Below are 230686 nucleotides of genomic sequence, written 5' to 3'. Positions count from 1 at the left end.
TGCAGTTGTTATGTGCTTTATCCAGGCATATACACAGCGTAAAGATGGAAAGAAAAATGTCTATTTATTAAATGGTTTTATTGCAATGACTGTTTTTGTAGGCATAATGGCATATACACCTTTTTCGCCATTCATGAAAAACATGGGATTCCATTTCCAATTTATTGAACAGCAACAGAGTGCGAAAAATGAAGAGAGAAAGAAAGAGGAAGCGAAAGAGCATAAACCTCCAGTGACAGAGAAAGAAAAGGAACAAGAAAAAGAAAGAGAGAAAGAAAAAGAGAAAGAAAAAGTAGCTGAGAAAAAGGAAGAAACTCAAGCTATTATTTTTAGTGGACGTCAAATATTCGAGCAAATGTATAAAGATTTTTATAAGGAAGCCCCAATGTCTCAAAAATTATTAGGTATGGGTTATGCTGGTAACTATAAAGCAGATCCGAAATTAATTGAACGTGATTTTCATGATTGGTTCTATTCATTCGGAATTATAGGATTTATTTTACTGGTAGTTCCGTTCGTATACTTTGGTATTAAATTCATCGCATGTGTATTTACTAAGTTTAAACAAATATTTACAGTAAGGTACGCAATGGTAATTGCAGCAATCCTGTTAGGATTAGGTATCTCATTTATCGCGGGGCATATTTTAATGGCACCTGGAGTAAGTTTTTACTTAGTATTACTCATGGCATATTTAATAGTTGACTTGGAAATTGAATGATAGAAAAATAAAAGCTAGCATATGTTAGCTTTTATTTTTGTTATAGTAAATAAAAATAAAAATGGAGGATGTAAGAAATGAAAGTGTTGCATATTAATGCTGGTGCAGAAGAAGGTGGGGGGAAAACACATATTATTTCACTCTTATCTCAGTTTCCACAGAAAGAAGTGGAATTAATGGTATTTGAAGAAGGGGCGATTGCTAGAGAAGCGAGGAACCTTGGTATTCAAGTACATGTTTTTACTCAGTCATCTCGGTACGACCTATCAATTCTTTCAAAAATAAAATCATTTATTAATGAAAATCAATTTGACATTGTGCATACACATGGCGCACGAGCGAATTTCTACCTCTCCCTCTTGAAAAAAGGTATAAAAGCGAAATGGATAATGACCGTTCATAGTGATCCAACCTTAGATTTTATGAAGGGGGGATTAAAAGGATGGGTATTTACGAAATTAAATTTACGTTCTTTCAAGAAGGTAGATTTGTTTTTTGCAATTACGGAAAACTTTAAGGAAAATATAATAAAGCTTGGGGTATCAGAAGAGAAAATTTGTACAATTTATAATGGAATTGAGTATGATAATATTCCAGCAAAGGCTTATGATAAGATTGAATTTGGTATCGATGAAGGAGTATTTACAGCGATCCAAGTAGCTCGTCTTCATCCTGTTAAAGGACATAGTATTTTATTTGAAGCGTTACAAAAAATTAAAATCCAAAATATAAAGATACTTTTGCTTGGTGATGGACCTATAGAAGCAGAATTAAAAGCGATGGTGAAACAAAAAAACTTAGAGGATAAGGTGATTTTTCTAGGTTTTCGTACAGATTCAAAAGAATTATATGCATCTGCACACATTAATTTGTTAACTTCTTATAGTGAAAGTTTCCCCCTTGTTTTATTAGAAGCAGCTAATCAGCGCTTAACATCTATTGCAACAAATGTGGGGGATATGAGAAAGCTAATAGTTGATGATACATATGGATGGATTGTACCGATTGGTGATGCAGATTCGTTAGCAAAATCATTAGAAAATGCTTATGAAAAGTGGTTGAATGGGGAATTAGAAGAGATGGGAAATCGTTTATATGATTACGCATCTACTCATTTCTCGCTAAAGAATTTGTATGAAGATACTCGTAGTGCATATAAAAAACTTTTATTGAAATAGAGAGGATATTTAATTATGGCAGTACAAACAGTTGATATTCTAGGCGTTCCTTTCTCTACAATGACAATGGATGAAACAGTCCAATATTTAAAGGAACAACTAGAATCGGAGCAAAATGATACCTTTCAGGTAGTAACAGCGAATCCTGAAATTGTTATGTGTGCAAAAAAGGATGAAAAGTTCCATAAAACATTATTAAATACAGATTTAATTACACCTGATGGTATTGGGGTTGTAAAAGCAAGTGGTATGCTTGGTACACCTGTAAAAGAGCGTGTAGCAGGTTTTGATTTAATGTGTAATTTGTTTGCGAAGTTATCAGAAGAGAATAAACCAGTATCCGTTTTCTTATTAGGAGCAAAACCACATGTTGTACAAGCTGCAGCGGATCATTTAAAGAAGACATATTCAGCTGTATCTATCGTTGGTACGCAAGATGGGTATTTTAAGCAAGAAGAAGAAGAGAATATCGTTTCTCGTATTCAAGAAGCAAAACCAGATCTACTACTTGTTGCACTTGGTTTCCCAAGACAAGAGAACTTTATCCAAAACAATAAGCATCGTTTAGAAACGAAAATGGCTGTTGGAGTAGGTGGAAGTTTAGACGTATGGGCGGGAGAGGTAAAACGCGCACCAAAGTGGATTCAAGCGATTCATTTAGAGTGGTTTTACAGGTTATGTAGTAATCCAACACGCTGGCGTCGTCAGTTAGTATTAGCGGAATTTTTAAAAGAAGTAATGCGTTCAAAAAAGTAGCGAAATCTCGCTACTTTTTTTGTTGATTTTTGATAAATATTTTAAATTTTGGGAATGATGAAGGAGAATTTTTTACACGAAAGTATTTTACTTATGTAATTCACACATGTAAAATGATGTGTAAAGACACCTGTGTGAGGAGGACTTCTTGTGGGCAAGGTAAAAGAAATTTCGAAGCGAAAGCTACTTGGCATAGCGGGGCTTGGATGGCTATTTGATGCAATGGATGTTGGAATGCTTTCATTTGTAATGGTGGCACTCCAAAAAGATTGGGGATTAAGTACGCAAGAAATGGGATGGATAGGTAGTATTAATTCAATTGGTATGGCAGTAGGAGCGCTCCTTTTTGGGATACTATCGGATAAAATAGGCCGAAAATCAGTCTTTATTATTACATTATTACTATTTTCTATCGGTAGTGGTTTAACTGCTTTAACGACGACACTCGCGATGTTCCTCGTTTTAAGATTTTTAATTGGTATGGGGCTTGGCGGTGAGCTTCCGGTTGCCTCTACACTAGTATCAGAGAGTGTTGAAGCACATGAACGAGGTAAAATAGTTGTGCTATTAGAAAGTTTTTGGGCAGGTGGCTGGCTAATTGCGGCTCTTATCTCATATTTCGTTATTCCGAAATATGGTTGGGAAGTTGCGATGGTGTTGAGTGCGGTTCCGGCACTATATGCTTTATATTTAAGATGGAATTTACCAGATTCTCCGAGATTTGAAAAGGTCGAAAAAAGACCGTCTGTTATCGAAAATATAAAGTCAGTTTGGTCTGGAGAATATCGTAAAGCTACAATTATGTTATGGATTTTATGGTTTTGTGTTGTCTTTTCCTATTATGGAATGTTCCTTTGGTTACCTAGTGTAATGGTATTAAAAGGATTTAGTTTAATAAAAAGTTTCCAGTACGTACTTATTATGACATTAGCTCAACTTCCAGGGTATTTCACAGCCGCTTGGTTTATTGAACGTCTTGGGCGAAAGTTTGTATTAGTTACGTATTTAATCGGTACAGCGTGCAGTGCCTACTTGTTTGGAGTTGCAGATTCATTAACAGTTTTAATCGTGGCAGGCATGTTACTATCCTTCTTTAATTTAGGTGCCTGGGGGGCATTATACGCTTATACACCTGAACAGTATCCGACAGCTATTCGTGGTACAGGTGCAGGAATGGCGGCCGCATTTGGTCGTATTGGTGGTATTATTGGCCCGTTATTAGTAGGCTATTTAGTTGCTGCACAAGTTTCACTTTCGCTAATATTTACGATCTTCTGTGGATCAATTTTAATTGGAGCACTTGCTGTAGTTATACTTGGGCAAGAAACGAAGCAACGAGAATTAGCGTAAAAGGAAAGGGGGGACCGAGGTGGTTTCCTTTTTTCTGTTTTTTTAGATAAATAATGGTATAGTAAGAAAAAGGGATTGTTTCTTATTAAAGAGAATGTATACAACAGGACATACGGACAAAGGAATTAGGTGGTTGGATAAATGAAAATTTTACTTATCATGGAAGAGGCAGAAGAGCGAAGGAAATTAGTTGAGAACTTTACTGAGAATATTCGAAATATAGAATGTTTTGAAGCGAATACAGGAACAGAATCTTTGTTAATAATGAAAAAACATACACCAGATTTTGTTTTTTTAAGTTCGCAATTAATAGATGGTACTGGTTTTGAATATGCGAGTTTATTACGAGAAGTAAATTGCTATACGAAATTTATTTTTATGGGTGAGGATATAGAAGAATCCATTACAGCATTTCGTTTTCAAGCATTTTATTATTTATTACGACCATTTCGTGAAGAAGATTTACAATTTCTTTTATATAGAATGGGTAAAGAGCAAGGAGAGAGAGCAAAGAGTTATTTGCGAAAACTACCGATAGAAGGTCAAGAGGGAATTAGATATGTTTTCCCAGAAGATATTGTATATGTGAGTAAAAATAAGGAGAATAAGACGGTTTCAATTTATACAACAAATAATCAGTATATTTCAACATATACACTTCAGGAATTGGAAAATAAACTAAATGTATATGATTTTTTACGTGTGCATAAAAGTTATTTAATTAATATGTCATATGTACAAGAACTGAAACCATATTATAACGGCACGTATAATTTATATTTAGACAGGTATGATGAGCAACCGATTCCAGTCAGCCGTAATTATGTAAAGCGCCTTCGAAATAAAATTGAATTATAGTAGGTAATGAGAGTATTTTAACATGATAAACTAAAAATCCTTCATGATAAGGAGGATTCAACTTAAATATTCAGAAAATTTAGTACAATCTCCACTAAGAAGTAGTATTGGGGGGATTGTATGTGAAGACGTTGAAGTCGATTTTACTTTGGGGGGTTATTACGGCAGTAGGAGCAGGTGCTTTTGGTGTAATAGCTTTATCACAAGGTGAAACTATTAATGCTGTGTGGCTCTTAGTAGCTGCAGTATGTGTGTATGCAGTTGCTTATCGATTTTATAGTAGATTTATAGCGAGAAAGGTTTTTGATTTAGATAATAATCGGCAAACGCCAGCCCATACATTGAATGATGGAAAAGATTATGTTCCGACAAATAAGTGGGTATTATTCGGGCATCACTTTGCAGCAATTGCTGGGGCAGGGCCTTTAGTAGGACCTATTTTGGCAGCACAGATGGGATATTTACCAGGGACAATTTGGATTATTGTCGGGGTAGTGGTCGCTGGAGCTGTACAAGATTTTGTAATTTTATTTGCTTCGATGAGACGTAATGGTAAATCGTTAGGTGAAATGATTAAAGATGAGATAGGCCCTGTGACTGGGCTCATTGCCATGATAGGTATTTTAGGCATTATGATTATTTTATTAGCAGTATTAGCATTAGTTGTAGTAAAGGCACTTATCGGAAGCCCTTGGGGAATGTTTACGATAGCGGCAACGATTCCTATCGCTATTTTAATGGGAGTATACATGCGCTACATTAGACCTGGCCGGGTTGGTGAAGGATCGGTAATTGGTATTATTCTACTTATTCTATCTCTTATTGGAGGTCAGTATGTAGCTGAAAACCCAACGCTTGCAAGTATGTTTACGTTTAGTGGTGAAACAATTGCTATTATGCTCATCGTATATGGATTTATTGCATCGGCATTACCAGTTTGGATGCTTTTGGCACCGCGTGATTATTTAAGTACATTTTTAAAAGTAGGGACAATTGTTGGATTGGCAATCGGTATTTTAATTGTAGCACCAGATTTACAAATGCCAGCAGTTTCAAAATTTATCGATGGAACAGGCCCTGTTTTCTCAGGTAACTTATTCCCGTTCTTATTTATTACGATTGCCTGTGGGGCGGTGTCTGGATTCCATGCGCTTGTTTCATCTGGTACGACGCCAAAAATGATTGAGCAAGAGGGGCATGCACAGCCAATCGGTTATGGAGCAATGTTGATGGAGTCGTTTGTAGCAGCAATGGCTATGATTGCAGCTTGTGTATTAACACCAGGAACTTATTTTGCAATTAACAGTCCGGCAGCACTTATCGGTACGGATGTATCTCAGGCGGCCCAAGTTATTTCTTCATGGGGATTTGCTATTACACCAAATGAATTAAAAGATCTTGCTGTAAACGTTGGAGAACAAACGATTTTATCACGTACAGGTGGCGCACCAACGTTAGCGATAGGTATGGCATATATTTTCTCACAAGTAATAGGTGGGACCGCAATGATGGCATTTTGGTATCATTTTGCCATTCTTTTTGAAGCACTATTTATTTTAACAACGATTGATGCAGGAACGCGTGTCGGTCGCTTTATGATTCAAGATATTTTAGGACATGTATATAAGCCGTTTGCGAAAACAGATTCTACATTAGCGAATGTAATAGCTACAACGTTATGTGTATTAGGCTGGGGATATTTCTTATACCAAGGAGTAATAGATCCACTTGGTGGAATTAATACATTATGGCCATTGTTCGGTATTGCAAACCAAATGTTAGCGGGTATTGCATTATTACTTGGGACGACAATTTTATTCAAAATGGGGAAAAAGGCGTATGTTTGGGTGACACTTATCCCGACTGTCGGATTGTTAATTGTAACAATGACAGCTGGTTATCAAAAGCTATTTCATGAAAATCCAAAAATAGGATTTCTATCTCATGCAAAGGTGTTTCAGGGAGCATTAGATGAGGGGAAAGTGTTAGCTCCAGCTAAAAATGTCGCTCAAATGAAACAAATTATTTTCAATGATTATATCGATGCCGCACTTTGTGGGATTTTTATGATAGTTGTAATCGCCGTATTAATTTCTGCAATTCGAATTTGGATTCAAGTATTAAGAAATAAGCCGATGCCGTTAAAAGAGGCACCATATATTCCTAGGGATGAAAGTGAGTCGAGGAATTATGCTTAAAAAACTACGGCAAGTATGGGGTAAAAGGAAACAGTTTATTAGTTTACTTGTAGGGGTACCAAGTTATGAAGCATATGTGGAGCATATGAAAAAGCATCATCCAGAAGAAGAGATTGTATGTCAGAAGCAATTTTTCGCTGAGGCGCAAGAAGCTAGATTTAATGCGAAAGGCGGCAAGATATCACGTTGTTGTTAATAAAAAAGGGACGAATCTTCGTCCTTTTTTATTTTTTGCTGTTTCACGTGGAACAGCAAAAATAAATAAAAACCTTTGGGAATTATAGGGAGTTCGTATACAATAAAGTAAGGAAAGGGATAGACGAAAAAGTAGGGAGATTATTTTATGTTAAGGGATTTATTTGTAAACACAACAATCATTCTTTCCTTTATCTTTATTGGAGGTCAGCTTTTAAGAGATAGTCCGTTAAAAGAAGGATTCTCTTTCTGGCAGAAATGTGTAGTAGGTATTTTTACTGGAATATTAGGTATATTACTAATGCATTTTGGTGTACATATTGAAGATATTATGTTGGATCTACGCTATCTAGCTGTTATTTTAGCAATTATAGTTGGAGGCCCGATAGCTAGTAGTATAACAGTTATTATGATTTTAATTACAAGGATAGTTTTTACCGAGTACTCTTTAGCCTCTGAATTGGCTTGCTATACAATTGTATTAAGTGGAGTTGGTGTTATCTTTATTGCAAGAATGCAAATTTCCATTATGTTAAAGTTGATATGGTTACACGTATACTGCCTTTCTATTTTAGTAGTACCGATGTATATATTATTTAACGATATATCTGTAGTTGTACTGTATTTAATTTCAAGTATTACTACAGGCTACATAACATTCGTAAGTGCAAACTATGTTTTACAATCCAATGAGCTATTTCAAACGATGAAGCAATACGCAACGATAGACGCATTGACAGGTTTAGGAAACGTAAGGCAGTTTGATCTAGAGATGAATCATCATATTGGTAATAAACACATGGAAAATGATTCACTTTGTTTACTACTTATAGATATTGATCACTTTAAGTATGTAAATGATACGTATGGGCATCCTGCAGGAGACGAAGTGTTAAAACAAATAGGGTGTATTTTAAGAGGAATTTCAACATTTCCGGATTTGGTTTTTCGAAAGGGTGGAGAGGAATTTGCACTTTTGATACCGCAGAGGGGACTATCTTATGGTATTCATCTTGGGGAACAAATCCGTATAGCTGTTGAAAAACATTCATTTCAATTGTTAGATGGAACGAAAATAAAAATCACAGTGTCGGTAGGGATTTCAGAGTATAAAGGATCACAGGAACAGCTTATTCAAGCGGCTGATGACGCGTTATATTACTCAAAAAGAAATGGTAGAAATCAGGTCAATTCTGCATCTTAAAGGTAAGATGACCAGAAGATGTAAAGTTTATTAAAAAAAACACCCACAGAGGCAACGTATTAGCTCTGCGGGTGTTTTTATTTATACGCTAGACAAGCTCTTTCGGTGCAACGAATTTACGATATGCACCATGATGAGTTGGTCCTACGTATTCGTTAATCTTGAATGAGTAACGAATAGCAGCTGTGATAAATTCTTTAGCAGTTTTTACTGCTTCTTTCACAGATTTTCCTTTTGCAAGTTCTGCTGTAATTGCAGCAGAATATGTACAACCAGCGCCGTGTGTGTTTGTAGTATCAATTTTTTCTGATTCTAGAAGATCGAATGTTTCTCCGTCATATAGGACGTCGATTGCAGTTTCTGTACCTAGTTTACTACCGCCTTTAATTAGGACGTATTTAGCACCTAAAGCGTGGATTTTCTTCGCTGCTTCTTTCATGTCCTCAAGAGAATTAATTTTCACGCCGCTTAATTGGTAAGCCTCAAATAAGTTTGGTGTTACAACTAATGCTTTTGGAACTAAAACGTCACGTAAGCAATCATTCGTTTCAGGATGTAATGCTTCATCTGCGCCTTTACATACCATAACAGGATCAACTACTACGTTTTTGAAATTATGCTTTTCAATTGTTTCTGCAACCATTTCAATAATTTCTACTGATCCAAGCATACCCGTTTTTAAAGCATCTACGCCAACACCTTCAATTGTTGTTTCTAATTGTGGTTTTAATGTAGAAGCTGGGATTGGGAATACGTTATGTGCCCAACCGTTATGTGGATCCATCGTTACGATCGTCGTAAGAGATGTCATTCCATATACGCCAAGTTCTTGGAATGTTTTTAAATCTGCTTGTATACCAGCACCGCCACTTGTATCAGAACCAGCGATAGTAAGTGCTTTATTTAATGTCATTATGAAATCCCCCTCAAGTGATATAATGAAAACTATGTTTTCACCATTATATCAATGTTACGAATAAGTACAAAGTGAAAAGTAGATGATTTACTTTAGAGGCGATTTAAAATCTTGTATGTAGGAGATTGAGCATGTTTCGAGATAATCGTACAAATGAATTAGTTATATTAAAAGAAATTGCAGAAACACTAAATACATCAAATGATACATATCATGTATTGCAAGCGGTGCTAGAAAAATTGCTAAGTGTAACAGGTTTGACGACAGGATGGATCTTTCTTGCGGATGAAAATGGGAAGTATACGAAGTTGATCGATTACCAGTTACCAGAGGCACTGACATATGAAAACAAACGCCCGATGTGTGAAGGTGAATGTTGGTGTTTACGTGGATTTGTAGATGGGAAATTAGAACGAGCTGTTAACATTATTGAATGTAAAAGAATTAATAATGCAATTGAATACAATTGGGGAGATACAGAAGGAATTCTTCATCATGCTACAGTTCCTTTAAAAGCAGGAGGAGAAAAGTTTGGCTTATTAAATGTAGCGAGTCCAGGTAAAACACATTTTTCAGAAGAAGAATTAGTATTGCTCCAATCCGTTGCTTTCCAAATTGGGACGGCTTTAAAACGAACGAAATTATATGAAAATGAAAAACGAAGAGCACATTATTATGTGAAATTGGAACGTTTTATTCAAGATTTAAAAACAATTCATAGGTTTAATGTATTACCTGAAAAAGTTGTAAATCACGTAGGTGAAGTATTTCAATGGAATCAAGTGGCGTTTTTTATTAGAGAAGAAAAAGAATTATCTTTGCGAGCGTCTTTTAGTCAGGAAGAGTTACAAGAAGATGTAAAAGAAGCGGCAAAGAAGGCGCTAGTAAAAGGTGAATCGGTTCTTTTAAAACGTCAAATTGGTCATAATGTACATCTAAATGGAGCTGTTATTGCTACGCCAATACATATTCAAAGCCATGTATTTGGTGTTTTATGTGTAAGTTTAAATAATGGAGAATTTGATGTGAATACAATAGATGTAATCCAAGCGCTATCGAATCATATTTCGTTAATAATAGAGAATTTAAGATTAAACGAGCAGCGTCGTGAACTTGTACGAATGGAAGAAAGAAATCGATTAGCAAGAGATTTACATGATTCTGTTTCACAGAAATTATTTTCATTAACCTTTATGACAAAAGGTGCTGAGGCAGTTTTAAAAGGTCAAAACGAAAAAGTGGATCGATCTTTGCATGACATGCGTGAACTAGCGCAAGGGGCATTAAAAGAAATGAGGACATTAATTTGGCAGCTTCGTCCGGCAGGATTAGAAAAAGGATTATTACCTGCTCTAAAGCAGTACGGTGAAAACTTAGGATTGAAAATTAGGGAGCAAGTTACCGGTGTTCGTGACTTACCTCGTGTGGTAGAAGAGGCATTATGGCGCATTGGACAAGAAGCGTTAAACAATGTAAGTAAGCATGCAGGTGTAAAAGAAGCGACGGTTTATTTTACAGTGACTGAGAAAAATGTATCATTAGAAATAGTTGATCAAGGAAATGGCTTTGTAGAAAAAGATATAAAAGAGAAAAAATCACTCGGTATGACTACGATGCGTGAAAGAGTAGAATTAGTTAGTGGAACAATTAAAGTTGTAAGTAGCAAGAGACGAACGAGCGTAAAAGTAAATGTACCATTATGATGTGAAAATGAGGGAAGTTTGTGAAAATAAAAGTATTGTTAGTTGATGATCATACAGTCGTTTTAAAAGGGTTAGCATTTTTCTTGAGTACACAGGAAGATTTAGAGTTAGTTGGAGAAGCAAATAATGGGAAAGAAGCATTAGTGAAAGTAGGAGAAACAAATCCTGATGTTGTACTAATGGATTTATATATGCCCGAAATGGACGGTGTTGAAGCGACAGCGTGTATTAAAAAAGAATATCCGGATGTGAAAGTAATTGTATTAACTAGCTTTTCTGATCAGGCGCATGTGTTACCAGCATTAAGGTCTGGAGCAAGTGGTTATATTTTAAAAGATGTAGAACCGGATCAACTTGTTGAAGCTATTAGAAGCGCATATAAAGGTAATATTCAATTACATCCCGATATTGCGAGCACCCTTATCTCTCAAACATTGCCTCAAGAAGAGAGGGCAGAGGAACATTTCGTTCATGTAGATGTATTGACAGCAAGAGAAAACGAAGTGTTACAACTATTAGCAAAAGGGATGAGCAATAAAGAAATTGCCTCTGTTTTAGTTATTACAGAAAAAACGGTTAAAGCACATGTAAGTAGTATTTTGAGTAAATTAAACTTATCTGATCGCACGCAGGCAGCATTATATGCAGTGAAAAATGGGATTGTATAAGACGAAAGTCGTAAGACCTAGTTCGCCTTTAGGAGGTGGACTTTTTTTATGGAAAAATACGTCTATGTGAGGACGAAATTGTCTTGATATAAAGATAAAATATGTTTGTAAGCAACAAAACAACAATTACAAGGGATACCTTTTTTAAAAACATATAACAACGTAAGAGTGAGTATTAGGAGGAAGAAATAATGGCAACAGTTTTATTCGTAAAAGCAAACAATCGTCCAGCGGAACAAGCAGTTAGTGTGAAATTATATGAGGCATTTTTAGCAAACTATAAAGAAGCACATCCAAATGATACAGTAGTAGAACTTGATTTATATAAAGAAGAATTACCATATGTAGGCGTAGACATGATTAATGGTACATTCAAAGCAGGTAAAGGATTTGATTTAACGGAAGAGGAAGCAAAGGCAGTAGCAGTTGCTGATAAGTACTTAAATCAATTTTTAGAAGCTGATAAAGTTGTTTTCGGTTTCCCATTATGGAACTTAACGATTCCAGCAGTATTGCACACGTATATTGATTATTTAAACCGTGCTGGTAAAACGTTTAAATATACACCAGAAGGTCCAGTTGGACTTATTGGAGATAAAAAAATCGCATTATTAAACGCACGCGGTGGCGTATATTCTGAAGGTCCAGCGGCTGAAGTAGAAATGGCTGTTAAATATGTAGCAAGTATGATGGGCTTCTTCGGTGCAACAAATATGGAAACAGTGGTTATTGAAGGACATAACCAATTCCCAGATAAAGCAGAAGAAATCATTACTGCGGGTCTTGAAGAAGCAGCTAAAGTAGCAAGCAAATTTTAATTGAAATTATAATCGCCACTCAAAGAAACAGTATTAACATAAACGTTAATGCTGTTTCTTTATAGTTTTAACTCATCAGCAAGTTTTTCTAATTGACTTCGATCTTGTATATAATATGTTCGGCCTTCTTTTTTTAAATAATTTTGCTGGCAAAACTGGTTTAATACGTATAAAAGGTGACGATAACTGACGTTTAAGTATTCTGAGGCTTCGGTATGTTTTTCGGTATAGCAATTATTTTGTTCTGTTAATAGAATAAACGTCGCTAATCGATTTTCGAACGGATAACTATTGTTTTTTGCATAACTTTCTGTTCGGGCAATTGTTTTTTCGCCAATGAATTTGCATAGTTTCTGTAAAAAGGTAGCATCTTGCAATAAAAGATGCTGACAATCTTTAAGAGGAAGTGCTAAGCAAATACAATCATCGATTACCTCAACTGCTTTAGTAAAGGATTCTACACCAATTAATCCTAATTCTCCAATGAACGAAGGTGCTTGAATAAAGTTAATTAATGAAACCTTTCCGTTTTTGTGACTCATATATATTTTTGCTTTCCCAGAAATTAAATAATAAAGATAAGGGAAATCAACCCCTTCAGTACATATCTTTTCTTTCTTTTGAAAGGAATGTAGCTCAGCATACGGTAAGACATCAAAAGAAAAAAGAGTGTGGAGATTGTAAGTTTGCATGTAATGAGAAATTTCTTCGTTGTTTTTGCTGACTTTCATATTTTCACCTCATATTTAGTATGAGATATCTCCTATTATTTTTACAAGAAAGAATGATACGATTTACTTAAATTTGTTTTTGTAGAAAAGAGAGTGTGAGGGGTTTATGAAAAAATATAAAACCTTGTTGTTTGATGTAGATGATACACTGTTAGATTTCCAGAAGACGGAGAAAGTGGCATTACGTATGCTTTTTGAGGAGAAAGGGATTCCTCTAACTAGTGAGGTTGAAGCGCGTTATAAAAAGTTAATAAAGGTCTTTGGGATGTTTTTGAAAAAGGCGAAATCAACCGCGATGAAGTTGTAAATACACGTTTTTCCATTTTATTCAAAGAGTACGGGAAAGAAGTAGATGGGATATTATTCGAAAATAATTACCGTAGCTACTTAGAAGAAGGAAATCAACTCATACAAGGTGCATTTGAATTTATAAATCAAATTCAAAATGAGTATGATTTATATATAGTGACAAACGGCATTTCTAAGACGCAAGATAAACGTTTACGTAATGCAGGGTTACATTCATTGTTTAAAGGTATTTTTGTTTCTGAAGATACAGGTTTTCAAAAGCCGATGAAAGAGTATTTTGATTATGTTTTTGAACGGATTCCTAACTTTGCTTCTGAGGAAGGGCTTATTATTGGGGATTCATTAAGCGCCGATATTAAAGGTGGATATGTAGCGGGAATAGATACTTGTTGGTTTAATCCAGAAAAGAAATTAAATGATAGCGAGATTGTGCCAACATATGAAGTGCATAGTTTTGAAGATTTATACGCTCTATTGAAGCGGCATGTGTAACAAAAATAGGCAGTGGAATTTTTGTCCCTACTGCCTACTTTTATCCCGCATTAACGGGCAGTAAGACCCCCACCTCAAAATTTAGCGGAAGCAAAGAAGTTAGGTGGGGGTCGGGCTGCCCGTAAATGCCCGATTGGTGAAGGCTAATAATCAGTGGGGGATGAACAAAACCCCCACTGATTAAAGTTTCACTTTATTAATTTGTAGTTTCGTTCCGTTTAGGGAGCGGAAATGCATTACCAATCGCTGCTGCCCCGAGCATTGGTAATAGTAAATTAAGCGGGAAAAACATAAGTAGTAGCAAAGTTATAGCTATTGGCTTTCGTAACGCATAGCTCGAAATCGCTGTCGTTACGATGGCCACAGATGCTACTGGATCTATAGGAAGAATAGAAGCTATAGCGTATCCAATACTTGACCCTGAAAATATAATTGGGAAAATATGTCCACCACGCCACCCCGTATTTAAACAAACGGCAGTAATGCATAGCTTTAAAACTCCTGAAAGAAGTAGTATCCAAAAGGATAAATGCCCCCATTCAACAACTAATTCTTTTAATTGATGTTCCCCTGAAAATAATGTGTACGGAAGAAAAGTGCCTACAATTCCTAATAAAATACCACCGATAATTCCAAGTGTAATTTTGTACTTTGTAAAAGGATGAATTAACTTCTCTAATATGAATTCTAATTTGAAATAAAAGAAACCAATTATAGCACCAATACTAGCAAGCGGGAGAAATGCGATCCATTCATTGAAAGAAAGTGAACCTTCTCCAAAATCAACAATAAAGGATCCTCGATTATCGAGTTTACTCAGTAGTAAATAAACAGAAAAACCTGCAAAAGTAGTAGTTAAGTATACTATTGCTTTTTTTCCTTTAGAAAATTCGTTAATTTGCTCACTCTCATTTTCATTTGGGGCCAAGTAACCGAATAATGGTGCATTAAAAATGACACTTAAAGTAGCACCAATTCCAACCTCTGTTAGTTCATTCATTCCCTTTAAAGCAAATTTAAAGCGATCACCAACCCATGTGCAAAGTCCGCCAATAATTCCAACAAGTGCGGCTTCTGGACCGAGACTAGCCCCAAATATTAAGACAATAATCGCAGTTAAAGTAGCTTGATGGACAAAACGGTATTCAATCCTACCTGTTTTTTTATATTCATCCATAACCTCTGGCATAAGACGTGGATATGTACCAAAGTATTTTTGTGATAAACCAACAAGAATCCCGCCGATTGTGGTTACGCAAAGGGTGTAATAAGGGGGGGAAGAGAAAACGCTAGGTAAATAACCCCAAATAAAATGGATCCCGATATTTATCGTAACTAAAAATAGCCAGACTGTAGCGCCTACTATGGATCCTAGAAGAATGCCATATAAGACGATTATATAATGCATGTCTTTTGTATTTGTCATGTTATACCTCCGTTATGCAAGTTTTAGTAGGAAAAGGTTGCAGATGTTAGTGTGAAATGGATTGAATATGTATAGTATCTTTTTGAGAGGATTGCTTATTCAACATGTAGGGCGATTTTTTGAATTTATAGTTTAAGTTACTTATTTAATTTTATAGATTGATTTGAGTTTTTTAAAGGTCTTTTTTGAAATAGAATGGAATATATTTCTTTTGTTGCTTTCTATAAAACTGTTAACGTTTATTTTAGAACATTCGGAAAAATCGATTGACATTAGGAAATTATTGCTATAAAATCAACGGTAATTGCATAGTCTTATCAAGAAAAGGTGGAGGGACAGGCCCGATGAAACCTTGGCAACAGCCGTATAACGGAATTGTGCCAAATCCTGCAGGTAATAATCCTGAGAGATAAGAAAGAGCCTTTAGAGCGTGTTTTCAAACTGCTCCTTTCTTATTTTCAGGAAAGGGGCAGTTTTTTATTTTGTATAAAAGAAAGGAGAATGAGAGATGGGAGAATCATGGGGAAAAGGAACGATTTGTGTGCAAGGTGGCTATACACCAAAGAATGGTGAACCACGTGTTTTGCCGCTTTATCAAAGTACAACGTATAAATACGATACGTCGGATGATTTAGCAGCACTATTTAATTTAGAGGCAGAAGGATATATATATACGCGTATTGGCAATCCTACTCTAGCTGCATTCGAGCAGAAGTTATCAGATTTAGAAGGCGGTGTAGGAGCGGTTGCAACAGCTTCTGGGCAGGCAGCCATTATGCTAGCAGTTTTAAATATTTGTAGTAGTGGAGATCATCTTCTTTGTTCTTCAACAGTTTACGGGGGGACGTTTAATTTATTTGGAGTAAGTTTACGTAAGCTTGGCATTGATGTTACGTTCTTTAATCCAAATTTAGCAGCAGATGAAATTGTGGCACTTGCTAATGATAAGACGAAACTCATCTATGCAGAATCGTTAGGAAATCCAGCAATGAACGTTTTAAATTTCAAAGAATTTTCAGATGCAGCCAAGGAGCTGGAAGTACCTTTTATCGTTGATAACACATTAGCGACTCCTTATTTATGCCAAGCGTTCGAACATGGAGCAAATATTATTGTTCATTCTACGACGAAATATATTGATGGGCATGCAAGCTCTTTAGGTGGCATTGTAATTGACGGAGGAAATTTTGATTGGACAAAAGGGAAATATCCTGAGCTTGTTGAACCAGATCCAAGTTATCACGGCGTAAGCTATGTTCAAAACTTCGGGGCAGCAGCTTATATTGTGAAAGCACGTGTTCAGCTGTTAAGAGACTATGGAAATTGTATGAGCCCATTCAATGCGTATATTAGCAATATTGGCTTAGAAACACTGCATTTACGAATGGAGCGTCATAGCGAAAATGCTCTCGCAGTTGCCAAGTGGCTTGCTAACCATGAACGTATTGAATGGGTGAATTATCCGGGGTTAGATAGTAATGAAAATTACTCGTTAGCACAAAAGTATTTGAAAAAAGGTGCTAGTGGAGTTTTAACTTTCGGTATTAAAGGTGGATTAGAAGCAGCAAAAGAATTTATCGCAAATGTAAAACTAGCGACTCTCGTAACGCATGTAGCTGATGCAAGAACTTGTGTTATACATCCTGCTAGTACGACGCATAGACAATTAAGTGCTGAAGATCAGCGTTTAGCTGGTGTTACATCTGATTTAATTCGTTTATCGGTTGGTATAGAAGATGTTTCTGATATTATTGCAGATTTAGAAGCGGCATTAGTCGGAGGCAAACAACATGCCGATCATAATTGATAAAGACTTACCAGCTCGTAAAGTATTGCAAAAAGAAAATATTTTTGTAATGACGAAGGAACGAGCAGAAACACAAGATATTCGGGCATTGAAAATTGCTATATTAAATTTAATGCCAACGAAGCAAGACACAGAGGCACAATTACTTCGATTAATTGGAAATACACCGTTGCAATTAGATGTTCATTTGCTTCATATGGAATCACATCTGTCTCGTAATGTAGCGCAGGACCATTTAACAAGCTTTTATAAAACGTTTCGTGATATTGAAAATGAAAAATTTGATGGGCTCATTATTACAGGAGCACCAGTTGAAACTCTTTCTTTTGAAGAAGTAGATTATTGGGAAGAGCTTAAACGTATTATGGAGTATTCAAAAACGAATGTAACATCCACGCTTCATATTTGCTGGGGGGCACAGGCTGGTTTGTATCATCATTACGGCGTTCCGAAGTATCCCCTTAAGGAAAAAATGTTCGGCGTATTTGAACATGAAGTCTGTGAGCAACATGTGAAACTGTTACAGGGGTTTGATGAGTTGTTTTTTGCCCCGCATTCCCGTCATACAGAAGTACGAGAGAGTGATATTAGAGGGGTGAAAGAATTAACGTTGTTAGCAAACTCTGAAGAAGCTGGTGTTCACCTTGTTATTGGGCAAGAAGGAAGGCAAGTTTTCGCCCTCGGACATAGTGAATATAGTTGTGAGACGTTAAAACAAGAATATGAACGAGATCGTGACAAAGGGTTAAATATTGACGTGCCAAAAAATTATTTTAAACATAATAATCCAGATGAAAAGCCGCTTGTTAGGTGGAGGAGTCATGGGAATTTATTATTCTCTAATTGGTTGAATTATTACGTGTATCAAGAAACCCCTTATGTATTGTAAAAAAAGATTGTGTAACACGTGGCAACGTTTTCTTTGTAAGGATTACTCTTTATTTTTCCGAATGTTCAAAATACATTGTTTTTCAGATTTTTTACTCATATAATTTCATCTAAACACAATTTTTGAGGGGTGGACAGTATTATGAAAGAAATTCAGGTTGGTCTATTAGGTCTTGGGACAGTTGGTAGCGGTGTAGTTCGTATTATTACAGATCATCAAGAGCGACTTATACACCAAGTAGGTTGTCCAGTGAAGGTAACGAAAGTATTGGTGCAAAACATTGAGAAAGAGAGAGAGGTAGAGGTACCTTCTACTCTATTAACACAAAATGCAAATGAAATTTTAGATAATCCAAATATTGATGTTGTCATCGAAGTGATGGGTGGCATTGATGATGCAAAGGCATATATTTTACAAGCTTTACAAAGTGGGAAGCACGTTGTGACTGCAAATAAAGATTTAATGGCGTTACACGGAGCGGAACTATTAGCAGTAGCAAAGGATAATAAGGCTGATTTGTTTTATGAAGCAAGTGTAGCTGGAGGAATCCCGATTTTGCGAAGCATCGTAGAAGGACTTTCTTCAGATCTTATTACGAAAGTAATGGGAATTGTAAATGGAACGACAAATTTTATTTTGACGAAAATGTCAGATGAAGGGAGAGCATATAACGACGTGTTAAAAGAAGCCCAACAACTTGGATTTGCAGAAGCAGATCCAACATCAGATGTAGAAGGTTTAGACGCGGCAAGAAAAATGACGATTTTAGCTACTCTCGGTTTCTCTACAAACGTAGAGCTTGGAGATGTGAAAGTAAAAGGAATTACTTCTATTACAGAAGAAGATATTGAATATAGTAAGAGCTTAGGTTATACAATTAAATTAATTGGTCTTGCAAAGAGAGATGGCGAAAAATTAGAGGTTACAGTTGAACCGACTTTACTTCCCAATACACATCCTCTTGCGGCAGTGCAAAATGAATATAATGCTGTGTATGTGTACGGTGAAGCGGTAGGAGAAACGATGTTTTATGGGCCGGGAGCAGGAAGCTTACCGACAGCAACAGCGGTTGTTTCGGATTTGGTTGCTGTGATGCAAAATATTAGACTAGGGGTAACAGGAAATAGTGCTGTAGTCCCGCAATATCAAAAAGTATTAAAAGAGCCAGACGAAATTGTCGTGAAAAAGTTTTTAAGACTGCATGTAAAAGATGAAATTGGTGTATTTGCAAAAATTACTTCATTGTTCTCTGAGCGCGGAGTTAGCTTTGAGAAAATTATTCAAATGCCGCTTGAAGAGAAAGGGAAAGCAGAAATTGTAATTGTAACGCATCGTGCTTCTCTTGCGGATTACGAGTACATTCTACATACATTGCAAGGGTATGAAGAAATTGATTGCGTGAAAGCAAATTATCGAATTGAAGGGGATGCTAAGTAGTATCTCTTATCATAAAGTGAAACGGGGTGTCCATCCTAAGTTGATCATTAGTCTTCACCAATCGGGCATTTAGGGGAAGTTATCTCCCGCCTAACTTCTTTGCCTTTGCTGGACTTTGAGGTGGAAGTTTTACTGCCCACAAATAACGGGATAAAATAAAAAAGAGCCTATTAAGCAGCTTGCTTAATAGGCTCTTTTTTATTTAAAATCTGCGTACCAATTTGAATAAATGCTTGAATGATCCAACCTGTTGTAAAGGATAAGATAATTGTTCCAAAATAGATGGGTCCATCTAATAAGAAGCTTAATGTTAAAAATAGAAAAGCCAATGAAATCTCTGTTTTTCTAAACGTCCATTTTCTCTTCTCAGCAACTGTTAAAACGAAAGCTTCTTGAGGTGCTGCGCAAAGGTTTGTTGAGACATAAAGGCCAATGCCAGCTCCGACAAATAGATTTCCACAAATAAGTGTTATATATTTTGGAAGAGAGCGGATAGCGTCCATAATAATTGTAATGGAACCAATCCAGTCAACAAAAAGAGAAATAAGAATCATCGTTACAATTGTGCCGATTGTAATTTGTTTTTTATTCCAAAAGAGTACGATAAGTGTAAAAGCAAAGTTAATCATGAAAATCCAAAAACCAATACTTATCCCGAAATTTTGATATAGTGCAATAAAGAAGGAATCGTAAGGGCTAAGTCCAAAGGAAGTAATTGTCGTCATCATATTAATACCGATGGCGAGAATGAGTAAACCGCCAATAAAAAATATATATTCTAATTTGAATCGAAGCATAGTTGTATATCCTTTCTAAATGTATTTGCTAGGAAAGGATATATTGTGGAAAGCTTACCAGGTCAAGCGAGAATTTTTGAGGAGAAGGAGAAAATGAGATGACGAATATAAGAAAGATTGCTGAACTTGCCGGGGTATCGGTTTCAACCGTTTCACGTGTACTAAATAATCATCCATACGTGAATGAACAGAAACGAAAAGAAATTTTAGCAATTATAGAGGAATTGAATTATACGCAAAATGTGAACGCGATTCATTTAGTGAAAGGAAAAACGAATGTAATTGGCGTTTTATTGCCACACGTAAATGATCAATATTATAGTGCTATTATTGAGGGGATATCAAAAGAAACGGCAAAGAATAATTATAATATGATGCTTTGCCAGACAAATTACAGCGAAGAAAGAGAACTAGAAATTTTGCATATGTTAAAAATGAAAAAGCTTGATGGGGTTATTATATGTTCCCGTGCAAATAGTAAGGAGAAACTTGAAGAATATACGAAATTCGGCCCGATTGTTATGTGTGAAGAAATAGATTCGAAATGCATTTCAAGTGTGCATATTGATTACTACAAAGTATTTTCGCATGGGATGAAAAGCTTAATAGATGTCGGTCATACACGTATTGGATATTGCATTGGAAGAAGTAATAGCATTAATAGCCAAAGACGAAAGAAGGCGTATGAAGATTCGCTTCAACAGAGTATCGTAACACCGTTAGAGACCTGGAAATTTGAGGGCTGTTTTACAGTGGAAGATGGACGCAATGTAATTAGAGAATGGGCTCATATGTCAGTAAAACCGACGGCGTTCCTTGTATCTTGTAACCATATTGCAGCGGGGATGGTTACAGAAGCAAAAAAACAAGGAATTCGTATTCCAGAGGATATTACGATTATCGGGTGTGATGATCAAGAGGTAGCAGATATATTAGGTATAACAACAATTTCCCATCCTAGTAAAAATGTCGGGATAAAAGCGTTTGAATTATTATATGAAAAGATTAATGCAGAGAAATTAGATGTGAAACATATAGAGTTATTACCAAAGTTAGTAAATAGAGAAACGACGTGATAGGGAAGGTGTGAAAATCGCTTTTCAAAATTTCGTTTGGTATAATTATGGACAATCTAAGAGGGCTAAAAGGGGTTTTGACATGAGATCAAAAGTAGTAAAAGTAATCCTACTCATTACAATTGCATCTTTTTGTTTATTTGCATATGGCTTTGTTTCAGGTGTAAATGATGTATTAAATCCGAAAGCTTCAAGTTTAATTAAGAAAACGGATGTAGTAGCAAAAGAGAAAAAGAAAACGGGAACATTGCAAGTCGTTAGTTTAGGTGATTCGTTAACGCGCGGCGTTGGTGATAAAGAAGGCATTGGCTATATTGGACGAATGAAAGAAGATTTACAAAAAGATTATAAGCAAAAGGTTGCACTAACTAACTTGGCAGTGAGTGGTGCGAAAATGCCCGATTTATTAAAACAAATTGAAAGCAGCGGTGCTCAATATTCAATTAAGCAAGCAGATGTGATCGTTTTAACAATTGGCGGAAATGATTTATTTCCAGGCTGGGAATCGCTTGGAAAGATAGATTTAGAAACATACCGTCCTGATACGGAAACGTTCCAAAATGAAGCTAAGAAAATTATAGAACAAATTCGTAAGTTAAATACAGATAGCCCTATTTTTTGGCTAGGTTTATATAATCCTTTTGAAGATGTAGAAGATTTAAAAGGGTCTTCAAACATTGTTGTGGATTGGAACGCTTCTTTAGAGAAGTTAGCGTTAAATGATAAAAATGTATATATTACACCGATATTTGATTTATTTCAAAACCGTGGAAAAGATTTATTATACTCTGATCATTTTCACCCGAATGAAGTAGGGTACACATATATGGCAGAACGATTAGTTCAAAATGTTGTGAGTAAGTTAAAACTAGAACAAGGAGGGGTAAAATGACGACGATACTTTCCGTGCGAGACTTGAAGAAGGTAATTGGAAAGAAGACTCTTGTAGAGAATATTTCCTTTGATGTAAAGCAAGGAGAAGTGTTCGGGTTCCTAGGACCGAATGGTGCTGGAAAGACGACTACCATTCGAATGTTAGTCGGATTGATTAAGGCGACAGAAGGTACGATTTCTATCGGTGGTTATTCGATTAAGGAAAATTTCAGAGAAGCGATGCGTCAAATTGGGAGTATCGTTGAAAACCCAGAACTGTATACATATTTAACAGGATGGGAAAATTTAAAGCAATTTGCTCGTATGTTAGGTGATATATCAGATGAACGTATTATTGAAATTGCTCAAATGGTTCATTTGGATGAAAGAATTCATGACAAGGTAAAAACGTACTCACTCGGTATGAAACAGCGCCTTGGAATTGCGCAGGCGCTCCTTGGGAATCCAAAGTTGCTCATATTAGATGAGCCAACGAATGGTTTAGATCCAGCTGGGATTAGAGAACTTAGAGAATTTATACATAAGCTTGTGAAAGAAGAAAATATGAGCGTGTTTATTTCAAGTCACTTGCTAAGTGAAGTACAAATGATATGTGATCGTGTCGCAATTATTCATAAAGGAAAAATGATAACAGTTGCCAAGGTTGAAGAGTTAATTAAAACAGCAAGTGATCGTGTAGAATGGATTGTTACACCAATTTCTAAGGCGAAAGATATGCTAGAAGCGGCCGAGGAAGTAAGAGAAGTGAGTGTAGAAGGCGAGCGATTACTATGCCGCATGGATATTGCATCTATAAGTAGTTGGAATAAACACTTTGTAGAAAATGAGATAGATGTGCATAGCGTTAAGGAGCTTGTATTTACGCTAGAAGATTTATTTATTGAACTCACAAGGGGTGAGCAGCATGCGTGAATTTGCGAATCTAGTTTTAAATGAATCAGAAAAGATTTACCGTAAGAAACGTATTTTTGTTGTCATGCTTATTTTAGCAATATTAATCCCGCTTTTTGTGTATGCGCAGTATCGTGAAATAGAAACGACACAAAAAAGACTCGGTACAAAGGATTGGAAAGTTTCATTACAACAGCAAATTGTTGATTCCCAGAACCGGTTGAACAATTCTAGGTTGCCAGAAGAATGGCGTGATTGGTTAAAAGTAAGAGTTGAGCAACAACAATATTATTTAGATCATGATATTAACCCGATGGCACCGGGTGCACCGACTTTTGTCAGAGCATTTATTGAACAAGGAATTACATTGTTTATTCCGCTTCTCGTGATGATTGTCGCTATTGATATCGTTTCGGGAGAACGGAGTGATGGGACGATGAAGATGTTACTTACGCGGCCGATTCGGCGCTGGAAAATACTACTTAGTAAATACGTGACGATGTTATTTTTCATTTCGCTCATACTGCTTCTTGTAGGTTTGTTTGCTTACATATTATCAGGGCTTGTATTTGGGTACTCGGGATGGAATTTACCTGTTTTAACTGGATTTGTCATTGATAAGGAAACGTTAAATACGAACTTTGTGCACCTTATTCCGCAGTGGCAATACATCTTAATGGCGTATGGCCTGGCCTGGTTTGTTGCTATTGTTGTCGGAACTATATCGTTTATGGTTTCTGTTTTAATTCGCAATACACCAGCTGGTATGGGTGTTATGTTAGCTGCATTAATTGCAGGTGGTATTTTAAGTTCATTTGCAACGTCTTGGGAAGGCGCAAAATATATTTTTAGTGTGAACCTATCATTAACGGATTATTTATCAGGAAAATTACCTGCATTACAAGGTTTATCGATGGGATTTTCTTTGATGAATTTAACTGTTTGGGCAGTTGTTTCCCTTATTATTTCGTTCGTAGTATTTACAAAACAGGATATGTTGAATTAATTAGACAGGAAGTGACAGTATGGAAAATGTTTTAAAAAATGATTGGGGGCCGTTATTGGCACCAGAATTTGAGAAAGAATATTATCGCGAATTGGCTAATTTTTTGAAAGAAGAATACAGTACACATGTTGTTTATCCAAAGATAGAAGATATTTTTAACGCTCTAGAGTATACAAGTTATGAAAATACAAAGGTCGTTATTTTAGGACAAGATCCATACCATGGACCGGATCAAGCGCATGGTTTAAGCTTTTCTGTGCAACCCGGTATTAAAACGCCACCGTCGTTGTTAAATATGTATAAAGAACTTCGAGATGAATATGGGTATGGCATTCCAAATAACGGTTATTTAGTAAAGTGGGCAGAGCAAGGAGTTTTATTATTAAATACTGTATTAACAGTTCGGCAAGGTGAAGCAAATTCTCATAAAGGAAAAGGATGGGAGCATTTCACTGATCGTGTAATTGAGCTATTAAATGAACGTGAAAAACCAGTTATTTTCATATTGTGGGGACGCCATGCACAGGCGAAGAAGAAGTTAATTACGAATCCAAATCATCATATTATCGAATCTGTACATCCAAGCCCATTGTCAGCAAGACGTGGTTTCTTTGGAAGTAAGCCGTACTCTAAAGTAAATACGATTTTAGCTAATATGGATGAGAGAGAAATTGATTGGGAAATTCCAAATTTGTAAAGTGAAACTTTAATCAGTGGGGGTTTTGTTCACCCCCTACTGATTATCAGCCCTCACCAATCGGGGTAAATAGAAAAGGTAGTTAACAGTCGTTAACTACCTTTTTATTATCATTGTTGCTCGTTCTTTAATTTTGCATCTAGTACAAAAGTACCAAATGGGATAACTGATGAAACGAATGCCCCAAGTGCCCATAAAATTGATTTACGGTGTACGATTGTTACTTGAATGACTGCAAAGATGAATAGAATAAATAGAACACCATGAGCCATGCCTGTAATTTTAACAGCTGTTGCAAATCCTGCGAAGTATTTCAATGGCATTGCTACAAATAATAGTAATAGGAAAGAAATCCCCTCAACTAGTCCAATTGCTCTTAATCGTCCGATTGGTGTAGATAACATGTAAAGTAGCCTCCTTTAACGTATGCTTGTTTATAGTAAATTTGTATTCTTTTTCAAAATAAAATAGTCTATTTTGTTTCATTATATACAAAAAGAAAGTTTACACTACGAGAATAGTGCAAAGTTCAAAATATAGTCACAAAAGCACGAGAATTTAAATAAAAACCTATTTGAAGTGTTTGACTTCAAATAGGTTTTATGAATGAAAATATTAAACAAGTACTTCTGTTTTTAAAACGAATTTCTCTACAACTTTTGCAACGCCATCGTTCATATTTGTATCTGTTACATAGTTTGCAATTTCTTTAATATCATCTGGCGCATTACCCATTGCAACACCAAGACCTGCGAATTCAATCATCGCTTGGTCGTTATAGCTATCGCCCATTGCGATAACTTCTTCGCGTTTAATACCAAGTTTTTGGATGAGTTGGTTTAGGCTTGTTCCTTTTGTAACCCCATATTCAGTAAATTCTAAGAAGAATGGTTTTGAACGCATCACGCTTAATTGGCCTTCTAGTTGTTTTTGTAGTTTCTTTTCTACTTCAACAAGGCGTTCAGCTTCTTTGTTCATTAATACTTTTACTACAGGCTCTGTTACAGCGGCTTTAAAATCATCTACTACAACGATTGGCATACCAGTAATGTCGCCCTCAATTTCAGTATACGGATTATTTTCTTCTGTTACGATATCATCGCCAATGTAAGTATGAATCCATACATCTTCAGTTTTACTAATTTCAAATAGGTTGTGAACGATTTCAGGAGATAGCGTGCTACTAAAGATTTCTTCATTTGTTTTACAGTTAATAATTTTTGCTCCGTTAAAGGATAGAATGAAGCTACCATATTCTTCTAATCGAAGTTCTTTTGCAACATTGCGCATACCAAACGTTGGGCGCCCAGAAGCAAGTACAACTTTAACGCCGCGCTCCTGTGCTGTCATTAAAGCTTCTTTCGTACGAGGTGAAATTGTATGGTCATCGCGTAATAAAGTATCATCTAAATCTAAAACAATCATTTTATAAGTCATATAGAAAATTCCTTTCTTTAATTGAAATCAAAATACATGTTCATGAAGATGTTGAGGGATAATAGTAAAACATCAAACCTCTTTGAAAAGAAGTAGATAAAATATTATGAGTGTGTTGCTCATAATATTGGTTAATAACCATTGGGGATGAATAAAACCCCAATGATTAAAGTTTGATTTTATCGTAACAACTCTAAAGGTAGAGTGCAATAATGGAAGTTTTCCAATTTACGATAGTTGTTTTGCTGTGGAACGAGAAAATAGTATTTCTAGCAAGATTGCCATTACAGATCCAAGAACGAGACCGTTACTTAAAAAAGATGCTAGAAATGGTGGAAGTGTGGAATATGCTCCTGCTGGAACAAACATAACCCCGACTCCTGTAAAGATGGAAAGACCGGCTACTTTAAATAATCGTTCTTTATCCTGGACAGTTTCGTATTCTCGAAAGGCGAGGCCAATCATGCTTGCGAATACAGGATAAATAGCGGCATAACCAACTGCAACTGGGATTGCTGCAAAGAATGAAGTGATCTTTGGGAATATACTAACGGCAATAATAAAGCTTGATCCTAATATAAATGGAAGGCGTTTATAAATATTAGTCGTTGCAATAAATCCTGCTGATCCAGAAATAGCAACAGGTCCAATAGCTGAAAATAGACCGCCTAGCAATTGATTTATTCCCGTTATAATACCAGCTTGTTTAAAGCGATCTGGAGCTGCATCTGTTTCGTATTTAGAAACAACCTTTTGTACAACACGAATACTTGCTAACATATTTGTTAGAAGTAATAGTGTAACGAAAATGACTGTAATTGCCATGTTCCATTCAACGCGAGGCATTCCGAAAACGAATAGAGATGGAAGACGGATTATGTCTGTTACAGGTGTTACAGGATTAGATAATCCGAAGCATGCAAATAAAATCCAGCCGCAGACAATACTGAAGAGAACGGAATATTGTCCAATAATAGGTAGCTTCATAATGAAAAAGGATAGTAAAATAACAATGAGTGAAAGAATAAATACTTTTGGTTGTACTTCTGTATGTTGTCCATCAAGACCAAACATTCCTTTTAAGAAGGAGCCACTGAGTTGCGTGACAAGAAGAAATAAATATGTTCCAATAACTGTCGGTGTAAAGTAGCGAACTAGTTTATCAATGAGTCCAAAAACGCTAAGAATAATGCAAATAATACCGCTTAATAAGAAAGCATATTGAAGAACTTTAAGTGTCTCATTGCTTGATCCAAATAATATGACGCCTAAACTTGCGTAAAGGGAGAAAATTCCCCACCAAAGGCCAGCAGGACCTTCTTGAATAGGAAGTTTATGCCCAAATATAGCTTGCAAGAGACCAGCAAAGCCTAGAACAAATAATGTTCTTTGTACGAATGCGATAGCTTCAGCGCCATCAAGACCATAACTAGTTGCGACACCAATTGGTACAATAAGGCTTCCCGCTAAAATAAATAGTGCCCATTGTAAGGCGGAAAGAAATGTCTTCATTATATCAACCTCTTTCATAGATTCCGTATCTAGTATATACGTATTTTATTTCCACTGGCAAAGATTGTAGATAGAGAAAAGAGTTGAAACACGATATGAATGCACGTAAGCAATTAAGGATAGCTGTTGTATGTATGACCTTTGTTGTAATTTTAGGAATACTAGGATTTATGACAATTGAAGAGATTAGTTTGTTTCAAGCATTTTGGATGACGATGATTACTGTATTGACTGTTGGATACGGAGATGCCGTTCCTGTAACGCAAGCAGGGAAAGTATTTGCGCTCCTTATTATTCCTGTTGGTGTTGGTATTGTTACATATGCAATTGGAGTAGTGGCAGCTATAATTATTGAAGGGAATTTATTTCATGCAGTGCGGAGGAAGAAGATGGATAAACAAATAGCACAGTTACAAAATCACATTATAGTATGTGGTTGCGGTAGAGTGGGGCTTCAAGTTGTACATGAATTGCAAGAAAAGAAAATTCCATTTGTTGTTGTCGATAAAGATGAAAGCATATTAGAGAAGGAAAAGCTTTTGTATATACATGGAGATGCGACGGAGGATCAAGTTTTACATCATGCTGGAATTTCAAAAGCGGCTGGTTTAGTTGCTATTGTTGCAAATGATGCTGAAAATGTATTTATTACATTAACGGCAAGAGGATTAAACGATGCAATTAAAATTGTAGCAAGAGCGGAAAAGCAAGAAACCGAAGATAAATTAAGGCGTGCTGGTGCAAATAAGGTTATTAATCCATCTAGTATGGCAGGAATTCATATTGCAAAAGGTATTGCGAATCCGCTAACAGTTCATTATATTGATACAGTACTGTATGGAATAGAGCAATCATTTGTAATTGAAGAAATTTCAGTCGGAAACGATTCTATCTTAGTCAATAAATCGTTACTAGAGAGTGATGTGAGAAATCAATTTGATGTAACAATTTTAGCGATTTTGAGAAGTGGGGATATTATACATAATCCGACGGGGCAGGAAAAATTGCAAGAACATGATATGATAATAGTATTTGGTTCAGTAGAGAAGCTGGGGCAATTTGAGAAAGAACTACAAAGTACGAGGTGATAAGGAATGCAAATATCGAGCGATAAGATTTTAAATAAAATGGCGAATGAAATTGCAAAGGCAAAAAGTAGTCAAGGACAAAAATCAAAAGATCATTTATTAGTTGTGCGTGCTTTATGCGATTTACTATTAGATGAACAGGTTGAATCTTCTACGTATAGAGAGCCGCAAATTCAATCGCAAGTAATTGGATCGCAGCCTATAACAACAGTTCAACCAGTCCAACCAGTTATACCGGTTTCTGGAGAACCTGTGTATATAAAAGAAGAAGGTGCAAATGGTAATTCTTTATTTGATTTTTAAGGATTAAATCGTTTGGCTTATATGAAAAAATTGCTTATGATAAAAGTAAAAAAGGGGAATTAAGATGAAAATTTTCTTTTTACTAGGTTGTATTGCAGCGGGGCTATCTGTTGCGTTAGGAGCCTTTGGGGCACATGGTTTAGAAAATAAAATTTCTGCGAAAATGTTAGAAGTTTGGAAAACAGGCGTTACATATCAAATGTTTCATGCAGGTGGACTATTCGTAGTTGCTCTATTGATGGATAAGATTCAATCATCACTTTTAACTACTGCTGGTTGGCTTATGGTAGCTGGGATTATTATGTTCTCAGGTAGTCTTTACGCACTAAGTACGACAGGTATTAAGTTCTTTGGTCCAATTACACCTCTTGGTGGTGTAGCGTTTATTGTGGCGTGGATTTTAGTAGGAACTGCAGTAGTAAAAGGGTTATAAAAAAACAAAAGCTGGCATTTGCCAGCTTTTTTTTATGGTCTCGGAGCATAAGTTGCTTGTTGACTAGGTAAATACGTAATCTCTTCTGGGAATTCTACATAATCTAAGTAGATCATTAATAGTAAAAAACGTTTCCCTGATTGTGGTTCACTAATAACGATATGATCACGTCCGGCCGCTTCGATAATCCCTGTATAAGATTGTGTACCGAGCGAGCTACCACGCTCATAAGTCATTACAACTGTAGCTTGCTTTCCTTTATTTAAGCGAAGAATGTTTTCAATGTATGATTGCTCGAGCGGTAACATCCCTTGAGAAACTGCAAGTTGAGCCTGAGCAGCTTGTTGTTGCATTGCTTGCTGTTGCTGTTGCTGCGCGGTCATTTGTTGCGGTTGTACGTAAGTGCCTGATGGTTGATAAAAACCTGTTCCATAGTACGGGTTTTGTTGCTGTGCCATTCAAAAATCCCCTCCTCATTTTCATTCCCTAATATACGCTTGGACAGTCTCCGGCAGATGGCTGGAAGAAGCAGTGCTTTTTAAAGCGACCAGAATTTTGTTGGTCATACCAAGTTGGCGGACAAGGACCTTCAGGCCTAAAAAACCATAAGGCAAAGTTAGCGGGCCAAAAACGTTGTCCTTGAATGGTCCGTCTTGCTAATGCGATATCTTGCTCCCTCGCTCGCTGATAAAAATATCCTTTTTGAGTTGCCTCAAAACCACCAGGATTTTGATAAACCATTTGACGTAAATTACGTATCCTTTTAAAATCTAAACAATTTCCACGGACACGATTTACCCCAACGTTTCCGACCATTAGCATTCCTTGTTGCCCTTCTCCTTCGGCTTCAGCACGCATCAGTCTAGCTAATAACTTTACATCTTCTTCGTTATAAGCAATAACACCCATTATGTGTCACCTCTCTTTGTGGAATACCTTTTGGAAAGAGGTTTATCCCGCATTAATGGGCAGTAAGACTCCCACCTTGAAATTTGGCTGGAGCAAAGAAGGTGGGTGGGAGATCAAACTGCCCCTAAACGCCCGATTGGTGAAGGCTAATAATCAGTGGGGGATGAACAAAACCCCCACTGATTAAAGTTTCACTTTATCTCTAGATGAAGTGTGGAACAATTACTAGTTCATACGTATGAGGAAAAGGACTCAGATATGACAACCAAACGAAGTTTTACATTGAGAGAGGAAAATAAAAAAGCTAGCGTGTGCTAGCTTTTTATCATTAAAATATTTTGGACCATAAGTTTGAGAAGAAATCACCAACGGAACGCATTGTTAATACGAACCAATTTGCTTTTTCTACTTCTTCTGTCGTTTTTGCAGCAACCTTCATGCTCTTATTTCCATCTAAGAAACCATATTTATCAGTTGATTCTAAAACGATGGAACCCACCTTTGTATCTTTCTTAATAGGAGCAATTAAATGTCCATCTTCAGCGAGTGACTTATCTGCTTCAGTAGAAATTTTGTAAGGTGATTTGTCACCCTTTTTCGCAATTACTGTTATTTCTTTTTCAGGTGCAACAGTTACTTGATCTGCTTTCCCTTTTACTACAGAGATTGTATTATTTTTATCAATTTTCAGCTTTTGTTTTTCGAAGCTATTAAATCCATATTCAATTAATGCACGAGATTCTGTGAAACGTTCGTCCATTGATTTTGTCTTAATAATAACGGAAATAAGACGTAAATCACCACGTTTTGCTGTAATAGTGAATCCATATCCAGCCGTATCAGAACTTCCTGTTTTCAAACCATCTGACCCTTCATAAGCGAAAGCAGCACCTGGTAACATCCAGTTCCAGTTTTCCATACGAATTGGCTTCGGATGATTATCCGGGAAGTTTCTAAATCTTTGTTTTGTATCCTCTAGCATTTCTGGATACTTTGTAATAATTGTTTTTGAAAGAATACCCATATCGCGAGCTGACATGGAGTTTTCTCCATTCGGATCAGTTCCTTCAGGATGTTTCCCTTTTAAATCAGCGTTATTTAACCCAGTAGCGTTTACAAATTTATATTTCTTTAACCCTAGTTTTTTTGCATGGTCATTTGCAAGATTTAAGAAGTTTTTTTCGCTTCCTGCAAGAAGTTCTGCTAAAGCAATACTAGATCCATTCGCAGAGAAGATAACGATAGAATGATATAATTCTTTTACAGTATATTGACGTCCTTTTTCAAACGGTACGTTAGAGAATTCGTTATTACGAGAGACTTCATAAGCATAATCAGAAATATTTACTTTTGTATCCCAAGTAATTTTCCCTTCTTTAATTGCCTCTAAAACAGCATAAACAACAATTAATTTTGACATACTAGCGATAGCTAGTAATTCATCTGGATTTTGCTCATGCAGTATTTTTCCTGTATCTGCATCAAATAGAAGTGCAGCGGCTGCCTCAATATGTATTTTTTCTTCCGCATGGGATGTTGTTACTGCTAAGGAAGAAATTGGCAATAAAAGCAATAGTAAAATAGACAAGATTTTCTTCATATAGATTATCACCTTCGCATCGGTATTTAGCATATAGCTCGTATCATTTTAGCATAACTTTATATATAAAAAGGTTACAATTTTACAAGAAATTTGAAAAGAATTTGTCGATTTTTGTTCAAATTTGCGGAGAAAAGAAGTTTTTTGAGGAGAAATATAGAGGGAAATAAAAAAAGGAACGAAATTCGTTCCTTTTTTACTATTTATCCAGCTATTGGCCAGGCAGCCCGATTGGTGAGGGCTGATTAAAGTTTCACTTTATATGTGTAAAAATTTCTCTACTTTTTCGTTCGGTAAAATGTTTCCAACGAAAAATGTTCCGAATTCACCATAACGAGCACTTACTTCATCGAAGCGCATTTCATATATAAGTTTCTTAAATTGAAGAACATCATCAGCGAATAATGTTACGCCCCACTCGAAATCGTCGAATCCGACTGATCCTGAAATAACTTGGCGTACTTTACCTGCGTACTGGCGACCGATTTTACTGTGACTGTACATCATTTTTTTACGTTCTTCCATAGGAAGCATGTACCAGTTGTCATCACCTTGGCGACGCTTGTCCATTGGATAGAAGCAAATATGATTTGCTTTTGGTAATTCAGGATATAAGCGAGCTAAAATTTGTGGGTTTTGGTATGGATCTTCATCAGCTGGAAGATAGTTGCTTAGTTCAACAACAGATACGTAAGAATATGCAGGAACCATATATTCAGCTAATGTTGTTTTATTTAATTCTGTTTCAATTTCATTTAATTCTTCCATTGTTGGACGTAAAATCATAAGCATAATATCAGCTTTTTGACCAACAACTGTATACATTGCGTGACTACCTTTTTTTGCAGTAGCTACTTCGTTCCATTTTTCAACGACATTTAAAAATTCAGACACAGCTTGTCCGCGTTCGTCGCTAGATAATGTTTTCCATGCAGCCCAATCAATAGAACGTAAATCATGTAGACAATACCAGCCATCTAACGTTGTTGTTGCTTCACTCATTCTATTCACCTCAGTTAATGATAGTTTTACACGTTAACTATAGCATATATAGTTTTAAAATCATCTATATAAAGTTCCGGCACATAAAATTGTCACATTTATATTTATTAGAAATCGGGAGAAAATAAGGCTTAAGTAGGACATATTTTTCGGCTGAATTTTATGAAAATATAATCATTTTCATTTTATCTATTTTTTGGGAGCTATAAGTTTAAAATATAGAGGAAAAGCAGTATTCTTAAAGATAGAGTTTTTTAACATATGTAGGAGGGTTTATTCGTGAGCAACTTATTTACAACAGTAAAAGAAAAAGTTCAAGGAAAAGGCATTTCTATCGTACTTCCTGAAGGAACTGATGAAAGAATTTTAGGCGCTGCAGAGCGTTTAGCAAAAGAAGAGTTAGTAAAACCAATTTTAGTTGGTAATAAAGAAGAAGTTAGCGCAAAAGCTGCTAGCATGAATTTAACATTAGCAGGCGTTGATATTTATGACCCAGCTACATACGAAGAAATGGATGCAATGGTAGCATCTTTCGTTGAACGCCGTAAAGGTAAAGCAACTGAAGAAGACGCTCGTAAAATCCTTAAAGACGAAAACTACTTCGGTACAATGCTTGTATACATGGGCAAAGCACATGGTTTAGTAAGTGGTGCAGCTCACTCTACAGCTGATACAGTTCGTCCAGCACTTCAAATTATTAAAACAAAACCAGGCGTTACAAAAACTTCTGGCGTATTCATCATGGTACGCGAAGAAGAGAAATATGTATTCGCTGATTGCGCAATTAACATTGCACCAAACAGTCAAGATTTAGCTGAAATTGGTATTGAAAGTGCGAAAACTGCTGAACTATTTGGCATTGACCCACGCGTTGCTATGTTAAGCTTCTCTACAAAAGGTTCTGCGAAATCTCCAGAAACAGAAAAAGTTGTAGAAGCAACTCGCATTGCAAAAGAAATGGCTCCAGAATTAACTTTAGATGGAGAATTCCAATTCGATGCTGCATTCGTACCATCTGTAGCTGAGAAAAAAGCTCCAGGTTCTACAATTAAAGGTGATGCTAACGTATTCGTATTCCCAAGCTTAGAAGCTGGTAATATTGGCTACAAAATCGCTCAACGCTTAGGTAACTTCGAAGCAGTAGGACCGATCTTACAAGGTTTAAACATGCCTGTAAATGATCTATCTCGTGGATGTAACGAAGAAGAAGTATACAAGTTAGCTTTAATTACAGCAGCTCAAGCACTTTAATTCTATAATGAATTGCTATGAAAAATGACCACCCTTAGGGTGGTCATTTTTATTTTTCTAAGCCAAGTGCTTTATTATTACGATCAATAATACGCTGTAAATTCGTCTCATATAAAGGAACTTCATCTACTGTTAATTGAGATGGTGTTAACTTTGGAGCGAATTGCTGTAATGTTTTTAAAAGACGCATCATTAAATCTTGTACTGTAATTGTTTCACCAAGTAATTCTGAGAGTGAGGCCATTGTACTCGGTACAATTTCAGGATACGTGAAGCGTGTTTCTTCTCCTTGAATTGCTACATTGTAAAAGTCGCGAACAAGCGCAGCGCGTTCCGATCCGCTTCCTGTAGCACATAAGTAAATTTGTACAGCAACCCCACCGCGAATACGGCGCTGAGAAATACCTGCGAATTTTTGGTCGCGAATACTTAAATCATAGCTACCAGGACAATAAGAACCAACAATTTCTTTTGCCTCGATTGTAACGTCGTAATCTTTTAACATTTCCTTAATTAAATGCCACATTGTATCGTATCCCAGATCAATATCGATACCTTTTTCTGTTTCTTGGAATAAAAGTGATACGTTTAACACACCTTCATCAAGTACGACCGCAAGTCCACCGGAATTACGAACGATAACATTGAAGTTGTTTTCTTTTAAAAAGGAAATACCTTCTTCTAAGTGTGGTAGGCGTGAATCTTGAATGCCGAGAACGATTGTATTGTGATGAACCCAAGAACGCATTGTTGCAGCGGATGCGCCATTCCCAATACTTGTGCATAATGTGTCATCCATTGCGAATGATTGCAAGGCATGGAATGTCGGTCCTAAACTAGACTGATCTACAATACGCCACTCTGGCTGAGATAAAATTGAACGGGAATTGCTCATATAACTAACCCCTTATCTTTAAAATGACAATCTCTATTATAGCAAAAAATGATGAAAGGAGTTTTCCCATATATAAAGAGAGATTTTAAAGTAAAAGAAGCATGTGTGCTTGAAGTGAAATAATAAAAAGGATGCATTGCATGCATCCTTTTTATTCTGCAATTTTTTCTAAATTACCGTTTCGATCCATTCGGAAAGAAGTTTGCGAACGTTCCTCATCATCCATTACTGCTAATTTACGAGCGCGGTTCATAATATTCATAAGTGTTTCGTAATCCTCTTGTACAGTATGAGATTGTTGTTCTAATTTTTCTAGTTTCTTTTCTAGTTCTTCATTTCGCAAGATTTGTGATTTAATTTCTTGTTTCAATCTCGTATTCTCGTTTTCAAGACCGGTTACTTTTATATTTGAAGATCCAACAGTTTGTAAAAAGTAAATAACATCTTGCATTGTGATAGAGCTTTTTACAGCAGGGATAGTAGGCTCTTGATATAGACTAGCTTCTTTATATTGTACAGTTGTTTCCTCTTGTACTAGTTCTTCATAATCAGTTATCGCTCCTGAAGCTGGTGGTGTATAAAGTAAACGTTTTTTCGCTTGTTCACCGCTCGCAGCACGCATTTTATCTTTACGATGTTTTTTTGCTAGTTGAAGAGCCTGCTCATAACTATAGCGAACAACGGCATTCCAGCGGAAACCACAAGCAGCGGATGTGCGATTTAACTGATCTCCTACCTCCTCAAATGCATTTAATTGCGTACTTCCTTCTCTAACATGGCGAAGTACCGTTTCAGCAAGTAATAAATCATCCTCGTCTGTCCAAGCATCTTGTCTTACTTTCATAGATTCAACTCCCTTTCTTTTTATGAACTTCCTATTTTTATAATGGGCAAAAAAATGTGCTTTTATACAAAGCTTTTAAAAATATGGTAGATTTCGATGAAAGGAATAAAGTGAAACTTTAATCAGTGAAAGTTTTTTCCGTCTCCCGCTGATTATTAGGGGTTTTTACGGGCAGTGGATTTTCTACCTAACTCTCTCACATTCGCCGAATTTTAAGGCGGAAGTCTTACTGCCCACAAACAGCGGGATAAATTTTGCCAAGAATGATGGAAGCTTCTGTAGGAGAGCATAAAAATATGTAGCTTTATATGAAGGAAAGAGCGTCGCAAGGAAACTTGCAACGAGCTTAAAAGAGCGGTAAAATACCATTTAGTGTTTATTTTTAAATGTACTTGAGAAAAGTTTAAAATAGAGGAAGTGTTATATAATGGGAAACGAATTTCGTGTGTGCGATGATTGTCAGGCAACGAACGTTAAAACGTTAATTCCGAAGTTAAAAAAAGTAGATTCATGTGCAACGATTGAAGTTGCATGCCAGTCTTACTGTGGTCCTGGTCGTAAAAAATCATTCGCATTTGTAAATAATCGTCCAGTTGCAGCTCCAACAGAAGATGAATTAATTGTAAAAATTGAAGCAAAGTTAAATAAGTAAGAAAAGGAAGAGTGAACAGATTACTCTTCTTTTTTTATACCCATAAGAGGAATGAGTTATTCTACGGAAGCTTAATTGGTTATTACTGATAGTCAGTGACAGATGAACATCAAATGTTCATTACATTGTCAATTTATATGAATTTGTATTTCAAAATAATGGTTGACAGCCTTTTGAAGCGGTGGGTAGAATAGAAAGTGTCTGATTCTGATAATCATTATCAAGAATAAGCCAATTCACCTAATTTTTTTATTACTATTTGAGAATAAATTTCATTTTATTAAATATATGTTTTTGGTTAGGATGGTTGAGGGATGGAAGCGAGCGCAAGGAGTATAGAACAACAAGAAGAGAGTGTTAAAGAGATTAAGAGCAGGCCGCTCATCGCTTCTATTATTTTAGTAGCGGGTACAATTTTGTTAGCTTTAAGCATGGCAGTTTCTATTTCGTTTGGCGCGGCAGATATTAGTTTAAAGACTGTATGGCAAGCTGTGTTTCAGTTTGACGGATCTATTACGCATCATAACGTAATTCAAGAACTTCGCATGCCTAGAGCAATAGGGGGCGTAGTTGCAGGTGCCTTTTTAGCAGTATCAGGAGCAATTATGCAAGGTATGACGCGAAATCCACTTGCATCACCATCGTTAATGGGGATTACAGATGGCGCTGTATTCGGGATTGCAATTATGTATGCATTCTTCCCTAATTCACCTTATTTAATGTTTGTTATCGCATCTTTTATTGGAGCTGCGTTTGGCGCAAGTATTGTATATGGAATTGGGTCTTCTTCACCAGGTGGATTAACACCTGTGAAATTAGCTTTAGCAGGTGCAGCAATTAGTGCTTTATTAGGGGCAATTTCATCTGGAATTGCGCTGTATTTCAATCTTGCCCAAGAGGTGAGTATGTGGAATGCAGGCGGAGTTGCTGGAGTGAAATGGCAAAGTATTAATATGTTAGTGCCAATTGGTCTAGTTTGTCTCTTTATTGCAATTATGATGTCGAGGTATATTACAATCTTGAGCTTCGGTGAAGAAATTGCGATTGGACTTGGTCAAAATACGACATTAATTAAATTTATCGGAACAGTACTTGTTCTTGTGTTAACAGGTTCTGCAGTTTCTATGGCAGGGTCAGTTGGGTTTGTTGGTCTTGTAATTCCACATATGACTCGTTTCCTAGTAGGCTCAGACTATAGATGGGTTATTCCATGTTCTGCAGTCTTAGGTGGATTGTTAATTGAGTGTGCAGATATGTTATCTCGCGTTATTAATCCACCATTTGAAACGCCAATTGGAGCAATTACAGCGCTAATTGGGGTTCCATTCTTCCTCTACTTAGCACGTAACGAAGGGAGAGGAAAAATGTGAGGACGAGCATTTTAACAAAAAAGAACGTTTCTGTTTTAACAATTTTAGTAGGATTAATCATTTCTATATTTCTTATTAGTTTAAATACAGGAACTTTTAAAATACCACCAATGGATGTATTAAAGTCATTGGTTGGACTCGGGGCTGAAGATCAGTCAGTTATTTTATTTGAATTTCGTATGCCGCGTATGGTTATCGCTATATTAGTAGGATCTGCGTTAGCCATGTCAGGTGCAATTCTGCAAGGACTATCAAGAAATCCACTTGCTGATCCAGGTATTATAGGTATTAACGCTGGAGCGGGATTAACGGTTGTTATATTCGTCTACTTTTTCTTTGGAAAAGTTGGGACAGGTACATTTTTATCTGTATTTATCCTTCCATTTTTCGCCCTAGTTGGTGCGATATTAGCGGCAGTTATTATTTACTTATTAGCATGGAAAGACGGCGTTTCATCGACTCGATTAATACTTGTTGGTATTGCCGTTGCGGCTGGATTTGGTGCCGTTAGTTTAATTTTCTCTATGAAGATGACATCTAACGATTTTCGTTTTGCTACGATTTGGTTAGCAGGAAGTCTCTGGGGTACAGATTGGAAATTCGTATTAAGTGTACTTCCATGGATGGTTATTTTCTTACCGCTTGCTATTAGTAAAGCACACATATTAAATGTAATGAATTTAGGCGACTCTACAGCTGTTGGCCTTGGTGTAAACGTAGAAAAAGAAAGACGTAAATTATTATTTATTGCAGTTTGTTTAGCTGGTGCATCTGTTGCGGTGGCGGGCGGAATAGGTTTTATCGGTTTAATGGCTCCTCATTTAGCGAGACGCCTTGTTGGTGGTAAACATCAAATCATGTTACCAACTGCAGCATTAATAGGAACGTTCTTGCTTTTATTTGCAGATGTAATTTCAAGAAGTGTGTTGCCAACTTCAGAAATACCGGTCGGTCTTGTTATTTCTGTAATTGGTGCACCATATTTCATATATTTACTTATGAGGACAAAATAAAGGGAGGCTTTTTGTATGGCAACTTTAGCAGTTGATTCGGTATCTGTTGGCTATAATGAAGGATTAATTATTGATGGATTAACAGTTGAAATTCCGGAAGGAAAAATTACAACGATTATTGGACCAAATGGTTGTGGGAAATCCACATTATTAAAAACGGCTTCTCGTATTTTGAAGGCGAAAAAAGGTACTGTTTATCTTGATGGAAAAGCAATTGAGAAACAGCCAACGAAAGAAATCGCAAAGAAAATGGCGATCTTACCACAAACTGCAGAAGTGCCAACAGGCCTTACTGTGTTTGAACTTGTTTCATATGGACGTTTTCCTCATCAAAAAGGATTTGGAACATTGAAAGAAGAAGACTATCGCTACATTCATTGGGCACTTGAAGTGACGGGAATGACAGAGTTCGCAAATCGTTCAGCAGAAGCCTTATCAGGTGGTCAACGTCAACGGGTATGGATTGCGATGGCTCTTGCACAAGGAACAGATTTACTTGTATTAGATGAACCAACGACATATTTAGATATGGCACATCAACTTGAAGTATTAAACTTACTGAAGAAATTGAACCAAGAAGAAGGTAGGACAATTGTGATGGTTATTCACGATTTAAATCATGCTTCTCGTTTCTCTGATCATATGATTGCATTAAAAGCAGGTAAGTTAATGAAACAAGGAACGCCAGATGAGGTTATGACAAGTGAAACACTTCGTAACGTGTTTGAGATTGAAGCGCAAATCGTTCCATGTCCAGTAAACTGTAAACCGATTTGTTTAACATATGATTTAGCGATGATTAGTAATCAATTGCGTAAAAAAGCATAAGTAGAACCCCCTCGTAAAGAGGGGGACTTCTAATGGACGTTGAGCTTCTTACTTATAAATGGGAAGTTGAACGCCCGTTAGAATGGGTCATTAACAACGGTTAATAAATATATATTGATTAATTGTTATTTTTGTTTCTTATAGTTCATCCTAAATTATAAGATAAATACAGCCAGAAGGAGTGGGAACATGAAGAATTTTAAAATGGCACTATTAGCAATGGTACTAGTGGTTACTTCTGTACTATTTGCAGCTTGTTCTAACAAAGAAGAAGAAAAGAAAGCAGATGCGAAGACTGAAGAGCGCACTGTAAAACATGCAAAAGGGGAGATTAAAATCCCTGCAAATCCAAAGAAAATTGCTGACCTTAGTGGTTCAACAGAAGAATTATTAATCTTTGGTATGAAACCAATTATTACAGCTAATACATCTCAAGAAAAAATTGATGCACATATTGCAAATAAATTAAAAGACGTTAAACCAGTTGGTTCTGCTTGGGGCGATAAAATTAACATCGAAGCAGTAGCTGCTGCAAAACCAGACTTAATTCTTGTAAATAATCGTCAAGAAAAGATTTACGATCAATTATCTAAAATTGCACCAACAGTTATGTTAAACACTCCATTAGATCAATGGCGTCCAAAGTTTGAAGAAGTAGGCCAAATTCTTGGTAAAGAGAAAGAAACAAAAGAATGGTTTAAAAAGTATGATGAAAAAGCAAGCAAATTACATGATAAAATTATCGCTAAAACTGGTGATGCAACATTCATGAAAATGGCTGCATATCCAAATGCATTCCGTGTATATGGTGACTACGGTTACGGTAGCGTAATCTTTAATGATTTAAAATTACCAGCAGTTAAAGGTACACCAACTGATAAACCATTAGTACAAGTACAAAAAGAAGCTTTAATCGATTACAACCCAGATTACTTATTTGTATTTACAACGGGTGACGGTTCTCAGCGCCTAAAAGAATTCCAAGAAGAATCAATTTGGAAAAACATGAATGCTGTTAAAAATAACCACGTATTTACAATTAAAAATGAAGATCTAAACAAAGGTTACTTCCCACTAGGAAAAGAAATGATCTTAGATGAAGTTGCTGAGTTCGTTTTAGGAAAATAATGTATAAAAAGAAATCACTTTTACTTCGGTAAAGGTGATTTTTTCTTTATATAAGGGCAATTAATACAGTCTTTCATTTCTTTCTGTTTCCTATTTCGTTTATAATATATAGTAAGAATGCAGTAAAGAAAGGGGGATGTCGAAAAGTGGTATATTTAAACGACAAACTCAGCGAAACAAAAGTGTTTAAAGACCCAGTACATAAATATGTGCACGTGCGTGATCGTGTTATTTGGGATTTAATCGGAACGAAAGAATTTCAACGCTTGCGCCGTATTAAGCAGCTTGGAACAACATTTTTTACATTTCACGGTGCAGAGCATAGTCGCTTTACTCATTCGTTAGGTGTATATGAAATTATTCGTCGTATGATTGATGATGTGTTTGATGGCAGACCGAACTGGAATGCTGAAGATAGATTGTTATGTTTATGTGCAGCATTACTTCATGATGTCGGTCACGGCCCATTTTCTCATTCGTTTGAAAAAGTATTTTCATTAGATCATGAGAAATTTACGCAAAAGATTATCGTAGGAGATACGGAAATTAATCGTGTATTAAGTCGTGTGGATAAGGACTTCCCGCAAAAAGTGGCAGATGTAATTGCGAAAACATCTACTAATAAATTAGCGATTAGTATGATTTCAAGTCAAATTGATGCAGATCGTATGGATTATTTATTAAGAGATGCTTATTTCACAGGTGTAAAGTACGGGAACTTTGATATGGAACGTATATTGCGTGTCATGCGTCCGTATGGGAATCAAGTAGTTATTAAAAATAGTGGTATGCATGCTGTTGAGCATTATATTATGAGCCGTTATCAAATGTATTGGCAAGTATATTTCCATCCGGTAACGCGCAGTGCAGAAGTTATTTTAACGAAGATTTTACACCGTGCTAAATCATTGCATGAGAAGTATTATGCGTTTAAAAATCATCCTGTTCATTTCTATTCTTTGTTTGAAGAAGAAGTGACAGTAGAGGATTATTTAAAGCTAGACGAGAACGTAATGTATTATTACTTCCAAGTATGGCAAGACGAAGAAGATCCAATTTTAAGTGACTTATGCCGTCGTTTTATGAATCGAAATCTATTTAAATATGTAGAGTTTACAGATAAGCACGGTTTAGATAATTGGATGGAGCTAAGCAGCTTATTTAAAAAGATTGGACTAGATCCAGAGTATTATTTAGTTGTTGATTCAACATCGGATTTACCATATGACTTTTATCGCGCAGGAGAAGAGGAAGAGCGTCTGCCAATCTTACTCCTTATGCCGAACGGGGAACTTAGAGAGCTTTCACGTGAATCGGATATTGTTGAGGCGATTACGGGGAAGAAGAGAACGGACCAAAAGTTATTCTATCCGCATGATTTAATCTATGAAGATGGAAGAAAAGGAAAATATAAAGAGAGAATTATCGAGTTGTTAGAAGGCAAGAAATAAGAAGCAGCTAATGGCTGCTTCTTATGAAAGAACTTGAAATTATTTGTCGCTTAAGCGTTTTCCGCCAACTGCATAATGGTTTTTAGACATTTCTTCGATGAAAACAACGATGTTTTCTTCAGGAGCACCAGTTGTTTCGCTTACTGCTGCTGTTACTTTCTCAGCAAGAGCTTTCTTTTGTTCCTCTGTGCGTCCTTCTAGCATTTTCACTGTTACGTATGGCATGTACAATCGCTCCTTTTATGTAAGTTACACTCTTATTATAGCGGATTATGGGGAAGAACAATCGGAAAAAAATAATTTCTTTTTTGACATATTGAAGAGGAGATGAAGTATGGATCAGTTATTTAGATATCCATTGCACGAAATTCCGTTAGTAGCAATGGCGATTATTATTGCACTATCCGTTCATGAATTTGCACATGCATATGTGGCATATAAATTTGGGGACGATACAGCGAAAAAACAAGGGCGTTTAACGTTATCACCGATGGCCCATTTAGATCCTATCGGGATGATTGCAGTATTAATTCTTGGATTCGGTTGGGCAAGACCGGTGCCTGTTAACCCGTATAACTTTAAAAGACCACGTCTTGCAGGGATATTAGTTTCTATTGCAGGACCGATTAGTAACTTAATTTTAAGTGCGATTGGTTTAATTATTTGGTATAGCTTATTAACATTTGGCGTACTAGACTCAATTCCATTTGCAGTAGCAGATACATTAGGTCGATTCTTCCAAATTTTTATTATGCTTAATATCGTTTTACTTGTATTTAACTTATTACCGATTCCGCCACTTGATGGATATCGCGTTGTGGAAGATTTAGCACCAGCAAATATTCGTGCGAAAATGACACAGTATGAAAAATATGGAGCAATTGCGTTATTAATTCTTGTTATTACACCGCTTAGCAATTACACAATTCAACCTATTTTCAATGTTGTCATTCCGTATGTATTCGTATTTTTACAAAGTATCATTGCGCCTATTTTTGGGCTTTTATAATTTTTAAGTGAGGAGGAAGTTACATATGACAGAGAAAAAGAAGAAAATCGGTTTTAATATCGTGAAAAATGATTCAACAGATGGACATGGTGGATTTGGTGTTGGGGCATTAAGCTTAGAAAACATTTCACCTGTATTTGTTGATGTACTAGAGAAAACTGCATTCGTTGATATCGGTGCGATGCATGCGCGTAGTACAGTAGAAAAAGGAATTAAGTTTTTAACAAATAAAGATGACGTTCCAAACGGAAAACCATTTTGGCTTGTTTGGGTAACAATTGAAAGAACACCGAACGGTGCTTATTACGCAGGGGTAACAGCTTGTGAAATGACAGTAGACCGTGAAATTCGCCGCGGATATAAATCACTTCCAGAGCATGTAAACAAAATGGATAAATCATTGAAGCGTCACATTATGGTTGAACATATGGATGAATCTTCTAAAAAAGTACTTGGTACGTTCTTGAAAGAACATAATGAAGCGATTTGGAACGAGTCTAGTGAAGAATTGCGTCATGCATTATTAAGTGAATAAAAAAATAGCTGACGGATGTCCGTCAGCTATTTTTTTACCAAGGAAGATATTTTTTCCACCAACTTGTTTTTTTCTTTTCTTCACTTGTTTTTTCAAATTCCTCTTTATCATCGACATGATCCATACAATATTCAGTAGGCTCGGTGCCTTTGGCGAAATACATTTTAACTGAAATTGGACAGTTCTTTGTAGCAATCTTGCCGTTTTCTGGGTTAATATTAACGGCTACGACATCACTTGGTTGTTTAAAATCCTTTTTAGGCTGTCCATCTAAGCCTTTCTCCATCGTATCGGTCCATATTTTTTTCGCATATCCTTGTTCTGCTACGTTTGAAATAGATTTAGGTTGATCGTATCCAACCCATACACCAGTTACAATTTGCGGAGTGAATCCAATCATCCAACTATCGGTTTCAGTAGAACCAGACTTTCCGGCATATGTTCTTGATAGTTTTGATAACATAGATTGACCAGTTACAGCGGCATAACTGCTTAATTTTTTATTAAACATACCAGTCATCATTTCTTCCATCACAAACGCTTTGCTCTTATCGAGAACTTGTTTGCTCTCCAAATGAGCATCGTATAACATGTTCCCTTCATGATCCATAATACGGCGAATAAAGATAGGTTTTACTTCTTTTCCACCGTTTGCGAACATACTATAAGCATTCACCATTTCAATTGGTTTTACAGGAGACGTACCGAGAGCTAGGGAAGGCACATCTTTTAATGCACTCTTAATTCCGAATTGCTTCGCTGTTTTTGCGAGCGTGTCATCACCTAAAAATAAATTTGTTTTCACAGCGTATATGTTATCAGAGACTGCGAGAGCTTGTGCCATCGTTACGAAATCATCTGCGTAATAATCTTTATAGTTTTTCGGTTTATACTTTGAAACACCGTCACCTAAAGTGAATACAGTGTATTCGCTTTTTAAGCGCGTAGCAGGGGTGAATCCTCGTTCCAAAGCTGCGTAATATAGAAAGGGTTTAAATGTAGATCCAGGCTGACGGACGGCTTGTGTAGCCCTGTTAAATTGACTCGTATTATAATCAGTTCCTCCAACAAGAGCAGCCACTTCACCTGTTTTTGGATTCATAGAGACGAGGGCAGTTTGTATGTTTGCTGTTTCAGGTATATGATCTTTGACAGCTTGTTCTGCTACAGATTGTAACTTAGGATCTAACGTTGTATAAATACGTAAGCCACCTCGTTGTAAGGCTTGCTCATCCAGTCCGATATCCCGAAGAAGAGAAGCTTGTACAGCATCTTGGAAATAAGGCGCAACCTCTGCTACTTTTTTCGTATCAAGCGAGGCAAAAGTTAGTGGTTCCTTTTTTGCAGAAGCTGCTTGCTGCTTCGTAATATAACCTTGTTCTACCATTTCATCTAATATGAGAGATTGACGTCCTTTAGCACGTTCTTCTTTTAAAAAGGGAGAGTAGACACTAGGTCCTTTTGGGATTCCTGCAAGCATACTGGCTTCTGCTAATGTTAATTCTTTTGCTGTTTTATCGAAATATAGACGAGACGCAGCTTCGATGCCATAAGCACCATGTCCGTAATAAATTGTATTTAAATAACCTTCTAAAATATGATTTTTATTATAATTCACTTCAAGGCGGACAGTATACATTGCCTCTAATAGTTTCCGTTTCCACGTTTTATCATGATCTAAATATAGATTACGTGCGTATTGTTGTGTAATCGTACTAGCACCTTGTACTTTTGCCATCGCTTTTAAATCAGCAACAATTGCACCTGCAATACGTTTCATATCGAAGCCATGATGCTTATAAAATCTTTGGTCTTCAATAGAAAGTGTCGCTTCTTTTACATAGGGAGAAATTTCATTAAGAGAGACATTGTAACGCTTTTGTATTTCGTTACTTTGTCCAATAACTGTATCATCATTCGCGTAAAAGACGCTTGTTTGCGGGACTGCGACAGGAGGTGGTCCCATAATTTTTGCAACTATAATAATAACAAAAAAGGAAAAAACGAAAAAAAGAACACAAGAAAACATTACGGTGAAGAAAAGACGTTTATATTTTTTAAGTTTTGGATTCATAGTTTGATTCATCTTTTTCAGCCCCTCATTAATACAAACATTATTGTATTAGTATTGAGGATTTTCATTTATTTTAAACAATGAAATTTTGAAAACAAAAAAGCCCCTTCAATTAAGAAAGGAGCTCGAAGGCACGTGCTGGCCAATCGGTGATGATGACATCTACACCATAATCAATCATCGTTTGTAAATCTTTGTATTCGTTAATTGTATAAGGGCGGAAAACGTACCCTTGTTTTTGTGCTAACTGTACGAATTCTTTAGTTAGTAGCTGAAAGTTTGGATGTAAACCAGTTGCTTCTCTAATTTTTGCTTCAGCAATAGGATCAGCAAGTGGCGTATCATATAAAATTGCCCTTGGGATTTCAGGAGCTATTTCTGCTAATAATGAAACAGAGTCATGGTTAAATGATGAGAATACAATTTGATTAGAAAGATGATATTCACGAACAAGTGCAACAACTTTCTCTTCAATATTTGGGTAGTGAATCACATCTGTTTTTAATTCGATATTTAGTTGTAAGTTCGTTGTGGAAAGCCAGATGAAAACTTCGCGTAACGTTGGGATTTTTGCTTCATGGAAAGAAGGGTCTTTATGGCTACCAGCGTCCAATGATTGTAGTTCCTCTACCGTTTTTTCAGAAACAATCCCTACGCCATTTGTTGTGCGATCCACTGTTTCATCGTGGATTACGACAAGTTCGCCATCTTTTGATAGATGAACATCAAGTTCAATCCCATGAGCGCCAATGCGTTCAGCTTCTTGGAAGGCGATCATCGTATTTTCTGGATGTGTTCCTTTTACCCCGCGGTGAGCGAAAATAAGTGGTTTATTCATGTGAAAATCTCCTTATCATCTCTTTTCCTTCATTATGAAACCGCTATGAGAAAAATACAATTTATATGAAAAAAATTTACAAAAGTCTAACAGTTGCACAAAAGTTAACGTTAACGTAAAATGTAATAATTGAGTGAAGGGAGGAATAAACATGTATAAAATTGATGAAGTAACAAAGCAAGTTGGTTTAACAAAGCGTACACTTCGTTATTATGAGGAAATTGGTTTAATTCATCCCCCGGGGCGTAGTGAGGGGAACATTCGGCTTTATACGGATGAGGATATTGCAAGAATTAAAAGGATCGTGGAAGCGAAAGAAGTATTAGGAATCACGCTTCAAGAAATGCAACATTTCTTATCGTTAAAAGAAAGAATGGAACAAAGAAGAAATAGCGAGAATCCTCGCGACCGCGAAGTGATTCAAGAAATTAAAGATATGCTTGAGAAACAAGTGCAAACGTTGGATGAAAAAATGGAGCAAATGCAGCGTGTAAAGGCAGAACTTGAAGATAGTTTACATCGTGCAGTGACATTTTTAGAGAGCACAAAAGGAGAGTGATTGAAATGGAGAGCAAACAAAAACTAGGGAGATTGATTACAGTGGTGGCTACTTTCCTTGCCTTTTCTGGTATAGGGGTAGTCGATCCAATCTTGCCAATTATTGCTGAGAAAATTGGTGCAACGCATTGGCAAGTTGAAATGTTATTTACCGCATATATTTTAACGATGGCAATTATGATGTTACCAGCTGGTATATTCGCATCAAGATTTGGTGATAAGCGCATGATGACAATCGGTCTTGCAATTGTAACTGTATTTGCGTTTATATGCGGTATATCGCAAACGATTGCTCAATTATCTCTTTTCCGTGCTGGATGGGGATTAGGAAATGCGATGTTTTTTGCTACAGCAATGACACTTTTAATAGCATTAAGTAAGGAGGTTCATGAAGCAGTAGGATTATATGAAGCAGCTATCGGTTTAGGAATGGCAGGTGGCCCATTGTTAGGTGGTATATTAGGTGGACATTCTTGGCGTTACCCATTTTTCGCAACGAGTATTTTAATTTTCTTAGCATTTATTTTAGTATTCTTTTTTGTAAAAGAACCGGAGCGAAAAGTGAAGCGTAAAGCAGCGGGCGTAGGTGAATTACTTAACTTGGTGAAATATAAACCGTTTATGCAAGGTGCGATTTCAGGGATGTTATACTACTACGGATTTTTCGTCGTGCTAGCATATTCACCACTTATTATGCACTTATCTGCTATTCAATTAGGATTTGTATTTTGTGGATGGGGATTAGCGTTAGCTTACGGTTCAGCAATTTTAGCACATAAGCTAGAAGGTAAATATGAACCGAAAACATTGTTAAAAGGTAGTTTACTCGCATTTGCGATTTTCTTAATTGCATTATTCTTTGTGAAAATTATGTGGTTACAAATCGTATTAATCGTTCTATCAGGATTAGCATCTGGTTTAAATAATGCATTATATACAAGCTATGTAATGGATATTTCACCTTATGAAAGATCTGTTACGTCAGGTGTTTATAACTTCGTTCGTTGGTTAGGAGGAGCGATTGCTCCTATTTTATCAGGAGTTATCGGACACACTGTTTCACCACAAAGTCCATTTTTAGTTGGTGGAGTTGTGGTATTAGTTGGTTGCGTTATGATCTTAATTCCGATTCGTAAACCGGAAGAAATAGAGACAAAAGCCCTTTCTTAAGAAAGGGTTTTCTTTCCTATTACAAGGCAAACCCTTTCCACATATATGTTAGAACCCTCTGACTAAAATATATTTTCGGTATTTTTGTACTTTTAACTATACATTTTGGATGTTTTGTTTTATTTTTGTTAGGGGACATTAATGATGTCCCTATTATAAATTTGCATTGAAAGGCGTGATTGTACGATGGAACTATGGTTCACTGAAAAACAAACAAAACATTTTGGGATTACGGCACGTATTAACCGCACATTACATACGGAGCAAACAGAATTCCAAAAACTTGATATGGTTGAAACGGAAGAGTTCGGAAACATGCTTATTTTAGATGGCATGGTTATGACAACAGAAAAAGATGAGTTCGTTTATCATGAAATGGTAGCGCACGTACCTTTATTTACACATCCAAACCCTGAAAACGTATTAGTTGTCGGTGGTGGTGATGGCGGTGTTATTCGTGAAGTGTTAAAACACCCAAGCGTAAAAAAAGCAACTCTTGTTGAAATTGATGGAAAAGTAATTGAGTACTCTAAACAGTACTTACCATCAATTGCAGGCGCATTAGATGATGAGCGTGTAGAGGTGAAAGTAGGAGACGGTTTCCTACACATCGCAGAAAGCGAAAATGAATATGACGTAATTATGGTAGATTCTACTGAGCCGGTAGGACCAGCAGTAAACTTATTTACGAAAGGTTTCTACGCTGGAATCTCTAAAGCGTTAAAAGAAGATGGTATTTTCGTTGCACAAACGGACAACCCTTGGTTCACACCAGAACTAATTACAACTGTGTTTAAAGACGTAAAAGAGATCTTCCCAATTACTCGTTTATACACAGCAAACATTCCAACGTATCCAAGTGGACTTTGGACATTCACAATCGGATCTAAAAAACATGATCCACTAGAAGTAAGTGAAGAGCGTTTCCACGAAATCGAAACGAAATACTACACAAAAGAATTACACAATGCAGCATTCGCATTACCGAAATTTGTTGGCGATTTAATTAAGTAAGAGCGTTAAATTGAAATAAATAAAGTGTAAGTAACTCATTTAAGGTGTTTGTCTAGAAGGCTTGAACATGCTAGTTACTTACACTGCTACAAATGAAGTAGTCTTCTTGTGATAACAAGAAGGCCCAGGTAAATCGAGAAAGAGGAGCAGTACGCTCCAAATTTGAGAAATAATGAAAGGTTGGGATACCTTAAGTTCCACATAAGGAGGAAAAGAATATGCGTTTTGATGAAGCTTATTCAGGTAAAGTATTTATTAAAAGTCATCCAAGTTTTGAAGAGTCAAAGGCGGTTATTTATGGGATGCCTATGGATTGGACAGTAAGTTTCCGTCCAGGATCTCGCTTTGGCCCTGCACGTATTCGTGAAGTATCAATCGGTCTTGAAGAATATAGTCCGTATTTAGATCGTGAACTAGAAGAGGTAAAATATTTTGATGCGGGTGATATCCCATTACCATTCGGAAATGCACAACGCAGCTTAGACATGATTGAAGAGTATGTATCAAAACTTTTAGATGCCGGTAAGTTTCCACTAGGTCTCGGCGGTGAGCACTTAGTGTCTTGGCCAATTTTTAAGGCAATGGCAAAAAAATATCCGGATTTAGCAATCATCCACATGGATGCTCATACTGATTTACGTGAATCGTATGAAGGGGAGCCTTTATCCCACTCTACACCAATTCGTAAAGTGTGTGATTTAATTGGTCCGGAAAACGTATATTCTTTCGGAATTCGTTCTGGAATGAAGGAAGAATTTGAATGGGCGAAAGAAGTAGGTATGAACTTATACAAATTTGACGTATTAGAGCCGTTAAAAGAAGTATTACCGAAACTTGCAGGACGTCCAGTCTATGTCACAATCGACATTGACGTATTAGACCCAGCTCATGCTCCTGGAACAGGAACGTTAGAGGCTGGAGGTATCACATCTAAAGAACTATTAGATTCCATCATGGCAATTGCAAATTCAAATATAAATGTAGTTGGAGCAGACTTAGTAGAAGTAGCTCCTGTCTACGACCATAGTGATCAAACACCAGTCGCAGCAAGCAAATTCGTGCGGGAAATGCTGCTCGGTTGGGTGAAGTAAAAGTGAAGCCGACTGTTTAGACCTGGTGACTAAAGTTCTTAGACGCAAGGGTCTAGGAGGCGTAACTGGATAGAATAAAAGCGAAAGCGGCTCGCCCAGAATCGCGGGCTTTTATTTTATCCGTTATGTGTCGGTAAGTCGATATATTAAAAAAATCGTCGATATAATCCCATTTACCATAGCAAGACATGAAAAAAAGAGTTATTCTCAAAAGGTGAGAATAACTCTTTTTCTTATGCAACCTTCTCTTCTGAAGCAATGCCGCGAATTTCATCAGCAGAGCGGATCGGATATTTGCGGAACACAATAGATCCGATGTATCCGACAATAGTGGTAACGATTCCACATAGTACAGCAGCGATCGTTACTTTTATAACGTCATTAAATCCAAACAAGACGAGAAGCCCTGGAATTGGTGATGCTGTTCCTGGCGCATTATTAACGAGCTGGAATAGCGATGTAATAATACCAGCAAGCGCGCCGCCAACGAAGTTTGTCATATAGATAGGAATTGGATTTGCTGAGACAACATCGGCTTGTGTTAAAGGCTCGATTGCTACAGCGATTGTATCTTTCTTTGAACAAATTTTTAATCGTTTAAAGAAAATAAAGTTCATCGGGGCTGAGGCCGCAACGGCAAGACTACCAATTGCCATTGGTAAACCTGTTAATCCAAGCATTGCAGTTAGTGCCATAGAACTTAATGGAGAGGTAGAAATAACTGTTATTAATCCACCAAGCATAATACCCATAATGATAGGACTTTCTGTAGTTGCAACTGAAATCATAGAACCGATTTTACCAAGTGTTGCGTTAACGAGTGGATCCATAAGCATGGCCATTCCACGTGAGATTGGTGCAGCAATAAATAGGATTGCTAAAAACTCTACACCAGCTGGTAATTTCTTTTCGAGAAATTTCACGACGAAGGCACAAACGTATCCAGCAAAAAATCCTGGTAAAATACCGAATCCACTAGTAGCGATACCGATTAAAACAGCGTATACGGGTGAAACGCCGATTGCTAATGCTACTAAAATTGCTGCTGCGACACCGCTCATACTACCAGAAGCTTCTCCTACTGATTGTAAAAAGTCATTATGAAACATTTCTCCACCTATATAACGGTGAAATGCTTCAATAAGAAAACTTGCGATTGCTGCATTAGCTAAAGCACCCATCGCCTTCATTCCGTAAGGCGCACGGTAACTGAAAAGTGTAAATAGACAAAGTACAACAAGTAATAGTGCTAAACCTTGCAAGATAGCCATTTGAAAACTGTCTCCTTTGATTTTTGTAATAAAAATTTGTATCATTCAATAATAATATAAAAGTTTGTGAAACGGAAAAATTTTTTATTGGGAAATTGCTGTAAGGTGAAAAACTCTTACAATAATGTAAGGAAAGTGTAAGGCATTTCGATAGAGTATAGTATGCTTTTTTTCGTATAATACAGGTATAGACATACGGTTAGTGAGAAAGTAGTGCAAACAGGAGGCGCATTTATGAAATTGGTAATTAAAGTTTTAGCTGTGTTCGCCATTATTTTAGGAGGAACAGCATATTATTTAAATACGAAAACAGAAGGTGTGCATGCTTTTGTAGACAACTTCTTTTCAAATAAAGAAATACAAGATTATTATGCTGTTATAGATAAAAGCGAGAAAAAAGACGATGAATATTTGTATACATTTAAAGGATATACAGAAGATGGAAATTTACAAGTTATTAAAAGAATGGTGAACCGTGAATTGCATACGGGTGCTTTTATAAAAATTTATGCAAAAGGTATGCAGGGAAAAGGATGGGCTGAAATCCCGAAAGAATCAATCCCACAAAAAGCGTTGCAAAAAATAGAAAAACCATAAAAGGAGCGAATCGTTCGCTCCTTTTTTAGTGCGTTAAGATGGTGATAGCTGAACTTTCTTTATTAGAAATGATTTTTGCACGTCCGCCAATTGGGAAAGTAAAGATCGGAGTTGTATGTCCGAAACTTGCATTCGCAATAATAGGGATATGTACAAGTTCAGGCTTTGAAGTAATCATTTCTTGAATGTCCTCTATCATACATTCTGCTCCTTTTTGCATTCTCCCTATAACGATACCTTTTACGTATTCAAAATCAGTTTGCTGCATAAGAGAATGTAAGTATCGATCGAAAGTTTTAAGTGTAGCTTTTCCTGTTAAACTATCTTCTTCAAGAAATAAAATTTTATCTCGTAAGCTTGGCATATACGGAGTACCTTGTAGTAAATGTAAAGTGCTCATATTTCCGCCAATAATATCCCCTGTAGCTCCTCCTTCTTGAATCGAAATATATCCTTCATTTTTAATAAATTCTCGATTTTCCTGATCTATATACCAAGAATCATCACTCCACGTTTCGGATGGTAGGATTTCAATAGAATCATTAGAAGTTAAGCATTTAAAAAAGTAATCGGTTGTATACGCGAGACCTTTCTCCATTCCAAATGAAGAGAAGTGAGGACCTGAATATGTAACAAGACCTGTTTTTGTATAAAGTGCGTTATGTAAAGCAGTAATGTCAGAATAGCCGCAGAAAAACTTTGGATTTTCGCGAATTAAATCGTAATCGAGATGTTTCAATAAGCCGTTAGAGTTATATCCGCCAAGTGTCGTCAAAATTGCTTTTACATTAGGGTCTCTAAATGCTTCGTGGAGGTCTTGAACACGTGAAGAAATAGAAGAGGAAGCGAATCGATCTATCTCATCAGCATATTTTGAGAATGTAACTTGAAAGCCCATGTCGGTTAATCTTTTTATAGCAAGGTTTCTGTTTTCATTTGAGACAATACTTAAACTACAAGATGGTGAAATAACTCTTATTTCATCCCCTTTTTTTAATTTTGTTGGTATCACAACATTCACCCCTTTAATTAAAAGAATATTTAGATTTAAAAAATATTTTATCATATGAAATAAAGTGAGGGTGAATTATTTTTTGAAAAGGAGTTTTCCTGATTTTTCAGCAGACAGACAGCATCTTTTTTTGATATGATAGGAAAAGTGATTTATTATAAGTAGTATTTAATATCTATAACATTTGAAAGGTGTGCAAGACGTGAAGAAACAACTTGCAGGCTTGCCGGTACACGTTCATTTCGTAACAGAAATCCGTGAAGGGGCGAGGAAGGAAACCGTTGCTTTTGAAGCAAATGGTCAATACTATGTAAAAGGTCAAGGTACATACGTAACATTCCAAGAGCCGAACGAACAAGGCGAAGTGAAGACAATTATAAAAATTCAAGATGAACAAGTTCTCATTATGCGTTCAGGTGCTATTTCTATGCGTCAGACGCATGTGAAAGGTGAATGGACAACTGGTACGTACACGAGTGAACTTGGTACGTTTGCACTGCAAACGAAAACTGATAACGTTCTTTTTAAATGGTCGGATGAAAAGAAAAAAGGACAACTCTTCTTAACGTACGCATTGCTTCTAAGTGAACAAGAAGCTGGCAGATATACAATTACAATTAACTTGAAGGAGGCAAAATAATGAATTCTTTAGAACAGGTAAAAGGATTGATTAAAGAAGAAATTCAAGCTGCTGTATTAAAGGCAGAATTAGCAACAGAAGAACAAATTCCAAACGTTGTATTAGAATCTCCAAAAGATAAAACAAATGGTGATTTCTCTACAAATATGGCAATGCAACTTGCACGTGTTGCGAAAAAAGCACCTCGTATGATTGCAGAAGAATTAGTTGCAAACTTCGATAAAGCAAAAGCTTCTATTGAAAAAATTGAAATCGCTGGTCCTGGTTTTATTAACTTCTATATGGATAATAGTTACTTAACAGACTTAATCCCAACAATCGTTAATGCTGGTGAAGCTTACGGTGAAACGAACACTGGTAAAGGTGAAAAAGTACAAATTGAGTTCGTATCTGCAAATCCAACAGGTGACCTTCACTTAGGACATGCACGCGGTGCTGCGGTAGGTGACACTTTATGTAACGTATTAGCAAAAGCAGGATACGATGTATCTCGTGAGTACTACATTAATGACGCGGGTAACCAAATTCATAATTTAGCTCTTTCTGTTGAAGCTCGTTACATGCAAGCGTTAGGTTTAGATAAAGAAATGCCAGAAGACGGTTACCACGGTGCAGATATTATCGGTATCGGTAAACGTTTAGCTGAAGAGTTTGGCGATCGTTATGCGAAAGCTGATGCAGAAGAAAGCTATGAGTTCTATCGTTCATACGGTTTGAAATATGAGTTAGCAAAACTTCAAAAAGACTTAGAGAGCTTCCGTGTTAAATTCGATGTATGGTTCTCAGAAACATCATTATACAAAAACGGAAAGATTGATCAGGCTCTTGCTGTATTAAAAGAGCGTGACGAAATCTTTGAAGAAGGCGGCGCAACTTGGTTCCGTTCAATGACTTACGGTGACGACAAAAACCGTGTATTAATTAAAAACGACGGTTCTTACACATACTTAACGCCAGATATCGCTTACCATCGCGACAAATTAGAGCGTGGTTTCGATAAATTAATCAACATTTGGGGTGCTGACCACCACGGTTACATTCCTCGTATGAAAGCTGCGATTCAAGCACTTGGTTACGATAAAGACACATTAGAAGTAGAAATCATCCAAATGGTACAACTATACCAAAACGGTGAAAAAATGAAGATGAGTAAGCGTACGGGTAAAGCAGTTACACTTCGTGAGCTTATGGAAGAAGTAGGCGTGGACGCAATGCGTTACTTCTTTGCAATGCGTAGCGGTGATTCTCATTTAGACTTCGATATGGACTTAGCTGTATCAAAATCTAATGAAAATCCAGTATACTATGCGCAATATGCACATGCTCGTGTATGCAGTATCCTTCGTCAAGGTGAAGAGTTAGGATTAGCTACAGGCGGAGACGTGAACTATAAACTTGTTACTTCTGAGAAAGAAGTAGAATTACTGAAAAAACTTGGTGAATTCCCAGCTGTAGTTGCGGATGCAGCGCAAAAACGTCTGCCACACCGCATTACAAACTATGCATTTGAATTAGCTGCAGCACTACACAGCTTCTACAATGCAGAGAAAGTATTAAACCAAGATAACTTAGAGTTAAGTAAAGCTCGTTACGAATTAATGAAAGCAGTACGAACTACACTTCAAAACGCACTAGCAATCGTAGGAGTATCTGCACCAGAAAAAATGTAATAGACAAAAGAAAAGATGCTTATTTTTGTTTAGAAGTGATATACGAGTTGACATAAAAACATCTATTCAATGTATAGACTGATTAGATGTCAAAGAAAGAAGACCAATGAAAAGCTGTATGGCTTGATAAGGGGAAGTTGAAACAGAAAAAGAGATGGCAAAGCTATCTCTTTTTCTGTGCCCAATTTTCTAATCTAAATATATGTGATAGTGATGAAGTGAAAATAGAAAAATACCAATTAACTATTGATTTTTAGGAACGATTCTAGAATAATAGACTGTTGGGGGTAAGATTATCAAAATCCATATATGTATTATTAGTTGTTGGAATGTTACTAGGAAATGGTGTGATTGTTTTGAAAGATATTGTTACAGCTATGCCAAATACTAAAATAACAATGCATCTAACCAAGTATCTAAACAATTAGTAATCAATCTTGAAAACTTCCAACTTAGTCAAGAAACTAGGGGTGGTATGTTTAAAATAGTACATATAGTACAATTAAAGTTTTCATGATTTGATAAAAAATAATGAAAGGATATAAATCTCTCGGTTTTGATAGTATCATCACATATAAGCTCATTTTAATTCTTCGACATAGCCATGGAACCCATTAGGCAAAGTGTTTTTTCTCGACACTCATTTATATACTCCAAAAATGAAAAGGCTGAATTTCGTATTTCTATACGATTTATATGAAATCAGTTGACAATCATACCCTTTTTTAGTTACCCCCAAATTCGTTCCACTGTATTCAAATTTGGAGAATATGACTTTCATCTTGCATAGGCAACCAATACTTCATCCAGAACGTTTTTAATTATATAATGCTTCTTGTTCTATTTGTTTCGGTGTGTAGGTTGGTTGTGTAACTAAACACAAAACGTTTTAACATATGCCCAATTTCACCTCAACTCATAATGACAGAAAACGCACCTTCAATGACATCTTTTAGAATACGAGTATCCTAGCATGTTTCACAGTCGTAACCTTCTTCGGCGGATATGCTAAATTCGATTATAGATTGTACTTCTTGGTATTCTTTAGGAGGATAAGTAAGGAAGTTGTCCAAATGCATATTTACTGTGAAATAGCTCTTCCATACTTGTCGGCAATGAATTTTTGTATTTATAGAGCAAGCGTTTGCGTTGGTGATGATAATAGCTATCAAACATATTTTAGTAGAGTGGCTTAATGACATTGATATAGTGGAATCTTTGTCATAGTATATTTGTTCTAGAATCTAGAAACATTTTATAGGGAGGATAACAGAAAGCATGTATTTAAAAAGGATAACTTCAATTTTTTCGATTATAATGATTTTCATGTTTACTATAGGTCAGAGTCTTTTACCTATAGTAGCAAACGCACAAGAATTAAATACATTAGGACTTGTGGATAGTTTTAAAATTGATAAAACAGATCTTTCTATCGGACAACGGACTAAAGTAACTATAAACTTCAGTGAAAAAGATAGTCTTAAGATGAAGCCTGGAGACACACTAACATTAACACTGCCTCCAGAATTAAAAGGATTAAATACAGAGTTTCTATTAGATGATTATGGTACTTGTAAAGTCACTGCAGGTACTGTGGTATGTACATTTAATGATAAAGTGAGTACACATCAAAATATTAAAGGGTATTTAAACTTTTTTGTGGAAGCTGCTAATGTAGGAACGGATGAAAAGAAAGAGATTGAAACCAATTTCGGTACAAATGTAGATAAGCAATCTGTAACAATTACCGGCCCAAGCAGTGGTGGGGGTACAGATCCTGGAAAGCCACCATTTTTTTATAAAACTGGTGATATGAACTCAGGTAAGAGCGATGAAGTACGTTGGTTCTTGAATATAAACTTGGCTAAAGAAGAGTTAAGTCGTGATATTGTTGTGACTGATAATTTACAGGAAGGTCAAACACTTAATAAGGATAGTTTCTATATAATTGTAGATGATTATATAGGTCGTCGATCTTTAACGCTACAAGAGCTTGAAAAGCAAGGTTACGGAACGATTACCTTTACTGGAGACAAATCATTTAAAGTTGTGCTTAATAAGGGTAAAGCGCGTCTTGCCTCCTTTTCGATTGGTTATACATCTACTATAACGGAAGCTGGGAAGAAGCAAGAGTTTTTTAAGAATGATTATACGATTGATTACCAAGTTCTAAACAAGGAACCAGTTACCGAATCGGGTACTCATCCAGTCGAAAATATGATAGCTGGCGGTGGTGCTGAAGGTAATGTGACTCCAAAAGGAACACTAAAAATTGTGAAGCATATTGAAGGGGATGAAGAAAAAGTAATCCCAAATGTTTCGTTTAAGTTGTATAAAGAGTCTGATGAACAAGTTGGAGATGTATATAAAACAGATGAAAAAGGGATAATTGAAATCCCTAATTTACAACCAGGTAAATATTATGTGAAAGAAGTTTCAGCTCCAGACTATGTTGATTTCGATCCTCAAGCAAAAGTAATTTTTGAAGTTAAATCAGATGCTGTAAATGGAGTTAAGTTGCCAATTCCGAATAAGGTGAAAACTACATCTATTGCAGGGACGAAGACGTGGAAAGGCGATAACGAGAAAGATCGTCCAAGTTCAATCAAAGTAGAATTACTACAAAATGAGGAAGTAGTAAACACGAAAGAAGTAACAGCGGCAGATGGTTGGAAATACAAATTTGACAACCTAGCAACGTATGATGCAAATGGAGTAGCGTACAAGTATGAAGTAAAAGAACAACCGATAGATGGATACACAACAGAAGTAAACGGTTATGATATTACAAATACAAAAGTGGTACAAAAAACCAAAGTAGAAGGAACGAAAACATGGAAGGACGGAAATGCGGAAGGTCGTCCAACGATGATTAAAGTAGACTTACTACAAAGCGGTACAGTGATTGCGACGCAAGAAGTAAGCGAAGCAACAGGCTGGAAATATGAATTTAAAGATTTGGCGATAAACGATGCAGACGGAAAAGCATATAAGTATGAAGTGAAAGAACAAGCAGTAGCCGGATACGAATCCAAAGTCAATGGTTATGACATCACGAATACAAAAGTAGGCAAGACATCAGTTGCAGGAATGAAGACGTGGAAAGGTGGCACAGAGGAAGAGCATAAAGCCATCAAAGTAGACTTACTACAAAATGATACAGTGATTGAGACACAAGAAGTAAGCAAAGAAACAGGTTGGAAGTATGAATTTAAAGATTTAGTAGCGTTCGATGCAAATGGAAAAGCATACAAGTATGAAGTGAAAGAACAGCCAGTAGCCGGATACCAATCTGACGTACACGGTTATGACATCATAAATACAAAAGTAGGCGAAACAAAAATAGAAGGAACGAAAACATGGAAAGACGATAACGCGAAAGATCGTCCGGAAATGATCAAAGTAGATCTTTTACAAAACGGTAAAGTAGTAGATACAAAAGAAGTAACAGCGGCAACAAACTGGAAGTATACGTTTGAAAAACTGCAAGCATACGATGCAAACGGAGTAGCGTACAAGTATGAAGTGAAAGAACAGCAGGTAGCCGGATACAAGTCTGAATTAAAAGGTTATGACATCACAAATACAAAAGTAGGCGAAACAAAAATAGAAGGAACGAAAACATGGAAAGACGATAATGCGAAAGATCGTCCGGAAATGATCAAAGTAGATCTTTTACAAAACGGTAAAGTAGTAGATACGAAAGAAGTAACAGCGGCAACAGAATGGAAGTACACATTTGAAAAACTTCAGGCATACGATGCAAACGGAGCAGCGTACAAGTATGAAGTGAAAGAACAAGCAGTACCAGGATATGAATCCAAAGTAAGTGGTACTGATATCACAAATACAAAAGTAGGCAAAACAAAAGTAGAAGGAACGAAGACATGGAACGACGGAAATGCAACAGACCGTCCGACAATGATCAAAGTAGACTTACTACAAAACGGGAATGTGATTCAAACACACGACGTACTAGCAGTATTGGGTTGGAAATATATATTCTCAGATCTAGAAGCATATGATGCGGAAGGAAAGGCTTACGAGTATACAGTGAAAGAACAGCCAGTACCAGGATATGAATCCAAAGTAAGTGGTACTGATATCACAAATACAAAAGTAGGTCAAACAAAAGTAGAAGGAACGAAGACATGGAACGACGATAACGCAACAGATCGTCCAGAAATGATTCAAGTAGACCTCTTACAAAATGGTACAGTGATTGCGACGCAAGAAGTAAGCAAAGTAACAGATTGGAAATATGAATTCAAAGATTTAGTAGCGTATGATGAAAATGGAGTAGCGTACAAGTATGGAGTGAAAGAACAAGCAGTAGCCGGATATGAATCCAAAGTAAATGGTACTGATATCACAAATACAAAAGTAGGCAAAACAAAAGTAGAAGGAACGAAAACATGGAAAGACGATAACGCGAAAGATCGTCCGGAAATGATCAAAGTAGACCTTTTACAAAATGGTACAGTGATTGCGACGCAAGAAGTAAGCAAAGCAACAGGCTGGAAATACGAATTCAAAGATTTAGCAGCATACGATGCAAATGGAGTAGCGTACAAGTATGAAGTGAAAGAACAAGCAGTAGCCGGATATGAATCCAAAGTAAATGGTACTGATATCACAAATACAAAAGTAGGCAAAACAAAAGTAGAAGGAACGAAAACATGGAAAGACGATAACGCGAAAGATCGTCCGGAAATGATCAAGGTGGATCTTTTACAAAACGGTAAAGTAGTAGATACAAAGGAAGTAACAGCGGCAACAAATTGGAAGTACACGTTTGAAAAACTACAGGCTTACGATGCAAACGGAGTAGCGTACAAGTATGAAGTGAAAGAACAGCCAGTAGCCGGATATGAATCCCAAGTAAGTGGTACTGACATCACAAATACAAAAGTAGCGAAATTGACAGTAGAAGGAACAAAAACATGGAACGATAACAACGCAACAGATCGTCCAAGCACAATCAAAGTAGACTTACTACAAAACGGTAAAGTAGTAGATACAAAAGAAGTAACAGCGGCAACAAACTGGAAATATGCATTTGCAGATGTAGAAGCATATGACGCAAATGGAGTAGCGTACAAGTATGAAGTGAAGGAACAGCCAGTAGTGGGATATCAATCTGACGTACACGGTTATGACATCACGAATACAAAAGTGGGCGAAACGAAAGTAGAAGGAACAAAGACGTGGAACGATAACAACGCAACAGATCGTCCAAGCTCGATTAAAGTAGACTTACTACAAAACGGTAAAGTAGTAGATACAAAAGAAGTAACAGCGGCAACAAATTGGAAGTACACGTTTGAAAAACTACAGGCTTACGATGCAAACGGAGTAGCGTACAAGTATGAAGTGAAAGAACAGCCAGTAGCCGGATATGAATCCCAAGTAAGTGGTACTGACATCACAAATACAAAAGTAGCGAAATTGACAGTAGAAGGAACAAAAACATGGAACGATAACAACGCAACAGATCGTCCAAGCACAATCAAAGTAGACTTACTACAAAACGGTAAAGTAGTAGATACAAAAGAAGTAACAGCGGCAACAAACTGGAAATATGCATTTGCAGATGTAGAAGCATATGACGCAAATGGAGTAGCGTACAAGTATGAAGTGAAGGAACAGCCAGTAGTGGGATATCAATCTGACGTACACGGTTATGACATCACGAATACAAAAGTGGGCGAAACGAAAGTAGAAGGAACAAAGACGTGGAACGATAACAACGCAACAGATCGTCCAAGCTCGATTAAAGTAGACTTACTACAAAACGGTAAAGTAGTAGATACAAAAGAAGTAACAGCGGCAACAAATTGGAAGTACACGTTTGAAAAACTCCAAGCATACGATGCAAACGGATTAGCATACAAGTATGAAGTGAAGGAACAACCAGTAGCCGGATACCAATCTGACGTACATGGTTATGACATTACAAATACAAAAGTAGGTGAAACAAAAGTAGAAGGAACGAAAACATGGAAAGACGATAATGCGAAAGATCGTCCGAAAATGATTAAAGTAGACCTTCTACAAAATGGTACAGTGATTGCCACGCAAGAAGTAAGCGAAGCAACAGGCTGGAAATACGAATTCAAAGATTTAGCAGCATATGATGAAAATGGAGTAGCGTACAAGTATGAAGTGAAGGAACAACCGGTAGATGGATACGAATCCAAAGTCAATGGTTATGACATCACGAATACAAAAGTAGGCGAAACAAAAGTAGAAGGAACGAAAACATGGAAAGACGATAACGCGAAAGATCGTCCGGAAATGATCAAAGTAGATCTTTTACAAAACGGTAAAGTAGTAGATACAAAAGAAGTAACAGCGGCAACAAATTGGAAGTACACGTTTGAAAAACTGCAAGCATACGATGCAAACGGAGTAGCGTACAAGTATGAAGTGAAAGAACAAGCAGTAGCCGGATATGAATCCAAAGTAAATGGTACTGATATCACAAATACAAAAGTAGGCGAAACAAAAGTAGAAGGAACGAAAACATGGAAAGACGATAACGCGAAAGATCGTCCGGAAATGATCAAGGTGGATCTTTTACAAAACGGTAAAGTAGTAGATACAAAGGAAGTAACAGCGGCAACAAATTGGAAGTACACGTTTGAAAAACTGCAAGCATACGATGCAAACGGAGTAGCGTACAAGTATGAAGTGAAGGAACAACCGGTAGATGGATACGAATCCAAAGTAAATGGTTATGACATCACGAATACAAAAGTAGGCGAAACAAAAGTAGAAGGAACGAAAACATGGAAAGACGATAACGCGAAAGATCGTCCGGAAATGATCAAAGTAGATCTTTTACAAAACGGTAAAGTAGTAGATACAAAGGAAGTAACAGCGGCAACAAATTGGAAGTACACGTTTGAAAAACTGCAAGCATACGATGCAAATGGAGTAGCGTATAAGTATGAAGTGAAAGAACAACCGGTAGATGGATACGAATCCAAAGTCAATGGTTATGACATCACGAATACAAAAGCAGGCGAAACAAAAGTAGAAGGAACGAAAACATGGAAAGACGATAACGCGAAAGATCGTCCGGAAATGATCAAAGTAGATCTTTTACAAAACGGTAAAGTAGTAGATACAAAGGAAGTAACAGCGGCAACAAATTGGAAGTACACGTTTGAAAAACTGCAAGCATACGATGCAAATGGAGTAGCGTATAAGTATGAAGTGAAAGAACAACCAGTAGCCGGATACCAATCTGACGTACATGGTTATGACATCACAAATACAAAAGTAGGTGAAACAAAAGTAGAAGGAACGAAAACATGGAAAGACGATAACGCGAAAGATCGTCCGAAAATGATTAAAGTAGACCTTCTACAAAATGGTACAGTGATTGCCACGCAAGAAGTAAGCGAAGCAACAGGCTGGAAATACGAATTCAAAGATTTAGCAGCATACGATGCAAATGGAGTAGCGTACAAGTATGAAGTGAAAGAACAACCAGTAGCCGGATACCAATCTGACGTACATGGTTATGACATCACAAATACAAAAGTAGGTGAAACAAAAGTAGAAGGAACGAAAACATGGAAAGACGATAACGCGAAAGATCGTCCGGAAATGATTAAAGTAGACCTTCTACAAAATGGTACAGTGATTGCCACGCAAGAAGTAAGCAAAGCAACAGGCTGGAAATACGAATTCAAAGATTTAGCAGCATACGATGCAAATGGAGTAGCGTATAAGTATGAAGTGAAAGAACAACCAGTAGCCGGATACCAATCTGACGTACATGGTTATGACATCACAAATACAAAAGTAGGTGAAACAAAAGTAGAAGGAACGAAAACATGGAAAGACGATAACGCGAAAGATCGTCCGAAAATGATTAAAGTAGACCTTCTACAAAATGGTACAGTGATTGCCACGCAAGAAGTAAGCGAAGCAACAGGCTGGAAATACGAATTCAAAGATTTAGCAGCATACGATGCAAATGGAGTAGCGTACAAGTATGAAGTGAAAGAACAACCAGTAGCCGGATACCAATCTGACGTACATGGTTATGACATCACAAATACAAAAGTAGGTGAAACAAAAGTAGAAGGAACGAAAACATGGAAAGACGATAACGCGAAAGATCGTCCGGAAATGATTAAAGTAGACCTTCTACAAAATGGTACAGTGATTGCCACGCAAGAAGTAAGCAAAGCAACAGGCTGGAAATACGAATTCAAAGATTTAGCAGCATACGATGCAAATGGAGTAGCGTACAAGTATGAAGTGAAAGAACAACCAGTAGCCGGATACCAATCTGACGTACATGGTTATGACATCACAAATACAAAAATCAAGGAAGAACCAAATGTAGATCCAAAAGATCCAAGCGCAAATCCAAAAGATCCAAGCACAGATCCGAAAGATCCAAACACAAATGCAGACGAAAATAGCGATTCAAAAGTTCCACCTACTACAGAAAATGATAAGCCAACATTACTTCCCAACACAGGAGGAACATCAGCAGAAATGAGTTCAATTCTTGGAGGTATGGTATTGTTCCTTTTAGGTGGAATCCTACTCGCTCGTCAGCGAATAAAATAATAAAAAAGCTTTAGATTATTGATTACACTGTAATCTGAGTAGCTGACAAATTAAAAAATTACTATTGATATTGCTCCCTTTGGGTAAGTATTCAAAAACACTTCACGATAAAGTGAAGGGAAGAATGCAGCCTGAAGGGTTTTTTTTATAGAAAAAAGAGAGCAATTTCAAGGTGGACTCAATCAGCGGCCCTAAAGTAATAACAAAACCGTCTTTAAAAAGCCTATTATCCACTGGGCCATAAGCTTAGAGCGTGGTATCGCATGTAATGTAAGGTCAATGCTATACAATAAATGTGTTTTTATTTATATATTACGATTTTAATTATACACGATAATACCATGTAATAAATATGCTTTTATGCATATTTGTTTTTTTTTTCTTTTTCAATAAATAGCCACCGATTAATCGGTGGCTTGAAATAGTATTAAGCGGCTTTTTGTTCTGTTTTCAGGGTAGATTGAAGGCTATTATAGACGCCTGTACCAATGACCTCTAATGCCATTTTCATACGTTCTAGCGAAATATTTTCTAATACGTTATCTTGGGGTGTGTGATATACCTTTTCAATATGATAGATTAATGGATTCCAACTATCGACGCCCATCCAAATAAATAGTGCAGAAGGAATACCGACTTCAGCAAACGGTACATGATCACTAGAGCCAAATTTCCCTTGTTGTACGAGATCATTATTTAACTGTTTACCTGCTTGCAAGGCTGCGTCTGTTACAAGGTTTGGAGAACCGTTAGGCGTCATAGCATATAAATTTTTTGCCTTATCGTAATTTGTTGCAACCATGTCTGCGTTAAAGACACCTAAAATTCGATCACGTTCTTTTTGGGATAGACTATTAACGTAATAATCGGAGCCGAGTAAGCCAGTCTCTTCAGAACCAAAAGCAATAAAACGAATTTCTTTATCAGTTTCTACATTTTGAAAAGCACGAGCTAACTCTAATACTAATCCTGTACCAGAAGCATTATCGTTTGCTCCAGGTGCTCCAATGACACTATCATAGTGCGAACTTACAACGACAGCTTTTTCATTACCTGTACTGTTTTTTGGTTTCTTTTTAGCGATGACGTTTAAAGATTTTAAATTAGATTCATGTCTCGCTTTTAGGGAAAGAATTGTTGACCCTTTTTTAGCGATTTCTTCTTTAAATGCATTTCCTTGCGCATAAGCAAGACCGAAGACAGGGACAGACAGCTTTTTCGTTAGGCGAGGATTGAAAGTTTGTCCGTAGTTTCCACGACCGCCAATTAAACTGTATAAAAGAACACCTTTTGCTCCTTTACTAACAGCGTTTTCAACTTGTTTATTGTAGTCTGCAACTGTTGTTCCTCTTTCAAATAGAACAATCTTTCCATTTACTTCATTTGGAATATCCTCTAATTTTGTCCCACCTTGAACAAAGATAAGAGGAGCTGTAACAGTTTCTGTAGAAATTAGTGCGTTAGGAGCAGCGCCAGCTTGCCAATTACGCTTTGTGGATAATGGGGATTCAATAAAGCCAACGTATTGATCCGGCACTTGAAATGGCTGATATTCTACTTCATAACCCATTGATTTAAGTTGCATACCAACGTAGCGAGAACCCCATTCTTCTGATTTTGTTCCACCAGGGCGAGGACCAATTGTTTCGGATAAGAAACGGATGTGTTCGATGGCGCGACTTGCATCAACTTGTTTTGTGATAGGTGAAGTCTGTGTGATTTCTGACGTGGAATCAGCTTTGACTTGTCCAATTGGAGCCAAGCTAACAGCGAGTGATACAGCAAGCAAAGAGCTTACTATTTTTTGTTTTAAAGATTTTTTCATTTTTTCCTCTCCTATTCTTCTATTCTCTCTGACTGACAAAAGAAGACGGATAACGACTTTATTTTACCTTTATATTTTTTATTTTTCAATATTCTGACATTGATAAATAAAAAATACTATATGCATATTTGCATATTTTTGATGGAGATATGTATGCTATCATTTTAAATGAAGGTTCGCTTTCTGCTTGGAAAGCTCCTACATTGCATGAATCTAGTGTACCCAAACTTTAGATTATGTAGAGAAAAGAATCCACTGTAGGGTTTCTTTTCTCATGTTTGAATCATGTGATGATAAATATGTTTCCGCATTTCATAATTATCATCAGTGATATATGTAAGGCATCCATATGAAAATACGAGGCTGTTCAAAGGTTTTCCGTACTTTTGGGCAGCCTCACCCCGTTAAAAAGGTGATGCTTTGATGCATCACCTTTTATTTATATAAATTTTTGCATACCTAAAAGTAATAAAAAATAGCCGTTTGGTAGGTTTCTGCTACCAAACGGCTATTTTTTATATTTCTGTTAAAATTATCGGCTCACCACGTGTTACGACAACTGTATGTTCACATTGTGCAACAAGGCTTTTGTCAGGAGTAACGAATGTCCAACCGTCATCACCGCGTTCGATAATATGATCAGCTTTCATAGAGATAAATGGCTCTACAGCGATAACAAGACCGTCTTTTAGAAGCGCACTATCCATTGGATCATAATAGCTTAAAATGTGGTTTGGTGCTTCATGTAAACTAAGACCGATACCATGACCAGTTAAGTTTTGAATAACATTGTATCCACTTTTATGTGCGAAGTTTGAAACCGCACGACCAATTTGATTTTGTTTTGAACCAGCTTTAACTTTTTTCATTGCTGCCCAAAATGCGTCAACAGCTGCTTGGCAAAGTTTTTCTTTTTCTTCGTCTTTCCCAAGTACAAATGAGATACCCGTATCTGCATAATAACCATCAAGTGCGGCAGATACGTCGACGTTTACTAAGTCGCCTTCTTTTAATACACGATCTCCTGGAATGCCGTGAGCAACTTCTTCATTTACACTAATGCAAGTTACACCAGGGAAATCATATTCTTTTTCAGGTGCAGAAATAGCACCATGCTCATCTAATACTTTTTTACCGATCAAATCAAGCTCTCTCGTTGTCATACCTGGCTTCGCTTCTTTTTTCATTTCTTCACGTGCAAGCGCAACGATGCGGCCGATTTTTCGTAAGCTTTCTAAATCCTGTTCATTACGAATAATCATGAAAACCACTGTCCTTCCTCGAATATATATCTTACCCGATTGTATCATGTTTATTTTCGTCCTGCTACTCGCTTGCGGTATGCGGGTTGATTCCTCACACAAAGAATACATGACAATTGTCATATCGATGTCATGACGCATCATACTGTTTCCTAACTTTTCCAAGGAATACAATGTAAATATAAGAAACAGCGGGGGTGGAGAGATGGAAAAGGTTATTGAGATAAATGGTGTTTCTAAAACATTTAAACATAAAAACGCAGTAAGTAACGTTTCATTTCACGTGGATAAAGGGGAAATAGTAGCATTACTTGGACCAAATGGTGCGGGGAAGACGACGATGATTTCGATGATGCTTGGATTAAAAGATCCTACAGAAGGGACAGTTTCTATATTTGGAAAGAGTCCAAAGCATAGAGGCGTTCGTAATAGCCTTGGGGCAATGTTACAAGAAGTAAGTGTGATTGATAGCATTACAGTGGAAGAGGCAATTGAGCTATTCCGCAGTTATTATACAAACCCGGTAGCGAAAGAAACATTACTACAGTTATCAAATTTGGAATCAGAGCGAAAGCAAAGATGTGAAAAGTTATCAGGTGGGCAAAAAAGAAGATTAAATTTTGCACTCGCACTTGCGGGAAATCCAGATTTGTTATTTTTAGATGAGCCGACAGTTGGAATGGATATTACGTCTCGAAGAACGTTTTGGGAAACGATTAAAAAGTTAGCAAGTGAAGGGAAAACGATTATTTTAACAACACATTATTTAGAGGAAGCAGATGCGTTGGCGAATCGTATTTTATTGTTTGCGAACGGAAAGATTATCGCAGATGGCACACCGGATGAGATGAAAGCGACGATTTCTCGAAAAACGATCTCGTTTTATTCTAAAGAAAAAATCCCTAAGAGTTTACTAAAGGAATTACCGTATGTAACAGAAGTACAGTCAAATGAAGGGCGCTTCACTTTAACGACGGAAGATACAGATGCCACTCTACAAGCAATTTATCAGAAGAATCTACCTGTAACAAATGTTTCAGTTGAACGTGGAAGTCTCGATGAGGCATTTGAACAGTTTGTCGCAAATCAAAAGGGGGAAATTGCATGAAAGCTTTATGGATGCAATGCAAAATAGAAATTTTACGTACGTTCCGTAATAAATTATTTATCTTTTTCTCATTATTAATGCCAGTTATGTTTTACTACATTTTCACAAATGTTGTGCAAGTGCCACAAAACGGAGATGCGTGGAAAGCACATTATTTAATTTCTATGGCGACTTTTAGTATTGTAGGGACTGCACTTTTTAGTTTTGGTGTGAGACTTTCTCAGGAAAGAGGGCAAGGTTGGACACATCTTCTAAAAATTACACCGCTTCCTGAAGGGGCGTATTTAACAGCAAAAATTATCGCTCAAACAGTAGTAAATGCTTTTTCAATCTTAGTTATTTTTATGGCAGGGATATTAATTAATCATGTTGAGTTAACGGTAGGACAATGGATTGGTGCTGGATTATGGTTATTGTTAGGTGTGACACCATTTTTAGCACTCGGAACAGTAATAGGTTCCATTAAGAAGGCAGATGCAGCTGCTGGCCTAGCAAATATTTTAAATATGAGTTTAGCTGTAATTGGCGGGTTATGGATGCCGATTGAAGTATTCCCGAAAATATTAAGAACGATTGGTGAATGGACACCGACATACCATTTCGGAAGTGGTGCGTGGGATATTGTAGCTGGAAAATCAATTGGATGGGAAAATATCGCGGTATTAGGAGGTTATTTCCTTATGTTTGTTGTAGTATCAATATATATAAGAAAAAGACAGGAAGCGGTATAAATGATAGAGAAGAAGAGGATGGAGATTTTTCCGAAACATATGGGTTTTTTTCCGTATATGTGGCTCGTATATTTGTTATTTCCAATTTATAATTTAACACAAGTATCAGGATGGAAGCTTGTAATGGGGATCGGTATGTTGATAGTCTTCATTATCACATACCGTCAACTTTATTTTGTTCAGAAGACGTTCGTTTTGTGGGCGTTTATTCAAATGATATTAACCTTTTTATTTGCCATATTTTATAATCCTTTCATGATATTCTTTGGCTTTTTCACGGCAAGTGCGATGGGATTTGCACCAAGTAAGAAAGTATTTCGAGTGCTACTATGTCTGTTAGTTGTAATGCTCGGAGCATTTGTATTTGTAAATATGAATCAACTAACACCGGCAAATTTAGTAAATATCGTTCCGATGTTTATTTTAATGCTTCTTACGCCATTTGGTATGCGTAATTTTAATCAGAAAAAGATGTTAAAGAACCAATTAAACGAAGCGAATGAGCAAATTAAAGATTTAGTAAAACGTGAAGAACGGCAGCGAATTGCACGGGATCTTCATGACACGTTAGGTCATACGTTATCTCTTATTACGTTAAAAAGCCAGCTTGTTGAGAAGTTAATCGTAAAAAATCCAGAGCGTGCAAGTGTGGAAGCAAAGGAAATTACACAAACATCTCGTACCGCTTTAAAACAGCTGAGGGAATTAATTTCTGATATGCGCATGATTACAGTAGAAGAAGAGCTTGAGCAAATAAAAGCGATCTTACAAGCTGCTAATATTGAATTAGAAATAGAACAAGAAGCGAGTGCAAGTTCGTTATCACCGATTGAACAAAATATTTTAGGAATGTGTTTACGTGAGGCTGTGACGAATGTTGTAAAACATAGTAAGGCGACGCAGTGTACAGTTTCTGTATTAGAATCACAAGGTGAACTGATTTTGAAAGTAGAAGATAACGGAATTGGTTTAGAGGATAAAAACAATGATGGAAATGGTATTCGCGGTATGAAAGAACGAATTGCTCTTATTGATGGATTTGTTGAACTAAATACGATACATCCAGGGACGCTATTAACAGTAAAAGTACCAGTTGTCATTAGAACAGGAAAAGATGAGGTGAGGGTATGATTCGAATTATTATTGCGGAAGATCAACGGATGCTTCGTGGTGCATTAGGAGCCCTACTTGATTTAGAAGATGATATGGAAGTGATTGGGCAAGCTGCGAACGGGGAAGAGGCGTTAAAATTAATTGAATCGTTAAAGCCAGATGTAAGTATTATGGATATTGAAATGCCGATTCAAAGTGGATTGGATGTCGCTGAGACTTTAAAGAAAGAAAAATCATCATGCAAAGTAATGATTTTAACAACATTTGCAAGACCTGGTTATTTTGAACGAGCAATGAAAGCTGGTGTGCACGGATATTTGTTAAAAGATAGCCCAAGTGAAGATTTAGCCGCAGCGATTCGTAATGTAATGAAGGGAAAACGAGAGGTTTCTCAAGATTTAATGTTTGGTTTATGGCAGGAGCAAAATCCGTTGTCAGATCGTGAAAAAGAAGTATTGTTACTTGCTAAAGAAGGAAAGACTGCAAATGAAATTGCGAAAACACTTTATCTTTCACCGGGCACAGTACGTAATTATATTTCTGAAGTGTTAACGAAGCTTGACGCAAAAAATAGAATTGAGGCAATTACAATTGCGGAAGAAAAGGGATGGATATAAAAAGAAGTTTACCTACGAACGGTAAACTTCTTTTTTATTATTATACTTCTATTACTCTATTTATTTTTTGTAATGGTTTATAACCATGTGCTTCAAATGCTTTTGCAAATTCATTTGATACGGCATTTCCGTATAAATCTTTTGCAGCTTGTACGATGTGGGATTGGAGTGATTCAAAATCTTCAGCTGAAGTTGCGTAATTTTGCAATGTGCGCATAACAACTTTACTTACTTTTTCGTTGCCTTGTTTTTGAACAGCAACATTGTTATATGTTTTACCTTCAGCTAATTGATATAATACGTGGCTGATGATACCAGAATTTACGTGAGACTCTTGATTATTTCCATCGTTATAAAAATCTTGTAAGTTTGTATATAATTTATGACCACCGTCACCAATTTCTCCCGGGATGTCACGGATTGTTAGGCCACCTAGTGTATCGCCCATAATCCAGTTTCCCTTATCTTTCTTTACATAATATTCGATTTGCGTGCCCCAAAAATCTGCTAATCCCTCGTTTAACGCAGATGTTTCAGCGCTTGGATATCTCACAATTTTATTCTTTGTCGTACCGCTGAATACAGCATGTCCAAATTCATGGGCTGTTACATCAAGGGCTGAAGTGAGCTTTCCGTTTAAACCATCACCAAATACCATTTGATTCCAAGCAGGGTGCCAAAATGCATTTACATAATCTTCTTTTACACCATCACTAACTTCAGTAGAATCAAAACCGTGTACACTAGCAACAACTTTTGAATCTTTATTATCGTAACTTTTTAGATTATGTTCTTTTTTGAAGTAGTCATAAATATCGCTCATATTCTTCATAGCACCCGCTGCTTCTTTATCTGCAAAGTTAGGAGTGCTACTTGAAACTAGTGTCCCTGGATAACCAGCTTGACTATATCCGCCGAGAGAGTCCGCGTAGTTTGCATTATAAATATATATGCCAGTTCCGCGTGATAGATCAGCTAAATAAAATTTTCCGTCAGTCCCTTTCGCGATATTGAAAGAGATGTTTTCTTGAAGTGCGTTTTTCCCGGTTCCTTGCTCACTTGCGAGGGATAGTCTAGGTGATGTTACTTGATTTATAGTTTTATTCTCTTTATTTTTAATGAATTTTTCTTGGAAAAGTACCTCGCCAGTTTTTAAATCAAGGATTGCATTACCGTTTATAATTTGTTCATTGTTTTCGTAAGTAAAGGTAATAACAGTTGCAAATGTGTAATATCCATCTTTTTTCTTATAAACAACGGTTTCGTTGGTGAATTCTGTCTCAGTCGCATCGCTTGGAATTTGAAGTATATCGCGTAATTTAGATTTTACTTCATTTTTCGACAAAAAATTTGTTATAGTAAGATTAGGTTGTTGGTCTAAATTTTGGACAACTTTACCACTAACAGTTGTAATTACTCCATTTTTATCTACGTTTACAATAAGATCTTGACCATATACTTTATAGTTTTTGTAAGTTTGTGCAAGGCGAACTTGGGTTTGATTTTCTTTTGTTTCTTTATTTGTAGGTTGAAAATCAACATTTTTTTCAGTTGTAACTTGCTCTTGTTGAGCTTTAGCCCCGTTTACCTCACCTTTTAAATATTTTTTAGCAATATTCTCTTTCGTATCATTTTGAGGTTCTGTTAATTTTCCGATTGTTAAACCAGGCTGAGCAATTTCAACTTTCACTTCATTTTTGTTTAATTCTTGGGCATGAATAGCTTCTGTGGATAAAGGACAAAGGAGACCGAATGTAACGAATGCACTAGCAAGTTTTCTATAATTCATCTATAACACTCCTAATCTATTGTATGTGAGATGAATTGTATGAAACATTTGCCAGATTTTATATATATTATGCATTATTTCATATCAAAAATTGTCGAATTCACATTATTGTAGTGGTATGACAACTCAAAAAATTAGATTGTTATAATGGGATGGTGAGTAAGTATGCACGCAGAAAAATTAGGAATTGAAATTAAGAAAATTAGGGTGATGAGAGGATTAACACAAAAACAGTTATCCGAGAACATATGTCATCAATCAGAAGTGAGTAGAATTGAATCGGGTGCGGTATACCCAAGTATGGATATATTGCAAGGTATAGCAGCAAAATTACAAGTTCCCATTATTCATTTTTATGAGGTACTCATTTATTCTGATATTGAGAGGAATAAGCAGTTAAAAGATCGAATTATTATGCTTTGTAAGCAAAAAAAATATAAAGAAATTTATAATAGGGTATGGAATGAACTGAAAAAGGAAGAATATCATCCCGAGCTTCAGCAATTTCTTCAATGGCAATATCATGTAGCAGCTTACGTATTGAAAAAAATTGATTACGAATATTGTATTTTAGAATTAAAGAAATTGCTCAATCAACAATTGGCAGGAATAGATGTATATCAGAATCTTTATATTGAAAACGCAATTGCAAACATTTATGCTGAAAATGGCTATTTGAAGAAGGCTATTGAGTTATTTGAAAATATATTAAAACAGTTAGAGACATTGCATGATAATAAAGAATTTGATGTAAAGGTGAGACATAATCATGCAAAAGCATTATACTCAGATAATCAATACGAAGAAGCGCTTTGCCACGCAAATAAAGCTATTGAACTATCGTGTCAAATTAATAGTATGACATTGATTGGACAGCTATACTTTCGAAAAGGTGAATGCTTAGCAAAGCTAGGGTCTGATAGAGCAGAAATTGAAGATGCTTACGAAAAAGCATGCTTCTTTTTTGATATGTTAGGAAACCACGCATTAAAAGAATCACTTATGAAAAAAATGAAAAAATAAAAAAGACCTAAAAAACAAATATGCATAATTGCATAAAATGTGGATAAATTTTCATGGTATATTTAAAGAAAAAATGCAGGTGATGGAATATGAAGAAACTGCTTATTGGTAGTCTATTAACGTTAGCGATGGCATGGGGTATTTCATTAGGAGATATAGCATTAGAGAAAAGCCAAATAATTTCTCATAATGATCAAGAGGTACAATTAGCTCAAGAGGTACCTTATGAGTACTAAAAAACAACCGTCTTACTTAGGCGGTTGTTTTTTTATGGAGTAACATCCAAACGTCTTTACTAGAAACAGGTTTGCTAATAAAGAATCCTTGAATGTGGTCACAGTTTTGTTCATAAAGAAATTTCCATTGTTCTTCTGTTTCTACACCTTCTGCAATAACTTCTAAATTTAATTCTTTTGATAGTGTAATAATGGAAGAGATAATTGCTTCCTCTAAAGGACTTGTTGTAATTCCACAAATAAATTCTCGAGCAATTTTTAATGTGTTGATTGGGTATTTTGTTAAATAAGCTAAAGAACTATAACCAGTTCCAAAGTCATCTATTGAAATTTGAATACCGAGATTTTGAAGCTGCTCTAGCTTTGCAACTACAGATTGATTTTGGTTAATAGCGATACTTTCTGTAATTTCAATATCTAGTGCTTCCGGTTTTAGTTCTGTTTCTTTCAACACCTTTGAAATAGTTGGGATTAAATCTGTATGGTTAAATTGAACAACAGATAAATTCACACCAACTTTTAAGTGAGAAAAACCTTGATTATGCCATCTTTTTGCTTCTGAGCAGGCGGTACGTAAAATCCAATTTCCAAGTTCAATAATAAATCCTGTTTCCTCTGCTAGAGGAATAAATTGGGCAGGAGATACGATACCGAGTTTTGGATGTTTCCAACGAATTAACGCTTCAAAACCGATAATTTGTTTTGTTTTTGTGCTTACTTGTGGTTGGTATTCAAGGAAAAATTCATTTTGTTGTAATGCTTTTGAAAGTTCGCCTTCTAAGAATTGAATCTCATTTTGCGCAATACTTATTTCTTTTGAGAAGAAAACAAATCGATTTTTCCCATTTGCTTTCGCGCGATACATAGCCATATCAGCATTTTTCATTAATTCGGTTACATCATTTCCATAATCAGGATACATTGCGATGCCGATGCTCGGTGTAACAGATAGTTCTTCATCTTTAATGAAGAATGGTTTGTTTAAAATAGTTAAAATCTGTTCAGCTATAAAAGCCGCACTTTTTTCTGAGTACATATCTGGTAATAGAATTGTAAACTCATCTCCGCCTTGGCGGGCAACGATATCTTTTGAACGCAAACATCCGCGTAACCTTTTTGCTACTTCAATTAGTAATAAGTCTCCGACATCATGACCGAGTCGATCGTTAATTTTTTTAAATCGATCTAAATCAAGAAACATGACGGCAACATCATTTGCGCTAGTTTGAGCTGTATTTAAAATAGTCTTTAAATCTTTTTCGAATTTGCGACGATTTGGTAATCCAGTAAGTGCATCATGAAATGCCAAATGTTCTACTTGTTTTTGTTTTTCATATAAAGTTGTAATATCACGCGCTATCCCAAACATCCCAACAACTTCTTTATTTATAAAAGTAGGTATGAGTGTAATGTGAAGGTAATAGTAATAGCCTTCTTGTTCTTTCGTACGAACCTCTAAAGTTTGTGGTCTACCTTCTTTTGTTATTTGTAATGCTCTTTTTAGTAAGTCATGATCTTTTGGATCAATAAAGTGCAGAAGGGAATGGCTTGCTACTTCACAATAGTAAGCTGTAAATAAGCTTTCACAAGCTGTGTTAGATTGCTGAAAAATACCATGCATATTTAAAGAGAAAACGGCATCAGGATGATCTTCAAATAAAGATTTATAACGTTGTTCACTTTTTGATAACGCAGAAGCACCTTCTTCAACTTCATCTTCTAGTTGTGTAGTCAGCTGTTCATATGTATCAATTAAGACTTTATTATCTTTCCACATGTAAAGTTGTCGCAAGAATAATAAAATAAGTGATAATACAAGACCAATTAACATGAATTTATCATCCCAAGGCTGAATGATAATAAAGGAAAAAGTCATGATTATACTAAAATAAGGCAATATAAAGCGTACATAATCAAATCGATAATATTTCGTTTTTGTTTCATGTTGCATTGGCTTATCTAAAATGTATAGTATGGACGATAAACCAATTAATAAAATCGAAGCAGTATGTATTAAATAAGAGAATTCAGCAGAAGTTTTTATTCCTGTGTTTAACTGGAATAGCTGTATATATCCGTATACAAGAATGATAGTAAAGCCAATAATTAATGAAATTCTACTAGAAGAATATTGTTCTCTTCTATATAGGCTAATAACGGCGTAAATGACTAATGATTGTGCAATAAAATATCCAATTAAAACCCACGTATCCTTTGTTAACGTATGAAAGCTTGAAAGATCTAAAATAAAGGTTAAGGTAAAATAAATATTCATAATAACGATAAAGATACTATCGAATGAAAATTGAGCAAGGCCTCTAATAGAGTAATGTTTTATGAACTTTATAGCAAATCCAGAAAAGAGTAAAATATATTGTATGATGAAAAAAGGTAGTGCCTCATAAGAGAATAGGACTTGATCGCATATAGAAAGTGAATGAAGGAATAAAGTTATCTCCATAGCCAATCCACATAGGCAAGTACATAATAATAACACCCAAAATAATTTATCACCACGCTTCATTTTTTTAATTGCTTTATAGGAACAATAACAAGAAAAGATTGCGGCAAAACAAAATAAGAAAAGGATTCCAATTTCTTTTATGTTCCACTCATTTGGAATAAGGAATATCCAAAGAGAAAATACAATTATATACATCATGACAAATTGTACATATTTTTTTTGATTAATCATATGATGACTCCGTTTCAATAAAGTTGAATCGCAGGATGAAAATGCTAATTTAAATAATATCATATAAAATAGGAACTTTTTTACTATAAGAATTACTTTTTGAAAAAAACAACGCAACATGACAATTTACCATTGTAATGTTGCGCCATTTATTCTTTTGATTCCTTTTATAGAAGAAAGCTCACTTATTAATTGTAACATTGCTAAATCTTTCTGTTTACTTTCAATCATAATATCAAAATTATAATTAATTTTTTTTGCAATGTGTAAAAAGGGCTTAATAAATTCTAAATTAATATAATCTGCATGAGCCCTAAATTCTTTTTCTGATTTAGGAGAGGAAATATGAACTTTAGGTGGGATATTTGTATGTGACCAAGTTTCAAAAATTACAGGAAGTAATTCTTCTAGTGATTCTTCGCAAAGATTAGCCATGTGATGATGATAATCAAATACGAAAGGGATCTTTTCTTTTTGGCAAATTGATAAAGTTTCAGCAGTTGTATATGTTTTATCATCATTTTCTAGAGTCATTTGTTTTTTTATATGTGCAGGAAGTTTTTTTATGTTTTCATGGAAGCGTCCAACTGCTGCTTCTTTATTTCCGTAGGCACCACCTACATGAATGTTAATGTAAGAAGAATCTGCAATTCCTATCGTATGTAATACTTTATAATGATAGGTCATATCCGTAACTGCATTAGTTGTAATATGCGGCTTATCGCTTGTGAATAATGTAAATTGATTTGGGTGAAAACTTACTCGTAAATTGTGCTCTTGAATTAACGACCCTATTTTACGCCAAAGCGGTATGAATGCTCCAATATAATCAAATTCAACTTCAGGGTGTGTTGCAAGTGGAACGATGGAAGAAGAAAGACGATATAATGGGATTTCATGTGCGATATTGTAATGAAGGATACGTATTGTATGTTCTAAATTTTGCCTTGTAACATCGTATAGTTTATCCTCTCGCTCTTGTTTATTGAGTTTTTTAAAAGTTGTAAATGTCATCGTTTTAGCAGGAGAACAGTCCCACAATGCCATTGCATGTGAGACGTATCCAAACCGCATAATCATAAGGAATACACCTCTTTTATTCATCACCTTTCTTATAAGAAGAAAGCAAGTATCGTTCCTATCCATTCCTTTCCTCTATCTATAAGGGAAAGCGGGCTGACATCGTCATAGGAAAGTAATGACGCATTTTTTAAATCTTCATGGAATTTATTTTTTACCACCTGTATGAAGTGCCTATCATATAAGAGGCAGTTGATTTCATGGTTACTATATAAACTTCTCATATCAAAGTTTGCAGTTCCAACATCGCAAATATCATCGTCCACTATAATAACTTTAGCGTGAAAAAAACCTTGTTGAAATGCGTAAATATTGCAACCAGCCCGTATTAACTTTCGGCAGTACGGGAATTTCGCTTCTCGAACGAGGGCATGATCAGCCTTTTCTGGAACGAGAATTGTTATTTGGACCCCTCTTTCTCGTGCTTTTAATAGAGCGTTCATAATTTTTTTGCCAGGAATGAAATATGGTGTACCGATAAAAAGTTCCTTTTTCGCACTTTTAATTAAATGTAAAAAGGTATGTTGTAAATAGGCACCATCGGTTGGAATGAATTGATGTAGGATGGTACCAGGTTCCTGTTTCGGAAAATAAAGAGGAGCATCCAATAAATTTTGGTTCGTATCATCCAACCAGTCATGTAAAAATTGTTTTTGTAAATCTTGAACGCCTTCTCCTGTAAGACGTAAATGATAGTCTCGCCATAATCCTAATTGCTCATTATGTCCCAAATATTCCTCGCCGATATTAAATCCCCCAATATAACTAATTTTCCCGTCAATCACTGTGATTTTTCTATGATTGCGTTGATTGGCAGAAAAGAAAGGGAAAGGGAATCTGACTTTATGACAAAAAGAAAAAGAGACACCATGTTTTTGTAGGGAACGAATTGCTTCATTTGATAAATAATGGCTACCAAATCGATCAAGTAACAGTCTTACTTCAATGCCTTCTTTTGCCTTATCAATAAGTAACTTTAAAAATTCACGACTGATCTTATCATTTTTTACAATGAAGAATAAAACGTGAATGTGGTGCTGCGCTTGTTTTATATCAGTAAATAAAGCATCGTATAAATCTTTCCCATATGTATAAAGGTGAAAATCACTTTGACGTAAAGGGAAAGTACGGGAACGCACACGTTTTAAATGAAGAAGTCTCCCATATGAAAGGTCAATTGTGATCCAAAGAGTAACGCATATGAATAAGAGAGAGAAATAGAACATGAGTGAAGTCCCTCCTTTGCATTCTTTTCACCTTCAGTATGTTACAAATGATATGGGGAGTAAGAATGCTACCAAAAATTTAACTAGAAGATAGCACGGTTTGTTCATTAAAGTTTCACTTTATCCCGCTTCAGCCGGCAGTAAGACAATCGCCTTAAAATCCGCTGAATACGAGGAAGCTAGGTTGAAATCAACTGCCCGTAAAAGCCCGATTGATTTAACTAATAATTAGTGGGGGATGGACAGTCCCCACTGACTAAAGTTTCACTTTATAGTTTCACCCAAATAAACAGGTTTATTAAAAAATATGTTGTTGTATAACAAAAAACTGTTGACTGAATGCTCACTCATTATATAATGAAGGTAGGGGATAAAATTCAGAAAATTATATGTTTTTGAAGATTCTAAAAAAGAAAGAAGGCTTACAAAGAGAGGGGTAGCATAAAAATGAATAGCTTACTGATCATTAATTGGCTGGCTGCCATTGCTGTTATTGCTTATGCGGGATATTTGTTTGTATATCTTATACGAACGAGAATGGCCTACATACAATTAGGAAAAAAGATTGAATTTGACCGTCGCTTCAAAGAACGTTGGGATCTTCTTAAGGTCAATGTTTTCGGTCAGAAAAAGCTGCTGAAAGATAAAAAGAGCGGCATTATTCACGTTATGTTTTTTTACGGATTTATTCTTGTCCAATTTGGAGCAATTGACTTCGTTTGGAAAGGACTCGCACCAGGATCGCATCTTCCACTTGGACCACTATACCCTGCATTTACATTCTTCCAGGAAATTGTCACACTCGTTATATTAATCGCAGTCTTTTGGGCTTTTCATAGACGTTATGTTGAGAAGCTAGTTCGTTTGAAACGTAATTTTAAATCAGGCCTTGTTCTTATCTTTATCGGTGGTTTAATGATTTCTGTACTACTTGGTAATGGGATGGGAATTATATGGCACGGCGAGGAACTTTCATGGAGTGAACCGATCGCTTCTGCAATCGCTTACGTTTTCTCGGGAATAAATGAAACCGTAGCCATTTCAGTGTTCTATTTTTCTTGGTGGGTGCATCTACTAATTTTGTTAACATTTTTAGTCTATGTTCCACAATCAAAACATGCACATTTAATTGCTGGACCAGCTAACGTTTTCTTCGGTCGTCTCTCAAATCCAGGGAAGCTTGAAAAGATTGATTTTGAAGATGAAACGCAAGAAACATTTGGTGTTGGTAAAATTGAAGACTTTAGACAAAATCAGCTTATTGATTTATACGCTTGCGTAGAGTGTGGGCGCTGTACAAATATGTGTCCGGCAACAGGAACAGGAAAAATGTTATCACCGATGGATTTAATTTTAAAAATTCGTGATCATTTAACTGATAAAGGAGCGGCGGTAACATCAAAAGCACCTTGGGTTCCAGTAGTTGCTTTTAATAATACACAAGGAAATCAATTAGCGATGATGGCAGCTGGAAAAGGGCAGCAAGAATCAGCAGCTACAGCGCTAGCTTACGATCCGAGTTTAATCGGAGATGTTATTACAGAAGAAGAGATTTGGGCTTGTACAACGTGCCGTAACTGTGAAGATCAGTGTCCGGTTATGAATGAGCATGTTGACAAAATTATTGATTTACGCCGCTATCTTGTTTTAACAGAAGGAAAGATGGATGCGGAAGCGCAGCGTGCGATGACGAATATCGAGCGTCAAGGGAATCCATGGGGTCTGAATCGTAAAGAGCGTGAAACATGGCGCCAAGGTGATGATGAAGTAACAGTTCCGACTGTAAAAGAAAAATCAAAAGCTGGCGAGGAGTTCGAATATTTATTCTGGGTTGGTTCGATGGGATCATACGACAATCGTAGTCAGAAGATTGCGATATCGTTTGCGAAGTTAATGAACGAAGCAGGCGTCTCATTCGCGATTCTTGGTAATAAAGAAAAGAACTCTGGAGATACACCGCGTCGCCTTGGAAATGAGTTCGTATTCCAAGAGATGGCAACAAAGAATATCGAAGAATTTGAAAAAGCAGGAGTGAAGAAAATCGTTACGATTGATCCTCACGCTTATAATACATTCAAAAATGAGTATCCAGACTTTGGCTTACAAGCAGAAGTCTATCATCATACAGAATTGTTAGCTCAGTGGGTGAAAGAAGGACTCTTAAAACCTGTTCACGCTATTGAGGAGACAGTTACGTACCATGATTCCTGTTATTTAGGACGATACAACGAAGTGTACGAAGCACCGCGCGATATTTTGAAAGCAATTCCTGGTGTGAATCTTGTAGAAATGGCACGTAACCGTGAAACAGGAATGTGCTGTGGCGCAGGTGGTGGCTTAATGTGGATGGAGGAGACAACGGGTTCTCGTATTAACGTTGCTCGTACAGAACAAGCACTAGCTGTGCAACCATCCATTATCGGTACAGGTTGTCCGTATTGCTTAACGATGATTAGTGATGGGACGAAAGCGAAGGAAGTAGAAGAAAAAGTTCAAACACTTGATGTAACAGAGATTTTAGAACGATCTGTTATCGGACAGAAGAAAGAAGCAATGTAGTTTGTAAGCATGTATACAACTTTAGAAAGAGGTGCAATTATTGCACCTCTTCTCAACGCAAGGATACCGAGCGAGCGCTCGGTACTAAAAAAGAAATGGGGGAAAGAAACATGAATAAAACAGTTATTTTAAGTGCTACAAGAACACCGGTTGGAAAACTTGGAGGATCTTTAAAAGATGTGAAGGCAACAGAACTTGGAGGAATTGCAATTAAAGCAGCGCTTGAAAGAGCAGATGTTTCTGCTAGTGATGTTGAAGAAGTTATATTTGGAACGGTTATTCAAGGTGGACAGGGGCAAATTCCATCTCGTCAAGCTGCGAGAGCTGCTGGAATCCCTTGGGAAGTGCAGACGGAAACAGTAAATAAAGTTTGTGCATCGGGACTTCGTGCGGTTACGTTAGCAGATCAAATTATTCGTACTGGTGATCAATCACTTATTGTAGCTGGTGGAATGGAATCAATGAGTAACAGTCCTTACATTTTACGAGGTGCAAGATGGGGATACAGAATGGGTAACAACGAAGTTATCGATTTAAATGTTGCAGATGGTTTAACATGCGCATTTTCAGGCATACACATGGGCGTTTATGGCGGCGAAGTTGCGAAGGAAGACGGAATCTCTCGCGAAGCCCAAGATGAATGGGCATATCGTAGTCATCAGCGTGCGGTTTCAGCGCATAAAGAAGGGCGCTTTGAAGAGGAAATTGTACCAGTAACAATTCCGCAAAGAAAAGGCGATCCTATTGTTGTTGCTAAAGATGAGGCGCCGCGTGAAGATACAACAATTGAAAAGTTAGCGAAATTAAAACCTGTATTCGATAAGACATCGTCAGTAACAGCTGGTAACGCTCCAGGACTGAATGATGGCGGTGCTGCACTTGTATTAATGAGCGAGGACAGAGCGAAGCAAGAAGGAAGAAAGCCTTTGGCGACGATTTTAGCACATACGGCAATCGCGGTAGAATCAAAAGATTTCCCAAGAACGCCAGGTTATGCAATTAACGAATTATTGAAAAAAACAGGCAAGACAATTGAAGACATCGATTTATTCGAGATTAATGAAGCGTTTGCGGCAGTAGCAATTGCGAGTACAGAGATTGCAGGTATTGACCCAGAAAAATTGAATGTAAATGGCGGCGCGGTAGCAATGGGACACCCAATTGGAGCAAGTGGAGCGCGTATTATCGTTACACTTATCCATGCACTGAAGCAGCGCGGTGGCGGAATTGGAATTGCTTCGATTTGTAGCGGTGGCGGTCAAGGTGATGCAGTGATGATTGAGGTTCATTAATTTACGGTGAGAAAACGATTCATTTATTACAGACTTATATTAAGGGGGAAGAAAGAATGGGTGTACAAAAAATAGTTGTAATTGGTGCGGGACAAATGGGATCGGGAATTGCGCAAGTATGTGCAATGGCAGGATATGATGTGAAGATTCAAGATTTAAAACAAGAGCAATTAGATAGAGGGTTAGCTATCATTACGAAAAACTTAGTGCGTCAAGTAGAAAAAGGACGCATGAAGGAAGAAGAGAAAGAGGAAACGTTAAATCGTCTTACAGTAACTCTTGATTTAGATTGTGTGAAAGAAGCTGATCTTGTTATTGAAGCAGCTGTTGAGAAAATGGATATTAAAAAGAAAATATTTGCGAATTTAGATGAAATTGCTCCAGATCATACAATTTTAGCAACGAATACGTCATCTCTTCCAATTACTGAAATTGCAGCGGTAACGAAACGCCCAGAAAAAGTAATCGGTATGCACTTTATGAATCCAGTTCCCGTTATGAAGCTCGTTGAAATTATTCGTGGTTTAGCTACAGATGATGCAGTTTATGAAACGATTGAAGATATTACGAAAAAAATCGGAAAAGTGCCAGTTGAAGTAAATGATTTCCCGGGATTTGTATCGAATCGTATTTTATTACCGATGATTAACGAAGCAATTTATACGTTATATGAAGGTGTAGCGACGAAAGAAGCAATTGATGAAGTAATGAAACTTGGTATGAATCATCCAATGGGGCCTCTGACACTAGCTGATTTTATCGGTTTAGATACATGTTTATACATTATGGAAGTGTTGCATGAAGGATTAGGAGATAGTAAATATCGCCCATGTCCATTACTACGTAAGTACGTAAATGCAGGATGGTTAGGGCGTAAAACGGGCCGTGGTTTCTACGTTTATGAGTAAATCCCTCCTTGTATAGAGTAGTGGTCTTACCAAATTGTTAAAAGATATATAGCAAATGGAGGCGGAGTATATGAACTTTCGTTTTAATGAAGAGCAACAGATGATGAGGAAAATGGTTCGGGATTTTGCACAGAAGGAAATAGCACCCTTTGTTCCTAGCATGGAACAAGGGGTGTTCCCGACAGAGATTTTGCAAAAGATGGGTGAGCTTGGATTAATGGGTATTCCAGCGCCTGCAAAATACGGCGGCGCAGAAATGGATTTTATTTCTTACATTTTAGCAATTGAGGAAATCTCAAAAGTAAGCGCAACGGTTGGTGTAATTTTAGCTGTACATACGTCAGTTGGAATGAACCCGATTTTATACTTTGGAACAGAAGAGCAGAAGCAGAAATATGTTTCTAAGCTTGCGGCTGGTGAATATTTAGGTGCATTCGCCTTAACTGAGCCAAATGCTGGATCAGATGCAGGGAGTTTGAAATCACGAGCTGTCAAGAAAGGTGATAATTACATCATTAATGGATCGAAAGTATTTATTACAAATGGCGGCGAAGCAAGTACATACATCGTTTTCGCTTCTACAAATCCAGATGCAGGAAAAAGTGGTATTTCTGCATTTATTGTAGAGAAAGATACGCCAGGCTTAATTATCGGAAAAGATGAACATAAGATGGGACTTCTCGGTTCTCGTACAGTTCAACTTACGTTCGAAGATATGATAGTGCCGGCTGAGAATTTACTCGGTGAAGAGGGACAAGGATTCAAGGTAGCGATGGCGAATTTAGATGTTGGACGAATTGGAATCGGGGCGCAGGCGTTAGGGATCGCGGAAGCAGCGCTCGCATGTGCGATAGATTATGCAAAGGAACGAGAGCAATTCGGGAAGCCGATTGCGGCGCAGCAAGGGATTGGCTTCAAACTTGCAGATATGGCGACAAGTGTGGAGGCGGCGCGATTACTTGTATATAGGGCTGCATCGCTTAGAGCACAAGGATTACCATGCGGTAAAGAAGCGTCTATTGCGAAGTTATTTGCTTCTAAGACAGCAGTTGAAGTTGCAATTGAAGCGGTACAAGTATTTGGCGGTTACGGTTATACGAAAGATTATCCGGTAGAGAGATTTTTCCGTGATGCGAAGATTACGCAAATTTATGAAGGAACGAGTGAGATACAAAAACTTGTTATTAGCCGTGCTTTATAAAGGGAAGAGGGGGAGACGGAAATGCATTTTAAATTATCAGAAGAACATGAAATGATAAGAAAAATGGTTCGGGATTTTGCTAAGAACGAAGTAGCACCAACGGCAGCTGAGCGTGATGAGGAAGAGAAATTTGACCGCGAGCTATTTGATCATATGGCGGAGCTTGGTTTGACAGGTATTCCATGGCCTGAAGAGTATGGTGGAATTGGAAGCGATTACTTAGCGTACGTAATTGCGATCGAAGAATTATCACGCGTTTGTGCTTCTACAGGTGTAACGCTGTCCGCGCATACTTCACTTGCTGGGTGGCCGATTTTTAAATTCGGAACGGAGGAGCAAAAGCAAAAGTTTTTGCGACCGATGGCTGAAGGGAAGAAAATTGGTGCATACGGTTTAACGGAACCGAGTTCTGGATCAGATGCTGGTGGAATGAAGACAATCGCCAAAAGAGATGGAGACCATTACATATTAAATGGATCGAAAATTTTCATTACAAATGGCGGTATTGCTGACATTTATGTTGTTTTTGCGTTAACAGATCCTGAATCGAAGCAGCGCGGCACGAGCGCATTTATTGTGGAAAGCGACACGCTAGGATTTTCGGTTGGGAAGAAGGAAAGTAAACTAGGGATTCGCTCTTCGCCAACGACTGAAATTATGTTTGAAGATTGCCGTATTCCTGTAGAAAATCTACTAGGAGAAGAAGGGCAAGGATTTAAGATTGCAATGCAAACGTTAGATGGCGGTCGTAACGGTATTGCTGCACAAGCAGTTGGTATTGCACAAGGGGCTTTAGATGCTTCTGTAGAATATGCAAGAGAGCGCCATCAATTTGGAAAGCCGATTGCGGCGCAGCAAGGGATTGGCTTTAAACTTGCGGATATGGCAACGGATGTAGAGGCTGCACGCCTTTTAACATATCAAGCTGCGTGGCTTGAATCGGAAGGGCTTCCGTATGGGAAAGAATCAGCGATGTCAAAAGTATTTGCAGGTGATACAGCGATGAAGGTGACGACTGAAGCTGTGCAAGTATTTGGTGGTTACGGTTATACGAAAGATTATCCAGTAGAGCGTTATATGCGAGATGCAAAGATTACACAGATTTATGAAGGAACACAAGAAATTCAAAGGCTCGTAATTTCTCGTATGTTAACGAAGTAGGGGCAAAGGCGTAGGTATTTTCCTACGCTTTTTCCTTCCAAAAAATAATAGAGAGAGGTGAAGGGGATGGTTAAACATAATGTGCATGCGTCAGTAAAAGATGAAAAATTAGTTGCGTTAAGGCGTGAACAAATGATTAAAGGTGCGGTGCAACTGTTTAAGCAAAAAGGATTCCCGCGTACAACAACGAGAGAGATTGCAAAAGCGGCTGGATTTAGTATCGGAACACTATATGAATACATTCGTACGAAAGATGACGTGTTATATTTAGTTTGTGATAGTATTTATGAACATGTAAAAGAACGATTAGAGGAAGTAGTATGCACGGAGAAGGGAAGTATAGACAGTTTAAAAATAGCGATAACAAATTACTTTAAAGTGATGGACGAATTGCAAGAAGAAGTATTAATCATGTATCAAGAAGTACGGTTTTTACCGAAAGAATCACTCCCATACGTACTAGAGAAAGAGTTTCAAATGGTAGGAATGTTTGAGAATATTTTAGAACAATGTACAGAAAATGGAACATTTATATTAAATAAAAAAGAAATACAGCTTCTTGCGCATAACATTTTCATACAAGGACAGATGTGGGGATTTAGACGTTGGGCGCTGCAAAAATTGTATACGCTCGAAGAATATACAGAAATGCAAATTAGGTATGTATTGCAAGGGGCGCATATGCTTCCGAAGTAAGGAATGGACAAATTATAATTTTATTACCATATAAAGTGAGGGTATTCATCCAAAGCCGATTAGTAGCCTTCACAAATCAGGTGTTTACAGGTAGCGGGGCTTCCGCCTAACTTCTTTGCTCCAGCCGAATGTTGAGGCGGGAGTTTTACTGCTCGCAAATAGCGGGATAAAAGTTTCCCATTTTTTTTGTAGCATATTTGTGCGACTTTTGTTTATAATGAATAGTATGGATTTTTTTAAGCAGACCGTTATATATAAGGTTATATTTGATGAAAGGAAGTGCCGCATAAGTGAATTTTAAGCAATATTCACCAGAAGAGCTAAAAGAATGTTCAATGATTGAAGTTGTACATAGCGTTTTAGGGGATAAAAGACAAGCAACGACATTCAACGAGTTGGTTAAAGAAATCGCTCAAGTGCTGGGACTATCTCAAGAGCAAGTTAATGCGAAACTCGCACAATTTTATACAGATTTAAACATCGATGGACGCTTCATTAATTTAGGAGAAAACCGTTGGGGACTACGTAGCTGGTACCCATATGAGCAAATCGATGAAGAAATTCTGCCTCAGCCAAAACCGAAGAAGAAACGTAAAGTTGAAGAAGACGGTTTTGACGACTACATGGAAGACGAAGATGACTTCGACGATGCAGACGGAAATGCAGAGGAAGAAGAAGAAGTAGAAGATTTGGACAAGGTTCTTGAAGAAGAAGACGGAGATGACGATGATCTTGATGATTTAGATGAAGATGATGAAGATGACTTCGCTGAAGAAGAACTTGAGTATGATGAAACTGAAGAAGAAGAGGAAGAACTGTAGTTCTTGACTTTTCATTATCGTCCATGTAGAATCATTTTTGGGCTCTTTAAAAAAGGACGATAATACTTTTAAAGTGTAAATATAAAAGAAAATTGCTCCCTACTTGTTACTTTTTGTGATGAGGGGAGCAATTTTCTTTTTTGTTTTTTGTTTAGAATACAAAAAGAGTCTAACAATAAGATAGATACAGTGTTATCTACATACGTTGCGCTTTGCAACGGTGATTATATAACAACAAGGTAGAAGGGAGCTTTTTCATGACTAAGTATATTTTTGTAACAGGCGGTGTAGTATCGTCTTTAGGTAAAGGTATTACAGCAGCATCTCTTGGAAGACTTTTAAAAAATCGTGGTTTAAACGTAACGATTCAAAAGTTTGATCCGTACATTAACGTAGACCCAGGGACTATGAGCCCATACCAACACGGTGAGGTATTCGTAACAGATGATGGTGCAGAAACGGACTTAGACCTTGGTCACTATGAACGTTTTATCGACATCAACTTAAACAAATACAGCAACGTAACAACAGGTAAAATTTACTCTTCAGTTCTTCAAAAAGAGCGTCGTGGTGAATATCTAGGAGGAACAGTTCAAGTTATTCCTCACATTACTAACGAAATTAAAGAACGTGTATATCGTTCTGGTCGCGAAACAAATGCGGACGTTGTTATTACAGAAATCGGTGGAACTGTTGGTGATATTGAGTCTCTACCATTCTTAGAAGCAATCCGTCAAATTAAGAGCGACATCGGTCGTGACAATGTAATGTACATTCACTGTACGTTAATCCCGTACTTAAAAGCAGCGGGTGAAATGAAAACAAAACCAACGCAACATAGCGTTAAAGAGCTTCGTAGCTTAGGTATTCAACCAAATATTATCGTTGTTCGTACAGAACTGCCTGTTTCTCAAGATATGAAAGACAAGCTTGCATTATTCTGTGACATCGATACAAAAGCAGTTATCGAAGCACGCGATGCAGATACTTTATACGCGGTTCCATTATCTCTTCAAGAGCAAAACATGGACCAAATCGTTTGCGATCACTTAAAATTAGACAATCCAGCTGCAGATATGACAGAGTGGACTGCGCTAGTTGATAAAGTACGTAACCTTTCTAAGAAAACAAAAATCGCTCTTGTTGGTAAATACGTAGAGCTTCAAGATGCATATATTTCTGTTGTAGAAGCACTTCGTCATGCAGGTTATTCATTCGACACAGATGTAGAAGTGAAATGGGTAAACGCTGAGCACGTAACAGCAGAGAACGTAAAAGAATTAGTTGGTGACACAGATGGTATTCTTGTGCCAGGTGGTTTTGGAGATCGTGGTGTAGAAGGTAAAATCGTTGCAATTCAATATGCTCGTGAAAACAAAGTTCCATTCTTAGGAATTTGCTTAGGTATGCAACTTGCATCAATCGAATTTGCACGTAACGTATTAGGATTAGAAGGAGCTAACTCTTCTGAAATTAATCCTGACACACCTTATGCAATCATCGACTTATTACCAGAGCAAAAAGATGTAGAAGACTTAGGTGGTACACTTCGTCTTGGTCTATACCCATGTAAGCTTTCTGAAGAAACGAATGCTTATAGAGCTTACAGTGAGCCGGTTGTATATGAGCGTCATCGTCATCGTTATGAGTTCAACAATCAATTCCGTCCGGATATGGAAAAAGCAGGATTTGTATTCTCTGGTACAAGCCCAGACGGTCGCCTAGTTGAAATCATTGAATTAAAAGATCACCCTTGGTTCGTGGCAGCACAGTTCCACCCAGAACTTGTATCTCGTCCAAACCGTCCACAACCATTGTTCCATGATTTCGTAAGTGCTTCTATTACGAACAAAGAGAGCAAGTAATAAAAAAGCGCCTGAAATAGGGCGCTTTTTTTAATATTCGTTTAACATTTCATCAATTGTAAATTTCAATCCGTGATAAGCAAATAAGGCTATCATTAAACTTGGGAATCCGTAGCGATTACCTTCATCGTCTGGAATAAGACCTTTTAACAGTTTTGTATCAATATGTACATCTGTATATTGTTCCAGTGATTCAATACCTTCTTGAATAGCAGAGATTCCAACGATAGAGTGGCCTTCTTCTTGAAGTTTTTTTGCAATACTTACCGCTTCTTCATCTGTTGAAAAACGGCTAATAAGAAGTACACGGTCTGCAGAAGTTACTTCTGCTTCTTTATCATTTTCAAATAAACGTTTCGCTTGCTGCATTGGTTCAGCACCGAATAGTGCTTCAGCAACAACACCATCCATTTCATTTGTACCATGTAAATAAATGAAGCCATCGCCAACTAATGCTTGAGCAAGTAGACGAGCGCTATCTTCTATATTCATTTCCTCTTTTTGAGAAACTCTGGAGAAATAACCACTTAATTGAGTCGAAAAAATTTTTAACATAATGTTACTCCCTTCGTACGTGTTCGCCGGCTTTCATTATAGTGTATTTTTTTAGAAAGGTGAAATCGTAGGGTAGCATAACAAAAAAGGAAACGGTAAAATAAGAAAGAATAGGAAGGAATTTGCCAAAGAATAGCGAAAATAAATCGTTAAGATATAAGAAGCTTTAAATCTTGTATTTATACAGAAAGGTTGGGAGTTATGGAAGGGAAAATTTTAATCGTTGATGATCAATATGGCATTCGTGTGTTATTACATGAAGTGTTCCAAAAAGAAGGTTATCAGACGTTCCAAGCAGCGAATGGATTTCAAGCTTTAGATATCGTGAAAAAAGATAATCCAGATTTAGTTGTGTTAGATATGAAAATTCCAGGTATGGATGGTATAGAGATTTTAAAGCATGTAAAAGAAATTGATGAGAGTATTAAAGTAATTTTAATGACTGCTTATGGAGAGCTTGATATGATCCAAGAGGCAAAAGATTTAGGAGCTTTAATGCACTTTGCTAAACCATTTGATATTGATGAAATTCGTCAAGCGGTGAGAAATGAGCTTGCTGTAGAGGCGTAAAAAATGAATTTTTTATAAAAAATATGGAAAAAAGCGTTTACATGGACTATTGAGCAGGTGAATACAGTTGAGTTTTTGAGTACAAGTTGTTATCCTATTGAGTGTAGAAAAAAGTCCGGTATGTAAATATACATATTTTACCTTATTCTGGTCATACTACCAGCGATAAGAATTTATCGGATACAAAAAACGTTTTTTAGGAGGATTCACCATGCCTTTAGTTTCTATGAAAGAAATGCTAAACAAAGCACTAGAAGGAAAATACGCAGTTGGTCAATTCAACATGAACAACTTAGAGTGGACTCAAGCTATCTTAGCTGCTGCGGAAGAAGAAAAATCTCCTGTAATCCTAGGTGTATCTGAGGGTGCAGCTCGTCATATGACTGGTTTCAAAACAGTTGTAGCTATGGTTAAAGCTTTAATCGAAGAAATGAACATTACTGTTCCTGTAGCGATTCACCTTGACCATGGTTCAAGCTTCGAAAAATGTAAAGAAGCAATCGATGCAGGTTTCACATCTGTAATGATTGACGCTTCTCACCACCCATTCGAAGAAAACGTTGAAACTACTAAAAAAGTGGTAGAATACGCACACGCTCGTAACGTATCTGTTGAAGCTGAGCTTGGAACAGTTGGCGGACAAGAAGATGATATCATCGCTGAAGGCGTAATTTACGCTGATCCTGCAGAGTGTAAGCACCTTGTTGAAGCAACTGGCATCGACTGCCTAGCTCCAGCTTTAGGTTCTGTACACGGTCCTTACAAAGGTGAGCCTAACTTAGGATTCGCAGAAATGGAGCAAGTTCGCGACTTCACTGGCGTACCTTTAGTATTACACGGTGGTACTGGTATCCCAACTGCTGATATCGTAAAAGCTATTTCTTTAGGTACTTCAAAAATTAACGTAAACACTGAGAACCAAATTGAGTTTACAAAAGCTGTTCGTGAAGCATTAAACAAAGATCAAGAAGTTTACGATCCTCGTAAATATATTGGACCTGGCCGCGAAGCTATCAAAGCAACTGTTGCTGGTAAAATTCGCGAATTCGGTTCTAACGGTAAAGCGTAAGAATAAAATTCCGTTTTGGAAACCGTCTAGTCTTTTAGACGGTTTCCTTTCGTTGTATAATGAAAGCGTGAACAAGTCTAAAGATTTTTATCATTTCGTTTTTGAAATAGAAAATAATGTGCATAGTCCTATTAATAAATGTGATAACGTATCTAAATTGATAAATTTTGCTCGATGAATAGTTAATCTTTATCTATTCGGAATATAGGAGAAATGGAGATAATGGTTTCCTATTTATTGAGTTTTGGGATGGAAAGAGTGATTGAGATTCTTAAGGGGAATCTTCTAATTCTTTTTATAAAGAATTTAGAAGGTAAATACATTCACAAGAAGGGAGCTCAATATGGAAAAATTGCTAATTGAAGGCGGAAGAGCTTTAAATGGAACAATTCGAGTGAGTGGTGCGAAAAACAGCGCTGTTGCACTAATTCCAGCGACAATTTTAGCAGATACTCCAGTAACCATTGGTGGAGTTCCTAATATTTCGGACGTGAAAATGTTAGGAGACTTACTAGAGGAAATTGGAGGGAAAGTAACATATGGGCAGGAGGAAGAGATGGTAGTCGATCCTTCTAACATGGTTGCGATGCCTTTACCAAATGGAAAAGTGAAAAAGTTGCGTGCTTCTTATTATTTAATGGGTGCGATGCTTGGTCGTTTTAAAAAAGCTGTTATTGGGCTTCCAGGTGGATGTCATTTAGGACCGAGGCCGATTGATCAGCATATTAAAGGGTTTGAAGCGTTAGGTGCACATGTTACGAATGAACAAGGTGCTATCTATTTAAGAGCAGATGAATTGCGCGGGGCGCGTATTTATTTAGACGTTGTTAGTGTAGGGGCTACGATTAATATTATGCTAGCAGCTGTCCGAGCAAAAGGTAGAACTGTTATTGAAAATGCAGCGAAAGAACCCGAGATTATTGATGTAGCTACATTGTTAACAAGCATGGGAGCACGCATTAAAGGTGCTGGTACAGATGTAATCCGAATTGATGGTGTGGACTCACTGCATGGTTGTCACCATACTATCATTCCAGATCGTATTGAGGCTGGTACGTATATGATTTTAGGAGCGGCATCAGGAGGAGAAGTAACAGTTGATAATGTTATTCCTCAGCATTTAGAGTCAGTTACTGCAAAGCTAAGAGAAGCTGGTGTTCAAGTTGAAACGAACGATGATCAAATTAAAGTGAACGGTAATAGAAGGTTAAAAGTAGTTGATATAAAAACGCTTGTATATCCAGGTTTCGCAACAGATTTACAACAGCCGTTTACGACGCTTTTAACAAAGGCGCACGGGACGGGAGTTGTAACGGATACAATTTACGGCGCTCGTTTCAAACATATTGATGAATTACGTCGTATGAATGCACAAATTAAAGTAGAAGGTCGTTCGGCAATTGTAACTGGTCCTGTTTTATTACAAGGTGCAAAAGTAAAGGCGAGTGACTTACGAGCTGGGGCTTCGCTTGTTATTGCAGGATTAATGGCGGATGGAATTACAGAAGTAACCGGACTTGAGCATATTGATCGAGGTTATGAAAATATAGTAGACAAGCTTAAAGGGCTTGGTGCAAACATTTGGCGAGAACAAATGACAGAGCAAGAAATTGAAGAGATGAAGAACGCATAAGTGATACTTCCGCAAGTGGGGAGCGAAGTATCACTATTTGCGGAAGTACACTTTATAGAAAAATAAAGTTCACAAAATACGGCAGAAATATAAAGGCTTAAAGGAGAGGGATTATCGTGGAAAGAAGTTTATCTATGGAGTTAGTACGTGTAACAGAGGCTGCAGCATTATCATCAGCGCGTTGGATGGGACGCGGGAAAAAGGATGAAGCAGACGGTGCAGCAACGTCAGCTATGCGTGATGTATTTGATACAATTCCGATGAAAGGTACAGTTGTAATTGGTGAAGGTGAGATGGATGAAGCGCCAATGCTGTATATCGGAGAGAAATTAGGTACAGGGTATGGCCCGCGCGTAGACGTTGCAGTTGATCCTTTAGAAGGGACAAACATTGTAGCAGCTGGCGGATGGAATGCACTTGCCGTTATTGCAATTGCAGATCATGGTAATTTGTTACATGCTCCTGACATGTACATGGATAAAATCGCGGTTGGTCCAGAAGCAGTTGGAGCCGTTGATATTGATGCACCTATTATTGATAACTTACGTGCAGTTGCGAAAGCAAAAAACAAGGATATTGAAGATGTTGTAGCAACAGTTTTAAACCGTCCACGTCATCAAGCAATTATCGAAGAAATTCGTAAAGCTGGTGCTCGTATTAAATTGATTAACGATGGAGATGTAGCTGGAGCAATCAATACAGCATTTGACCGTACAGGTGTAGATATTTTATTCGGTTCTGGTGGGGCTCCTGAAGGAGTATTAGCAGCTGTCGCATTAAAATGTTTAGGTGGAGAAATCCACGGAAAGCTTCTTCCTCAAAATGAAGCTGAATTAGCTCGTTGTAAAAAAATGGGTATTGAAGATATAAATCGTATCCTTCGTATGGAAGACTTAGTAAAGGGTGACGATGCAATCTTTGCAGCAACAGGTGTAACAGACGGAGAATTGTTACGAGGCGTTCAATTTAAAGGTAGCGTTGGAACAACACAATCTCTTGTTATGCGTGCAAAATCAGGTACAGTACGTTTCGTAGACGGACGCCATAGTTTAAATAAAAAACCGAACTTGGTTATTAAATAAAAAGTGCAAGCGGCTCGTTCAGAATGGAAGAAGCAAAGCTACCGACCATTCTAGTTGTTAAAACTAGATTAAATAATAAGCGAAGACAAATTTTCTTGTCTTCGCTTATTGTATTTGTGTCCCAACGTATTGATTAAAACTAGATAAAAGGGTTACAATAGTGAATATTACCCTACTTGAACTTATTGCCTTTCATTATTAATTATTTGCCTTCCGTATTTTTTCCCTTTACCCATGTGAAAAGAGAATAACGTTAAAGTGTGGTGTCTGAATGAATTTGTCAATTGCAGCATTAGAAAACATGAAATTAAAAGAGTTATACGAGCTTGCGAAAGAATTTAAGATTTCGTATTATAGCAAATTAACGAAAAAAGAATTAATCTTCGCCATTTTAAAAGCTCGAGCAGAAAAAGAAGGTTTCTTTTTCATGGAAGGCGTATTAGAAATTATTCAATCAGAAGGATTTGGATTCCTACGTCCTATCAACTATTCTCCAAGCTCAGAAGATATTTATATCTCAGCTTCGCAAATTCGTCGTTTCGATTTACGTAATGGAGATAAGGTTTCTGGTAAAGTACGACCTCCGAAAGAAAATGAACGCTATTTTGGATTATTACAAGTTGAAGCTGTAAACGGAGATGATCCAGAGTCAGCAAAAGAGCGTGTGCATTTCCCTGCATTAACACCATTATACCCAGATCGCCAAATGAAATTGGAAACGGAACCGAAAAAGTTACCGACACGCATCATGGATTTAATCGCACCAGTTGGATTTGGACAACGTGGTTTAATTGTTGCGCCTCCAAAGGCGGGTAAAACAAGTCTATTAAAAGAAATTGCACACAGTGTTACAACAAATCATCCAGAAGCAGAATTAATTGTGCTTCTAATTGATGAGCGTCCAGAGGAAGTAACAGACATTGAACGTTCTGTTAAGGGCGATGTTGTAAGTTCTACTTTTGATGAAGTACCAGAAAATCATATTAAAGTAGCTGAACTTGTGTTAGAACGTGCAATGCGTCTTGTAGAGCACAAAAAAGACGTTATCATTTTAATGGATAGTATTACCCGTTTAGCGCGAGCTTACAACCTCGTTATTCCGCCAAGTGGTAGAACATTATCGGGTGGTATCGACCCAGCGGCTTTCCATAGACCGAAGCGTTTCTTTGGGGCTGCGCGTAATATTGAAGAGGGCGGTAGCTTAACGATTTTAGCAACAGCGCTTGTTGATACAGGGTCTCGTATGGACGATGTAATTTACGAGGAATTTAAAGGAACTGGAAATATGGAACTTCACTTAGATCGCTCATTAGCTGAGCGTCGTATCTTCCCAGCGATTGATATTCGTCGCTCTGGTACGCGTAAAGAAGATCTATTAATTCCGAAAGAGCATTTAGACAAGTTGTGGGGTATTCGTAAAACAATGCGTGATACACCAGACTTCGTTGAAGGTTTCTTACGTAAACTTCGTCAAACAAAGACAAATGAAGAATTTTTACAAAACATTGTTGCAGACTCGAAAAGGTATGTAACAACTAAGTAAAGGGAAAAGATTGGGACTCGCTTATTTCGTAGTAAGCGAGTTTTTTTATGTTTTTTAGGTGATGTTAAAGGGAGAAGTAAGTGGGAGAACCTTAGCCAGTCAGAGCTGAACGAGCCGTCTCCACTTTTAATTTAAAAAGACAAAAACAGGTAGTTGCAAAATGAAGTTAGCCTTGTTATAATTTCATCATATGTGTTTCATCAATATAGTTGTGTATGCAGCTGAAGATGAAAAACTCTGTTTCGAAAATGATTCAGGGCGGAAGGAGATGAAAAGAATGAAAGCAGGAATTCACCCAGATTACAAGAAAGTTGTATTCATGGACACAAACACAGGCTTCAAATTCTTAAGCGGGTCTACTAAAGGCTCTAGCGAAACTGTTGAGTGGGAAGATGGTAACACTTATCCATTACTAAAAGTTGAGATCAGTTCTGATTCTCACCCATTCTACACTGGACGTCAGAAGTTTGCTACTGCAGACGGACGCGTTGATCGCTTCAATAAGAAATACGGTATCAAGTAATAAAAACATAAAACAGGCAAGTGTATGTATTCGCTTGTCTGTTTTTTTTGCGAAAATATTATACCTTTACCCTACTTTTAACTAAAAAGTAGATGAAAGGAGAGCTTCATGTACTTAATAAATCAAAATGGCTGGATTGAAGTGATTTGCGGTAGTATGTTTTCTGGTAAATCAGAAGAGCTAATCCGCCGTGTGCGCCGCACGCAATTTGCGAAACAACATGCAATTGTATTTAAACCATGTATTGATAATCGTTATAGTGAAGAAGATGTTGTATCACATAACGGATTAAAGGTAAAAGCAGTTCCTGTTTCAGCTTCAAAGGATATATTTGAACATATTACAGAAGAGTTGGATGTTATTGCAATCGATGAGGTGCAATTTTTTGATGGGGACATTGTGGAAGTGGTGCAAGTATTGGCAAATCGTGGCTATCGTGTCATTGTAGCTGGTTTAGACCAAGATTTCCGTGGTCTACCATTTGGACAAGTTCCTCAGCTGATGGCGATTGCTGAACACGTAACAAAACTGCAAGCAGTATGTTCTGCATGTGGATCTCCGGCAAGTCGTACACAACGATTAATTGATGGAGAGCCGGCGGCATTTAATGATCCGATTATTTTAGTTGGAGCTTCAGAATCGTACGAACCACGTTGTCGTCATTGTCATGCAGTTCCTGCAAACAAAAATAAGTAAAACTCGCTTTGTAGGGCGGGTTTTTTTCAAAATAGAGAGAATGAGTGGTGCAAGCCGCTTGCGCTTTTAAATATATTATCTAGCTCCAGCGGCTAGAATCTCCGGCCATTTCACTCTCTCGCTCGAAGCAAAAAGCGCTTCAAGGTCGAGAGCTCCAAATAGCCTGCGATTCTGAGCAAGCTGCTTGCGCTTTTAAATATATCTAGTTCTGGTGGCTAGCTCTTCGCATCTAAGAACCTTCCGCCCGAAAGGTAAAAAGCACCTTTAGGTCGAAAGAACCTTAGCTGGTCAGAGCTGAAAGAGCCACCGCTACTTTTAAATATAATTTGCGTTTTTTTGAGTAAGTACCATATACTATTTGTATTAGATACTAGGATGTAGAGGTGAATGATGTGTTAGATCGTTTGCAAGCTGTAGAAGATCGTTATGAGAAGTTAAATGAATTGTTAAGTGACCCAGAGGTTATTAGCGATACAAATAAGCTTCGTGAGTATTCAAAAGAACAATCTGATATGCAAGAAACGGTAGAGGTGTACCGTGAGTATAAAGATGTTCGTGAGCAATTACGAGATGCAAAAGCAATGTTAGAAGATAAGTTAGACGCTGATATGCGTGAAATGGTTAAGGAAGAAGTCTCTGAATTAGAAGGACAAGAGAAAACATTATCAGAACGTCTGAAAATTTTACTTGTTCCAAAAGACCCTAATGATGATAAAAACGTTATCGTGGAGGTTCGTGGTGCTGCTGGTGGTGATGAGGCAGCTTTATTTGCTGGTGATTTATATCGTATGTATAGCCGTTATGCTGAGGTGCAAGGTTGGAAAACTGAAATTATCGAAGCGAGCTATACAGAGTTAGGTGGATATAAAGAGATTATCTTTATGATTAACGGTAAAGGTGCTTTCGCGAAGCTGAAATTCGAGAATGGTGCTCACCGTGTACAACGTGTTCCTGAAACGGAATCTGGTGGACGTATTCATACATCTACAGCAACTGTAGCTGTATTACCAGAGGCAGAAGAAGTAGAAATTACTATTCATGAAAAAGATGTTCGTGTTGATACATTTGCTTCTAGTGGTCCTGGTGGACAGAGCGTTAATACAACGATGTCAGCGGTACGTTTAACGCATTTACCGACTGGTGTAGTTGTATCTTGTCAGGATGAGAAATCACAGATTAAGAATAAAGAAAAAGCAATGAAAGTATTACGTGCACGTGTTTATGATAAATTCAGACAAGAAGCGCAAGCTGAGTACGATCAAAACCGTAAACAAGCTGTTGGTACGGGAGACCGTTCAGAGCGTATTCGTACGTATAACTTCCCGCAAAACCGTGTTACTGACCATCGAATCGGCTTAACGATTCAAAAGCTAGATCAAATCCTACAAGGTAAGTTAGATGATTTCATCAATGCCTTAGTGATGGAAGATCAGGCGCAAAAGATGGAGGCAGCTGAGTAATGCGTGTCTATGAAGCCCTGAAATGGGCTTCTTCTTTTTTACAGGAAAATGGACGAGATGAAAATGCGGGAGAACTTGTCCTTTGTCATGTATTAAAGACGAACAGAACAGGAATGCTCATGAATATGCGTGAAGAGATAACCGCGGAACAAGAGAAAAGTTTTGCAGAATTTATCCACAAGCATGTGAAAGGTATTCCGATCCAATATATGCTCGGTTATGAAATGTTTTATGGACGCTCGTTTTTTGTGAATGAAGAGGTATTAATACCAAGGCCTGAAACGGAAGAGCTTATAGTAGGAGTGCTAGAGCGAATTGAGCGTCACTTTGGTAATGAGAAACTTCATGTAGCGGATATTGGTACAGGTAGTGGAGCAATTTCTATTACGCTCGCTTTAGAAAATAAAAATCTTCATGTGTATACGGTAGATATTGCAAGAGAATCGATTGAAGTTGCAAAAGAAAATGCAAAATCTTTGGGTGCAGAAATAACGTTCTATCACGGTGATTTATTGTCACCATTTTATAAAATAGATCAAAAGTTAGATGTTGTCGTTTCAAACCCTCCATATATACCAGAAGAGGATTGGCGTGGTCTTTCTCCTGTTGTGAAAGAGCATGAACCAAAGAGAGCACTTGTTGGCGGTGAAGATGGATTAGATTTCTATCGCCGTTTTATGGAAGAATTGCCGAACGTGTTGCAGAAGAAAGCAATTGTGGCATTTGAAATTGGAGTAGGGCAAGGTGAGGATGTAAAGGAATTGTTACAACAAGCCTTTCCGCATGCTCATGTTGAAGTTGTTTTTGATATTAACGGAAAAGATCGTATGGTATTTGCAGAGATGGAGTAAGGTTCACGCCTTACTCTATTTTTTGTGGGGAAAATTCATATAGATTTTGAATTTAATAGTTTAGAAAGATGAAAGTCTGTCCACACTGTTTGTAGAGGGGACGGTGGAGGAAATGAAAAAACAAGTTATTGCTTATCTTCTTCTATTATTAATCGGTGCACAGTTACTTGTGCAGTTTGGATATATGAAAGCTGATGCGAAAGGGCCTTCTGTTATTCCGAAAGAGGCCGTTCGATTAAGAATTTTAGCAAATAGTGATTCAGATAAAGATCAGGCGTTAAAGCGTAAAGTACGCGATGAAGTAAAAGCGCAAATTGATGGATGGGTAGCAGATTTAACGTCATTTGAAGAGGCGCGAAAGGTAATTCAAAGTCATATTCCAGAAATCGAAAAAACAGTGAAAAACACGCTAAAAAAGGAAGGCAGTACAGAGTCATTCCAAGTGAAATTTGGTAAGAATGTAAAGTTTCCTACAAAGGTATATGGGAATTTTATTTATCCAGCAGGAGAATATGAAGCGGTACTCATTACAATTGGAAAAGGTGAAGGGGCGAATTGGTGGTGTGTGTTATTTCCTCCAATGTGTTTCTTAGATTTTTCAAGTGGTACAGCTGTAAGAAAAGAAGAGCATGTTGTGAAGGCTGAATCTCCTGAAGAAGATCAAGTGGAACAAGCTGAAGGGGATATAGTTGATTCACCAAAGATAGAAGAGGGTAAGGTGAAGGAAAAGAAAGTTGTAAAACAGGAAGTAGCAAAAAAGGTAACAGCTTCTGAAAAGAAAGTAGTAAAAAGTGAAATAAAAGTAGAAGAACAGCCTGTAAGTAAAGAAGAAACAAAAACAGTGGAAAAAGTGGAGAATCCTGTGGAGAAAAAGCAAGAAAAACAAAATGAGTATGTACATGTAGAAGAGGAAGAAAAAAAGCCAGAAGTTAAATTATTTATTGTAGAAGCTTTTACATCTTTATTTTCTAAATAGTACTATTAACAAGTCTCTTCTCATATATAAAGATGAGGAGGGATTTATTATGAAGAAAGTGTATTTTGCTACGAAAGAGGATGTAGAAAGATTACATTCTTTTTTCGGACAAGCTAATAAAAAAGATGATAAAATAAATGAGTTATACGCACAATTTATGATTTTGGAAGAGGCGGAAGAAATACGAGCTGTAATTGGATATGAACAAAGTGAAGAAAATGCACTTATTCGTTCTTGTTTATTCACACCTCATGTGGATAAACAGACTTTCTTATATTTTTTTGAAATGTTTTTGCAGTATATGAAAGAAAAAAATATTCGACAATTGTACTTACTAACAAATCATCCACAATCTATAACAATCTTTCAGTTTTTTGACTTTGTCACTATAGAGAGAGAGAAAGTGCCAGAGGGAATTCGACAGCTAGAACACTTTTGTAAAAATATAAAAGAGCCGAATGCAATAATACTAAATTGTCAGCTATTCACAAAGTTATCCACGGATTAATTAGGTTTATCCACATTTTGTGGATAAACCTTGTTTGTCTTTTGGATAAATCTCATAGTAAACTAAAAATAGACAAGTATTTCAGGGTAGAAAAGGACGTGGAAAAAAATGCACACAAATATGTGGGTTGTGGATAATGTTGTGGAAAGAAAAAAATATTATCCACAGTTACAAGAAGCAGCAAGACTATTAAGAGAAAACGAAGCGGTTGCCTTCCCTACGGAAACGGTATATGGGCTAGGTGCAAACGCGATGAATGATGAAGCAATTGCGAAAATTTTTGAAGCAAAAGGGAGACCAAGTGATAATCCACTTATTGTTCACATAGGTACAAAATCTCAGTTAGATGGGATTGTAAATGAAATTCCACCGGTTGCGGAGAAGTTAATGGAACACTTTTGGCCAGGACCATTAACGATTATTTTGCCAAGAAAAGAAGGTATTTCTGAGAAGGTGACGGCAGGTCTTAATACGGTTGGAGTAAGAATGCCGGATCATCCAGTAGCGCTCGCTCTTATTGAGGAGGCGAATGTACCGGTTGCAGCACCGAGTGCGAATCGTTCAGGGCGTCCAAGCCCGACATTAGCTTCTCACGTATATGAAGATTTGAATGGAAAGATTGCAGGTATTGTTGATGGTGGGGCAACGGGAGTAGGCGTTGAATCAACTGTAATCGATTGTACAAGTGAGATTCCAACAATTTTACGTCCAGGCGGGATTACGAAAGAACAATTGGAAGCAGTAATAGGTACTGTTTCTTTAGATCCAGCTTTAAAGGATGAGAAGGAAAAACCGAAATCACCTGGAATGAAATATACACATTATGCACCGAAAGCGCCACTTAGTATTGTTGAAGGATCACGTGAGTTTATTCAGCGTCTTGTGGATAAGAAGAAGGAAGAAGGATTTAAAGTAGGTGTATTAACGACAGAAGAGTATCAGCATGTATATAGTGCAGATGTCGTATTATCTTGTGGTATGCGAAGTGATTTAGCTAGCGTTGCGACCAAATTATATGATGTACTTAGAACGTTTGATGCAAGTGAAGTGGATGTTATTTTTAGTGAGTCGTTCCCGAATGACGGAATAGGGAATGCAATTATGAATCGCTTAACAAAAGCAGCAGGACATCATATTATTACTGAATGATAAGGTACGATTAGCAAACAGAATATTTCTCCTCGGATAAGCATATTTTGAAGTAGCACGTCCGAGGAGGGACATGAATGACGTTTGAACAGCTAATACCTTTAATAATTATGGCATTCGCCTTAGGGATGGATGCGTTCTCGGTGAGTCTTGGTATGGGGATGATGACCTTAAAGTTAAGACAAATCCTGTATATCGGTATGACGATAGGGATTTTTCATATTATCATGCCATTTATAGGAATGGTATTAGGCCGTTTTTTATCAGAGAAGTATGGGGACATTGCACATTTTGCAGGTGCTATTTTATTAATTGGGCTAGGGTTTTATATCGTATATTCGTCTATTTTAGAAAACGAAGAGACTAGAACAGCTCCTATTGGAATTAGTTTATTTGTATTTGCATTTGGCGTCAGTATAGATAGCTTTTCGGTAGGCCTTAGTCTTGGTATTTACGGAGCACAGACGATTATTACAATATTACTTTTTGGATTTATTAGCATGTTATTAGCGTGGTTTGGTTTATTAATTGGTAGACATGCGAAAGGTATACTCGGTACATATGGTGAGATAGTAGGTGGTATCATTCTGGTTGGATTTGGATTATATATCCTTTTTCCTATATAATTTTATGTAGGAGGGAATTATGAACACGCTATTGGAATGGTATGTTAAGTTTTTAATCTTCTTTCCTCGATGGCTAAGAAGACTTATAATTTGGGGTATTATTTTGCAAATTTCGATGTTAGGTTGGATTAAGTTAATTCGTGAATGGTGAGAGGGTTCCTTTCTGTGCATATTTTGTTTGTACTATATTTATTGCACTAAAAATTACAGATATAGAAAGGATGAGATGAATGACGAGATTGAAGCAAGTTTTTGGTGTTATTATTAGTTTTTTTGTTTTTTGGTTTAGTATGCTCGGTGTACAAATGTTTGCTGAGTTTTTAGATATTGAGTCATTGAAGTTTGTTGCGGGGAAGACTGAGGCAGCGCGTACTTTTTATTCTCCATACCCGTTTTTAATTGTTTTTCTTATTACATTGCTTTCCCTATATTTCTTAGTAATTAAGCTTGGGAAACCGAAAAAAGAGAAATTGCCTACTTTAGAGGAAAAGAAGGAAGAATTATAAAAATAAAATCCCCCGCTTCTTAGCGGGGGATTTTATCATTGAGTGATGGAAGTAATTAAGTTACCTTCGCTTTTAGATATATCCAGCTCCAGCGGCTAGAATGGTCGGTGGCTTCGCGTCTTCCTACGAGGCAAAAAGCGCCTCTACGTCAGAAGCTCCATCCCCCTCCCATTCTGAGCGAGCCGCTTCCGCTTTTAGATTGGCCTAACCAATTCAAATTGTTCTCCTAATTTTGCATAGTTGTGTCCTGCTAGACGGCTTACTGGTTTTAGTCCTTCTGCGTGAATGCGGCCTTTTTCGTATAGGTGTTCTGCGACGTGGAAACGAACGATGCGTCCGATTAGTAGATCGCAAGCTGGTGAGTCTTCCGTTCCGCCAAGAGGGATTGCGCGTTCTAGTACGCATTCCATTCGAATGTTCGCTTCTTTCACACCTGGAACAGAGATGACGTCACTTTTAATTGGTGTTAGTTTTGCTAGTTCGATTTCACTCTCGTTTGGCGGAAGGTTAGCTGCTGTTTCGTTAATCGCTTCTATGTAAGATTCGTCAGAAATATGTACAACAAACTCTCCTTGTTCCATTGCGTTTCGGGAAGTATCTTTCGGTGTTCCTGCTTTTCGTTGTACAGAAACTGAAATAAGTGGTGGATTAGCAGCAACAATATTGAAATAACTATAAGGCGCTCCATTTAATACACCGTCTTTTGTTATAGAAGTAACGAATGCGACGGGACGTGGAATAATGCTGCCCGTTAATAATTTGTAATTCTCTTTTTCCGTTTGTTCATTTGGATTAATTGATAACATGTTTAAAATCTCCCTTCTGAATATGACGACTTATTGTTTGTTTACAAGATGTTAGTGGGAAACTCCTGCTGGAAATAATATTTTTTTAATGATGTAAAAAAGAGATTACCTCAATTATACTGAAGTAATCTCTTTTTAAGTAAACATCTTGAAATTGAGATAAATATTAAAGTAAAACGTATGCGCCAGGCCCGATTAAAGCGACACCAACAGCGACAGCGATTAACATTAAATTATATTCAAATCCGTCTTGTGTTACCCAGTAACCATTTTTTCCGTGAACAGTGAAGATTGCCATTAACATTGTTCCAACGATAAATAATGAACCAATTACAGTGAAAATACCTGATGCGAATAAGAAACCACCTAGTAATTCAGTTGCACCAGCCATAAATGCCATAAATACACCAGGGCGTAAACCGATTGATTCCATCCAACCGCCTGTTCCTTTTAAGCCATAACCACCGAACCAACCGAATAATTTTTGAGCACCATGACCCATGAATGTAATTCCTATAATAAGACGAATAATAAGAAGACCGAAATCCATCATTTTTGAAAACCTCCTGAAAGTTTATTAACTTACCTTATGTAAGTAATAATAAAATAGTTACTTACTTTAGTCAAGTGAATTTCGAAAAAAGTTTGAATTAAATTTTACAAATTAACGACAAAAAATAAAATGTAGTAAAGACCTCTAGACAAGTTGGGCGAAAAAAGAGAAAATATAAGTAGAAGTTAACTTCTTATTGTTATTCAGACAATCAGAATTGACTGGAATTTTGTGAAGCGCTACAATAAGAGTCTATTAGTAATGACGTAATTTATTTCGAAAGCGTTTTTACAGTATAATATTCGAAGTATGAAGTCTTACATGTATCCCGAGCTTTACTAGGGATTGCCCTATAAACTTTTAGGTAAATTATAAGGAGGACTATCCTATGTTTAAAAAATTATTCGGTCTTGGTTCAAAAACAAATGAAGAAACAATTGTAGCTCCATTAACTGGAGCAGTGAAAAATATTGAAGAAGTACCAGATCCAGTATTCGCTGGTCGTATGATGGGTGACGGTGTTGCAATCGATCCTACTGAAGGTGTAGTTGTATCTCCAGTTGATGGTGAAATCGTACAATTATTCCACACGAAACATGCTATCGGAATTAAAGCGAAAAACGGTACAGAAATTTTAATCCACGTTGGATTAGAAACTGTAAAAATGGAAGGTGAAGGTTTCGAAGCTCACGTTTCTGAAGGACAAGCTGTAAAAGCTGGAGATAAATTAATCTCATTCGACTTAGAATTAATTCGTGAAAAAGCGAAAAGCACGATTACTCCAATCGTTATTACAAACACAGATGCAGCTGAGTCTATTAAAACAACTGTAGGTGTAACAGCTACAAAAGGTTCAACAGAAGTAATGAAAGTTACAATGAAATAATTGTTGTATAAAAGGAATCCGTTTCATATGAAATGGATTCCTTATTTTTTGTTGTATGTTTAGTAGGTATGTTAAAATACTCTAGGCACTTGGAAATAGGGTTTCACATATATGTGGATAGGCGCATTTTTCTTAGAAAAATGCGCCTTTTGTATATTCACATTTCTTTTGTTCCATCCTAATGTAAGCTATTATTAAAGGGAAAAGATACAATATAAGGGGTGGGTTTGGATGAAACGAGTGTTATTTGTTTGCACTGGCAATACATGTCGTAGTCCGATGGCTGAGGCGTTACTTCGTCATCATGGAGGAGATAAGTTTGAAGTGCAATCTGCTGGTGTTTTCGCCTATCCTGGAAGCGATGCATCGATATATGCGAAGGAAACTTTAGCTGAAAAAGGAATTTCAATCGATCATGCCGCACAGCAGGTAAATGAAGCTTTGCTTGATTGGGCTGATATTGTCGTAACGATGACAGAAAATCATAAGCAAATTGTACTTGGTCACTATCCGAGTGTTGAAAAGAAGTTGAATACATTATATGGACTAACTGAAGGTATAGGTAAAGACATTTCAGATCCTTTTGGAGGATCGCTTTCTATTTATAAAGAAACGTTAGATGAGATGGAAAAACTTGTACAAACTTTACTGAAAAAACATTCAGAGGGTTGATGTTTCGTGTATAATACGATATTGGAGATCACTTCGTCCTATTGAGGTAGCGAATGTGAAATGAAGATAATTGATTGAAACTTTGGAGGGGTAAAAATGAAAGTAGTAATAGCATCTGATCACGGCGGTATGAATATCCGTAAAGAACTTGTAAGTTTATTAGAAGAATTAAATGTTGAATATATTGATTTAGGTTGTGAATGTGAAGCTGGTTCAGTTGATTACCCTGATTTTGCATTTCCAGCAGCGGAAATGGTAGCAAATGGTGAAGTGGATCGTGGTATTTTAGTTTGTGGGACAGGCATCGGTATGTCAATCGCGGCAAACAAAGTAAACGGTATTCGTTGTGCGTTAGTTCATGATACTTTCAGTGCGAAAGCAACGAGAGAGCATAATGACACTAACATGCTAGCAATGGGCGAGCGTGTAATTGGTGCTGGTCTAGCGCGTGATATCGCAAAAATTTGGTTAACAACTGACTATGAAGGTGGTCGTCACGAAAACCGCGTAGGAAAAATTAAAACATACGAAACAAAGTAATAGATTCTAACTATCAGTAGTGTGAAATATAATTTGGTGAACCAACCTGTGAAAGGAAGAGGCGTAATGACAGAAATCGTAAAGGTAAGAGAACAGCTACAAATATCGCTTTCTGATTTCCAAGAACAAGCTTCATTGCAAAGTGGTCAAATTTTTGTAGTGGGGTGTAGCACGAGCGAAGTGCTAGGAGAAAGAATTGGAACATCAGGAACGATGGAAGTAGCAGAGGCGATTTTTTCTGAGTTAAAACAATTTCAAGAGCAAACAGGTATTGAGTTAGCGTTCCAATGTTGCGAGCATTTAAACCGTGCTTTAGTAGTTGAGAGAGAAGTAGCGATAAAATATCAATTTGAAATTGTAACAGTTACGCCTGTTAGATCAGCAGGTGGTGCATTGGGGACATATGCGTATCACAATTTGAAAGATCCGGTAGTAGTTGAATTTATTAAAGCGGATGCTGGAATGGATATTGGTGATACATTTATTGGTATGCATTTAAAGCATGTAGCTGTTCCAGTTCGTACAAGTGTGAAGGAAATTGGAAATGCACATGTAACGATGGCGAAAACACGTGGAAAACTAATAGGTGGAGCACGTGCTGTTTATGCAGCGGAGGAAGAAACGATTACTTGCCGTTAAATGCGAAAAATGAGGAAGTCATATAGCAGCTTTTTATCATAGGATAAAAGGTATGTTGTCTGACTTTATAATAGAAGAAAGAAAAGACCGATTTTCGGTCTTTTTTTTCTTTTATGATATAGAAAGTCATGTTAGAATGTAGTTGAAAACATGAAGGTTCGAAAGAATTACAACCTGAATTTTCGTTTTTTCTGAATAAATAAGAAAAAACTGTTGGGAATTGATGTAATTCGTTCAGAAAAGGGGGATTTTGGTGGATCATTTAAAACGTCAAGATGAAAAGGTATTTGCTGCAATTGAGGCAGAACTAGGAAGACAGCGTTCAAAGATTGAGTTAATCGCTTCGGAGAACTTCGTAAGTGAAGCAGTAATGGAGGCGCAAGGTTCTGTTTTAACGAATAAGTATGCTGAAGGATATCCTGGAAAACGTTACTACGGTGGTTGTGAACACGTAGACGTAGTAGAAGATATCGCACGTGATCGCGTAAAAGAAATTTTCGGTGCAGAGCACGTAAATGTTCAACCACATTCTGGTGCACAAGCGAACATGGCAGTATATTTCACAATTCTAGAGCAAGGCGATACAGTACTTGGTATGAATTTATCTCATGGTGGTCACTTAACACACGGAAGCCCTGTTAACTTCAGTGGAGTACAATATAATTTCGTAGAATATGGCGTGGATGCTGACTCTCACCGTATTAATTACGATGATGTATTAGCAAAAGCGAAAGAACATAAACCAAAATTAATCGTAGCAGGTGCAAGTGCATACCCTCGTGTTATCGATTTCAAACGATTCCGTGAGATTGCGGATGAAGTGGGCGCATACTTAATGGTTGATATGGCACATATCGCTGGTTTAGTAGCTGCTGGTTTACATCCAAACCCAGTACCACATGCACATTTCGTTACAACAACAACACATAAAACATTACGTGGCCCGCGTGGTGGTATGATTTTATGTGAAGAGCAATTTGCAAAACAAATTGATAAATCAATTTTCCCTGGTATTCAAGGTGGCCCACTTATGCATGTAATCGCTGCAAAAGCTGTTGCATTTGGTGAGGTGCTTCAAGATGACTTTAAAACATATGCACAAAATATCATTAATAATGCGAACCGCTTAGCTGAAGGTCTTCAAAAAGAAGGACTTACACTTGTTTCTGGTGGAACAGACAATCACTTAATCTTGATTGATGTTCGTAACTTAGAAATCACAGGTAAAGTAGCAGAGCACGTATTAGATGAAGTTGGTATTACAGTGAACAAAAATACAATCCCATTTGAAACAGCAAGCCCATTTGTAACAAGTGGCGTACGTATCGGTACGGCAGCTGTAACATCTCGTGGTTTCGGTTTAGAAGACATGGATGAAATTGCTGCACTTATTGCTTATACATTAAAAAATCATGAAAATGAAGCTGCATTAGAAGAAGCACGTAAGCGTGTAGAAGCGTTAACGAGCAAATTCCCAATGTATACAGATCTATAATAGATTGAAAAAGACTGCTGAAACGTACTTGTTTTAGCAGTCTTTTTTGAGGACATATATTGTTTTTAAAGTATGTATACAAATGATGAATAAATTTTGGCGATATAATGAAGGATACAGCTTCCATTATTGGTAAAGATACTAGATAGATTCATCGTAAAATCATGATTTTGCCAAATTTGCCCTTGAATATTAGTAGCGTTTTCTTTACAATCGTAAATAGTGTAAAAAAGCGTGCAAACGCATGAATATCATCTAAAGGAGAGATTCACATGGGAAAACTGTATGTATTTGATCACCCGTTAATTCAACATAAGATTACATATATTCGCGATAAGAATACAGGTACGAAAGATTTTCGTGAATTAGTGGACGAAGTAGCAAGCTTAATGGCTTTCGAAATTACTCGCGACCTTCCACTTAAAGACATTGAAATTGAAACGCCTGTAAGTAAAGCGACAACAAAAGTGATCGCTGGTAAAAAACTTGGTTTAATTCCGATTTTACGTGCAGGTTTAGGAATGGTTGATGGAATTCTGAAATTAATTCCAGCAGCAAAAGTAGGACACGTTGGTTTATACCGTGACCCTGAAACATTGCAACCGGTAGAATACTATGTGAAACTTCCAACGGATGTAGAAGAGCGTGACTTTATCGTACTAGATCCGATGCTAGCAACAGGTGGTTCTGCAGCTGAAGCAATTAACTCTCTAAAAAAACGCGGTGCGAAACAAATTAAATTAATGTGTATCGTAGCTGCTCCAGAAGGAGTAAAAGTAGTACAAGAAGAGCATCCTGATGTTGATATTTATGTAGCAGCATTAGATGAAAAGTTAAATGACCACGGTTATGTAGTGCCAGGTCTTGGTGATGCTGGTGACCGTTTATTCGGAACGAAGTAAGACAACTGACGAGAGGGAATTCCCTACTCGTCTTTTTTTGTCCCGGGTATGCAGGCAGGGGAGGGGGATAAATATGCAACGTGTATACAACATAAGTTGCATACACAACACATATAATATAGAAGTCTTACGTCTAAGGAGCACTATATTATGGAAGGGAAGCGTTATATCTTAAAAATATAATAGTGACAAACTTGTGAACATTTCCTTCTATTATAAAGAGAAAACTGTTAGAAATTGCATATCTCTAACCAGTATTTAGAAGGGGAACGTTTTCATTTTTGGGAGGAAATGCCTAATACTCAAATTTTTTGATTTTTTACGATTTCTCGTTGACACTGTTAATACCCTATTGTATGCTAACAACGGGGATAGATGGTAGGGCTTTCAGTGACAAAAATACATCTATTCCGTGACGAAAATGTAAACTTTTTATTTTGTATAGGATTTATGCAAAAAAATGAGTTATTATTAACACATCGTGAATGAGGGTTACATATTGGAGGGATGAATCCTTGCAAAAAAACGACCGCAGCCATATAAAAGCTTATGCTTTAATGTCAGGAATTCTTGCTCAATTAGTCGGTTCTATTCTTATTGGAATCTTTGGTGGGCAGTGGATTGATAATAAGGTTGGAACGTTTCCATTGTTTCTTATTATAGGTTTATTACTAGGATTAGGAACAGGGGTATACGCAATGATTCGACTCATTCGACATTACTATTCGGGAGAGCAATGATGATAGACGTACATGGACTTGTCCAAAGACAAAAGAAATATATGTACTACTTGCTTGCGCTTCTAGTGCTAGGATGGGGATTCACCTCTTACAAGGATGTATTTCTTGGGCTGATTATCGGAACGATTTTCAGTTTTCTTAGTTTGCGCATCATTGCACGTAGAACAGACAAGCTGTTAGATCGCGTAACGAATGGAGAAAACGTGAAGTTTAAGGCAACAGCGGTAAGTACATATTCGAGATTCGCGACAATTGGGTTATTAATTTTATTTGCAGCCAAATATCAAGAGTTAATTGCGATGTGGGGCTTAGGTGTAGGATTGCTGACAGGATATCTTGTCATGATCATAGATTTTCTTTATTTAGAGTATAAGAGCAGGGAAGAGAGGTGAATTACTAGTGGAACACGGTAAATTAGTTGAATTTCTAGGTTTAACGTTCGATTTGTCATCAGTTATGATGGTTACTGTAGCAGCAGTTATTGTTTTCTTAATCGCAGTTATAGGAACTCGCAGCTTAGCTCTTCGCCCAACAGGAATGCAAAATTTCATGGAATGGGTGTTTGACTTCGTGAAAGGGATTATCAATAGTACGATGGACTGGAAAACAGGTGGACGTTTCTTAACGCTTGGCGTTACGCTTATCATGTTTATCATCGTATCGAACTTCCTTGGTTTACCATTCATGTATTCAACAGTTGAGGCTGGCGAACATATTGCATGGTGGAGATCACCAACGTCTGATCCAGCAGTTACATTAACATTAGCCGTGATGGTAGTTACCCTCACCCATTATTATGGAATTAAGATGAAGGGTACGAAAGAATACGTTAAAGGTTATTTCCAACCTATGAAATTCTTATTCCCATTAAAGGTTATTGAGGAGTTTGCTAACACATTAACGTTAGGTCTTCGTTTGTTCGGTAACATTTATGCAGGTGAAATCCTGTTAGGATTACTTGCTAAGTTAGGCGGAGCATCAGTTCTTGGAGCATTAGGTGCGCTTGTACCGATGTTAGCATGGATGGGATTCAGTGTATTCGTTGGATCAATCCAGTCATTTATTTTCGTTATGTTAACGATGGTTTATATGGCTCATAAAGTAAGCCATGACCATTAATATAATTTAAGTAAGAAAAAATTTATTTTTTTATAATACAAAGGAGGACAAATTAAATGAGTTTAGGTGTAATCGCAGCTGCAATTGCAATTGGTTTATCAGCATTAGGTGCAGGTATTGGTAACGGTCTTATCGTATCACGTACAATCGAAGGTGTTGCTCGTCAACCAGAATTAAAAGGCGCACTTCAAACAATTATGTTCATCGGGGTTGCTTTAGTTGAGGCACTTCCAATCATCGGTGTAGTTATTGCTTTCATCGTAATGAACAAATAAGGGAGACTCCCCTTACATAGATGGCGAAGAGTGTTTTTTGAACTTTCTTCGCCATTGCTTTATGAACGAAACGTATGTCTTTTTTTTTCATATGATCAATTTAGATATTTTGAAGGGAGTGAATCCTTGTGCCAACTTTATTATTAGGGGCTGCCATTCCATTTGGAACGATTGCTTATACATTGTTCATTTTCTTACTTCTATTAGTAATGCTACGCAAATTTGCGTGGGGTCCTTTAATGGGAATTATGAAAGAACGTGAAGAGCATGTTACTAGTGAAATCGACGCTGCAGAAAGAAGTAACGCTGAAGCGAAGAAATTAGTAGAAGAACAACGTGAAATGTTAAAACAATCGCGTGTTGAAGCACAAGAGTTAATCGAAAGAGCGAAAAAACAAGCTGTAGATCAAAAAGATGTGATTGTTGCTGCTGCGAAAGAAGAAGCAGAATCAATTAAAGCATCTGCTGTACAAGAAATTCAACGCGAAAAAGAGCAAGCGATTGCTGCTTTACAAGAACAAGTCGCTTCTTTATCTGTTCAAATTGCTTCTAAAGTAATTGAAAAAGAGTTAAAAGAAGAAGATCAAGTGAAGTTAATTCGCGATTATATTAAAGAAGTAGGAGAAGCGCGATGAGCAATGGGATTGTAGCAAAACGTTATGCTGTCGCTCTTTTTAAAATTGCAAAAGAAAAACACGTATTAGAAATGTTTGAAGAGGAATTACGCCTTGTACAAAACGTTTATGTAAAGAACGGAGAACTACATAGCTTTTTAACGCAACCGAACATTTCAAAAGAGCAGAAGAAAACGTTTCTTGCAAACGTATTCGGATCTGTTTCTGAATCTATTTTAAATACGTTATATATTTTAATTGATAACAAGCGCATTGAAATCTTACCTGAAATTGCAGATGAATATGTTGTTCTTGCTAATGAAGAACGTAACGTAGCAGATGCAACTGTGTATTCTACTCGTCTTCTATCTGAAGAAGAGAAGCTTAACGTTGCAGAAGCATTTGCAAAGAGAACGGGAAAAGATGCAATTCGCGTAAAAAATGTTGTAGATGAAGATTTACTAGGCGGCATTAAAGTACGTATTGGAAATCGCATTTATGATGGAAGTTTACAAGGAAAATTAGCACGTATTCAACGTGAATTAATGAAGAATAGATAGGGGTGAAGCACATGAGCATCAGAGCTGAAGAAATTAGCGCACTGATAAAGCAACAAATCGAGAACTATCAGTCTGAAATCGAAGTTAGTGATGTTGGTACAGTTATCCAAGTTGGTGACGGTATCGCGCGTGCTCATGGTCTTGATAACGTTATGGCTGGTGAACTTGTAGAGTTCTCTAACGGCGTTATGGGGCTAGCACAAAACTTAGAAGAAAACAATGTAGGTATCATTATTTTAGGACCTTACACAGAAATCCGTGAAGGTGACGAAGTTCGTCGTACTGGTCGCATCATGCAAGTACCAGTAGGGAAAGAACTAATCGGTCGTGTTGTAAACCCATTAGGTCAACCAGTTGATGGTTTAGGCCCAATCAATACAACAAACACTCGTCCAATCGAAAGTCCAGCACCAGGTGTAATGGATCGTAAATCTGTTCATGAGCCACTTCAAACAGGTATTAAAGCGATCGATGCTCTTGTACCAATTGGCCGTGGTCAACGTGAGTTAATCATCGGTGACCGTCAAACAGGTAAAACAGCAGTTGCACTTGATACAATCATTAATCAAAAAGATGAAGATATGATTTGTATCTATGTAGCTATCGGACAAAAAGAATCAACTGTACGTAACGTAGTAGAAACACTACGTAAGCACGGTGCATTAGATTACACAATCGTTGTAACTGCATCAGCTTCTCAACCAGCTCCATTATTATACTTAGCTCCTTACGCTGGTGTAACAATGGGTGAAGAGTTCATGTACAATGGTAAACACGTATTAGTAGTATATGATGACTTATCAAAACAAGCAGCGGCTTACCGTGAGCTTTCATTACTATTACGTCGTCCTCCAGGTCGTGAAGCATATCCAGGGGATGTATTCTACTTACATTCTCGCTTATTAGAGCGTGCAGCAAAATTAAGTGATGCAAGAGGCGGCGGTTCTTTAACTGCACTACCTTTCATCGAAACACAAGCAGGGGACGTATCAGCTTACATCCCAACAAACGTAATCTCGATTACGGATGGACAAATCTTCTTACAATCTGACCTATTCTTCTCTGGCGTACGTCCAGCGATCGATGCGGGTACTTCTGTATCACGTGTAGGTGGATCTGCTCAGATTAAAGCAATGAGTAAAGTATCAGGTACACTTCGTCTTGACCTTGCATCTTACCGTGAGTTAGAAGCGTTCGCTCAGTTCGGTTCTGACCTTGATAAAGCAACACAAGCGAAACTAAACCGTGGTGCTCGTACAGTTGAGGTATTAAAACAAGGATTACACAAACCGTTACGTGTAGAGAAACAAGTTATCATTCTTTACGCTTTAACACGTGGATTCCTAGATGATATCCCAGTAGTCGATATCACTCGTTTCGAAGAAGAATTCCATGCTTGGTTAGATTCAAATGCAGCTGACTTATTAAGCGAAATCCGCACAACTAAGAAACTTGCGGATGACGACAAATTTGCAGCAGCAATTAACGGATTTAAAAAAGTATTCGTAGCTTCTGAGTAATTAATAAAAGTGGAAGCGGCTCGATTTGAATGTGAAGTGAAGCCACCGAGCATTCAAGCCGCTGGAGCTAGATAGTATATATAAAAGGCATCTCAGGTTCTGAGATTGCTGACGGTTATGTAGAGGAAAAGAGTAGGTGCACCTATTCTTTTCCTTCAATCATGAGCAAGAATATCTTGCAACGTAGATTAGGAAGAGGATTCTTACTAATCGTGCCAACTTCCGGAAAAAAGGTGGTGAAAACCTGTGGCATCTTTACGCGATATAAAAGCGAAGATTACCTCGACAAAGAAAACGAGTCAAATTACGAAAGCGATGGAGATGGTATCTGCATCTAAGTTAAACCGTGCAGAGCAAAATGCTAAATCTTTCGTTCCGTATATGGAAAAGATTCAAGAAGTAGTAGCGAGCATTGCGCAAGGAAGTAAAGGAATTAATCATCCAATGCTAAATGCGCGTCCTGTAAAGCGTACAGGATACATCGTTATTACATCTGATCGCGGACTAGCAGGTGGTTATAACAGTAACGTATTACGTACAGTTAGTAACGTGATTCGTGAACGTCATAATATGGATTCAAACCAATATTCAATTATTGTGCTTGGCCGACTAGGACGTGATTATTTAAAACGTCGCGGATTTAACATCATTGATGAAGTAGTTGGATTATCTGACCACCCATCATTTACTGATATTAAAGATCTTGCTTCTCGAGCAATTGCGATGTTCGCAGATGGTGCTTATGATGAGCTGTATATTTACTACAACCATTACGTAAGTAAAATTTCACAAGAAGTAACGGAAAATAAAATTTTACCGCTTACTGATGTGGCGTCTGACAAACCGACGACAGCTTATGAATTCGAACCTTCTGAAGAAGAAATTTTAAAAGTATTATTGCCACAATACGCAGAAAGCTTAGTGTACGGTGCATTACTAGACGGTAAAGCAAGTGAGCACGCGGCGCGTATGACAGCAATGAAGAGTGCTACAGACAACGCAATGGAAGTTATCGATTCACTTACACTTTCATTCAACCGTGCACGTCAAGCAGCGATTACGCAAGAAATTACGGAAATCGTTGGTGGAGCAGCAGCGTTAGAATAGTATTAAAAAGCGTAGGCGGTTCGTTCAGAATGAGAGGAGGATGGAGCTTTTGACGTAGAGGCGATTTGTGCCTCGCAGGAAAAAGCGAAGCCACCGAACATTCTAACCGCTGGAACTAGATTCAATAAAAAGTGGAAGCGGCTCTGTCAAAAGAGTCGCATAAGCTATAAACTAATAAAAAATTAAAAGCCGACTTCTCTTAGAAAGCTGGCTAATTAAAAGAAAGCTAGGAGGGAACCCGATGAATAAAGGGCGCGTTACGCAAATCATGGGTCCGGTTGTAGACGTTAAGTTTGATGGCGGAAAGCTACCAGAAATCTACAACGCCCTTACGGTAAAACAAAGCAACGAAAACGGAGCAAACATTAACTTAACATTTGAAGTTGCACTTCATTTAGGTGATGACACAGTTCGTACAGTTGCAATGTCTTCCACAGATGGACTTGTTCGTGGCACAGAAGTAGAAGATACTGGTAAAGCAATCTCTGTACCAGTTGGTGATGCAACACTTGGTCGTGTATTTAACGTATTAGGTGATGCAATTGACTTAGATGGTGAACTTCCTGCGGATGTACACCGTGATCCAATTCACCGTCAAGCACCTGCATTCGAAGAGTTATCTACTAAAGTAGAAATTCTTGAAACTGGTATTAAAGTAGTAGACTTACTTGCTCCTTACATTAAGGGTGGTAAAATCGGTCTATTCGGTGGTGCCGGCGTAGGTAAAACAGTATTAATTCAGGAATTAATTAACAACATCGCACAAGAGCACGGTGGTATCTCTGTATTCGCTGGTGTAGGTGAGCGTACTCGTGAGGGTAATGACTTATACCACGAAATGAGCGATTCTGGCGTAATCAAGAAAACTGCGATGGTATTCGGACAAATGAACGAGCCACCTGGAGCACGTCAACGTGTTGCATTAACAGGTTTAACAATGGCTGAGCATTTCCGTGATGAGCAAGGACAAGACGTACTATTGTTCATCGATAACATCTTCCGTTTCACGCAAGCGGGTTCTGAAGTATCTGCCCTTCTTGGTCGTATGCCATCTGCGGTAGGTTACCAACCAACACTTGCAACAGAAATGGGTCAATTACAAGAGCGTATTACATCTACAAATAAAGGGTCTATCACGTCTATCCAAGCGGTATATGTACCAGCCGATGACTATACTGACCCAGCACCAGCTACAACGTTCGCTCACTTAGATGCAACAACAAACTTAGAGCGTCGTTTAACGCAAATGGGTATTTACCCAGCCGTAGATCCATTAGCATCTACATCTCGTGCACTTTCTCCAGAAATCGTAGGAGAAGAGCATTATGAAGTAGCTCGTCAAGTACAGCAAACTTTACAACGTTATAAAGAGCTTCAAGACATCATCGCTATCTTAGGTATGGATGAGTTATCTGAAGAAGATAAGTTAGTTGTACATCGTGCTCGTCGTATTCAATTCTTCTTATCTCAAAACTTCCACGTAGCTGAGCAGTTTACAGGTCAAAAAGGTTCTTATGTACCTGTAAAAAATACAGTTAGTGGTTTCAAAGAAATTCTAGAAGGAAAATATGATGACCTTCCAGAAGATGCATTCCGCCTTGTTGGTGGCATTGAAGAAGTTATTGAAAACGCGAAGAAAATGATGGCGTAAGGCCTTAGGAGGGACGAAGTATGAAGACATTTCCAGTCAGTATTGTAACTCCTGATGGACCGGTTTACGAAAAAGAAGTAGAGATGGTAAGTGTAAAAGCAGAGAGTGGGGAAATGGGGATCTTACCAGGTCACATTCCAACTGTTGCACCATTAAAAATTAGTGCAGTTCGTCTGAAAAATGGTGGACACACTGATTATGTAGCAGTTAGCGGTGGCTTTATCGAAGTTCGTCCAGATAAAGTAACTGTATTATCATCATCTGCTGAAGAAGCAAACCATATCGATATCCATCGTGCAAATGAAGCGAAGCGTCGCGCTGAGCAACGTATGCAAGACAAACAAGCACATGTTGACTTTAAACGTGCAGAAATGGCATTACAACGTGCTGTGAACCGTTTAAACGTTTCCGATATGAAATAAAAAAATCCGTAAAGGTAAAACCTTTACGGATTTTTTTATTGTATTTTATGGATAATTTTACAAAAATGGTATAATTGCATTGATGGTTGTATAAGTAGAGAATGTACAACAATTTATATTTCATAAAGGGGATGAATCAATGATCGGTGAAATGAAACGAGAAGCGTTGCACTCTTTAAAGGGGAATTGGGGACTAGGTGTTGGATCAACGATTTTATATTTTATTTTAAGTTATGTTGTTTCAATGGCTGCAATGCTTATACTTTTAATTCCAGGACTTATTCTATTTTTTTTAATTGTTAGCTTCGCTGGTTCAATTGAAGGGGAAACAATATCAATTGGAGCAGCTATTACATTTGGGGTATTTTATTGTATCATGATAATTTTGAGTAACGCATCGTATGGTATTACATCATACGGTTATACGAATGTATGTCTACAGATTAGTAAACGAGAAGGTGCTAAAGTAGATTACTTATTCGAAGGATTTCGTGGTTTTAAAAGAATGATGAAAACAATGTGGGCAATGCTTGCGATTTTGTTATATACAGGTACATGGATTCCGATGTTGTTAATAGGCTTATTTGCATTGTTAGGTGAAGAAGGGAATACGTCATTTGCAATTGCTTTCTTCGTACTATTAGCTATTTCAATCGTTGGCATGATTGTGATGTATTTTTCTTATGCAATGACGTACTATGTAATGATTGGAAATCCAGAATATAGTGTGTCACAAGCAATGAAAGAAAGTAAGAGTCTTATGAAGGGACATAAGTTAGATTTGTTTCTTTTATGGCTTAGTTTTATAGGGTGGGTTATTTTAGCGACTTTGACATTTGGAATAGGTTTTCTTTGGCTTAGTCCGTATATGGGTACAACGACATCTCATTTTTATCGCTATATTTCAAAAGATGAATTGCGGTAAGAACATGCTATACTAATAGAATTGTTACGTATAGGAGGCTAATTATGATTAGTGATTTAAAAGGAGAAGCGTTAGACTCTCTAGAAGGAAAATGGGGCTTAGCTGTTGGGGCAACATTATTAATTTCAATTCTTATCACGATGTTTAGTTTTAGTGTTAAGTGGGGATTTTCTTCAACTTTCGGTTGGCAAGATACAACTGGTTCATTTTCGATAGATATTCTTACACTTTTTGTTACCGGACCGTTAACTTTAGGGGGGTATTATCTGGCTTTAAATATCATTCGTGAAAAACAAGCTAGTATCGGCAATGTATTTGTTTGGTTTACAGAGGGGAAAAGATTTTTAAAATCATTTTTAGTATATTTATTAGTGAATCTTTATCTTCTTTTATGGACTTTACTTTTCATTATTCCAGGCATTATTAAATCATTTTCTTATGCGATGACGTATTTTATTATAAACGATCATCCCGAGTATTCATTGAATCAAGCCATTACAGAAAGCCGTCGTATGATGGATGGGCATAAAATGGAGTATTTCATTTTATGTTTAAGTTTTATTGGTTGGTTTATATTAAGTTGTATTACATTAGGGATTGGATTCCTCTGGTTAATTCCATATTTCTATACGACAGCTTCAGCTTTTTACGAAGAGATTGCAGAAGAATATTACGAGAAAAAAATCCCAACAATATAAAGTGAAACTGTGATCATTAGGGGCTTTAATCATCCCAAAATGATAACGAACCTTCACTCTCGCAAATAGCGGGATAAAAACACCCAGTGTGAACTAATTGTTCATACTGGGTGTTTTTTGTAGAAATTTTATAAACTGTTTACTTGTTAGAGGTTTACTGAAATAGTAACCTTGCATATATTTACAGTTGTTTTTTTGTAGAAACTTAAGTTGTTTTTCTGTTTCAATTCCTTCAGCAATGACAGAGAGATTTAAAGTATTTGCAAGAGAAAGGATAGTGGAAAAGATGGCTCTTTCTTCAGGGCGATGATCGGCTAGTTGTGTAAATTCTCTTGGTACCTTTAATGTATCGATAGGGAAAATTGATAAATAAGCGAGAGAAGAATAGCCAGTACCGAAGTCATCAATGGCCGTTCGAATGCCATATTCTTTTAATTGCTTCAGTCTCGATAGTGTTTCTTTTTCATTAATCATCGCAATTCGTTCTGTTAACTCAAGTGTGACATGTTTTGGATCGACCTGCACGTCGTTTAATATTTGTGAAATGTTTTCGATTAATTGATTTTGTTGGAACTCTTTTGCTGATAAATTAACGCTTATTTTTAAATTTTGATAGCCAAAGGTATGCCATATTTTTAATTGGAGACAGGCTTCTTTTAATACCCAATGTCCAAGTGGAACGACTTGTGGCGTTTCTTCTACAATTGGAATGAACTCACATGGTGAAATGTCACCTAATAGTGGATGTTTCCAGCGTATTAATGCTTCAGCGCCGATAATTTTATTTGTTGTCGTATCAATTTGTGGCTGATAGACGAGATAAAATTCCTTGTTTACTAAAGCGAGTGGCAAATCCTTTTCGATTCGAGCTTTTCGTTCTATTTTCTTATATAGTTCTTTCGTATAAAGAGAGCTACGATTTTTTCCTTTATTTTTTGCTTCGTACATGGCCATATCGGCATGTTGTAAAATAGAAAGTGGGTCTTCGCCTGCTTCAGGGTATATTGCAATCCCGATACTCGGTGAGATTCGTAAATGCTGATTTTCGATTTCGAATGGTTTGTTCATGGCCACTACAATCATATCAGCTATTTTTTTTACATCTGTCCTTTTTTTATAATTTTCGATGAGGATTGTGAACTCATCCCCAGCTAGTCGAGCAAGTTTCATATGCTGTGTTGATAATCGTTCGAGCCTTTTGGCTACTGCAATTAATAGGAGGTCTCCCACCCGATGCCCGAGAGTATCATTAATAACCTTAAAGCGGTCTAAATCGAGAAACATAACAGCAAAGGAGCTTTTCGATATTTTTGCTCGTGCAATCGCCTTTTCTAAATATTGATGAAATGCACGGCGATTTGCAAGTTCAGTTAAAGTATCATGATATGCTAGGAAATTAATTTGTTCTTGTTGTTGTTTGCTTTCCGTAATATCTTTAATCATTAAGTAGACCCCTGAAATATGATCTTTTAAAAAGATGGGAACAGCTGTAACATGCAAGTAGTAAATATCTCTGTTTTTGTGATACGCTCGTATTTCTAAAGAGATAGAATTCCCCTTTTTTACGCGATGAAAGGCGTTAATAATTTCTTCTAAATCTTCTTCGTATATGAGTGAGTAGTAAGGTTGATTTAATAATTCATTCGTTTGATACCCTAGTAAAGTAGTACCAGCGTTATTAACTTTAAGAAAATTGCCGTACAAATCTAATGTGAAGATTGGATCTGGATGGTGCTCGTATAAAGATTTAAACATTTGTTGGTTATGATAGAGCTCATTTTTTTGTTCTACTAAATCTTCTGTACGTAGTTCAATTTGTTTCTCGAGTTCCAAGTTGAATTGCATTTGGGCTAGTAATAATATTTTATTTTGTTTTCGAACTAAACTATGGCGTATGAGAACGAAAGTGAAAGTTATTATAAGCCCGATTACTACAATGGGGGCAAAAACATATTCGGCCAATATAAAAATAATAAGCATTACTACAGAAATATAAGGTAATGATAATCGGATTGATTCACCAAATTTAGGCGTTAATAGTACCTGCTCTTGTTTTTCAGGCTCTTTCGTATGAAGAATACAGGCGATTGCTGCTAGCACTAAAACCACTTGATAGAACGGAGTAACTGTAAACATAGAATACGCTGGTGTGAAATATTTTATATAAGCATAAATAGCATCTGTAGTAGCATACAAAATTAAAGCACTACCAAGAAGTGCACCAACTTGTTTTGGTAATAAGGATAATGGTCTGAATAAAAGGTTGATTCCAATTAAAAGAAAGAGTAAATCAGCCATTGGATAGGTAAGTTGAACAAATATATCGATATAGGATGTTGTGAAAACGTGAATGGTTTGCTCAATAAGTAAGTAGTAACTTAAAGTAAATTGGGCTGTAACGATAATACAAATATCACATATCATAAAAAGCTTTTCTAATAAGTCCCGGTTATAAATGATCTCGTATAGAAAGGCAAGTGCAAAGCTAATTAAAAAAAGTAGGTAAAAAAAGTCAGACGGATCAACAAACGTATAGTAGTCCTTTAAAATTAAACGTTGATAGGAAACAACTATATCACCAATGAAATAAGAGAGAGCCCCAACAGATAATATGATCCAAAATAAACGGGATAACCCTTGTTTCGTATTTGTAAAATAAAATATATAACTACAAGCGATAATATCAATTAATAAGGTACTCATTCCGATTAATATTTGAAAGGGAAATGAGTATTCATATAGAAAGAGCATGGCTACGTAATGAATTGCGATAGAAAATAATAAAATGCTTATAAGAATACTTACATGTGTTTGTTTTTTCATTTATATCACCTACGGTATATACATATAAACTTCCTTTTTTATTTTTTGCGATTGCCTAAAAAATATATATAAATTCTATACTTATTGTGCACAGGTATAGCGAGTTATAAAAATAGATTTTAATAATTCTTGTTTCTGTCCTCAACATATCGACATAGGAATTTGAAGTTTGCTATAATAAATAAAATAGTTTAATTATTTAGAAAAATTTAAAAATAATATTTGTCGCAACTGGGACATATTGTTTACTAAGTGAACTTGTTCTTAATTTAGGGGGGAGGGTTTCACAATGGCAAGTGTATATGAAAATAGTTATATGATCGTTTTGATTTTCTTGCTAGTAGGCATATTACTGCCGGTAGTGGCTCTTACATTAGGAAGGATGCTGCGCCCAAACAAACCAAGTGCAGCAAAAGCGACGACGTATGAGAGTGGAATTGAGCCTTTTCATGATGCAAATATTCGGTTTCATGCTCGTTACTATATTTTCGCTTTATTGTTTGTCATCTTTGATGTAGAAACTTTATTTCTATATCCATGGGCTGTTGCATATGACAAGCTAGGTTTATTTGCATTAATTGAAATGCTCATCTTTGTTGTAATGTTGCTAGTTGGATTAGCTTATGCTTGGAAAAAGAAGGTGTTACAATGGTTATAAATTTTGAGGCACTACATCCAAATGAGCGAGCGGAATTAGAGAGAAATATCTTTTTTTCTACATTGGAGCAGTTAAAAGGGTGGGCGAGGAGTAATTCTTTATGGCCGATGACATTCGGACTGGCATGCTGTGCGATTGAAATGATGGGAGTAGGTTCATCACATTACGATTTAGATCGATTTGGGTCATTTTTTCGGACTTCACCAAGGCAATCAGATGTCATGATTGTGTCGGGAACGGTAACGAAGAAGATGGCTCCTATTGTTAGGCGTTTATATGATCAAATGCCTGAACCGAAATGGGTTATTGCGATGGGATCTTGTGCGACTGCTGGTGGTCCGTATGTGAATTCGTACGCTGTTGTGAAAGGTGTAGATCAAATTGTACCAGTTGATGTGTATATTCCTGGATGCCCACCAAACCCTGCAGCTTTAATTTATGGAATTAATAAGTTGAAAGAGAAAATTCGTTACGAGGCAAAGACAGGGAAGCAGGTGACGAATAAATGAGTAATCCAAATAAAGATTTAGAGGATCTGAAAAGAGAAGCTGCTAGGCGCGCAAAAGAAGAAGCAAGAAAACGTCTTGTTGCGAAACATGATGCGGAAATAAGTGGACTTGAGGGAGAAAATCAAGAAAAAGAGAAAGCGCTACCAAAAAATGATGGAATGACTGTAGAAGAAGCAAAACAACGTGCAGCCGCAGCAGCGAAAGCAAAAGTAGCGGCGCTCGCGAAGCAAAAAAGAGAAGGAACAGAAGAAGTAACGGAAGAAGAAAAGGTCAAAGCGAAGGCGAAGGCAGCCGCAGCTGCGAAAGCAAAAGCGGCAGCATTAGCGAAGCAAAAAAGAGAAGGAACAGAAGAAGTAACGGAAGAAGAAAAGGCCAAAGCGAAGGCGAAGGCAGCCGCAGCTGCGAAAGCAAAAGCGGCAGCATTAGCGAAGCAAAAAAGAGAAGGAACAGAAGAAGTAACGGAAGAAGAAAAGGCCAAAGCGAAGGCGAAGGCAGCCGCAGCTGCGAAAGCAAAAGCGGCGGCGCTAGCGAAGCAAAAAAGAGAAGGAACAGAAGAGGTAACGGAAGAAGAAAAGGCTAAAGCGAAGGCGAAGGCCGTGGCAGCTGCGCTAGCGAAACAGAAAGCTTCGCAAGGTGATGGAAATTTGGGAGATGAAAAGGCGAAGGCAATTGCAGCAGCGAAGGCGAAAGCGGCTGCGGCGGCAAGGGCGAAGACGAAGGGTGCTGAAAGTGAAAAGGAAGATGTACCGAAGCAAGAAGAACCGTCCGTTAATCAGCCGTATCTCAATCAGTATGTTGAGGTTATTAGGGGTAAATTAGGAGGTAGCACATTAGTAGATTCCTATATTAATAAACTTTCAAAAGATGTACCAACTCTTGTGGTGGATCCTTCAAAATATTATGAGGTGATGGAGTTACTACGATTCCATGAGGGACTTGCTTTTGATTATATGTCAGAGCTACATGCGACAGATTTTGTGACTCATATGGAAGTGTATGTTCATTTATTTTCATATGGAAAGAAACAGTCTGTAGCGGTGAAGGTAAAGCTGGATAGAGAAGTGCCGCAAGTTGAATCGGTAACAGAGCTGTGGAAAGGGGCTGACTGGCCGGAGCGAGAAGCGTATGATCTGCTAGGCATTGCATTTAAGGGACATCCGAATTTATCGCGTATTTTAATGCCTGATGATTGGGTAGGGTATCCGCTTAGGAAAGATTATGAACCGTATGATGTGGAGGTGTAACTTATGATTCGTACGGAAGAAATGCTTTTGAATGTAGGACCTCAGCATCCGAGTACACACGGTGTTTTCAGGCTTGTTATTAAGATTGACGGTGAAATTATTAAAGAAGCTACACCGGTTATTGGGTATTTGCATCGCGGGACTGAAAAGATCGCTGAGAGCTTACAGTATACGCAAATTATCCCTTACACAGATCGAATGGACTATTTATCAGCAATGACGAATAATTACGTCATTTGCCATGCTGTAGAGACGATGATGGGACTTGAAATTCCGGAGCGTGCCGAATACTTGCGAGTACTTGCGATGGAGCTGGGAAGAATTGCGAGCCATCTCGTTTGGTGGGGTACAAATCTTCTTGATATAGGAGCGGTCAGCCCGTTTTTGTACGCGTTTCGTGAACGAGAGATGATTATAAATTTATTAAATGAATTATGCGGGGCACGGCTTACTTTTAACTATATGAGAGTTGGCGGTGTGAAGTGGGATGCGCCGGATGGTTGGATTGAAAAAGTGGAAGAGTTTGTTCCATACATGAGAGAGCAATTGGCAGGTTATCACGACCTTGTTAGTGGTAATGAGATTTTCTTGAATCGCGTGAAGGGCGTTGGCATATATAGCGCGGAAGAAGCAATTTCGTATTCTTTAAGCGGAGCGAATTTGCGGTGCACCGGAGTAAACTGGGATCTTCGCAAAGATGAGCCGTATTCGATTTATGATCGTTTTAATTTTGATATTCCTGTTGGGAGCGTGGGAGATGCTTGGGATCGCTACATTTGCCGAATGGAGGAAATTGAAGAGTCGTTAAAAATTGTAGAGCAAGCAGTCCAGCAGTTTCCAAAGGACGGAGCCGTACTGGCGAAAGTGCCGAAAATTATTAAGGCGCCTAAGGGGGAAGCGTTTGTCCGTATAGAATCACCACGCGGAGAGATTGGTTGCTATATCGCTAGTGACGGAAAGAAAGAGCCATATCGTCTGAAATTCCGCAGACCTTCTTTTTATAACTTGCAAATTTTACCGAAGTTATTGAAGGGTGAAAACATCGCCAATTTAATTACGATTTTAGGTGGAGTCGATATTGTACTTGGGGAGGTCGATGGCTAATGATTGAGACGCTCTTACAATCACCTTCAAGCTGGACGAATTTCTTCATTTTTTTCGGATTAGCAGTGCTTCTACTATTTGCAGTCCTTGGCTTCGTTACATATGGTATTTTGGCAGAACGGAAAGTGATGGGATTTATGCAAGGCCGGATTGGGCCAAACCAAGTTGGAGGGCGGTTCGGTTTACTGCAAACGGTAGCTGATGTTTTGAAACTATTATTGAAAGAAGATAGTATTCCGAAAGCTGCAGATAAACCGTTGTTCATATTAGCACCTGTCATTGCATTTGCGCCAGCATTTATGGTACTTGCGGTTATCCCGTTTACCGATAAATTTCAGTTCGCGGATATTGGTGTCGGATTGCTGTATTACATTGCTGTTTCTGGGATTACGACAATTGGTGTCGTAACTGGGGGATGGGCATCAAATAATAAATATTCCCTTTTAGGAGGGATGCGCGCGGCGGCGCAAATGATTTCTTATGAAATTCCGCTCGTAATGAGCGTAATTGGTATCGTTTTGCTAGCTGGTAGCTTGAATCTAAATGAGATTGTAGCGGCGCAGGAGAAAGTTTGGTACATTTTCGTACAGCCAATTGGATTCGTCGTTTTCTTAATCGCAGCAGTAGCAGAGTTAAATAGGACGCCGTTTGATTTACCAGAAGCGGAGTCAGAACTTGTTTCTGGATATCATACGGAATACTCAGGTTTTCGCTGGGCGTTTTTCATGCTTTCAGAGTATGTATATTTCTTCGGAATGGCATCTTTAATTACAGTACTTTTTTTAGGCGGCTGGAACCCAGTTATGTTTCTTGGATTTATTCCAGGTGCCGTATGGTTTGCTTTGAAATTTAGCAGTGTAGTCTTTCTATTAATTTGGTTCCGCGTTACGTTCCCGCGTATAAGGGGTGACCAGTTAATGGAGTTTGGCTGGAAAGTATTATTACCAATCGCACTTGCAAATATTTTCTTAACGGCATTGATTAAGGAGCTATTCTTCTAATCTATGAAGGGGGTGCCAGTAAGAGATGAAAGGGTTATTTAAAGGTTTAAAATATACGCTGAGTAATTTGAGTAAGAAAAAGGTGACGTATGATTATCCAAATCAGCCGTTGCCATTGCCAGATCGCTTTAGAGGGATTCAAAAGTTTTATCCTGAGAAATGTATTGTTTGTAATCAGTGTTCTAACATTTGTCCGACAGATTGCATTCAATTGACGGGAAAGAAACATCCTGACCCTACGAAAAAAGGGAAAATTATTGATACGTATGATATTAATTTTGAAATTTGTATACTTTGCGATTTATGTACAGAAGTTTGCCCAACAGAGGCAATTGTTATGACAAATAACTTTGAACTCGCAGCATATTCACGTGATGATTTATTTAAAAATTTGCAGTGGCTCGACGAAAACGATGAAAACGTCAGGAAGGAGAATAAAGCATGAATGGCGAGTTTGTAGCATTCTTTATACTATCCTTGTCTGCAATTATCGGTGGTGTTCTCATGTTGAACTTAACGAAAGTAATGCATATGATGCTAGCTCTCGTTCTGACATTTCTCAGCATTGCAGGTTTGTACTTTCTTTTATCGGCCGAGTTTATCGGAGTTGCACAAATTTTACTTTACTCTGGTGCAATCACAATTATTATGATTTTTGGCATTATGTTAACGAAACATAATGCGGAAAATGAATCACGTCTTACTCTTCGAAAATGGATTATCTTCTTTGCAGTTGTAGCATTTGGGGCAGTTATGTATTTCGCTGTTAATAGTATCGATTTTTCAAATGAAAGCACACAAGGAAGTTTACCTCTCTATGAAAAAAACACACTTCAAATCGGTACACTTCTCTATTCGAAATACATTATTCCATTTGAGTTAACCTCGGTTATTTTACTTGTAGCACTTGTTGGCGCGATTATACTTGCGAAGAAGGATGAGAAAGAGGAGGATTCCAATGAGTAGCGTTCCAGCTTCTGCGTATTTAACACTTGCGATTATTTTGTTTTGCATCGGTTTATTTGGAGCTTTAACGAAGCGAAACACAGTAATCGTATTAGTTTGTATCGAATTAATGCTAAACGCTGCCAATTTAAATTTAGTGGCGTTTAGTAAATTAGGTTTGTTCCCGAATTTAACAGGGCAAATCTTCTCGCTGTTTACGATGGCTGTAGCAGCAGCGGAGGCGGCGGTAGGGCTCGCCATTTTAATTGCTTTGTATCGTAATCGCACGACAGTTCATGTAGATGAAATGGATACGCTTAAAGGATAGCATTGTGACCGAAAAGGGGGAAGGAAACAATGATCGATTATGCATGGCTCATACCGCTTTTCCCGCTTGTTTCGTTTTTTTTACTTATTATGTTCGGGAAGAAAATTAGAGAAGGAAGCAGCGTACTTAGTATTTTCTTCGTCTCTCTCTCCTTTATACTTGCGGTACTTGTATTAATAGAAAGATTTTCGAAGGTCACAGTGAAGCATAAATGGGTATGGCTTAGAACTGGAGATATTGATATATCATTTGGCTTTGAAGTGACTGCATTAGGGGCTTTAATGTTATTTATCGTTACACTTGTGAGCTTACTTGTACATGTGTATTCAAAAGGTTATATGAAAGGTGACGCAAGATTACCAACTTTTTATGCATATTTAGGACTCTTTACATTTGCGATGCTCGGGCTTGTTATATCGACGAATTTGTTACAGCTTTATATATTTTGGGAGTTAGTAGGCCTTGGTTCATTTTTACTCATCGGTTTTTATTTCTTTAAGGAAGAAGCAAAGGCTGCTGCGAAAAAGGCTTTTATTATGACTCGTATTGGAGATGTTGGTTTATTTATTGGGATGATTTTAATCTTTTGGCATGCAGGTAGTTTTGAGTATGACGCAATTTTTAGAGCGATTCATACAGGCGATCTGTCCCCGACTATGATAACGATAACGGCGATATTGATTTTTATCGGGGCGATGGGGAAATCAGGTCAATTTCCGCTTCATACGTGGTTGCCTGATGCGATGGAGGGGCCAACGCCTGTTTCGGCACTTATTCATGCGGCGACGATGGTCGCAGCCGGTGTATATTTAGTAGCCACGATGTTCCCGCTATTTTCGGCAAGTGTGGTGGCAATGCAAACGGTGGCAATTGTTGGGGCTTTCACCGCAATATTTGCGGCCTCTATCGGTCTTGTACAGACGGATATAAAGAGGGTACTTGCTTATTCTACAGTTAGCCAGCTCGGGTATATGATGCTCGCCTTAGGTTCTGCTGGTTATGTAGCGGGTATATTCCATCTAACGACACATGCCTTTTTTAAAGCGTTACTATTCTTGGCAGCAGGAAGTGTAATTCATGCGGTGCATACGCAAAACATTAATAAAATGGGCGGTTTACAGAAGAAGATGAAAGTAACGGGTACGTTATTTTTAATAGGTACACTTGCAATTAGTGGAGTTCCGCTTCTTTCGGGTTTTTTTAGTAAAGATGAAATTTTGGCAGCAACTTGGATGAGTGGCAATTACTTTCTATTTGTTCTAGCAGTCTTTGCGGCATTCCTAACAGCATTCTACATGTTCCGCCTATACTTTCTCGTCTTTACTGGGGAAGCGAAGACGAAGGAAGACGTGCATGACTCGCCGCGCATTATGACGTATCCGATGATTGTTCTCGGCGTTCTCGCGGTAGTAGCAGGATATATAAATACACCGTGGTTTGGAACGTTTCTCGGAGATTGGCTGACGAAGGATATAGAATTTAAAGTGGAAGAAGCGCATGGACCAGTTTGGATTATGATTGTAGCGACGCTCGTTTCATTTGGGGGGATTGCCCTTGCGTATTTCATATATGGAAAGAAAACTATCTCAAAAAATTGGGCTGGAGGAGAAAGGTCATTTCTTCATAAGCTCTTGAAAGAAAAATATTATGTGGATGAACTATACAATATGACAGTGATTCCTATTACGAAGGGAATCGCTCATGTGCTTCGCTTATTTGAAGTATATGTTGTGGAAGGGATTGCTGTTTTAATCGCAAGTTTGGTTAAAGGGGTAAGTGGCACCTTGTCGAGGCTTCAAAACGGGAATGTACAAGTGTACGGCACTGTAACAGCAGTTTCGCTCGCGGTCCTCGTCATTATTTTGCTATATACGGGAGGGGATTTACGATGAATGATTTGTTGTTGACGTTCTTCATTTTCTCCCCACTTTTAGGGATTCTATTACTTGTATTAACACCGAAAAAAGAATCGCGTACAGTACGAGCGCTCGGTTTATTTGGGACGGCGCTTCCATTTGGGATCGCCACTGTCCTCGCTTGTACATATGCTTCTGGAAAGAGTCTATCGCTATTTGATGAAAAAGTGAAATGGATTAAATTTGGTGATTTTGCAGCGGTGGATAAAAGATGGTTTTCTATTTATTACGAGCTTGGAATTGATGGTTTGTCACTTGTAATGATGGTGCTGACAGCCCTTCTAGCGATGCTTGCAGCAATTGCAGCGTTTTCCATTAAAAGAAATTTAAAAGCATTTTATATGCTATTGCTCATGCTAGAAATAGGGATGCTCGGCGTCTTCGCTGCTAAAAATTTAATGTTGTTCTTTATTTTCTTTGAAATTACACTGCCACCAATGTTTTTATTAATTGGCAAGTGGGGGAAATTGTCGAGTGAAAAGGCTGCATATAGTTATTTAATATATAACGGCATTGGATCAGCTATTTTGCTCATCGTTTTTTCGATTTTGTTCGCGAAAACAGGTACGACAAATATTGCGGAATTGAAAGAGATATTAACAGGTGTAAGTGCTGGGGGAGGACAGGTCGTCTCGAGTAGCTTACAGCTTGGTGTGTTTATTGCTATAATGATTGCCTTTGCAATTAAACTACCTATTTTCCCGTTGCATCGCTGGATGGTCAATGTGCATATTGAAGCGCACCCTGCTGTAGTTATGCTTCATGCGGGCGTTTTGCTAAAGATTGGAGCGTACGGGATGATTCGCTTCGGGAAGGGGTTATTCCCGGAATACTTTCGCGAGTTTGCCACGCTAATTGCGGTTTTAGGAGTAATCAACTTATTGTACGGCGCCTTTTTAGCACTCATCCAAACGGATTTTAGGAAGGTGCTTGCCTACTCTAGTATTTCGCATATGGGAATTGTTTTGATGGGGCTTGCGGCACTTAATGCGCCAGGTACACAAGGGGCGCTATTCCAAGTTGTTTCACACGGTTTAATTGCAGCCTTGCTCTTCTTCTTGCTTGGTGTTATAGAACAGCGCTTTGGCACGTCGGATATTAAAGCGCTTGGTGGACTCGCAAAAAGTGTCCCAATACTTAGCGGCTTCTTCCTAGCAGGAGGAATGGCATCGCTTGGACTGCCGGGGATGTCTGGATTTGTGAGTGAGTTTCTTGCCTTTCTCGGCTTATTCCAAGGGGATCCAGTCATTGCTGCAGTCGGTGTACTTGGGATTATTTTAACCGCTGTGTACGTATTAAGAGCGACACTTCAAGTAACATTTGGTAAGAAAGAGTGGGAAGCAAAAACTGATATACACGGATGGGAGTACGTCCCGGTCCTATTGCTTATCTTCTGTATTATTGCCATTGGAGTAATGCCAGAAATACTAGGGGATCCGCTTCAAAATACATTGAAAACATTGGGGGTGAAGTAGGATGGATATGGATACGTTACTGAGCTTGTCGTGGCATCTCATGGTGCCAGAATTCATTATTCTCGGGTTTGCCATCCTTCTTTCCATATGTGATTTGTTTTTTAAGCTGAACCATAGGTATGTAGCGCTTAGTGCAATCGCCGCTGTCGTATTAGCAATCGTGTCATTAATTACGCTATACGGCGAACCAGCAGGAGATATTTTAAATGGATCGTTTGTGTTAGATGGATTTTCAAAAGGGTTTAAAACGTTGTTATTAGGCGGAGCGGCCCTCATCTTATGCACTGCAATGAGCGATGACAAGAAAAATCCAATTGAAGATAAGGGAGAATATTATTACTTATTTTTAATGGCCCTTCTTGGGGCGATGTTCATGGCTTCTAGTGTTGATTTTATTACACTTTTCGTCGGTTTAGAGCTACTATCACTTTCTTCCTATGTTTTAGTAGGAATACGAAAAAGGAGCCGTGCATCAAATGAAGCGGCAATGAAATACGTCATTAATGGAGGAATTGGAACGGCGATTACGCTTTTTGGAATGAGTTATTTATACGGTATTACAGGCTCAACCAATATTGTGGATATGCAAAAAGTATTCACCGGGGAGCTAACTAGTGGTATTCAGTTATTGTTAGCTCTCGCATTTCTACTATTGCTCGTTGGACTCTCGTTTAAAATTGCAACAGTACCGTTTCATATGTGGGCACCCGATGTGTATGAAGGGGCGGCTACACCTGTTACTGCTTTCCTTGGAACGATTTCTAAAATTGCTGGGTTCCTACTCATTATTCGTCTGTTCCTTATGATTTTTGCAAGTGTATCGGTGCAAGGAGACATGCAATCTTTATACGGGCGTATGAGTATATATATTGCTGTTCTAGCAAGTATTACGATGATTATCGGAAATGTAGTCGCACTAAAGCAATATAACGTAAAACGCCTATTTGCTTATTCAGGAATCGCGCATGCGGGGTATTTACTCGTTCCACTTGTGGCATTATCACCATTTACGATGGATAGCATGTGGTTTTACATGCTCGCCTATATGCTTATGAATATAGGCGCATTTGCAATTATCCACGGCTTAATCTTACAAAGCCACAAAGAAAATATCACTATTTTCACCGGATTATATAAAAGGTCGCCATTTACAGCGATAGTAATGACGATTTTTATTTTATCGTTGGCCGGGATACCAGGAACAGCTGGTTTCATCGGGAAAATTAACATCTTTTTAGGTGCACTTCATGTAGAGCCAGCTCATTACGTACTAGCTTCTATTATGATGGGTACGACAGTCATTTCATTCGTATATTATTTCCGTATTTTACAGCAAATGTTTTTCCGGACGGGAGAAGTAGAAGAGAAAATTCGGTTGCCATTAAATATAAAGGTTGTTATGAGTCTTTGTGCAATTTCGATTGTAATACTAGGGATTATGCCGATGAGTGGATACAATTTCTTTTATGAATATTTTCCATTAATGAAAGATTTCTTCTTCTTGGGGAACGTGGTACAATAGTGAAAATAAAAGGTGTGGAGTCGGTACTCTACGCTTTTTATTTTGTGTTAGCCGCAAATGAAAATGCATATAGGTATACGTTTTTTCGAGAGAAGTTTACGATGTGAAATGTAAGATGCTTATTTGCATTTGAAAAAGTGTGGCTCCTACTTATTATGGTATCGTTTTTATATTCTTTCGTAAGTAGTAGCCGAGTAAAAAGGGGTCGATTTTTTGGCACAACTTTTAGGGCAACAAGCACTGATTGCCATCGTTTCGCATTTATTGTTTATTACCATTACGTGGTGGGCCTTACAAGGTATTCACATCGAGCGTTTAATGAAAGCTGGAAAAGTGTTGCAGACGAGGGTATTACTCATCCTAATTACAATTGCAATTGGGACATCTGTAAGTAACTTTTTCCTTGATTATTTAGGCTATTCGAAGAGTTTAACGTATTTAGTAAAGTAAGTGTATAGAACCTCATATCTCCGTTAACAATGGGGATAGGAGGGGATGAAATTGAAGCTTAAAGCCATTCTTATTGTTGCCTTGAGTGTTGTTTTCTTTTTGGTTGGATATAGAGAGATGAAACCGATAAGCGATGAACAGAAAATGGAGAACATGATTAAGGCTTTAGAGAAAAATGATGCTAAAGTGGAGAAATGGTCATGGTTAGCGCGAGAAACAAAAACAATTTCTAACATACATACGTTTCAAAAATTGTTAAACGATGTGAAGGGGAAGGCAAATATTCAAAAATGGGACTTAGAGCAATCTCCAGATGGATATAAAGCTACATCCTATAAAAAGTTTGCTTCATATGAAGAACGAGTAGTAGTAACTTGGAGTAAGGAAAATACTAAAGAAAACACTTTCATTATTTTTGAAGTAAGTGGGGCGAAATGGGACCCGAAGCATGTTCAGAAAATGAATAAAATTTTTAATGAAAAACCTATAATTTACACTTGTGTTCAAGGTGTACTGAATGATAAGATTGAAGGTGTTTTGCAAAATAAAACCAATCAGGTTTTGAAAGATCTTTCAGCAAGAGCGATCGAACAAGTAGAAGAAAGAGCATTTGTGTCAGTCTCCGCATACAATAAAAAGTGGGATGACGCTCTTTCAACAAATAGAGAGAAAATAAATGTGCAAATAGCAATACGTTCTACAAACAACAAAGATACAATTGTGGTTGGCACACCGATCATAACTTCTGAGTATTGAGTGAATAGATACTGAAAAAAGGACACGGAGGGGAATAATTTGGAAAAGATCATCGTCCGTGGCGGAAAGCGGTTAAACGGCACAGTGCGTGTTGAGGGCGCAAAAAATGCTGTATTACCTATAATCGCTGCAGCCCTATTAGCGAGTGATGGAAAGAATGTACTATCTGAAGTACCAGTTTTGTCTGATGTATACACAATTAATGAGGTATTACGTCATTTAAATGCTGAAGTCGTATTTGAAAATAACCAAGTAACAATCGATGCTTCTAAAGAACTAAACATTGAAGCACCATTTGAATATGTACGTAAAATGCGTGCATCTGTTCAAGTAATGGGACCATTATTAGCACGTAACGGTCGTGCTCGTATTGCACTTCCAGGTGGATGTGCAATTGGTTCACGTCCAATTGACCAACATTTAAAAGGCTTCGAAGCAATGGGAGCAAAAGTACAGGTTGGTAACGGTTTTGTTGAGGCATACGTTGAGGGAGAGCTAAAAGGAGCTAAAATTTATTTAGACTTCCCAAGCGTGGGCGCGACAGAAAACATTATGTCTGCAGCTACATTAGCAAAAGGGACAACAATCCTTGAAAACGCAGCGAAAGAACCAGAAATCGTTGACTTAGCTAACTTCTTAAATGCGATGGGAGCGAAAGTACGCGGAGCTGGAACTGGAACGATTCGTATCGAAGGCGTTGATAAATTATATGGTGGAAACCATTCTATTATTCCTGACCGTATTGAAGCGGGAACATTCATGGTTGCAGCAGCAATTACTGGTGGAGACATCTTAATTGAAAATGCTGTGCCTGAACATTTACGCTCAATTACAGCGAAGATGGAAGAAATGGGTGTTAAAATTATTGAGGAAAATGAAGGTGTACGTGTTATCGGCCCAGATAAGTTAAAAGCGGTTGATATTAAAACTATGCCTCACCCAGGTTTCCCAACAGACATGCAATCACAAATGATGGCATTATTACTACAAGCTGATGGAACAAGTATGATTACAGAAACGGTATTCGAAAACCGCTTTATGCACGTTGAAGAATTCCGTCGTATGAATGCTGATATTAAAATCGAAGGTCGTTCTGTTATTATGAACGGTCCAAACAGCTTACAAGGTGCTGAAGTAGGTGCAACTGATTTACGTGCAGCTGCAGCATTAATCTTAGCTGGTTTAGTATCAGAAGGTTACACTCGTGTAACTGAATTAAAGCATCTTGACCGTGGTTATGTAGACTTCCATAAGAAATTAGCTGCATTAGGTGCAACTATTGAACGTGTAAACGAAAAAGTAGAAGAAGTGAAAGAACAAGAAGTTTCTGATCTTCACGCTTAATTGAAGTAGTCTCTATGTCTTTTGATATAGAGGCTATTTTTTTTGGGTTATTACTGTTATAGTCAATAAACTCTATACTTATGCACGTACCAGTAAAAATATTTAGAAAATTTTCGTTTTATCTCGCATTAACGGGCAGTAAGACTCCAACGCATTAAAACTTCAGTCTATACCGATACCCCCAAGTATGTTCTAAAAAATTCCGTAGTTCCATAAGAATGAAAGGAAGCCAACTTTATATTGGGGGAATAGGATGAAATTTTCAAAGCCATTTTTCATTATAGTAGCGCTTTTAATAGCGCTCGTTATCATTGTACCTGCTGCTCTTGTAATTCCGTTTGCGAAAGCAAAAATAGGAGAAGAAGCAGCTTCTAAAACTCCTCCAGCGATAGAAAGTATACCAGCTCCAGGGAAAGTGGATACAGCGGTTCAAGTTGCTGTATATCGCGATCAACAGAAGAAGGTAGAAACATTACCTGTGGAGGAATATGTGACCGGTGTCGTAGCTTCTGAGATGAATGCTAGTTTTGAAATAGAGGCGCTAAAGGCACAGGCATTAGCAGCAAGAACATTCGTGGTGCAGCGTATGCTAAGTGGAGAAAAGAAAAACAACGCAGATGTGGTAGATACGGTGAAAGATCAAGTGTACAAAAGCAAAGAGGAATTGAAAAAACAATGGGGCAATAACTACGAAAACAATTTAAAGAAAATCGAGGAAGCCGTTTCTAAAACCGCAGGACAAGTTTTAACGTATGAGGGAAAACCGATTTCAGCGTCTTTCTTTTCAACGAGTAACGGCCGAACAGAGAATGCAGCTGATTATTGGGGAAATGATTATCCGTATTTGAAAAGTGTAGATAGCCCGTGGGATCAAGCCTCTCCAAAGTTTACAAGCGAGCAAACGTTCACAGTAGCTGATTTTCAAAAACGTCTCGGTGTGAAAGTGCTGGCGGATGGAAAGGTTGGAAATATTAAAGATCTTACGGAGGGTAAAAGAGTAAAGGATGTAGCGTTCCAAGGGAAAATATTAACAGGAAAACAAGTTCGTGAAAAGTTAGATTTGCGCTCTTCTGATTTTATATGGAAACAAGAGGGCAATAAAATCATTGTCACGACGAAAGGCTTCGGTCATGGTGTTGGTATGAGTCAATACGGTGCGAATGGTATGGCAGCGGAAGGTAAGAAATATACAGATATCGTCGCTCATTATTATAAAGGCGTTGAAATAAAAACGATGAATGATTATGAGGGAAAACTGATGGTGAAGAAGTAGAACGTGAAAGGAGCTAATTAAGATTAGCTCCTTTTTTCATTATTTGTAGAAAATATCTGTAGGTAAGTTTTTAAAAAGAGCACTTCGTGATTCACTCAAAACTTATATGGTAGAACAGAAATAGAGAGGAAGGCTATCCTTTCATTTGGATAGCCTTCTTTTTATGTGTTTCATAAAAATATCAAAATTTTCCATTAATTGTTTGGTATAATAGGATAAAAAGCATTTGGGGGAGACGAAATGGCGCTACTGGAGTTGAAACAATTAGGGAAGACGAACCAGTTACCAGCAATTGAGCTAGAGGTTGAGAAAGGACAATGTGTTGTTTTGCAATGTAATAACCATACAGCTAAAGTGTTGCATCGCATCATTATTGGTGAGGAAGAAGCTTCAACTGGCAATGTGCTATTTGGAGGCGAAGCGATTGGAAAGAAAAATTATTCCCGCATCGGTTTTTGTTTTTTGAAAGATGAAGCATATAATCGTTTGAAGGTGAAGGAATATTTTAAATTTTTGTTAGGGCTTTATGAATCAAAGATAAGTATAGAAGAAGTTGTACAATGTGTTGGTCTCCTAGATAAGTTAAACGTGAAAGTAGAAAAATTGTCATTTTCAGAGAAACGTCGTCTTCATATTGGACGAGTTATGATTCATAATCCGGATTTAGTTATTTTGGAAGAACCGGAGCAAAATGTAGATACGGAAAGTACGATTATTATTCGAAAAGCAATTATGAAAATGAAAGAGAAAGGAAAGGCGATTTTTATTACGTCCTCTTTCTTATCAGACGCTCTTTCGTTAACAGAAGATGTATACATATTAAACAACGATGGTGTGAAAAAGGTCGAAATGGAGCAAGAAGAAGTGGAAGAAGTGGAAGAAGTCGATGAAGAAAAAGTCGTTCAAATGATTCCGCAGATGAAATTAGAAAGAATACCAGCGAAGGTGAACGATAAAATCATTTTACTTGATCCGATGGAAATTCATTTCATTGAAACACAAAATGGAGTAACACATATTCATGTGCGTGAAGGTGATTTCGTATGTGCATTAACATTAAGTGAACTAGAAACGAGATTAACAGGATTCGGTTTCTTTAGATGTCATCGTTCGTACCTCGTTAATTTACAACGAGTACGAGAAGTTATTACTTGGACACGGAACAGTTTTAGTTTAATTTTGGATGATGAAAGAAAAAGTTCAATTCCGCTATCAAAAGGAAGAATGGATGAATTAAAAGGTGTAATTGGGCTATAAAAAGTGCTCCAATAGGATCGAAATATGATTCATTCACCGGTAAAAATACTCCTTTTACCGGTATTTTACTGCGCCTACCCTTTGTTTTTCATATGATTGAGTCAAGAAAAGCGAAACATACAAATCGAAACTTGCGAAAGCAAATTTCATCTATAAAGAAAAACAAAGGGGATGACGAAATGACATTGGCAATTGAAATGAAAGATGTAATGAAAAGTTTCAACGAAAAAACGGCACTTCGAAATGTAAATATTGAGGTGAAGCAAGGAGAAATTTTCGGATTCCTCGGACCGAGTGGATCTGGTAAAACAACAACAGTAAAAATATTAACTTCTCAATTACTTCATAGTGTTGGAACAGTAAGGGTATTAGGGAAAGACATTACAGGACCAAGTAGCGTTGATTATAAACGAATTGGTATTTTAACAGACAACAGCGGCTTATATGAAAGACTTAGCATTTATGATAACTTACTATTATTTTGCGACTTATACGATTGCAAAAAAGAACGAATCGATGAAGTGCTAGCACAAGTGAATTTATTAGATGATAAAAAAACATTAGTAAAGAAACTATCAAAGGGAATGAAGCAGCGTGTCACACTAGCAAGAGCAATCCTTCATAAACCAGATATCCTCTTCTTAGATGAACCAACATCCGCACTCGATCCAGTTAACGTACAAAACATTCATAAAATCTTAAAAGACTTAAATAAAGAAGGAACAACGATTTTCTTAACGACGCACAATATGGAAGAAGCAGAAACGCTTTGTAACCGTATCGCCTTTCTGTGCGGCGGAGAAATTGTAACGCTTGATACACCAGAAAACCTTCGCTTACAATACGCGAAAGATCAAATACAAGTCGTATTAAAAGATAAGCAAAAAGAAGTAGTGCAAAAAGATGAATTAGGTGCAAAACGTATTTCAGAATGGATGAAAAAAGGTGAATTACTATCTATTCATTCACACGAGCCAACATTAGGCGATATCTTTATTGAAGTTACTGGGAGGGGATTATAATGACATTTTCAATGAGACGTGTATCAGCTATTTTTAGAAAAGAAGTACAAGATTTTAAGACAAATTCACAAGTGTTATTAATGGCATCTTTACCAATTATATTTGCATTTATATTTAGCAGATTTGGAGAAGGGCGCAAGGGGGTTGGCATTATTACTTTAATGGCCTTTCTATTTGTTGCAGGGTTTGTTCAATCAATGGTAATAGCAGAAGAAAAAGAAAAACATACGTTACGTGTGCTAATGCTATCACCAGCTTCTTCTGTTGAAGTTCTTCTTGGGAAAAGTATATTAACAGCATGTTTGACGTTGGGCATTTGTATTGTGAACTTATTCATTTTGGACCAATTCGGTGGAAATCTTTTATTACTAGGATTTATTTTCTTATGTGGAACAATTCTATTTATTGTGATTGGAACAATGATTGGATTGTTAGCTGAGTCTGTACCGCAAACATCACTCATTGGAATGCCGATATTAATGACGATGTATTTAGCTGTACAATTTGAGCCAATGGTTGAAAATAAAGTAATTAAGGCGATGATCGAGTATCTTCCAACATCTCATATTGCCAAAGCGATTAACAGCTTAGTAGAGGGAGCGGGATTTAGTAGTATTAGCGGACATGTCTTGAATGTTGGAGTGTGGCTTATTCTTTCGCTTATTGCATGTTTAATCGTATATAAAAAGAAACAAATGGACTAAAAACTGAGCTGGAAATGCTCAGTTTTTTCTTTTTTCATCATTTCCTCGGAAATTTTACAATTTCTATACATATTTTTACATAATTTGTCGAAAAGTAATTAGTTATACGTTGTATAGGATACATGAATATTGTTCAAAATGATTGCTGAGGTGATGATGGAATGCGAGGAAGAAATAATAAAAAGTCGCAAAAGGTAGTACATTTATTTCAAAAAAGATGGGTGTTTCCGGCACTATACATTGCTTGTGCAGCGGTAATCTTAGTGGTTGCGCTATGGTTCCAAGGAGCTAATCCGAAGAAGACTCCGAACCAAGATCAAGCAACACCGTATACGCAATCGGAAGATCCAGCAGTACCAGTAACGAAATCTTCAGAAGTAGTGAAAATGCCAGCTGCCGCTAATGCGGAAGTAGTCGTGCAGAAGAAATTCTATGAAGATGCAGCAACTGAGGCGGAACAAGAAAAAGCACTTGTTTTTTATAACAACACATATTCCCCGAATAAAGGAATTGACATTGCTGCGAAAAATGGAAAAGAGTTCAATGTTGCTGCTGCTTTAAGTGGTACAGTAACGAAAGCTGAAAAAGATTCACTTCTTGGTTATGTTGTAACAGTTGATAGTGGAAATGGTGTAGCAGTTTCTTATCAAAGCTTAGGCAGTGTGAAAGTAGAAAAAGGTGCAAGAGTTGCACAAGGTGAAGTATTAGGAAAATCCGGTCTAAGTGCAATGAATAAAGAAGCAGGTTCTCATGTTCACTTTGAAGTACGTAAAGACAATGTGGCTGTGAACCCTGAGCGCTACTTAAATAAATCAGTAGCAGAAATTAAAGCTGATGCAGGTGCTACAAAGGCAACGAATGCTTCTGGTAAAAAAGCTGATGACAAATCTCAAAAAGAAGAGAAGTCAACGAGCACGAAACCAGAAAGTAAAACAGAAGATAAGTCTCAAAAAGAAGAGAAATCAACAAGTGGTTCGACTAGTGATAAAGAGACAAGCGGCAAACAAGAAGAAACGAAGAAAGAAGAAAAATCAACAAATGGTTCTACAGAATCATCTAACGATTCTTCTTCACAAGAATAAGAAAGTGAAAAAATCAGTTCTCATTAGGAGAACTGATTTTTTTATTTTTATCCTGCTATTTGCGGCCGGTAAGACCCCTATCTCAAAATTTAGCGAAAGCAAAGGTTAGGGGGATTAACTGCCCGTAAAAGCCCGATTATTAGTTGAACTTTATATAAAAATAATCAATTTCGAGAAAAAAGTTGCAATAACAAGGAAAAATGACGAGATTCTCGAATATATATTACAAAAGGGAGGGGATACTGTGTCGTTTTTGTTTGTTCTGTCGATTGCTATTATATTATTGTTTGTTTTATTTACTTTGTATTATTATATTGCCGGTAAGAAGGAAGTTCCCCACCATCAATTGTTAGAAGAAGAATATGATCGAGAAGAATGACACCTTTTAAACAAGGTGTCATTTTTTTGCCAAAATAGTCATTGTTAACGTATTTCTCACAAAAAAACGTAATTTTTCTTAACTTAGTCCGCAAAAATAGTGAACATGTAGCATATATCAGTAGTGCGGGCAATACAATGGTATAAACCAAAGCAAAGAGAGTGTTTGAGGTGAGAAATCGTGAATCATTTCATTATAAATCCAAGAATGTTTAACGCTTACAAACAGCACTCACACTTACTTCTTAGTCGTATGCAGCGAGGCTCATTTCACACTTCTCACATCCAATTTAGGGAGGCGAGTGGTGTGCACGATTACATCAAAGAGAGAACTATCAAGATTGGTAAGTATATCGTGGAGACAAGAAAGACAGTGCGTGTAATTGCAAAGGAATTTGGGGTATCAAAGAGTACAGTTCATAAAGATTTAACAGAACGTCTACCAGAAATTAACCCAGAGCTCGCAAATGAAGTGAAAGAAATTCTTGATTATCATAAGTCTATTCGTCATTTAAGAGGGGGAGAAGCAACAAAGCAAAAATATAGAAAAGAAGATGTAGAAAAGCCTGTACGTCAATAAAGTGAAACTTTAATCAGTGGGGCATGCCTCACTGATTATTAGTCTTCAGCAATCGGGCGTTTGCAGGCTTTTTGTCGTTCGCTCAACTCTTCTAAACTCGTCGGATTGATTTTGAGATGAGAGTCTTACCGTCCGTTAATATAAGATAAATATACGTTAGCAAACATTCCACGTGCATTCGGTAATATTTTTCAGAAGAATTCTTTTTGCGAATATTACGTTTCTGTTAAATTTATGATAAAATCAGAAATTAGGTGTAAAAGAATTCGGGTGTAACCTGATTTTGAATATCGAGGAGGAAAAGACGGGAATGTTTGCGCGAGATATCGGAATTGACCTAGGTACGGCTAATGTATTAATTCATGTTAAAGGTAAGGGTATTGTATTAAATGAGCCATCTGTTGTGGCAATTGATCGTAATACAGGTAAAGTATTAGCAGTAGGTGAAGAAGCAAGAAGTATGGTGGGACGTACGCCTGGTAATATTGTAGCAATTCGTCCACTTAAAGATGGTGTAATCGCAGATTTTGAAATTACAGAAGCGATGTTAAAGTATTTCATTAACAAGTTGGACGTAAAGAGCTTCTTTTCAAAACCTCGCATTTTAATTTGTTGTCCAACAAATATCACATCAGTAGAACAAAAAGCAATTCGTGAAGCTGCTGAACGTTCAGGTGGTAAAACAGTATTTTTAGAAGAAGAACCAAAAGTAGCCGCAGTTGGTGCGGGTATGGAAATCTTCCAACCAAGCGGTAACATGGTTGTTGATATTGGTGGAGGTACAACAGATATCGCTGTACTATCTATGGGTGATATTGTTACCTCTTCTTCTATCAAAATGGCTGGCGATAAGTTTGATATGGAGATCTTAAACTACGTTAAACGTAAGTATAAGCTATTAATTGGAGAACGTACTTCAGAAAATATTAAAATTAAAGTCGGTACAGTATTCCCAGGTGCACGTAGTGAAGAGCTTGAAATTCGCGGACGTGACATGGTGACAGGTTTACCACGTACAATTACAGTATGCTCTGAAGAAATTACAGAAGCACTAAAAGAAGACGCGGCTATCATTGTACAAGCTGCAAAAGGCGTACTAGAGCGCACACCACCAGAACTATCTGCGGACATTATAGACCGCGGTGTTATCCTAACAGGCGGTGGAGCTTTACTACACGGTATCGACATGCTTCTAGCAGAAGAATTAAAGGTACCAGTATTAATTGCTGAAAACCCAATGCAATGTGTTGCGGTTGGTACAGGTATTATGTTAGAGAATATCGACAAATTACCACGTCGTGCTTTGAAATAAAGTGAAACTTTCATCAGTGGGCACCCAACTGATTATTAGTGCACAAAAGGCTGGATAAAGTAGAAGGAACTAAGGTGTAAACCTTAGTTCTTTTTTATTTTTCTATTTTTTTATTTCGATTTTTTGCGAAAATGAGAGAAAAATAAAGAAAAACGGAGGAAACAGGTAAAATATTCATATATATGGTTAAATTTAATATTTCCTTATTTGAAAACGTTTATAATATAATGAGTCGAATACGACATTAAGGCAAATAATGTTTCAATACATATTGCCTTTCCCTAATCTGGGCATACACTCTTTTCTACCTCCGTGTCAGTTGCAGGAATGTGCAACTATTTTAAGGGAATAGAGTGTGTGCATTTTTTTATATTGAGAAGTAAGTATACTAAATATAAAAATTCACTTTGTAATGACAAACAATAAACAAAATGGGATAATAACAATATGTCCAAGTGGTAAGACCAATATTACAAAAGGGGCGATCATTACATGCTAAATATAGAACAAATTAAAGAAATCATTCCTCACCGCTATCCATTTTTACTTGTTGATAAAATATTAGAAGTAGATGAAGGAAAAAGAGCGGTTGGAATTAAAAATGTATCTGCAAACGAAGAATTCTTTAATGGACACTTCCCTGACTATGCAGTTATGCCTGGCGTACTTATTGTAGAAGCGTTAGCACAAGTCGGAGCGGTTGCTGTATTAAAGAAAGAAGAAAACCGTGGAAGACTTGCTTTCTTCGCAGGTATCGACAATTGTCGTTTCAAAAAACAAGTACGCCCTGGTGATCAACTTCGCCTAGAAGTTGAAATGACACGTGTACGTGGCCCGATCGGAAAAGGAAAGGCAATTGCGACAGTAGATGGTGAAGTTGCATGTGAAGCTGAAATCACATTTGCAATTGGTGATAAAAAAGAATAGAGAAAAAATAAAAAAATCTCCTTGTGAACGTACAAGGGGATTTTTTTATTTATAATATATAGCGATGAAACAATAAAATACAAACTAATCAGAAAATTAGTTGTCAATAGATGGGAATTACCATATGATTACTTTATCATTTATTTAGAAAATGGGATAAGTGATAAAGGTAATGAAGAAGTAAGGGCATTGTCATATTGTTAAGGCACTTATATAAGACAAAGTAGAATGTTATTGATTATGATGAGGTATGGGGAAATCAGCAAAAATATTAATTAGACGTATGAAATCGAGCATAAGAGAGAGGAAAGGGAAATATCGCATTTCACAAAAGGAGATTATGAGTATGTTCGGGAGAAAGAAAAGAAAACCATTACGACAATTAATTGCACATAAAGAGCCTAAATCGCGTATTACAGAACAATATCGTAACATTCGTACAAATATTGAATTTACATCTGTAGATAGTCATGTTCGTTCTATTATCATTACCTCGGCAGATCCAGGTGATGGAAAAACAACGACAATCGCAAACTTAGCAGTTGTTTTCGGCCAACAAGGAAAGAAAGTATTATTAATTGGAGCTGACTTGCGTAAGCCGACGATACAAAACTTATTTGCTATTCATAGTTCAAATGGGTTAACGAACTTATTATCAGGACAAGCAAAGCTTATGCAATGCATTCAAAAAACAGATATAGAGAACGTATATTTAATGGCAGCAGGTCCAATCCCGCCAAACCCAGCAGAATTATTAGGGAGCCGGACAATGGACGAAGCATTGCTAGAAGCATATAACATGTTTGATATTATTTTAATCGACACACCACCTGTCCTTGCGGTTACGGATGCACAAATACTAGCGAATAAATGCGATGGAATCGTACTCGTTGTACGCAGCGAAAAGACAGAAAAAGATAAAATCGTAAAAGCGAAACAAATATTAGATAAAACATCAGGAAAAATACTCGGTGTCGTTTTAAACGATAAAAAAGAAGAAAAAGAGCAATATGGCTATTACTAAAATATGAAAAAGCCAACAAAAATTTTTGTTGGCTTTTTATTGTTTTCTGAAAATTATTTATCAAGTTATACACTATAAAAACATGATATGATAAAATCTTTGGGAAATCATTGGAATGTGTTGTCATATTTAAGATTATTTTGTAAGATTAAACTTGTTTCTTGTGAACAAATATAGAACTGAATGATTAAAAATAAAAAATGTAAGATTTATATGTTATAATTTTTCCTATGTGTAAATTTTAGAAAGTTGGAGGAACTTATGGAAGAAACAATTAATCTAAAAGAGTTATTTCATATCTTAAAAAAACGTTTAGCAATGATCCTCGTAATCGCCTTTGGTGCAGCTATTGTAAGTGCTATCATTAGCTTCTTCTTTATGACACCAATCTATCAATCTTCGACGCAAATTCTTGTTAACCAGAAGAAACAAGAAGGGGCGGCAATTCAATACAATGAGGTACAAACAAATATTCAATTAACAAATACATACAAGGTTATTATTAAAAGCCCTGTTATTTTGGACCAAGTGAAAGAAAAATTAGGTTTAAATATAACAGTACAAGAGCTAAATACGAAAATTGAAGTAGCTAACGAGAAGGACTCACAGGTAGTAGCGGTAACTGCGCAAGATAAAGATCCAAAACTAGCTCGTGATATTGCTAACACAACTGCAGAAGTGTTTCAAGGTGAAGTTGCTAAAATTATGAGTGTTGATAATGTAACCGTATTATCAAAAGCAGAAGTTGCAGAAAATCTATCTCCAATTAAACCACGTCCAATGCTAAATGTAGCAATCGCTTTCGTTGTTGGTTTAATGGCTTCAGTTGGTCTTGCATTCTTACTAGAATACTTAGATAACACAGTGAAAAAAGAAGAAGATGTAGAAAGCTTACTTGGCTTACCAGTGTTAGGTATTGTAGCTCGTATGGATGAAGAAACATTGAACGTGAGATCACACGCTTCATCATCAAGAAAAGTGAGGGGACAAACAATTGGCTCTTAATTTATTTAAAAAGAAAAAAAATCATCGTCAACGTCGTCAATTAATTGCTCATCAACAACCGAAATCACCAATCTCAGAGCAATATCGTAATATTCGAACGAATATCGAATTTGCAGCTGTTGATACAAATTTGCATTCGTTAATGGTAACATCTGCGAACCCAAGCGAAGGGAAAACAACAACGACAGCTAATATGGCAGTTGTGTTTGCCCAACAAGGAAAGAAAGTATTATTAATTGATGCGGATATGCGTAAACCAGCGATGCATCAAATGTTTCAAGTTGATAATATTTTTGGACTAACGAACGTACTAACACATAGTGAACGTTTAGAAAAATGTGTGCAAACAACATTAGTTGATAATCTACAATTTTTAGCTTGTGGTCCAATCCCACCAAATCCAGCAGAATTGTTAGGTTCAAAATCAATGAAAGAACTTCTTGGACAAGCATACAGCATGTACGACTTAGTTATTTTTGATATGCCACCTATTTTAGCTGTTACCGACGCACAAATTATGGCAAATGTATGTGATGCTTCTATCCTTGTCGTTCGTAGTGAATCGACTGAGAAGGAAACAGCAGTAAAAGCAAAAGGATTGTTAGAATCGGCTAAAGGTAAATTGTTAGGCGTCGTTCTGAACGATCGTGAACGTGAACAAGGCCTATATTATTATTACGGTGCAAACTAATTAAAAGAGTGAGATATGGTTGAAACATATCTCCTTTTTTCCCTTGAATATGAGATATATCTCATATTCAAGGGAAAAAAGATTACTAGGAGAGAGGGAGGATAAAATAAATGATTGATTTACATTGTCACATTTTACATGGCATCGATGATGGTGCACAAACAGTAACAGATAGCTTAGCGATGGCGCAGCAAGCCGTAGCAGAAGGAATACATACAATCGTCGCAACGCCGCACCATCAAAATGGGAAATATGTAAATGAGCGTACTTCCATTATTCATCAAGTGAAGCAATTAAATAATGAACTACAACAACATAATATTCCACTTACTATTTTACCGGGGCAAGAGGTCAGGTTATATGGTGATTTATTAGAAGACTATGACGCTGGTAAAATTGTTACTTTAAACGAAACAAATAAATATATATTCATTGAATTTCCATCTAATCACGTACCACGTTATGCTGAACAATTATTATACGAATTAAGTGTTAAGGGAATGATTCCAATTATCGTTCATCCAGAACGTAATGCCGAGTTAATAGAGCGGCCAGATAAGTTATATAACCTTGTTAATAAAGGTGCGCTCACGCAAGTAACGGCAGGTAGCTTACTAGGAAAGTTCGGTAAAAAAATTAAAAAGTTTTCATTTCAACTTGTGGAACATAATTTAACACATATGGTTGCTTCAGATGCGCATAACATAACGTCAAGAGGATTTCATTTAGCGGAAAGTTACGAATTAATTGAAAAGGAATTCGGAATGAGTGTTATGAGTGACTTAAAAGAAAACCCGTATTTATTAATTGGTGGGAAAGCAATTTATAAAGAAGATCCAGAACAAATTCGCCGCAAAAAATTGTTCGGTATTTTTTAATAAAGAACAGGTGATGTCTCCTGACCGTTATCAACGGAGGCACTCGGTCGTGCTGTGGGTAGAAAATTTATTTTCGAACCTACCTTAGACGCTTGTCGTCGGGAGTATGGCGTGAGGTTGGGTTAGATGCCCATATTTTATTTATAATAGAAACTCTACCTATGGAGTTATAGATATGACTCCATAGGTAGGGTTTTTGTTATTGTTACATATAAATAAAAAGATACGGGGGGCTGAAATTGAAAAGAGTAAGAAAAGCAATTATCCCAGCAGCTGGTCTTGGGACAAGATTTTTACCAGCAACGAAAGCGATGCCAAAAGAGATGTTACCAATCGTTGATAAGCCGACAATTCAATACATAATAGAAGAAGCGATTGAATCAGGAATTGAAGATATTATTATTGTTACCGGAAAAGGAAAGCGCGCGATTGAAGATCATTTTGATCATTCTTTTGAACTAGAACAAAACCTTTTAGAAAAAGGAAAGTATGAAATGCTTGAAAAGGTACAAGCTTCTTCAAGAATTAACATTCATTACATAAGACAAAAAGAACCGAAAGGCTTAGGCCATGCAGTATGGTGTGCACGTAAGTTTATTGGTAATGAACCATTTGCGGTATTACTTGGTGATGATATTGTTCAAGCAGAAACACCATGTTTACGTCAATTGATGGATCAATACGAAGGTACACAATCGTCAGTTATTGGTGTACAAACAGTAGCTGAAAATGAAACGCATCGTTATGGCATTATCGATCCGGTAGAACAAAGTGATCGTCGCTATCAAGTGCGCCAATTTGTTGAAAAGCCGGCAGAAGGTACAGCTCCATCAAATTTAGCGATTATGGGTCGTTACGTATTAACACCAGAAATCTTTATGTTCCTTGAAAACCAGCAAACAGGTGCTGGTGGAGAAATTCAGTTAACGGACGCGATTCAACGATTAAATGAAATTCAACGAGTGTTTGCTTATGACTTTGAGGGGACTCGTTATGATGTTGGAGAGAAATTTGGATTTATTAAGACAACGATTGAGATGGCACTTCAGCATGAAGAATTGAAAGAAGAATTGATGAAATATATGAATGAACTTGTAAAGAAGGAAAAGTAAATGTATAAAGGTGAGGTGGGAGAGCATTGACCTTGGCAAAAGTATCAAGCGGAGATCTGGAAAAAGAAAATAATATAGAACTGAACTGGGAAAAAGTAAATGCACGTAAAGGATATTTAGTAGCTAAACGTTGTATTGATTTTGTTGGAGCGTTATGTGGACTACTTCTATTATCTCCTGTTTTTTTGGTTGTAGCAATGTTGATTAAATATGAAGATCCGAAAGGGCCTGTGCTGTTTAAACAAATTCGTATTGGAAAAGATGGAAAAGAATTTTATATGTACAAATTTCGCTCAATGGTTATAGATGCGGAAGAGAAATTAAAGGACTTATTAAAACATAACGAAGTATCTGGTGCAATGTTTAAAATGAAAGAGGACCCTCGGGTCACAAAAATCGGGAAATTTATTCGAAAAACAAGTATTGATGAACTGCCACAGCTATTAAATGTATTAAAAGGTGAAATGAGTTTAGTTGGACCACGTCCACCGCTTCCAAGGGAAGTAAAGGAATATACAGCGTATGATAAGCAGCGTTTACTTGTTACCCCAGGATGTGCGGGACTTTGGCAAGTAACGGAGAGAAATAGTGTTGGATTCAAAGAAATGGTTGAACTAGATTTAGAATATATAAATAAACGAAGCATACTCTATGATTTGAAAATCATCTTTAAAACGATTCAAATTATGATTAAGTCTAATGGAGCATCTTAGTAGTAGTAGCTAACTCGTAGAAAAGAGGTTGGAAAAATGGATAAAAAGATTTGTGTAATGGGTCTAGGATATATTGGGTTACCAACTGCTAGTTTACTAGCAACTAAAGGATTTCAAGTACATGGTGTCGATGTAAATGAAAACGCAGTTGAAATGATTAATAGTGGTAAAGTACATATTTATGAACCAGATTTAGATATTTTAGTTAAGGCAGCTGTACAAAGTGGGAAATTGAAAGCTTCGTTGAAGCCAGAAGAAGCGGATATTTTTATTTTAGCAGTTCCAACACCATTCCAAGATGAGCATAAACCTGATTTAGCATATGTAGAAGCAGCAGCTAAAACGATTGCGCATGTTATAAAAAATGGGGATATCATTATACTTGAGTCTACAAGCCCGATTGGTACAACTGAAAAAGTTGCGGAATGGATTTTGGAAGAACGACCAGATTTAACAACTTCTGAGGAAATGCATAGTGATAAAGGAAGAATCTATGTAGCTCATTGTCCGGAACGTGTATTGCCGGGGCATATATTAAAGGAGCTAGTGGAAAATGATCGTATTATTGGTGGATTAGACAAAGAGTCTACAAAACGTACAGTTGAATTTTATAAACAATTTGTAAAAGGAAAAATTCTTGATACGAATGCAAGAACTGCTGAGATGGCAAAATTGACTGAGAACTCTTTCCGTGATGTAAATATCGCCTTTGCAAACGAACTATCGTTAATATGTGATAAGTTAAATATTAATGTTTGGGAATTAATTCGTTTAGCAAATCGTCACCCTCGTGTGAATATTTTACAACCTGGTCCAGGCGTAGGTGGACATTGTATTGCTGTAGATCCTTGGTTTATTGTAGATGCTGCACCTGAAGAAGCAAAACTTATACATACTGCAAGAAATGTAAATGATTATAAACCGATGTATGTGGTTGAGAAAGTAAAAGAAAAGGCTGATCGCTTTAAAAATCCGGTAATTGCCTGTTTAGGTTTATCATTTAAAGCCAATATTGATGATTTAAGAGAAAGTCCGGCTGTAGATATAGTAAATCATTTAGCAGAATCTAAGGTGGGGAACATCAAAGTCGTTGAGCCACATATTTCTACTCTTCCAAAGGTATTAGAAGAAAAAAATGTCTCTCTTACTACATTAGAGTGGGTTGTGGAAGAAGCGGATATTATTTTATTGTTAGTAGACCATGATGTTTTTAGTATCCTAGGAGAAAATAAACTTCAAGAGAAAATTGTAATAGATACTAGAGGTTTCTTTAACTAAATATATTTTTGGAGGATGTTATGCCAGGATTTTTAGGAGTAATTGGTGATAAAAGGTCTAATAATGAATTAATCGATTTAAATAATCCTCGATATAATGAATTAATAACTAATGAAATTTATGGAGAGTCATTTTATTTAGCTCGTTTCGTTAACAATAAATTTTTAAATGATAAGGTTTTTTTTGAAAATGATAAATATATAGTAATAACAGATGGTGTATTGTTAAATAGTACTTTTTTAAAAGAAAAATATCACAAAGAAAGTATATCTGAGTTACTTATAGAAATGTATGAACAATGCGGGGAGACTTTCTTTGAACAAATCAGAGGAAGTTATTCTTGTATTTTATACAATAAAGAAGCTGATAATTGGTTAATTTATACAGATCACTTAGGTGATAAAAAAGTTTATTATAAAAACTCTTATCAAGGATTCTTTTTTGGTTCGAGAATTTATGAGCTAACGAAAATTTTAGATGAGGGCAGATTAGATAACGATAGTTGTCTTTGTATGCTAACGCTTGGTTACATGGTCGATGATAGAACTATGGTAAAAGATGTAAAAAGATTATTACCTGGTCACTATGTAAAGATAAATAAGGGTATAGTAGAAGTGCATAGATATTTCAATTTAAACAATACTCCTAGAGAAGATAAAAGTGAAGAAGCAATAATTGAAGAAATGGATAGTTTGTTTAGGGAGGCAATACGTTTACAATTTGAAAAGGATCGCGAATATGGATATAAGCACATTGCATCATTAAGTGGTGGTTTAGACTCCAGGATGGTCAACTTTGTCGCTCATGATTTAGGGTATAAGGATATATTAAATTATACTTTTTCACAATCTAATTACCTTGATGAAAAAATTGCAAAGGATATAGCTAGTGATTTGAACCATGAATTTATTTTCAAGTCATTAGATGACGCTAAATTTTTATTTGACTTGGAAGATATTTTAAAAATAAATGGTGGAACTAGTATTTATTACGGTGTTGCTCATTCGAAGAATAATCTTGAAAAGTTAAATTTTAAAAATTATGGGATGGTCCATACCGGACAGCTTGGTGATGTGGTAATAGGTAGCTTTTTGAAAGAATCGAATTATAATCAGCCTATTGATTTAACATCCTATGTATATTCAACAAGGTATAAAGATAAATTAAATACTATTGATAAAAAAGAATATCCTGATGATGAGATATTCAAAATGTATAATCGTGGATTTAATTTTGCTTTAAATGGAAATTTAGCATTTCAGGAATTTACGGAATCAATGTCACCATTTTGCGATGTAGATTTTTTGCAATATTGTATGAATATTCCACTTAAATATAGAGTTGGTCATAATTTATATTTTAAGTGGATAATAAAAAAGTATCCGAAAGCAGCAGAATATATATATGAGAGTATAAAAGCAAAAATAACTACACCAAAAGTATATATTCGTTCAAAAGATTTCTTTATTCGAGGGACTAATAAAGTGTTAAGGAAATTGAATTTACCAACTCTTTATGGATATAATACAAAAAATGGAATGAATCCTTTTGATTATTGGTATAGAACTAATAGTGAATTAAAGGAATTTATAGATTCATATTATAAGCAAAATATAAAATTATTAGATAAACTGAACGAAAAGGAATTAAAGGTTATGTGTGAAAATCTCTATAATAACGGTATTACTGTTGAAAAACTACAAGTATTAACTGTCTTGGCAACTGTAAAGCTGATTATTGGAGCTAAATTATGAATGAGCTAATAAAAAAGGTTAGAAAAAAAGGTTTTTTTCATATTTTTAGTGCAAACGTATTTAATAAGATTATTCAGTTTTGTAGTGGAATCTTTTTAGTGAGATTACTTACTCAAAGTGAATTTGGTAATTACAGTTATGCTCAAAATATCCTTAATATATTTTTAATATTTAATGGTTTGGGAGTATTATATGCATTATTACAATTTGGCAGTGAAAGTGATACTAATTCAAAAAGAAATTCCTACTTTAAATTTGGTTTTAAAGTAGGAATTTCTTTTAATGTAGTTATTGTTCTAGTGATGTGTGGATATGGATTATTTATTGATTTCCCTAATAATCAGACTCGGTTAGCGTTATTTATGATGTTACTAATGCCCTTTACGATGTTTAGTTTTGAATATGTTCAGAACTATTTAAGGACGGGTTTACACAATATTGAATTTTCAAGATTAAGTACGTTGAATACATTTCTTATTTTTGGATTTTCTGTTATAGGTTCTATTTTAAATGGTGTATACGGAGTAATTATTGGGGTATATATAGCATATTTAGTTTCAATTATCGTAGGCTTTTTCTTCATAAATAAGAAGGGAAAACTTTTCAGCCAAACAGGAAAAATTTCTAAGAATGATAAGAAAGAATTTTTGAATTACTCCATAATTTCTATGTTTAGTAATGCTGTATCACAATTGGTATATCTAATTGATATTTTCTTAATTGGTTTACTTATTAGAGACACAGAAGTATTAGCGATTTATAAAACAGCTACATTAATTCCATTTGCTTTAAATTTCATTCCGCTGTCAATAATGACATTTATTTATCCGTATTTTGCTAAAAATAGGGAAGATAAAGAATGGATCCGTCAAACGTACATAAAAATACAAAAGGCTTTAGTTGTATTTAATCTAATTATAGTTATTATCTTGGTTTTAACAGCGCCTATAATTGTGAGAATATTATTTGGGGAAAATTATTTGGAGAGTGTAACTGTATTTAGGATACTATGTATTGCTTATTTACTAGGTGGAAGTTTCCGTATTCCAGCAGGAAATGTTTTGGCAATGTTAAGAAAAGTGAAGTTTCTTTTTGTTACAAATATAGTAGTGGGCGTTATTAATATTTGTTTGGATTTTATATTAATAAAATATTTTGCAGCGATAGGTGCAGCTATAACAACGCTAGTTATTATTCTAATAACATCGATAATATATAACATATATTTGTATTATCAAATAAGAACTAGTTGATGAGGTAAACATCAACAAATGAATTAAAGCTTCTTTTTTATGCAAAATAATTGTTTATATGAAAAAATTTGAGGTGAAAATGTTGGACGGAAATAAAATAGCAATTTATCAACAAGAATATTTAACGATATCAATGACCTTTATCTATCGTCAATTGCAAGGGATACAAAAAAAATACAATCCAATTGTTTTGGCAAGTAAAGTGGAAAATTTAAAAGTATTTCCTTGTGATCAAATATATTCTTGCCCTAAAAAATACGCTGAGAGAATCATTAATAAACTATATAGAACAGTTACATCAAAGTATGCAACATTATCTAAAGCACAATGTAATTATTATTGTGAGATTTTAAAAAAAGAAAATGTAAAATTAATTCATTCTCATTTTGGTCCATCGGCATTGGAAATATTACCAGTAGCAAAAAAGTTAAATATTCCACTAGTAGTGACATTTCATGGGTATGATGCATCGTCATTACTAAAGAACAATATATATGTTAATCAGTTACGGGAATTATTTGAATATGGGGAAATTATAACTGTTTCCCAAAAAATGAAAAACGACTTGATGAAATATGGAGCAAAAGAATCTAAAATCAGAGTTCATTATATAGGTGTACCAATACAAGATTTTTCTTTTAATGAGAAAAAATCAATAGAAGATAAAAAAAAGAAAAATGAAGTTATTAATTTTTTACAAGTTTCCAATTTTGTTGAAAAAAAGGGGCATAAATATACTATATCCGCTTTTAAGGAATTTTTAGAATTTTATCCTAATAGTCAACTTATATTAGGAGGCGATGGTCCTTTGAAGAAGGATATGGAAGAGTTGTGTAAAGAATTGAAAGTTGAAAATAAGGTTCAATTTATTGGTAAAGTTGTAAAAGAAGAAGTTGTACAACTTATGCAGGAAGCGGATGTTTTTTTACATCATAGCGTCACTTCTGGGAATGGCGATCAAGAGGGGATTCCTACAGTAATTATGGAAGCTATGGCTAGCGGAGTTACTGTTGTTAGTACTTATCATGCGGGGATACCAGAATTGATTAAAGATGGCTATAGTGGATACCTAGCTCAAGAAAAGGACATTCATGGGTATGTTAAGAAATTGAAAGAAGTTGTAGAATCTAATAATCAAATTAGAGAAAATGCACTGAATCATATTGATAAGAATTATAATATGAATATACAAAATGAAAAATTGATAAGGATTTATGATGAAATCCTATCTTATTAGTTAGTATTCAGTTTTAATTTAAATCGGTGTAAATTTTGTCAGAAAGAAAGGAACCTAGTGTGGGAATACTTATAATTTTAGTTAGCCTTTGGCTTTTAGTTCGAAATAATATAAAAGAAATGTTTTATTTCTTCATTCTTTTAGTTGTTTCTATACCTAATAATGATAATATCAAAATCTGGTTGAAGATAATATTATATAATTTTGATTTAACTTACGTTCCTTTATTATTATCATTTTTAATAGTGAGTGTTTCTTTATTAACAAAAAAAATGAGGGTGAAAATATTAAAAAAAGATATACCTCTTTTAATATTATTTGTATTAATAATTACTTATATTTTCGTAGGTATGAACTATAAAAATCAGTTTTTAATAAGCGATTTGAAAATTTATATAACCTTAATATTTGTATTCGTTACAGCAAAATGTTTAATTAAAACAAAGAATGACTTTTATCGGACATTAAAGCTAATATGTGTAGGGTCATTGGTATATTCTCTGGCAGTCGTTTATATATACTATTTTGAGATGGATAAATTATATTTTATTTATGGAGAAATGCTACAAAGTTGGTGGGGAAATAGAGTGACATTTGGCAATACGTCATTGCTAATTATAACATTGGGATTATCGCTATATTTCTATTCCCATAATAAGTGGTTATATTCCTGTATTATTATTTTTAATGTATACGCTATATATTTATCGCAAAATAGAACGGTAATTTTAATGTGTATATTAAGTGTTGTTATTTTTAATCTAGTACGTATAATCCAGAGTGCAAACATAAAAATATTAAGTAGGAAGATATTTATGACAATGCTATTAATTATAATGGCTTCTATTTTTATGTTTATATTTGTTAAAAATGAATCTAATATAGAAACAAATGAATTAATTCAGAGGTTTTATACCCAAAATGATACCTTATTAGTAAGGAATACCAGTAATGAAATGGCATTTAATAGTTTAATAACCAATCCATTAGGACAGGGAATAGGAAAGGAATTAATACTGTATAATGTAGACATGTCTATAGCAAATATAGGTATTTTTATTGATAATATATTTGCTACACTAGGTGTCAAATTAGGGATTTTAGGAATTAGCGTATTTTGTTATATTTTATTAAGTTTACAAATATCTTTATATAGAATATATATGATTAACAGAAAAGAAAAACTATATCTTTTACTTTTTATTCTTCATCCACCATTTCTAGTAATTACTGCATATATGAATGCGCAGATAATATACTCTCTGCCAGTAATGGTTTTTTATTTCAGCACAATTGCATTCTTGAATAAACTAGGGAAAAGGATAGATTAGTAATTCATTTTTGACATGTATGTTGTTTCCTATCTAAATTGAATAGTTATGATTTATCTTATAAAAAAGTAAAGGTGTAAAAAAATGAAAATTTTATTTATAGCAACACAATTACCTCCTTTTATTGGCTCAGCAAATATAAGAGGGCTAAATTATATAAATTATTTAAATCGTTTAGGGCATGAATTAGATGTAATTACAGTAGATTATCCTAAAGATTCTATTGCATATGATAAAAATTCTGAAGATGCCTTTGATAAAGAGGTACGGATTCATAGAGTAAACCCAGGTTTACTCTATAATGTATCTTATACAAGAAAGCCAGGGAATGATATAAGTAATAGATCTGAAAATAGTAAATTTAGCTTTAAAAGAAAAATAGGTAGTTTTGTTAAGAAGAATATTTTAATTCCGGATTCTTTTGTACAATGGATAAATCCAGCTTATAAGAAAGCGGTATCTTTAATAGAAAGCAACGGAAGTTATGATTGTATTTTTTCGATGCATGAAACACCATCTAGTCATGTAGTTGCTTATAAAATAAAGAAAAAATTCCCTAATTTAAAATGGATGGGCTATTGGAGTGATCCTTGGAACGGTGATAGTTTAAGAAAAGGAAGATCTTTAATTAAGGTATTTTTAGAAGAGAAAATTGAAAGAAATATTGTTAGTAAAGTAGATAAGTTCTTTTTTACAACTAAAAGTACCCGCCAAATGTATATTGATAAATATGACATAAATCCTAATGTCACAAATGTTATATATCGTGGATATGACGATACTTTGTATCACGATATAGAGCAGGAGAAGAAAATCCCAATAGAATTAAAGAATGACAAAATTAATATTGTACATACGGGAACAATTTATAAGGAATTACGTGATATTGGTCCATTGTGTACTGCACTTGAAAAGTTAAGAATTGAAAATTATAATTTATTTAAAAAAATTCATGTTTTGTTTATAGGTCAATTTACAGATATTCAAGATGAAAATAGAATGAAAAATCTAGAAAACGTAACAATAAAATCGCTTATGCCATATAAAGAAGCTTTAAAATATGTTGTGTATGCCGATGTTTTACTGTTATATGGAAATCAAAATAGTACACAAGTACCTGGGAAAGTATATGAGTATTTAGGAAGCAGGGCAGCAGTTCTAACTGTATTAGGTGATGAAAAGGATGAATTAAAAGATTTAATGGAACAGGTTAACAAAGGGCCAATAGTGTTAAATAATGAGAAGGATATTTTTGATGCGATTAAATCGCTAGAAAGAAGAGAGTCTTCAAATCAACTTAGCTGGTCTCAAAAAGTAGCAGAATATAAATGGATTAATGTTGTTAAAGATTTAGAAAAAAAGATACTTAACTAATTAATAGGTTTAAAAAAAGATTATATTTAAAAAGGATTGAGTGATTGCGTGTGATTGCATTTTTAAACTTTATTATCAGTAAATTAAAGAAAACCGAATATAAATTAGACGATAGTATAAAGACTGTTAATGTATTAGGAATTGTTTTTTTTAGATTAATGAGTATATGGCGTGGTATTTTAAGGAGAATTGGTTTAAAGGAATGTGGGAGAATCTTATTTGTAGGTAAAAAGGTGAAATTGAGGAATAAAAATGCAATTTCATTTGGTAATGGTGTTACTTTAGATGACTATGTTTTTTTAGACGGTTTATCAAGGGAAGGACTTAGAATTGGGAATAATGTTAAAGTCGGTTCGTATACAATTATCGCATGCTCGGGAAGTTTAAAAAATCTAGGTAAAGGTATAATTATAGGCGATAATAGTGGTATTGGCGATTTTAGCTTTTTTGGAGCAGCGGGAGGTATTAAGATAGGTAGTAATGTAATTATGGGACAAAATGTTAGGTTTCATTCGGAAAATCATAATTTTATTAGAACAGATATCCCGATTAAAGAACAAGGGGTTACTAATAAGGGTATAACCATAGGTGATGACTGCTGGATAGGATCAGGGGCAGTTTTTTTAGATGGTGTGGAAGTTGGAAAGGGCTGTGTTATAGGAGCTAATACCTTAGTTAATAAAAACATTCCATCGTATAGCGTTGCTGTAGGAAATCCAGTGAAAATTGTTAAAAGCCGTCTTGAGAAGAAGGAGATGGTAAATTGAGAATATTGCATATCTCGCTAGGGTTACCGCCTTTTCGTACGGGAGGGTTAACAAAATATTCACTTGATTTAATGCTCGAGCAATCCAATGAGCATGAAGTATCTCTTTTATATCCTGGGAAAATTACTGTTTCAAAAAAGGTATCTATTAAAAAAAACAAATCATATGGAAACATAGGGGTTTACGAATTAGTAAACCCTTTACCCATTTCCTTGTTAAATGGAATTAACCAACCACAATTATTTATGAAAAAGGTTGATAGAGGAATTTATAAAGAGTATTTAAAGAAAACAAATCCAGATGTAATTCATGTTCATACTTTGATGGGAATACATAAGGAGTTCTTTGAAGTGGCAAAAGAGTTATCTATAAAAGTAATATTCACTACACATGATTATTTTGGTCTTTGTCCTAAGGTTAATCTTATGGATGCGGAGGGCAATATTTGCGAAGATTTTAATTCTGGTCATAATTGTTTATCGTGTAATATTAATGCTCTTAGTTTACCAATGATTTATGTCATGCAGTCCTATCCATATCGATATTTAAAGGATAGTAGTGTTGTGAAATCACTGAGGAAACTAAAAAAGAATCAAGTTAAAAAAAGTATAGAAGTTTCTAGTGTATCGGAAGAGGTAATAAAACTAGATGATAATCTAGCTATTCAATATGTAAAATTACGCAAATATTATTTAGAGGTATTTAAATTGATAGACTACTTTCACTTCAATAGTTCGATTGCAAAAGAACAGTTTGAAAGTTTTCTAGATTTAAAAGGAAAGGTTATTTCTATTAGTCATAACAATATTTATGATCATCGTAGAGAGCGCCTTTCTAGAAGGGAAAACAGTTCGATTTTAAGGTTGGGCTATTTGGGTCCTATAGATGTGTATAAAGGATTTTATGCTTTAAAAGATACATTGGACTGTTTAAAAGGAAATGGATATAAACATTGGCACTTAGATGTATATGGTGATTTTATAAATAATACAGCAATCTATAGTCCAGAACATTATACTTTTCATGGTCGATATGAATACAGCCAGTTGAAGAAAATGTTTGATCAAATTGATTTATTAATTATTCCAAGCATTTGGAAAGAAACATTTGGATTTATTGGTCTAGAAGCTCAATCTTATGGCGTTCCAATCATGGTTTCTGAACATGTGGGATTTAAGGATCTAATAAAAGACGAGGAGACTGGATTTATTTATAAAACAGATGGAAATGATTTTATTAATAAATTATCTTCAATATTAGATAATCCACTGAAACTAGAGAGAATAAATGAAAATATATCTAAAATGAAATTTCCTTACATTATGCAACAACATACGAATGAAATAATAAACCTATATCAAGAGGTAAGAGCAGGAGTAGAAGAATAAATGAGGCATGTATTTATAATCGGATCCAAAGGGATTCCCGCAAAATATGGTGGATTCGAAACATTTGTAGAATACTTAACAGCTCGAAAGCAAAGTGAAGATATTCAGTATCACGTATCTTGCCTAGCTAATAATAATGATGAGTTCAAGCATAATAATGCAAGATGCTTTAATGTAAAAACACCTGAAATCGGTAGTGCTAAAGCAGTAGCATATGATATTTTAAGTTTAAAAGAGTGCATCCGTTATATTAAAAGAAATAACCTGACAAACTGCATTGTCTACGTGCTTGCTTGTCGTATTGGCCCATTTTTTTCTTTCTATAAAAGTAAGCTAGAAAAAATGGGTGTAAAGGTATTTGTAAATCCAGATGGACATGAGTGGAAAAGAAGTAAATGGAGTCCAGCTATTAGAACATATTGGAAAATATCTGAGAAGTTAATGGTTAAAAATGCAGATTTATTAGTGTGTGATTCTAAAGGAATTGAGTCATATATTAAAACAGACTATAAAAATTATAGCCCTAAGACGACATTTATTGCCTACGGTGCGGATGTTACATCATCATCTTTAGAAGACGATGATGTAAAACTAAACGAATGGTATAAGAAACATGATATAAGTGCCAATGAATATTACTTAGTAGTTGGTCGTTTCGTTCCAGAGAACAATTACGAGTTAATGGTCCGTGAATTTATGAAATCAGATTCTAAAAAAGACTTTGTGATTATTTCTAATGTTGAACAAAATCAATTTTATCAAGATTTATTAGCAAAGACGAATTTTGATAACGATCCTCGTGTTAAGTTTGTTGGAACTGTATATGATCAAGAATTATTGAAGAAAGTTCGTGAAAATGCATTTGCATATTTCCATGGGCATGAAGTAGGTGGAACGAATCCATCATTATTAGAAGCGTTGGCTTCTACAAAATTAAATATGCTTTTAGATGTAGTGTTTAATAGAGAGGTTGGGGAAGAAGGAGCTGTTTACTTCTCTAAAGAAAGTGGCTCTTTAGCTAACTTAATTCATGATGTTGAGCGATATTCACAAGAGCAAATTGATGAATTGGGTAGTAAGGCGAAAGATAGAATTATCCATGAATACTCATGGGAGAAAATTGTAAGTGATTATGAATCTTTATTTTTAAAGTCATAACAGAAATTAGAAGGGGATGAATCTAGGCAGATTTATTCCCTATTTCTATGATATAAAAAGGAGTGCGAGTAATTTATGAAAGGTATTATTCTAGCTGGAGGTAGTGGAACGAGATTATATCCACTGACACAAGCTGTATCAAAGCAATTGTTACCCGTGTACGATAAGCCAATGATTTATTATCCATTATCAGTATTAATGCTTGCTGGTATTCAAGAAATTTTAATTATATCTACACCACAGGATACGCCTCGTTTTAAAGAGCTACTGGGAGATGGTTCACAGTTTGGAATAAAGCTTGAATATGCTGTACAACCTTCTCCAGATGGCTTAGCTCAGGCATTTATTATTGGAGAAGAGTTTATTGGCGATGACTCTGTAGCTCTTGTTCTTGGTGATAATTTATTCTATGGACATGGTTTAACAAAATTATTACAAAACGCTGTAGAACGTCAAGAAGGGGCAACTGTTTTTGGATATTATGTAAATGATCCAGAACGTTTTGGGGTAGTGGAATTTGATGAAGATGGAAAGGCTATTTCTATTGAAGAAAAACCTCAAGAGCCAAAATCGCATTATGCTGTAACGGGTTTATATTTTTATGACAATCGGATTGTGGAAATTGCAAAGAATATTAAGCCTTCACCTCGTGGTGAATTGGAAATTACTGATATAAATAAAGTTTATTTACAATTACAAGAGTTACACGTTGAAATTCTTGGACGTGGTTTTTCTTGGTTGGACTCTGGAACGCACGAGTCATTATTAGAAGCATCTCAATTCATTGAAACAATTGAAAAACGTCAAAGTTTAAAGGTAGCTTGTTTAGAGGAAATAGCGTTTAGAAAAGGATATATTACCCGTGAGCAACTACTTGAATTAGCAGAGCCAATGAAAAAAAATCAATACGGTCAATATTTAATTCGATTGGCAGAACAAAGTAAACAAAAACAACCAATTTATCAATAAAGGAGTACGTATAATGAAGATTGTTGAAACTAAAATTCCTGATGTAGTTATTTTAGAGCCTAAAGTATTTGGCGATCATCGCGGATATTTTATGGAAAGTTATAATAAAGAGATTTTTGATAAACTTGGTTTAGAATATGAATTTATTCAGGATAATCAATCTTTATCTGTACCAGCCGGAACATTACGAGGTTTACATTTTCAGTTGAATCCTAAAGCACAGACAAAAATAGTACGTTGTATTACAGGAGCTATTTATGATGTAGCTGTTGATATTCGTAAAGGCTCACCTACATATGGTCAATGGATTGGTGTTATTTTAAGTGAACATAATAAGCGCCAATTAGTTGTGCCAAAAGGATTTGCACACGGATTTTGTACATTAGTACCAAATTCAACAGTGGCGTATAAGGTAGATGAATACTATTCTCCTAATCATGATGCAGGTATTCTATGGAATGATCCAGCATTAGGAATCGATTGGCCGGTAAGTGAACCGATTCTTTCAGAAAAGGATACTAAACATCCACTATTAGAAGAAGCAAATATTAATTTTGTGTACGAGAAATAAGGAGGAATAACATGAAAGTATTAGTAACGGGTGGCGCAGGGTTTATTGGAAGTAATTTTGTTCGATATATGGTGAAGAAGTATCCTGAATATAATATTGTAAATTTAGATGCGCTAACATATGCAGGGAATTTAGAGAATCTAAAAGATATTGAAGAATTATCTAATTACAAATTTATCAAAGGCGATATAGCAGATCGTCAGTTTATTAATCAATTATTTAAAGAAGAAAATTTTGATTATGTGTTAAATTTCGCAGCAGAGTCGCATGTTGATAGAAGCATTATAAATCCTGATATCTTTATTCAAACAAACATTCAAGGTACACAAGTATTACTAGATGCTGCTAAAAATGCGGAAGTAAAAAAATACTTGCAAGTTTCAACAGATGAGGTATATGGAACTTTAGGCGAAACTGGTTACTTTACGGAAGAAACACCTTTGGCATCAAATAGTCCGTATAGTTCAAGTAAAGCTGGTGCAGACCTATTAGTTCGTGCTTATCATGAAACGTTTGGTTTACCAGTAAATATTACACGTTGTTCAAATAATTACGGACCATTTCATTTCCCAGAAAAGTTAATTCCTTTAATGATTATTAATGCACTGAATGATAAACAATTACCTGTATATGGTGATGGTTTAAATGTACGTGATTGGTTACATGTGGAAGACCATTGTCAGGCAATCGATTTAGTACTTCATAAAGGAAAAAATGGTGAAGTGTACAATGTTGGTGGAAACAATGAACGTACAAACATTGAAATCGTAAAAACAATCTTAAAAGCATTGGATAAACCAGAATCTCTAATTAAGTATGTTACAGATCGTCCAGGTCATGATCGCCGTTACGCAATTGATGCAACAAAACTCCGTGAAGAATTAGGTTGGTCACCGAAGTACAACTTTGATACAGGTATTGAGCAAACTATTAAATGGTATTTAGAAAATCAAGATTGGTGGAAAAATATTATTTCTGGAGAATACCAAGAATACTTCAAGAATCAATATGCGAATAGATTAGAGGTATAAAACATGAAAGTATTAGTAACAGGGGCTAAAGGTCAATTAGGACAAGATGTATTGTGCTTACTAGAAAATCAACAATGGGAAGTTTTTGGATTTGGTAGAGAAGAGTTAGATATTACAAATGAAGGACAAGTTATTGAAAAAGTACTATCTATAAAACCTGATATTATTATTCATACAGCAGCATATACACAAGTAGATCAAGCTGAGAGCGATGAAGAAACTGCTTTCAAGGTTAATGCTGAAGGTACAAAATATTTAGCGCAAGCTGCCGAAGCAGTGAAAGCAAAGTTTTGTTATGTAAGTACTGATTACGTTTTTGATGGAACGAAAAATGAACCATATAAAGTGGATGATCAAACGAATCCTCAAACTGTATATGGTAGCTCAAAATTAGCTGGAGAACATTATACACAAAAGTATTGTTCAAAAAGTTATATTGTCAGAACGTCTTGGGTATTTGGCTTATACGGTAATAATTTTGTGAAAACGATGTTGCGTTTAGCGAAAGAGAAGACAGAATTAGGAGTTGTTCATGATCAGGTAGGTTCACCAACCTATACAACTGATTTAGCGAGATTTATTATTAATCTTGTGAAAACTGATAAGTATGGCATATATCATGGTTCTAACTCAGGAGTTTGTTCTTGGTATGAGTTTGCAAAAGAGATATTCAAGCAATCTAATATTGAAATAGTGGTCAATCCACTAACAACAGAAAACTTTCCAAGGCCTGCTGCACGCCCTAAATACTCAGTGCTGGACAAAGGGATGATTGAAGAAAATGGATTTGAATCGTTCCAAGATTGGAAGGAAGCTTTAAAAGATTTTCTCAAGAAGCTATAAGATAGTGGAAGAATCAGTGGTTTACAAATGATTTGTAAATCTGTATAGTTTTATGTGAAATAATAGTAAGTATAAGATTACTGAATTTGTTATTTGAAAGAAGGAAAAACGATGAAGAAAAAGATTCTATTTTGGATTCTAGGTATCATTGGTGTTCTTGTTATTGCTGGTGGTGTATATGCATATACTGTTTACTCTAATGTATCTAATACGTTAAATACAGTGCATAAGCCTTTGGATCGTGATAAGTCTGACAAACGAGATAAGAAAGTAGAGATTTCGGATAATAAACCTATATCTATTTTACTGATGGGTGTAGATCAGGAAGATAATGGGACAGGTAGATCGGATTCACTTATGTTATTTACCTTAAACCCAAAAACAAAATCTATGAAAATTACGAGTATTCCACGCGACTCTTATACGGAGATTGTAGGGAAAGGTAAAAAAGATAAAATCAACCATGCCTATGCCTTTGGTGGCATTGATATGTCTGTAAAAACAGTAGAGAATTTCCTTAATGTACCGGTTGATCATTATATTGAAGTAAACATGGCTGGATTTAGAGATATTGTAGATGCTGTTGGCGGTGTTGATGTAAATAACGATTTAGAGTTTACATCAAGAGATCAACATTTTGCTAAAGGTAATATTCATTTAAATGGTGAAACGGCATTAAAGTATACTCGTATGCGTTACGAGGATCCACGCGGTGACTTCGGTCGTCAAATGCGTCAGCGTCAAGTTATCCAGGCTGTAATTAAAAAGGGCGCAAGTGTATCTTCTCTAGCAAGTTACGGTGACGTATTAAAAGCAATTGAAAAAAACGTAAAAACAAGTTTAACGCAAGAGCAAATGTTTGAGATTCAAAAGAATTATAAAGATTGCATGGAGAACAGTGAAGAGATTCAAATCCCAGGCGACGGCCACAAAGCCGCTGATGGCATTTGGTATTACTATGTTCCAGATGCAGCGAAACAAGATATAACGAATAAGTTAAGAGCACATCTTGAAGTGACTAAATAATATGTAATAACCCAACTCCTTTGGAAGGAGTTGGGTTTATTTTTGCATGGATTTATATTAATATTATATGTTGTGAGATTAATAGATGAGGTGAATCGATGAATAAGAAAGCGGTACTTGTTCTTGTTGTTTTTGTATTGTTTGTTGCTTCGATTGTGAGCGGTAAATTGTACTGGAATAAGAAAGTTGCAAATGCAACGGGACAGACGAGTGAAGTAACGAAGACAAAGGCTGAAGTGAAGGATAGCGGAGCGAAGAAAGAAGAGAAAAAAGCAGAGAAAAAGCAAGATGCGAAGTCATCTTTTAATGAAGCATATGCGAAGAATTTACCAGATGAAGTGAAAGAGAAGTTGAAGAAAGCTGCTAAAGAGAAAAAGGCAGTAAATCTTGTTATTGTTGGTGATGAAGCTTCTTCATCTGAAAAAGATGCTTGGGCAGCTAAGTTAACAGCTAATTTAGAAACTGCTTACGGTAAAGGTTTATGGAATGTGACAGTAAAGGAATATAAGGGTGAAAGTACAGACGAGTTAATCGCGAATAAGCGTGATAAAGAGATTGCGAAAGACAAGCCAGATGTGATTTTATTTGAGCCACCATTTATTACTGATAACGGTAAAACTGGTAATGGGAACTCTGTTGCGAGTACACAGAAGTTTGTTCAAGCACTTTCTACTAGTGCAAAAGGTGCTACAATTATGATTCAACCATCAAACCCAGTGTATGGTGCGAAGAATTATCCGAAAGCAATTGAGGCATTAAAGCAATTTGCGACGCAAAATGGTTATACATATGTTGATCACTGGGGAGCATGGCCTGATGCAGCAACAAAGGCTATTTTACCGTACTTACAAGAAGAGTTTGGTTTCCCAAGTGCTAAAGGACATGAAGTTTGGGCACAATATGTAACGGATTATTTCGTGGCTAAGTAATGAAAGATACACAAAAGGTATACGAGAAATCGTATGCCTTTTATTTATGTAAGTACGGGGTTACTGTCTAAGCGTAAGGGTTATTTGTTATAGCATAAGTAATTTGTTTTCATTTATACAACACGACCAATCCAAAAATCTGACTTTCCCTTTGAAAAATGTGGTGTCAAATAGTATGATGGTGTAGGAAACGGAGAAAATAACGGAGATATGTGAGTGATTTTATTCCGTTATATTACTTTAAATAGATGTTATTGCGAGGATTTTTATATGGGATTTAAACAAGAAATTAGAAAATTTATTGAAGGAAATAAGCTAGTTCGTACATTGTTAAAAAAGCCTTTAGAATATCGTGCGAATAAGCAATTGCAATTAGTACGAAACAATATTAAACAATATGGAGTAGAGTGTTTACTATTAGTGCAAGAAGCTTTTAAAGAGCATGATCAAGAATTTTGGTTAGATTATGGCACGTTACTTGGAGCTGTGCGAGAAAAAGATTTCATAAGCCATGATTTAGATATGGATATTGGTACTTTTAATATAAGTGAAGAGAAGAAAAGAGCACTAGAGAAAACGTTAAATGATAAAGGTGTTAAGACGTTTAGGGAGTTCACAGTTGATGGTCATGTTGTAGAGCAAACTTTCACTTATAAAGGAACTCATATCGATCTGTTCTATTATTTTTCGGAAGATCCTAATAAAGTATGGTGTTACTTCTTTGAAGGAACTGATGAGATGTCGACGCAGGAAAGAGGAACTGAAAAGATCCTTACAGGATGGAAAACGAAAACAGCAAGTTCTACATTGTTAGGAACGAAATTAATGCCATTCAAGGGCGAAGAATTCCCTGTTCCTTCAAATGTTGAAGAGTACCTTACTGAAAACTATGGTCCTAATTATATGATTAAGGATGAGAATTGGGATTTTGCAAATTCTGCTAGTAATATTAAAGTTGTGTCAGCCAATAACGTTGAGGCTATTTATAAATAAAAAGAAGTGCCCCTGTGCAAAATAAGCAGGGGCACTTCTTTTTATTTTAGATGATAGGAGAAATGTAAAAATGTATTTACTGAAATTTTACAACAAATTTACATTCCACCTTATTAGTGATAATATTAATGTTGCGTTCAAATTTTGAATGTATTATCGATGTTATGGGGGACCACATATGCAACATGTGCTTGATATATTAGAAATTATTAATAAAGAACCACATTTAAGTCAGAAGAAAATTGCAGAACGTAGTGGGATATCTACCGGAAAAGTGAATTATATTATAAATGATTTGACGAAAAAAAATTATGTTGTTAGTGAAAAAAATGGAAAACATATAAGCTATTATGTGAAAGAACAGGGTCTTAAATTTTTGCAGAGCGAGTTAGCTACACTGCAGCAAAAAAAGATTCGTATTCATCAGCGAGAGTATAAAAAAGTGAAGCAAGCAGTTATTCTTGCGGCAGGAAATCGTAAGGAATTAGGTAAACCATCTGGGTTATTATCCATTGGTGATAAAATACTTTTAAATCGAAATTTAGAGATATTACACAATAACGGGATTGAAAAAGTTGTTATTGTTTCTGGATATAAAAAAGAAAAATTTGCTTCTTGGAATAAAGAGCAAGGAGTATACTTTGTAGAAAATCCGAAATATAAATGGACAGGCTCTATGGCTTCACTTTCAAGTGTTCAAAGTTTAATTACAGATGATTTTCTATTAATTGAAGATGATATTTTAATAGAAGAAGATGCGATTTCTCAATTGCTACAATATCCGGAACGGGACTGTGTATTGATTACGAATGAAAGTGGTTCTGGTGATGAGGCATTTGTAGAGATTCAAAACGGGAACTTGTATAAAATCTCGAAAGATGTTCATCAATTAAATCGTATTGATGGCGAGATGATTGGAATTTCAAAACTTTCTTATGATGTTTTTCTTAATATGTTGGAGTTGTTTAATCATAATCAAAATCCGTATGTGAATTATGAATATTTACTTCTTGATGTTGCAAGAACATATGATATTGGGCATATCAAATTACAAAATATTGTATGGGCAGAAATTGATACAAAACAGCAATATGAAGTTGTGAGGAATAAAATTTACCCTCGTTTATTGAGAAAAGAAGCAGAGTTTAAAGAAAAACAAATTAAAGGCCACGTTATGGAGGCTTTAAATATTCCAGAAGATGCTATTACAAATATTCAACCATTTGGTGGTATGACAAATACGAATTTCAAGGTAAGTGTTGGGGATTCAGAATATGTACTTCGTATTCCAGGAAGCGGTACGGAAGAAATGATTAGTCGTCATGATGAAATGGTGAATTCTAATTTGGCAAGTGAGCTAGGAATTGACGCTGAGCTTCTATACTTTAATGAAGAAACAGGTGTTAAGTTAGCAGAGCTTATTTCAAATGCAGAAACATTGAATCCGAAAACGGCGCGACGTAGTGATAACATGCAGTTAACGGCAGCTATTTTGAAGGAATTACATGAATCAAGTGCAGCGATGAGTAATACGTTTAATGTATTTGAGAAAATTGAGCATTATGAAGGTTTATTAAGTAAATCAAATGGTTCAAACTTTGCTGATTATAAAAAGGTAAAGAAGCAAGTTATGCGATTAAAAGCAATGTATGAGAAAATGGATGTTCAGTTAACACCTTGCCATAATGATACTGTTGCTGAAAACTTTGTGAAAAACGGAGAAAACAAGATGTATTTAATCGACTGGGAGTATGGCGGCTTGAATGATCCGATGTGGGATATTGCAGCACATAGTTTAGAGTGTGAATTCTCAGCTGAAGATGAAGAGTTATTTTTAGATTACTATTTTAATGGAAAAGTAGAAGAAATGCATCGACAAAGAATCTTATTAAATAAAATTTTCCAAGACTTTTTATGGAGTATTTGGACAAAGATTAAAGAAGCAGCGGGTAGTGATTTCGGAACATATGGAATGGATCGTTATACGCGGGCAAAAGAAAATTTACAGTTATTTTTAGAGTACTATGGAGGATACCAGTATGAATCGAAAGCAAAGTAGAGGGATTTTTTATGGTGTGTTCTCCGGATTTGCTTGGGCTATAGATACGGTTTTAATTGGGATTATATTATCCTCGACAGTTATGTTGGAAACGGAGCAAGTTATATTCCTTGCGCCGCTTGTTAGCACATTTTTACATGATTTTATGTCGACATTGTGGATGATGGTCTATATGGGACTTAAAGGTCAATTACGAACAGCACTTTCTAAATTAAAAACAAGAAGTGGTCGTTTCGTAATGTTAGGCGCTTTAATGGGCGGACCTTTAGGGATGACTTTTTATGTATTAGCCGTAAAGTATATAGGGGCTTCGTATACGGCAGCAATTTCAGCCATATATCCAGCCGTTGGAGCATTTTTTGCATTTATGTTTTTAAAAGAACGTTTACGCTCTTGGAATTGGTTAGGACTTGTAATAAGCATTAGTAGTATTATTATTCTTGGCTTTACCGGTGATGGATTTGCAACACAAAACTATATGTTAGGTTTTATTTTTGTTTTGATTTGTATTATAGGTTGGGGATTAGAATGTGTTATTTGTGCCTATGGTATGAAGGATGGGGAAGTTTCACCAGAAGAGGCGTTGCAAATTCGCCAACTTGTTTCGTCTGTAACATATGGACTAATCATTTTACCGACATTAGGCGGGCATTTTTTAACGAAAGAAGTTATGGTAAGTAGTGAATTTATCTTAATTATATTTGTGGCGTTAATTGGGACAGCTTCGTACATTTTTTACTATAAAGCAATCCATGAACTGGGCCCAACGAAAGCTATGGGGCTGAATATTACATATTCAGCTTGGGCGATTTGGATTTCTATATTAGTAATGGGAACACCATTTTCTTGGAAATTAATTATTTGTTGTTTATTCATTATTGTAGGGGCTGTTTTAACAGTCGCGGATGCAAATGAATTTATTAAGAGAAAGAAATATAGAGGAGAGGTAGCATGAGAGCGATTTTATTAGCAGCTGGTATGGGGACACGCTTGCGCCCATTAACATTAACGAAACCAAAGTCATTAGTAGAGGTAAACGGGAAACCGATGCTAGAACGACAAATTGAATATTTACAAGAGATTGGTATAGATGAAATTATTGTTGTTACTGGATATTTATCGGAAAAATTCAATTATCTTGTTGATAAATATGAAAATATACGTCTTGTATATAACGATAAATATAATATGTACAACAATATTTATACGATGTATGTAGTGCGTGAATATTTGGCAGATGCGTATGTGGTAGATGCTGATGTGTATTTACATCGTAATATATTTATTGAAAAACCAGAGTCATCTTTATACTTTAGTGCAAGGAAAGAAGACTTCCGCAATGAATGGATTATTAAGCACGATGGGAGCAAGAAAGTGTACGATATTGAAATTGGTGACGGTCATGATGATTACATTTTATGTGGCCTTTCCTATTGGTGTAAGGACGATGCGGATTATATCGTAAAAGAGTTAGAAAAAGCAGTGGAACAAGAAGACTTTAGTGAGCTGTATTGGGATAATATTGTGAAAGATAATATTGGTCATCTGAATGTTCATTTATATGAAATTGATAGCAATGCCAGCTTTGAAATAGATTCTGTCGAGGATTTAGAGAAGGTTGAAGAGAAGCTTGTCACTTTAAGAAGTTAGTTGTCGTTACGGTTCACATTATATTATTTTAAATGAATGTTTATGGTAAAATATAGGTAAGCATAAAATGTATGAGAGAAACTATATATTTGTTGTATTGAGTATAGTAGGAGGAATAACATGAGTTCAATTTTGGTTTGTGGCGGAGCTGGCTACATCGGTTCACACGCTGTGAAAAAATTAGTAGATGAAGGTTTATCTGTAGTAGTAGTGGATAACTTACAAACAGGTCATGAAGATGCCATTACAGAAGGCGCAAAGTTTTATAACGGAGACCTTCGTGATAAAAGTTTCTTAAGAGACGTCTTTACAAAAGAAAATATTGACGCGGTTATGCATTTCGCGGCTGATTCTTTAGTTGGTGTTAGTATGGAGAAACCTCTTCAATATTATAACAACAACGTGTATGGCGCACTTTGCTTATTAGAAGTAATGGACGAGTTTAAAGTAGATAAGTTCATTTTCTCATCTACTGCGGCAACTTACGGCGAAGTAGATGTGGATCTTATTACTGAGGAAACTGTAACAAATCCAACGAATACGTATGGCGAGACAAAATTAGCAATTGAAAAAATGCTTCATTGGTATAGCCAAGCGTCTAACTTAAAATATAAGGTCTTCAGATACTTTAACGTGGCTGGTGCAACTCCAAATGGTATTATTGGGGAAGATCATCGTCCAGAGACGCATTTAATTCCTCTTGTATTGCAAGTAGCGTTAGGTCAACGTGAGAAAATTATGATGTTTGGTGAAGATTATAATACACCAGATGGTACTTGTATTCGTGATTATATTCATGTTGAAGATTTAGTAGCAGCTCATTTCTTAGGACTTAAAGACCTACAAAACGGCGGAGAAAGTGATTTCTATAACTTAGGAAACGGTAATGGTTTCAGTGTAAAAGAAATCGTTGATGCAGTTCGTGAAGTTACAAATCATGAAATTCCTGCTGAGGTAGCACCGCGTCGTGCGGGAGATCCAGCACGTTTAGTTGCTTCTTCTCAGAAGGCGAAAGAGAAGTTAGGATGGGATCCTAAGTATGTAAATGTGAAAACAATCATTGAGCATGCTTGGAATTGGCATCAAAAACAACCGAATGGATATGCTAAGTAAATATAATAAGTGAAAGAGAGGGTATTGTCGTTCAACATATGTTCGACAATATCCTCTCTTTTTTTGTATGATTTTTGCTATACTAAACTGTACTATAATACAGGATGGAAGGAGGATAAGGATGAAAATACTTGTAGTTGATGATGAATCGAGTATTCGTAATTTGATTCGAATGCAGTTAGAGATGGAAGGATATGAAGTATTAGTAGCGGCTGATGGTAGAGAAGCGCTAGAGAAGTGGAAGGAAGGGCCGGATGTATTGATTTTGGATGTTATGCTTCCGGATACAGATGGGTATGAGTTACTTCGCTTGTTCCGTGAGAAGGATAGGGATATTCCAGTACTCATGTTAACTGCAAAGAGTCAGATGAATGATAAATTGCTCGGCTTGCAGCTCGGTGCGGATGATTATGTAACGAAGCCTTTCAATTATGCGGAGCTCATTCTTCGTGTGAAGAATATGAGTCGGCGTGTGAAGAAGGAGGGGGTCACTACAAGCCACGAAGTAATTCGAGCTGGAGAGTTAATAATTTGTCCTAAGGAAAGAAAATTACATGTTAGTGGACAAGAGATTCAGTTAACGTACCGAGAATTTAATTTATGTCAGCTGTTTGTTTCAAATCCACAGCGTGTATTTATGAGAGATGAGTTACTCGAGAAAGTGTGGGGCTTTGAGTATATCGGAAATACGAGAGCGGTTGATATTATGGTGCAAAGATTACGTAAGAAGCTTGGTACGAGCGGAGAATATATTAAAACAATTTATGGCGTTGGCTATAAGCTGGATTGTTAAGTGGTGATAATATGTCGTTAAAACGGAATATGGTATTTGGAATAGTTGGATTGTTGATTCCAATTCTTTTTCTTTTGTATACGGTTGTTTATATTTCACTAGAGAAGAATATGTATCATAATGCAGCTGATTCTCTTGAGAAGTTAAGTGTAGAGGCACAAATTTATACGATGAATTATTTAGAGAAAGAAGCAGAAATCGAGACGTTAGGTCCGAATTCGCTTTTAATTGCTTCGTACTTAGCGAAGCGGATGGATGTCCGTGTACAGATGATAGGAAAGAATGGAGATGTTGTTGCAGATACACAAAAAGGAGCGTTACTTCATCGGAATATTGATATTGAGAGTTCTTTGAAGGGTAAGAAAGCTTATGTTTTTGCGGAAGGAGAGCCAGCACCCATTCTTTTGTTTTCAAGCCCGGTTTATTATGGAAACGATGTCATTGGGAGCATTCGTTTTATAGATGAGTTAACGGGTGAGAAGGAAGTTTTAACAAATGTGAGCTGGACTTTTTTAATGACATCTCTTTGTTTAGTGGCTGCAGGTATTTTCTTTGCGGTTCGTTTAGCTAGGTCTCTTCATAGGCCAATTGATCAGTTGAGACAAATGGCAAAGCGGCTTGCGAATGGCGATTATGAAAGTAAGATTGAGCTAAATGAGTATGTGGAAATTGCACAGCTTTCAGCATCCTTTAATGCGATGGCTGATGGAATTGAACTGCATATTAAGCAATTGAAGGAAGAAAAAGAGAAACAGAAAGATTTCTTGGACCGTATTACGCATGAGTTGAAGACACCACTTACGGCAATTATCGGTTATGTTGATTTAATTCCGAAGTTACACTCGAAGGAAGATGTGCAAGAGAGTCTCCGGTATGTAGCTGTAGAAAGTGAGCGTCTATTATCACTTGTAGAGGAATTACTTAAGTCTTCAAAGTACGGGACGAGTACGTTTGAAGTGTCACCTACAGTTGTGAATATAAAAGAATTAGCAGAAGAAGCAGTTTCAATTGTGAAACCTCGTCTGCAGCAATTTGAGATTGAAGTGATAAATGAGTTAACGGATGTACATGTCGTTGCGGATTTTGATAAGACGAAGCAAATCTTTTTAAATGTACTTGATAATGCGATTAAGTATAGTGATGCTACGCACATTCGCATGAATGTAATTGTAAGTGAGCGTGAGGCGAAGGTTTTTGTTCATGATGATGGTATCGGTATAGATGAGGATGTACTTGCCGAGTGGAATGGGTCTCCAGGAGGGAAAATGCTTCCTTCTAGTTATGGGAACGGCTATGGTTTGTATATTTGTCAGGAGATTATGAATAAGCAAGGCGGAAGTATGCGAATTGAGAGCAGTGAAGAGGTTGGTACTACGATATTTATTACATTTTTGCTTCCAAGACGAATGGAAGACATAAAAAACTTGAAAGCGGTTAAATGATACATTTATGAAACAATTATGCGGTATTTTCGAAACAACGTTTTTTTATCTTGGAGGTAGGCAGAAATGAAAAGGCTATCATTTCAAATTCTTATGTTTGTCTTTTGTATCATTGTTTCTCTTGTTTTGTTTTATGTTGTGGAGAAACAAACATATAATCGAATCACAATTGTGAATGACAAACAAGCCGTTTTACAAAGAGTGAACGAATCTCTTCCAATTGAAGTGAAAGTAAGACATGAAAAGTGGGGAGAAATTGTTGTAACGGATGAAGTTCGTTTACATACAATTGTTTCATTCTTTGACCGAATTCGAATAGAACCGAGAGAGGCAGAGAGCCAAGAACAAGTATTTACTGGAGAAGTAACGTACTTGAATGGACATAAGCGTACTTTTGCAGTAGGTGACTTGTTCCAGTATGAGGCGAACGTATACGGGAAGAAGGGCACTGATCCGATGATCTCGGCATTTCAAACGTATTTGTTAAGCCTGTATTACACGCCAGAGCGTATTAGTGATTTCTTTGCTTCAGCAAAGGATGTCATAGTACGTCAAGGGAATGTAGTACGTACTATCAATCTTACGCACATGCTTGATTCTATTCGGTACGCAAAACAAATTACAGATTACGGAGAAATTCAGAAATTATTACAATCACAGAATGAACCGATTGCTTATATTACAGCTTATAAATCAGGTAAGCATGTAAAGAATGAGCGTGAAGATATTCTTACGATTTCTGTGTATCCATCGTACTTTGTTGTGCAATACCTCGGTGATAATAACGGGAATGTCATGTATATGAAAGGCTCTCTAGCAGAGTTATTCGTAAAGGAGAATGCGTCATGAGAAAGATAGCCTTTTTCTTCTTTTTGCTAGTAATTGGAGGAGCGATGTCTAGTTGCTCTCGAGATACAACCTCTATTAAATATAATAAAAGTGGTCTTCCTATTTTGGATGATCGTCATCTTGTTGCATATGTAGCGGCCCGTGAGGAAGTTGGTGAGGCATTGCTTTCATCATTTTGTAAACCGCGTGGATGTACGTATGAATTTATTCGTCTTTCGACAGAAGAACTTCTTCGAAGAGTGGAAGAAGAATCTGGAAATCCGAAAGCGGATATTATTATTGGCGGTACAGTAGATGCACATCAAATGATGAAGCAAAAAGATCTGTCTATTCCTGTGACGAGCCAGCATGCGAATCGTATTTCAAAAACTGTTAAAGATAAAGATGGTTATTGGTACGGTTACGAAGTAGAGAAATTGGCAATCGCAATTAATAAAGAGCGGTGGAACGAAGAAATAGCACCGCTTGGCCTACCGTATCCATCCAGGTGGCAAGATTTATTAAACTCTGCGTACACAGGAAAGATTGTTATGCCAGATCCAAATGTTTCGGGTACTGCATATACGTTTTTTCAATCACTTATTGATACTTTAGGTGAAGAGGAAGCGAAGGCGTATGTGAAGCATCTTGCAGGACAGGTTGGAGAAGTAACGGTGAATGGTTACATACCAGCAGAACTTGTGGCAAGTGGTGAATATATGATAGGCATCAATTTTATGGGAGATCAGAGAATGCTTCAAAAACGAGGCTTTCCTATTTTAAGTAACGAACCTGAGCAAACAGGTTTGTCTGTCAATGCGATTTCGAAACTAAAACGTGCACCGAGTGGTATTATTGCGGATTTATTTATTGATTATTGTTTATCAGAAGAAGCGGGTCACATTTTAGAAAAAGTTTCGTTTGGCGTACCAACGATGTTTGCGAAGAATGAGAAAGAAATAGAAGGGCAGCCGGTTAGAAGGACGAACCAAAATATATCAAATAGTGGAATAATCGAGATATGGAATAGACAGCGTCTCTCTCAAAAGTGAGAAAAGGAGACGAGAGTATATGTTTAAATGGCTTAAGCCAGCACCTGCAATTGAGAGATTACCAGCGGATATGATCGCGAAAGTATATACGTTACTACGTATTCGTGTGCTAATCGGAATCTCTGTTGGATATGCTGCTTATTATTTAGTGCGCAGTAATTTTACGTTATCAAGTACGTATTTAGTACAAGAATATGGTTTTAGTACGGCTGAAATTGGACTACTAGGTTCAGTAATGGCGATTGTTTATGGATTTAGTAAGTTCTTTATGGGGAATTTATCAGATAAAGCTTTTGCCCAGCGCTTTATTGCAGTCGGATTATTCTTATCAGGGCTTGTAAATATTTGTTTCGGGTTTGCATCTTCATTTGGAATGATTGTTACATTACTTGTCCTGAACGGTATTGTACAAGGTATGGGAGCACCACCTTGTAGTATCGTTATGACGAAATGGTTCTCAAAGAAAGAACGTGGTACGAAAACAGGTATTTGGAATATTTCACATAACGTTGGCGGAATGCTTGTGCCACCACTTGTTGGAATTGGTGTAGGTATTTTCGGTGAAAGTCATTGGCAAGGCGGCGTGTTTATTTTCCCAGCGATTATCGCAATGGTAATTTCAGTTCTTGTTTGGATCAATGCGAAGGATACACCAGAGTCTGAAGGTCTTCCTCCAATTGATGAGTATCGTAATGACTATGAAAATCTTGAAAAAGCAGATAATGCTAACAAGATGTCACCAAAAGAAATTTTAATGAAATATGTAGTAAAAAATAAATTTGTATGGTTCTTATGTATTGCGAATGCATTTGTTTATTTAATTCGTTTCGGTGTTATTAACTGGGTTCCACTTTATTTAACGACAGTTAAAGGTTTTTCAAAAAATGAAGCACATGCAGCATACGCAATCTTTGAAGGTATGGCAATTCCAAGTTCGTTAATCGTTGGTCTTTTAAGTGATAAATTATTTAAAGGGAAACGTATGCCATTGTGTATTATTAGTATGGTTGGAGTTGTTATTGGTACGTTTGTATATTGGCAAGCAACTAGCGTACTTGTTGTAAGTATTGCAGTTTCTATTATCGGATGTTTAATTTACGTACCACAGTTCTTAATCGGTTTAAGTGCGATGGAATTAGTACCGAAATTTGCGGTAGGTACGACAGTTGGTATGTGTGGTCTGTTCGGTTATGTGGGCGGAAGTCTTGTAGCAAACGCAGCAATTGGTGTTATTGTTGATCGTTCTGGCTGGGATGGTTGCTTTATCTTACTATTAACAGGTGCAATTTTATCAACAGTCTTCTTGTTCATCGTTCAACGTGGACATGAGAGAAAAGATCCTAAAGCGGCGTAATATTTTGTTTGAAAAGCTATTCAATTTTTATATTGGATAGCTTTTTCTATATAATATAATATTTCCTTAAATCTATCTTAAAAGACAAGATGTCATATTTCTAATCATTGGAATTTTTGTTACAATATAAATGGATGTGTAAAACTTTGTAAAAATAATGTAATAATATGTAATGTATTTTCAGAAAGTTTTATACAATTTTTTATATTAAACTATTAAGTTATAAAGGGAGAGAGAATATGTTACCAAATACGGTTCGTACTCCAAATAAGAAGAAAAAATGGATTATTATCGGAGTTATTGCACTAATTGTTATTGTGGCAGCAGTTAATATTTTTATTATGCAAGGTAAGAAGAAGGGCGCATCAACAACGGCTGATGCTGTAAGCTTTGAGAAAGTGACAGAGCGTAAGCTGAATAATACGAAGTTAGTTTCTGGTCAGGTGAAGCCTGGGAATATTGAAAGTTTCTATGCGGATCCGGCCAAAGGAAAAGTGAAAGATATTGAGGTAAAAGAGGGACAAGAGGTAGAGAAAGGTACGAAGTTATTCTCTTATGATAATGAAGAGATTAATCTTCAAATGAAGCAAGCTGAGCTTGATCAGAAGATGGCAGATATGCGTTATGATCAAGGGAAAAAGAAGATTGATTCGCTCAAGAAAGAAATTAAGAAGGTGAAAGATAGCGGAGCTGGGAAAGAAGTAACAGATCCGATGGAAGAGCAAGTAAGTGAGTTAGAAATAGCGCAAAAAACAACTGACCTTGAGAAAGAGAAAGGGAAGTTACAGAAAGAAGAGTTAAATAAAAAGCAGAAAGAGCTTACGATTTATAGTAATTTTGCTGGTGTTGTTCAAAAGTTAGATAAAGATGCGGCGCAAAGTTCATCTCAAGCGTTAGGTGGACAAGGGAAGGCATTTTTACAAGTTGCTTCTAAAGACCCGTTCCAAGTTCAAGGGACTTTAACAGAGCTTCAGAAGTCACAAATCCAAAAGGATCAAACATTCACTGTAACTGCGAAAGCAAATAATAAGAAGAAGTGGACAGGTAAGATTACAGAGGTAAGTGAATTCCCAACGAGTGCAGAGATGGGTCAAGCTGGTGGTGTAGGTGAGGCAACTCAAAATATGTCCCAATATACATATAAAGCAAGTCTTGATAGCCAAGACGGTTTATCTCCAGGTTACCATGTTTCATTACAAGTAAACTTAGAGAATAAGACGATGATTGCTGTTCCAAGTAAGAGCATTGTAGAAAAAGACGATGATGCATTTGTTTATATCGAAGAAAAAGGAAAGCTTCGTAAACAAAATGTGAAAAAAGGTGCTACTGATGGAGATTGGACAGAGATTACTGAAGGCGTAACAGTGGGGCAAAAGGTGGTTAAAAATCCTTCCGACAACGTGTATGACGGAATGGAAGTGAAAGAGAAATGATTACGCTAAATAATATTGCTAAGACGTATTATCAAGGAAAGCTTGCGGTACCGATTTTGCATGGTATTAGTTTAACGATTCAGAGTGGTGAGTTTGTTTCGATTATGGGACCTTCTGGTTCCGGTAAGTCAACGCTTATGAACATTATTGGTTGTTTAGATCGTCCAACAGAAGGCGAATATATGCTGAATGATGTGAATATCTTAACAGCAGACGAGTCAAAGCTCGCTTTAATTCGTAATGAATATATCGGCTTTGTATTCCAGCATTTTAATTTACTGCCGCGTCTCTCTGCGGTGGAAAATGTTGAACTTCCGCTCGTATACGGTGGCGTGAAGAAAGCAGAACGTCGTAAGCGTGCCTTAGAGGCGTTAGGTAAAGTTGGATTAGCTGACCGCGTACATCATTTACCGAATGAATTATCAGGTGGACAGAAGCAACGTGTAGCGATTGCAAGAGCGATTGCGAATAACCCAACGTTCATTATGGCCGATGAGCCGACTGGTGCGCTAGATACGAAGTCTGGTGAGCAAGTTATGGATATTTTTACGAAGCTTAATGCAGAAGGTACGACAATTGTTATGGTTACGCATGAAGAGGAAGTAGCGGCTTATTCGTCTCGCCGCATTGTACTGCGAGACGGGAAAGTTACAGAAGATAGAAGGTGTGCAGTATGAGTTTACTAGATAGTATGAAAATTGCCTTATCGTCTATTTTAGCTCATAAACTACGCTCGGCTTTGACGATGCTTGGGATTATTATCGGTGTAGGCTCTATTATTACCGTCGTTGCGATTGGGCAAGGCGGGGAAGCGGCATTGAAATCTCAATTTGTTGGATCAGGTAATCAAACGGTTCCGATTCATTATAGTGCTGATATGAATGATCCTTTTGGTATGGGGATGGTAGAAGCACCGAAAATAACTGAAGAAGATATTTTTGAAATTAAAAAAATTCCAGAAATCTCACATGTTGTAACAACAAATTCAAGTATGGAACCACTTGATATTGAAGATAAAGTAGAAATGGTGAGTATTACTGGATTAGACAGTGAGTATTTTTCAGTAAATAAAGTAAAGTTGTTAAAGGGACGTTCTTTACAAGAATCAGATGTGGATCAAGGTAATAACGTTGTCATGATTAGTAAACAAATGGAGGAAAAGGTATTTAAGGATGCCAATCCAGTCGGTAAAATTATTGAAATGAAGGGTCAACCGATGCAAATTATCGGTGTCTACAAATCAGATAACGAGTTTATGGGAATGGGACCATCAGAAGCATTAATTCCAATTTCATTATGGCCGACATTGTATGGAAAAGATGAAATTCAAAATATTTCTGTTCAAGCAAAAAATGTAGATAACTTAGAAAAAGCAGGTAAAAAAGCTGCAGATGTCTTAAACAGTCGTAAACCGAGTGATGCAACTGGTAAATACGAAGTTATGAATTTAAAAGAACTTCAAGAAGGTATTTCAAAGATGACCGGTATTATGACGATGATCATCGGCGGTATCGCTGGTATTTCACTAGTCGTTGGTGGTATTGGTGTTATGAACATTATGCTCGTATCTGTAACAGAACGTACGCGCGAAATTGGAGTACGTAAAGCACTTGGAGCGACGCGTAGTAAAATTTTATTACAGTTTTTAATTGAAGCAGTTATGTTAACGCTTCTAGGTGGTTTAATCGGGATTGGTCTTGGGTATGGCGGGGCATATATCGTTTCCACATTTGCGAAGTGGCCACCGCTCGTTTCATGGGAAGTTGTCGTTGGAGGAGTGCTATTCTCTATGACACTTGGTATTGTTTTTGGATTAATTCCAGCAAACAAAGCTGCGAAATTAGATCCAATTGAAGCATTACGTTATGAGTAATTAATAGTGTAGTAGAACTACACATTACCGTTCTAGTGGGCGGTTCGTAGCCTCTTACAATGAGGAAGTGAACCGCCCGTTAGAACGGGTTATATAAATAGAAGGAGGCGTTATAATGGAAGCGAATTTGAATACGCAAAAGGTTGAAGGAGAGAAGCCATCATTATTTGGAATGATTACTTCTCCTGGCTTACAGTTTGAGAGAATGAAGGCGAGCGAGAAAGTTTGGGGTATGTTCTTTTTAGTTGCGTTGTTACAAGGGCTTGTAGGTGGTTTGACAACATATGTTGTGAACACGTCACCTGAAATGATTAAAATGCAGAAAGAATTAGGCGAACTTGCTGGTAAGAGTTCAATAACATCAGAAGTTATTTCTGGAATTGGATCTGGTTTTGTTGGGGCGATGATTGGAGCATTATTTGTCGCAGCTATTTATAAAGTATTTATGATGTTCTTTGGAAATGATACGTCTTATAAGAAGTTATTAACGATTGTTGTATATGCTAATATTATTCTTATTATTGGTGGACTTATTAATGGTATTATAGCCCTAATTTTAGATGGTGGAGCAACCCAGTATACAAGTTTAGGACCATTATTTGACCAAGGTTCACTTGCATATGGAATAGGTAATACAATTGAATTGTTCTATTTATGGAATTTAGTTTTAATTTGGTTGGGATTACAAGTTACAGCTGGATTAAGTAAAGTGAAAGCAGCTATTCCAATTATTGTTTTATTCATTATTAAAGCGGCATTCTTAGCTGCATTTGTTGTGTTAATGGCAAAAATATTACCAAATATTCCTGTATAATATGATCTGACAAAAAAGGTGGCTCTCTAGAGTCACCTTTTTTATTTTTACCCTTACTTCAAATACCACCAACAAAATTTCAAATACTGCCTAGTGTAATTTCAAATTCCTTCGGTAGTATTTGAAATTACTCACAGTGAAGTCTCTTCTTTATTTTTATATTGTAAAGGTACCGCGGAATAACAAAGGGGTATACCTTTTAGAAATAGGTACTATGTGAAGCCAGCGACTTTTACAGAGACGGTTGTTTTGTATGAGGGAATGATTGTAAATCAAATAAAAAAGTTAAGTATTTATCAAGATCATGAAGAGTATTATCAATGTGGTTTAATTGGTCTTTGGTATGCGTATGAAAGATATGAGGAGGGGAAAGGAAGTTTTCCTGCTTATGCGGTGATAACGGTACGTGGTTATATATTGGAAAGACTAAAGAAAGAATGTGTAATGCAGGAGAGGTATGTGTGCGTCGGAGAGTACGATGAACAATTTGAGTCTGAAGAAACGGGAATGAGAGCACAGGATTTTATGAGTGTGTTAAATAAGAGAGAGAGACACATTATTTCGGAACGATTTTTTGTAGGGAAAAAGATGGGTGAGATAGCCTGTGAAATGGGAATGACATATTATCAAGTGAGGTGGATATACCGGCAGGCACTTGAGAAAATGCGAGATAGTGTAAAGGGATAAAGAGAATAAGTAGAATGGAAGATAAGAGAAAGATCACCTTCCATTCTATTTGTTTTAAGATAGTAAATGTGGCATGAGGTTTTATGAGTGTAGTGAATCTTGCATGTTCATTTGGGATAAAACATATCCAGCTTTCCATAATTGCTGACTTAACTTATGGGAACTAATTTGTATCGTTACGGTAAATCCGTTTGAGAAATGAATTTTAGCTTTCTTCGTTTTTTTGAAAAACTCTATTGTATGGATATGCTTGTAGAACAACCAAATACAGTTTGGAGAAGCAGGAGATTCTGTTGGAAAAGCGCAAATATATTCCTTATGATTAATTGGAATCGGAACGTTTTGTTTGAATTTAAAGTTTGCTTGGACTGCATTACGTCTGCCCTGATAAGTAGAATAAACATCTGTTAGACAAGATTTCTGTATGAGCTGGAGAGCGGTTTGGCGGGAGTAAAGGTGCTTCCCGCTACTGTCGATAATTTTTGTACGGTAAGAGGGGTGCTTACATGGCTCTAACATCATTGTAGAACTAGAAATAAAAATATCATTTTCATTGTTCATTAGTATAATGCCTCCCTTGTAATTTTTATTCTGAATATAATTATATATAAATTTTGTAAAGTCACTATTAATATTCTGTTTTATATTGTAAATTTTAGTTATTCGTTTACAATCAACAGATGATAGTCTTTCTAATTTGCATCGCTTGTACATATATATGAAAATAGAAAAGAATAGGCGGTGATATAGCATGAAGAAAAAGTATATTATTATAGTTCTAGCTGTTGTTCTCCTAGTTTATTTAGCAAATAGCAATCCGAGTAAAGGAGAATATACGGATTGGGCAGCGAAGCAGTTTATGAAACGTAATGATGTGAGTAAGAAGCTAGATGAGGTTCAAAAAGAAAATGAAGAGGGTCTTCTTGGCGATTTAGCATCGGCAGGTAAGAAGTTGGCGAAAAAGTATGTTGAGCCACAAGTTGGATTATTAATCGACCATTATACAAAGCGAAATGATTATATTTTCTTCTCAACATATACGACCGATTTCGATTTAGGTGGAGAAAATTATAAATATGTATGCGTCGGTTTTTCAAAGATTTTTATTCCGATTGAAATGCCGAAGAAAAAAGACGAATCTGCAAAATAATGCAGATTTGTCTTTTTCGTTTATCCCGCTGTTTGTGGGCAGTCAGACTCCTACCTCAAAATTCGGCTGGAGAAAAGAAGGTTTACTGCCCGTAAATGCCTAATGGGTGAAGGTTTATAATCAGTAGGGATGAACAAAATCCCCACTGATTAAAGTTTTACTTTATAGAGTAATTGGAACTTCGGATACATTTTTTTCTACGAGACGAGCTCCTTTTTTTCGGGTATTTTCATCAATTGATGAAAATATAGATGACGCAAGAATGGTATCCATTACTTGATTTACGACTTTTGCATCGACGGGTGTGATGGGCTTATCGATAGAAAAAACAACTGTTTTTCCATCTTCTTTCGTGAAAATCAATTCGAGTACTTGCATGCTTTATTCCCTCCTTATTATTTATACGTTAGCAAGATCTGAAGTACTTACAAGTTGTACAGCGTGAAGTGATGATTCTTGTAAGGAAGCAAGGGCACGGGCTACGTTGTGTACTTGCTCTAAGTTTGCATTTGTTTTAACGCGTTTAAATTGTTTGTTCTTCAAAGTTGTTTTTCCATTCTTATCTAATCCATTGTTTAATACAAGACGTAGAGTTAAATCCATTACGATTGTTTCAACTGCCATGTTTATCACCCCCTTTCACTTTATAAATAGGGGGAAAATGTCATGTTTTGGCGTGAAATTTTTTCTTTTTTTTGGTACTCTTAAAAGACTAAGAGAGGGGTTTCGGAAGAATGAATCGTAAATGGTTATTTTGGATTCCTGTATTACTATGGATGGGGCTTATCTTCTATTCCTCAGCGCAACCATATAAAAAACAGGATATGCGCTCGGATATTGAACAATATGTAAATGTTGAGTTTGTGAAAGAGCATTTTTCATGGGTATCTATCGATTATGGTGGAGGTACACCTGTTAGTATTGCAAATAAAGGTGTGGGTGGATTTATTGAATTTTTCCTTCGTAAAGGTGCTCATTTTATGGTATTCTTCATGCTCGGTTCTTTGACGTATTACGCTTTTCATCGATCGGGTTGTTCGAGAAAAAGATGCTTTATATATGCCCTTCTTTTCGTTGCAGGGTATGCAACATTGGATGAAATCCATCAATGGTTTACGGGAGACCGTACACCGATGTGGCAAGATACATTGCTTGATACGTGCGGCGGATTGACAGGAATTATAATAAGTAATTGGTTTTGGAATAGAAAAAGGAGCTAATCTCATTTCGAGATTTGCTCCTTTTGTTTATACACCAAGTAATTCTTTTAATTCGTCTGTTGATAGTTCAGTCATCCAACTATCACTTGTAATGACCGCATTGTTTAGTGATTGTTTTCGTTCTAACATTTCATCAATTTTCTCTTCTAATGTTCCTGTTGTAATAAGTTTGTGAACATGAACGAATCGTTTTTGACCAATACGATATGCCCGGTCCGTTGCTTGATTTTCTACAGCTGGATTCCACCAACGATCGTAGTGAATGACATGATTAGCGGCAGTTAAGTTTAAGCCTGTTCCGCCTGCTTTTAAGGATAAGATGAAAATGTCATACGTTCCGTTTTGGAACTGTTCGATCATCTTATCACGCTCTTTCTTCGGTACACTGCCGTTTAAGAAGAGGACGCGCTGACCAAATGTTTCCTCTAATATGCTCTTTAGCATGTTTCCCATGCTGATGTATTGGGTAAAGATTAAACAGCTCTCATTCTGATCTTTAATATTTTCGATTAGTTCCATTACCGTTTTTGTTTTCATAGAACGTTCAACGATATCTTTCGGCTCTGTTTCTTTTAAATAAAGAGCAGGGTGATTGCAAATTTGTTTTAGTTTATTCAACATTAGTAATATGAACCCGCGACGTTCAATCCCGCTTAGCCCTTCAACATTTTGTAATGTATCTTGAACAAGTTGCTCGTATAAGGAAGCCTGTTCACCAGTTAGTGGACAGTAAGCTTTCTGTTCCTGTTTATCTGGTAAGTTTAATGCGACTGTTTGATCTTTCTTCGTTCGACGCAGTAAAAATGGTGAGATAAAGCGTTGGACTTGTTGGATTTTTCTTTCATCACGGTCTTTTTCAATCGGTGTGACGAAGCGGCGCTGGAATTGTCCTAAACTGCCAAGATATCCATGATTAATAAAGTCGAAAATGGACCAAAGCTCGGCAAGTCGGTTTTCCATCGGTGTACCAGTTAAAGCAATTTTATGATTTGCCTGCAAGTTGCGTACTGCTTTCGACTGTTTCGTATGTGGGTTCTTAATATTTTGTGCTTCATCCAAAATAACAGCGTCCCAGCATAACGAAGTAAGTTCTTCCTCGTCAAGTTGAGCTAACGCATAAGACGTTAATACAACATCTGCTGATTGAAGAAAATCTTTAAATGAATCTCCCTTATCGCGGTTACTTCCATAATGTAATTGAACGCGTAAATTTGGTGCGAAACGCTCAAATTCTTTTTGCCAATTTCCAAGAACGGATGTCGGCGCCACGATTAATGCAGGACCTGTTTTGAGCTTGTTTTCTTTTACATATAGTAAGTAAGAGATGGTTTGAATACTTTTCCCAAGTCCCATATCGTCCGCTAATAATGCCCCAAATCCAAGTTTTCGTAAATATAATAACCATTCAATGCCGTGTTGCTGATACGGACGAAGTGTTGCGTTTAGTGAAGTAGGGACATCTACTTTTGGAATATCTCCAATATGGAGCAGCTTTTGGAATAGCTCTTCATAATATCCGTCTAGTTCGATTTCAATATCAGTAAACGGACTATCTTCTTCTACAATTTCTGTTTCAGCAGTGTTTGATAAATGTTGCTGGAGGACATCTTTCATTTCTAGTCCGTATTTATCGGCACGGTTCATTAGTTTTCTTACTTCTTCAATAAAGGCTGGATCCAGTCGCATCCATTGACCATTTATATTGAATAATCGTTTGTTTTGTTCAATGAGTTCGAAAAATTCGCTTTCCGATAAATCAATTCCGTTCGTTGAAATGCGCCAATCAAAATTAACGAGCGTATTCATGCCGAAGAAAGATTGTGTTTGTGCTGTGCTTTGCTTCAGCTGTACACGCAGCTTCGGTTTTGCTGCTTTTAAATTTTGCCACCATGATGGTAATAAAATTGTAATACCGGCTGCAAGTAACTCGTCACTTGCTTCTGTTAAGAAATTCCATGCTTCCGTTTCAAACAGTTCTTTTCTGAACGTATCCTCTTCTTTTAGCCACGGTACGAGCTTACTAAAGCCTTCTTGCGTTTCCGTAATACGCTCTTCGTAATCGTGCCATCTTTTCGGTAAGGAATCGATGTTTTCATATACATATATGCGATGTGCCCCGCGCTTTGGTGCCACAATCGTTTCAAGCTTCCACATTTCAAATTCCTCTTGTGGTTCTTGCAGTCTTAGTCCAATTGTAAAGGGAAGGTCATCTTCAATGTAACCGATTTTTCGAAGCCAATCTTCTTCATGTAGCGCTGTTTCCAGCTGTCTTTTCGTAAAGTCGTAATGTTCGTATAGTCTCTTTGCATCTTCCCATCCGTCATTTGATCGGTTATCTTGCAATATACTTTCATTTACCGAGGTTGAGAAAAGCGTTGCTAATGTGTCATCTTCGATTGGTGTATTTTGAACTTTCCAAGATGGTTGTTTGGGCCAACGTTCCATATCGGGTACGAAGCTACCGCTTAGGAAGGCATCCCATAATTCATTTGCATCTTTCGTAAGTGCTGTAATAGGATCATTCATTTGAATATGTGCAAAGGAGTTCATCGGTTTGTTTGCGATGTATTCAAATGCTTGTGCGTTTGTTAGCATAACACCTTGTTTCCCTTCAAAGGTGGCTTCTTTTAGAAACGTGCCATAGAAGGAAGTGGCGTGCCATGTAAATGCATTTCGTTTCCAACTTGTTACGGATAATGGAGTACCGCTGTCATCTTCACCCCAAAGGAACCAACCTTGACTAACATGCTGGAGCCTAATTGTTACTTCAGTTTGATTGATCATCGATTAATTTTCCTTTCCGTAATTCCTCTTGTAGTGCACGAAGGCGTGAATGTAGATTGGCGATATGAATAATGAAAGCATCCCATTCATCGGTGCGTTTTAAACGTTTATATAATGTACGTAATTTCTTTAAGTAGCGAACTGCACGTCTATATGATTTACGGTTTCGTTCTTCAATGGCTTCTACAGCAGCAAGATGATAAAGAGGAAGTGCCGCTTCTGGCGCTTCTTTTTCAATATCTTTCAATGGTTCTTTCAATAGTTCAATTGCTTCAAATCCATATAAGAGATGAAGTTCGGACCATGTACGATACTGCTTCTTCGCGAGTACGTATTGTTCGTAGTTTGTGAAACTATACGGTAATAGTTCTTGTAAAATCATTTCGAATCCAGCTTGTTCATTTGTATGCGTTGCATATGTTTCGTACATGATTACAAATAACCGAACGATATCTTTTATGAAGATTGTATCTTCGTGCTCATGTATGGTTTTCTTTACTTGTTTATACGTAAACGAAAGCCAGTTTTTTCCGCGATCCCACTGCATGGCGCTTAATAGCTCTTCTAACCAATAGAAATAAAGACTTACAACAGAAGCAGGCTGTTTTTTTAGTAAGTCCATTGCTAGTAGGTCTTCATCATTTAAAAAGAATAGATGAGAAGATGCTAATGCTTTGGAAAGTGGATTTATTTTCATGTCAATTCGTTTTTCTTCTTCTTGCAGTTGATCTTTATTGTTTAACAGTTCACTCCATATGTGACGATAAATAAAAAATCTCTCTTGTGTATAGGCATCAGTAGAGAAGAATACTTCGTGAACGAGACGAGCAGTTTCTTGTAAAATTGATTCAGACTCTGAAGGAATCGCTTCTGATTGTAGGTCCCGAACGATGGATTCCACTTTATCCACAAATAGGCGAACGACGTTAACAGGTTGGTGATAAGAATACGTTTTATTTACTTCGAATGCCTGAATTTCTTCTAATAATTTTTGAAAGCAATAAAGTGCCGCGTGTAGTCTGAACAATTCATGTATCGCAATGATACGCGGAGCTTTCCGCTCGAGTTTCGTATAGAAGTCTGTAAAAATACTCATAAGAAAATACATTTGTTTATAAGTAAGCCGAGCTTGTTCTTTTTTAAATGATTCATATTCGTTGTCAAAATATGATTGCCAACTTTTATAATCCGTTTCTTCAAAAGCTGATGATTGCAATACTTGTCTTGCAGTTCGAATAGGAGGAAGAGAAGGTTTCGTATTATTTTTAAATAAAGTTAATACATCTCCTACTTGCCCGAAACTAGACGCTGCAGATAGTAACACAGCGAGCATATGCTCACATTGCGTTGGTGCGAAGCAATCGCAATAGCTTTCAGCGACGTTACGAATCGGGATATGAACGCTATATACGCTGCCTTCAGCATCTACAGTTCCTGATAGCGTGTAACCATCAAAGTCAACGTTGTAGACAACACCACTACGATATAGGTGCCGAGCTGTAGCGACATGTTCCTGATCAGCTGTTTGCTGTGGATCTAGTCCTTGAACGAACTCATTCGCAATCATCATAATTTCATCTTTCGTAATTGAGTGTTGCAGCATAATATTCCTCCGTACACATATTTCTTTCCTTTACCATTATAAACAAAAAATGCTCAAAACAGAAAAAATGAAATTTAGATTATCATATCGTAACTGTGAATGGGAAGATGCTGTATCATTCTCTTGGTACAAAGAATACGTTGAAACCAGGGGAAGTATCTGGTCCGACTCGTTAACGTAAGAAAGACTATCTCTTGTAATTGAGATAGTCTTTTTGCTGTCAGAAGCGTGTCTGCTTTAATGTCGCTTGTACATACGGATCATTTACTATTTGTTCGACTAGCGGTAGCATTGCTTGTTCGAATGGAATATCGATAGGAAATGGCTTTTGTGAGCCTGGTTTTATCCCGTATTGTACAATTTTGTAATGTATATTTCCTTCATGGCCGAGCACAATTAATTTATAGCGATTGTCATCGCCGGCGAGTGAAAAATCAATGGAAGTAGCATCATATGTTACTTCGTCTTTATATATATAAGGTTTTGGTGTACCAATCCAGTCTACTTTTGCTTGTACATTCATGATAATAGCCTCCTCATAGCTATTATAAATAAATAAAAGCCAGCTCTCAACAAAGAGAACCGGCTGTAATTTAGCAGTCATTGGTTATTTTAAAATTTTCACTTTAACAGTTTTGCGTCCCCATTTTTGGGCAGCGCTATCTGATCCAAGTAGAATGTCGATACGGTTACCTTTAATTGCACCGCCAGTATCTCCAGCGATAGCTTCTCCATAACCTTCAACCCATACTTTAGATCCTAATGGGATTACTTTCGGGTCAACAGCGATCATTTTCATGTTTGGATTCGCAGTTAAATCATGACCCATTGCAGTTAATACACGGCCGCCATATGTGCCACCGTTTTCGCTCGGGTGAGCTGTATATGCTGTAGCTACAACTGTTAACTCACGACCACCAGAAGGTTCGCTAGTTTCAGCAGCTTTCACAGCAGGCTTAGCAGCTGGTTTTGCTTGTGCTACAGGTGCTTGAGCTTTAGCTGGTGCTGCAGCTTTAGCAGGAGCTGGTGTTTCTTGTTTCTCAATAACAGGTGCTGTACCTGTTAAGAAAGGAACATGAACATAAGCTGTTTTCCCGTTATATTCAAATTGTAACCACTCATTTTGTACTTGGTTCGTTGTTTCGATCATATCGTCCTTCTTCAACGTTCCAAGAATTTGTGAGTTTGTGTTCGCTTCAGCACGTACGTTTAACACGTTAGCTGTTACGTAGTAGATGCTTTTTGTGAACTCTGCACTTACGAATGCGTCTTTACCATCTAAAGTGATTTTTGACCATCCGTTCTCTGTATTTAGAACATCTATTTTATTACCGTTTAGTAATTTACCGACAACTTTTGATTCAGTAGTAGGGTTTTCGCGTACGTTTAGTACGTCTGTTGTTACAACAGTTTCTGCATTGGCAGATGATGTGAAAATCCCAAGACCAAAAACTGCTGCTGTTGCTATACCAATTAATTTTTTCATGATAGCCTCCATTGCGTTTGTTTTCGTGTCCTCATTATAGCAACAGATTTTTTCGGATTTGGGGAAAACACACAATTACAAACCATTCGTAATCAGTCGTTAACATCCTGTAATATAACAAAAAATAAAGGAAAGCGTTTTTCATTCTATATGATTAGTAGGTTTCTAGTTATATTCAAAATATTTAATACAACATATTTTTTTCGACGTAAATAAAAATGTTACGAGAGTATTACAAAACGTTTACTATACAGTTACATTCCTTGAGTATTTTACCGTTTTATGGGTAATATAGTTATATAAACATAAACATTTCGTTTGTGAAGCTATAAACATGTGCTATATACTAGTAAAAAAACCGCATAATTGTTACAAGAAGAAAAGGTTGCAAGGAAGGAATTTGCCCTTTTTACATATGTAACACATCCTTTTTTGGGAAAATACATTCCCATCCGCATTTTTCTCGCACAATTTGGCAGCAGTATTTCTACCTTGTAGCTCTTGCAGAGTGAAAAGGTTATACGGAAGGTAAGGCTGTCTATAAGAATTCTAATTGGTGAAGGTGAAAGTAAGAGATTTGAAAGAAAATCACCGCAAAAATTATAGTTTTCTATCCGATTTAACATATCGGAATTTATGTTATTTACAAAAGTGAAACCTACGAAGGGGGATTTGATGAGGAAACTGACAAAGACATTCATCGTTTCATTAACATTATGTATTGCATTTACAATTTGGGGGATTATTCCCGAATCTATTATTGGACAAGGTAGCCTAGGAAATGTAACAACTGCAATTCAAACTGCACTAGTTAGTAAGTTTGGATGGTTTTATATTATTTCTGTTTCTATCGTTTTAGGTGTGTCCATCTTTTTAATTGTCTCGAAATACGGTTCTATTCGTTTAGGTAAAGATGATGACGAACCTGATTATAGTTATATGACATGGTTTGCTATGTTATTTAGTGCTGGTATGGGTATCGGTTTAGTTTTCTGGGGTGTTGCGGAACCATTAAACCATTTATACGCACCTCCGTTTGGAGATGGTGCAACTGAGGAAAGTGCGCGTCTTGCACTGCGTTTTTCATTTTTCCATTGGGGATTACATCCTTGGGGACTATATGCGTTTGTAGCGTTATGTATTGCGTACTTCACTTTTAGAAAAGGAAAAGCAAGTACAATTAGTGCGACAGTAGGTCCGTTATTTAAGGGCGGGGAACATGGGCGTATTGCTCATTCATTTGATGTGTTAGCTGTGTTCGCGACTGTGTTTGGTGTTGCGACATCATTAGGTCTTGGGGCAAAACAAATTGCAGGTGGTGTTAGCTATTTAACATCTATCCCTAATTCATTAACGACACAGTTAGTTATTATCGCAATCGTAACAGTTCTTTTCATGTTATCTGCGCAAACCGGTCTTGATAAAGGAATTAAATATTTAAGTAATACGAACATTATTTTGGCATTTGCACTTATGATAATTGTATTATTTGCAGGTCCAACAAACTTTATTATGAATTACTTCACTTCAACGATTGGTTCTTACATTCAGGAATTGCCAGGCATGAGTTTCCGTTTAAGTCCATTGGATGAAGGCGGAAATCAATGGATCCAGTCTTGGACAATTTTCTATTGGGCATGGTGGATTGCATGGTCACCATTCGTAGGTACATTTATTGCTCGTGTGTCACGAGGGCGTACGATTCGTGAGTTTGTTATTGGTGTGTTACTTGTTCCGACCGTAATTGGTGCACTTTGGTTCTCTGTTTTCGGCGGGACTGGTATTCATATGGAGCTGTTTGGTGATGCGCATATCTTCGACAAAGTGAAAGAGATGGGAACAGAAGTAGGATTATTCGCTATGTTCGATCAGATGGGTAGCTTTGGATCAGCTTTATCAGTTTTAGGTATTCTACTTATTGCAACATTCTTTATTACATCAGCAGATTCTGCGACGTTTGTTTTAGGAATGTTAACGACGCATGGTAGTTTAAATCCACCGAACCGCATTAAAATGGTTTGGGGGATCGTTCTAGCCGCGATAGCTTCTACCTTATTATATGTTGGCGGATTAGAAGCATTGCAAACGGCAGCTATTATTGCGGCATTCCCATTCGTCTTTGTTATTTTCTTTATGATGGCAGCATTATTTAAAGAATTGCAAAAAGAAGGACGTATGAAGCAACATAAATAATAGAAGGAAAAGGGCTGATTTCATATCAGCCCTTTTTTATCCCTCTATTTGTGGCAGTAAGACACCCACCTCAAAATTCAGCAAAAGCAAAGAAGTTAAGTGGGAGATGAACAAAGCCCTACTGATTAAAGTTTCATTTTATATAGAAGAGATTTTAAATACAAATCAGGGAAATAAAATACTGTACTATATAAGTAGTATGCCTTTTATACGAAGAAAAAATGATAGCTTTCGACAATGTTCGATATTTTATGAATTCTATTCATATTTTTGTCAAAAATATGTCGGAAATGTGTTGTCACTTTTATGTATATGTGCTATATTATTTCCTGTAAGCGATTTCAAATAGTTTTAAAGCGCATTCAAGGGGGACATCTAGAATAATGAAACGTTACGAAAGAAAGTGGAAGCATATTTGTTTGAAACGTGTGGCACATCGAAATGTGCAAGAAAGCACGGAACCTAAGACTGAAACGCGCAAAGATCAGCAAGAGAAGCAATTGGTTCTACAAAAATAGCAATCACTTTTTCGTATATAAATGAAGGTCGATCGTTCGTTGGGGGATGGACGTGAAATTACTTTCAGCTAAGGGGTATTGTCTGATATATAATTTATACGGCAATAAATAAGCACAGAGCATACGGCGCTCTGTGCTTATTTTTATTATTTATCTTTTTTGAATCGAACGGTTTTATCCCAGCCGATGACTTGTTTCTTGCTCTTTGCACGTAAGTATAAGATTAGACTGCGAATAAATAAATACGTGAAGAGCTGTGCGTACGTAAAGTACATGATGACGCTAATAAAAATATTCGTCGGTGTAAAGGTTCGTTCGACGCTCTGGGCACTAAATAATTGCGAAACATATGTAATATATGCAACATACCACATAAATAGTAACGGAATACTATATTGAATCTGGAATATCCCGAGTAGTCCAATGACAAACCAAACGTTTGAAATGATTAAAAATAGCCAAAATACGACATACACTAAAACTTGCTGCAAGGAATGGACAAGAAGTTTCCCTTTAAAGAAACTTAACGAAGAAAACATCTTTTCTAAAATATAGAGGTTTCCTTGGAGCCAACGTGTACGTTGTTTAATAAGAATTTTTAAATGCTCAGGTTCTTGTTCCCATGTAATCGATTCTGGAACGATTGGTAAGAGATAGCCTTTTTGTGTAATTCGTAATGTTAATTCAGCGTCTTCTGCAATTGCATAAGGATCATAGCCACCAAGCTCTTCTAAGGCAGAGCGACGAAGAAGCATGTTCGTTCCTGTTAGTGAACCTGTTTGGAATAGTAACCAGCGTCCAGATTGCATAAGGAGCTGGAAGATTTGAAACTCTAGTGAAATCATTCGTGTCAGCCAGTTTCTGTTTTCATTGACTGTACGAACGTGTCCAACAGCCCCAACAGCATCTTTGGTTGTTTCAGCATGTTCGACAAGCATTCGCAGAGCATGTGGTTCAGGTTGATTGTCTGCATCGTAAACGCAGAAATATTCACCATCCGAAATACTAAGCCCATAGTTTAATACACGTGATTTTCCTTTTGGTTCACCAGGCGGGACACGAATGTGACGGATATGAGCATAAGCTTTGTCAAAATCATCACCAATTTCAGGTGTTTCATCCTGAGAATTATCGTTTAATAAATAAACAGTTAGTTTGCCTGGATATTCAATCTTTGCCATCGCCTCTAATGTATCTTTAATAACGACCCCTTCATTATGGGCGGGTATTAAAATATCGACGCTCGGATAATGTTCTAGCGTACGATCTTTTCGTTTACTATTTCGGTGAATTAAGCCTGCGAGTGTTAAGAAAGAATAATAAACGAGTAAGCCAGAGAATAGAAAGGCTGTAAAAATAAGTACGTATTTAATTGAAAATGCGATGCTAATCCAAAAAACGAGTACACAGAATAAAAGAAATAAAAGGAGTATAACAAGCGTCATCATAATAATGTCGGTCCTTTACTTCCAATTTGCTCTCGCGAAATTTTTATATCTTGAATTGCTTCAGCAGCAAGCCATTGCCCCATTTTTGGCTGTAGGCGGTTCATTACAATGTTAGCACCGGCTTCATTTGTGTTTTGTAGTAAAATAACCAGTGTATTGCTATCGTATTCAGCAGCAAGGTCAAAGTCATTTCTTACCGTTTCAACTAATAATGAAGCTACACGGTCCATGACGCTTTCTTTCGTGTATTTACTAAAGGAAGCGAAATCGAAGTAAATGATAATACCTGATTCATTGCGACGATTCATTGCAGTTATTAATAATGCTTGTCTTCTTTCGAATTCTTGTCTCGTTAATAATTTTGATTCTCCAATGTATTGTTCTAGCGTTCTCACACGTTCAGTTAATTCTTTATTCTCATGAATAACTTTCTTTAATAGATGTGTTGAGATGTAAACAATGAAGAAGTTTGCTACCATCAGGAAGTGAGTAATAATGTACTCCCATTGATCTGATGTACTCCATAAGTAAAGCCACGCTTGATAGAATAAATAGAATACCGAAATAATGGTTCCCAATATGAAGAAAACAAATGCGGTTTTATCAGGCAAAAATAGAAATAGTACATTAACGATTACATATATAATTGTAAAAATGAGAGCATGCTCATAATGCGTCACATGTACAGTTGTAAAATAAAATAAAATTTGTAAAATCCACATAGAGAAGACTTTATAGAAATTATTTTTCACAAACGTTCCTCCTTAAAGGTAATTCAGGCAAGGATACTTGTAGTATGCGCAATTAATAAGAATTAGACCATGTAACTGCAATTCATTTTTAATAGAACAAAATGAAGTAGTATCTCCCTTGCACAAGAAAAAATAAACAGACTTACTAATTATTGTATCATAATGTTCTTGTATTTAAGTATAAAGTATTTTGCATATATAAAAAATACATTTATATATGCAAAAAAAATCTCCTCTTTGGAAAGAGGAGATTTGATATAAATTTATAGGAACATCATACCTGCAACTGCTGCGTTTAAGAAGTTCGCTAGTGTACCAGCGATAACTGCTTTAATCCCTAATTGTGCAATTTGTTTACGGCGAGTAGGAGCTAACGTTCCAGTTACACCTAATTGAATTGCAATAGAAGAGAAGTTTGCGAATCCACAGATTGCGAATGTTAAAATCAGATTTGTTTTTGCAGAAAACTCTGCCATATGTGGTCCTAAGTTTGCATATGCAACGAATTCGTTGATTGCAAGTTTTTGACCGATAAAGCTTGCTGCTTGTATAGCTTCACCTGGAGAAACCCCGATTAAGATTGCAAATGGTGATAATAAGTAACCGAAGATTAAATCTAGGCTAAGTTTAATATCGAACCAAGAACCAACCCATCCTAATAATCCATTTAATAAAGCGATTAATGCGATGAAAGCCATTAACATTGCTGCTACGTTAATAACAAGTTGCATACCTTCAGATGCACCACGTGCAGCTGCATCAATAACGTTTGCATCTTCACGTTCTGTAGAAAGCTCAACGTTATTATCTACTTCTTCTGTTTCTGGCATAATTAGTTTTGCAATTAATAAACTTGATGGAGCTGCCATAATTGCTGCTGCTAATAAGTGTTCTAACGGAATTCCCATCGCTGCATAGCCGACAAGAACTGACCCGGCAACAGCCGTCATACCACTTACCATAATAGTGAAGAACTCACTATTTGTTAAGCGTGCTAAGTAAGGTTTGATTAAGATTGGTGCCTCAGTTTGTCCTAAAAATACAGTTGTTACTGAGTTTAAACTTTCTGCTTTAGAAGTTCCAAGAAGTTTACTTAATGCACCACCAACGACACTAACAAATTTCTGCATAATACCGAAATGATATAAGATTGCTACTAATGAACTAATAAATACAATTGGAAGTAGTGCTTGAATAAAGAAGACAAATCCCCAAGGGCCTTTTGCGTTGACTAAATCCCCAGCAACGAACTTAATTCCCTCGTAAGAAAAATTAATTAATCCTTGAACACCATCAGCAGCGTGTTTTAAACCTGCTTTACCAGCATCCCAGCGTAATACGATAAATGAAAATGACATTTGTAATGCTAGCGCGATTAAAATTGTGCGCCAATTAATAGCTTTGCGGTTGGAAGATAGTAAAAAAGCAATTGCTAATACTCCAATCACGCCGCCAATTCCCCATAAAAGATTCATGCAGTGTATGCTCCTTCCTCATAGTAAAAAAGTGTATAAACCAGTTGTCTATACTTTTGCGAATATAACATCTTAAGTAACTTATCATAATGGACATCGGAGGTCAAACGTCTAACGAAAAGTTTAAATAAAAAGAAAATTCTTCAAAAAAACACATATGAAATGAATAGACATGAAATAGGTTATGTTTTTTGTGGAAATATATTCATTGTGATAACGTTTTGAATAATTTTTATAGAATATAGTGTATGAAATAGGAGAAGGTATGCATTATTTTTGTGTGGAGAGAGAACAAAAGGGGATTACTATATTGAGTTCTTTAAAAAAGAGCCTTCTAGTAATCTAGAAGGCTCTGAAACTATAACTTAAGGTGCTTTCGTATAACCTAAGAAGTGGCTCTTCCAATAAGAGTTACTTAGTGAAGCAATTGCTACACCTTTATCTCCAGATTGGATAAATGATCCGCCCCCAAGGTAAATTCCCATATGAGAAGGACCTGCTTTATAAGTGTTTTGGAAATAAATTAAGTCGCCTGGTTGTGGACTTGAAGTTTTCGGTAAGCTGCTCCAATATCCTGCAACACTTTGACGGCTAATGTTATGACCAAATTTCTTAAATACGTGGTAGATGTAACCACTGCAGTCAACACCGTTAGCAGAAGTACCGCCCCAAACGTATGGTACACCTTGCATAGATTTCGCGTATGCAAGTAGAGAAGAAGTGTCACCGCTGTTGTTGCCTGTATTGTTGTTGTTTTGATTGTTGTTATTTTGATTATTATTGTTGTTAGGCTTATCTACTGCACCACCAACTGGTGTTTTAGATAGGAAACGTGTTCCGATATAACCATTTTGGCCATTATAGTTAATTTTACTCCATCCAGAGTTTTCAGAGATTACTTGCACCTTCTGTCCTTGTGAAAGTGCCCCTATGATTCTATAATTTGTACCTTCGCCACTACGTACATTTAGTGCAGAAGCATTAATGTAGTAGTCACCAATTGCACCTTGGTTAGGTTTTTCAGGTTGTTTTGGTTGTTCAGGAGTAGCAGTGCCACCTTTAACGAATTTTACAAACTCGCTACTCACAAAACCAGTTTTTCCTTGGTAATTAACTTTAAACCAGCTACCTTCAGATCCAACTACGTTTAATGTTGTACCATTTAACACGCCGCCAATTACACTATGGTAAGCAGCAGGGCCTGTACGAACACGTAGAGACGTTGCGTTAACAACGTAAGTACCACCAGTTTGAACAGTTACGTTATTGTTTTGATTGTTGCCTTGTGAACCGTTTTCGTTAGAACCGCCCTTTGTTACGTAGTCTTTACTTATGTAGGCAGCTTGTCCTGCATAATTGATTTTGAACCAATCTTGAACTTCGCCAACAACTTGTACTACTTGTCCTTTTGTAATAGAAGCTATAGTTGTGTGAGAAGTACTAGGACCTGTACGAACACGAAGGGAAGATACATTTACTGTATAGTTTCCGCTTGCTGGTTGTACAGTTTGTTGATTCGTATCGTTTGTAGCTCCTGTATTTGCAGAAACACCTGATACGAATTGGCCACTAACGTAACCAGTTTGTCCATTGTGGTTGATTTTCACCCAACCATTTTCTTGACCAATTACGTTTAATGTTTGTCCTTCATACACACGTCCTGAAACAGAACTAGAAGTGTTAGGAGCTGTACGTACACGTAATACATCGGCAGTAACTTTATTCTTTCCACCTGTTGTACTTACATTAGAATTACTTGCTCCCTTTTTTGATACAAATTCGCCACTGACAAAGCCAGTTTTTCCATTATGGTTAATTTTGAACCAACCATTTTCTTCGCCAATCACGTCTAATGATTGACCGTTATAAACACGAGAGATGATATCTTGAGAAGTGCTTGATCCTGCACGAACATGTAATACATCAGCATTTACCGTGTAAGATGAAGTGTTAGGTGCAGAAGCTTGTACAGTTTGTGTAGCAGTTTTTTGTGTATTTTGTTCCGGGGCAGCTTGCACACTATCAAGTGTAGGGGCTGCTCCTCCTGCTACAGACACTGCCGCAAGACCGGCAAGGTATTTTTTCATAGTTTGTCGATTCCTTTCTGTCTGTAATGTAGTGAAGAAAAATTTACCAACTATTAAAAATTCTAAAAGGCATGTCGATTACTGTCAAGACTTATGCGGGAAACTGAATGTGACAAAAAGATTACAAGAAAAAAATCAAGGCAGGAATTTCTACCTTGATTTTGATTTAAATACATATATTAACATTATAAGGAGTGATAATTATTCGTATTTAAGAAGATGGAGTGTTCGATTTTAAAAGGCTTTGAGAAAATGATTTTTGTATTGTTTTTGTAATGGGGCCAACTTGACCATCTTGAATCGCAGCTCCATCAAGGTGAGTCATCGGTAAGATTTCAATCGTCGTGCCTGTAAAGAAACATTCATCGGCTTGGTAAACGTCACGAATGCTAAAAAGTTCTTCTTGTACAGGAATGTGAAGAGTATTAGCTAAAGAAAGGACATACTGACGAATAATTCCGTTTAAAATAAGATGATTGGCTGGATGTGTGTAGAGTGTTCCATTTTTAATTAAAAAGAAGTTGGAACGGCTACCTTCAGTTACAATACCATTTCGTACGAGAAGGGCTTCTTTACAACCTTTGCGTTCAGCTTTCGTAGCAGCTAATACATTTGGTAGTAAATTTAATGATTTAATATCACAGCGAAGCCAGCGAGTATCTGGTTCTGATATAGCACGTACACCATATTCAATCCATAAAGCCGGTCTTTCCTTCTTTGTGATATAGGCATAGATTGTCGGGGGAATGTCATATGAGAATGCATGAGTACGAGCTTGTACACCGCGAGATACTTGCAAATAAATGGTTCCATCTTCGTAGAAATTATTACTTTCAATGAGTTTGTAAAGCAAGGTGATGAGCTCTGCTTTTGAGAAAGGGAGCGATAATTCTATTTCTTCCAGGGAGCGATATAGTCTTGTTATGTGCGGATCTAATAAGTGAAAGTTTCCGTTGTAGAGCCGCATTACCTCGTAGACACCATCTCCAAATTGCAAGCCTCTTTCTTCTAGTTCTATGTATGTTTTTTGTTTTGTTGTATCAATAACTGCATCATTCCAAAGTACAAATCTTTCATATGCCAATTTCCATCCCATCCTTTCGTAAGTACTGAAGTAAGGTGAAACTTTGATTAATCGAGCTTATACGGTTAGTAGACTGCCCGTATGATTTTTGAATCCGACCGAATTTTGAAGTGGGATTCCTATTGCTGGTTAACGCGGCATAAAATCGCTATAGTAATTTTTATGTAAGCAATACTCTACATATGACGTATATGTATTTGTAAATAATAGGGAAGTAATAGAGATTTATAGCATTTTGTATATACAAATTCGAAAATAAGAAATAAGAATCCTGCCTATAAATAAAAAAAAGCAACATTCATATGGAATGCTGCAAAAGGAGGGTAGCTATCTTTCATAGGGATATCATCTTATTGAAGGTTTTGTACGTGAGAACAAAACACTTTAAAAGACAATTAAAAGAAAGTAGAAAACAAACGGTTCGCATATTTCTTTAAGGGATCTTATTGAAGATGAGAGATAAGAAATATGTAGAACCTTGTTTGTATATTTTATTATAGGGATGTTTCGTTAATGTGGTGTGAATATTTGGTAAAGGTTATGTAATTTTAAAGTTAATGAATAGGAAAGGAAGGATAGCGGAAAATAAAAAAAAGAGGCTGAGATTACTCAGCGCTCTTCTTTTCTTCTTTAATAGCTGTTTTTACTTCACCAGTTTTAATCTTGTTACTTTCAGAGAAGCGAAGTAAGTCACCTTCAATGAGTTTGTCTGACATGTTCAATTCATTTTGGGCACGATCAATGAGTGGTTGAGATTCTTCTTTCGGTAATTGTACAACTTCGCCAGTAGCACGGTCGTAGAATGTACTGTTCGTGTACATGTACTTATCTGTAACGAAGCTACCGTCACGAAGAACAACGAATCCTTTATTATCAGGTGAGAATACGTCATGACCGAATCGAACGTCATCCGTAGAATCTACACCAAGTAGGTTTAGAATAGTTGGTTTAATGTCAATTTCACCAGTTGGTTTTGAAATTGTTTTACCTTCTTTTTGACCTGGAACGTGAATAAACATCGGTGTTTTTTGTAAGTTCATATGGTCAAATGCAGTAATTTCTTCTTTTCCTAAGAACTGTGCCATTGCACGATTATGGTTTTCAGAAATACCATAATGGTCACCGTAGAATACAATTACAGAGTTGTCATAAATACCTTCTGCTTTTAGACGCTCAATAAAGTGTTTCATTGCTTCGTCTAAATAACGAGCAGTTACCATGTAACGATCGAATACACCATCACCAGAATTGTATTCATCGATTAATTTCGTACTGTCATCATAATAGAATGGGTAATGGTTTGTTAAAGTAAGGAAGCGAGTATAGAATGGTTGCTTCACTTCTTTTAACATATCGATAGACTGATCAAAGTATTCGATATCTTTTAATCCCCAGTTTAATTTTGTCTCTGGCGTAATCTTGTAGTCAAGCTCGTTGTAGTAACGATCATAACCAAGTGCCGGATACATAATGTTACGGTTCCAGAATGTTGCGTTGTTTGCGTGGAATACCGATGTGTGGTACCCTTGCTGACGTAAAATTTCTGGAGTTGCTGTGTATTCGTTGTTACCGTGTGTGAAGAATACAGCACCACGGTCTAGTGGATATAAAGAAGTATCTACTAAGAATTCAGCATCAGATGTTTTACCTTGCCCAGTTTGATGGAAGAAGTTATCAAAGTAATAACTTTCTTTCGTAAATTGGTTTAAGAATGGTGTAACTTCTTGTCCGTTAACTGTTGCGCCAATTAAGAATGTTTGTAATGACTCAAGAGAGACAACAATTACGTTTTTTCCTTTTGCAGTACCGAACATATTTGGATCTGGTTTACTTTGTGTTGTTTTCACATAGTTTTCTGTTTCTTGTAATTTACTACCGTCTGCAAATGCCTTTTGTGAACTTGACTTCGCTTGTAAGCCAAGATCGTATGCTTGGTGTACATATAATCCTAAGTTTTTAACAAGCATAACGCGGTCGAATGAACGTGTTAATAGTTCTGGACGTTCAGCTTCTGCAAACCCTAGGTTTACGAAGAAAATAGCAACTGTTGACACGAAGTATAGAGAACGCATCGGACGTGCTACACGCTCTGTCGGTGCAAAGTTTTTCTTCTTCTTTAATAAGATGAAGAATACGATAATATCCGCAAATGCAAGGATAATTTTGTAGTTAAATAATTCTTTTACACTAGAACCTAAGCTTCCAAAGTTAGAAGTTTGCCCTAGTACTGGTAAAGTAACGAAGTCATTGTAGAATCCGTAGAACATTACGTTACCAACAAGAATGAACGTTAAAACAAAATTAATTCCAAGTGCTATATAGTTACGTTTTTTTCCTTTTGCAAATAATGCAAGTCCCACAAACAGTAATGATGCTGCTAATGGACTAATGAATAAAATGAATTCTTGCATGAAAGATTCAAGTTTTAAATCAAAGCTTGTGCGTGTAATAATGTAGGTTTTCAGCCATACGGCTAAAGCTACGAATAAAGTGAAACGCACATTTTGAAATTGTGATTTCAAGGTTTCTTTCATTCATTTCCACCCTTTCTCTATCAGGCTTGGTCGATTTTGGAGCGAAAAATGTTAAAATAAAAAATACATAGTTTCTTTTGCCATAATTAGAGCTTCTATATTCACCCATATACGACTTTAACTATGCATACCCTTTTTTGGTTTCTTTTGCTGCTCATAAGTATAACGTCATTTCTGTATTATACAACAAAATTCATTTCTGAGAAACACTATAACATTTTACATTTTTTGTATGTGTTTTGTCACTACCAGAGAAAACTTTATCATTCGTTTATATGTCCGTCAACTAGAAAATATAACAAAGATAGAGAAGAATGTTAAGTGAAAGTGAAAATTTTCATGGTTGAGAAATAAGAAATGGAGATATGTAATGGTTTGTCTAGAAAACTATTATATGAAGGAAAGGGTATAAAAATTAACGAACGCTTGTTCTTTTTAGTTTTGTTTGTTAAAATAAAAATTTATTGATAGATTATGTGTAATTTTGATGAACTTTTACTGGTAATATATTGTAGCTTATTTCTTTTGAAAAATAGGGGGGCTTTTACATGAAACAAAAATTTTCAGTTGAAGCGTTTTGGAAAAAAGTAAAACATGTTGCAAAGCAAGCTGGACAGTCAGTCATTTATGCAAGTTTATTACTGTTTTACGTTTTGCAAAGACCTGATGTTCCAAAGCGGGTGAAAATTATTGTAATTGGAGCACTTGCTTATTTTATTGCACCGATTGATGCCATCCCAGATTTCATTGCTGGAGTTGGTTATACGGACGATTTAGGGGCATTAACGGCCGCACTAATACAGGCGTCATTATATGTCAATGAAGATGTGAAAGATAAGGCACGAGTGAAGTTGGCAGAATGGTTTGGTTCGGATATAGACACATCATTTATCGATCAAAAATTAGATCAATAGGTGAGAACTGTCATAGAGTGACAGGGCGAACGTAAGCGAGGAAGTGCATTATGCCATCAGGAAAAACGCATACGAAAATAAACTTAATATCCCTTCCGGTTGTTTTGTTTCTGCTCTTTTCGTATGGATTAACAAATTTTGATTTTTTATTAACTTTTGCAATTGGCTTTTTAGTAGGTACTTCATTTTTAACACCTGATTTAGATACGTACAGTAATGCGTATAATAAATGGGGATTCCTGCGTATATTTTGGTATCCGTATAAGAAAGTAATGCCACATCGTTCCTTTCTTACACATACGATTATACTTGGTGATGTAATTCGTATTGCATACATGTTAATCGTATTTTCTCCGTTTTTATTTCTATTAAATGTAATAGCACTGGACGGGAACTTAATAGAAATTGCGAAAAAACATGAGGTGGAAATTAAAACGTTCCTAATGGGAATTGTTGTGGCGAGCACGCTTCACATTATAGCGGATAAAACGAATACGCGCCGAAAGAAAATGATGAGAAAAAAGAAGAAACGAAGACGATAAAGTGAAACTTTAATCCGTAGGGGCATCCCCCGCTAATTATTAGCTCACACTAATCGGGAAAAGGACACTTGCAAATTGCAAGTGTCCTTTTTTAAACAAACGTTTGTTTAAAATTAAGCTTTCAGCACTTTAATTCCTTTTACAATGTTCCAGATGAAGTAGTATAAGCTGATGATTCCGCAAATAGCTAAGACAATCATTGCTCCAATTCCAAGTGTTACATCTGGTTGGTCCGATCCGATGCCCATAATTCCTAAAATGGCTACGCCGATAAATGTAGCGATACTTGGAATAATATGTGTCCATAGAGCACGTTTTGCATGTGGCTTTGTTTCAGCATCCCCCACAATCCAAACGATGATTGGGAATAAGATAGGGGCAAATAGTACACTAAAGTATGATAAAGCAGCTAGTATTTTGTTTCCATTCATATATATCACCTCATAAATAATGTCCGTTGTTATACTATTATTATGCAGTAATTTTTACAAGCTTACTATCGATGAACATTACAAGAACGTGACGATTTTGTAAGATTTTTTCTTTAAATAATAAAATTTTCAAAAAAATCTTTTTTTATGGAAAATGCTGTGATAAAGTATAAATGGGATTAGATGAAAACGTTTTCTTGAACGTTTTTTATTTTTAGACTTAAAGGTATGATGACCTGATAGTCTATTGATGAGGTTATTCTATTTAAAAGGGGATTCTTTAGGGGGAGAGAACAATGAACACATGGACACAAGTTTATGATCCGTTCGGTAACATTTGGATTTCGGCAGCAGTCGCACTTATTCCAATCATCTTTTTTTTCTTAGCTTTAGCAGTTTTCCGCATGAAGGGGTATGTGGCAGGGTTTATTACAGTTGTACTTACAATTTTAGTAGCGTTATTCGCTTATAAAATGCCGTTTACGATGGCGATGGCAGCAACCGGATACGGTTTTTTATACGGACTATGGCCAATTGCTTGGATAATCATTATGTCGGTATTTTTGTATAAAATTTCCGTAAAAACAGGTCAATTCGATGTCATTCGTGCATCTGTATTATCTATTACAAACGATCACCGTTTACTCGTTATTCTAATTGGTTTTTCATTCGGAGCATTTTTAGAAGGGGCTGCGGGATTCGGTGCACCAGTAGCAATCACGGCAGCGCTTCTAGCAGGTCTCGGATTAAATCCTTTATATGCGGCTGGTCTTTGTTTAATCGCAAATACTGCACCGGTAGCATTCGGAGCGATGGGAATTCCGATTACAGTTGCTGGACAAGTAACGGGTATTGATCCACATAAAATCGGACAAATGGCTGGACATCAGTTACCGTTTCTATCATTATTTGTTCCGTTCTTCATCGTATTTTTAATGGATGGATTTAAAGGGGTAAAACAAACGTGGCCTGCGTTACTTGTAGCAGGTAGCTCGTTTGCAATTACACAGTTTATTACAGCAATGTTTCTAGGGCCAGAGCTTCCGGATATTACGTCAGCACTTGTAAGTTTAGTGAGTTTAGCGCTGTTCTTAAAAGTTTGGCAGCCGAAAGAAATCTATCAATCTAAACAAGCAAATAGTGAAGTAGCGGCAACAACGACGACATCTATGCCAACACTCACAATAGGAAAAGTAGTGAAAGCATGGTCTCCGTTCATTATTCTAACGGTTATGGTAGTTGTTTGGAGCCAAAGCTTCTTTAAATCCTTATTTGCTCCAGGAGGTGCTTTAGAAAGTCTTGTATTTAAGTTTGAAGTTCCAGGCTTACACAATTTAGTAATGAAAGCAGAGCCGATAGTAAATAAACCAACGCCTTATGAAGCAATTTTGAAATTAGATGTTTTATCAGCGACTGGAACGGCAATTTTAATTGCTTGTATTATTTCTATCTTTATTTTGAAAATGAGTGCAAAAGATGCAGTAGCGACATTTAAAGAAACGTTAAACGAACTTAAGATGCCAATTCTATCTATCGGATTCGTATTAGGATTCGCATTTATCGCAAACTATTCTGGTCTATCTTCTACATTAGCGCTAGCGCTAGCAGGAACTGGCGGACTATTCCCGTTCTTCTCACCATTCCTAGGTTGGATTGGTGTATTCTTAACAGGATCTGATACGTCAGCGAACGCACTGTTCTCGAATTTACAAGCAATTACGGCGCAGCAAGTTGGCGTATCTGAAGTACTTCTCGTTGCGGCAAATACAACAGGTGGTGTAACAGGTAAGATGATTTCTCCGCAATCGATAGCAATTGCTTGTGCGGCAGTTGGACTTGCCGGAAAAGAGTCGGATTTGTTCCGTTTTACAGTGAAGCATAGTTTGTTCTTCGTTATTATTGTTGGGATTATGACGTATGTTCAGGCTTATTATTTAACTTGGATGATTCCGTAAGCGGAAAATAAATAAACTTTGCATTTTTCAGATTATCGTGTATGATGGGAAAGTATTGAAAATTAAATCAGTGATAAACTAGGGGTGCCTAACGTATGCGTAGGCTGAGAGAGAAGCGTGTGAACTTCTTAACCCTTTGGACCTGATCTGGCTCGTACCAGCGTAGGGAAGTTAACGGCTTTACATAATGATGTCTTTTATGAGCCAGGTCCTTATTTTTTTATGGACCTGGCTCTTTTTGTTTTGGCATACGCTGGCCATATCTCGTCCTTGTCACGTACAGGGGGGCAACAAAGGTTATGAAACAATCTGTTTCAGCTGAGCAAATTGAATTGAAATCGAGTTTACCAGGAAGTAAGAAAGTGTATGTAGATGGACCACGGGAAGGTATGAAAGTACCGATGCGTGAGATTGCACAAAGCGATACGAATGGTGTCCAAAATCCGCCCATCCGTGTGTATGATACGAGTGGACCTTATACAGATCCTGAGTATAAAGTGGAGCTGGAAAAGGGGTTGCAGGCGCCGCGTCATTCTTGGATCCTAGGGCGTGGTGATGTAGAGGCATACGAAGGGCGTGAAGTAAAACCAGAGGATGACGGTGTGAAAGTGGCTTCGAAACATACACCTGTTTTCCCGCAAATGGATCGTAAGCCGCTTAGAGCGAAGGAAGGTGCAAATGTTACGCAAATGCACTATGCGCGTAATGGCATTATTACGTCTGAGATGGAGTATGTTGCGATTCGTGAAGGAGTGGAGCCTGAGTTTGTTCGTAAGGAAATCGCAGAAGGTCGTGCGATTTTACCAGCGAATATTAACCATCCGGAAGCAGAACCGATGATTATCGGACGTAACTTTCATGTGAAGGTAAATGCAAATATCGGAAACTCTGCTGTATCTTCTTCTATTGCAGAAGAAGTAGAGAAGATGACATGGGCAACGCGCTGGGGTGCAGATACGATTATGGATTTATCTACAGGTAAAAATATTCATACGACGCGCGAATGGATTATTCGTAATGCTCCTGTACCTGTCGGAACTGTGCCCATTTATCAAGCACTTGAGAAAGTAAACGGAATTGCAGAAGATTTAACGTGGGAAGTGTACCGTGATACGTTAATTGAGCAAGCGGAGCAAGGCGTTGATTACTTTACGATTCACGCTGGTGTATTACTTCGTTACATTCCAATTACTGCAAAACGTACGACAGGTATCGTTTCACGCGGTGGTTCGATTATGGCACAGTGGTGTTTATTCCATCATAAAGAAAACTTCCTATATACTCATTTTGAAGAGATTTGTGAAATTATGAAGCAGTACGATGTTTCATTCTCGCTTGGAGATGGATTACGTCCAGGTTCGATTGCAGATGCAAATGACGAAGCGCAGTTCTCGGAGCTTGAAACGCTTGGTGAATTGACGAAAATCGCTTGGAAACATGATGTGCAAGTTATGATTGAAGGACCTGGACATGTACCGATGCACTTAATTAAAGAAAATATGGAGAAAGAACTTGATATTTGTCAGGGCGCGCCATTTTATACACTTGGGCCGCTAACGACAGATATTGCACCAGGATATGACCATATTACATCCGCAATTGGAGCAGCAATGATCGGCTGGTTTGGAACGGCGATGCTTTGTTATGTAACGCCGAAAGAACATTTAGGTTTACCAAATAAAGATGATGTTCGAGAAGGGGTTATAACGTATAAAATTGCAGCACATGCGGCTGATCTTGCGAAAGGGCATAAAACGGCTCATCAGCGTGATGACGCACTTTCAAAGGCACGTTTCGAATTTCGCTGGCGCGATCAATTTAATTTGTCTTTAGATCCTGAACGTGCGATGGAGTATCACGATGAAACGTTACCAGCAGAAGGAGCGAAAACAGCTCATTTTTGTTCAATGTGTGGACCGAAGTTTTGTAGTATGAGAATTTCACATGATATTAGTGAATATGCGAAAGAAAATGACTTAGAAACGACAGAAGCAATTGAAAAAGGAATGAAAGAGAAGGCGAAAGAATTTAAAGATACTGGTAGTCATTTATACCAATAACACGTTACACCTCTTTACTTGATTGATCACACTGTAGTACCTAACTTAATTATAGAAAAAGCCCCCTTTGCTAAGACGGTAGCAAAGGGGGCTTCTGTTTTCTTTATAAGGCAAAGAAGAGGTGTACCCAGTAGTATAAGAGGAATAATGTGACGACTGTTGTGAGAGGAATAACGATGAGAGATACGCTTAAATAATCTTTCCATTTTACTTTAATTTTGTTTTGTTTCAGAATATACATCCAGATGAGGGAAGCTAGTGTACCGATTGGTAATAATAGTGAACCGATGTCACTACCAATAATGTTTGCGAGGTAGATTGTTTTTAATGTGACTGGATCTAGCCCCATTTCTGTTAATGTGATTGTACCAATCATAAGGGCAGGGTGGTTATTGAAGACGTTAGAGAGGATGGATACAAGTCCGCCCATTGCAAAGCTAGCATAGAGTAAATGCTGACTTACAAGTGGCTCGAGCCATTGCACAAGTGCGGCTGTTAATCCTGCGTTGTGAAGCCCGTAAATAATGACGTACATAGAGAAGGCGAAGATTAAAATGTGCCACGGTGTCTTTTTCAAAATATCGACAGGGTTTGTTCGTAAGTAGTACCATCTCCAGATAAGAAGAACGAGGGAACCGAGCACCGCAACGATTTCGATTGGGATAGATAAGAAGGATGCAACGAACAGAAGACAGCGCATAAGGAAGACGAAACCTAATACTTTTAACATGAATTTTGTACGTTTTTGTTTCGTATCAACAGAATTGTTTCCTTTTAACGGATGGAAGTTTTTCGTGAAGAAAATTTCTTCAATATCATATGAAGAAACCGGTAATTTCTCTGGTAATTTTTTCTTTAAAACAGTGTACATGAGCCATGACATAAACAATAATCCTAATGTTGCAGGTACAAACATCATAGCAGTATGCATATAAAGAGTCATATTAACGATATTTAATGCGATTAAGTTTACGATATTACTTACACCGATTGGTGCACTAGAAGCAGTGGCGATTAAAGCACCGCTTAATAAATAAGGAATTTGTTGATGAGGCTTTAATTGAAGATTTTTCAGAAGAAGGATTAAAATTGGGGTTGTAATCAAAATACTACCGTCATTATTAAATAAAAGAGTCATAAGAAAGCATAGTAATTGAATGTACCAGTATAGGCGGCGTCCAGAACCTTTCGCTAAATTTGCGAGTTTTGCTGCAGCCCAATGGAAGAAGCCGAAGCTTTCTAATATAACTGCCATAACGATGGTCGCCAATATCGTTATGGCAGCGCCTCCGATTTTACTTATAATGTCCATGACATCTGGCTTTGATACAAGTCCAGTAATGAGGATAATACCAGCACCAATTGCTGCTGGCCATGCCTCATTTAAGCCACGAGGTCGCCAAAAAATAACAACCATCGTTAAGAAGAATACAATAATAGTAATCCATATCTCAATGCTCATAGTTAGCCTACCTTTCTATTTTCCCTTGAACGGATGTAGCTTGTCTCAAGTTTATATAGCAGTATATTCACAAAAAAATGATAGGAACTAGGCATTTAATTGAATCTAGTGAATATGTGTATTTGATGATAGGAGGCAAATGTAGATAGTAGTGAAATAACTATCGAGAGAGGGGCCTAATACTTAGGGACATTATATATGATAATGCCCCATTTCCAGCTTATATGTTTATTTTTCCTTTAAAAAAGTTCGATCCTTCAAGAATAAATTCCAGAAGAAAATGAATCCGGGTAGTAAAATTGCAATCCCGATTGCGTAGAGGATAAGTAGCGCATAGAATGTTTCGACCGTCGTAAAGCTTGTAAATACAGTTACGTCCGGGTAAATGATATACGGTAAATGAGCGACGCCGTAAGCGTAGCTTGCAAATGCATATTGAGCGACGACAGCTAAAACTGCAATGCGAGGAAATCCTAGTGTGCTATATTTCTTATTTGTCCACCAAAGGGAGGAATAGCCGATAACAAATAAAATGATAGAGACTGTAAACCATGGGAATTGCTTTATTAATCCTTGCATTAGCCAGTGTGTTTGTGGGTCCATTACAACGAGAGCTATAATTGCCGTAACGAGCGTTGCAGGACCAAGTATGATGGCATTTCTTCTATAAATTCTATATGCATCTTCTGAACCTTGCTCTCTCGCAAAATCAGCGAGAAAGAGAGAAGATAGAAACAGTTCCGAAGTTAGTCCGAATAGCATATAACAATAAATAACAGGACTAGAAAGAAGTTTTCCGTAAAGGAGTACTTCTTTTCCTTCAGCCATTGTAATGTAGGCACCCTCTGTAACAGGTAAAACGGTAATTAATAGGGCTGGAATTAAGAGCCCTGTAATACCTGAAATAATCCGAAGAAGATGTTGGTACTTCGGCAGAGAGTAAGCAAATACCATAAATGTACTACGAATTGCAACGAGTACTAGAATTAGCATGACTGGTACGAACATAACGGTTGCAAGGGTAAAGGCTGCTTTCGGAAAGAAACCAAGGAAAGCGACAACGACAAAGACAAGAAACGTATTTGTTACTTCCCAAGTTGGTGATAAGTATCGATTGGCAAGCTTGGCAGCAAGTGTTGGATGTTTTGCATATACCATGCCCCAAAAACCCGCTCCAAAATCAATGGACCCTAATATACTGTATACGAAAATAAGAGCCCATAAGATGATGATTGCAATGCTTTCCTCATGCACGAGAATCGCCTCCTTGGTGATGTAAATCATTCTTTAGCGGATGTCTCTTAAAGAATGTCCGTAGTACAAAGACTGTTAAAATACCGAGTCCGATATATAAAATAATGAATAGAATAAATAAAGGACCGACGAAATCAGCGCGTGTAGAAGCATCGACTGTACGCTGCATACCATAAATTGTCCACGGCTGACGACCGCTACAGCTGAAAATCCATCCGAATTCAATACCGAGCATCATAACTGGTCCACATGCGGTAGCTCCCCAAAGAAGCCACTTCGGTAACTCGGCTCCTTTTTTTCGGTAAACGAAGTACCAATATAAGAGAGCGATTGCTGCAACTGCAAAGGTGAAGGCAGCGGTGCCCACCATTAAGTTGAACAGCGTATGTGTGTAAAATGGTGGCCATGTTTCTTGTGGGAATTCCTTTAAACCCTTTACGACGGTGCTAGGGTCTAGTCCCACTAATAGGCTAAGCATGTTCGGAATTTCCAGTGCATAGTTTAGTTCAAGTGTGTTAGGATCCACAACCCCGCCAATTGATAAAGGAGCATGTGATGTCGTTTCAAATAAAGCTTCAGCAGATGCAAGTTTTTCAGGTGAATGCTTATGTAAGGCGATTGCTGATTCGTGCCCTGAGAGCCACATCGTAGCACCTGTAATAAATGTCACGGCGAGTCCTAGCAGTAGTCCCTTTTTATGATAAGCCACTTCACGCTCACTTACATTCTTCTTTAATAATTTAAATCCAGCGATAGAGGCAATGACGGCTGCTCCAGTCGCATAGGCTGTAATAACGACGTGGAATGCGCTTGTGCCAAAGCTCGGATTAAAGAAAGCTTTCCACGGATCAACGTTAAAAACCGATCCATCTGGCCCCATGGAAAAGCCTGCGGGTGTATTCATCCATGTATTTGCTGATGTAATAAGCACGGCGGATGCCGTGGCGCCGATCATGACGAAAAAGAGTGAGATTAATCTCATGAATGGAGGTAATTTATCAGCTGCATATACATAAATAGACATGAATAAAGCTTCTAAAAAGAAGGCGAAAATCTCAATTTGAAAGGGAACAGAAATAACTTGCCCAACAATTTTGGCGAAACCAGGCCAAAGAAGTGAGATTTGTACACCAACAATTGTTCCTGTTGGAATTGCTACACCGAGAAGAATAGCAAAAGCCTTTGTCCATCTTTTTGCCATAATGGCATAGTCGGAATCTTTCTTCCAGTGATAGAGTATCTCACTTATAAAAATCATCAAAGATAGCCCGACTCCAAGTGTTGCAAAGATAATGTGGAATGCTAATGAAGAACCAAAAAACGCTCTTGCTAATGTTACGGTATCCATATATATACTCCTCTTCTTTTTTGCCATTATTTTCTGATTGAATTGGAAGATTTATTCAATAAACTGCCAAAAATATATATGTATTTAAAAAGTGAATATGGTAATATGGTGTTTGAATATTATAAATAGAAAGAAATTAACGTTTAATAATATTTTGTTTGTTTTTTATCTAGGAATATTTTATAATCTTTTATGCGAACATAAGTTCTGTTTCGGTTGGAGAAGTTTATGTGAAATGGAGAGGGTGTTTTATGTATCCTGAAGTCATTAAAAAGATGGCGTTTTCAAAAGAGCATAGAGATTTATTATTGAAGTTGTATAATAAAGAAATTACACGTCGTGAATATGACCGACTTGTGGAATCACTATATAGACCTTCTAAAGAGGTTTGTGAGGGGTAGAAATGCGGGAGACAATCTAATAGATTGTCTTTTTTAATTTACGTATGTTCTGGTAAAATTAAGGTTAGCCTTATTAGGGAGGTGAAAAGATTGCGGAAACGTTTATATATAGGGATTGGAGTTATTCTCTTAATCGCCTTAGGTGGAATTGTATTTTGGTCAGCCTTACAAGGAAACCGTACGGAACATTTTATTTTAAGACATATGGTGAATGAAAATGGGACACTTGCCACCTACCGTTTAGAAGATACAAAGGCAGGTACTGGGGAAGCGAAAGGCCGTGAAGCTTTATCAGAATCGGCAGGGCTATGGCTACAATATACATTGGATAAAGATGATCAAGCGTTATTTGATGAACAAGTAAAGGTCGTTCAAAATAACTTTGTACATAAGGATCGTATCGTTTTATGGAAAGTCTCTGAAAAGGGAGAAATGCAGTCAGCTACAAATGCACTTATAGATGATCTTCGTATTATAGAACAATTATATCGTGCTTATGAAATGTATAAGGAAGATCGTTATAAAAATCTTGCAGATCAATTGAGTGATGCTGTACTTCGTTACAATAAGAAAGATAATTATTACGTTGATTATTATGACGCGGATGCAGGGAAGCAAAGTGGTTTTGCAACAACATCATACATAAATCCGCATGCATTCTCGTACATGAAAAAGTATGGAAAAGTTTCTGCTGAGCAGTATCAAGAAGTGGTTCAATTTCTAGCGAATTATCCAAGACATGGCTGGGCATTCCCGAAAGAGTATAAGGAAGATGGTACATTTACGTACGATAAAGAAGTGAATCTTATTGACCAATCATACGTTGCATATCATCGTAGTCTAGGTGGTCTTTCATCAGATGCTTATTTGGAATTCATAAAGAAGAAGTTCCAGAAGGACGGAAAGTTATACGGCCGTTATAATTTAGAAACGGGAAAACAAACTGTGGATTATGAATCACCAGCTGCTTACGGATTAACGATTTTGTACGTACTACAAACAGGTGATACAAAGTTTGCGACGGAATTGTATGAACATATGGCCACATTCCGAAATGATAATGTATTTAGTAGATATTACGGTGGGTACGTAACAGGCGAAAATAATAATACGCATATTTTTGATAATGTACTACCACTTTTAGCTGAAATGGAATTAGAGAAGAGTAAGAAATAGAAGGTGCCATCCTATGGGGGTGGCACCTTCTATTTGTGTCGTTATTTGTTGATAAATCAATATTTCTTGGCGAAACGTCGATATATTTGAAGTTATGATCGATATAATTTTATGACCTAATATTGGAGAAGTAGTCAATCACGAATTCACGGAATTGCTGGGCAGTTTTTGATAGATAGCGTTTCTTCGACCAACTTAAGCCGATGGTTCGCTCGCAATTCGGTTCAATAATACGTAATTTATTTAATGCTAAAGTAGAGTTTTTTAATAAAGTTAAACTTGGGACAAAAGCGATGCCGAGACCTTGCTTAATAAGGTCGCTAATCACGGTTGGTTCATCTACTTCAAAAGCGATATGTGGAGTGAAGCCAGCTTCTTTACAAAATTCATCTGTTAAGTGTCGAAATCCATAACCAGTGTTCATACTAATAAACGGTTCGTCCTTTACTTCATGAAGATAGATACTTTCACGTCCTGATAAACGGTGGCCTGAAGGGACGACTAAGAAAATTTCTTCTGTAATAAGTGGTTCCCAAACCATTTCCTCGCCTTCAATTGGCACAGAAGAAATGCAAAAGTCAATTTCTATATTATCTAGTTGTCGTTTCATAGAAGGAGTAGATGCGAGAAACTGTTGGAATCTAACATTAGGATGTTCTAGTAAAAAAGAACCGAGTAGTTCTGGTAATATTCTTGGAATAGAAACGGCCAGCGTAATAGAGCTTTGTTGTAAGTTAGCTAAATCTTTAATTTCTCGTTCGCCTTCACTTAATTCATGAAAAATGCGCTCTACTCGTTTTAAGAATACTTTCCCGAAAGAGTTTAATGTAATTTGTCGACCTTGGCGATCAAATAACGGAACGCCTAAGTCTTTTTCTAGTCTAGCAATTGTTTTACTGAGTGAAGGCTGCGCGATATGCAATTCTTCAGCTGCTTTTGTCATATGTTCTAGTCGTGCGACTGTTTGAAAGTATTTTAATTGGAGCAGTTCCATTTTGACTCTCCTTTCTATAGACCAAAGGGAATGAATTGATAATTAAAGATGTATTATACAGTATGAAAATGGACGTGTATAGTAAATCTGTTAAACCATTCTAATGGTGTTAAATTAGGAGAAGGAGTATGTTTCATGAAGGGTATTAAACTTATATTTAAAGATTGGAAAGCGATGTGGCACCATAAACATGGACGTATCGCTTTAATTTTTTTATTAATCGTTCCTTTAATTTATTCGGGATTCTTTTTAGCTGGATATTGGGATCCATACGGACGATTAGATAAATTACCTGTTGCAGTTGTGAATTTAGATAAAGGTGCTGCAATGGATGAAAAAACAATTCATGCAGGAGACGACTTTGTTAAAAATTTAAAAGAGAATAAGGAACTGGCTTTTCATTTCGTATCAGAAAAAAATGCTGATGAAGGGTTAAAAGAAGATAAGTATTATATGGTTGTTACGATTCCGGAAGATTTCTCTAAAAAAGTAAGTACACTTATGGATGAGAAACCAGAACCGGCACAATTGCAGTACAAAGTAAATCCAGGTAAAAACTTTGTAGCAGCTCAAATTGGAACGACAGCTGTTGAAAATATGAAAACAAAAATCTCAAACAGTATTACGAAATCTTATACAGAAGGTGTCTTTTCAAAGTTTCAAGATTTGGCACAAGGATTGAGTGATGCAAGTAATGGGGCTGAGAAGTTACATGAAGGAACGACCGATGCAAAAAATGGAGCAAATCGGCTTGCGGATGGTATTGATCGTTTAAGTGACGGGACATCGAAATTGAAAGAAGGAAGTGACAAGCTTGCATCCAGTCAATCTGCTTTAACCGGGGGAGCAAATGAGCTAAGTCAAGGAGCGACATCACTTCATAGTGGTTTGGAATTACTAGCGCAAGGTGAAGGAACTTTACAATCAGGAGTTAGTGAATTAAGTGCTGGTACAAATGAATGGGTGAACGGAAGCGAGAAACTTGCTGAGGGACAAGTGAAAGCGGATGATGCGGCAAGTAGTGTGAAGAAGCAATTAGAGGAGTACATGAAAAGTCATCCAGAAGCACAGCAAGATCCTGCTTTTCAAAAAATCGTTGCTACTTCTAATGGGTTAGCTAAAGCAACAAATACTTTAAATAATGGCCAACAACAATTGACACAAGGCGCGAAGAAGCTTGCTGACGGTCAGCTTAAAGTTGAAGAAGGCATGAATACACTCGGAGTTAAGTTAAATGAAGCTACTGCTGGAACGAAAAAGATAGCAGATGGTGCGGCAAATCTAGCTGATGGATTTACGAAGTGGGGCAATGGATTTACATCATTACAAGAAGGTGTAAATCAGCTTGCGAGTGGTGGAACAGAGCTGAATAATGGCGCTGGCAAGTTAGTGAATGGCCTTGTTAAACTTGACGACGGTGCGAAAGAACTTGCTACGAAATTAGGAGAGGGCGCAGAGAAGATAGCGGATGTTCGCAATGATGATGCACGCAATACGATGTTCTCGGAGCCAGTTCAATTAGTGAAGTCAACAGTTTCTGACGTACCTAACTACGGTTCAGGTATTGCACCATATTTCTTATCACTTGCATTTTATGTCGGCGGAATTATGGCATCAAATATTTTACCGCTTGGCCGTAGACAAAATATGAAGGTAAGTGGAACGGTACACTTTATTAATAAACTAGGATTAGTATATTTAATTGGGCTCATTCAAGCGCTACTTGTAGATGTTGTTGTGCTAGGAGCCATGAAATTAGAAGTTGCAAGTGTACCGCTCTTTGTTTTATCAAGTATTGTTATTTCCTTTACGTTCATGACGTTTATTCTTATGTTAGTAACGGTATTTGGTCTTGTTGGGAAATTCGCGGCAGTAACACTTCTCGTCTTGCAATTAGCGACGAGTGGGGGGACTTTCCCAGGAGAATTAAACGTAGCTGTTCTTAGCAAAATCGGACAGTTTCTTCCAATGTCACATTCTCTTAGAGGATTACAAGATGTTATTTCTTTAGGGGATTGGTCGCAATTACGAATGCAAATTTTAATATTGTTATGTTACCTCGTTGTTGCTGGTGGAATTGCTTGGATTACGAGTCATATACAGCATAGAGAAACGAATACAGAACAAGTTTCTTAAAATGAAAGAAGCTATCCGATTTTTTCGGATAGCTTCTTTTTTATTTTCGTTCCATTACCGCAAAGTAATTATTTTCATTATCAGCAAAATTAAATGCTTTACCAGTAGGTAAATTTACAACTTGTCCAACTGTGACATTTTTCTCAGAAAGGTCTTTATATAGACGGTCTAAGTTATTTGAGAAGAACATAAGTGAAGGTGTATTAAGATTTAGTTCAGGTTGCATCTTCACGATTAACGCTTTATCGTGAAGGACGATGCTTGTTCCTGCTTCTTTCGCCGGTGCAATTTCAATCCAGCGGAATCCTTTTCCGTTATTTTCTTCCGCAATAATTTGGAATCCTACTGTCTCAGTCCAAAATTGTACGGCTTCATCTTGATTATTTACATATAACATAATTTGTCCAATTTGATTAATCATAGGTGTATCCTACTTTCTTTTCTTGTATGGAATTCTATTATATCAAAGATATGGTTTGCATACTTTTTCGTGATTTTTCCGAAGTATGATCTTCGCCCACTTTATATTTGTTGTAGGAGAAGGTCCTGTAATCCACGTATGAAGTGGTAGTGTACTGCAAATGGCCATTGCTGAAATCGAGATTGTAGCCGTTATTGTAAATAATAATAGGCTATATAATATTGTGTTTTCTTGCAGTGTGAATAAAGAAAGGAATTTTGTACATAGTTGCAAGAAGAAAAAGTGAGCTAAATAAGCACCATACGTGTAATTTCCGATAAATCGTAAAGCTTTATATAAGAAACCGCGTCGCTGTACGATTGTAATAGATAGCACGTACAGTATCATAATTTCACAAACGATATATAAAAACATAGACGGTTTTAAATAAGTAGAAACGGTTAAATGAATAGAGTTTGCTCCGTAAAAACTAAATAACTCATAATTGATGAATAAAAATAAGATGAAAAATAATATTGTGATAAGCGGGATATGTTTCATGACAAATATACGCCAAGTTTTTAATGATACAGCAGCGATTCCGCCCATAACGAAATAGAACGAGTAGAAGAAGAAGGAACGATCTGTATAATGTAAAATGGTTGAACTAGTCAATTTCTCTCCATTAAAAATGTAGTGAGAGGAGTACCACATTAAAAGGAAATATAGACAAGCAAAGATGGTCATATATTTATATATGTCTTTTTTATTTTCTGTTCGTTTTTGAAACCAATAAAATAGTGTGCATAGTAAAGGGAATAATAAATGAATTTGGAACATCATAATAACGTACCAAAGATGCGGTGCGGCTGTTCCGAGTAGTAAACTTTTTATCCCGCCTTGTAATGTCATAATATCGTTTGTTGTTAATAAGTAAAGAATAGACCAAAAGAAATAAGGAATGAGTAAGTGTGTAGCTTTTTCAGAAATATATTCTTTGTATACTAATTGCTTTGTATAGTGACGAATTAGGTGAAACCCAACGATAAATATGAATGCAGGTGCTGAAAACTTTGCGAGATTAAATAGCATACCCATAATGAGGGACTGTTCAAGTAAGACATTTCCTTGATTCATTGTATATAATAAGGAACTTTGCAAAACGACAGCAAGAAATGCAATGCTTTGCAAAACTTTAAATTCCGGTGCGCTTTGTGTCATTGTTTCCATCTCCTTTTCCATACATGATTATAGTACGGAGTAAGGATGAGAGGTGTGGAATATTTGTGAAGATTTTAACAAATTTGTGGCAAGAGGAGATATCAACGATTTTTCGAATATATCTATTATAACCTCAAATATATCAACGATTCTTCGAATATATCTATCATAATTTCAAATATATCAACGATTTTTTCAATATATCGACGTTTCGACAAGGGATATCGACTTATCAACAAATAACGACAAAAAGAGGATGCTCGTTTAGAGCATCCTCTTTTTATTTATTAAGCAAATTTATTTTTGATCCAGTTTTTACCTTCTACAAGGCGAGCTGTCATTACGGCACAAGCATTATCTGCGGTTACGTTTAACATCGTTGCAGGAGGATCAATAATTGTACTAATTGCTGCGATAATTGGCAGTGCTTCTGGCGGGAATCCATATAGAGAAACGATTAACATTTCCCCAATCATACCTCCGCCTGGAATAGCACCCATTACTGTTCCTACTAATAGAGAAACGACAAGTGCGATTGCTAATGTTTTTGGTCCTTCAAATTCCATGTTGAAAATACCGAATAAGAAAGCAATCTTTAATACCCCGCCTAAAACAGAGCCGTCTTTATGAAGTGTAGATCCAAGAAGGACAACTGTTTCACGAACGTCTGAAGAAATACCCATTTTTTTCGTTGCTTCTAAGTTCGCTGGAATACTTGCGGCACTGCTACAAGTTGCAAGAGATGTAACTGTAGGAGAGACCATATTCTTCCAAAATATTTGAACACCTTGTTTGCGACCTGCAAGGTATGCATAGAAAGTGAAGAATACAAAGAAATAAATTAGAGATGCTGGATAGTATACCATTGCTGCTCGGAAGTAAGTTCCAAGAAGTTGTGGTCCGAATTCGCCAACTAATGCTGCGAAGTAAGCAGCAAGTCCGATTGGAGCGTAGTACATAATGAAAGATACGACTTTCATTGAAATCTCTGCACCAGCTTGTAGGAATGTAGCGAATGGTTTACCTTTTTCACCAACTGCTGAAGTTGCAACCCCCATTAAGATAGAGAAGAAAATAAGAGCTAACATATTTTCACGAGATAGTAACTTCGAGAAGTCAGATACTGTTAAGATACCGACGATTTGATCCGCAACACTCACTGCTTTTTCAGCTTTGTCAGGTTGTGTTAGTTCTAATACAACGCCTTGTGCTGGCGGGAATACTTTCACGACAATAATCATAAAAATAGCAGCTAAAATACTTGTAAATAAGAAAGTTCCAGCCATACTAGACATAATTTTACCGAAACGTTTTAATCCATCCATATTAGCAATAGATGACGCGATGCTAAAGAATACTAAAGGTACAACAATCGTAAACATTAAGTTTAAGAAAATGTCACCAAGTGGCTTTAAAGCAACTGCATCGGCACCCATGAAATAACCAATGAAACCACCAATTAGGATAGAAGATAATAAAATAAGTGGAAAGCGATATGCCTTCATAAATATACCCTCCTATCAATTATAAAAAAATCATACTGAACTATTATAGCGAGTTAGAGTCCTCTTTACTAGAAGAATACCGATAAATGGAATAGCGTGAAAACCGAGAAATTTTTGTTTTTAAGCTCGGCATACAGTTAGAAATCTAGACATATATATTTGTAACCTAGTGGTAGCAAGGGATGTACCATAACTTAGGTTTAGAAAAAAGGGGAGGGATGCGGGATGAATATTTTGCTTTGCTGTGCAGCGGGAATGTCTTCCAGTTTGATTGTTACAAAAATGGAGAAAGCAGCACAGGCAAAAGGGATAGAGGTAAAGATTTGGGCTGTATCAGGTTCTGAAGTGAATAGTCACATCGATGAAGCAGATGTACTTTTACTTGGACCGCAAGTACGTTATTTATTACCGAAAATGAAAGAACTATGTAAGGGGAAAGGGATACCTGTTGATGTCATTCAATCCGTCTATTACGGACTTTGTAATGGGGAGGCTATCTTGCAAGCAGCTTTGTCAATGAAACCATGAGGAGAGTGGGATAGATGATACGGTTTTTAGAAAAATATGTAATGCCAATAGCAGGAAAGGTAGCAGAGCAGAGGCATTTGCAAGCTATACGTGATGGAATTATTTTAACGATGCCTTTCTTAATTATTGGATCATTTTTTCTTATTATTAGTGCATTACCCATACCAGGTTATAATGATTTTATGGCAGGGTTGTTTGGTGAGAGTTGGCAGAAAGCTTTGGGGTATCCAGTTAGTGCAACTTTTAATATAATGGCTTTAATAGCTGTTTTTGGAATCGCTTACAGACTTGGAGAGTATTATAAAGTGGATGCTTTAGCATCCGGGGCATTGTCGCTTGTGACATTTTTACTTGCGACTCCATTTCAAGTTGCATATATTATACCAAGCACGAAGGAAAGTGTGATTGTAGATGGAGCAATCCCAGCGGCGTTAATGGGAAGCCAAGGTTTATTTGTAGCGATGATTATTGCAATTATATCTACTGAAATATACCGATTTATTGTACAGAAAAAAATGATTATAAAGATGCCTGAGACAGTTCCACCTGCAGTAACACGTTCATTTGCTGCTCTTATTCCAGGATTTATTGTTGTGACAGTTGTTTGGATCATTAGATTGATTTTTGAACATACAACTTTCGGAAGTATTCATAATGTTGTAGGGAAGCTGCTGCAAGAGCCACTTAGTGTACTTGGTGCTAGTCTTTGGGGCGCAGTAATTGCAGTTATTATTGTCCATGTTCTTTGGGCGTGCGGAATTCATGGTGCTGCAATTGTTGGTGGTGTAATGAGCCCGATTTGGTTATCATTAATGGATCAAAATCGCGTAGCGTTTCAGGCTAGTCAAGATGTACCGAATACAATTACGGCACAGTTCTTTGACTTGTGGATTTACATGGGTGGTTCTGGTGCAACACTTGCTTTAGTTGTAGGAATGTTATTGTTTGCACGAAGTCAGCAATTAAAAAGTATTGGTCGATTGTCCATTGCACCTGGTATTTTTAATATTAATGAAATGGTGACGTTCGGCATGCCGATTGTAATGAATCCACTTTTACTTATTCCATTTATATTAGTTCCAGTTGTATTAACGCTTGTTTCTTACTTTGCGATGGAATGGGGATTAGTTGCTCGTCCGAGCGGAGCGGCTGTACCTTGGACGACACCTATTCTTTTTAGTGGATATTTAGGATCGGGTGGGAAAATTTCAGGTGTTATTTTGCAACTTGTTAACTTTGCACTAGCATTCTTTATTTATTTACCGTTCTTAAAAATATGGGATAAACAAAAATTAGCTGAAGAAAAGGGGGAGTAAAGAACTAAAATGGATACGATAGAGACGAAAGCTTTTCATCTAATCTTGCATGGGGGAAATGCAAGAAGTTGTTCAATGGAAGCAATTGATTGCGCGAAGCGTGGGGCGTTTACAGAAGCTGAAGCTAAATTACAAGAGGCACTAGAAGAATTAAAAGAGGCACATCGTGTACAAACGGAGCTTATACAAAAAGAGGCTGGTGGGGAAAAGACAGAGGTTACCTTACTGATGGTGCACGCACAAGATCATTTAATGAATGCGATTACAGTAAAGGAATTAGCGAGTGAATTTGTAGAGTTATATAGGAAGATGTCAGTGAATGAATGAACCTTGCGTATGCAAGGTTTTTTTATGTATTTGCCCGCACCATCAGTGGGGTGTTCATCCCACTGATGGTAGTTGCAATCCTCCTTTTTACGGATGAGTAAGAGAAATAGTTAATCGATAGTAACAATTTCTCCTATACCACGAATCAATTTTTTTATTTGTATCTGCTCCGGTTTTAATATATTTACGATATAATCAATCGCCATTTGTGGTTCAACAGTTGTACCGCATGTATAGCAATCAATTGCTGCAAAGTTTTTTTCTGGATAAGTGTGAATAGAAAGATGGCTTTCTGATAGTAACACTAATACTGTAACGCCATAAGGATGGAATTCTTTTGTACTTACATTTAAAACATGTGCGCCAGAATGGTCGGCAGCGACAACTAAATGGCGTTCTAAAAAGTGAATATCATCTAAGAGGGAAAAATCCACTCCCCACAAATCTACTATTATATGCTTACCGAAAGTAGAATATTCCATAGGTTAGCACTCCTTACTATAATATCGTCAAAACTCCATTTCCTTTTTGTAACATTGATGTAGGATAAGATTGGATTCTGAGTTTAGAAGAGCGAGATTACGGTGATCTAAATGTTCTTCTTTAAATTGAAATAAAGGAAAAAGAAGAGAAGGTAATGTTCGAGGAGTTGGTACTACGTATAATTGCTCAATTTGATCGAGTACATAGGCAGAATTAGCTGCAATATGAAATCCCCAGTCAGTTCCGAAAGAAGGAACAATTATATGATAGCTTTTTACAATTAAGCCGGCATTTTCAATTGTATTACCGATACTCCAATATACAAGAGGTGCATCAGCAGGTGAATTAGATTGGCAGACGAAAGCACCATCTTCTGTTAAGAATGTAGCTATACGAGCAAAAAGTTCGCTTGTATATAAAGTACTTAATAACTCTGTCGCTGGATCAGGGAAATCAATGATGATTACATCGTATAAAGAGGAAGGAGAATTCAAAAACTCTTTTGCATCGCATACGTGTGCATTCACACGATTATCAAAAAATGCGCTTTTGTTCAAAGCAACTAATTCAGGAACGTTACGCGCCATATTAATCATTGCCTCGTCTAGGTCAACAAGGTCTACATGTAATACTGTTTCATATTTCAATACCTCTCGTAAGGCAAGACCATCGCCACCGCCTAATATGAGAACACGTTTTGGATCAATTACCTTTGACATAATCGGATGCACAAGTGCTTCATGATAAATTTGCTCATCAACGGAACTAAATTGTAGTTGTTTGTCCAAATAGAGGCGAACATCGCTGACTTGTACTAAATTAATATTTTGATAATCACTTTTTTCTTCAAATAAATTTGTGTGTTCCCCAGCTTGTATTTCTTTTAGAGAAATTTCATCCCATATATCTAAGCTGTGCGAGTTTGTTTCTATTATAGGTTCTAATTGTGTTTGCTTATTGTGTTCGTCCTGTTTATCTTGTTCGTCCTGTTTATCTTGTTCGTCCTGTTTATCTTGTTCGTCCTGTTTATCTTGTTCGTCCTGTTTATCTTGTTCGTCCTGTTTATCTTGTTCGCCCTGTTTATCTTGTTCGTCCTGTTTATCTTGTTCGTCCTGTTTATCTTGTTTGTCCTGTTTGTCCTTTTGTCCTGTTTGTCCTGTTTGTCCTGTTTGTCCTGTTTGTCCTGTTTGTCGTGTTTATCTGGTTTACCTGGTTTATCTGGTTTACCTGGTTTATCTTGTTTGTCCTGTTTGTCCTGTTTGTCCTGTTTGTCCTGTTTGTCCTGTTTGTCCTGTTTGTCCTGTTTGTCTTGTTTGTCTTGTTTGTCTTGTTTGTCCTGTTTGTCCTGTTTGTCTTGCTTGTCCTGTTTGTCTTGTTTATCCTGCTTGTCGTGCTTATCTGGTTTACCTGGTTTACCTGGTTTACCTGGTTTATCTTGTTTGTCCTGTTTGTCCTGTTTGTCCTGTTTGTCCTGTTTGTCCTGTTTGTCCTGTTTGTCTTGTTTGTCCTGTTTGTCCTGTTTGTCTTGTTTGTCCTGTTTGTCCTGTTTGTCCTGTTTGTCTTGTTTGTCTTGTTTGTCTTGTTTGTCGTGCTTGTCCTGCTTATTTTCTATTTCCTGCTGTTCTAGTTCAAATTTGTCAGAGTCTAATTCAGAGCGCTCGTCTTTTTTATAGCTTGTTATTCTATAAATCTTTATTTTGCTTTGTTTTCTATGTTTTGGCATAGGAATCCCCTTTCGAATTGTGTTATTTTATTTTATTCTATGTAATTTAGTAGAGTTTGCTTGGACAATAGATAGAAGAGTGTGTTCAAGAGAGGTTTATTTTTTTACTGGATTTTCAAGCTGAAAAAATTTTTTAGTGTTTTTTTATTTTAAATACAACTAGACAACTAAACACTAATCTATTTTCATACAGTTATGTGTTAAAAGTGTATTGTTTTATAACACACTGTGTGTTTTTTTGGGGGACACACTAATTGAAAGCGTTAACACACAAAGAAAATGCTCGAAAAAGCGCTGATTTTAGTGATTTTAAAAAGTTGGCACGCTAATTGCATTGATAAATAGCGTAAAGAAAAATAAATAACATAAACTTTTTATACTACACAAGGGGGATTTTCAAATGAATATTTTATTATGTTGCTCAGCAGGGATGTCTACAAGTTTACTAGTTACAAAAATGGAAGCGGCTGCAAAAGCTCGCGGTTTAGAAGGAAAGATTTGGGCTGTATCTGGGGATGCAGTAAAAAACAATATCGATCAAGCAGATGTACTATTATTAGGACCACAAGTTCGTTACATGCTCTCTTCAATGAAAACGCTTGCTGATGAGAAAAACGTTGGAATTGATGTTATTAATTCAATGCACTACGGCATGATGAATGGAGAAGCAGTTTTAGATCACGCACTAACACTTAAAAAATAATTAGGGGGGAAGCGAAATGCAAAAATTTATTGCATTTATGGAGAAATATTTAGTTCCAGTCGCAGGAAGAATCGGATCGCAGCGTCATTTAGTTGCAATCCGTGATGGTTTTATCGCAGTTATGCCTCTTATTTTAGTTGGATCGTTTGCAGTACTTATAAATAATCTACCAGTTGATGCATTCCAAAAACTTATGAAGGGTGCATTTGGGGATGTTTGGAAAGATATCGGCGGTGGTATGTGGACAGGGTCCTTTGCAATATTAGCTCTCATAGCCGCAGTTGGAATAAGTTATAATTTAGCGAAATCTTACGGTGTAGACGCGTTGTCAGCAGCAATTATTACATTCGGTGCATTAATTATTATATCTCCGACAACGCCAAAAGAAGGCGGTATTGATTTAGCTTGGACAGGATCACAAGGTTTATTCGTTTCTATCATTGTAGCTCTTCTTGTAACCGAGGTATTCAGGTTCTTTGTTCAAAGAGATATTACAATTAAGATGCCAGATGGTGTTCCACCAGCAGTAATGAAATCCTTCGCAGCATTAGTTCCAGCATTCGTTATTTTAATCGCAACAGCAAGTATTCAATTAGCTGTGAAATTAGCGGGAACAAGTATTCATAAAATCGTATTTGAAACAATTCAATTACCATTACAAGGTTTAGCAGGTACGTTACCAAGTGCAATTATTATCGCATTACTTATTCACGTATTATGGTTCTTCGGATTACATGGTCCTAATATTATCGGTGGTATTATCGACCCAATCTATTTACCAGCACTAGAAAAGAACATTAAATTATTTAACGATGGTATGTCTGCATATGATGTACCGCACATTTTCACAAAGCCATTCTTTGATGTATACGTATACATCGGTGGATCAGGTGCAACATTAGCATTCTTAGTAGCGGTAATGCTTGTTGCAAAAAGTGCGCAACTTCGTGGTGTAGGTCGCGTATCTATCGGTCCTGGTTTCTTCAATATTAACGAACCAGTTATTTTCGGTACACCAATTGTATTAAACCCAGCGTTAATCATTCCATTCGTACTTACACCAGTTGTATTAGTAATTACTTCTTATACAGCAATTTCTTTAGGATGGGTACCAAAAACAGTTGCTTTAGTTCCATGGACAATGCCACCAATCTTTAGTGGTTATCTTGTAGCGGGCGGAAGTATTGCTGGTGCTGTACTACAGCTTGTAAACTTTGCAATCGCGGTAGTTATTTACTATCCATTCGTATTAATGTGTGACCGTACGTATGTACAGGCTGCGAAAGCTGAAACAAAAGGAAACGACAATTCAGTATCACTTTAAAAAGTGTTGTTCTGACGAGTTTGTATAGCTCGTCAGAACAATTACCTTTATATCATGTTCAAAAAGATGAAAAACATCTATAAGAACACCAAACTATCATTCATAAAATAATAATTTAATAGACATGTTCAAACTGAAGGGGTATTTAAATCGGTTGAACCATAATAGAGAGGGCGGTAATTATGATGACTACAGCAGAACAAATTCCATTCCAATTGATTTTAAATAGTGGTAATGCAAGAAGCTTTGCAATGGAGGCACTTCAATTTGCCAAACAGGGGAAAATGGCAGAAGCAGATGAAGCGATGGTAAAGGCGAAAGAAGCGATTAATGAAGCGCATCATTTCCAAACAGAGCTCATACAATCAGAAGCAAGAGGAGAAAAAACAGAGATTAGTGTTCTTTTAATCCATGCACAAGATCATTTAATGAATGCGATTACAGTAAAAGAATTAGCAGCAGAGTTTATCGATCTTTATAAAAAGCTTGAAGCGAAAGGGGAATAAAGCATGACTGGAATTAAAATTGCTACAATCGGCGGTGGATCTAGTTATACACCAGAGTTAATTGAAGGATTTATTAAACGTTATGATGAGCTTCCTGTTCGTGAAATTTGGTTAGTAGATATTGAGGCAGGAAAAGAAAAGTTAGAAATCGTTGGTAACTTAGCGAAACGTATGGTGAAAAAATCAGGTTTACCAATCGAAGTGCATTTAACACTTGATCGCCGCGAGGCATTAAAAGGTGCTGACTTCGTAACAACACAGCTTCGCGTCGGTTTATTAGAAGCACGTGCAAAAGATGAAGCAATTCCGTTAAAATATGATGTAATCGGTCAGGAAACGAATGGTCCTGGTGGTTTATTTAAAGCGCTGAGAACGATTCCTGTTATTTTAGATATTTGTAAAGATATGGAGGAACTTTGTCCAAATGCATGGTTAATTAACTTTGCTAACCCAGCTGGTATGGTAACAGAAGCTGTCCTTCGCTATACAAATATTCAAAGAGTAGTTGGTCTATGTAACGTTCCAATCGGAATTCGCATGGGTCTTGCGAGATTACTTGAAGTAGATGCAAGTCGTGTACATGTTGATTTCGCAGGTTTAAACCATATGGTATACGGATTAGATGTATATTTAGATGGAGTAAGTGTAATGGATCGAGTGTTAGAGCTTGTAACAGATCCAGAAAAGCAAATTACGATGGAAAATATCGCTGCTCTTAATTGGGAGCCAGACTTTATTCGCGGTCTTCGCGCAATTCCATGTCCATATCATCGTTATTACTACAAAACACGTGAAATGTTAGAAGAAGAGAAAGAAGCTTCAATTGAAAAAGGTACACGTGCAGAAGTAGTAAAACAATTAGAAGATGATTTATTCGAGTTATATAAAGACCCGAATTTAGATATTAAGCCACCACAATTAGAAAAACGTGGCGGAGCTTATTACAGTGATGCAGCATGTAGCTTAATTACGTCTATTTACAATAATAAAGGTGATATCCAGCCTGTTAATACAAGAAACAACGGAACAATTGCAAGTTTACCACATGATTCTGCTGTTGAAGTGAACTGTATTATTACGAAAGAAGGCCCAAAACCAATTGCGGTCGGAGATCTTCCAGTACCAGTTCGCGGTTTAGTACAGCAAATTAAATCATTTGAGCGCACAACAATTGAAGCTGCTGTTACAGGGGATTATCATAAGGCGCTGCTTGCTATGACAATTAATCCACTTGTACCGTCAGATAAAGTTGCAAAACAAATTTTAGATGAAATGTTGGAAGCACATAAAAAATATCTTCCACAGTTCTTTAAAAAGGTAGAGAAGTAAAAAGCGGCGCTATTTAGCCCGCTTTTTTTATTCTAATAGGAGGTATTATGATGATTAAGTTGATTGTAAATGCAGATGATTTCGGTCTTACAGAAGGTACAAATTACGGTATTATTGATGGACATATAAATGGACTTGTAAACTCAACGACAATGATGATGAATATGCCAGGAACAGAGCATGCCGTACGCTTAGCGAAAGATTATAAAACGTTAGGAGTAGGTGTGCATCTCGTATTAACGGCAGGAGAACCACTTTTAAAGGATGTACCATCCCTTGTAGGGAAAGATGGGGCGTTCCATAAACAACGTGTTGTAAGGGAAGGGAATATAAATCCTGAAGAAGTTGAGAGAGAATGGACTGCTCAAATTGAGAAATTTTTATCTTACGGATTAACACCAACTCATTTAGATAGTCATCATCATGTGCATGGATTAAAGGTTTTACACGATGTTCTTGAGATGTTAGCAAGTAAATATAACGTTCCGATTCGTCGTTGTGAGGAAGATAGAGCAGTGCGCCCATTTTCTGATGTGTTTTATAGCGATTTTTACGCGGATGGTGTGACGGAAGATTACTTTTCCAAGTTAAAAGGAAGAGTGAAGGATGAACAAACGATAGAAATTATGGTACATCCAGCGTATATTGATCCAGAGCTTGTGAAACGTTCTTCTTACGTAATGGATCGTGTGAAAGAATTGCGTATTTTAACGGAGAGTGAGTTACCTGAAGGAATAGAGCTTGTGAAGTTTTAATAGGAAAACGACGGCTAAGTGGCCGTCGTTTTTTATATTTATAAAATAGATATAACATATCCACCAAAAGCCCCGAGTATAACGATAATCCAAGGCGGTGTTTTCCAAAAAGTTAGTAAGCCAAAAAGAAGAGATGCAAAGACAAAATCTGAAGCATTCATAATTGTACTCGTCCAAATTGGATCGTAAAAAGCGGCAATTAAAATACCGACAACTGAGGCGTTAACACCGAGTAATGCGCCTTGTATAGCGGGTACCTTTCTTACACTGTCCCAAAATGGTAAAACACCAATAACGAGCAAAAAGGCAGGAAGGAAGATAGCGATTGTTGCGATTACTGCTCCAGTGGTTCCGTTTAGCACTGCCCCTATATAAGAAGCAAATGTAAAGAGAGGTCCTGGCACCGCTTGTGTTAATCCGTATCCAGCTAAAAATTGTTCTTTTGTCATCAGCCCGTTTTGTACAAACTCACTCTCAAGAAGAGGGAGTACGACGTGCCCTCCGCCAAATACGAGAGAACCAGAACGGTAAAAGCTATCAAATAATGCGATATGAGGAGAGAGCGGTCGTAGTATTGGTAGCAATAGTAATAGTCCGAAAAATAAAATGAGACAAGAACTAGCCATCGTTTTTGAAATAG

The 230686-nt window shown here is 36.7% G+C and carries 215 protein-coding genes, 3 pseudogenes and 2 riboswitches (2 of these 220 running past the window's edge); of the genes and pseudogenes, 166 read left to right on the top strand and 52 right to left on the bottom strand.

Translation table 11 applies throughout. The annotated features are described in order from the left end of the window. From MHH42_RS27300 to MHH42_RS27265, 8 genes are all read left to right on the top strand, one after another. On the top strand, positions 1 to 721 hold the 3' portion of the coding sequence (locus MHH42_RS27300; protein WP_000943144.1) for an O-antigen ligase family protein. It extends 698 nt beyond the left edge of the window; 721 of the gene's 1419 nt are visible here — the last part of the coding sequence; its start codon lies off the left edge, out of view; its stop codon occupies positions 719 to 721. Positions 722 to 798: 77 nt separating this feature from the next. Further along, the gene (locus MHH42_RS27295; RefSeq protein ID WP_016107327.1) at positions 799 to 1899 is read left to right on the top strand and encodes a glycosyltransferase family 4 protein; all 1101 of its coding nucleotides are present in this window, start codon (positions 799 to 801) and stop codon (positions 1897 to 1899) included. Between the two features lie 15 nt (positions 1900 to 1914). Further along, a complete protein-coding gene (locus MHH42_RS27290; protein WP_000290755.1) occupies positions 1915 to 2655 on the top strand; it encodes a WecB/TagA/CpsF family glycosyltransferase in 741 nt (246 codons plus the stop codon). A 150-nt stretch (positions 2656 to 2805) separates the two neighbouring features. Continuing rightward, the gene (locus tag MHH42_RS27285) at positions 2806 to 4005 is read left to right on the top strand and encodes an MFS transporter (RefSeq protein WP_340894664.1); all 1200 of its coding nucleotides are present in this window, start codon (positions 2806 to 2808) and stop codon (positions 4003 to 4005) included. A 141-nt stretch (positions 4006 to 4146) separates the two neighbouring features. Continuing rightward, a complete protein-coding gene (locus MHH42_RS27280) occupies positions 4147 to 4863 on the top strand; it encodes a LytR/AlgR family response regulator transcription factor (RefSeq protein ID WP_000698261.1) in 717 nt (238 codons plus the stop codon). Positions 4864 to 4985: 122 nt separating this feature from the next. After that, positions 4986 to 7061: a carbon starvation protein CstA gene (gene cstA, locus MHH42_RS27275; RefSeq protein ID WP_016107326.1), complete on the top strand. Its 2076-nt coding sequence runs from the start codon at positions 4986 to 4988 to the stop codon at positions 7059 to 7061. Continuing rightward, on the top strand, positions 7054 to 7257 hold the full coding sequence (locus MHH42_RS27270; RefSeq protein ID WP_000914411.1) for a YbdD/YjiX family protein: 204 nt from the start codon (positions 7054 to 7056) through the stop codon (positions 7255 to 7257). Before cstA ends, MHH42_RS27270 begins: the two co-directional genes overlap by 8 nt. Positions 7258 to 7404: 147 nt before the next feature. Beyond that, positions 7405 to 8460 carry a diguanylate cyclase gene (locus MHH42_RS27265; protein ID WP_070174013.1) on the top strand — a complete coding sequence of 352 codons (1056 nt, stop codon included), beginning with the start codon at positions 7405 to 7407 and terminating at the stop codon, positions 8458 to 8460. An 88-nt stretch (positions 8461 to 8548) separates the two neighbouring features. On the opposite strand, the gene pdxK is transcribed toward MHH42_RS27265, so the two are convergent. After that, positions 8549 to 9373, bottom strand: a complete 825-nt coding sequence (gene pdxK, locus MHH42_RS27260; protein WP_000174255.1) for a pyridoxine/pyridoxal/pyridoxamine kinase — start codon at positions 9371 to 9373, stop codon at positions 8549 to 8551. Positions 9374 to 9507: 134 nt separating this feature from the next. On the opposite strand from pdxK, the gene MHH42_RS27255 reads away from it, so the two are divergent. From MHH42_RS27255 to MHH42_RS27245, 3 genes are all read left to right on the top strand, one after another. After that, positions 9508 to 11079 (top strand): GAF domain-containing sensor histidine kinase, encoded by a 1572-nt coding sequence (locus tag MHH42_RS27255; protein WP_000488135.1) that lies wholly within the window; start codon positions 9508 to 9510, stop codon positions 11077 to 11079. A gap of 20 nt (positions 11080 to 11099) precedes the next feature. Continuing rightward, the gene (locus MHH42_RS27250; RefSeq protein WP_000695803.1) at positions 11100 to 11747 is read left to right on the top strand and encodes a response regulator; all 648 of its coding nucleotides are present in this window, start codon (positions 11100 to 11102) and stop codon (positions 11745 to 11747) included. Positions 11748 to 11938: 191 nt separating this feature from the next. Next, a complete protein-coding gene (locus tag MHH42_RS27245; protein WP_000246726.1) occupies positions 11939 to 12565 on the top strand; it encodes an FMN-dependent NADH-azoreductase in 627 nt (208 codons plus the stop codon). Between the two features lie 59 nt (positions 12566 to 12624). On the opposite strand, the gene MHH42_RS27240 is transcribed toward MHH42_RS27245, so the two are convergent. Continuing rightward, positions 12625 to 13296, bottom strand: coding sequence for a transcriptional regulator YeiL (locus tag MHH42_RS27240; RefSeq protein ID WP_070174011.1), 672 nt, complete (start codon positions 13294 to 13296; stop codon positions 12625 to 12627). Between the two features lie 106 nt (positions 13297 to 13402). Here MHH42_RS27240 and MHH42_RS27235 point away from each other — a divergent pair. After that, positions 13403 to 14097 (top strand): annotated as a pseudogene (locus MHH42_RS27235) (YjjG family noncanonical pyrimidine nucleotidase). 196 nt (positions 14098 to 14293) lie between these two features. Here MHH42_RS27235 and MHH42_RS27230 read toward each other — a convergent pair. Continuing rightward, positions 14294 to 15523 (bottom strand): chloride channel protein, encoded by a 1230-nt coding sequence (locus MHH42_RS27230; protein ID WP_000185592.1) that lies wholly within the window; start codon positions 15521 to 15523, stop codon positions 14294 to 14296. Between the two features lie 311 nt (positions 15524 to 15834). Next, positions 15835 to 15939, top strand: a riboswitch (SAM riboswitch). A gap of 92 nt (positions 15940 to 16031) precedes the next feature. Here MHH42_RS27230 and MHH42_RS27225 point away from each other — a divergent pair. From MHH42_RS27225 to MHH42_RS27215, 3 genes are all read left to right on the top strand, one after another. Then, positions 16032 to 17330, top strand: coding sequence for a bifunctional O-acetylhomoserine aminocarboxypropyltransferase/cysteine synthase (locus MHH42_RS27225; RefSeq protein ID WP_000504769.1), 1299 nt, complete (start codon positions 16032 to 16034; stop codon positions 17328 to 17330). After that, on the top strand, positions 17314 to 18219 hold the full coding sequence (gene metA / locus MHH42_RS27220; RefSeq protein ID WP_001121528.1) for a homoserine O-acetyltransferase MetA: 906 nt from the start codon (positions 17314 to 17316) through the stop codon (positions 18217 to 18219). The genes MHH42_RS27225 and metA overlap by 17 nt, the downstream gene beginning before the upstream one ends. A gap of 141 nt (positions 18220 to 18360) precedes the next feature. Continuing rightward, on the top strand, positions 18361 to 19656 hold the full coding sequence (locus tag MHH42_RS27215; protein WP_000659113.1) for a homoserine dehydrogenase: 1296 nt from the start codon (positions 18361 to 18363) through the stop codon (positions 19654 to 19656). A 170-nt stretch (positions 19657 to 19826) separates the two neighbouring features. Here MHH42_RS27215 and MHH42_RS27210 read toward each other — a convergent pair whose 3' ends face one another. Further along, positions 19827 to 20453: a YczE/YyaS/YitT family protein gene (locus MHH42_RS27210; RefSeq protein WP_000943407.1), complete on the bottom strand. Its 627-nt coding sequence runs from the start codon at positions 20451 to 20453 to the stop codon at positions 19827 to 19829. A gap of 98 nt (positions 20454 to 20551) precedes the next feature. Here MHH42_RS27210 and MHH42_RS27205 point away from each other — a divergent pair, with 98 nt between their 5' ends. The 5 genes from MHH42_RS27205 to MHH42_RS27185 are packed head-to-tail and all read left to right on the top strand — an operon-like array spanning position 20552 to position 25017. Beyond that, positions 20552 to 21529, top strand: a complete 978-nt coding sequence (locus MHH42_RS27205; RefSeq protein ID WP_016107323.1) for a LacI family DNA-binding transcriptional regulator — start codon at positions 20552 to 20554, stop codon at positions 21527 to 21529. 10 nt (positions 21530 to 21539) lie between these two features. Continuing rightward, positions 21540 to 22421: an SGNH/GDSL hydrolase family protein gene (locus MHH42_RS27200; RefSeq protein ID WP_340894659.1), complete on the top strand. Its 882-nt coding sequence runs from the start codon at positions 21540 to 21542 to the stop codon at positions 22419 to 22421. Further along, positions 22418 to 23335 carry an ABC transporter ATP-binding protein gene (locus MHH42_RS27195; RefSeq protein WP_097954075.1) on the top strand — a complete coding sequence of 306 codons (918 nt, stop codon included), beginning with the start codon at positions 22418 to 22420 and terminating at the stop codon, positions 23333 to 23335. Before MHH42_RS27200 ends, MHH42_RS27195 begins: the two co-directional genes overlap by 4 nt. After that, the gene (locus tag MHH42_RS27190; RefSeq protein WP_098059063.1) at positions 23328 to 24320 is read left to right on the top strand and encodes an ABC transporter permease subunit; all 993 of its coding nucleotides are present in this window, start codon (positions 23328 to 23330) and stop codon (positions 24318 to 24320) included. Before MHH42_RS27195 ends, MHH42_RS27190 begins: the two co-directional genes overlap by 8 nt. A gap of 19 nt (positions 24321 to 24339) precedes the next feature. Beyond that, positions 24340 to 25017 carry a uracil-DNA glycosylase gene (locus MHH42_RS27185; RefSeq protein WP_070174008.1) on the top strand — a complete coding sequence of 226 codons (678 nt, stop codon included), beginning with the start codon at positions 24340 to 24342 and terminating at the stop codon, positions 25015 to 25017. 110 nt (positions 25018 to 25127) lie between these two features. Here MHH42_RS27185 and MHH42_RS27180 read toward each other — a convergent pair whose 3' ends face one another. The 3 genes from MHH42_RS27180 to MHH42_RS27170 form a co-directional block, all read right to left on the bottom strand. Beyond that, positions 25128 to 25421, bottom strand: coding sequence for a DUF3817 domain-containing protein (locus MHH42_RS27180; protein ID WP_000953396.1), 294 nt, complete (start codon positions 25419 to 25421; stop codon positions 25128 to 25130). Between the two features lie 211 nt (positions 25422 to 25632). Then, positions 25633 to 26454 carry a Cof-type HAD-IIB family hydrolase gene (locus MHH42_RS27175; RefSeq protein ID WP_000221403.1) on the bottom strand — a complete coding sequence of 274 codons (822 nt, stop codon included), beginning with the start codon at positions 26452 to 26454 and terminating at the stop codon, positions 25633 to 25635. Between the two features lie 228 nt (positions 26455 to 26682). Continuing rightward, positions 26683 to 27966, bottom strand: coding sequence for a purine/pyrimidine permease (locus MHH42_RS27170; protein WP_340894655.1), 1284 nt, complete (start codon positions 27964 to 27966; stop codon positions 26683 to 26685). Between the two features lie 95 nt (positions 27967 to 28061). Here MHH42_RS27170 and MHH42_RS27165 point away from each other — a divergent pair, with 95 nt between their 5' ends. The 3 genes from MHH42_RS27165 (at position 28062) to MHH42_RS27155 (ending at position 29790) form a co-directional block, all read left to right on the top strand. Then, positions 28062 to 29054, top strand: coding sequence for a potassium channel family protein (locus MHH42_RS27165; protein WP_070174006.1), 993 nt, complete (start codon positions 28062 to 28064; stop codon positions 29052 to 29054). A 6-nt stretch (positions 29055 to 29060) separates the two neighbouring features. Continuing rightward, complete coding sequence (locus tag MHH42_RS27160; protein ID WP_016107318.1) at positions 29061 to 29357, top strand: YwdI family protein; 297 nt, start codon at positions 29061 to 29063, stop codon at positions 29355 to 29357. A gap of 64 nt (positions 29358 to 29421) precedes the next feature. Further along, positions 29422 to 29790 carry a DUF423 domain-containing protein gene (locus MHH42_RS27155; protein ID WP_000688311.1) on the top strand — a complete coding sequence of 123 codons (369 nt, stop codon included), beginning with the start codon at positions 29422 to 29424 and terminating at the stop codon, positions 29788 to 29790. A 32-nt stretch (positions 29791 to 29822) separates the two neighbouring features. On the opposite strand, the gene gerQ is transcribed toward MHH42_RS27155, so the two are convergent. The 4 genes from gerQ to hemQ all read right to left on the bottom strand — a co-directional run bounded on the left by gerQ (position 29823) and on the right by hemQ (position 33301). After that, positions 29823 to 30248, bottom strand: coding sequence for a spore coat protein GerQ (gerQ, locus tag MHH42_RS27150; protein WP_070174005.1), 426 nt, complete (start codon positions 30246 to 30248; stop codon positions 29823 to 29825). Between the two features lie 28 nt (positions 30249 to 30276). Next, a complete protein-coding gene (gene cwlJ / locus MHH42_RS27145; RefSeq protein ID WP_000538166.1) occupies positions 30277 to 30699 on the bottom strand; it encodes a cell wall hydrolase CwlJ in 423 nt (140 codons plus the stop codon). A 328-nt stretch (positions 30700 to 31027) separates the two neighbouring features. Further along, positions 31028 to 32299 (bottom strand): serine hydrolase, encoded by a 1272-nt coding sequence (locus MHH42_RS27140; RefSeq protein ID WP_070174004.1) that lies wholly within the window; start codon positions 32297 to 32299, stop codon positions 31028 to 31030. Between the two features lie 258 nt (positions 32300 to 32557). Then, positions 32558 to 33301, bottom strand: a complete 744-nt coding sequence (gene hemQ, locus MHH42_RS27135; RefSeq protein WP_001287596.1) for a hydrogen peroxide-dependent heme synthase — start codon at positions 33299 to 33301, stop codon at positions 32558 to 32560. A 279-nt stretch (positions 33302 to 33580) separates the two neighbouring features. Here hemQ and pta point away from each other — a divergent pair, with 279 nt between their 5' ends. Further along, complete coding sequence (gene pta / locus MHH42_RS27130; RefSeq protein WP_070174003.1) at positions 33581 to 34552, top strand: phosphate acetyltransferase; 972 nt, start codon at positions 33581 to 33583, stop codon at positions 34550 to 34552. Positions 34553 to 34601: 49 nt separating this feature from the next. Here the strand turns inward: pta and MHH42_RS27125 are convergent, their stop codons facing one another. Together MHH42_RS27125 and MHH42_RS27120 are read right to left on the bottom strand one after the other, a co-directional pair. Beyond that, the gene (locus MHH42_RS27125) at positions 34602 to 35447 is read right to left on the bottom strand and encodes a lipoate--protein ligase family protein (protein WP_000071939.1); all 846 of its coding nucleotides are present in this window, start codon (positions 35445 to 35447) and stop codon (positions 34602 to 34604) included. 151 nt (positions 35448 to 35598) lie between these two features. Beyond that, positions 35599 to 36291 carry an RsfA family transcriptional regulator gene (locus tag MHH42_RS27120; RefSeq protein ID WP_000868366.1) on the bottom strand — a complete coding sequence of 231 codons (693 nt, stop codon included), beginning with the start codon at positions 36289 to 36291 and terminating at the stop codon, positions 35599 to 35601. A 427-nt stretch (positions 36292 to 36718) separates the two neighbouring features. Between MHH42_RS27120 and MHH42_RS27115 the strand changes: the two genes are divergently transcribed. The 6 genes from MHH42_RS27115 to MHH42_RS27090 all read left to right on the top strand — a co-directional run bounded on the left by MHH42_RS27115 (position 36719) and on the right by MHH42_RS27090 (position 42733). Beyond that, entirely contained in the window at positions 36719 to 36943 is a 225-nt protein-coding gene (locus MHH42_RS27115; RefSeq protein ID WP_000526075.1) for a DUF1450 domain-containing protein, read from the top strand. 314 nt (positions 36944 to 37257) lie between these two features. Then, positions 37258 to 38313, top strand: a complete 1056-nt coding sequence (locus MHH42_RS27110) for a FecCD family ABC transporter permease (RefSeq protein WP_000388286.1) — start codon at positions 37258 to 37260, stop codon at positions 38311 to 38313. After that, positions 38310 to 39326 (top strand): FecCD family ABC transporter permease, encoded by a 1017-nt coding sequence (locus MHH42_RS27105; RefSeq protein ID WP_001260585.1) that lies wholly within the window; start codon positions 38310 to 38312, stop codon positions 39324 to 39326. Before MHH42_RS27110 ends, MHH42_RS27105 begins: the two co-directional genes overlap by 4 nt. Positions 39327 to 39341: 15 nt before the next feature. Next, positions 39342 to 40154 carry an ABC transporter ATP-binding protein gene (locus MHH42_RS27100; RefSeq protein ID WP_000212075.1) on the top strand — a complete coding sequence of 271 codons (813 nt, stop codon included), beginning with the start codon at positions 39342 to 39344 and terminating at the stop codon, positions 40152 to 40154. Positions 40155 to 40343: 189 nt separating this feature from the next. Beyond that, positions 40344 to 41282 carry an ABC transporter substrate-binding protein gene (locus MHH42_RS27095; RefSeq protein WP_000787722.1) on the top strand — a complete coding sequence of 313 codons (939 nt, stop codon included), beginning with the start codon at positions 40344 to 40346 and terminating at the stop codon, positions 41280 to 41282. Positions 41283 to 41428: 146 nt separating this feature from the next. Further along, on the top strand, positions 41429 to 42733 hold the full coding sequence (locus tag MHH42_RS27090; RefSeq protein ID WP_000262735.1) for an HD domain-containing protein: 1305 nt from the start codon (positions 41429 to 41431) through the stop codon (positions 42731 to 42733). 39 nt (positions 42734 to 42772) lie between these two features. Here the strand turns inward: MHH42_RS27090 and MHH42_RS27085 are convergent, their stop codons facing one another. After that, complete coding sequence (locus MHH42_RS27085; protein ID WP_001147171.1) at positions 42773 to 42958, bottom strand: 2-hydroxymuconate tautomerase; 186 nt, start codon at positions 42956 to 42958, stop codon at positions 42773 to 42775. A gap of 109 nt (positions 42959 to 43067) precedes the next feature. On the opposite strand from MHH42_RS27085, the gene MHH42_RS27080 reads away from it, so the two are divergent. After that, positions 43068 to 43742 carry a site-2 protease family protein gene (locus tag MHH42_RS27080; protein WP_000372440.1) on the top strand — a complete coding sequence of 225 codons (675 nt, stop codon included), beginning with the start codon at positions 43068 to 43070 and terminating at the stop codon, positions 43740 to 43742. A gap of 25 nt (positions 43743 to 43767) precedes the next feature. Further along, positions 43768 to 44277 (top strand): YwhD family protein, encoded by a 510-nt coding sequence (locus tag MHH42_RS27075; protein ID WP_000136676.1) that lies wholly within the window; start codon positions 43768 to 43770, stop codon positions 44275 to 44277. A 34-nt stretch (positions 44278 to 44311) separates the two neighbouring features. On the opposite strand, the gene MHH42_RS27070 is transcribed toward MHH42_RS27075, so the two are convergent. Together MHH42_RS27070 and MHH42_RS27065 are read right to left on the bottom strand one after the other, a co-directional pair. Continuing rightward, the gene (locus tag MHH42_RS27070) at positions 44312 to 46363 is read right to left on the bottom strand and encodes a transglycosylase domain-containing protein (RefSeq protein ID WP_001077069.1); all 2052 of its coding nucleotides are present in this window, start codon (positions 46361 to 46363) and stop codon (positions 44312 to 44314) included. A 100-nt stretch (positions 46364 to 46463) separates the two neighbouring features. Continuing rightward, on the bottom strand, positions 46464 to 47189 hold the full coding sequence (locus MHH42_RS27065) for a glycerophosphodiester phosphodiesterase (protein ID WP_001039761.1): 726 nt from the start codon (positions 47187 to 47189) through the stop codon (positions 46464 to 46466). Positions 47190 to 47340: 151 nt separating this feature from the next. Between MHH42_RS27065 and MHH42_RS27060 the strand changes: the two genes are divergently transcribed. The 4 genes from MHH42_RS27060 to speB all read left to right on the top strand — a co-directional run bounded on the left by MHH42_RS27060 (position 47341) and on the right by speB (position 51022). Continuing rightward, positions 47341 to 47748 carry a MerR family transcriptional regulator gene (locus MHH42_RS27060; protein WP_070174000.1) on the top strand — a complete coding sequence of 136 codons (408 nt, stop codon included), beginning with the start codon at positions 47341 to 47343 and terminating at the stop codon, positions 47746 to 47748. A 5-nt stretch (positions 47749 to 47753) separates the two neighbouring features. Then, positions 47754 to 48917 (top strand): MFS transporter, encoded by a 1164-nt coding sequence (locus tag MHH42_RS27055; protein ID WP_070173999.1) that lies wholly within the window; start codon positions 47754 to 47756, stop codon positions 48915 to 48917. 186 nt (positions 48918 to 49103) lie between these two features. Next, positions 49104 to 49931 carry a polyamine aminopropyltransferase gene (gene speE, locus MHH42_RS27050; protein ID WP_000424693.1) on the top strand — a complete coding sequence of 276 codons (828 nt, stop codon included), beginning with the start codon at positions 49104 to 49106 and terminating at the stop codon, positions 49929 to 49931. A gap of 218 nt (positions 49932 to 50149) precedes the next feature. After that, positions 50150 to 51022 (top strand): agmatinase, encoded by an 873-nt coding sequence (gene speB / locus MHH42_RS27045; RefSeq protein WP_001209829.1) that lies wholly within the window; start codon positions 50150 to 50152, stop codon positions 51020 to 51022. Between the two features lie 233 nt (positions 51023 to 51255). Here the strand turns inward: speB and MHH42_RS27040 are convergent, their stop codons facing one another. After that, a complete protein-coding gene (locus MHH42_RS27040; RefSeq protein ID WP_000996326.1) occupies positions 51256 to 52293 on the bottom strand; it encodes a PTS sugar transporter subunit IIC in 1038 nt (345 codons plus the stop codon). A gap of 234 nt (positions 52294 to 52527) precedes the next feature. Between MHH42_RS27040 and MHH42_RS27035 the strand changes: the two genes are divergently transcribed. Continuing rightward, the gene (locus MHH42_RS27035; RefSeq protein ID WP_000779927.1) at positions 52528 to 52890 is read left to right on the top strand and encodes a YxeA family protein; all 363 of its coding nucleotides are present in this window, start codon (positions 52528 to 52530) and stop codon (positions 52888 to 52890) included. A gap of 25 nt (positions 52891 to 52915) precedes the next feature. Here the strand turns inward: MHH42_RS27035 and MHH42_RS27030 are convergent, their stop codons facing one another. After that, positions 52916 to 53956 carry a S66 family peptidase gene (locus MHH42_RS27030; RefSeq protein ID WP_139138358.1) on the bottom strand — a complete coding sequence of 347 codons (1041 nt, stop codon included), beginning with the start codon at positions 53954 to 53956 and terminating at the stop codon, positions 52916 to 52918. Between the two features lie 148 nt (positions 53957 to 54104). Here MHH42_RS27030 and MHH42_RS27025 point away from each other — a divergent pair, with 148 nt between their 5' ends. The 3 genes from MHH42_RS27025 to MHH42_RS27015 all read left to right on the top strand — a co-directional run bounded on the left by MHH42_RS27025 (position 54105) and on the right by MHH42_RS27015 (position 64807). Continuing rightward, positions 54105 to 54542: a DUF1934 domain-containing protein gene (locus MHH42_RS27025; protein ID WP_000744343.1), complete on the top strand. Its 438-nt coding sequence runs from the start codon at positions 54105 to 54107 to the stop codon at positions 54540 to 54542. Then, the gene (gene argS, locus MHH42_RS27020; protein WP_001086439.1) at positions 54542 to 56212 is read left to right on the top strand and encodes an arginine--tRNA ligase; all 1671 of its coding nucleotides are present in this window, start codon (positions 54542 to 54544) and stop codon (positions 56210 to 56212) included. The genes MHH42_RS27025 and argS overlap by 1 nt, the downstream gene beginning before the upstream one ends. Positions 56213 to 57490: 1278 nt before the next feature. Continuing rightward, positions 57491 to 64807, top strand: a complete 7317-nt coding sequence (locus MHH42_RS27015) for a Cna B-type domain-containing protein (RefSeq protein WP_340894647.1) — start codon at positions 57491 to 57493, stop codon at positions 64805 to 64807. Between the two features lie 427 nt (positions 64808 to 65234). On the opposite strand, the gene MHH42_RS27010 is transcribed toward MHH42_RS27015, so the two are convergent. Beyond that, positions 65235 to 66632 carry a M28 family metallopeptidase gene (locus tag MHH42_RS27010; RefSeq protein WP_070173995.1) on the bottom strand — a complete coding sequence of 466 codons (1398 nt, stop codon included), beginning with the start codon at positions 66630 to 66632 and terminating at the stop codon, positions 65235 to 65237. Between the two features lie 515 nt (positions 66633 to 67147). After that, positions 67148 to 67942, bottom strand: coding sequence for a type I methionyl aminopeptidase (map, locus tag MHH42_RS27005; protein WP_139138356.1), 795 nt, complete (start codon positions 67940 to 67942; stop codon positions 67148 to 67150). A 157-nt stretch (positions 67943 to 68099) separates the two neighbouring features. Between map and MHH42_RS27000 the strand changes: the two genes are divergently transcribed. From MHH42_RS27000 to MHH42_RS26985, 4 genes are read left to right on the top strand one after another with little or no spacing between them, the layout of a single operon-like run. Next, positions 68100 to 69002 (top strand): ABC transporter ATP-binding protein, encoded by a 903-nt coding sequence (locus MHH42_RS27000; protein ID WP_070173993.1) that lies wholly within the window; start codon positions 68100 to 68102, stop codon positions 69000 to 69002. After that, positions 68999 to 69733 carry an ABC transporter permease gene (locus MHH42_RS26995; RefSeq protein ID WP_000646292.1) on the top strand — a complete coding sequence of 245 codons (735 nt, stop codon included), beginning with the start codon at positions 68999 to 69001 and terminating at the stop codon, positions 69731 to 69733. The genes MHH42_RS27000 and MHH42_RS26995 overlap by 4 nt, the downstream gene beginning before the upstream one ends. Further along, positions 69734 to 70864 carry a sensor histidine kinase gene (locus tag MHH42_RS26990; protein ID WP_000570636.1) on the top strand — a complete coding sequence of 377 codons (1131 nt, stop codon included), beginning with the start codon at positions 69734 to 69736 and terminating at the stop codon, positions 70862 to 70864. Beyond that, positions 70861 to 71463: a response regulator transcription factor gene (locus MHH42_RS26985; protein WP_000619274.1), complete on the top strand. Its 603-nt coding sequence runs from the start codon at positions 70861 to 70863 to the stop codon at positions 71461 to 71463. The genes MHH42_RS26990 and MHH42_RS26985 overlap by 4 nt, the downstream gene beginning before the upstream one ends. 40 nt (positions 71464 to 71503) lie before the next feature. On the opposite strand, the gene MHH42_RS26980 is transcribed toward MHH42_RS26985, so the two are convergent. Beyond that, positions 71504 to 73252, bottom strand: coding sequence for a M4 family metallopeptidase (locus MHH42_RS26980; protein ID WP_098717386.1), 1749 nt, complete (start codon positions 73250 to 73252; stop codon positions 71504 to 71506). A 165-nt stretch (positions 73253 to 73417) separates the two neighbouring features. Between MHH42_RS26980 and MHH42_RS26975 the strand changes: the two genes are divergently transcribed. Both MHH42_RS26975 and papR read left to right on the top strand, forming a co-directional pair. Beyond that, on the top strand, positions 73418 to 74275 hold the full coding sequence (locus MHH42_RS26975; RefSeq protein ID WP_000542898.1) for a helix-turn-helix domain-containing protein: 858 nt from the start codon (positions 73418 to 73420) through the stop codon (positions 74273 to 74275). Between the two features lie 89 nt (positions 74276 to 74364). Beyond that, positions 74365 to 74511 (top strand): quorum-sensing peptide PapR, encoded by a 147-nt coding sequence (papR, locus tag MHH42_RS26970; protein ID WP_000734723.1) that lies wholly within the window; start codon positions 74365 to 74367, stop codon positions 74509 to 74511. Positions 74512 to 74527: 16 nt separating this feature from the next. On the opposite strand, the gene MHH42_RS26965 is transcribed toward papR, so the two are convergent. The 3 genes from MHH42_RS26965 to cls form a co-directional block, all read right to left on the bottom strand. Then, complete coding sequence (locus MHH42_RS26965) at positions 74528 to 77206, bottom strand: DUF4084 domain-containing protein (protein ID WP_098821059.1); 2679 nt, start codon at positions 77204 to 77206, stop codon at positions 74528 to 74530. A 126-nt stretch (positions 77207 to 77332) separates the two neighbouring features. Next, complete coding sequence (uvsE, locus tag MHH42_RS26960) at positions 77333 to 78286, bottom strand: UV DNA damage repair endonuclease UvsE (RefSeq protein ID WP_070173990.1); 954 nt, start codon at positions 78284 to 78286, stop codon at positions 77333 to 77335. A 32-nt stretch (positions 78287 to 78318) separates the two neighbouring features. Continuing rightward, positions 78319 to 79512 (bottom strand): cardiolipin synthase, encoded by a 1194-nt coding sequence (gene cls, locus MHH42_RS26955; RefSeq protein ID WP_000499186.1) that lies wholly within the window; start codon positions 79510 to 79512, stop codon positions 78319 to 78321. A gap of 447 nt (positions 79513 to 79959) precedes the next feature. Here cls and MHH42_RS26950 point away from each other — a divergent pair, with 447 nt between their 5' ends. The 8 genes and pseudogenes from MHH42_RS26950 (at position 79960) to pyrG (ending at position 90015) form a co-directional block, all read left to right on the top strand. After that, complete coding sequence (locus MHH42_RS26950; protein ID WP_340894641.1) at positions 79960 to 82071, top strand: (Fe-S)-binding protein; 2112 nt, start codon at positions 79960 to 79962, stop codon at positions 82069 to 82071. A gap of 9 nt (positions 82072 to 82080) precedes the next feature. After that, positions 82081 to 83363, top strand: a pseudogene (locus MHH42_RS26945) (acetyl-CoA C-acetyltransferase). Positions 83364 to 83419: 56 nt separating this feature from the next. Beyond that, positions 83420 to 84271, top strand: a complete 852-nt coding sequence (locus MHH42_RS26940) for a 3-hydroxybutyryl-CoA dehydrogenase (RefSeq protein WP_000538854.1) — start codon at positions 83420 to 83422, stop codon at positions 84269 to 84271. A gap of 70 nt (positions 84272 to 84341) precedes the next feature. Next, positions 84342 to 85472 (top strand): acyl-CoA dehydrogenase, encoded by a 1131-nt coding sequence (locus tag MHH42_RS26935; RefSeq protein WP_001011192.1) that lies wholly within the window; start codon positions 84342 to 84344, stop codon positions 85470 to 85472. Between the two features lie 21 nt (positions 85473 to 85493). After that, entirely contained in the window at positions 85494 to 86633 is a 1140-nt protein-coding gene (acdA, locus tag MHH42_RS26930) for an acyl-CoA dehydrogenase AcdA (RefSeq protein ID WP_070173988.1), read from the top strand. A gap of 66 nt (positions 86634 to 86699) precedes the next feature. Next, positions 86700 to 87329, top strand: a complete 630-nt coding sequence (locus tag MHH42_RS26925; RefSeq protein ID WP_000238592.1) for a TetR/AcrR family transcriptional regulator — start codon at positions 86700 to 86702, stop codon at positions 87327 to 87329. A 290-nt stretch (positions 87330 to 87619) separates the two neighbouring features. Then, positions 87620 to 88150, top strand: coding sequence for a DNA-directed RNA polymerase subunit delta (rpoE, locus tag MHH42_RS26920; RefSeq protein ID WP_001009768.1), 531 nt, complete (start codon positions 87620 to 87622; stop codon positions 88148 to 88150). 257 nt (positions 88151 to 88407) lie between these two features. Further along, a complete protein-coding gene (pyrG, locus tag MHH42_RS26915; protein WP_000170441.1) occupies positions 88408 to 90015 on the top strand; it encodes a CTP synthase in 1608 nt (535 codons plus the stop codon). Positions 90016 to 90045: 30 nt separating this feature from the next. Here pyrG and MHH42_RS26910 read toward each other — a convergent pair whose 3' ends face one another. Beyond that, a complete protein-coding gene (locus tag MHH42_RS26910; RefSeq protein WP_000912396.1) occupies positions 90046 to 90570 on the bottom strand; it encodes a DUF2529 domain-containing protein in 525 nt (174 codons plus the stop codon). A gap of 201 nt (positions 90571 to 90771) precedes the next feature. On the opposite strand from MHH42_RS26910, the gene spo0F reads away from it, so the two are divergent. The 15 genes from spo0F (at position 90772) to MHH42_RS26835 (ending at position 103762) form a co-directional block, all read left to right on the top strand. Then, positions 90772 to 91140, top strand: coding sequence for a sporulation initiation phosphotransferase Spo0F (gene spo0F / locus MHH42_RS26905; protein WP_000398594.1), 369 nt, complete (start codon positions 90772 to 90774; stop codon positions 91138 to 91140). A 211-nt stretch (positions 91141 to 91351) separates the two neighbouring features. Further along, a complete protein-coding gene (locus MHH42_RS26900; protein WP_001131849.1) occupies positions 91352 to 92209 on the top strand; it encodes a class II fructose-bisphosphate aldolase in 858 nt (285 codons plus the stop codon). A 343-nt stretch (positions 92210 to 92552) separates the two neighbouring features. Next, a complete protein-coding gene (murA, locus tag MHH42_RS26895; RefSeq protein ID WP_000413251.1) occupies positions 92553 to 93842 on the top strand; it encodes a UDP-N-acetylglucosamine 1-carboxyvinyltransferase in 1290 nt (429 codons plus the stop codon). Positions 93843 to 93958: 116 nt separating this feature from the next. Then, entirely contained in the window at positions 93959 to 94924 is a 966-nt protein-coding gene (glpX, locus tag MHH42_RS26890) for a class II fructose-bisphosphatase (RefSeq protein ID WP_000442336.1), read from the top strand. A 271-nt stretch (positions 94925 to 95195) separates the two neighbouring features. Then, the gene (rho, locus tag MHH42_RS26885) at positions 95196 to 96467 is read left to right on the top strand and encodes a transcription termination factor Rho (RefSeq protein ID WP_001053898.1); all 1272 of its coding nucleotides are present in this window, start codon (positions 95196 to 95198) and stop codon (positions 96465 to 96467) included. 277 nt (positions 96468 to 96744) lie between these two features. Beyond that, the gene (locus MHH42_RS26880; protein WP_000643435.1) at positions 96745 to 96990 is read left to right on the top strand and encodes a type B 50S ribosomal protein L31; all 246 of its coding nucleotides are present in this window, start codon (positions 96745 to 96747) and stop codon (positions 96988 to 96990) included. 108 nt (positions 96991 to 97098) lie between these two features. After that, a complete protein-coding gene (locus MHH42_RS26875; protein ID WP_000280853.1) occupies positions 97099 to 97686 on the top strand; it encodes a thymidine kinase in 588 nt (195 codons plus the stop codon). Positions 97687 to 98078: 392 nt separating this feature from the next. Next, positions 98079 to 99146, top strand: a complete 1068-nt coding sequence (gene prfA, locus MHH42_RS26870; protein ID WP_000887062.1) for a peptide chain release factor 1 — start codon at positions 98079 to 98081, stop codon at positions 99144 to 99146. Continuing rightward, a complete protein-coding gene (prmC, locus tag MHH42_RS26865; RefSeq protein ID WP_016107304.1) occupies positions 99146 to 99997 on the top strand; it encodes a peptide chain release factor N(5)-glutamine methyltransferase in 852 nt (283 codons plus the stop codon). The genes prfA and prmC overlap by 1 nt, the downstream gene beginning before the upstream one ends. A 112-nt stretch (positions 99998 to 100109) precedes the next feature. Continuing rightward, positions 100110 to 100973, top strand: coding sequence for a stage II sporulation protein R (gene spoIIR / locus MHH42_RS26860; protein WP_070173987.1), 864 nt, complete (start codon positions 100110 to 100112; stop codon positions 100971 to 100973). A gap of 49 nt (positions 100974 to 101022) precedes the next feature. After that, positions 101023 to 101481, top strand: coding sequence for a mechanosensitive ion channel protein (locus MHH42_RS26855; RefSeq protein ID WP_000758449.1), 459 nt, complete (start codon positions 101023 to 101025; stop codon positions 101479 to 101481). Positions 101482 to 101589: 108 nt separating this feature from the next. Continuing rightward, positions 101590 to 102630: an L-threonylcarbamoyladenylate synthase gene (locus MHH42_RS26850; RefSeq protein WP_016107303.1), complete on the top strand. Its 1041-nt coding sequence runs from the start codon at positions 101590 to 101592 to the stop codon at positions 102628 to 102630. 77 nt (positions 102631 to 102707) lie between these two features. After that, the gene (locus tag MHH42_RS26845; RefSeq protein ID WP_000142481.1) at positions 102708 to 103256 is read left to right on the top strand and encodes a manganese efflux pump MntP; all 549 of its coding nucleotides are present in this window, start codon (positions 102708 to 102710) and stop codon (positions 103254 to 103256) included. A 19-nt stretch (positions 103257 to 103275) separates the two neighbouring features. Then, positions 103276 to 103407 (top strand): hypothetical protein, encoded by a 132-nt coding sequence (locus tag MHH42_RS26840; protein WP_255253924.1) that lies wholly within the window; start codon positions 103276 to 103278, stop codon positions 103405 to 103407. 79 nt (positions 103408 to 103486) lie between these two features. Beyond that, positions 103487 to 103762, top strand: a complete 276-nt coding sequence (locus tag MHH42_RS26835) for a DUF3935 domain-containing protein (RefSeq protein ID WP_070173986.1) — start codon at positions 103487 to 103489, stop codon at positions 103760 to 103762. 194 nt (positions 103763 to 103956) lie between these two features. Here MHH42_RS26835 and MHH42_RS26830 read toward each other — a convergent pair whose 3' ends face one another. Further along, on the bottom strand, positions 103957 to 104568 hold the full coding sequence (locus MHH42_RS26830) for a flavin reductase family protein (RefSeq protein ID WP_000949059.1): 612 nt from the start codon (positions 104566 to 104568) through the stop codon (positions 103957 to 103959). A 166-nt stretch (positions 104569 to 104734) separates the two neighbouring features. Beyond that, positions 104735 to 105121 carry a DoxX family protein gene (locus MHH42_RS26825; RefSeq protein WP_000968621.1) on the bottom strand — a complete coding sequence of 129 codons (387 nt, stop codon included), beginning with the start codon at positions 105119 to 105121 and terminating at the stop codon, positions 104735 to 104737. A gap of 388 nt (positions 105122 to 105509) precedes the next feature. On the opposite strand from MHH42_RS26825, the gene MHH42_RS26820 reads away from it, so the two are divergent. The 19 genes from MHH42_RS26820 to MHH42_RS26730 all read left to right on the top strand — a co-directional run bounded on the left by MHH42_RS26820 (position 105510) and on the right by MHH42_RS26730 (position 119886). Then, entirely contained in the window at positions 105510 to 106007 is a 498-nt protein-coding gene (locus MHH42_RS26820) for a PTS sugar transporter subunit IIA (RefSeq protein ID WP_000473666.1), read from the top strand. A 231-nt stretch (positions 106008 to 106238) separates the two neighbouring features. Further along, complete coding sequence (locus MHH42_RS26815; protein ID WP_097872900.1) at positions 106239 to 106679, top strand: low molecular weight protein arginine phosphatase; 441 nt, start codon at positions 106239 to 106241, stop codon at positions 106677 to 106679. Positions 106680 to 106775: 96 nt separating this feature from the next. Further along, a complete protein-coding gene (gene rpiB / locus MHH42_RS26810) occupies positions 106776 to 107219 on the top strand; it encodes a ribose 5-phosphate isomerase B (RefSeq protein ID WP_097872899.1) in 444 nt (147 codons plus the stop codon). Positions 107220 to 107267: 48 nt separating this feature from the next. Then, positions 107268 to 107858 (top strand): TIGR01440 family protein, encoded by a 591-nt coding sequence (locus tag MHH42_RS26805; protein ID WP_002045951.1) that lies wholly within the window; start codon positions 107268 to 107270, stop codon positions 107856 to 107858. A gap of 253 nt (positions 107859 to 108111) precedes the next feature. Next, positions 108112 to 109353: a serine hydroxymethyltransferase gene (gene glyA / locus MHH42_RS26800; protein ID WP_000349812.1), complete on the top strand. Its 1242-nt coding sequence runs from the start codon at positions 108112 to 108114 to the stop codon at positions 109351 to 109353. Between the two features lie 272 nt (positions 109354 to 109625). Next, positions 109626 to 110255: a uracil phosphoribosyltransferase gene (gene upp / locus MHH42_RS26795; protein ID WP_000517536.1), complete on the top strand. Its 630-nt coding sequence runs from the start codon at positions 109626 to 109628 to the stop codon at positions 110253 to 110255. A 375-nt stretch (positions 110256 to 110630) separates the two neighbouring features. After that, positions 110631 to 110744, top strand: coding sequence for a DUF4024 domain-containing protein (locus tag MHH42_RS26790; RefSeq protein WP_000232961.1), 114 nt, complete (start codon positions 110631 to 110633; stop codon positions 110742 to 110744). 26 nt (positions 110745 to 110770) lie between these two features. Beyond that, positions 110771 to 110995, top strand: coding sequence for an AtpZ/AtpI family protein (locus tag MHH42_RS26785; RefSeq protein ID WP_001171219.1), 225 nt, complete (start codon positions 110771 to 110773; stop codon positions 110993 to 110995). Then, positions 110995 to 111387: an ATP synthase subunit I gene (locus tag MHH42_RS26780; protein ID WP_000567600.1), complete on the top strand. Its 393-nt coding sequence runs from the start codon at positions 110995 to 110997 to the stop codon at positions 111385 to 111387. The genes MHH42_RS26785 and MHH42_RS26780 overlap by 1 nt, the downstream gene beginning before the upstream one ends. A gap of 7 nt (positions 111388 to 111394) precedes the next feature. After that, positions 111395 to 112114, top strand: coding sequence for a F0F1 ATP synthase subunit A (gene atpB / locus MHH42_RS26775; protein ID WP_000399876.1), 720 nt, complete (start codon positions 111395 to 111397; stop codon positions 112112 to 112114). A 56-nt stretch (positions 112115 to 112170) separates the two neighbouring features. Beyond that, a complete protein-coding gene (gene atpE / locus MHH42_RS26770; RefSeq protein WP_000052064.1) occupies positions 112171 to 112389 on the top strand; it encodes a F0F1 ATP synthase subunit C in 219 nt (72 codons plus the stop codon). A 128-nt stretch (positions 112390 to 112517) separates the two neighbouring features. Next, positions 112518 to 113024, top strand: coding sequence for a F0F1 ATP synthase subunit B (gene atpF / locus MHH42_RS26765; RefSeq protein ID WP_001142619.1), 507 nt, complete (start codon positions 112518 to 112520; stop codon positions 113022 to 113024). Continuing rightward, on the top strand, positions 113021 to 113563 hold the full coding sequence (gene atpH / locus MHH42_RS26760) for a F0F1 ATP synthase subunit delta (RefSeq protein WP_000064687.1): 543 nt from the start codon (positions 113021 to 113023) through the stop codon (positions 113561 to 113563). Before atpF ends, atpH begins: the two co-directional genes overlap by 4 nt. 11 nt (positions 113564 to 113574) lie before the next feature. Then, a complete protein-coding gene (atpA, locus tag MHH42_RS26755) occupies positions 113575 to 115083 on the top strand; it encodes a F0F1 ATP synthase subunit alpha (protein WP_000027515.1) in 1509 nt (502 codons plus the stop codon). Between the two features lie 246 nt (positions 115084 to 115329). After that, a complete protein-coding gene (atpG, locus tag MHH42_RS26750; RefSeq protein ID WP_000157703.1) occupies positions 115330 to 116190 on the top strand; it encodes a F0F1 ATP synthase subunit gamma in 861 nt (286 codons plus the stop codon). A 241-nt stretch (positions 116191 to 116431) separates the two neighbouring features. Continuing rightward, a complete protein-coding gene (gene atpD, locus MHH42_RS26745) occupies positions 116432 to 117841 on the top strand; it encodes a F0F1 ATP synthase subunit beta (RefSeq protein WP_001032588.1) in 1410 nt (469 codons plus the stop codon). A gap of 20 nt (positions 117842 to 117861) precedes the next feature. Next, the gene (gene atpC / locus MHH42_RS26740; RefSeq protein WP_000847214.1) at positions 117862 to 118263 is read left to right on the top strand and encodes a F0F1 ATP synthase subunit epsilon; all 402 of its coding nucleotides are present in this window, start codon (positions 117862 to 117864) and stop codon (positions 118261 to 118263) included. A gap of 139 nt (positions 118264 to 118402) precedes the next feature. After that, positions 118403 to 119188 (top strand): DUF975 family protein, encoded by a 786-nt coding sequence (locus tag MHH42_RS26735; protein ID WP_016107300.1) that lies wholly within the window; start codon positions 118403 to 118405, stop codon positions 119186 to 119188. A gap of 44 nt (positions 119189 to 119232) precedes the next feature. Continuing rightward, positions 119233 to 119886: a DUF975 family protein gene (locus MHH42_RS26730; RefSeq protein ID WP_000622473.1), complete on the top strand. Its 654-nt coding sequence runs from the start codon at positions 119233 to 119235 to the stop codon at positions 119884 to 119886. Between the two features lie 93 nt (positions 119887 to 119979). On the opposite strand, the gene MHH42_RS26725 is transcribed toward MHH42_RS26730, so the two are convergent. Further along, positions 119980 to 122709, bottom strand: coding sequence for an EAL domain-containing protein (locus MHH42_RS26725; protein ID WP_097838277.1), 2730 nt, complete (start codon positions 122707 to 122709; stop codon positions 119980 to 119982). A gap of 289 nt (positions 122710 to 122998) precedes the next feature. On the opposite strand from MHH42_RS26725, the gene nuoA reads away from it, so the two are divergent. The 59 genes from nuoA to MHH42_RS26430 all read left to right on the top strand — a co-directional run bounded on the left by nuoA (position 122999) and on the right by MHH42_RS26430 (position 182919). After that, a complete protein-coding gene (nuoA, locus tag MHH42_RS26720) occupies positions 122999 to 123367 on the top strand; it encodes an NADH-quinone oxidoreductase subunit NuoA (RefSeq protein WP_000179277.1) in 369 nt (122 codons plus the stop codon). Further along, complete coding sequence (nuoB, locus tag MHH42_RS26715) at positions 123358 to 123876, top strand: NADH-quinone oxidoreductase subunit NuoB (protein ID WP_000236327.1); 519 nt, start codon at positions 123358 to 123360, stop codon at positions 123874 to 123876. The genes nuoA and nuoB overlap by 10 nt, the downstream gene beginning before the upstream one ends. Further along, positions 123873 to 125120, top strand: a complete 1248-nt coding sequence (locus MHH42_RS26710; protein ID WP_340894620.1) for an NADH-quinone oxidoreductase subunit C — start codon at positions 123873 to 123875, stop codon at positions 125118 to 125120. Before nuoB ends, MHH42_RS26710 begins: the two co-directional genes overlap by 4 nt. A 3-nt stretch (positions 125121 to 125123) precedes the next feature. Next, on the top strand, positions 125124 to 126224 hold the full coding sequence (nuoD, locus tag MHH42_RS26705) for an NADH-quinone oxidoreductase subunit NuoD (RefSeq protein ID WP_097854375.1): 1101 nt from the start codon (positions 125124 to 125126) through the stop codon (positions 126222 to 126224). Further along, on the top strand, positions 126224 to 127225 hold the full coding sequence (gene nuoH / locus MHH42_RS26700) for an NADH-quinone oxidoreductase subunit NuoH (protein WP_000573426.1): 1002 nt from the start codon (positions 126224 to 126226) through the stop codon (positions 127223 to 127225). The genes nuoD and nuoH overlap by 1 nt, the downstream gene beginning before the upstream one ends. 25 nt (positions 127226 to 127250) lie before the next feature. Further along, positions 127251 to 127670: an NADH-quinone oxidoreductase subunit NuoI gene (gene nuoI, locus MHH42_RS26695; RefSeq protein WP_000677189.1), complete on the top strand. Its 420-nt coding sequence runs from the start codon at positions 127251 to 127253 to the stop codon at positions 127668 to 127670. Beyond that, positions 127667 to 128191, top strand: coding sequence for an NADH-quinone oxidoreductase subunit J (locus MHH42_RS26690; protein WP_097854377.1), 525 nt, complete (start codon positions 127667 to 127669; stop codon positions 128189 to 128191). The genes nuoI and MHH42_RS26690 overlap by 4 nt, the downstream gene beginning before the upstream one ends. Beyond that, the gene (nuoK, locus tag MHH42_RS26685; protein ID WP_000100078.1) at positions 128184 to 128498 is read left to right on the top strand and encodes an NADH-quinone oxidoreductase subunit NuoK; all 315 of its coding nucleotides are present in this window, start codon (positions 128184 to 128186) and stop codon (positions 128496 to 128498) included. The genes MHH42_RS26690 and nuoK overlap by 8 nt, the downstream gene beginning before the upstream one ends. Positions 128499 to 128527: 29 nt before the next feature. Next, positions 128528 to 130390: an NADH-quinone oxidoreductase subunit L gene (nuoL, locus tag MHH42_RS26680; RefSeq protein ID WP_097872994.1), complete on the top strand. Its 1863-nt coding sequence runs from the start codon at positions 128528 to 128530 to the stop codon at positions 130388 to 130390. Continuing rightward, positions 130387 to 131889, top strand: coding sequence for an NADH-quinone oxidoreductase subunit M (locus MHH42_RS26675; RefSeq protein ID WP_097854379.1), 1503 nt, complete (start codon positions 130387 to 130389; stop codon positions 131887 to 131889). Before nuoL ends, MHH42_RS26675 begins: the two co-directional genes overlap by 4 nt. Before the next feature lie 7 nt (positions 131890 to 131896). After that, positions 131897 to 133411: an NADH-quinone oxidoreductase subunit NuoN gene (gene nuoN, locus MHH42_RS26670; protein WP_335458074.1), complete on the top strand. Its 1515-nt coding sequence runs from the start codon at positions 131897 to 131899 to the stop codon at positions 133409 to 133411. Between the two features lie 213 nt (positions 133412 to 133624). After that, a complete protein-coding gene (locus MHH42_RS26665) occupies positions 133625 to 133861 on the top strand; it encodes a DUF1146 family protein (protein WP_000057885.1) in 237 nt (78 codons plus the stop codon). 51 nt (positions 133862 to 133912) lie between these two features. Beyond that, positions 133913 to 134617: a YwmB family TATA-box binding protein gene (locus MHH42_RS26660; RefSeq protein WP_000767897.1), complete on the top strand. Its 705-nt coding sequence runs from the start codon at positions 133913 to 133915 to the stop codon at positions 134615 to 134617. A 39-nt stretch (positions 134618 to 134656) separates the two neighbouring features. Next, entirely contained in the window at positions 134657 to 135961 is a 1305-nt protein-coding gene (gene murA, locus MHH42_RS26655; protein ID WP_000411268.1) for a UDP-N-acetylglucosamine 1-carboxyvinyltransferase, read from the top strand. A gap of 253 nt (positions 135962 to 136214) precedes the next feature. After that, on the top strand, positions 136215 to 137234 hold the full coding sequence (gene spoIID, locus MHH42_RS26650) for a stage II sporulation protein D (protein WP_097872996.1): 1020 nt from the start codon (positions 136215 to 136217) through the stop codon (positions 137232 to 137234). A 240-nt stretch (positions 137235 to 137474) separates the two neighbouring features. Then, positions 137475 to 138491, top strand: coding sequence for a LytTR family transcriptional regulator DNA-binding domain-containing protein (locus MHH42_RS26645; protein ID WP_097872997.1), 1017 nt, complete (start codon positions 137475 to 137477; stop codon positions 138489 to 138491). A gap of 179 nt (positions 138492 to 138670) precedes the next feature. Then, positions 138671 to 139513: an ABC transporter ATP-binding protein gene (locus MHH42_RS26640; RefSeq protein ID WP_097872998.1), complete on the top strand. Its 843-nt coding sequence runs from the start codon at positions 138671 to 138673 to the stop codon at positions 139511 to 139513. Next, positions 139513 to 140217, top strand: coding sequence for an ABC transporter permease (locus MHH42_RS26635; protein ID WP_097872999.1), 705 nt, complete (start codon positions 139513 to 139515; stop codon positions 140215 to 140217). Before MHH42_RS26640 ends, MHH42_RS26635 begins: the two co-directional genes overlap by 1 nt. A gap of 161 nt (positions 140218 to 140378) precedes the next feature. Beyond that, entirely contained in the window at positions 140379 to 141299 is a 921-nt protein-coding gene (locus tag MHH42_RS26630; RefSeq protein WP_097837572.1) for a M23 family metallopeptidase, read from the top strand. Between the two features lie 244 nt (positions 141300 to 141543). Then, on the top strand, positions 141544 to 141678 hold the full coding sequence (locus MHH42_RS26625; RefSeq protein ID WP_000008898.1) for a hypothetical protein: 135 nt from the start codon (positions 141544 to 141546) through the stop codon (positions 141676 to 141678). A gap of 306 nt (positions 141679 to 141984) precedes the next feature. Beyond that, positions 141985 to 142257, top strand: coding sequence for a sporulation transcriptional regulator SpoIIID (gene spoIIID, locus MHH42_RS26620; protein WP_000544012.1), 273 nt, complete (start codon positions 141985 to 141987; stop codon positions 142255 to 142257). Between the two features lie 310 nt (positions 142258 to 142567). Further along, positions 142568 to 143569, top strand: a complete 1002-nt coding sequence (locus MHH42_RS26615) for a rod shape-determining protein (protein WP_000457991.1) — start codon at positions 142568 to 142570, stop codon at positions 143567 to 143569. 492 nt (positions 143570 to 144061) lie between these two features. Continuing rightward, positions 144062 to 144496, top strand: coding sequence for a 3-hydroxyacyl-ACP dehydratase FabZ (gene fabZ, locus MHH42_RS26610; RefSeq protein ID WP_000931959.1), 435 nt, complete (start codon positions 144062 to 144064; stop codon positions 144494 to 144496). Positions 144497 to 144842: 346 nt separating this feature from the next. Then, the gene (locus MHH42_RS26605; RefSeq protein WP_141489361.1) at positions 144843 to 145520 is read left to right on the top strand and encodes a CpsD/CapB family tyrosine-protein kinase; all 678 of its coding nucleotides are present in this window, start codon (positions 144843 to 144845) and stop codon (positions 145518 to 145520) included. 261 nt (positions 145521 to 145781) lie between these two features. Further along, positions 145782 to 146525: a YveK family protein gene (locus MHH42_RS26600; protein ID WP_097873000.1), complete on the top strand. Its 744-nt coding sequence runs from the start codon at positions 145782 to 145784 to the stop codon at positions 146523 to 146525. Continuing rightward, positions 146515 to 147216 carry a CpsD/CapB family tyrosine-protein kinase gene (locus MHH42_RS26595; protein WP_097873001.1) on the top strand — a complete coding sequence of 234 codons (702 nt, stop codon included), beginning with the start codon at positions 146515 to 146517 and terminating at the stop codon, positions 147214 to 147216. The genes MHH42_RS26600 and MHH42_RS26595 overlap by 11 nt, the downstream gene beginning before the upstream one ends. A gap of 110 nt (positions 147217 to 147326) precedes the next feature. Next, positions 147327 to 148094, top strand: a complete 768-nt coding sequence (locus tag MHH42_RS26590; protein WP_097873002.1) for a tyrosine-protein phosphatase — start codon at positions 147327 to 147329, stop codon at positions 148092 to 148094. A 239-nt stretch (positions 148095 to 148333) separates the two neighbouring features. Next, complete coding sequence (gene bpsC, locus MHH42_RS26585) at positions 148334 to 149206, top strand: UTP--glucose-1-phosphate uridylyltransferase BpsC (RefSeq protein WP_097873003.1); 873 nt, start codon at positions 148334 to 148336, stop codon at positions 149204 to 149206. Between the two features lie 26 nt (positions 149207 to 149232). Next, entirely contained in the window at positions 149233 to 149919 is a 687-nt protein-coding gene (locus MHH42_RS26580) for a sugar transferase (protein ID WP_097873004.1), read from the top strand. A gap of 36 nt (positions 149920 to 149955) precedes the next feature. Then, a complete protein-coding gene (gene wecC, locus MHH42_RS26575) occupies positions 149956 to 151197 on the top strand; it encodes a UDP-N-acetyl-D-mannosamine dehydrogenase (RefSeq protein WP_097873005.1) in 1242 nt (413 codons plus the stop codon). Positions 151198 to 151217: 20 nt separating this feature from the next. Further along, a complete protein-coding gene (locus tag MHH42_RS26570; protein ID WP_097873006.1) occupies positions 151218 to 152951 on the top strand; it encodes an asparagine synthase-related protein in 1734 nt (577 codons plus the stop codon). Beyond that, complete coding sequence (locus tag MHH42_RS26565) at positions 152948 to 154204, top strand: oligosaccharide flippase family protein (protein ID WP_001003972.1); 1257 nt, start codon at positions 152948 to 152950, stop codon at positions 154202 to 154204. Before MHH42_RS26570 ends, MHH42_RS26565 begins: the two co-directional genes overlap by 4 nt. 82 nt (positions 154205 to 154286) lie before the next feature. Beyond that, positions 154287 to 155441 carry a glycosyltransferase gene (locus tag MHH42_RS26560; protein WP_000348945.1) on the top strand — a complete coding sequence of 385 codons (1155 nt, stop codon included), beginning with the start codon at positions 154287 to 154289 and terminating at the stop codon, positions 155439 to 155441. Positions 155442 to 155476: 35 nt separating this feature from the next. Continuing rightward, positions 155477 to 156772: an O-antigen ligase family protein gene (locus MHH42_RS26555; RefSeq protein WP_088017957.1), complete on the top strand. Its 1296-nt coding sequence runs from the start codon at positions 155477 to 155479 to the stop codon at positions 156770 to 156772. Between the two features lie 84 nt (positions 156773 to 156856). Beyond that, positions 156857 to 158146, top strand: coding sequence for a glycosyltransferase (locus MHH42_RS26550; RefSeq protein WP_097873009.1), 1290 nt, complete (start codon positions 156857 to 156859; stop codon positions 158144 to 158146). 50 nt (positions 158147 to 158196) lie between these two features. After that, positions 158197 to 158913: an acyltransferase gene (locus MHH42_RS26545; RefSeq protein ID WP_255253911.1), complete on the top strand. Its 717-nt coding sequence runs from the start codon at positions 158197 to 158199 to the stop codon at positions 158911 to 158913. After that, positions 158910 to 160301 carry a glycosyltransferase gene (locus tag MHH42_RS26540; protein WP_097873011.1) on the top strand — a complete coding sequence of 464 codons (1392 nt, stop codon included), beginning with the start codon at positions 158910 to 158912 and terminating at the stop codon, positions 160299 to 160301. The genes MHH42_RS26545 and MHH42_RS26540 overlap by 4 nt, the downstream gene beginning before the upstream one ends. Beyond that, complete coding sequence (cps2T, locus tag MHH42_RS26535; RefSeq protein WP_097873012.1) at positions 160302 to 161459, top strand: beta 1-4 rhamnosyltransferase Cps2T; 1158 nt, start codon at positions 160302 to 160304, stop codon at positions 161457 to 161459. A gap of 75 nt (positions 161460 to 161534) precedes the next feature. Further along, complete coding sequence (rfbA, locus tag MHH42_RS26530) at positions 161535 to 162428, top strand: glucose-1-phosphate thymidylyltransferase RfbA (RefSeq protein WP_097873013.1); 894 nt, start codon at positions 161535 to 161537, stop codon at positions 162426 to 162428. A gap of 13 nt (positions 162429 to 162441) precedes the next feature. Continuing rightward, on the top strand, positions 162442 to 162999 hold the full coding sequence (rfbC, locus tag MHH42_RS26525) for a dTDP-4-dehydrorhamnose 3,5-epimerase (RefSeq protein ID WP_097873014.1): 558 nt from the start codon (positions 162442 to 162444) through the stop codon (positions 162997 to 162999). An 11-nt stretch (positions 163000 to 163010) separates the two neighbouring features. Continuing rightward, positions 163011 to 164030 carry a dTDP-glucose 4,6-dehydratase gene (gene rfbB / locus MHH42_RS26520; protein ID WP_097873015.1) on the top strand — a complete coding sequence of 340 codons (1020 nt, stop codon included), beginning with the start codon at positions 163011 to 163013 and terminating at the stop codon, positions 164028 to 164030. 3 nt (positions 164031 to 164033) lie between these two features. Beyond that, positions 164034 to 164873, top strand: a complete 840-nt coding sequence (rfbD, locus tag MHH42_RS26515) for a dTDP-4-dehydrorhamnose reductase (RefSeq protein ID WP_097873016.1) — start codon at positions 164034 to 164036, stop codon at positions 164871 to 164873. Positions 164874 to 164984: 111 nt separating this feature from the next. Next, a complete protein-coding gene (gene tagU, locus MHH42_RS26510) occupies positions 164985 to 165899 on the top strand; it encodes a polyisoprenyl-teichoic acid--peptidoglycan teichoic acid transferase TagU (protein ID WP_000727068.1) in 915 nt (304 codons plus the stop codon). A gap of 98 nt (positions 165900 to 165997) precedes the next feature. After that, complete coding sequence (locus MHH42_RS26505; protein WP_016107275.1) at positions 165998 to 166828, top strand: SGNH/GDSL hydrolase family protein; 831 nt, start codon at positions 165998 to 166000, stop codon at positions 166826 to 166828. Positions 166829 to 167098: 270 nt separating this feature from the next. Next, positions 167099 to 167821, top strand: a complete 723-nt coding sequence (locus MHH42_RS26500) for a LicD family protein (protein WP_016107274.1) — start codon at positions 167099 to 167101, stop codon at positions 167819 to 167821. A 178-nt stretch (positions 167822 to 167999) separates the two neighbouring features. Then, a complete protein-coding gene (locus tag MHH42_RS26495; RefSeq protein WP_070173962.1) occupies positions 168000 to 169880 on the top strand; it encodes a phosphocholine cytidylyltransferase/choline kinase family protein in 1881 nt (626 codons plus the stop codon). Further along, a complete protein-coding gene (locus MHH42_RS26490) occupies positions 169861 to 170835 on the top strand; it encodes a DMT family transporter (RefSeq protein ID WP_001080586.1) in 975 nt (324 codons plus the stop codon). Before MHH42_RS26495 ends, MHH42_RS26490 begins: the two co-directional genes overlap by 20 nt. After that, the gene (locus tag MHH42_RS26485; protein ID WP_016107272.1) at positions 170832 to 171530 is read left to right on the top strand and encodes a sugar phosphate nucleotidyltransferase; all 699 of its coding nucleotides are present in this window, start codon (positions 170832 to 170834) and stop codon (positions 171528 to 171530) included. Before MHH42_RS26490 ends, MHH42_RS26485 begins: the two co-directional genes overlap by 4 nt. Before the next feature lie 120 nt (positions 171531 to 171650). After that, the gene (galE, locus tag MHH42_RS26480; RefSeq protein ID WP_016107271.1) at positions 171651 to 172643 is read left to right on the top strand and encodes a UDP-glucose 4-epimerase GalE; all 993 of its coding nucleotides are present in this window, start codon (positions 171651 to 171653) and stop codon (positions 172641 to 172643) included. Between the two features lie 121 nt (positions 172644 to 172764). Next, positions 172765 to 173436: a response regulator transcription factor gene (locus tag MHH42_RS26475; protein WP_016107270.1), complete on the top strand. Its 672-nt coding sequence runs from the start codon at positions 172765 to 172767 to the stop codon at positions 173434 to 173436. A gap of 11 nt (positions 173437 to 173447) precedes the next feature. After that, complete coding sequence (locus tag MHH42_RS26470) at positions 173448 to 174878, top strand: sensor histidine kinase (protein WP_033668195.1); 1431 nt, start codon at positions 173448 to 173450, stop codon at positions 174876 to 174878. 66 nt (positions 174879 to 174944) lie between these two features. Then, positions 174945 to 175727: a DUF3919 family protein gene (locus tag MHH42_RS26465; RefSeq protein WP_000826601.1), complete on the top strand. Its 783-nt coding sequence runs from the start codon at positions 174945 to 174947 to the stop codon at positions 175725 to 175727. Further along, positions 175724 to 176758: an ABC transporter substrate-binding protein gene (locus MHH42_RS26460; protein WP_001225622.1), complete on the top strand. Its 1035-nt coding sequence runs from the start codon at positions 175724 to 175726 to the stop codon at positions 176756 to 176758. The genes MHH42_RS26465 and MHH42_RS26460 overlap by 4 nt, the downstream gene beginning before the upstream one ends. A gap of 19 nt (positions 176759 to 176777) precedes the next feature. Continuing rightward, a complete protein-coding gene (locus MHH42_RS26455) occupies positions 176778 to 178112 on the top strand; it encodes an MFS transporter (protein WP_000477572.1) in 1335 nt (444 codons plus the stop codon). 239 nt (positions 178113 to 178351) lie between these two features. Then, the gene (locus MHH42_RS26450) at positions 178352 to 179545 is read left to right on the top strand and encodes an efflux RND transporter periplasmic adaptor subunit (protein WP_000937338.1); all 1194 of its coding nucleotides are present in this window, start codon (positions 178352 to 178354) and stop codon (positions 179543 to 179545) included. Next, positions 179542 to 180222 carry an ABC transporter ATP-binding protein gene (locus MHH42_RS26445; protein WP_000631624.1) on the top strand — a complete coding sequence of 227 codons (681 nt, stop codon included), beginning with the start codon at positions 179542 to 179544 and terminating at the stop codon, positions 180220 to 180222. The genes MHH42_RS26450 and MHH42_RS26445 overlap by 4 nt, the downstream gene beginning before the upstream one ends. Further along, a complete protein-coding gene (locus MHH42_RS26440) occupies positions 180219 to 181418 on the top strand; it encodes an ABC transporter permease (RefSeq protein ID WP_000054399.1) in 1200 nt (399 codons plus the stop codon). Before MHH42_RS26445 ends, MHH42_RS26440 begins: the two co-directional genes overlap by 4 nt. A 115-nt stretch (positions 181419 to 181533) precedes the next feature. Continuing rightward, the gene (locus tag MHH42_RS26435) at positions 181534 to 182232 is read left to right on the top strand and encodes a Yip1 family protein (RefSeq protein WP_016107266.1); all 699 of its coding nucleotides are present in this window, start codon (positions 181534 to 181536) and stop codon (positions 182230 to 182232) included. Between the two features lie 216 nt (positions 182233 to 182448). Beyond that, positions 182449 to 182919 (top strand): sigma-70 family RNA polymerase sigma factor, encoded by a 471-nt coding sequence (locus MHH42_RS26430; RefSeq protein ID WP_000801309.1) that lies wholly within the window; start codon positions 182449 to 182451, stop codon positions 182917 to 182919. 81 nt (positions 182920 to 183000) lie between these two features. Here the strand turns inward: MHH42_RS26430 and MHH42_RS26425 are convergent, their stop codons facing one another. Next, positions 183001 to 183480 (bottom strand): competence protein ComK, encoded by a 480-nt coding sequence (locus MHH42_RS26425; protein ID WP_001058458.1) that lies wholly within the window; start codon positions 183478 to 183480, stop codon positions 183001 to 183003. A gap of 190 nt (positions 183481 to 183670) precedes the next feature. Between MHH42_RS26425 and MHH42_RS26420 the strand changes: the two genes are divergently transcribed. After that, entirely contained in the window at positions 183671 to 184069 is a 399-nt protein-coding gene (locus MHH42_RS26420) for a DUF4359 domain-containing protein (RefSeq protein WP_000731398.1), read from the top strand. A 162-nt stretch (positions 184070 to 184231) separates the two neighbouring features. On the opposite strand, the gene MHH42_RS26415 is transcribed toward MHH42_RS26420, so the two are convergent. Beyond that, complete coding sequence (locus MHH42_RS26415) at positions 184232 to 184447, bottom strand: DUF2922 domain-containing protein (RefSeq protein ID WP_340894588.1); 216 nt, start codon at positions 184445 to 184447, stop codon at positions 184232 to 184234. Between the two features lie 21 nt (positions 184448 to 184468). Then, on the bottom strand, positions 184469 to 184693 hold the full coding sequence (locus MHH42_RS26410; RefSeq protein ID WP_000257697.1) for a DUF1659 domain-containing protein: 225 nt from the start codon (positions 184691 to 184693) through the stop codon (positions 184469 to 184471). Positions 184694 to 184803: 110 nt separating this feature from the next. On the opposite strand from MHH42_RS26410, the gene MHH42_RS26405 reads away from it, so the two are divergent. Then, positions 184804 to 185289 carry a VanZ family protein gene (locus MHH42_RS26405; protein WP_001080715.1) on the top strand — a complete coding sequence of 162 codons (486 nt, stop codon included), beginning with the start codon at positions 184804 to 184806 and terminating at the stop codon, positions 185287 to 185289. A 27-nt stretch (positions 185290 to 185316) separates the two neighbouring features. Here the strand turns inward: MHH42_RS26405 and MHH42_RS26400 are convergent, their stop codons facing one another. From MHH42_RS26400 to MHH42_RS26385, 4 genes are all read right to left on the bottom strand, one after another. After that, positions 185317 to 188073 carry a DEAD/DEAH box helicase gene (locus MHH42_RS26400; protein ID WP_070173958.1) on the bottom strand — a complete coding sequence of 919 codons (2757 nt, stop codon included), beginning with the start codon at positions 188071 to 188073 and terminating at the stop codon, positions 185317 to 185319. Continuing rightward, positions 188057 to 189676 carry an SWIM zinc finger family protein gene (locus tag MHH42_RS26395; protein WP_070173957.1) on the bottom strand — a complete coding sequence of 540 codons (1620 nt, stop codon included), beginning with the start codon at positions 189674 to 189676 and terminating at the stop codon, positions 188057 to 188059. Before MHH42_RS26395 ends, MHH42_RS26400 begins: the two co-directional genes overlap by 17 nt. Before the next feature lie 220 nt (positions 189677 to 189896). Further along, on the bottom strand, positions 189897 to 190199 hold the full coding sequence (locus MHH42_RS26390) for a DUF3910 family protein (protein WP_001102519.1): 303 nt from the start codon (positions 190197 to 190199) through the stop codon (positions 189897 to 189899). Positions 190200 to 190283: 84 nt separating this feature from the next. Next, positions 190284 to 191162, bottom strand: coding sequence for a cell wall-binding protein EntA (locus tag MHH42_RS26385; RefSeq protein ID WP_097895635.1), 879 nt, complete (start codon positions 191160 to 191162; stop codon positions 190284 to 190286). 675 nt (positions 191163 to 191837) lie between these two features. Here MHH42_RS26385 and opuD point away from each other — a divergent pair. Next, positions 191838 to 193355, top strand: coding sequence for a glycine betaine transporter OpuD (opuD, locus tag MHH42_RS26380; RefSeq protein ID WP_001230123.1), 1518 nt, complete (start codon positions 191838 to 191840; stop codon positions 193353 to 193355). Between the two features lie 383 nt (positions 193356 to 193738). Beyond that, the gene (locus tag MHH42_RS26375; RefSeq protein ID WP_000833064.1) at positions 193739 to 193873 is read left to right on the top strand and encodes a hypothetical protein; all 135 of its coding nucleotides are present in this window, start codon (positions 193739 to 193741) and stop codon (positions 193871 to 193873) included. 146 nt (positions 193874 to 194019) lie between these two features. Here MHH42_RS26375 and MHH42_RS26370 read toward each other — a convergent pair whose 3' ends face one another. The 6 genes from MHH42_RS26370 to MHH42_RS26345 all read right to left on the bottom strand — a co-directional run bounded on the left by MHH42_RS26370 (position 194020) and on the right by MHH42_RS26345 (position 203253). Next, a complete protein-coding gene (locus MHH42_RS26370) occupies positions 194020 to 195321 on the bottom strand; it encodes a glycosyltransferase family 2 protein (protein ID WP_000988737.1) in 1302 nt (433 codons plus the stop codon). Beyond that, positions 195318 to 196073 carry a diguanylate cyclase domain-containing protein gene (locus tag MHH42_RS26365; protein ID WP_000794326.1) on the bottom strand — a complete coding sequence of 252 codons (756 nt, stop codon included), beginning with the start codon at positions 196071 to 196073 and terminating at the stop codon, positions 195318 to 195320. The genes MHH42_RS26370 and MHH42_RS26365 overlap by 4 nt, the downstream gene beginning before the upstream one ends. Positions 196074 to 196336: 263 nt before the next feature. Further along, positions 196337 to 197548, bottom strand: coding sequence for a NupC/NupG family nucleoside CNT transporter (locus tag MHH42_RS26360; protein ID WP_001051017.1), 1212 nt, complete (start codon positions 197546 to 197548; stop codon positions 196337 to 196339). Positions 197549 to 197913: 365 nt separating this feature from the next. After that, on the bottom strand, positions 197914 to 199635 hold the full coding sequence (locus tag MHH42_RS26355) for a C40 family peptidase (RefSeq protein ID WP_016107262.1): 1722 nt from the start codon (positions 199633 to 199635) through the stop codon (positions 197914 to 197916). A gap of 211 nt (positions 199636 to 199846) precedes the next feature. After that, positions 199847 to 200731 (bottom strand): D-amino-acid transaminase, encoded by an 885-nt coding sequence (locus MHH42_RS26350; protein WP_002060282.1) that lies wholly within the window; start codon positions 200729 to 200731, stop codon positions 199847 to 199849. Positions 200732 to 201324: 593 nt separating this feature from the next. Beyond that, complete coding sequence (locus MHH42_RS26345) at positions 201325 to 203253, bottom strand: LTA synthase family protein (RefSeq protein WP_016107261.1); 1929 nt, start codon at positions 203251 to 203253, stop codon at positions 201325 to 201327. Between the two features lie 548 nt (positions 203254 to 203801). Here MHH42_RS26345 and MHH42_RS26340 point away from each other — a divergent pair. Further along, the gene (locus MHH42_RS26340; protein ID WP_000810376.1) at positions 203802 to 204167 is read left to right on the top strand and encodes a YkvA family protein; all 366 of its coding nucleotides are present in this window, start codon (positions 203802 to 203804) and stop codon (positions 204165 to 204167) included. Positions 204168 to 204217: 50 nt separating this feature from the next. After that, positions 204218 to 204709, top strand: coding sequence for a metal-binding protein (locus tag MHH42_RS26335; RefSeq protein WP_001139015.1), 492 nt, complete (start codon positions 204218 to 204220; stop codon positions 204707 to 204709). Between the two features lie 113 nt (positions 204710 to 204822). On the opposite strand, the gene MHH42_RS26330 is transcribed toward MHH42_RS26335, so the two are convergent. Then, positions 204823 to 205140, bottom strand: a complete 318-nt coding sequence (locus MHH42_RS26330; RefSeq protein WP_001014094.1) for a DUF4870 domain-containing protein — start codon at positions 205138 to 205140, stop codon at positions 204823 to 204825. Positions 205141 to 205436: 296 nt separating this feature from the next. Here MHH42_RS26330 and lldP point away from each other — a divergent pair, with 296 nt between their 5' ends. Further along, positions 205437 to 207095 carry an L-lactate permease gene (lldP, locus tag MHH42_RS26325; RefSeq protein ID WP_097873023.1) on the top strand — a complete coding sequence of 553 codons (1659 nt, stop codon included), beginning with the start codon at positions 205437 to 205439 and terminating at the stop codon, positions 207093 to 207095. Between the two features lie 70 nt (positions 207096 to 207165). Beyond that, a riboswitch (TPP riboswitch) is annotated at positions 207166 to 207281 on the top strand. A gap of 113 nt (positions 207282 to 207394) precedes the next feature. Beyond that, a complete protein-coding gene (thiC, locus tag MHH42_RS26320) occupies positions 207395 to 209155 on the top strand; it encodes a phosphomethylpyrimidine synthase ThiC (RefSeq protein WP_340894580.1) in 1761 nt (586 codons plus the stop codon). 103 nt (positions 209156 to 209258) lie between these two features. Here the strand turns inward: thiC and MHH42_RS26315 are convergent, their stop codons facing one another. The 3 genes from MHH42_RS26315 to cydA form a co-directional block, all read right to left on the bottom strand. Next, the gene (locus MHH42_RS26315; RefSeq protein WP_016107258.1) at positions 209259 to 210617 is read right to left on the bottom strand and encodes an arsenic transporter; all 1359 of its coding nucleotides are present in this window, start codon (positions 210615 to 210617) and stop codon (positions 209259 to 209261) included. A gap of 228 nt (positions 210618 to 210845) precedes the next feature. Then, positions 210846 to 211871, bottom strand: coding sequence for a cytochrome d ubiquinol oxidase subunit II (locus MHH42_RS26310; protein ID WP_000544171.1), 1026 nt, complete (start codon positions 211869 to 211871; stop codon positions 210846 to 210848). Continuing rightward, on the bottom strand, positions 211864 to 213219 hold the full coding sequence (cydA, locus tag MHH42_RS26305) for a cytochrome ubiquinol oxidase subunit I (RefSeq protein WP_097837597.1): 1356 nt from the start codon (positions 213217 to 213219) through the stop codon (positions 211864 to 211866). The genes MHH42_RS26310 and cydA overlap by 8 nt, the downstream gene beginning before the upstream one ends. A gap of 230 nt (positions 213220 to 213449) precedes the next feature. On the opposite strand from cydA, the gene MHH42_RS26300 reads away from it, so the two are divergent. Together MHH42_RS26300 and MHH42_RS26295 are read left to right on the top strand one after the other, a co-directional pair. Next, positions 213450 to 213620 carry an adhesin gene (locus MHH42_RS26300; RefSeq protein ID WP_131710459.1) on the top strand — a complete coding sequence of 57 codons (171 nt, stop codon included), beginning with the start codon at positions 213450 to 213452 and terminating at the stop codon, positions 213618 to 213620. A gap of 90 nt (positions 213621 to 213710) precedes the next feature. Continuing rightward, positions 213711 to 214796 (top strand): hypothetical protein, encoded by a 1086-nt coding sequence (locus MHH42_RS26295; protein WP_001231684.1) that lies wholly within the window; start codon positions 213711 to 213713, stop codon positions 214794 to 214796. Between the two features lie 109 nt (positions 214797 to 214905). Here MHH42_RS26295 and MHH42_RS26290 read toward each other — a convergent pair whose 3' ends face one another. Beyond that, positions 214906 to 215790, bottom strand: a complete 885-nt coding sequence (locus tag MHH42_RS26290) for a LysR family transcriptional regulator (protein WP_016107256.1) — start codon at positions 215788 to 215790, stop codon at positions 214906 to 214908. 135 nt (positions 215791 to 215925) lie between these two features. On the opposite strand from MHH42_RS26290, the gene MHH42_RS26285 reads away from it, so the two are divergent. After that, complete coding sequence (locus MHH42_RS26285) at positions 215926 to 217926, top strand: YhgE/Pip domain-containing protein (protein WP_016107255.1); 2001 nt, start codon at positions 215926 to 215928, stop codon at positions 217924 to 217926. A 40-nt stretch (positions 217927 to 217966) separates the two neighbouring features. Here MHH42_RS26285 and MHH42_RS26280 read toward each other — a convergent pair whose 3' ends face one another. The 3 genes from MHH42_RS26280 to MHH42_RS26270 form a co-directional block, all read right to left on the bottom strand. Next, the gene (locus tag MHH42_RS26280) at positions 217967 to 218347 is read right to left on the bottom strand and encodes a VOC family protein (RefSeq protein ID WP_098129594.1); all 381 of its coding nucleotides are present in this window, start codon (positions 218345 to 218347) and stop codon (positions 217967 to 217969) included. Between the two features lie 42 nt (positions 218348 to 218389). Then, complete coding sequence (locus MHH42_RS26275) at positions 218390 to 219547, bottom strand: acyltransferase (RefSeq protein ID WP_000194326.1); 1158 nt, start codon at positions 219545 to 219547, stop codon at positions 218390 to 218392. Between the two features lie 287 nt (positions 219548 to 219834). Beyond that, on the bottom strand, positions 219835 to 221052 hold the full coding sequence (locus MHH42_RS26270) for a dicarboxylate/amino acid:cation symporter (RefSeq protein WP_000649372.1): 1218 nt from the start codon (positions 221050 to 221052) through the stop codon (positions 219835 to 219837). A 225-nt stretch (positions 221053 to 221277) separates the two neighbouring features. Here MHH42_RS26270 and MHH42_RS26265 point away from each other — a divergent pair, with 225 nt between their 5' ends. The 3 genes from MHH42_RS26265 to MHH42_RS26255 are packed head-to-tail and all read left to right on the top strand — an operon-like array spanning position 221278 to position 223223. Then, a complete protein-coding gene (locus tag MHH42_RS26265) occupies positions 221278 to 221580 on the top strand; it encodes a PTS sugar transporter subunit IIB (RefSeq protein WP_098129593.1) in 303 nt (100 codons plus the stop codon). Positions 221581 to 221594: 14 nt separating this feature from the next. Next, on the top strand, positions 221595 to 222896 hold the full coding sequence (celB, locus tag MHH42_RS26260; RefSeq protein WP_000617766.1) for a PTS cellobiose transporter subunit IIC: 1302 nt from the start codon (positions 221595 to 221597) through the stop codon (positions 222894 to 222896). A gap of 9 nt (positions 222897 to 222905) precedes the next feature. Then, positions 222906 to 223223 carry a PTS lactose/cellobiose transporter subunit IIA gene (locus tag MHH42_RS26255; RefSeq protein WP_000379629.1) on the top strand — a complete coding sequence of 106 codons (318 nt, stop codon included), beginning with the start codon at positions 222906 to 222908 and terminating at the stop codon, positions 223221 to 223223. 110 nt (positions 223224 to 223333) lie between these two features. Here MHH42_RS26255 and speD read toward each other — a convergent pair whose 3' ends face one another. Then, positions 223334 to 223705: an adenosylmethionine decarboxylase gene (gene speD / locus MHH42_RS26250; protein ID WP_000456812.1), complete on the bottom strand. Its 372-nt coding sequence runs from the start codon at positions 223703 to 223705 to the stop codon at positions 223334 to 223336. A gap of 27 nt (positions 223706 to 223732) precedes the next feature. Beyond that, positions 223733 to 225075 (bottom strand): annotated as a pseudogene (locus MHH42_RS26245) (polyamine aminopropyltransferase); the annotation flags it as partial. A 754-nt stretch (positions 225076 to 225829) separates the two neighbouring features. On the opposite strand from MHH42_RS26245, the gene MHH42_RS26235 reads away from it, so the two are divergent. From MHH42_RS26235 to chbG, 5 genes are all read left to right on the top strand, one after another. Next, a complete protein-coding gene (locus MHH42_RS26235) occupies positions 225830 to 226132 on the top strand; it encodes a PTS sugar transporter subunit IIB (protein WP_340894577.1) in 303 nt (100 codons plus the stop codon). Between the two features lie 16 nt (positions 226133 to 226148). Then, positions 226149 to 227456 (top strand): PTS cellobiose transporter subunit IIC, encoded by a 1308-nt coding sequence (gene celB, locus MHH42_RS26230; RefSeq protein WP_001168852.1) that lies wholly within the window; start codon positions 226149 to 226151, stop codon positions 227454 to 227456. Between the two features lie 182 nt (positions 227457 to 227638). Then, positions 227639 to 227962: a PTS lactose/cellobiose transporter subunit IIA gene (locus tag MHH42_RS26225; protein WP_000989050.1), complete on the top strand. Its 324-nt coding sequence runs from the start codon at positions 227639 to 227641 to the stop codon at positions 227960 to 227962. Between the two features lie 3 nt (positions 227963 to 227965). Then, positions 227966 to 229291 (top strand): 6-phospho-beta-glucosidase, encoded by a 1326-nt coding sequence (gene celF, locus MHH42_RS26220; protein ID WP_016107251.1) that lies wholly within the window; start codon positions 227966 to 227968, stop codon positions 229289 to 229291. Between the two features lie 50 nt (positions 229292 to 229341). Further along, positions 229342 to 230046, top strand: coding sequence for a chitin disaccharide deacetylase (gene chbG / locus MHH42_RS26215; RefSeq protein ID WP_000593458.1), 705 nt, complete (start codon positions 229342 to 229344; stop codon positions 230044 to 230046). A gap of 38 nt (positions 230047 to 230084) precedes the next feature. Here the strand turns inward: chbG and MHH42_RS26210 are convergent, their stop codons facing one another. Continuing rightward, a protein-coding gene (locus MHH42_RS26210) for a chromate transporter (RefSeq protein ID WP_016107250.1) crosses the window boundary here: on the bottom strand, positions 230085 to 230686 show its 3' portion. 580 nt of this gene lie beyond the right edge of the window; 602 of the gene's 1182 nt are visible here — the last part of the coding sequence; the start codon falls outside the window, past its right edge; its stop codon occupies positions 230085 to 230087.

The sequence above is a fragment of the Bacillus sp. FSL L8-0099 genome (assembly GCF_038006385.1).
Lineage (GTDB): Bacteria > Bacillota > Bacilli > Bacillales > Bacillaceae_G > Bacillus_A > Bacillus_A toyonensis.
Note: the sequence above shows the minus strand (reverse complement) of the source record. Positions and strands in the feature narration are given on the sequence as shown.

What these genes read in the sequence shown, in the direction of transcription:
- MHH42_RS27295 (WP_016107327.1), top strand. Translation starts at nt 799, where the DNA reads ATGAAAGTGTTGCATATTAATGCTGGTGCAGAAGAAGGTGGGGGGAAA.
- MHH42_RS27290 (WP_000290755.1), top strand. Translation starts at nt 1,915, where the DNA reads ATGGCAGTACAAACAGTTGATATTCTAGGCGTTCCTTTCTCTACAATG.
- MHH42_RS27280 (WP_000698261.1), top strand. Translation starts at nt 4,147, where the DNA reads ATGAAAATTTTACTTATCATGGAAGAGGCAGAAGAGCGAAGGAAATTA.
- MHH42_RS27270 (WP_000914411.1), top strand. Translation starts at nt 7,054, where the DNA reads ATGCTTAAAAAACTACGGCAAGTATGGGGTAAAAGGAAACAGTTTATT.
- MHH42_RS27265 (WP_070174013.1), top strand. Translation starts at nt 7,405, where the DNA reads ATGTTAAGGGATTTATTTGTAAACACAACAATCATTCTTTCCTTTATC.
- pdxK (WP_000174255.1), bottom strand. Translation starts at nt 9,373, where the DNA reads ATGACATTAAATAAAGCACTTACTATCGCTGGTTCTGATACAAGTGGC.
- MHH42_RS27255 (WP_000488135.1), top strand. Translation starts at nt 9,508, where the DNA reads ATGTTTCGAGATAATCGTACAAATGAATTAGTTATATTAAAAGAAATT.
- MHH42_RS27245 (WP_000246726.1), top strand. Translation starts at nt 11,939, where the DNA reads ATGGCAACAGTTTTATTCGTAAAAGCAAACAATCGTCCAGCGGAACAA.
- MHH42_RS27240 (WP_070174011.1), bottom strand. Translation starts at nt 13,296, where the DNA reads ATGAAAGTCAGCAAAAACAACGAAGAAATTTCTCATTACATGCAAACT.
- MHH42_RS27230 (WP_000185592.1), bottom strand. Translation starts at nt 15,523, where the DNA reads ATGACAAATACAAAAGACATGCATTATATAATCGTCTTATATGGCATT.
- MHH42_RS27225 (WP_000504769.1), top strand. Translation starts at nt 16,032, where the DNA reads ATGGGAGAATCATGGGGAAAAGGAACGATTTGTGTGCAAGGTGGCTAT.
- metA (WP_001121528.1), top strand. Translation starts at nt 17,314, where the DNA reads ATGCCGATCATAATTGATAAAGACTTACCAGCTCGTAAAGTATTGCAA.
- MHH42_RS27215 (WP_000659113.1), top strand. Translation starts at nt 18,361, where the DNA reads ATGAAAGAAATTCAGGTTGGTCTATTAGGTCTTGGGACAGTTGGTAGC.
- MHH42_RS27210 (WP_000943407.1), bottom strand. Translation starts at nt 20,453, where the DNA reads ATGCTTCGATTCAAATTAGAATATATATTTTTTATTGGCGGTTTACTC.
- MHH42_RS27205 (WP_016107323.1), top strand. Translation starts at nt 20,552, where the DNA reads ATGACGAATATAAGAAAGATTGCTGAACTTGCCGGGGTATCGGTTTCA.
- MHH42_RS27195 (WP_097954075.1), top strand. Translation starts at nt 22,418, where the DNA reads ATGACGACGATACTTTCCGTGCGAGACTTGAAGAAGGTAATTGGAAAG.
- MHH42_RS27190 (WP_098059063.1), top strand. Translation starts at nt 23,328, where the DNA reads ATGCGTGAATTTGCGAATCTAGTTTTAAATGAATCAGAAAAGATTTAC.
- MHH42_RS27185 (WP_070174008.1), top strand. Translation starts at nt 24,340, where the DNA reads ATGGAAAATGTTTTAAAAAATGATTGGGGGCCGTTATTGGCACCAGAA.
- MHH42_RS27180 (WP_000953396.1), bottom strand. Translation starts at nt 25,421, where the DNA reads ATGTTATCTACACCAATCGGACGATTAAGAGCAATTGGACTAGTTGAG.
- MHH42_RS27175 (WP_000221403.1), bottom strand. Translation starts at nt 26,454, where the DNA reads ATGACTTATAAAATGATTGTTTTAGATTTAGATGATACTTTATTACGC.
- MHH42_RS27170 (WP_340894655.1), bottom strand. Translation starts at nt 27,966, where the DNA reads ATGAAGACATTTCTTTCCGCCTTACAATGGGCACTATTTATTTTAGCG.
- MHH42_RS27165 (WP_070174006.1), top strand. Translation starts at nt 28,062, where the DNA reads ATGAATGCACGTAAGCAATTAAGGATAGCTGTTGTATGTATGACCTTT.
- MHH42_RS27160 (WP_016107318.1), top strand. Translation starts at nt 29,061, where the DNA reads ATGCAAATATCGAGCGATAAGATTTTAAATAAAATGGCGAATGAAATT.
- MHH42_RS27155 (WP_000688311.1), top strand. Translation starts at nt 29,422, where the DNA reads ATGAAAATTTTCTTTTTACTAGGTTGTATTGCAGCGGGGCTATCTGTT.
- gerQ (WP_070174005.1), bottom strand. Translation starts at nt 30,248, where the DNA reads ATGGCACAGCAACAAAACCCGTACTATGGAACAGGTTTTTATCAACCA.
- cwlJ (WP_000538166.1), bottom strand. Translation starts at nt 30,699, where the DNA reads ATGGGTGTTATTGCTTATAACGAAGAAGATGTAAAGTTATTAGCTAGA.
- MHH42_RS27140 (WP_070174004.1), bottom strand. Translation starts at nt 32,299, where the DNA reads ATGAAGAAAATCTTGTCTATTTTACTATTGCTTTTATTGCCAATTTCT.
- hemQ (WP_001287596.1), bottom strand. Translation starts at nt 33,301, where the DNA reads ATGAGTGAAGCAACAACAACGTTAGATGGCTGGTATTGTCTACATGAT.
- MHH42_RS27125 (WP_000071939.1), bottom strand. Translation starts at nt 35,447, where the DNA reads ATGAGCAATTCCCGTTCAATTTTATCTCAGCCAGAGTGGCGTATTGTA.
- MHH42_RS27120 (WP_000868366.1), bottom strand. Translation starts at nt 36,291, where the DNA reads ATGAAAGTAAGACAAGATGCTTGGACAGACGAGGATGATTTATTACTT.
- MHH42_RS27115 (WP_000526075.1), top strand. Translation starts at nt 36,719, where the DNA reads ATGGGAAACGAATTTCGTGTGTGCGATGATTGTCAGGCAACGAACGTT.
- MHH42_RS27110 (WP_000388286.1), top strand. Translation starts at nt 37,258, where the DNA reads ATGGAAGCGAGCGCAAGGAGTATAGAACAACAAGAAGAGAGTGTTAAA.
- MHH42_RS27100 (WP_000212075.1), top strand. Translation starts at nt 39,342, where the DNA reads ATGGCAACTTTAGCAGTTGATTCGGTATCTGTTGGCTATAATGAAGGA.
- MHH42_RS27095 (WP_000787722.1), top strand. Translation starts at nt 40,344, where the DNA reads ATGAAGAATTTTAAAATGGCACTATTAGCAATGGTACTAGTGGTTACT.
- MHH42_RS27085 (WP_001147171.1), bottom strand. Translation starts at nt 42,958, where the DNA reads ATGCCATACGTAACAGTGAAAATGCTAGAAGGACGCACAGAGGAACAA.
- MHH42_RS27080 (WP_000372440.1), top strand. Translation starts at nt 43,068, where the DNA reads ATGGATCAGTTATTTAGATATCCATTGCACGAAATTCCGTTAGTAGCA.
- MHH42_RS27075 (WP_000136676.1), top strand. Translation starts at nt 43,768, where the DNA reads ATGACAGAGAAAAAGAAGAAAATCGGTTTTAATATCGTGAAAAATGAT.
- MHH42_RS27070 (WP_001077069.1), bottom strand. Translation starts at nt 46,363, where the DNA reads ATGAATCAAACTATGAATCCAAAACTTAAAAAATATAAACGTCTTTTC.
- MHH42_RS27065 (WP_001039761.1), bottom strand. Translation starts at nt 47,189, where the DNA reads ATGAATAAACCACTTATTTTCGCTCACCGCGGGGTAAAAGGAACACAT.
- MHH42_RS27060 (WP_070174000.1), top strand. Translation starts at nt 47,341, where the DNA reads ATGTATAAAATTGATGAAGTAACAAAGCAAGTTGGTTTAACAAAGCGT.
- MHH42_RS27055 (WP_070173999.1), top strand. Translation starts at nt 47,754, where the DNA reads ATGGAGAGCAAACAAAAACTAGGGAGATTGATTACAGTGGTGGCTACT.
- speE (WP_000424693.1), top strand. Translation starts at nt 49,104, where the DNA reads ATGGAACTATGGTTCACTGAAAAACAAACAAAACATTTTGGGATTACG.
- speB (WP_001209829.1), top strand. Translation starts at nt 50,150, where the DNA reads ATGCGTTTTGATGAAGCTTATTCAGGTAAAGTATTTATTAAAAGTCAT.
- MHH42_RS27040 (WP_000996326.1), bottom strand. Translation starts at nt 52,293, where the DNA reads ATGGCTATCTTGCAAGGTTTAGCACTATTACTTGTTGTACTTTGTCTA.
- MHH42_RS27035 (WP_000779927.1), top strand. Translation starts at nt 52,528, where the DNA reads ATGAAATTGGTAATTAAAGTTTTAGCTGTGTTCGCCATTATTTTAGGA.
- MHH42_RS27030 (WP_139138358.1), bottom strand. Translation starts at nt 53,956, where the DNA reads ATGATAAAATATTTTTTAAATCTAAATATTCTTTTAATTAAAGGGGTG.
- argS (WP_001086439.1), top strand. Translation starts at nt 54,542, where the DNA reads ATGAATTCTTTAGAACAGGTAAAAGGATTGATTAAAGAAGAAATTCAA.
- MHH42_RS27015 (WP_340894647.1), top strand. Translation starts at nt 57,491, where the DNA reads ATGTATTTAAAAAGGATAACTTCAATTTTTTCGATTATAATGATTTTC.
- MHH42_RS27010 (WP_070173995.1), bottom strand. Translation starts at nt 66,632, where the DNA reads ATGAAAAAATCTTTAAAACAAAAAATAGTAAGCTCTTTGCTTGCTGTA.
- map (WP_139138356.1), bottom strand. Translation starts at nt 67,942, where the DNA reads ATGATACAATCGGGTAAGATATATATTCGAGGAAGGACAGTGGTTTTC.
- MHH42_RS27000 (WP_070173993.1), top strand. Translation starts at nt 68,100, where the DNA reads ATGGAAAAGGTTATTGAGATAAATGGTGTTTCTAAAACATTTAAACAT.
- MHH42_RS26995 (WP_000646292.1), top strand. Translation starts at nt 68,999, where the DNA reads ATGAAAGCTTTATGGATGCAATGCAAAATAGAAATTTTACGTACGTTC.
- MHH42_RS26990 (WP_000570636.1), top strand. Translation starts at nt 69,734, where the DNA reads ATGATAGAGAAGAAGAGGATGGAGATTTTTCCGAAACATATGGGTTTT.
- MHH42_RS26985 (WP_000619274.1), top strand. Translation starts at nt 70,861, where the DNA reads ATGATTCGAATTATTATTGCGGAAGATCAACGGATGCTTCGTGGTGCA.
- MHH42_RS26980 (WP_098717386.1), bottom strand. Translation starts at nt 73,252, where the DNA reads ATGAATTATAGAAAACTTGCTAGTGCATTCGTTACATTCGGTCTCCTT.
- MHH42_RS26975 (WP_000542898.1), top strand. Translation starts at nt 73,418, where the DNA reads ATGCACGCAGAAAAATTAGGAATTGAAATTAAGAAAATTAGGGTGATG.
- papR (WP_000734723.1), top strand. Translation starts at nt 74,365, where the DNA reads ATGAAGAAACTGCTTATTGGTAGTCTATTAACGTTAGCGATGGCATGG.
- MHH42_RS26965 (WP_098821059.1), bottom strand. Translation starts at nt 77,206, where the DNA reads ATGATTAATCAAAAAAAATATGTACAATTTGTCATGATGTATATAATT.
- uvsE (WP_070173990.1), bottom strand. Translation starts at nt 78,286, where the DNA reads ATGATTATGCGGTTTGGATACGTCTCACATGCAATGGCATTGTGGGAC.
- cls (WP_000499186.1), bottom strand. Translation starts at nt 79,512, where the DNA reads ATGTTCTATTTCTCTCTCTTATTCATATGCGTTACTCTTTGGATCACA.
- MHH42_RS26950 (WP_340894641.1), top strand. Translation starts at nt 79,960, where the DNA reads ATGAATAGCTTACTGATCATTAATTGGCTGGCTGCCATTGCTGTTATT.
- MHH42_RS26940 (WP_000538854.1), top strand. Translation starts at nt 83,420, where the DNA reads ATGGGTGTACAAAAAATAGTTGTAATTGGTGCGGGACAAATGGGATCG.
- MHH42_RS26935 (WP_001011192.1), top strand. Translation starts at nt 84,342, where the DNA reads ATGAACTTTCGTTTTAATGAAGAGCAACAGATGATGAGGAAAATGGTT.
- acdA (WP_070173988.1), top strand. Translation starts at nt 85,494, where the DNA reads ATGCATTTTAAATTATCAGAAGAACATGAAATGATAAGAAAAATGGTT.
- MHH42_RS26925 (WP_000238592.1), top strand. Translation starts at nt 86,700, where the DNA reads ATGGTTAAACATAATGTGCATGCGTCAGTAAAAGATGAAAAATTAGTT.
- pyrG (WP_000170441.1), top strand. Translation starts at nt 88,408, where the DNA reads ATGACTAAGTATATTTTTGTAACAGGCGGTGTAGTATCGTCTTTAGGT.
- MHH42_RS26910 (WP_000912396.1), bottom strand. Translation starts at nt 90,570, where the DNA reads ATGTTAAAAATTTTTTCGACTCAATTAAGTGGTTATTTCTCCAGAGTT.
- spo0F (WP_000398594.1), top strand. Translation starts at nt 90,772, where the DNA reads ATGGAAGGGAAAATTTTAATCGTTGATGATCAATATGGCATTCGTGTG.
- MHH42_RS26900 (WP_001131849.1), top strand. Translation starts at nt 91,352, where the DNA reads ATGCCTTTAGTTTCTATGAAAGAAATGCTAAACAAAGCACTAGAAGGA.
- murA (WP_000413251.1), top strand. Translation starts at nt 92,553, where the DNA reads ATGGAAAAATTGCTAATTGAAGGCGGAAGAGCTTTAAATGGAACAATT.
- rho (WP_001053898.1), top strand. Translation starts at nt 95,196, where the DNA reads ATGAATTTGTCAATTGCAGCATTAGAAAACATGAAATTAAAAGAGTTA.
- MHH42_RS26880 (WP_000643435.1), top strand. Translation starts at nt 96,745, where the DNA reads ATGAAAGCAGGAATTCACCCAGATTACAAGAAAGTTGTATTCATGGAC.
- MHH42_RS26875 (WP_000280853.1), top strand. Translation starts at nt 97,099, where the DNA reads ATGTACTTAATAAATCAAAATGGCTGGATTGAAGTGATTTGCGGTAGT.
- prmC (WP_016107304.1), top strand. Translation starts at nt 99,146, where the DNA reads ATGCGTGTCTATGAAGCCCTGAAATGGGCTTCTTCTTTTTTACAGGAA.
- spoIIR (WP_070173987.1), top strand. Translation starts at nt 100,110, where the DNA reads ATGAAAAAACAAGTTATTGCTTATCTTCTTCTATTATTAATCGGTGCA.
- MHH42_RS26855 (WP_000758449.1), top strand. Translation starts at nt 101,023, where the DNA reads ATGAAGAAAGTGTATTTTGCTACGAAAGAGGATGTAGAAAGATTACAT.
- MHH42_RS26850 (WP_016107303.1), top strand. Translation starts at nt 101,590, where the DNA reads ATGCACACAAATATGTGGGTTGTGGATAATGTTGTGGAAAGAAAAAAA.
- MHH42_RS26845 (WP_000142481.1), top strand. Translation starts at nt 102,708, where the DNA reads ATGACGTTTGAACAGCTAATACCTTTAATAATTATGGCATTCGCCTTA.
- MHH42_RS26840 (WP_255253924.1), top strand. Translation starts at nt 103,276, where the DNA reads ATGAACACGCTATTGGAATGGTATGTTAAGTTTTTAATCTTCTTTCCT.
- MHH42_RS26835 (WP_070173986.1), top strand. Translation starts at nt 103,487, where the DNA reads ATGACGAGATTGAAGCAAGTTTTTGGTGTTATTATTAGTTTTTTTGTT.
- MHH42_RS26830 (WP_000949059.1), bottom strand. Translation starts at nt 104,568, where the DNA reads ATGTTATCAATTAATCCAAATGAACAAACGGAAAAAGAGAATTACAAA.
- MHH42_RS26825 (WP_000968621.1), bottom strand. Translation starts at nt 105,121, where the DNA reads ATGATGGATTTCGGTCTTCTTATTATTCGTCTTATTATAGGAATTACA.
- MHH42_RS26820 (WP_000473666.1), top strand. Translation starts at nt 105,510, where the DNA reads ATGTTTAAAAAATTATTCGGTCTTGGTTCAAAAACAAATGAAGAAACA.
- MHH42_RS26815 (WP_097872900.1), top strand. Translation starts at nt 106,239, where the DNA reads ATGAAACGAGTGTTATTTGTTTGCACTGGCAATACATGTCGTAGTCCG.
- rpiB (WP_097872899.1), top strand. Translation starts at nt 106,776, where the DNA reads ATGAAAGTAGTAATAGCATCTGATCACGGCGGTATGAATATCCGTAAA.
- upp (WP_000517536.1), top strand. Translation starts at nt 109,626, where the DNA reads ATGGGAAAACTGTATGTATTTGATCACCCGTTAATTCAACATAAGATT.
- MHH42_RS26790 (WP_000232961.1), top strand. Translation starts at nt 110,631, where the DNA reads ATGGTAGGGCTTTCAGTGACAAAAATACATCTATTCCGTGACGAAAAT.
- MHH42_RS26780 (WP_000567600.1), top strand. Translation starts at nt 110,995, where the DNA reads ATGATAGACGTACATGGACTTGTCCAAAGACAAAAGAAATATATGTAC.
- atpE (WP_000052064.1), top strand. Translation starts at nt 112,171, where the DNA reads ATGAGTTTAGGTGTAATCGCAGCTGCAATTGCAATTGGTTTATCAGCA.
- atpH (WP_000064687.1), top strand. Translation starts at nt 113,021, where the DNA reads ATGAGCAATGGGATTGTAGCAAAACGTTATGCTGTCGCTCTTTTTAAA.
- atpA (WP_000027515.1), top strand. Translation starts at nt 113,575, where the DNA reads ATGAGCATCAGAGCTGAAGAAATTAGCGCACTGATAAAGCAACAAATC.
- atpD (WP_001032588.1), top strand. Translation starts at nt 116,432, where the DNA reads ATGAATAAAGGGCGCGTTACGCAAATCATGGGTCCGGTTGTAGACGTT.
- atpC (WP_000847214.1), top strand. Translation starts at nt 117,862, where the DNA reads ATGAAGACATTTCCAGTCAGTATTGTAACTCCTGATGGACCGGTTTAC.
- MHH42_RS26735 (WP_016107300.1), top strand. Translation starts at nt 118,403, where the DNA reads ATGATCGGTGAAATGAAACGAGAAGCGTTGCACTCTTTAAAGGGGAAT.
- MHH42_RS26730 (WP_000622473.1), top strand. Translation starts at nt 119,233, where the DNA reads ATGATTAGTGATTTAAAAGGAGAAGCGTTAGACTCTCTAGAAGGAAAA.
- MHH42_RS26725 (WP_097838277.1), bottom strand. Translation starts at nt 122,709, where the DNA reads ATGAAAAAACAAACACATGTAAGTATTCTTATAAGCATTTTATTATTT.
- nuoA (WP_000179277.1), top strand. Translation starts at nt 122,999, where the DNA reads ATGGCAAGTGTATATGAAAATAGTTATATGATCGTTTTGATTTTCTTG.
- nuoB (WP_000236327.1), top strand. Translation starts at nt 123,358, where the DNA reads ATGGTTATAAATTTTGAGGCACTACATCCAAATGAGCGAGCGGAATTA.
- MHH42_RS26710 (WP_340894620.1), top strand. Translation starts at nt 123,873, where the DNA reads ATGAGTAATCCAAATAAAGATTTAGAGGATCTGAAAAGAGAAGCTGCT.
- nuoD (WP_097854375.1), top strand. Translation starts at nt 125,124, where the DNA reads ATGATTCGTACGGAAGAAATGCTTTTGAATGTAGGACCTCAGCATCCG.
- nuoH (WP_000573426.1), top strand. Translation starts at nt 126,224, where the DNA reads ATGATTGAGACGCTCTTACAATCACCTTCAAGCTGGACGAATTTCTTC.
- nuoI (WP_000677189.1), top strand. Translation starts at nt 127,251, where the DNA reads ATGAAAGGGTTATTTAAAGGTTTAAAATATACGCTGAGTAATTTGAGT.
- MHH42_RS26690 (WP_097854377.1), top strand. Translation starts at nt 127,667, where the DNA reads ATGAATGGCGAGTTTGTAGCATTCTTTATACTATCCTTGTCTGCAATT.
- nuoK (WP_000100078.1), top strand. Translation starts at nt 128,184, where the DNA reads ATGAGTAGCGTTCCAGCTTCTGCGTATTTAACACTTGCGATTATTTTG.
- nuoL (WP_097872994.1), top strand. Translation starts at nt 128,528, where the DNA reads ATGATCGATTATGCATGGCTCATACCGCTTTTCCCGCTTGTTTCGTTT.
- MHH42_RS26675 (WP_097854379.1), top strand. Translation starts at nt 130,387, where the DNA reads ATGAATGATTTGTTGTTGACGTTCTTCATTTTCTCCCCACTTTTAGGG.
- nuoN (WP_335458074.1), top strand. Translation starts at nt 131,897, where the DNA reads ATGGATACGTTACTGAGCTTGTCGTGGCATCTCATGGTGCCAGAATTC.
- spoIID (WP_097872996.1), top strand. Translation starts at nt 136,215, where the DNA reads ATGAAATTTTCAAAGCCATTTTTCATTATAGTAGCGCTTTTAATAGCG.
- MHH42_RS26645 (WP_097872997.1), top strand. Translation starts at nt 137,475, where the DNA reads ATGGCGCTACTGGAGTTGAAACAATTAGGGAAGACGAACCAGTTACCA.
- MHH42_RS26640 (WP_097872998.1), top strand. Translation starts at nt 138,671, where the DNA reads ATGACATTGGCAATTGAAATGAAAGATGTAATGAAAAGTTTCAACGAA.
- MHH42_RS26635 (WP_097872999.1), top strand. Translation starts at nt 139,513, where the DNA reads ATGACATTTTCAATGAGACGTGTATCAGCTATTTTTAGAAAAGAAGTA.
- MHH42_RS26630 (WP_097837572.1), top strand. Translation starts at nt 140,379, where the DNA reads ATGCGAGGAAGAAATAATAAAAAGTCGCAAAAGGTAGTACATTTATTT.
- MHH42_RS26615 (WP_000457991.1), top strand. Translation starts at nt 142,568, where the DNA reads ATGTTTGCGCGAGATATCGGAATTGACCTAGGTACGGCTAATGTATTA.
- fabZ (WP_000931959.1), top strand. Translation starts at nt 144,062, where the DNA reads ATGCTAAATATAGAACAAATTAAAGAAATCATTCCTCACCGCTATCCA.
- MHH42_RS26605 (WP_141489361.1), top strand. Translation starts at nt 144,843, where the DNA reads ATGTTCGGGAGAAAGAAAAGAAAACCATTACGACAATTAATTGCACAT.
- MHH42_RS26600 (WP_097873000.1), top strand. Translation starts at nt 145,782, where the DNA reads ATGGAAGAAACAATTAATCTAAAAGAGTTATTTCATATCTTAAAAAAA.
- MHH42_RS26590 (WP_097873002.1), top strand. Translation starts at nt 147,327, where the DNA reads ATGATTGATTTACATTGTCACATTTTACATGGCATCGATGATGGTGCA.
- wecC (WP_097873005.1), top strand. Translation starts at nt 149,956, where the DNA reads ATGGATAAAAAGATTTGTGTAATGGGTCTAGGATATATTGGGTTACCA.
- MHH42_RS26570 (WP_097873006.1), top strand. Translation starts at nt 151,218, where the DNA reads ATGCCAGGATTTTTAGGAGTAATTGGTGATAAAAGGTCTAATAATGAA.
- MHH42_RS26565 (WP_001003972.1), top strand. Translation starts at nt 152,948, where the DNA reads ATGAATGAGCTAATAAAAAAGGTTAGAAAAAAAGGTTTTTTTCATATT.
- MHH42_RS26550 (WP_097873009.1), top strand. Translation starts at nt 156,857, where the DNA reads ATGAAAATTTTATTTATAGCAACACAATTACCTCCTTTTATTGGCTCA.
- cps2T (WP_097873012.1), top strand. Translation starts at nt 160,302, where the DNA reads ATGAGGCATGTATTTATAATCGGATCCAAAGGGATTCCCGCAAAATAT.
- rfbA (WP_097873013.1), top strand. Translation starts at nt 161,535, where the DNA reads ATGAAAGGTATTATTCTAGCTGGAGGTAGTGGAACGAGATTATATCCA.
- rfbC (WP_097873014.1), top strand. Translation starts at nt 162,442, where the DNA reads ATGAAGATTGTTGAAACTAAAATTCCTGATGTAGTTATTTTAGAGCCT.
- rfbB (WP_097873015.1), top strand. Translation starts at nt 163,011, where the DNA reads ATGAAAGTATTAGTAACGGGTGGCGCAGGGTTTATTGGAAGTAATTTT.
- rfbD (WP_097873016.1), top strand. Translation starts at nt 164,034, where the DNA reads ATGAAAGTATTAGTAACAGGGGCTAAAGGTCAATTAGGACAAGATGTA.
- tagU (WP_000727068.1), top strand. Translation starts at nt 164,985, where the DNA reads ATGAAGAAAAAGATTCTATTTTGGATTCTAGGTATCATTGGTGTTCTT.
- MHH42_RS26505 (WP_016107275.1), top strand. Translation starts at nt 165,998, where the DNA reads ATGAATAAGAAAGCGGTACTTGTTCTTGTTGTTTTTGTATTGTTTGTT.
- MHH42_RS26500 (WP_016107274.1), top strand. Translation starts at nt 167,099, where the DNA reads ATGGGATTTAAACAAGAAATTAGAAAATTTATTGAAGGAAATAAGCTA.
- MHH42_RS26495 (WP_070173962.1), top strand. Translation starts at nt 168,000, where the DNA reads ATGCAACATGTGCTTGATATATTAGAAATTATTAATAAAGAACCACAT.
- MHH42_RS26490 (WP_001080586.1), top strand. Translation starts at nt 169,861, where the DNA reads ATGAATCGAAAGCAAAGTAGAGGGATTTTTTATGGTGTGTTCTCCGGA.
- MHH42_RS26485 (WP_016107272.1), top strand. Translation starts at nt 170,832, where the DNA reads ATGAGAGCGATTTTATTAGCAGCTGGTATGGGGACACGCTTGCGCCCA.
- galE (WP_016107271.1), top strand. Translation starts at nt 171,651, where the DNA reads ATGAGTTCAATTTTGGTTTGTGGCGGAGCTGGCTACATCGGTTCACAC.
- MHH42_RS26475 (WP_016107270.1), top strand. Translation starts at nt 172,765, where the DNA reads ATGAAAATACTTGTAGTTGATGATGAATCGAGTATTCGTAATTTGATT.
- MHH42_RS26470 (WP_033668195.1), top strand. Translation starts at nt 173,448, where the DNA reads ATGTCGTTAAAACGGAATATGGTATTTGGAATAGTTGGATTGTTGATT.
- MHH42_RS26465 (WP_000826601.1), top strand. Translation starts at nt 174,945, where the DNA reads ATGAAAAGGCTATCATTTCAAATTCTTATGTTTGTCTTTTGTATCATT.
- MHH42_RS26460 (WP_001225622.1), top strand. Translation starts at nt 175,724, where the DNA reads ATGAGAAAGATAGCCTTTTTCTTCTTTTTGCTAGTAATTGGAGGAGCG.
- MHH42_RS26455 (WP_000477572.1), top strand. Translation starts at nt 176,778, where the DNA reads ATGTTTAAATGGCTTAAGCCAGCACCTGCAATTGAGAGATTACCAGCG.
- MHH42_RS26450 (WP_000937338.1), top strand. Translation starts at nt 178,352, where the DNA reads ATGTTACCAAATACGGTTCGTACTCCAAATAAGAAGAAAAAATGGATT.
- MHH42_RS26445 (WP_000631624.1), top strand. Translation starts at nt 179,542, where the DNA reads ATGATTACGCTAAATAATATTGCTAAGACGTATTATCAAGGAAAGCTT.
- MHH42_RS26440 (WP_000054399.1), top strand. Translation starts at nt 180,219, where the DNA reads ATGAGTTTACTAGATAGTATGAAAATTGCCTTATCGTCTATTTTAGCT.
- MHH42_RS26435 (WP_016107266.1), top strand. Translation starts at nt 181,534, where the DNA reads ATGGAAGCGAATTTGAATACGCAAAAGGTTGAAGGAGAGAAGCCATCA.
- MHH42_RS26425 (WP_001058458.1), bottom strand. Translation starts at nt 183,480, where the DNA reads ATGAACAATGAAAATGATATTTTTATTTCTAGTTCTACAATGATGTTA.
- MHH42_RS26420 (WP_000731398.1), top strand. Translation starts at nt 183,671, where the DNA reads ATGAAGAAAAAGTATATTATTATAGTTCTAGCTGTTGTTCTCCTAGTT.
- MHH42_RS26415 (WP_340894588.1), bottom strand. Translation starts at nt 184,447, where the DNA reads ATGCAAGTACTCGAATTGATTTTCACGAAAGAAGATGGAAAAACAGTT.
- MHH42_RS26410 (WP_000257697.1), bottom strand. Translation starts at nt 184,693, where the DNA reads ATGGCAGTTGAAACAATCGTAATGGATTTAACTCTACGTCTTGTATTA.
- MHH42_RS26405 (WP_001080715.1), top strand. Translation starts at nt 184,804, where the DNA reads ATGAATCGTAAATGGTTATTTTGGATTCCTGTATTACTATGGATGGGG.
- MHH42_RS26400 (WP_070173958.1), bottom strand. Translation starts at nt 188,073, where the DNA reads ATGATCAATCAAACTGAAGTAACAATTAGGCTCCAGCATGTTAGTCAA.
- MHH42_RS26395 (WP_070173957.1), bottom strand. Translation starts at nt 189,676, where the DNA reads ATGCTGCAACACTCAATTACGAAAGATGAAATTATGATGATTGCGAAT.
- MHH42_RS26390 (WP_001102519.1), bottom strand. Translation starts at nt 190,199, where the DNA reads ATGAATGTACAAGCAAAAGTAGACTGGATTGGTACACCAAAACCTTAT.
- MHH42_RS26385 (WP_097895635.1), bottom strand. Translation starts at nt 191,162, where the DNA reads ATGAAAAAATTAATTGGTATAGCAACAGCAGCAGTTTTTGGTCTTGGG.
- opuD (WP_001230123.1), top strand. Translation starts at nt 191,838, where the DNA reads ATGAGGAAACTGACAAAGACATTCATCGTTTCATTAACATTATGTATT.
- MHH42_RS26375 (WP_000833064.1), top strand. Translation starts at nt 193,739, where the DNA reads ATGAAACGTTACGAAAGAAAGTGGAAGCATATTTGTTTGAAACGTGTG.
- MHH42_RS26370 (WP_000988737.1), bottom strand. Translation starts at nt 195,321, where the DNA reads ATGATGACGCTTGTTATACTCCTTTTATTTCTTTTATTCTGTGTACTC.
- MHH42_RS26360 (WP_001051017.1), bottom strand. Translation starts at nt 197,548, where the DNA reads ATGAATCTTTTATGGGGAATTGGCGGCGTGATTGGAGTATTAGCAATT.
- MHH42_RS26355 (WP_016107262.1), bottom strand. Translation starts at nt 199,635, where the DNA reads ATGAAAAAATACCTTGCCGGTCTTGCGGCAGTGTCTGTAGCAGGAGGA.
- MHH42_RS26350 (WP_002060282.1), bottom strand. Translation starts at nt 200,731, where the DNA reads ATGGGATGGAAATTGGCATATGAAAGATTTGTACTTTGGAATGATGCA.
- MHH42_RS26345 (WP_016107261.1), bottom strand. Translation starts at nt 203,253, where the DNA reads ATGAAAGAAACCTTGAAATCACAATTTCAAAATGTGCGTTTCACTTTA.
- MHH42_RS26340 (WP_000810376.1), top strand. Translation starts at nt 203,802, where the DNA reads ATGAAACAAAAATTTTCAGTTGAAGCGTTTTGGAAAAAAGTAAAACAT.
- MHH42_RS26335 (WP_001139015.1), top strand. Translation starts at nt 204,218, where the DNA reads ATGCCATCAGGAAAAACGCATACGAAAATAAACTTAATATCCCTTCCG.
- MHH42_RS26330 (WP_001014094.1), bottom strand. Translation starts at nt 205,140, where the DNA reads ATGAATGGAAACAAAATACTAGCTGCTTTATCATACTTTAGTGTACTA.
- lldP (WP_097873023.1), top strand. Translation starts at nt 205,437, where the DNA reads ATGAACACATGGACACAAGTTTATGATCCGTTCGGTAACATTTGGATT.
- thiC (WP_340894580.1), top strand. Translation starts at nt 207,395, where the DNA reads ATGAAACAATCTGTTTCAGCTGAGCAAATTGAATTGAAATCGAGTTTA.
- MHH42_RS26315 (WP_016107258.1), bottom strand. Translation starts at nt 210,617, where the DNA reads ATGAGCATTGAGATATGGATTACTATTATTGTATTCTTCTTAACGATG.
- cydA (WP_097837597.1), bottom strand. Translation starts at nt 213,219, where the DNA reads ATGGATACCGTAACATTAGCAAGAGCGTTTTTTGGTTCTTCATTAGCA.
- MHH42_RS26290 (WP_016107256.1), bottom strand. Translation starts at nt 215,790, where the DNA reads ATGGAACTGCTCCAATTAAAATACTTTCAAACAGTCGCACGACTAGAA.
- MHH42_RS26285 (WP_016107255.1), top strand. Translation starts at nt 215,926, where the DNA reads ATGAAGGGTATTAAACTTATATTTAAAGATTGGAAAGCGATGTGGCAC.
- MHH42_RS26280 (WP_098129594.1), bottom strand. Translation starts at nt 218,347, where the DNA reads ATGATTAATCAAATTGGACAAATTATGTTATATGTAAATAATCAAGAT.
- MHH42_RS26275 (WP_000194326.1), bottom strand. Translation starts at nt 219,547, where the DNA reads ATGACACAAAGCGCACCGGAATTTAAAGTTTTGCAAAGCATTGCATTT.
- MHH42_RS26270 (WP_000649372.1), bottom strand. Translation starts at nt 221,052, where the DNA reads ATGAAGGCATATCGCTTTCCACTTATTTTATTATCTTCTATCCTAATT.
- MHH42_RS26265 (WP_098129593.1), top strand. Translation starts at nt 221,278, where the DNA reads ATGAATATTTTGCTTTGCTGTGCAGCGGGAATGTCTTCCAGTTTGATT.
- celB (WP_000617766.1), top strand. Translation starts at nt 221,595, where the DNA reads ATGATACGGTTTTTAGAAAAATATGTAATGCCAATAGCAGGAAAGGTA.
- MHH42_RS26255 (WP_000379629.1), top strand. Translation starts at nt 222,906, where the DNA reads ATGGATACGATAGAGACGAAAGCTTTTCATCTAATCTTGCATGGGGGA.
- speD (WP_000456812.1), bottom strand. Translation starts at nt 223,705, where the DNA reads ATGGAATATTCTACTTTCGGTAAGCATATAATAGTAGATTTGTGGGGA.
- MHH42_RS26235 (WP_340894577.1), top strand. Translation starts at nt 225,830, where the DNA reads ATGAATATTTTATTATGTTGCTCAGCAGGGATGTCTACAAGTTTACTA.
- celB (WP_001168852.1), top strand. Translation starts at nt 226,149, where the DNA reads ATGCAAAAATTTATTGCATTTATGGAGAAATATTTAGTTCCAGTCGCA.
- MHH42_RS26225 (WP_000989050.1), top strand. Translation starts at nt 227,639, where the DNA reads ATGATGACTACAGCAGAACAAATTCCATTCCAATTGATTTTAAATAGT.
- celF (WP_016107251.1), top strand. Translation starts at nt 227,966, where the DNA reads ATGACTGGAATTAAAATTGCTACAATCGGCGGTGGATCTAGTTATACA.
- chbG (WP_000593458.1), top strand. Translation starts at nt 229,342, where the DNA reads ATGATTAAGTTGATTGTAAATGCAGATGATTTCGGTCTTACAGAAGGT.